This is a genomic window from Streptomyces sp. NPDC042364 (assembly GCF_056437585.1).
Genome location: NZ_JBWKAJ010000007.1, coordinates 173,015 through 403,700, shown reverse-complemented (window position 1 = coordinate 403,700; position 230,686 = coordinate 173,015). Strand labels below are relative to the sequence as shown.

182 protein-coding genes, 3 pseudogenes and 1 riboswitch (2 of these 186 cut by a window edge) are annotated in these 230,686 nt (G+C 70.9%); of the genes and pseudogenes, 118 read left to right on the top strand and 67 right to left on the bottom strand.

The features are described 5' to 3' along the window. The 9 genes from AC067N_RS17735 to AC067N_RS17695 all read left to right on the top strand — a co-directional run. Positions 1-652: the final stretch of a HAMP domain-containing protein gene (locus AC067N_RS17735; protein ID WP_478679803.1), read on the top strand. The gene continues 4,826 nt to the left of window position 1, outside the view; 652 of the gene's 5,478 nt are visible here — the last part of the coding sequence; its start codon lies off the left edge, out of view; it ends in the stop codon at positions 650-652. 297 nt (positions 653-949) lie between these two features. Further along, positions 950-1,633 carry a response regulator gene (locus AC067N_RS17730; RefSeq protein ID WP_478679802.1) on the top strand — a complete coding sequence of 228 codons (684 nt, stop codon included), beginning with the start codon at positions 950-952 and terminating at the stop codon, positions 1,631-1,633. A 197-nt stretch (positions 1,634-1,830) separates the two neighbouring features. Further along, positions 1,831-4,563 carry an FtsK/SpoIIIE family DNA translocase gene (locus tag AC067N_RS17725; protein WP_478679801.1) on the top strand — a complete coding sequence of 911 codons (2,733 nt, stop codon included), beginning with the start codon at positions 1,831-1,833 and terminating at the stop codon, positions 4,561-4,563. 458 nt (positions 4,564-5,021) lie between these two features. Beyond that, complete coding sequence (locus tag AC067N_RS17720) at positions 5,022-5,888, top strand: helix-turn-helix domain-containing protein (RefSeq protein ID WP_478679800.1); 867 nt, start codon at positions 5,022-5,024, stop codon at positions 5,886-5,888. Positions 5,889-6,041: 153 nt separating this feature from the next. Beyond that, positions 6,042-7,514, top strand: a complete 1,473-nt coding sequence (gene rimO / locus AC067N_RS17715) for a 30S ribosomal protein S12 methylthiotransferase RimO (protein WP_478679799.1) — start codon at positions 6,042-6,044, stop codon at positions 7,512-7,514. After that, positions 7,511-8,242 (top strand): CDP-diacylglycerol--glycerol-3-phosphate 3-phosphatidyltransferase, encoded by a 732-nt coding sequence (gene pgsA / locus AC067N_RS17710; RefSeq protein ID WP_478679798.1) that lies wholly within the window; start codon positions 7,511-7,513, stop codon positions 8,240-8,242. Before rimO ends, pgsA begins: the two co-directional genes overlap by 4 nt. Then, complete coding sequence (locus tag AC067N_RS17705) at positions 8,239-8,784, top strand: CinA family protein (RefSeq protein WP_478679797.1); 546 nt, start codon at positions 8,239-8,241, stop codon at positions 8,782-8,784. The genes pgsA and AC067N_RS17705 overlap by 4 nt, the downstream gene beginning before the upstream one ends. Before the next feature lie 109 nt (positions 8,785-8,893). Then, positions 8,894-9,271 (top strand): helix-turn-helix domain-containing protein, encoded by a 378-nt coding sequence (locus tag AC067N_RS17700; protein WP_055511872.1) that lies wholly within the window; start codon positions 8,894-8,896, stop codon positions 9,269-9,271. 336 nt (positions 9,272-9,607) lie between these two features. Continuing rightward, complete coding sequence (locus AC067N_RS17695; RefSeq protein ID WP_478679813.1) at positions 9,608-10,078, top strand: Dps family protein; 471 nt, start codon at positions 9,608-9,610, stop codon at positions 10,076-10,078. A gap of 595 nt (positions 10,079-10,673) precedes the next feature. On the opposite strand, the gene AC067N_RS17690 is transcribed toward AC067N_RS17695, so the two are convergent. The 3 genes from AC067N_RS17690 to AC067N_RS17680 form a co-directional block, all read right to left on the bottom strand. Continuing rightward, the gene (locus AC067N_RS17690) at positions 10,674-11,438 is read right to left on the bottom strand and encodes an SDR family NAD(P)-dependent oxidoreductase (protein ID WP_478679796.1); all 765 of its coding nucleotides are present in this window, start codon (positions 11,436-11,438) and stop codon (positions 10,674-10,676) included. 180 nt (positions 11,439-11,618) lie between these two features. Next, positions 11,619-12,467: an Fpg/Nei family DNA glycosylase gene (locus AC067N_RS17685; protein WP_478679795.1), complete on the bottom strand. Its 849-nt coding sequence runs from the start codon at positions 12,465-12,467 to the stop codon at positions 11,619-11,621. A 60-nt stretch (positions 12,468-12,527) separates the two neighbouring features. Next, the gene (locus tag AC067N_RS17680) at positions 12,528-17,498 is read right to left on the bottom strand and encodes an ATP-dependent helicase (RefSeq protein WP_478679794.1); all 4,971 of its coding nucleotides are present in this window, start codon (positions 17,496-17,498) and stop codon (positions 12,528-12,530) included. Between the two features lie 257 nt (positions 17,499-17,755). On the opposite strand from AC067N_RS17680, the gene AC067N_RS17675 reads away from it, so the two are divergent. The 3 genes from AC067N_RS17675 to AC067N_RS17665 are packed head-to-tail and all read left to right on the top strand — an operon-like array spanning position 17,756 to position 19,910. Beyond that, positions 17,756-18,721 (top strand): AraC family transcriptional regulator, encoded by a 966-nt coding sequence (locus tag AC067N_RS17675; RefSeq protein WP_478679793.1) that lies wholly within the window; start codon positions 17,756-17,758, stop codon positions 18,719-18,721. 26 nt (positions 18,722-18,747) lie between these two features. After that, complete coding sequence (locus AC067N_RS17670; RefSeq protein ID WP_478679792.1) at positions 18,748-19,605, top strand: AzlC family ABC transporter permease; 858 nt, start codon at positions 18,748-18,750, stop codon at positions 19,603-19,605. Further along, entirely contained in the window at positions 19,602-19,910 is a 309-nt protein-coding gene (locus AC067N_RS17665; RefSeq protein WP_478679791.1) for an AzlD domain-containing protein, read from the top strand. The genes AC067N_RS17670 and AC067N_RS17665 overlap by 4 nt, the downstream gene beginning before the upstream one ends. Positions 19,911-19,962: 52 nt before the next feature. Here the strand turns inward: AC067N_RS17665 and AC067N_RS17660 are convergent, their stop codons facing one another. Continuing rightward, positions 19,963-20,910, bottom strand: a complete 948-nt coding sequence (locus AC067N_RS17660; protein ID WP_478679790.1) for a hypothetical protein — start codon at positions 20,908-20,910, stop codon at positions 19,963-19,965. 79 nt (positions 20,911-20,989) lie between these two features. Here AC067N_RS17660 and AC067N_RS17655 point away from each other — a divergent pair, with 79 nt between their 5' ends. The 4 genes from AC067N_RS17655 to recX all read left to right on the top strand — a co-directional run bounded on the left by AC067N_RS17655 (position 20,990) and on the right by recX (position 24,986). Further along, positions 20,990-21,184 carry a DUF3046 domain-containing protein gene (locus AC067N_RS17655; protein WP_478679789.1) on the top strand — a complete coding sequence of 65 codons (195 nt, stop codon included), beginning with the start codon at positions 20,990-20,992 and terminating at the stop codon, positions 21,182-21,184. 196 nt (positions 21,185-21,380) lie between these two features. Next, positions 21,381-22,670: an AI-2E family transporter gene (locus AC067N_RS17650; RefSeq protein WP_478679812.1), complete on the top strand. Its 1,290-nt coding sequence runs from the start codon at positions 21,381-21,383 to the stop codon at positions 22,668-22,670. Between the two features lie 306 nt (positions 22,671-22,976). Continuing rightward, positions 22,977-24,101 (top strand): recombinase RecA, encoded by a 1,125-nt coding sequence (recA, locus tag AC067N_RS17645; protein WP_478679788.1) that lies wholly within the window; start codon positions 22,977-22,979, stop codon positions 24,099-24,101. 3 nt (positions 24,102-24,104) lie between these two features. After that, entirely contained in the window at positions 24,105-24,986 is an 882-nt protein-coding gene (gene recX, locus AC067N_RS17640; protein WP_478679787.1) for a recombination regulator RecX, read from the top strand. Between the two features lie 45 nt (positions 24,987-25,031). Here recX and AC067N_RS17635 read toward each other — a convergent pair whose 3' ends face one another. The 8 genes and pseudogenes from AC067N_RS17635 to AC067N_RS17600 form a co-directional block, all read right to left on the bottom strand. After that, a complete protein-coding gene (locus AC067N_RS17635; protein ID WP_478679786.1) occupies positions 25,032-25,595 on the bottom strand; it encodes a cupin domain-containing protein in 564 nt (187 codons plus the stop codon). An 80-nt stretch (positions 25,596-25,675) separates the two neighbouring features. Continuing rightward, on the bottom strand, positions 25,676-25,762 hold the full coding sequence (locus AC067N_RS17630; RefSeq protein WP_478679811.1) for a putative leader peptide: 87 nt from the start codon (positions 25,760-25,762) through the stop codon (positions 25,676-25,678). Between the two features lie 114 nt (positions 25,763-25,876). After that, positions 25,877-27,568 carry an FAD-dependent monooxygenase gene (locus AC067N_RS17625; protein WP_478679810.1) on the bottom strand — a complete coding sequence of 564 codons (1,692 nt, stop codon included), beginning with the start codon at positions 27,566-27,568 and terminating at the stop codon, positions 25,877-25,879. Positions 27,569-28,051: 483 nt separating this feature from the next. After that, positions 28,052-28,368 (bottom strand): annotated as a pseudogene (locus AC067N_RS17620) (IS701 family transposase); the annotation flags it as partial. 231 nt (positions 28,369-28,599) lie between these two features. Continuing rightward, a complete protein-coding gene (locus AC067N_RS17615) occupies positions 28,600-29,529 on the bottom strand; it encodes an amino acid ABC transporter permease (RefSeq protein WP_478679785.1) in 930 nt (309 codons plus the stop codon). Next, entirely contained in the window at positions 29,526-30,191 is a 666-nt protein-coding gene (locus AC067N_RS17610) for an amino acid ABC transporter permease (RefSeq protein WP_478679784.1), read from the bottom strand. The genes AC067N_RS17615 and AC067N_RS17610 overlap by 4 nt, the downstream gene beginning before the upstream one ends. Positions 30,192-30,269: 78 nt before the next feature. Then, positions 30,270-31,118 (bottom strand): glutamate ABC transporter substrate-binding protein, encoded by an 849-nt coding sequence (locus AC067N_RS17605; protein ID WP_478679783.1) that lies wholly within the window; start codon positions 31,116-31,118, stop codon positions 30,270-30,272. Positions 31,119-31,197: 79 nt separating this feature from the next. After that, on the bottom strand, positions 31,198-31,974 hold the full coding sequence (locus AC067N_RS17600; protein WP_478679782.1) for an amino acid ABC transporter ATP-binding protein: 777 nt from the start codon (positions 31,972-31,974) through the stop codon (positions 31,198-31,200). 364 nt (positions 31,975-32,338) lie between these two features. On the opposite strand from AC067N_RS17600, the gene AC067N_RS17595 reads away from it, so the two are divergent. Both AC067N_RS17595 and AC067N_RS17590 read left to right on the top strand, forming a co-directional pair. Next, the gene (locus tag AC067N_RS17595) at positions 32,339-33,025 is read left to right on the top strand and encodes a response regulator transcription factor (RefSeq protein ID WP_478679781.1); all 687 of its coding nucleotides are present in this window, start codon (positions 32,339-32,341) and stop codon (positions 33,023-33,025) included. A 9-nt stretch (positions 33,026-33,034) separates the two neighbouring features. Then, positions 33,035-34,450 (top strand): sensor histidine kinase, encoded by a 1,416-nt coding sequence (locus AC067N_RS17590; RefSeq protein WP_478679780.1) that lies wholly within the window; start codon positions 33,035-33,037, stop codon positions 34,448-34,450. Positions 34,451-34,722: 272 nt separating this feature from the next. On the opposite strand, the gene AC067N_RS17585 is transcribed toward AC067N_RS17590, so the two are convergent. Beyond that, a complete protein-coding gene (locus tag AC067N_RS17585) occupies positions 34,723-35,724 on the bottom strand; it encodes a TAXI family TRAP transporter solute-binding subunit (protein WP_478679779.1) in 1,002 nt (333 codons plus the stop codon). Positions 35,725-36,251: 527 nt separating this feature from the next. Between AC067N_RS17585 and AC067N_RS17580 the strand changes: the two genes are divergently transcribed. The 3 genes from AC067N_RS17580 (at position 36,252) to AC067N_RS17570 (ending at position 39,089) form a co-directional block, all read left to right on the top strand. Next, entirely contained in the window at positions 36,252-36,647 is a 396-nt protein-coding gene (locus tag AC067N_RS17580) for a pyrophosphohydrolase domain-containing protein (RefSeq protein WP_478679778.1), read from the top strand. A 58-nt stretch (positions 36,648-36,705) separates the two neighbouring features. Further along, positions 36,706-38,226: a tRNA (N6-isopentenyl adenosine(37)-C2)-methylthiotransferase MiaB gene (gene miaB / locus AC067N_RS17575; protein WP_478679777.1), complete on the top strand. Its 1,521-nt coding sequence runs from the start codon at positions 36,706-36,708 to the stop codon at positions 38,224-38,226. A 152-nt stretch (positions 38,227-38,378) separates the two neighbouring features. Then, a complete protein-coding gene (locus AC067N_RS17570; protein WP_478679776.1) occupies positions 38,379-39,089 on the top strand; it encodes a class III extradiol dioxygenase subunit B-like domain-containing protein in 711 nt (236 codons plus the stop codon). Positions 39,090-39,143: 54 nt separating this feature from the next. On the opposite strand, the gene AC067N_RS17565 is transcribed toward AC067N_RS17570, so the two are convergent. Both AC067N_RS17565 and AC067N_RS17560 read right to left on the bottom strand, forming a co-directional pair. Continuing rightward, positions 39,144-39,389, bottom strand: a complete 246-nt coding sequence (locus tag AC067N_RS17565; protein ID WP_478679775.1) for an antitoxin — start codon at positions 39,387-39,389, stop codon at positions 39,144-39,146. Between the two features lie 23 nt (positions 39,390-39,412). Then, complete coding sequence (locus AC067N_RS17560; protein ID WP_478679774.1) at positions 39,413-39,706, bottom strand: hypothetical protein; 294 nt, start codon at positions 39,704-39,706, stop codon at positions 39,413-39,415. Between the two features lie 159 nt (positions 39,707-39,865). Between AC067N_RS17560 and miaA the strand changes: the two genes are divergently transcribed. The 6 genes from miaA to hflX all read left to right on the top strand — a co-directional run bounded on the left by miaA (position 39,866) and on the right by hflX (position 48,111). Then, entirely contained in the window at positions 39,866-40,804 is a 939-nt protein-coding gene (gene miaA, locus AC067N_RS17555; RefSeq protein ID WP_478679773.1) for a tRNA (adenosine(37)-N6)-dimethylallyltransferase MiaA, read from the top strand. Between the two features lie 102 nt (positions 40,805-40,906). Further along, the gene (locus tag AC067N_RS17550) at positions 40,907-41,437 is read left to right on the top strand and encodes a hypothetical protein (RefSeq protein WP_478679772.1); all 531 of its coding nucleotides are present in this window, start codon (positions 40,907-40,909) and stop codon (positions 41,435-41,437) included. A 58-nt stretch (positions 41,438-41,495) separates the two neighbouring features. Continuing rightward, positions 41,496-42,365: a diaminopimelate epimerase gene (gene dapF / locus AC067N_RS17545; protein WP_478679771.1), complete on the top strand. Its 870-nt coding sequence runs from the start codon at positions 41,496-41,498 to the stop codon at positions 42,363-42,365. A gap of 296 nt (positions 42,366-42,661) precedes the next feature. Continuing rightward, entirely contained in the window at positions 42,662-44,809 is a 2,148-nt protein-coding gene (locus AC067N_RS17540; protein ID WP_478679770.1) for a RelA/SpoT family protein, read from the top strand. Positions 44,810-44,913: 104 nt separating this feature from the next. Next, positions 44,914-46,407, top strand: a complete 1,494-nt coding sequence (locus AC067N_RS17535; protein WP_478679769.1) for a M1 family metallopeptidase — start codon at positions 44,914-44,916, stop codon at positions 46,405-46,407. A gap of 207 nt (positions 46,408-46,614) precedes the next feature. After that, on the top strand, positions 46,615-48,111 hold the full coding sequence (hflX, locus tag AC067N_RS17530) for a GTPase HflX (RefSeq protein WP_478679768.1): 1,497 nt from the start codon (positions 46,615-46,617) through the stop codon (positions 48,109-48,111). 692 nt (positions 48,112-48,803) lie between these two features. Here hflX and AC067N_RS17525 read toward each other — a convergent pair. Then, the gene (locus tag AC067N_RS17525) at positions 48,804-50,033 is read right to left on the bottom strand and encodes a trypsin-like serine peptidase (protein ID WP_478679767.1); all 1,230 of its coding nucleotides are present in this window, start codon (positions 50,031-50,033) and stop codon (positions 48,804-48,806) included. A gap of 379 nt (positions 50,034-50,412) precedes the next feature. Here AC067N_RS17525 and AC067N_RS17520 point away from each other — a divergent pair, with 379 nt between their 5' ends. From AC067N_RS17520 to AC067N_RS17505, 4 genes are all read left to right on the top strand, one after another. Continuing rightward, entirely contained in the window at positions 50,413-51,903 is a 1,491-nt protein-coding gene (locus AC067N_RS17520) for a diaminobutyrate--2-oxoglutarate transaminase family protein (protein WP_478679766.1), read from the top strand. A gap of 228 nt (positions 51,904-52,131) precedes the next feature. Beyond that, positions 52,132-54,357: an IucA/IucC family protein gene (locus AC067N_RS17515; protein WP_478679765.1), complete on the top strand. Its 2,226-nt coding sequence runs from the start codon at positions 52,132-52,134 to the stop codon at positions 54,355-54,357. Positions 54,358-54,427: 70 nt separating this feature from the next. Beyond that, positions 54,428-55,177, top strand: a complete 750-nt coding sequence (locus AC067N_RS17510) for a GNAT family N-acetyltransferase (RefSeq protein WP_478679764.1) — start codon at positions 54,428-54,430, stop codon at positions 55,175-55,177. 225 nt (positions 55,178-55,402) lie between these two features. After that, a complete protein-coding gene (locus tag AC067N_RS17505) occupies positions 55,403-57,379 on the top strand; it encodes an ATP-dependent DNA helicase (RefSeq protein WP_478679763.1) in 1,977 nt (658 codons plus the stop codon). A gap of 158 nt (positions 57,380-57,537) precedes the next feature. Here the strand turns inward: AC067N_RS17505 and lexA are convergent, their stop codons facing one another. After that, entirely contained in the window at positions 57,538-58,314 is a 777-nt protein-coding gene (gene lexA / locus AC067N_RS17500; protein WP_478679762.1) for a transcriptional repressor LexA, read from the bottom strand. 539 nt (positions 58,315-58,853) lie between these two features. On the opposite strand from lexA, the gene nrdR reads away from it, so the two are divergent. Continuing rightward, positions 58,854-59,414 (top strand): transcriptional regulator NrdR, encoded by a 561-nt coding sequence (nrdR, locus tag AC067N_RS17495; RefSeq protein ID WP_478679761.1) that lies wholly within the window; start codon positions 58,854-58,856, stop codon positions 59,412-59,414. A gap of 160 nt (positions 59,415-59,574) precedes the next feature. Beyond that, positions 59,575-62,469 carry a vitamin B12-dependent ribonucleotide reductase gene (locus AC067N_RS17490; protein ID WP_478679760.1) on the top strand — a complete coding sequence of 965 codons (2,895 nt, stop codon included), beginning with the start codon at positions 59,575-59,577 and terminating at the stop codon, positions 62,467-62,469. A gap of 70 nt (positions 62,470-62,539) precedes the next feature. Here the strand turns inward: AC067N_RS17490 and AC067N_RS17485 are convergent, their stop codons facing one another. Then, the gene (locus AC067N_RS17485) at positions 62,540-63,073 is read right to left on the bottom strand and encodes a TerD family protein (protein ID WP_478679759.1); all 534 of its coding nucleotides are present in this window, start codon (positions 63,071-63,073) and stop codon (positions 62,540-62,542) included. A 154-nt stretch (positions 63,074-63,227) separates the two neighbouring features. Here AC067N_RS17485 and AC067N_RS17480 point away from each other — a divergent pair, with 154 nt between their 5' ends. From AC067N_RS17480 to AC067N_RS17465, 4 genes are all read left to right on the top strand, one after another. Continuing rightward, a complete protein-coding gene (locus tag AC067N_RS17480) occupies positions 63,228-63,833 on the top strand; it encodes a YdbC family protein (protein ID WP_478679758.1) in 606 nt (201 codons plus the stop codon). Between the two features lie 139 nt (positions 63,834-63,972). Further along, entirely contained in the window at positions 63,973-64,632 is a 660-nt protein-coding gene (locus AC067N_RS17475) for a histidine phosphatase family protein (RefSeq protein ID WP_478679757.1), read from the top strand. A 12-nt stretch (positions 64,633-64,644) separates the two neighbouring features. Beyond that, positions 64,645-65,550, top strand: coding sequence for an ADP-ribosylglycohydrolase family protein (locus tag AC067N_RS17470; protein WP_478679756.1), 906 nt, complete (start codon positions 64,645-64,647; stop codon positions 65,548-65,550). Positions 65,551-66,147: 597 nt separating this feature from the next. After that, the gene (locus tag AC067N_RS17465; protein WP_478679809.1) at positions 66,148-67,668 is read left to right on the top strand and encodes a DUF4153 domain-containing protein; all 1,521 of its coding nucleotides are present in this window, start codon (positions 66,148-66,150) and stop codon (positions 67,666-67,668) included. Between the two features lie 251 nt (positions 67,669-67,919). Here AC067N_RS17465 and AC067N_RS17460 read toward each other — a convergent pair. Further along, positions 67,920-69,356, bottom strand: a pseudogene (locus tag AC067N_RS17460) (MFS transporter); the annotation flags it as partial. A gap of 161 nt (positions 69,357-69,517) precedes the next feature. On the opposite strand from AC067N_RS17460, the gene AC067N_RS17455 reads away from it, so the two are divergent. The 8 genes and pseudogenes from AC067N_RS17455 to AC067N_RS17420 all read left to right on the top strand — a co-directional run bounded on the left by AC067N_RS17455 (position 69,518) and on the right by AC067N_RS17420 (position 78,873). Further along, complete coding sequence (locus AC067N_RS17455) at positions 69,518-70,699, top strand: helix-turn-helix domain-containing protein (protein WP_478679755.1); 1,182 nt, start codon at positions 69,518-69,520, stop codon at positions 70,697-70,699. An 84-nt stretch (positions 70,700-70,783) separates the two neighbouring features. Further along, positions 70,784-71,026 (top strand): hypothetical protein, encoded by a 243-nt coding sequence (locus tag AC067N_RS17450; RefSeq protein WP_478679754.1) that lies wholly within the window; start codon positions 70,784-70,786, stop codon positions 71,024-71,026. Continuing rightward, the gene (locus AC067N_RS17445) at positions 70,927-71,259 is read left to right on the top strand and encodes a DUF7848 domain-containing protein (RefSeq protein ID WP_478679753.1); all 333 of its coding nucleotides are present in this window, start codon (positions 70,927-70,929) and stop codon (positions 71,257-71,259) included. The genes AC067N_RS17450 and AC067N_RS17445 overlap by 100 nt, the downstream gene beginning before the upstream one ends. Before the next feature lie 1,442 nt (positions 71,260-72,701). Next, entirely contained in the window at positions 72,702-74,153 is a 1,452-nt protein-coding gene (locus AC067N_RS17440; RefSeq protein WP_478679752.1) for a replication initiator, read from the top strand. A gap of 295 nt (positions 74,154-74,448) precedes the next feature. Beyond that, a pseudogene (locus tag AC067N_RS17435) lies at positions 74,449-76,353 on the top strand (recombinase family protein); the annotation flags it as partial. Between the two features lie 439 nt (positions 76,354-76,792). Next, positions 76,793-77,416 carry a TetR/AcrR family transcriptional regulator gene (locus AC067N_RS17430; protein ID WP_478679751.1) on the top strand — a complete coding sequence of 208 codons (624 nt, stop codon included), beginning with the start codon at positions 76,793-76,795 and terminating at the stop codon, positions 77,414-77,416. A gap of 81 nt (positions 77,417-77,497) precedes the next feature. Further along, complete coding sequence (locus AC067N_RS17425; protein WP_478679750.1) at positions 77,498-78,199, top strand: ribonuclease HII; 702 nt, start codon at positions 77,498-77,500, stop codon at positions 78,197-78,199. A 68-nt stretch (positions 78,200-78,267) separates the two neighbouring features. After that, positions 78,268-78,873: a hypothetical protein gene (locus tag AC067N_RS17420; RefSeq protein ID WP_478679749.1), complete on the top strand. Its 606-nt coding sequence runs from the start codon at positions 78,268-78,270 to the stop codon at positions 78,871-78,873. Between the two features lie 423 nt (positions 78,874-79,296). Here the strand turns inward: AC067N_RS17420 and AC067N_RS17415 are convergent, their stop codons facing one another. Next, positions 79,297-79,923 (bottom strand): hypothetical protein, encoded by a 627-nt coding sequence (locus AC067N_RS17415; RefSeq protein WP_478679748.1) that lies wholly within the window; start codon positions 79,921-79,923, stop codon positions 79,297-79,299. Between the two features lie 350 nt (positions 79,924-80,273). Between AC067N_RS17415 and AC067N_RS17410 the strand changes: the two genes are divergently transcribed. Continuing rightward, positions 80,274-82,433, top strand: coding sequence for a RecQ family ATP-dependent DNA helicase (locus AC067N_RS17410; protein WP_478679747.1), 2,160 nt, complete (start codon positions 80,274-80,276; stop codon positions 82,431-82,433). Between the two features lie 468 nt (positions 82,434-82,901). On the opposite strand, the gene AC067N_RS17405 is transcribed toward AC067N_RS17410, so the two are convergent. After that, positions 82,902-84,143, bottom strand: coding sequence for an ATP-grasp domain-containing protein (locus AC067N_RS17405; protein ID WP_478679746.1), 1,242 nt, complete (start codon positions 84,141-84,143; stop codon positions 82,902-82,904). A 71-nt stretch (positions 84,144-84,214) separates the two neighbouring features. After that, complete coding sequence (locus AC067N_RS17400) at positions 84,215-85,627, bottom strand: MFS transporter (protein ID WP_478679745.1); 1,413 nt, start codon at positions 85,625-85,627, stop codon at positions 84,215-84,217. 303 nt (positions 85,628-85,930) lie between these two features. Between AC067N_RS17400 and AC067N_RS17395 the strand changes: the two genes are divergently transcribed. The 8 genes from AC067N_RS17395 to AC067N_RS17360 all read left to right on the top strand — a co-directional run bounded on the left by AC067N_RS17395 (position 85,931) and on the right by AC067N_RS17360 (position 99,434). Beyond that, complete coding sequence (locus tag AC067N_RS17395; RefSeq protein WP_478679744.1) at positions 85,931-86,905, top strand: GlxA family transcriptional regulator; 975 nt, start codon at positions 85,931-85,933, stop codon at positions 86,903-86,905. Positions 86,906-87,722: 817 nt separating this feature from the next. Then, positions 87,723-89,342 carry a DUF4192 domain-containing protein gene (locus AC067N_RS17390; protein ID WP_478679743.1) on the top strand — a complete coding sequence of 540 codons (1,620 nt, stop codon included), beginning with the start codon at positions 87,723-87,725 and terminating at the stop codon, positions 89,340-89,342. Positions 89,343-89,929: 587 nt separating this feature from the next. Further along, on the top strand, positions 89,930-91,927 hold the full coding sequence (locus AC067N_RS17385; protein ID WP_478679742.1) for an amylo-alpha-1,6-glucosidase: 1,998 nt from the start codon (positions 89,930-89,932) through the stop codon (positions 91,925-91,927). A 164-nt stretch (positions 91,928-92,091) separates the two neighbouring features. After that, positions 92,092-92,850, top strand: coding sequence for an NUDIX hydrolase (locus AC067N_RS17380; protein ID WP_478679741.1), 759 nt, complete (start codon positions 92,092-92,094; stop codon positions 92,848-92,850). A 108-nt stretch (positions 92,851-92,958) separates the two neighbouring features. Beyond that, a complete protein-coding gene (locus AC067N_RS17375) occupies positions 92,959-95,001 on the top strand; it encodes an ATP-binding cassette domain-containing protein (RefSeq protein WP_478679740.1) in 2,043 nt (680 codons plus the stop codon). Between the two features lie 180 nt (positions 95,002-95,181). Further along, the gene (locus AC067N_RS17370) at positions 95,182-96,069 is read left to right on the top strand and encodes a FadR/GntR family transcriptional regulator (RefSeq protein ID WP_478679739.1); all 888 of its coding nucleotides are present in this window, start codon (positions 95,182-95,184) and stop codon (positions 96,067-96,069) included. An 858-nt stretch (positions 96,070-96,927) separates the two neighbouring features. Next, positions 96,928-98,472 (top strand): RNA polymerase sigma factor, encoded by a 1,545-nt coding sequence (locus AC067N_RS17365; RefSeq protein ID WP_478679738.1) that lies wholly within the window; start codon positions 96,928-96,930, stop codon positions 98,470-98,472. A 146-nt stretch (positions 98,473-98,618) separates the two neighbouring features. Then, entirely contained in the window at positions 98,619-99,434 is an 816-nt protein-coding gene (locus AC067N_RS17360) for a serine protease (protein WP_478679737.1), read from the top strand. A gap of 150 nt (positions 99,435-99,584) precedes the next feature. Here AC067N_RS17360 and AC067N_RS17355 read toward each other — a convergent pair whose 3' ends face one another. After that, positions 99,585-99,815 (bottom strand): DUF7455 domain-containing protein, encoded by a 231-nt coding sequence (locus AC067N_RS17355; RefSeq protein WP_055512778.1) that lies wholly within the window; start codon positions 99,813-99,815, stop codon positions 99,585-99,587. Between the two features lie 465 nt (positions 99,816-100,280). Between AC067N_RS17355 and AC067N_RS17350 the strand changes: the two genes are divergently transcribed. From AC067N_RS17350 to AC067N_RS17340, 3 genes are all read left to right on the top strand, one after another. Continuing rightward, positions 100,281-102,404, top strand: coding sequence for a DNA gyrase/topoisomerase IV subunit B (locus tag AC067N_RS17350; RefSeq protein WP_478679736.1), 2,124 nt, complete (start codon positions 100,281-100,283; stop codon positions 102,402-102,404). A gap of 200 nt (positions 102,405-102,604) precedes the next feature. Continuing rightward, a complete protein-coding gene (locus tag AC067N_RS17345; protein ID WP_478679735.1) occupies positions 102,605-103,132 on the top strand; it encodes a DUF485 domain-containing protein in 528 nt (175 codons plus the stop codon). Beyond that, on the top strand, positions 103,129-104,721 hold the full coding sequence (locus AC067N_RS17340; protein ID WP_478679734.1) for a solute symporter family protein: 1,593 nt from the start codon (positions 103,129-103,131) through the stop codon (positions 104,719-104,721). Before AC067N_RS17345 ends, AC067N_RS17340 begins: the two co-directional genes overlap by 4 nt. 60 nt (positions 104,722-104,781) lie before the next feature. Here AC067N_RS17340 and AC067N_RS17335 read toward each other — a convergent pair whose 3' ends face one another. From AC067N_RS17335 to AC067N_RS17320, 4 genes are all read right to left on the bottom strand, one after another. Beyond that, a complete protein-coding gene (locus AC067N_RS17335) occupies positions 104,782-105,462 on the bottom strand; it encodes a response regulator (RefSeq protein ID WP_478679733.1) in 681 nt (226 codons plus the stop codon). Beyond that, on the bottom strand, positions 105,459-107,228 hold the full coding sequence (locus AC067N_RS17330; protein WP_478679732.1) for an ATP-binding protein: 1,770 nt from the start codon (positions 107,226-107,228) through the stop codon (positions 105,459-105,461). Before AC067N_RS17330 ends, AC067N_RS17335 begins: the two co-directional genes overlap by 4 nt. Before the next feature lie 143 nt (positions 107,229-107,371). Continuing rightward, positions 107,372-108,310 carry a sucrase ferredoxin gene (locus AC067N_RS17325; protein WP_478679731.1) on the bottom strand — a complete coding sequence of 313 codons (939 nt, stop codon included), beginning with the start codon at positions 108,308-108,310 and terminating at the stop codon, positions 107,372-107,374. 150 nt (positions 108,311-108,460) lie between these two features. Then, a complete protein-coding gene (locus AC067N_RS17320; protein WP_478679730.1) occupies positions 108,461-109,741 on the bottom strand; it encodes a citrate synthase in 1,281 nt (426 codons plus the stop codon). Positions 109,742-109,839: 98 nt separating this feature from the next. Between AC067N_RS17320 and AC067N_RS17315 the strand changes: the two genes are divergently transcribed. Then, positions 109,840-111,006: a citrate synthase/methylcitrate synthase gene (locus tag AC067N_RS17315; RefSeq protein ID WP_478679729.1), complete on the top strand. Its 1,167-nt coding sequence runs from the start codon at positions 109,840-109,842 to the stop codon at positions 111,004-111,006. Positions 111,007-111,360: 354 nt separating this feature from the next. Next, positions 111,361-112,509 carry a CobW family GTP-binding protein gene (locus AC067N_RS17310; RefSeq protein ID WP_478679728.1) on the top strand — a complete coding sequence of 383 codons (1,149 nt, stop codon included), beginning with the start codon at positions 111,361-111,363 and terminating at the stop codon, positions 112,507-112,509. A gap of 80 nt (positions 112,510-112,589) precedes the next feature. Here AC067N_RS17310 and AC067N_RS17305 read toward each other — a convergent pair whose 3' ends face one another. Continuing rightward, entirely contained in the window at positions 112,590-115,046 is a 2,457-nt protein-coding gene (locus AC067N_RS17305; RefSeq protein ID WP_478679727.1) for a DNA gyrase/topoisomerase IV subunit A, read from the bottom strand. A gap of 333 nt (positions 115,047-115,379) precedes the next feature. On the opposite strand from AC067N_RS17305, the gene AC067N_RS17300 reads away from it, so the two are divergent. The 4 genes from AC067N_RS17300 (at position 115,380) to AC067N_RS17285 (ending at position 120,225) form a co-directional block, all read left to right on the top strand. Beyond that, positions 115,380-116,774 carry a M16 family metallopeptidase gene (locus AC067N_RS17300; RefSeq protein ID WP_478679726.1) on the top strand — a complete coding sequence of 465 codons (1,395 nt, stop codon included), beginning with the start codon at positions 115,380-115,382 and terminating at the stop codon, positions 116,772-116,774. Continuing rightward, positions 116,771-118,159, top strand: coding sequence for a M16 family metallopeptidase (locus AC067N_RS17295; protein WP_478679725.1), 1,389 nt, complete (start codon positions 116,771-116,773; stop codon positions 118,157-118,159). Before AC067N_RS17300 ends, AC067N_RS17295 begins: the two co-directional genes overlap by 4 nt. Positions 118,160-118,361: 202 nt before the next feature. Beyond that, a riboswitch (cyclic di-AMP (ydaO/yuaA leader) is annotated at positions 118,362-118,534 on the top strand. Between the two features lie 12 nt (positions 118,535-118,546). Next, entirely contained in the window at positions 118,547-119,332 is a 786-nt protein-coding gene (locus AC067N_RS17290; RefSeq protein WP_478679724.1) for a M23 family metallopeptidase, read from the top strand. A 188-nt stretch (positions 119,333-119,520) separates the two neighbouring features. Continuing rightward, a complete protein-coding gene (locus AC067N_RS17285) occupies positions 119,521-120,225 on the top strand; it encodes a GntR family transcriptional regulator (protein ID WP_478679723.1) in 705 nt (234 codons plus the stop codon). A gap of 190 nt (positions 120,226-120,415) precedes the next feature. Here the strand turns inward: AC067N_RS17285 and AC067N_RS17280 are convergent, their stop codons facing one another. Then, the gene (locus AC067N_RS17280) at positions 120,416-120,697 is read right to left on the bottom strand and encodes an HPr family phosphocarrier protein (protein ID WP_028802270.1); all 282 of its coding nucleotides are present in this window, start codon (positions 120,695-120,697) and stop codon (positions 120,416-120,418) included. A 183-nt stretch (positions 120,698-120,880) separates the two neighbouring features. Here AC067N_RS17280 and AC067N_RS17275 point away from each other — a divergent pair, with 183 nt between their 5' ends. The 4 genes from AC067N_RS17275 (at position 120,881) to AC067N_RS17260 (ending at position 126,955) form a co-directional block, all read left to right on the top strand. Then, positions 120,881-123,778, top strand: a complete 2,898-nt coding sequence (locus AC067N_RS17275) for a bifunctional acetate--CoA ligase family protein/GNAT family N-acetyltransferase (protein WP_478679722.1) — start codon at positions 120,881-120,883, stop codon at positions 123,776-123,778. A gap of 691 nt (positions 123,779-124,469) precedes the next feature. Next, entirely contained in the window at positions 124,470-125,057 is a 588-nt protein-coding gene (locus AC067N_RS17270; RefSeq protein ID WP_478679721.1) for a DUF5998 family protein, read from the top strand. After that, positions 125,057-126,244 (top strand): alkaline phosphatase family protein, encoded by a 1,188-nt coding sequence (locus AC067N_RS17265; RefSeq protein ID WP_478679720.1) that lies wholly within the window; start codon positions 125,057-125,059, stop codon positions 126,242-126,244. The genes AC067N_RS17270 and AC067N_RS17265 overlap by 1 nt, the downstream gene beginning before the upstream one ends. A gap of 63 nt (positions 126,245-126,307) precedes the next feature. After that, positions 126,308-126,955 (top strand): thymidine kinase, encoded by a 648-nt coding sequence (locus AC067N_RS17260; protein ID WP_099968094.1) that lies wholly within the window; start codon positions 126,308-126,310, stop codon positions 126,953-126,955. 176 nt (positions 126,956-127,131) lie between these two features. Here the strand turns inward: AC067N_RS17260 and AC067N_RS17255 are convergent, their stop codons facing one another. From AC067N_RS17255 to AC067N_RS17245, 3 genes are all read right to left on the bottom strand, one after another. Then, positions 127,132-128,145 (bottom strand): EcsC family protein, encoded by a 1,014-nt coding sequence (locus AC067N_RS17255; protein WP_478679719.1) that lies wholly within the window; start codon positions 128,143-128,145, stop codon positions 127,132-127,134. A 229-nt stretch (positions 128,146-128,374) separates the two neighbouring features. Next, positions 128,375-128,716, bottom strand: a complete 342-nt coding sequence (locus AC067N_RS17250) for a hypothetical protein (protein ID WP_478679718.1) — start codon at positions 128,714-128,716, stop codon at positions 128,375-128,377. A gap of 432 nt (positions 128,717-129,148) precedes the next feature. Further along, positions 129,149-129,787 (bottom strand): hypothetical protein, encoded by a 639-nt coding sequence (locus tag AC067N_RS17245; RefSeq protein ID WP_478679717.1) that lies wholly within the window; start codon positions 129,785-129,787, stop codon positions 129,149-129,151. Positions 129,788-130,020: 233 nt separating this feature from the next. Here AC067N_RS17245 and AC067N_RS17240 point away from each other — a divergent pair, with 233 nt between their 5' ends. The 5 genes from AC067N_RS17240 to AC067N_RS17220 are packed head-to-tail and all read left to right on the top strand — an operon-like array spanning position 130,021 to position 138,993. Continuing rightward, positions 130,021-132,171, top strand: coding sequence for a hypothetical protein (locus AC067N_RS17240; RefSeq protein ID WP_478679716.1), 2,151 nt, complete (start codon positions 130,021-130,023; stop codon positions 132,169-132,171). Positions 132,172-132,188: 17 nt separating this feature from the next. After that, complete coding sequence (locus tag AC067N_RS17235; protein WP_478679715.1) at positions 132,189-133,811, top strand: class I SAM-dependent DNA methyltransferase; 1,623 nt, start codon at positions 132,189-132,191, stop codon at positions 133,809-133,811. Then, a complete protein-coding gene (locus AC067N_RS17230) occupies positions 133,804-134,907 on the top strand; it encodes a restriction endonuclease subunit S (protein WP_478679714.1) in 1,104 nt (367 codons plus the stop codon). Before AC067N_RS17235 ends, AC067N_RS17230 begins: the two co-directional genes overlap by 8 nt. Continuing rightward, a complete protein-coding gene (locus tag AC067N_RS17225; RefSeq protein WP_478679713.1) occupies positions 134,904-138,179 on the top strand; it encodes a type I restriction endonuclease subunit R in 3,276 nt (1,091 codons plus the stop codon). Before AC067N_RS17230 ends, AC067N_RS17225 begins: the two co-directional genes overlap by 4 nt. 37 nt (positions 138,180-138,216) lie before the next feature. Continuing rightward, positions 138,217-138,993, top strand: coding sequence for a hypothetical protein (locus AC067N_RS17220; protein WP_478679712.1), 777 nt, complete (start codon positions 138,217-138,219; stop codon positions 138,991-138,993). A 78-nt stretch (positions 138,994-139,071) separates the two neighbouring features. Here AC067N_RS17220 and AC067N_RS17215 read toward each other — a convergent pair whose 3' ends face one another. After that, a complete protein-coding gene (locus tag AC067N_RS17215; RefSeq protein WP_478679711.1) occupies positions 139,072-139,275 on the bottom strand; it encodes a DUF397 domain-containing protein in 204 nt (67 codons plus the stop codon). After that, the gene (locus tag AC067N_RS17210; RefSeq protein ID WP_478679808.1) at positions 139,272-140,207 is read right to left on the bottom strand and encodes a helix-turn-helix domain-containing protein; all 936 of its coding nucleotides are present in this window, start codon (positions 140,205-140,207) and stop codon (positions 139,272-139,274) included. Before AC067N_RS17210 ends, AC067N_RS17215 begins: the two co-directional genes overlap by 4 nt. Between AC067N_RS17210 and AC067N_RS17205 the strand changes: the two genes are divergently transcribed. The 3 genes from AC067N_RS17205 (at position 140,206) to AC067N_RS17195 (ending at position 143,835) form a co-directional block, all read left to right on the top strand. Continuing rightward, on the top strand, positions 140,206-140,892 hold the full coding sequence (locus AC067N_RS17205; RefSeq protein ID WP_478679710.1) for an ATP-binding protein: 687 nt from the start codon (positions 140,206-140,208) through the stop codon (positions 140,890-140,892). The genes AC067N_RS17210 and AC067N_RS17205 overlap by 2 nt on opposite strands. Before the next feature lie 94 nt (positions 140,893-140,986). Then, positions 140,987-143,434, top strand: coding sequence for an AAA family ATPase (locus AC067N_RS17200; RefSeq protein WP_478679709.1), 2,448 nt, complete (start codon positions 140,987-140,989; stop codon positions 143,432-143,434). Continuing rightward, the gene (locus AC067N_RS17195; protein ID WP_478679708.1) at positions 143,434-143,835 is read left to right on the top strand and encodes a hypothetical protein; all 402 of its coding nucleotides are present in this window, start codon (positions 143,434-143,436) and stop codon (positions 143,833-143,835) included. The genes AC067N_RS17200 and AC067N_RS17195 overlap by 1 nt, the downstream gene beginning before the upstream one ends. A gap of 323 nt (positions 143,836-144,158) precedes the next feature. Here AC067N_RS17195 and AC067N_RS17190 read toward each other — a convergent pair whose 3' ends face one another. Continuing rightward, a complete protein-coding gene (locus tag AC067N_RS17190; RefSeq protein WP_478679707.1) occupies positions 144,159-144,959 on the bottom strand; it encodes a VOC family protein in 801 nt (266 codons plus the stop codon). Between the two features lie 327 nt (positions 144,960-145,286). On the opposite strand from AC067N_RS17190, the gene AC067N_RS17185 reads away from it, so the two are divergent. Continuing rightward, entirely contained in the window at positions 145,287-146,114 is an 828-nt protein-coding gene (locus AC067N_RS17185) for a sulfurtransferase (protein ID WP_478679706.1), read from the top strand. Positions 146,115-146,317: 203 nt separating this feature from the next. On the opposite strand, the gene sepH is transcribed toward AC067N_RS17185, so the two are convergent. The 3 genes from sepH to AC067N_RS17170 form a co-directional block, all read right to left on the bottom strand. Continuing rightward, positions 146,318-147,337, bottom strand: coding sequence for a septation protein SepH (gene sepH, locus AC067N_RS17180; RefSeq protein ID WP_478679705.1), 1,020 nt, complete (start codon positions 147,335-147,337; stop codon positions 146,318-146,320). A 398-nt stretch (positions 147,338-147,735) separates the two neighbouring features. Then, positions 147,736-149,055, bottom strand: coding sequence for a D-arabinono-1,4-lactone oxidase (locus tag AC067N_RS17175; protein ID WP_478679704.1), 1,320 nt, complete (start codon positions 149,053-149,055; stop codon positions 147,736-147,738). Continuing rightward, positions 149,015-150,256 (bottom strand): MFS transporter, encoded by a 1,242-nt coding sequence (locus tag AC067N_RS17170; protein ID WP_478679703.1) that lies wholly within the window; start codon positions 150,254-150,256, stop codon positions 149,015-149,017. Before AC067N_RS17170 ends, AC067N_RS17175 begins: the two co-directional genes overlap by 41 nt. 161 nt (positions 150,257-150,417) lie before the next feature. Between AC067N_RS17170 and AC067N_RS17165 the strand changes: the two genes are divergently transcribed. Together AC067N_RS17165 and AC067N_RS17160 are read left to right on the top strand one after the other, a co-directional pair. Beyond that, on the top strand, positions 150,418-151,545 hold the full coding sequence (locus tag AC067N_RS17165) for a ferrochelatase (RefSeq protein ID WP_478679702.1): 1,128 nt from the start codon (positions 150,418-150,420) through the stop codon (positions 151,543-151,545). A gap of 8 nt (positions 151,546-151,553) precedes the next feature. Beyond that, entirely contained in the window at positions 151,554-152,372 is an 819-nt protein-coding gene (locus AC067N_RS17160; protein WP_478679701.1) for an inositol monophosphatase family protein, read from the top strand. An 87-nt stretch (positions 152,373-152,459) separates the two neighbouring features. Here AC067N_RS17160 and AC067N_RS17155 read toward each other — a convergent pair whose 3' ends face one another. Both AC067N_RS17155 and AC067N_RS17150 read right to left on the bottom strand, forming a co-directional pair. Further along, a complete protein-coding gene (locus AC067N_RS17155; protein ID WP_478679700.1) occupies positions 152,460-152,633 on the bottom strand; it encodes a hypothetical protein in 174 nt (57 codons plus the stop codon). A gap of 353 nt (positions 152,634-152,986) precedes the next feature. Continuing rightward, positions 152,987-153,397: a hypothetical protein gene (locus tag AC067N_RS17150; protein WP_478679699.1), complete on the bottom strand. Its 411-nt coding sequence runs from the start codon at positions 153,395-153,397 to the stop codon at positions 152,987-152,989. Positions 153,398-153,574: 177 nt separating this feature from the next. On the opposite strand from AC067N_RS17150, the gene AC067N_RS17145 reads away from it, so the two are divergent. The 4 genes from AC067N_RS17145 (at position 153,575) to AC067N_RS17130 (ending at position 157,150) form a co-directional block, all read left to right on the top strand. Beyond that, the gene (locus AC067N_RS17145; protein WP_478679698.1) at positions 153,575-154,228 is read left to right on the top strand and encodes a response regulator transcription factor; all 654 of its coding nucleotides are present in this window, start codon (positions 153,575-153,577) and stop codon (positions 154,226-154,228) included. Between the two features lie 5 nt (positions 154,229-154,233). Then, positions 154,234-155,475, top strand: coding sequence for a sensor histidine kinase (locus tag AC067N_RS17140; protein WP_478679697.1), 1,242 nt, complete (start codon positions 154,234-154,236; stop codon positions 155,473-155,475). Positions 155,476-155,889: 414 nt separating this feature from the next. Then, positions 155,890-156,186, top strand: a complete 297-nt coding sequence (locus AC067N_RS17135; protein WP_003997302.1) for a DUF4193 domain-containing protein — start codon at positions 155,890-155,892, stop codon at positions 156,184-156,186. Between the two features lie 13 nt (positions 156,187-156,199). After that, positions 156,200-157,150 (top strand): hypothetical protein, encoded by a 951-nt coding sequence (locus AC067N_RS17130; protein WP_478679696.1) that lies wholly within the window; start codon positions 156,200-156,202, stop codon positions 157,148-157,150. A gap of 125 nt (positions 157,151-157,275) precedes the next feature. Here the strand turns inward: AC067N_RS17130 and AC067N_RS17125 are convergent, their stop codons facing one another. Continuing rightward, a complete protein-coding gene (locus AC067N_RS17125; RefSeq protein WP_478679695.1) occupies positions 157,276-157,737 on the bottom strand; it encodes a DUF3093 domain-containing protein in 462 nt (153 codons plus the stop codon). A gap of 113 nt (positions 157,738-157,850) precedes the next feature. Between AC067N_RS17125 and AC067N_RS17120 the strand changes: the two genes are divergently transcribed. From AC067N_RS17120 to AC067N_RS17100, 5 genes are all read left to right on the top strand, one after another. Continuing rightward, the gene (locus AC067N_RS17120; protein WP_478679694.1) at positions 157,851-158,435 is read left to right on the top strand and encodes a PaaI family thioesterase; all 585 of its coding nucleotides are present in this window, start codon (positions 157,851-157,853) and stop codon (positions 158,433-158,435) included. Beyond that, positions 158,432-158,953, top strand: a complete 522-nt coding sequence (gene dut, locus AC067N_RS17115) for a dUTP diphosphatase (RefSeq protein WP_478679693.1) — start codon at positions 158,432-158,434, stop codon at positions 158,951-158,953. Before AC067N_RS17120 ends, dut begins: the two co-directional genes overlap by 4 nt. Position 158,954: 1 nt before the next feature. Then, positions 158,955-159,734: a DUF3710 domain-containing protein gene (locus AC067N_RS17110; RefSeq protein WP_478679692.1), complete on the top strand. Its 780-nt coding sequence runs from the start codon at positions 158,955-158,957 to the stop codon at positions 159,732-159,734. A gap of 150 nt (positions 159,735-159,884) precedes the next feature. After that, positions 159,885-160,283 carry an OB-fold nucleic acid binding domain-containing protein gene (locus AC067N_RS17105; protein WP_468094136.1) on the top strand — a complete coding sequence of 133 codons (399 nt, stop codon included), beginning with the start codon at positions 159,885-159,887 and terminating at the stop codon, positions 160,281-160,283. A 3-nt stretch (positions 160,284-160,286) separates the two neighbouring features. Continuing rightward, positions 160,287-161,051, top strand: coding sequence for a DUF3159 domain-containing protein (locus tag AC067N_RS17100; RefSeq protein WP_478679691.1), 765 nt, complete (start codon positions 160,287-160,289; stop codon positions 161,049-161,051). Between the two features lie 114 nt (positions 161,052-161,165). Here the strand turns inward: AC067N_RS17100 and AC067N_RS17095 are convergent, their stop codons facing one another. Beyond that, positions 161,166-161,843, bottom strand: a complete 678-nt coding sequence (locus AC067N_RS17095) for a potassium channel family protein (RefSeq protein ID WP_055538640.1) — start codon at positions 161,841-161,843, stop codon at positions 161,166-161,168. After that, on the bottom strand, positions 161,843-162,514 hold the full coding sequence (locus AC067N_RS17090; RefSeq protein ID WP_055520747.1) for a potassium channel family protein: 672 nt from the start codon (positions 162,512-162,514) through the stop codon (positions 161,843-161,845). Before AC067N_RS17090 ends, AC067N_RS17095 begins: the two co-directional genes overlap by 1 nt. A 410-nt stretch (positions 162,515-162,924) precedes the next feature. On the opposite strand from AC067N_RS17090, the gene AC067N_RS17085 reads away from it, so the two are divergent. Both AC067N_RS17085 and AC067N_RS17080 read left to right on the top strand, forming a co-directional pair. After that, the gene (locus tag AC067N_RS17085; protein ID WP_478679690.1) at positions 162,925-164,988 is read left to right on the top strand and encodes an APC family permease; all 2,064 of its coding nucleotides are present in this window, start codon (positions 162,925-162,927) and stop codon (positions 164,986-164,988) included. Between the two features lie 129 nt (positions 164,989-165,117). Continuing rightward, the gene (locus AC067N_RS17080; protein ID WP_478679689.1) at positions 165,118-166,446 is read left to right on the top strand and encodes a class I SAM-dependent RNA methyltransferase; all 1,329 of its coding nucleotides are present in this window, start codon (positions 165,118-165,120) and stop codon (positions 166,444-166,446) included. Between the two features lie 386 nt (positions 166,447-166,832). Here AC067N_RS17080 and AC067N_RS17075 read toward each other — a convergent pair whose 3' ends face one another. Next, positions 166,833-167,702: a helix-turn-helix domain-containing protein gene (locus AC067N_RS17075; protein ID WP_478679688.1), complete on the bottom strand. Its 870-nt coding sequence runs from the start codon at positions 167,700-167,702 to the stop codon at positions 166,833-166,835. Between the two features lie 183 nt (positions 167,703-167,885). Here AC067N_RS17075 and AC067N_RS17070 point away from each other — a divergent pair, with 183 nt between their 5' ends. From AC067N_RS17070 to AC067N_RS17035, 8 genes are all read left to right on the top strand, one after another. Beyond that, on the top strand, positions 167,886-168,902 hold the full coding sequence (locus AC067N_RS17070) for a zinc-dependent alcohol dehydrogenase family protein (protein ID WP_478679687.1): 1,017 nt from the start codon (positions 167,886-167,888) through the stop codon (positions 168,900-168,902). Positions 168,903-168,986: 84 nt separating this feature from the next. Next, complete coding sequence (locus tag AC067N_RS17065) at positions 168,987-169,652, top strand: SDR family NAD(P)-dependent oxidoreductase (protein WP_478679686.1); 666 nt, start codon at positions 168,987-168,989, stop codon at positions 169,650-169,652. 15 nt (positions 169,653-169,667) lie between these two features. Beyond that, the gene (locus tag AC067N_RS17060; RefSeq protein WP_478679685.1) at positions 169,668-170,198 is read left to right on the top strand and encodes a cyclophilin-like fold protein; all 531 of its coding nucleotides are present in this window, start codon (positions 169,668-169,670) and stop codon (positions 170,196-170,198) included. Positions 170,199-170,393: 195 nt separating this feature from the next. Beyond that, positions 170,394-170,807 carry a (R)-mandelonitrile lyase gene (locus AC067N_RS17055; RefSeq protein ID WP_478679684.1) on the top strand — a complete coding sequence of 138 codons (414 nt, stop codon included), beginning with the start codon at positions 170,394-170,396 and terminating at the stop codon, positions 170,805-170,807. 303 nt (positions 170,808-171,110) lie between these two features. After that, entirely contained in the window at positions 171,111-171,761 is a 651-nt protein-coding gene (locus AC067N_RS17050) for a (2Fe-2S)-binding protein (RefSeq protein WP_478679683.1), read from the top strand. Positions 171,762-171,768: 7 nt separating this feature from the next. Continuing rightward, a complete protein-coding gene (locus tag AC067N_RS17045; RefSeq protein WP_478679682.1) occupies positions 171,769-172,749 on the top strand; it encodes an FAD binding domain-containing protein in 981 nt (326 codons plus the stop codon). Further along, positions 172,746-174,941 (top strand): xanthine dehydrogenase family protein molybdopterin-binding subunit, encoded by a 2,196-nt coding sequence (locus tag AC067N_RS17040; RefSeq protein ID WP_478679681.1) that lies wholly within the window; start codon positions 172,746-172,748, stop codon positions 174,939-174,941. Before AC067N_RS17045 ends, AC067N_RS17040 begins: the two co-directional genes overlap by 4 nt. A 149-nt stretch (positions 174,942-175,090) precedes the next feature. Continuing rightward, positions 175,091-176,221 (top strand): XdhC family protein, encoded by a 1,131-nt coding sequence (locus tag AC067N_RS17035; RefSeq protein WP_478679680.1) that lies wholly within the window; start codon positions 175,091-175,093, stop codon positions 176,219-176,221. 678 nt (positions 176,222-176,899) lie between these two features. Here the strand turns inward: AC067N_RS17035 and AC067N_RS17030 are convergent. Together AC067N_RS17030 and AC067N_RS17025 are read right to left on the bottom strand one after the other, a co-directional pair. Next, positions 176,900-177,568 (bottom strand): nucleotidyl transferase AbiEii/AbiGii toxin family protein, encoded by a 669-nt coding sequence (locus tag AC067N_RS17030; protein WP_478679679.1) that lies wholly within the window; start codon positions 177,566-177,568, stop codon positions 176,900-176,902. A 5-nt stretch (positions 177,569-177,573) separates the two neighbouring features. Beyond that, a complete protein-coding gene (locus AC067N_RS17025) occupies positions 177,574-177,966 on the bottom strand; it encodes a hypothetical protein (protein ID WP_478679678.1) in 393 nt (130 codons plus the stop codon). Positions 177,967-178,178: 212 nt separating this feature from the next. Between AC067N_RS17025 and AC067N_RS17020 the strand changes: the two genes are divergently transcribed. Then, on the top strand, positions 178,179-178,412 hold the full coding sequence (locus tag AC067N_RS17020; RefSeq protein WP_478679677.1) for a hypothetical protein: 234 nt from the start codon (positions 178,179-178,181) through the stop codon (positions 178,410-178,412). A 26-nt stretch (positions 178,413-178,438) separates the two neighbouring features. Here the strand turns inward: AC067N_RS17020 and AC067N_RS17015 are convergent, their stop codons facing one another. Then, the gene (locus tag AC067N_RS17015) at positions 178,439-179,962 is read right to left on the bottom strand and encodes a serine/threonine-protein kinase (protein ID WP_478679676.1); all 1,524 of its coding nucleotides are present in this window, start codon (positions 179,960-179,962) and stop codon (positions 178,439-178,441) included. 1,591 nt (positions 179,963-181,553) lie between these two features. Between AC067N_RS17015 and AC067N_RS17010 the strand changes: the two genes are divergently transcribed. Then, entirely contained in the window at positions 181,554-183,428 is a 1,875-nt protein-coding gene (locus tag AC067N_RS17010; protein ID WP_478679675.1) for a polymorphic toxin-type HINT domain-containing protein, read from the top strand. An 8-nt stretch (positions 183,429-183,436) separates the two neighbouring features. Continuing rightward, positions 183,437-183,769, top strand: a complete 333-nt coding sequence (locus AC067N_RS17005) for a hypothetical protein (RefSeq protein ID WP_478679674.1) — start codon at positions 183,437-183,439, stop codon at positions 183,767-183,769. 1,175 nt (positions 183,770-184,944) lie between these two features. On the opposite strand, the gene AC067N_RS17000 is transcribed toward AC067N_RS17005, so the two are convergent. Together AC067N_RS17000 and AC067N_RS16995 are read right to left on the bottom strand one after the other, a co-directional pair. Next, positions 184,945-185,991, bottom strand: coding sequence for a zinc-binding dehydrogenase (locus AC067N_RS17000; protein WP_478679673.1), 1,047 nt, complete (start codon positions 185,989-185,991; stop codon positions 184,945-184,947). 162 nt (positions 185,992-186,153) lie between these two features. Further along, positions 186,154-189,375, bottom strand: a complete 3,222-nt coding sequence (locus tag AC067N_RS16995; protein ID WP_478679672.1) for a bifunctional cytochrome P450/NADPH--P450 reductase — start codon at positions 189,373-189,375, stop codon at positions 186,154-186,156. A gap of 244 nt (positions 189,376-189,619) precedes the next feature. On the opposite strand from AC067N_RS16995, the gene AC067N_RS16990 reads away from it, so the two are divergent. Beyond that, the gene (locus tag AC067N_RS16990) at positions 189,620-190,270 is read left to right on the top strand and encodes a TetR/AcrR family transcriptional regulator (protein WP_478679671.1); all 651 of its coding nucleotides are present in this window, start codon (positions 189,620-189,622) and stop codon (positions 190,268-190,270) included. A 398-nt stretch (positions 190,271-190,668) separates the two neighbouring features. On the opposite strand, the gene AC067N_RS16985 is transcribed toward AC067N_RS16990, so the two are convergent. From AC067N_RS16985 to AC067N_RS16975, 3 genes are all read right to left on the bottom strand, one after another. Beyond that, on the bottom strand, positions 190,669-191,607 hold the full coding sequence (locus tag AC067N_RS16985; protein WP_478679670.1) for a flavodoxin family protein: 939 nt from the start codon (positions 191,605-191,607) through the stop codon (positions 190,669-190,671). A 92-nt stretch (positions 191,608-191,699) separates the two neighbouring features. Continuing rightward, the gene (locus AC067N_RS16980) at positions 191,700-192,593 is read right to left on the bottom strand and encodes an alpha/beta hydrolase (RefSeq protein WP_478679669.1); all 894 of its coding nucleotides are present in this window, start codon (positions 192,591-192,593) and stop codon (positions 191,700-191,702) included. Between the two features lie 39 nt (positions 192,594-192,632). After that, positions 192,633-193,853, bottom strand: a complete 1,221-nt coding sequence (locus AC067N_RS16975; protein ID WP_478679668.1) for an FAD-dependent oxidoreductase — start codon at positions 193,851-193,853, stop codon at positions 192,633-192,635. Between the two features lie 201 nt (positions 193,854-194,054). Here AC067N_RS16975 and AC067N_RS16970 point away from each other — a divergent pair, with 201 nt between their 5' ends. Next, positions 194,055-194,963 carry a LysR family transcriptional regulator gene (locus AC067N_RS16970; RefSeq protein ID WP_478679667.1) on the top strand — a complete coding sequence of 303 codons (909 nt, stop codon included), beginning with the start codon at positions 194,055-194,057 and terminating at the stop codon, positions 194,961-194,963. Positions 194,964-195,048: 85 nt separating this feature from the next. On the opposite strand, the gene AC067N_RS16965 is transcribed toward AC067N_RS16970, so the two are convergent. From AC067N_RS16965 to AC067N_RS16950, 4 genes are all read right to left on the bottom strand, one after another. Further along, positions 195,049-195,309: a hypothetical protein gene (locus AC067N_RS16965; RefSeq protein WP_478679666.1), complete on the bottom strand. Its 261-nt coding sequence runs from the start codon at positions 195,307-195,309 to the stop codon at positions 195,049-195,051. A 353-nt stretch (positions 195,310-195,662) separates the two neighbouring features. Continuing rightward, positions 195,663-199,565 carry a caspase, EACC1-associated type gene (locus tag AC067N_RS16960; protein WP_478679665.1) on the bottom strand — a complete coding sequence of 1,301 codons (3,903 nt, stop codon included), beginning with the start codon at positions 199,563-199,565 and terminating at the stop codon, positions 195,663-195,665. Positions 199,566-199,571: 6 nt separating this feature from the next. Further along, positions 199,572-199,958, bottom strand: coding sequence for an effector-associated constant component EACC1 (locus AC067N_RS16955; protein WP_478679664.1), 387 nt, complete (start codon positions 199,956-199,958; stop codon positions 199,572-199,574). A gap of 145 nt (positions 199,959-200,103) precedes the next feature. After that, positions 200,104-200,574 (bottom strand): ATP-binding protein, encoded by a 471-nt coding sequence (locus AC067N_RS16950; protein WP_478679663.1) that lies wholly within the window; start codon positions 200,572-200,574, stop codon positions 200,104-200,106. Between the two features lie 147 nt (positions 200,575-200,721). On the opposite strand from AC067N_RS16950, the gene AC067N_RS16945 reads away from it, so the two are divergent. The 6 genes from AC067N_RS16945 to AC067N_RS16920 all read left to right on the top strand — a co-directional run bounded on the left by AC067N_RS16945 (position 200,722) and on the right by AC067N_RS16920 (position 210,669). Further along, positions 200,722-201,594 (top strand): helix-turn-helix domain-containing protein, encoded by an 873-nt coding sequence (locus AC067N_RS16945; RefSeq protein ID WP_272173269.1) that lies wholly within the window; start codon positions 200,722-200,724, stop codon positions 201,592-201,594. Beyond that, positions 201,591-201,788, top strand: coding sequence for a DUF397 domain-containing protein (locus AC067N_RS16940; RefSeq protein WP_272173268.1), 198 nt, complete (start codon positions 201,591-201,593; stop codon positions 201,786-201,788). Before AC067N_RS16945 ends, AC067N_RS16940 begins: the two co-directional genes overlap by 4 nt. 556 nt (positions 201,789-202,344) lie before the next feature. Then, entirely contained in the window at positions 202,345-203,898 is a 1,554-nt protein-coding gene (locus tag AC067N_RS16935) for a TIGR02677 family protein (RefSeq protein ID WP_478679662.1), read from the top strand. Then, complete coding sequence (locus AC067N_RS16930) at positions 203,895-205,241, top strand: TIGR02678 family protein (RefSeq protein WP_478679661.1); 1,347 nt, start codon at positions 203,895-203,897, stop codon at positions 205,239-205,241. Before AC067N_RS16935 ends, AC067N_RS16930 begins: the two co-directional genes overlap by 4 nt. Then, complete coding sequence (locus AC067N_RS16925) at positions 205,238-209,380, top strand: TIGR02680 family protein (RefSeq protein WP_478679660.1); 4,143 nt, start codon at positions 205,238-205,240, stop codon at positions 209,378-209,380. Before AC067N_RS16930 ends, AC067N_RS16925 begins: the two co-directional genes overlap by 4 nt. Beyond that, positions 209,377-210,669 carry a TIGR02679 family protein gene (locus AC067N_RS16920; RefSeq protein ID WP_478679659.1) on the top strand — a complete coding sequence of 431 codons (1,293 nt, stop codon included), beginning with the start codon at positions 209,377-209,379 and terminating at the stop codon, positions 210,667-210,669. Before AC067N_RS16925 ends, AC067N_RS16920 begins: the two co-directional genes overlap by 4 nt. A 167-nt stretch (positions 210,670-210,836) precedes the next feature. On the opposite strand, the gene AC067N_RS16915 is transcribed toward AC067N_RS16920, so the two are convergent. Both AC067N_RS16915 and AC067N_RS16910 read right to left on the bottom strand, forming a co-directional pair. Further along, the gene (locus AC067N_RS16915; protein ID WP_478679658.1) at positions 210,837-213,254 is read right to left on the bottom strand and encodes an ABC transporter permease; all 2,418 of its coding nucleotides are present in this window, start codon (positions 213,252-213,254) and stop codon (positions 210,837-210,839) included. Beyond that, on the bottom strand, positions 213,251-213,943 hold the full coding sequence (locus AC067N_RS16910) for an ABC transporter ATP-binding protein (RefSeq protein WP_478679657.1): 693 nt from the start codon (positions 213,941-213,943) through the stop codon (positions 213,251-213,253). The genes AC067N_RS16915 and AC067N_RS16910 overlap by 4 nt, the downstream gene beginning before the upstream one ends. A 290-nt stretch (positions 213,944-214,233) precedes the next feature. On the opposite strand from AC067N_RS16910, the gene AC067N_RS16905 reads away from it, so the two are divergent. Together AC067N_RS16905 and AC067N_RS16900 are read left to right on the top strand one after the other, a co-directional pair. Then, a complete protein-coding gene (locus AC067N_RS16905; protein ID WP_478679656.1) occupies positions 214,234-215,529 on the top strand; it encodes a sensor histidine kinase in 1,296 nt (431 codons plus the stop codon). Further along, the gene (locus AC067N_RS16900) at positions 215,526-216,215 is read left to right on the top strand and encodes a response regulator (protein WP_478679655.1); all 690 of its coding nucleotides are present in this window, start codon (positions 215,526-215,528) and stop codon (positions 216,213-216,215) included. Before AC067N_RS16905 ends, AC067N_RS16900 begins: the two co-directional genes overlap by 4 nt. A 98-nt stretch (positions 216,216-216,313) precedes the next feature. On the opposite strand, the gene AC067N_RS16895 is transcribed toward AC067N_RS16900, so the two are convergent. Then, positions 216,314-216,529: a zinc-binding dehydrogenase gene (locus tag AC067N_RS16895; protein WP_478679654.1), complete on the bottom strand. Its 216-nt coding sequence runs from the start codon at positions 216,527-216,529 to the stop codon at positions 216,314-216,316. Positions 216,530-216,546: 17 nt separating this feature from the next. On the opposite strand from AC067N_RS16895, the gene AC067N_RS16890 reads away from it, so the two are divergent. Continuing rightward, complete coding sequence (locus AC067N_RS16890; RefSeq protein ID WP_478679653.1) at positions 216,547-217,107, top strand: TetR/AcrR family transcriptional regulator; 561 nt, start codon at positions 216,547-216,549, stop codon at positions 217,105-217,107. A 321-nt stretch (positions 217,108-217,428) separates the two neighbouring features. Here AC067N_RS16890 and AC067N_RS16885 read toward each other — a convergent pair whose 3' ends face one another. Beyond that, the gene (locus AC067N_RS16885; protein WP_478679652.1) at positions 217,429-217,848 is read right to left on the bottom strand and encodes an arsenate reductase ArsC; all 420 of its coding nucleotides are present in this window, start codon (positions 217,846-217,848) and stop codon (positions 217,429-217,431) included. Positions 217,849-218,181: 333 nt separating this feature from the next. On the opposite strand from AC067N_RS16885, the gene AC067N_RS16880 reads away from it, so the two are divergent. Genes AC067N_RS16880 through AC067N_RS16870 form a run of 3 tightly spaced genes read left to right on the top strand, consistent with a single transcriptional unit; the run spans position 218,182 to position 219,707 of the window. After that, positions 218,182-218,496 (top strand): ArsR/SmtB family transcription factor, encoded by a 315-nt coding sequence (locus AC067N_RS16880; RefSeq protein WP_478679651.1) that lies wholly within the window; start codon positions 218,182-218,184, stop codon positions 218,494-218,496. Positions 218,497-218,532: 36 nt separating this feature from the next. Continuing rightward, positions 218,533-219,327, top strand: coding sequence for an aquaporin (locus tag AC067N_RS16875; protein WP_478679650.1), 795 nt, complete (start codon positions 218,533-218,535; stop codon positions 219,325-219,327). Beyond that, positions 219,324-219,707 carry an NAD(P)-binding protein gene (locus AC067N_RS16870; RefSeq protein ID WP_478679649.1) on the top strand — a complete coding sequence of 128 codons (384 nt, stop codon included), beginning with the start codon at positions 219,324-219,326 and terminating at the stop codon, positions 219,705-219,707. The genes AC067N_RS16875 and AC067N_RS16870 overlap by 4 nt, the downstream gene beginning before the upstream one ends. Before the next feature lie 551 nt (positions 219,708-220,258). On the opposite strand, the gene AC067N_RS16865 is transcribed toward AC067N_RS16870, so the two are convergent. Next, a complete protein-coding gene (locus tag AC067N_RS16865; RefSeq protein ID WP_478679648.1) occupies positions 220,259-220,609 on the bottom strand; it encodes an ArsR/SmtB family transcription factor in 351 nt (116 codons plus the stop codon). A 212-nt stretch (positions 220,610-220,821) separates the two neighbouring features. On the opposite strand from AC067N_RS16865, the gene AC067N_RS16860 reads away from it, so the two are divergent. Beyond that, positions 220,822-221,025 carry a hypothetical protein gene (locus AC067N_RS16860; protein WP_478679647.1) on the top strand — a complete coding sequence of 68 codons (204 nt, stop codon included), beginning with the start codon at positions 220,822-220,824 and terminating at the stop codon, positions 221,023-221,025. 319 nt (positions 221,026-221,344) lie between these two features. Here AC067N_RS16860 and AC067N_RS16855 read toward each other — a convergent pair whose 3' ends face one another. The 6 genes from AC067N_RS16855 to AC067N_RS16830 all read right to left on the bottom strand — a co-directional run bounded on the left by AC067N_RS16855 (position 221,345) and on the right by AC067N_RS16830 (position 225,153). Further along, entirely contained in the window at positions 221,345-221,695 is a 351-nt protein-coding gene (locus tag AC067N_RS16855; RefSeq protein ID WP_478679646.1) for a zinc ribbon domain-containing protein YjdM, read from the bottom strand. Positions 221,696-221,742: 47 nt separating this feature from the next. Beyond that, positions 221,743-222,147 carry an STAS domain-containing protein gene (locus AC067N_RS16850; RefSeq protein ID WP_478679645.1) on the bottom strand — a complete coding sequence of 135 codons (405 nt, stop codon included), beginning with the start codon at positions 222,145-222,147 and terminating at the stop codon, positions 221,743-221,745. A gap of 63 nt (positions 222,148-222,210) precedes the next feature. Then, positions 222,211-222,657, bottom strand: coding sequence for an ATP-binding protein (locus tag AC067N_RS16845; RefSeq protein ID WP_478679644.1), 447 nt, complete (start codon positions 222,655-222,657; stop codon positions 222,211-222,213). After that, the gene (locus AC067N_RS16840; RefSeq protein WP_478679643.1) at positions 222,657-223,064 is read right to left on the bottom strand and encodes a pyridoxamine 5'-phosphate oxidase family protein; all 408 of its coding nucleotides are present in this window, start codon (positions 223,062-223,064) and stop codon (positions 222,657-222,659) included. The genes AC067N_RS16845 and AC067N_RS16840 overlap by 1 nt, the downstream gene beginning before the upstream one ends. Next, the gene (locus tag AC067N_RS16835; RefSeq protein ID WP_478679642.1) at positions 223,061-224,815 is read right to left on the bottom strand and encodes a SulP family inorganic anion transporter; all 1,755 of its coding nucleotides are present in this window, start codon (positions 224,813-224,815) and stop codon (positions 223,061-223,063) included. Before AC067N_RS16835 ends, AC067N_RS16840 begins: the two co-directional genes overlap by 4 nt. Beyond that, entirely contained in the window at positions 224,812-225,153 is a 342-nt protein-coding gene (locus tag AC067N_RS16830) for an ArsR/SmtB family transcription factor (protein WP_478679641.1), read from the bottom strand. The genes AC067N_RS16835 and AC067N_RS16830 overlap by 4 nt, the downstream gene beginning before the upstream one ends. Before the next feature lie 559 nt (positions 225,154-225,712). Between AC067N_RS16830 and AC067N_RS16825 the strand changes: the two genes are divergently transcribed. From AC067N_RS16825 to AC067N_RS16815, 3 genes are all read left to right on the top strand, one after another. Beyond that, complete coding sequence (locus AC067N_RS16825; protein ID WP_478679640.1) at positions 225,713-226,774, top strand: zinc-binding dehydrogenase; 1,062 nt, start codon at positions 225,713-225,715, stop codon at positions 226,772-226,774. A 326-nt stretch (positions 226,775-227,100) separates the two neighbouring features. Beyond that, entirely contained in the window at positions 227,101-230,322 is a 3,222-nt protein-coding gene (locus AC067N_RS16820; protein ID WP_478679639.1) for a cytochrome P450, read from the top strand. A gap of 209 nt (positions 230,323-230,531) precedes the next feature. After that, on the top strand, positions 230,532-230,686 hold the start of the coding sequence (locus AC067N_RS16815) for an MFS transporter (protein ID WP_478679638.1). 1,042 nt of this gene lie beyond the right edge of the window; the window shows 155 of its 1,197 coding nt (coding positions 1-155); the start codon lies at positions 230,532-230,534; the stop codon falls past the right edge of the window.

The following is a 230,686-nucleotide window of genomic DNA, read 5'->3' as shown; positions in this document are numbered from 1 at the left end:
CGAGCTGCCTCCGCAGGGGTATGCGAACAACGGGCCGTCGTCGCTGGAGGCCGGGGAGCTGCTGGCCTCCGAGGCCGAGCTCGGGGAGGCCGCGGAGACGCCGGCCGAGGTGAAGTCGTACCACGAGACGCAGAACGGGGCCGCCGCGCACTTCAGGCGGCGCCGCAGGGCCGTGTCGGCCGGTTCCTCGTCCGCCGCGCCCGGCCAGGGCGACGGGCAGGCACAGGAGCACTGGGCGCAGGAGGCGGCGCCCCAGGTGCGCCGTGCCGCCCGGTTCGACGGCGAGAAGGTGCTGATCGTCGACGACGACATCCGCAACGTCTTCGCGCTCACCAGCGTCCTGGAGCAGCACGGCCTGTCGGTGCTGTACGCGGAGAACGGCCGTGAGGGCATCGAGGTCCTGGAACAGCACGACGATGTGACAGTCGTCCTGATGGACATCATGATGCCGGAGATGGACGGGTACGCGACGACCACGGCGATCCGTCGGATGCCTCAGTTCGCGGGGCTGCCGATCATCGCGTTGACGGCGAAGGCGATGAAGGGCGACCGGGAGAAGGCGATCGACTCCGGAGCCTCCGACTATGTGACGAAGCCGGTCGATCCGGATCATCTGCTGTCGGTCATGGAGCAATGGATGCGGGGTGAGTGACGGGGCGGGCACCGGGCGGTCACAACCGGATGGGCGGGAAGCCCAGTTGCTGACGGAGTGTGGCCGAGGCCGTGTAGAAACGCGGGAATCGGGGAACCTTTTGGTCCCCTGCCGCGTTTCTGCTACGAGCACAGTGACATCACGGTGACAGGGTGTGGCGACAGGTGGGGTGCGGCTACGATGACCGGCACAAGGACGGGCGGCGCAAGGGAGTCGTCCCCTGGGGTGACGCCCGGCGGTGTCACCCCGGATCCTGAGGACTGGGGAGGCCCCAAGCCGGGGCGAGGAGGGCGGGCCATGGTGCAGAAGGCCAAGATCCTCCTGGTCGATGACCGGCCGGAGAATCTGTTGGCGCTGGAGGCCATCCTCTCCGCGCTCGATCAGACGCTGGTGCGGGCATCGTCCGGGGAGGAAGCGCTCAAGGCGCTGCTGACGGACGACTTCGCGGTCATTCTGCTGGACGTCCAGATGCCGGGCATGGACGGATTCGAGACGGCCGCGCACATCAAGCGGCGTGAGCGGACGCGGGACATCCCGATCATCTTCCTCACCGCCATCAACCACGGTCCGCACCACACCTTCCGGGGGTACGCGGCGGGCGCGGTCGACTACATCTCCAAGCCGTTCGACCCGTGGGTGCTGCGTGCGAAGGTGTCCGTCTTCGTCGAGCTGTACATGAAGAACTGCCAGCTCAGGGAGCAGGCGGCGCTGCTGCGGCTTCAGTTGGAGGGCGGCGGGAAGGGCGCGGCGGGCGGCTCGAAGGAGCCCTCCGGCGGCATCCTCGCCGAACTCTCGGCACGGCTCGCCGCCGTGGAGGAGCAGGCGGAGGCCCTCTCCAAGCAACTGGACGACGACTCGGCGGACGCGGCGGCGGTGGCGACCGCGGCCCATCTCGAACGCAAACTCACCGGGCTGCGCAGGGCACTGGACGCCCTGGAGCCGGGCGCGGGCGGACCCGCCTCGGTGCCCTCGCCGAACTGAGCGGGGTCCCGCTGCCGGAGTGAACGGGTCCCCAAGTCGCGGAAGCGGCCGGGGACCTGGCGGAGTTGTGTTCTGACGGCACCTGGACTGAGAGGTCGTCAGGGTCCGTCAGTTCTGGGGCTGCGGGAGGGCGACACGAACGGGTGAAGCGGTAGGCACACGTGTCGGCTGCGGCCTCCACCGGTAACCTCACACTCATGGCCTCACGTCAGTCCGCTGCGAAGAAGTCGCCCGCGAAGAAGGCGGCCGCTCCGACGAAGGCTCCGGCGAAGAAGGCCCCCGCGAAGAAAGCCGCCGCCAGGAAGGCACCCGCCAAGAAGGCGGCGGCGAAGAAGACGGCCCCTCCGAAGCCGGCGCCCAGTCCGACAGGGGGCGTGTACAGGCTCGTACGCGCCGTCTGGCTCGGTGCCGCGCACGCCGTCGGCGCCGTCTTCCGCGGGATAGGGCAGGGCGCGAAGAACCTCGACCCGGCGCACCGCAAGGACGGCGTCGCGCTGCTGCTGCTCGCCCTGGCCCTGATCGTCGCCGCCGGTACCTGGTCCCATCTGCGCGGTCCCGTCGGCGACCTGGTCGAGATGCTCGTGACCGGTGCCTTCGGCCGGCTCGACCTGCTCGTACCGATACTGCTCACGATCATCGCCGTACGGTTCATCCGGCACCCCGAGAAGCCCGAAGCCAACGGGCGCATCGTCATCGGCCTGTCCGCGCTCGTCATCGGGGTGCTCGGACAGGTCCACATCGCCTGCGGCTCACCCGCCCGCAGCGCCGGCATGCAGCCCATAAGGGACGCCGGCGGGCTCATCGGATGGGGCACGGCCACCCCGCTGACGTACACCATGGGCGAGGCGCTCGCCGTGGCCATGCTCGTGCTGCTCACCGTCTTCGGGCTCCTCGTCGTCACCGCGACGCCGGTCAACGCGATCCCGCAGCGGCTGCGGCTCCTCGGGCAGAAGCTGGGCATCGTCGAGGCCGACGTGGACGAGGCGTACGGCGACGACGACGCGCGCTATGACGAGCAGTGGCGCGAAGCGCTCCCCGCGCGCTCCCGCAAGGGCGGATCCGCCCCCCAGCCGTACGACCCGGACGGTGCCGAGCAGGAGGCCCTCTCCAGGCGCCGCCCCCGGCGCTCCGCGGTGCGGCAGCCCGACCCGGACCGGCCGATGGACGCCGTGGACGTCGCCGCCGCGGCGGCCGCCGCCCTCGACGGAGCCGTGCTCCACGGGATGCCGCCCTCGCCGGTGGTCGCCGACCTCACCCAGGGCGTGAGCGCGGGGGACCGCGAGGAGACCACGCCGGTACCCGCCGCGCGCACCAGGACGCCCGAGCAGGAATCCCCGGCAGGCAGGACGGCCAAGGCCCGGCAGCAGGAATCCCTGGTGCCGGACCTCACCAAGAAGGCCCCCGACGAGCCGCGCGACCTGCCGGCGCGCGCCGAGCAGCTCCGGCTCTCCGGCGACATCACCTACGCGCTGCCCTCGCTCGACCTGCTGGAGCGGGGTGGCCCCGGCAAGACCCGCAGTGCCGCCAACGACGCCGTCGTCGCCTCGCTCACCAACGTCTTCACCGAGTTCAAGGTCGACGCCTCCGTCACCGGCTTCACCCGCGGGCCGACGGTCACCCGCTACGAGGTCGAGCTCGGCCCCGCCGTGAAGGTCGAGCGGATCACCGCGCTGACGAAGAACATCGCGTACGCCGTCGCCAGCCCGGACGTACGGATCATCAGCCCGATCCCCGGCAAGTCGGCGGTCGGCATCGAGATCCCCAACACCGACCGCGAGATGGTCAACCTCGGCGACGTCCTGCGCCTCGCGGACGCGGCCGAGGACGATCACCCGATGCTGGTGGCGCTCGGCAAGGACGTCGAGGGCGGCTATGTGATGGCCAACCTGGCGAAGATGCCGCATGTGCTGGTCGCGGGCGCGACCGGCTCGGGCAAGTCGTCGTGCATCAACTGCCTGATCACTTCGATCATGGTCCGTGCGACCCCCGAGGACGTGCGGATGGTCCTCGTCGACCCCAAGCGCGTCGAGCTGACCGCGTACGAGGGCATCCCGCACCTCATCACGCCGATCATCACCAACCCCAAGCGGGCCGCCGAGGCCCTCCAGTGGGTCGTACGCGAGATGGACCTGCGCTACGACGACCTCGCCGCCTTCGGCTTCCGGCACATCGACGACTTCAACGAGGCCATCAGGAACGGCAAGGTCAAGCTGCCCGAGGGCAGCGAGCGCGAGCTCCAGCCGTACCCGTACCTGCTGGTCATCGTCGACGAGCTGGCCGACCTGATGATGGTCGCGCCGAGGGACGTCGAGGACGCGATCGTGCGCATCACACAGTTGGCCCGTGCGGCCGGCATCCATCTGGTGCTGGCCACGCAGCGGCCGTCGGTCGACGTGGTCACCGGTCTCATCAAGGCCAACGTGCCGTCACGGCTCGCCTTCGCCACCTCGTCGCTCGCCGACTCGCGCGTCATCCTCGACCAGCCCGGCGCCGAGAAGCTCATCGGCAAGGGTGACGGGCTGTTCCTCCCGATGGGTGCGAACAAACCCACCCGTATGCAGGGCGCGTTCGTGACCGAGGACGAGGTCGCCGCGGTCGTCCAGCACTGCAAGGACCAGATGGCGCCCGTCTTCCGCGACGACGTCACCGTGGGCGCCAAGCAGAAGAAGGAGATCGACGAGGAGATCGGCGACGACCTCGACCTGCTGTGCCAGGCGGCCGAACTCGTCGTCTCCACGCAGTTCGGCTCGACCTCCATGCTCCAGCGCAAGCTGCGCGTCGGCTTCGCCAAGGCCGGACGGCTGATGGACCTCATGGAGTCGCGCGGCGTCGTCGGACCGAGCGAGGGCTCCAAGGCGCGTGACGTTCTCGTGAAACCCGACGAGCTGGACGGAGTGCTGGCGGTCATCAGGGGGGAAACTGGGGACTAAGGGTTGTCCCGTAATTCCCGGCGGGCGCGCGACGCCGGCTACGGCACCTCGCCGCGCTGTCGGAACGTCCGCATACATCCAGTATGCGGACGCTCCTCCGCCGTGCGATGCGCCGCATCCGACGCCGCGCGCTGATCCACCGGGAATTGCGGGACAACCCTTGGGGGGCCGTTCGGGAAGGCCTCCGGGCGGGTGGAACACGTGGGGAGCACGGGTGGACTTACGGCATCCGGGTATTCGAACGTGACCCAGCCGTAAGGAAATAGTGAGCAACCGTTTCCCCTCGGCGTACGTCAAGTTGGAGGAGGGGAAAGTCCCGTGCCCCACCCTCGTCACCAGCAGGATGACCGGCCATTCTGATGGCGTACAAAGTCCCACCGCCCGGTTGCCCCACCCTTTCGTACCCCCCCTAGACTGAACCTCCAGCACAGGTGGCTACACGCTCGAAAGGCGCCCCCGTGTCCATCGGCAACTCCCCTGACGGCAACTTCCCCGAAGACGAGCGTCCGTTCGAAATCGACCGAGATGAACGCGCGGCGGAACGGCCCTCGATCGGCCATGCCCTCCGGCAGGCGCGTATCGCGGCCGGGCTGACCGTCGACGACGTCAGCAACGCCACCCGGGTGCGCATCGTCATCGTGCAGGCGATCGAAAAGGACGACTTCGCCCCCTGTGGCGGCGACGTCTACGCGCGCGGTCACATCCGCTCGATCGCGCGCGCGGTACGCATCGACCCCGGCCCGCTGCTCGCCCAGTACGACGAGGCGCACGGCGGGCGTCCCGCGCCGACCCCGGCGGCACCCCTGTTCGAGGCGGAACGCATCAGGCCGGAGCGCCGCGGCCCCAACTGGACCGCCGCCATGGTCGCCGCGATCGTCGTGGTGATCGGCTTCGTCGGCTTCACCGCGTTCGACGGCGGGCAGGACGACGACGCCTCCTCCCAGGCGGTCGAGGGCTCCACGGCCACCGCGGGCAAGTCCCCCTCGCCCACGCCCAAGGCCGACAAGCCCGAGGCCGACCCCAAGCCGGAGCCGACCGACAGCGCCATCGCGGCCGCACCCCGCGACAAGGTCACCGTCCGGGTCACGGCCTCCGACGGCCGCAGCTGGATCTCCGCCAAGGACCACAGCGGCCAGCTGCTGTGGGACGGCCTCCTCCAGCAGGGCCAGTCCAAGACCTTCCAGGACAGCTCCAAGATCGACCTCGTCCTCGGCGACGCCGGGGCCGTTCAGCTCTACGTCAACGGCAAGAAGCTCAAGGACGACTTCCGTCCCGGCCAGGTCGAACGTCTGACCTACACGAAGGGCGACCCGGAGGTCGGCTGACCTCCGGACCGCCCGGATGAGCCGTACAGTCCGCCCGCCGGACCTCGTCCGCACGGCACAGAAGAGGCACGGGGAAACGTACGCACGGGGTTGGCCAAGATCGGCCAACCCCGTCGACGTGGGCCGTCAGTGGGACGAAGTAGTCTTGAGCCCATGCCTGAACGCCGTACCGTCGCACTCGTCACTCTTGGCTGCGCCCGTAACGAGGTGGACTCGGAGGAGCTCGCAGGCCGCTTGGAGGCGGACGGCTGGGAGCTCGTCGAGGACGCCGAGGACGCGGACGTCGCGGTCGTCAACACCTGCGGCTTCGTCGAAGCCGCCAAGAAGGACTCCGTCGACGCGCTCCTGGAGGCCAACGACCTCAAGGGCCACGGCAGAACCCAGGCCGTCGTGGCGGTGGGCTGCATGGCCGAGCGGTACGGCAAGGAGCTGGCGGAGGCCCTGCCCGAGGCCGACGGCGTGCTCGGTTTCGACGACTACGCGGACATCTCCGACCGCCTCCAGACCATCCTGAGCGGCGGTGTCCACGCCTCGCACACCCCGCGCGACCGCCGCAAGCTGCTGCCCATCAGCCCGGCCGAGCGCCAGGAGACGGCGGCCGAGGTCGCGCTCCCCGGGCACGCTTCCGCCGACCTTCCGGAGGGACTGGCTCCGGCCTCCGGCCCCCGCGCACCGCTGCGCCGCCGGCTCGACGGTGCGCCCGTCGCCTCCGTGAAGCTGGCCTCCGGCTGCGACCGCCGCTGCTCCTTCTGCGCCATCCCGTCCTTCCGTGGCTCCTTCATCTCCCGCCGCCCCTCGGACGTGCTCAACGAGACCCGCTGGCTGGCCGAGCAGGGCGTCAAGGAGATCATGCTGGTCTCCGAGAACAACACCTCGTACGGCAAGGACCTCGGCGACATCCGGCTGCTGGAGTCGCTGCTGCCCGAGCTCGCCGAGGTCGACGGCATCGAGCGCGTACGCGTGAGCTACCTCCAGCCCGCCGAGATGCGGCCCGGCCTCATCGACGTGCTCACCTCCACCCCCAAGGTCGCGCCCTACTTCGACCTGTCCTTCCAGCACTCCGCGCCCGCCGTGCTGCGCTCGATGCGCCGCTTCGGCGACACCGACCGCTTCCTGGAACTGCTCGACACCATCCGCGGCAAAGCCCCCGAGGCCGGTGTCCGGTCCAACTTCATCGTCGGCTTCCCCGGTGAGACCGAGGACGACCTCGCGGAGCTGGAGCGCTTCCTGAACGGCGCGCGGCTGGACGCCATCGGTGTCTTCGGATACTCCGACGAGGAGGGCACCGAAGCGGCCGGCTACGACAACAAGCTCGACGAGGACGTGGTGGCCGAGCGGCTCGCCCGCGTCTCCCGGCTGGCCGAGGAACTGGTCTCGCAGCGCGCCGAGGAGCGCGTCGGGCAGACGGTGCGCGTCCTTGTCGAGTCGGTCGACGGCGACGAGGGTGCCTACGGCCGCGCCGCCCACCAGGCGCCCGAGACGGACGGCCAGGTGCTGTTCACGAACGGCGAGAACCTGACGGTCGGCCTTATGGTCGACGCGAAGGTGGTCGGCACCGAAGGCGTCGACCTGGTGGCCGAGGTGCTTCCGGGCTCCCTCGCGTGTACTGAGGAGGCGGCCAGATGACGGGAGTCCCGGCATCCGCGGCGGGCGGCTCCTCCGGCGCCAAGAGCGCCCCGAGTGCCTCCGGCGCTCCCGGCGCCCCGAGCGCTCCCGGAGACGCCAGGCCCGTGCGTGGCGGGAAGCTCGGCGCTGCCGCCGTCAACCAGGCCAGCCTCTGGAACATCGCGAACATCCTGACCATGGTCCGCCTGGTCCTCGTGCCCGGGTTCGTCGTGCTGATGCTCATGGACGGCGGCTACGACCCCGTGTGGCGCGCCTGGGCCTGGGCCGCCTTCGCCGTCGCCATGATCACCGACATCTTCGACGGTCATCTGGCCCGGACCTACAACCTCGTCACCGACTTCGGGAAGATCGCCGACCCCATCGCCGACAAGGCGATCATGGGCGCGGCGCTGATCTGCCTGTCGTACCTCGGCGATCTGCCCTGGTGGGTGACGGCGGTGATCCTCGGCCGCGAACTGGGGATCACCCTGCTGCGCTTCGTCGTCATCCGCTACGGCGTCATCCCGGCGAGCCGCGGCGGCAAGCTGAAGACCCTGGCCCAGGGCACCGCCGTCGGAATGTACGTCCTGGTTCTGGAGGGCCCGCTGGCCACCCTGAGGTTCTGGGTGATGGCCGTGGCGGTCATTCTCACCGTCGTCACCGGAATCGACTATGTGAGACAGGCCATTGTGCTGCGCCGACGCGGAATCGCCGAGCGCCAGGCGGCGGCGGAGGGAGCGGAACGTTGACGTCCACAGCCGCTGACGTGCTGCGACTACTGAAGGTGAGGGGCGAGACGCTCGCCGTCGCCGAGTCGCTCACCGGCGGTCTGGTCGCGGCCGCGATCACGGACGTCCCCGGCGCCTCCCAGGCCTTCCGGGGCTCGGTCACCGCCTACGCGACAGAGGTCAAGCACCAGCTGCTGGGCGTCGACGCCACCCTGCTGGACCAGCACGGGGCGGTGGATCCGCAGGTCGCGGCCCAGATGGCGGACGGCGTACGCAAGGCGCTCGGCGCCGACTGGGGAATTTCGACCACCGGGGTCGCGGGCCCCGACCCCCAGGACGGACAGCCCGTCGGCACGGTCCATGTGGCCGTCGCCGGCCCTCTCGGCGCGGATTCGGGCGCATTCGGTGGCGGGAAAGTGGTGTCGTTGAGGTTGAACGGCGGCCGGGCGGAAATTCGTATGGAGAGTGTACGGAGCGTGCTCGCACTCCTCCTCCAGGAGCTCGCGAGCGAACAGACCGGGAATGAGCGGGCACAGGATACGGAACAGAACGGGGGGACTTGATGTTTGCAGCCCTGAGTGAACACAACAGCGCTCCCCGCACGGCCGCAGCGCGAGGCGGTACGGTGGGGCGTGAAGGATGCGGCTACACGGTCCGAGGAGGGAGCCACCGATGATTCTGCTCCGTCGCCTGCTGGGTGACGTGCTGCGTCGGCAGCGCCAGCGCCAGGGCCGTACTCTGCGCGAAGTCTCCTCGTCCGCCCGAGTCTCACTCGGCTATCTCTCCGAGGTGGAGCGGGGGCAGAAGGAGGCTTCCTCCGAGCTGCTCTCCGCCATTTGCGACGCGCTGGACGTACGGATGTCCGAGCTCATGCGGGAAGTGAGTGACGAGCTCGCCCTTGCCGAGCTGGCCCAGTCCGCAGCAGCCACCGAGCCGGTGCCAGCACCAGTGCGTCGACCCATGCTCAACTCCGTGTCGGTGGCCGGTGTGCCACCGGAGCGGGTCACGATCAAGGCGCCCACCGAAGCGGTGGACGTTGTGGCGGCGTGACACCCGCACATGTGTGCGTGAGGTGTGGTGTACGCCGCTGATGTGAGGAAGTGAAGCGAAAGCCCCGGGCGGGGCCTCCAGGGGGATACCTGGGGGTACCGGCCGGGGCTTTTGTGTCGTGTGCGGGCCGGGAGGGGACGGCTGGAAGGCGGACGGGCCTCAGCGGGGCGTGTATCGGGTCCTCCCGTTTGCCGGGGTGATGGTGTGCGGTCATGGTGGAGGGGCGGGCTCGGGGGCGTGCACGCGAGATGTTCGTGCGGCCGCACGCCGTCGTCAGGGACGTAGGGCCGGCCAGGTCGTACGTCCGTACGTCCCATAGAGAACCGGAGCGTGCCGATGTACGTCGTGAAGAGCCCGCTGTCCGACGCCGGTCTCAAGACCGTCTCCGAGGCGCTGCAAGGTGCTCTGGTCGATCTCGTCGACCTGTCCCTCGTGGCCAAGCAGATCCACTGGAACGTCGTCGGGCCCCGCTTCCGTTCCGTCCATCTGCAGCTCGACGAGGTCGTGGACACCGCGCGACTCCATTCGGACACGGTTGCCGAGCGTGCGGCCACGCTTGGGGTCTCGCCCGACGGGCGGGCCGCGACGGTGGCCGGGAGCAGCGGCATCGGCAAGGTTCCGGACGGCTGGGTCAAGGACACGGACGCCGTGGGCACACTGGTGGACGCGCTCGGCGCGGTGATCACTCGGATGCGGACGAGAGTGGAGAGCACCGCGGAGGCGGATCCGGTGAGCCAGGACATCTTCATCGGGATCACGGCGGATCTCGAGAAGCACCACTGGATGTTCCAGGCGGAGAACGGATAGGGCCGTAGCGGCGGCGGGTGCCGCTGCCGGGCCGAGTGGCCGCGGTCACGGCTACGGCCGATGGCCGTTGGGTGGTCCCCGTAAGCCCAGCGGGGGCGGCCGGTGGGTGCGCCGGGTGCGTGTTCAGCGTGGTGTGAGGCTGCGGGGCGCGCCGGGCGGCGTGTGGGTGCCGTCCCCGTGAGTGGTTCGTGCGTCCCTGTGCCGGTGGTGCGCCCTCCCGGCCGTGTCGAGGGCCGTCTAGCGTCGTTCTGGTGGGGCCCGAAGGCCTGGAGGTGGCGGCTATGCGGATAGTGCGCTGGGGGGCGGCTCTGGGGCTCGGTGCGCTGTGGTGGTGGGGTGTGCTGCGACTCGCCGTCGCGCCGGATGCCGGCGCGGTGGAGGGGGCGGTCGTGGCCGGGGGGTGGGGGCTGAGTCTCCTGCCCGTGCACTGCGTGCCGAAGGGGTGTGGAGGCGAGCGGCGCGTCCGGGAGCGGGGCGCGGGCTTGGGTGGGGATGCCCAGGGGGAGTGCGGTGGTGGGAGCGCCGAGGGGGAGTGCGTTTGATTTCGGGGGCTTGCGGTTGGCCGGGCGGGGATGTGTGGAGGGTTTCCGCCGGGTCACCATGGCATGGCGACACCGCCGTTCGGGCGGATGATCTGGCCCGTGGTGAAGCACGAGGCGTCGCAGGCCAGGTGCAGCACGGCGTGCGCGATGTCGTCGGGCTCGCCGACCCGGCCCAGCGGTGACAGACGGGCCATCAGGGATTCCGTCCGCGCCTGCGCCTCGCTGTCATGCCGGTCGGTCATGGCGGTGCGGGTCCACCCGGGTGCCACCGCGTTGACGCGGATGCCGTGCGGGCCGACCTCGGTGGCCAGGGTCTTCGTCAGTTGGACCACGGCCGCCTTGGTCACGCCGTAGCAGAGCAGTCCGGCGCCGCCCGTGTCCACAGCGCCGGAAGCCATGGTGACGATGCTGCCCCGTGTCCCATGGGCGATCATCAGGCGTGCCGCTGCCTGGCAGGCGTACAGCACGCCCTTGAAGTTGACGCTCCACACCCGGTCGAGGTCCTCGTCCTGGGTCTCCAGAACCGGGCTGCTGTGCATGATCCCGGCGATCGCCGCCATGACATGGAGCTCCTGGCAGGTGGCCACCGCTCGGGTGAGGCGGGCAGGATCGGTGACGTCGAGGGGGTGGGTGCGGGCGGTGCCGCCCGCTTCCTTGATCAACGTGGCCGTCTCGTGCAGTCCCTGTTCGTCGAGGTCCGCGCAGTGAACGGTCGCCCCGGCCTCGGCGAGCAGGACGGCCGACGCGCGGCCGATACTGCCGCCGGCGCCCGTGACGAATGCGGTTCGGCCGGTGAGGTCGTACGCCTGGAGGGCCATGGGACGACGGTACGAGCGTTTCTGACGGACCGTCAATCAGTAGTCAGGGTGGGGTGCGCCATGGGGCGTGGGGTCCTGTGGGGCGGGCGACGGGAGGTGGGGAGGAGTGAGGCATGCGGGTCGGGAGGGGGCGCGTGGAGGGGAGTGGGAGTGGGCTGAGGGGCGGGAGGGCGCGCGCAGTCAGCTGGGCGTACGGCGCTGGGGGCGTGCGCGGGCGGCTCTGGGGGTGCCCGGGGCCGGGGCCGGGCCCTGCTGACAGGTGGGGCACCAGTAGGTGGGGCGCTCGCGGGAACCGTCGCCCTGGTCCCCGGCCCGGATGGGGGTGTTGCAGCGCAGACAGGGGCGAGGTGCGCGCCCGTACACGAACAGGTCGTGGAGGCGGAGGCCCGTGGTGCTGCGGATGGGTCGGTCGCGGTTGGCTTCGAGGAGCTTCTTGGCGAGGTCCGGGAGCTTGGCGGCGCGATCCGGCGGGAGTGCGCCGACGGGAAGCCAGGGGGTGACACGGAGCAGGAAACACAGCTCGCTCTTGTAGACGTTTCCGATGCCGGCGAGATTGCGCTGGTCCAGAAGGGCCTCGCCGAGGGGGCGCGTGGGGTCCCTCCGGAGATTGGCGAGGGCCAGGCCGGGGTCCCAGTCAGGGCCGAGCAGATCGGGGCCGAGGTGGCCGACGGCTCGGTGCTCCTCGGTGGTGCGGAGCAGTTCCAGTACGGGGAGGCGGTAGCCGACGGCCGTGCGGTCGAGGGTGCCCAGGATCGCGCGGATCTGGTGGGCCGGGCCGCCGGACCAGCGTTCGCCGATTCCGTACACCTTCCAGGAGCCGTCCATCCGCAGATGCGAGTGCAGTGTGAGGCCGCCCTCGATCCGGGTCAGGAGGTGCTTGCCCCGGGGGGTGACGTCGAGGACGGTGCGGCCGGTGAGGTCGGCCGTGGCGTATCTGGGCACGCGCAGGTCGGAGCGGTACAGCACCTTGCCGGCGAGGGCGGTGTGCAGCCGCTTCGCCGTCTGCCAGACGGTGTCACCTTCGGGCATGGGTCAAGGGTGGCACGGGAGAGGGACGGGGTGGGGCCGAGGCGTGCCAGTGCCGGTGGCTCAGGCGCGGATGCGCAGGCCGCGGGGGGTCGCGATGAAGCCTGCTCCTTCCAGGAGGGGGCCGTAGGGGGAGGTGAGGGCGGAGGCGCCGTTCACGCGTTCCACGGTGACCGTGCCGAGGGAACCGGCGCGGGCTGCGGCGGCCAGGGCTTCGGCGGCCGGGCGGAGGCGTGGGTCGTCCGGCGGCCTGGTGTCCGCGTCGGCGGGCCAGGCCAGGAGGGTCTTGCCGCCGCGCTCCATGTAGAGAGTGAGTTCGCCGTCGACGAGGACGACCAGGGAGCCCGCCTTGCGGCCCGGCTTGTGCCCGGCGTCGGTGGGCGGGTCGGGCCAGGAGAGGGCTGCACCGTAGGCGTTCGCGGGGTCGGCGGCGGCCAGTACCACGGCCCGTGGGGAGGGGGTGGCGCGGGCACGGTTCGGGGGGCCGTTTCTGCCTTGTGGCCCTTGGGATCCGGCGGCGTCGTAACCGCCGGGACCGCTGTTGCCGCCGCCATGGCCTGCGTGGCCGTCGGACGACGGGTAACGGGAGGCCGGGTGCAGGAGGGGCGCGGTGTCGGAAGGGGCGGTCCCGGTGGAGGGTGTTCCGGTCCAGAAGGTGTCGTCGCCGGCGGTGAAGGCGTCGTCGGCGAGCCAGTCGGGCAGGCCCGGGTCGGTCGGCGCGGTGGGGGAGCCCGGTGCCTGGACGAGGCCCTGGACGCGGCTGCTCGGGCCCGTGCCCGGGAAGGGCTCGCCCCTTTCACGGGCGTTGGCCACCGCGCGCAGCCGGTCCACGGCGCCGTCCATGGCGAACTGGGCCGCGCCGAGTCCCTCGACCACGTAGCCGCGGCGGGCCTGGCCGCTCTCCTCGAAGACGGACAGGACGCGGTACGCCGCCGAGAAGCCGCCCTCGACTCCCTCGGCGGAGACGGCGCCCCGGGTGACCACTCCGTGCCGGTCGAGCAGCGTGCGGGCGAGGGCGTGAGCGCGGACGGTGGGATCGGGCTCGTGGGCGGGGAGCAGTGACCAGCGACCCGCGACGGTGGGCGGGCCCGTACGGGACTGGGGGCGTGCGGCGGCGCTCAGGGAGCCGTACCGGCCGCGCGGAACGGCGCGTCTGGCGCGGTGGGCCGTGGAGCCCGCCGTGCGGCCCGAGCCGAGCAGGGAGCGCATGGGGGCGAGTGTGTCGTTCGTGAGACGGCCCGACCAGGCCAGGTCCCAGATGGTCTCGGCCAGTTGGGGGTCGGTGGCGTCCGGGTGGGTCGTGGCGCGGACCTGGTCGGCGATTTGGCGGAAGAACAGACCGTAGCCTCCGGACAGGGCGTCCAGGACCGACTGGTGGAGCGCGGTCAGTTCCAGCGGGTGCGGGGAGGGGAGGAGCAACGGGGCCGAGTCCGCGAGATACAGCGACACCCAGCCGTCCTTGCCGGGCAGGGCGCCGGCGCCCGCCCACACGACCTCTCCGGCGGCCGTGAGCTCGTCGAGCATCGCAGGGGCGTAGCCGGTGACCCGGGACGGCAGGACCAGCTTCTCCAGGGCGGATGCGGGCACGGAGGCGCCCTGCAACTGTTCGATCGCGCGGACCAGGCCGTCGACGCCGCGCAGCCCGTGTCCGCCGCCCACGTGCTGCCACTGGGGCAGGAACTGGGCGAGCGCGGCGGGCGGCACCGGCTCCAGCTCGTGCCGCAGCGCGGCGAGGGAGCGGCGGCGCAGGCGGCGCAGCACGGCCGCGTCGCACCACTCCTGGCCGATGCCCGCCGGGTGGAACTCCCCCTGCACGACCCTGCCGTTCGCGGCGAGCCGGTGCAGGGCGCCCTCGGTGACGGCCACCCCGAGGCCGAAGCGTGCGGCCGCCGTCGCGGAGGTGAACGGGCCGTGGGTGCGCGCGTACCGGGCGAGGAGGTCGCCGAGCGGATCCTTGACCGGCTCGGTGAACGCCTCCGGCACACCGACGGGCAGGGCCGTGCCGAGCGCGTCGCGAAGCCGGCCGGCGTCCTCGATCGCCGCCCAGTGGTCGGTGCCCGCGATCCGGACCCGGATGGCGCGCCGGGTCCCGGCCAGATCCCGGGCCCACTGCGGATCGGCGCCCCGCTCCGCCAACTCGGTGTCCTTGAGCGGACCGAGCAGCCGGAGCAGGTCCGCGACGCCCTCGGCGTCCTTGACCCGTCGGTCCTCGGTGAGCCACTGGAGCTCCTGCTCCAGCTCGGCCAGCACCTCGGCGTCGAGCAGCTCGCGCAGCTCCGCCTGGCCCAGCAGCTCCGCGAGCAGACGGGAATCCAGCGACAGGGCGGCGGCGCGGCGCTCGGCGAGCGGTGAGTCGCCCTCGTACAGGAACTGGGCCACGTAACCGAACAGCAGTGAGCGGGCGAACGGTGACGGCTCCGGGGTGGTGACCTCGACGAGGCGGACCTTGCGGGACTCGATGTCGCCCATCAGCTCGGCGAGGCCGGGCACGTCGAAGACGTCCTGAAGGCATTCGCGGACCGCCTCCAGGACGATCGGGAACGAACCGAACTCGCTCGCCACCTGGAGCAGCTGGGCCGCGCGCTGCCGCTGCTGCCACAGCGGTGTGCGCTTGCCGGGGTTGCGGCGGGGCAGCAGGAGCGCGCGGGCGGCGCACTCGCGGAAGCGGGACGCGAACAGCGCCGAGCCGCCCACCTGGTCGGTGACGATCTGGTCGACCTCGCCCTTGTCGAAGGCGACGTCCGCCGCGCCGATCGGCGCCTGCTCGGAGTCGTACTCCGTGCCGGCCTTCGTGGGCTCCATGTCGAGGAGGTCAAGGCCCATCAGATCGGCGTCCGGCAGCCGCAGCACGATACCGTCGTCGGCGTGCATGACCTGGGCGTCCATGCCGTACCGCTCGGACAGGCGGGCACCGAGGGCGAGTGCCCACGGGGCGTGGACCTGGGCTCCGAAGGGCGAGTGGACGACCACCCGCCAGTCGCCCAGTTCGTCCCGGAAGCGCTCGACGACGATCGTGCGGTCGTCCGGGACATGGCCGCAGGCCTCGCGTTGCTCGGCGAGGTAGGACAGGACGTTGTCCGCGGCCCAGGCGTCGAGACCGGCGGCCAGCATGCGCAGTCGGGCGTCCTCCTGGGACAGCGAGCCCACCTCGCGCAGGAACGCGCCCACCGCGCGGCCCAGTTCGAGCGGGCGGCCGAGCTGGTCGCCCTTCCAGAACGGCAGACGGCCCGGAACGCCCGGTGCGGGGGAGACCAGAACCCGGTCGCGTGTGATGTCCTCGATCCGCCACGAGCTGGTGCCCAGCGTGAAGACGTCCCCGACACGCGACTCGTACACCATCTCCTCGTCCAGCTCCCCGACCCGGCCGCCGCCCTTCTTGGGGTCGGAACCGGCGAGGAAGACCCCGAAGAGACCGCGGTCCGGGATGGTGCCCCCGGAGGTGACCGCGAGGCGCTGGGCGCCGGGGCGGCCGGTGACGGTGCCGGTGAGCCGGTCCCACACCACGCGCGGGCGCAGCTCCGCGAAGGCGTCGGACGGATAGCGGCCCGCGAGCATGTCGAGGACCGCCGTGAAGGCCGACTCCGGGAGCGATGCGAAGGGCGCGGCCCGCCGGACCATGGCGAGCAGGTCGTCGACCTGCCAGGTGTCCATCGACGTCATGGCGACGAGCTGCTGCGCCAGCACGTCCAAGGGATTGCCCGGAATCCTCAGGGACTCGATGGAACCGGTGCGCATCCGCTCCGTGACGACGGCCGCCTGCACCAGGTCACCGCGGTACTTCGGGAAGACCACGCCCGTGGAGACCGCTCCCACCTGGTGCCCCGCGCGCCCCACGCGCTGCAGCCCCGACGCGACCGACGGCGGCGACTCCACCTGGACGACGAGGTCCACGGCACCCATGTCGATGCCCAGTTCGAGACTGGACGTGGCCACCACCGCCGGCAGCCGGCCCGCCTTGAGGTCCTCCTCGACCAGGGCACGCTGCTCCTTGGAGACCGAGCCGTGGTGCGCCCGGGCCAGGACCGGGGGCGCTCCCTGGGCCGCACCCGAGCCGCCCATCAGCTCGGCAGGCGCGTGGTGTTCCTCCAAGGACTCGCCGGTGGCCCGCTCGTACGCGATCTCGTTGAGCCGGTTGCACAAGCGCTCCGCGAGGCGGCGGGAGTTGGCGAACACGATCGTGGAGCGGTGTGCCTGGACCAGGTCGGCGATCCGCTCCTCGACATGGGGCCAGATCGACGGGCGTTCCGCCCCCTCGTTGCCGTCGGCGACCGGGGAGCCGCCCAGCTCGCCCAGATCCTCCACCGGGACGACCACGGAGAGGTCGAACTCCTTGCCGGACGGGGGCTGGACGATCTCCACCCTGCGGCGCGGGGAGAGATAGCGCGCCACCTCGTCCACGGGACGCACGGTCGCGGACAGGCCGATACGGCGCGCGGGCTTCGGCAGCAACTCGTCGAGCCGCTCCAGGGAGAGCGCGAGATGCGCGCCGCGCTTGGTGCCCGCGACCGCGTGCACCTCGTCGAGGATCACCGTCTCCACGCCCGTCAGCGCGTCGCGGGTGGCCGACGTCAGCATGAGGAACAGCGACTCGGGGGTGGTGATCAGGATGTCGGGCGGACGGGTGGCCAGGGCACGGCGCTCTGCGGCCGGGGTGTCGCCCGAGCGGATACCCACCTTGACCTCGGGCTCGGGCAGGCCCAGACGCACGGATTCCTGGCGGATACCGGTCAGCGGACTGCGCAGGTTCCGCTCCACGTCCACCGCCAGGGCCTTCAGCGGTGACACGTACAGCACCCGGCAGCGCTTCCTGGGGTCCGCGGGGGGCGGGGTCGACGTCAGCTGGTCCAACGCGGCCAGGAACGCCGCCAGGGTCTTGCCGGATCCGGTCGGGGCCACCACCAGCACGTCCGAGCCCGCGCCGATCGCACGCCACGCCCCGGCCTGGGCCGCGGTGGGCGCGGAGAAGGCCCCCGTGAACCAGCCGCGGGTCGCGGGGGAGAAGCCGTCGAGGGCCCGATCTGCGGAGCTGACCATGCCCCCATCCTGCACCCGCCCACTGACAATGACCCTGACCTGCGAAAAGACGGCCCGGTGGAGGGGGCGAGGGGTGTCGGCCGGGAATGGGGGTGAACGACGTGGTTGGTGTCCTTTGGAAGACGTCGGCCGACCGTGCCCCCCGCCGGCCCGTGGCGGCGGGCCGCACGGCTCTCCCCGCGAGCGGGTCACGTGCCACCGGCCCTGACCTGCGCATGCCGACGAGGGGCGTCCGGCGCACGACGCAGAATGGAGAGATGACGGGTTCGGCGGAGCGTGCACGGCACTGGCAGTACGCGGAACTGCCCGGTGTCGACCTGCTGCGGGCCAGATACATCGAGAAGAGGTTCGTCCGGCACACCCACGAGAACTTCGTGATCGCCGCCATCGCCGACGGGGTCGAGGTCTTCCACCACGGCGGCGCCGACCAGTACGCGGGCGCGGGCACCCTCGCCCTGGTCAACCCCGACACCCCGCACACGGGTCGCGCGGGCGGGCCCGAGGGCTGGCGATACGGCGCCGTCTACCCGTCCCCGGACGTCGTGGCCGAGATCGCCGCCGAGACCACCACGATCCGCGGCACCCCCGGCTTCACCAGCCCCGTGCTCTTCGATCCCCACGCCGTCGCTCTGGTCCACCAGGTCCTGCGGGCGGCCGATGAGGGCAACGCGCTCGCCGCCGACACCCTGCTCCGGGTGGCCGTGACCCGGCTGCTGCATCTCAACGGAGGTCCGCTGCCCCGCCGGACCGCCCGCGCGGCCGGAGCCGCGGTAGCGGCACGCGCGCGTGCGGTGCTCCAGGAGCGGATGGCCGATCCGCCCACCCTGGAGCGACTCGCCGCCGAACTCGGTACCAGCCCCTTCGCTCTTCTGCGGGCCTTCCGCAACGCCTACGGCATGCCTCCGCACACCTGGCTGACCGATGCGCGCGTCCGCCGGGCCAGGGTCCTGCTCGACGCGGGTACCGCTCCCGCCGAGGCCGCCGTCGCCGTCGGCTTCACGGACCAGCCGCACCTCAACCGCCACTTCAGCCGGATCGTGGGCGTACCCCCGGGCGCGTACCAGCGGGAACGCAGAGGCGGCTCCCACGACCTGCCGGGACTCAAGGGCGGCAAGGAGCATGCGGGCGAGCGCGGCGGCAGCGGCGAGCGCGGCAGGAGTGACGGCAGCGACGGGGGCTCCGAGGGCGACGCACGCGAGCGCAAGAACGTACAAGATTCCTAGCGGCCGTCGCCCCTATCGTCCGAGGCGTGGCAGAACAGACAGCTTTCGCAGACATACAGGACAAGGGGAGCGCCAAGCCCGACCGGGCCGTCGTCCGGGACGCCCTGGGGGTCGGGGTCGCCGTCGGGCTGTCCGGATTCGCTTTCGGAGTGACCTCGGCCGGCAGCGGGCTCAGCCTGCCGCAGACCTGTGCGCTGAGTCTCCTCGTGTTCACCGGGGCCTCCCAGTTCGCCCTGGTGGGCGCGCTCGCGGCCGGCGGCAACCCGTTCACGGCGGCGGCCGGGGCCTTCTTCCTGGGGGTGCGCAACGCGTTCTACGGGCTGCGTCTGTCACAGCTGCTGGCACTCCGGGGCGCGGTACGGCCGTTCGCCGCGCAATGGGTCATCGACGAAACCACGGTCGTCGCGCTCGCCCAGCCCACGCGCCGCGCCGCCCGGATCGGCTTCACCGTCACCGGCCTCAGCCTGTATCTGCTGTGGAACCTCACCACGCTCCTCGGCGCGCTCGGCGCCGAAGCCATCGGTGACACCGAGGCGTGGGGACTGGACGCGGCCGGGCCCGCCGTCTTCCTGGCGCTTCTCGCGCCGATGCTCAAGACCGCCAGGGAGCGGGCCGTGGCCGGTGTCGCGGCCCTCTTGGGGCTCGGCCTGCTGCCCGTACTGCCCGCCGGAGTGCCGGTGCTGGTGGCCGCGGCGGCCGCCCCGGTCGTCCTCTGGGCGGAAGGGCGCCGCAAGGCCGGCGACCTGCAGAACGACCGGCAGAACGCCCCTGAGAGCGGCCCGGTGCGCGCCCCACGGGTCGGCCCTGGGCACGACCCGCGGCGCGCCCCGGAGGACGGCATCGAGAACGACCCGCAGCACGGCCCGTGGGGGGAGAACCGGTGAACGTCTGGATCGCGATCGCCGTGACCGCCGTCGGCTGCTACGCCGTCAAACTCATCGGTCTGCTGGTCCCCGAGGGCGTCCTGGAACGCCCCCTCGTCCAACGCCTCGCCGCCCTGCTCCCCGTCGCGCTGCTCGCCGCCCTCACAGCCCAGCAGACCTTCGCCGACGGACGTGTGCTCGTGCTGGACGCGAGGGCCGCAGGAGTCGCCGCAGCCGCCGTCGCGCTGCTCCTGCGCGCCCCCTTCCTGCTCGTCGTCGCCGCGGCGGTGATCGTGACGGCCGGGGTACGGGCGATCACGGGCTGACGCGGCCGCGCGCGCTCACATGGAGGTGGAAGCCGGGCGGCACGGGCCTCCATCAGCCGATCGACCGCCCGTACGCCCGCAGGGTGCGCAGCGCCTCGATCGTCACGATCGGCCGGCTCTCCAGGGCGGTTCCCGGCGCCCACTGGCGCCAGCGGACCGGCCAGCCGCCGTCGTCCTGCTGCTCGCTCTCCAGGAAGTCGAGTGCACGGGCCATCTCCTCGTCCGTGAACCATGCGCGCGCCAGCGACTCCGGCGCACGCGCGAAGTCGAACGCGAAGTGGTGCTCACCCGGGGCATAACCGGACGCCACCGGATGCTCCTCCAGCCGCTCGGGATCCAGCGCCGCCAGCCGGTGTTCGCGCACCAGCCGGCCGAGCCGGTCGGCGGCCGCCTGCGCACGCGGGCGGTCGGGCACGGAGTCCAGGAACGCCACGGCGGCCTGGACCTCGTACGGGTGCGACTTCTCCAGGGACTCGACCACGTGCCAGCAGAAGTCGGTCGCCCGGAACAACCACGCGTGCCACACCTGGTTGCGGTGCAACAGCCCCACCACGGGCCCGGTGGCCAGCAGCTCACTGGGCGGGTCGTCGACGATCGGCACGAAAGGCGCCGCCGGAAAGCCGCGCTGGCAGGGGCGCACGGCGGGCAGGGCCCCGTCCGGGTTCGACACCGACGTCAGATAGCGGCACACGCGTTCCACCCGTTGCCCGGCACACCGCCCGATCGAGTCCAGGACCCGTAACGCGTGCCCCACGTGCAGCGGCTGGCTCACCGGCCCGCGCAGATCCGGTTCGAGCGCGTGCCCGTACCCCTCGTCGGCGGTGCGGTAGGCGGCCAGCGCGTCCTCCACCGCATCGGCGCTCCCGTCCAGGAAGTGGTACGCGAAGCGGCGCTGCTCCAGGACCCGCGCGGTCAGCCAGACGAACTGCTCGGCGCGCGCGAGCGGGGTGTTGTGCGCCGGGGGAGATGAGGGGCGTGGGAATGCTCCGTTTTCGGACATGGGTCAGACCGTAGGACGGAAAGCGGTATCGACAAGCCGTCCCGGCCGCGCCCACCCCCTGGGGCGGGATACTGGAGTCATGCGGTTGACGGTCTTCTGGCAGCGGATGGCGGAGCACTTCGGTGAGGGGTACGCCGAAACCTTCGCGCGCGATCATGTGATGTCCGAACTCGGCGGACGGACGGTGCGCGAGGCGCTGGACGCCGGCTGGGAGGCCAGGGACGTGTGGCGCGTGGTGTGCGCGACGATGGGCGTTCCAGCCGAAAACCGCTGAAAACGCCCGCACCCGTCGGTCGGCCGGTGCCTGCGGGACCGGTAGGTGCGGGGGGCGGGGACTGATTGTCGGTGGTGTGGGCGAAACTTGCTCCGTGGCCCCCTCAGACGAGACCGCGCAGGTCGAGCCCCAGGCATCCCCCTCCGGTACGGCGCCGCCGACCGGGCCCCCGGTCGGCACCCCGTCCAGTTCGGGCATGCCGCGCTGGCTGCCGCGCGCCATGGTGCTCGCGCTCTCGCTGGTCGCCGTCTTCCAACTGGGCAGCTGGATGTTCCACCAGCTCATCGGGCTGTTGGTCAACATCCTCATCGCGTTCTTCCTGGCGCTCGCGATCGAGCCCGCGGTGAGCTGGATGGCCTCGAAGGGGCTGCGCAGGGGCTTCGCCACCTTCCTGGTCTTCCTGTTCACGCTGATCGCGGTCGCCGGCTTCGTCACGCTCCTCGGCTCGATGCTCGCCGGGCAGATCATCAAGATGGTCGAGGACTTCCCGGCGTACCTCGACTCGGTCATCAGCTGGATCAACACCACCTTCCACACCGAACTCAGACGCGTCGACATCCAGGAGGGACTGCTCCGCTCCGACTGGCTGAAGAGGTACGTCCAGAACAGCGCCACCGGCGTCCTGGACGTCTCGGCGCAGGTCCTGGGCGGCCTCTTCCAACTGCTGACGATCGGCCTGTTCTCGTTCTACTTCGCCGCCGACGGGCCCCGGCTGCGGCGCGCGCTGTGCTCCGTGCTGCCACCCGCCAAGCAGGCCGAGGTGCTGCGAGCGTGGGAGATCGCCGTCGACAAGACCGGCGGCTACCTGTACTCCCGCGGCCTGATGGCCATGATCTCGGGCATAGCCCACTACGTCCTGCTGGAGTACCTGAACGTGCCGTACGCCCCCGCCCTCGCGGTCTGGGTCGGCCTGGTCTCCCAGTTCATCCCCACCATCGGCACCTACCTCGCGGGCGCCCTGCCGATGCTGATCGCCTTCACGGTGAACCCCTGGTACGCGCTGTGGGTCCTCGTCTTCGTGGTCATCTACCAGCAGTTCGAGAACTACGTGCTGCAGCCCAAGCTGACCGCCAGGACCGTGGACATCCACCCGGCCGTCGCCTTCGGGTCGGTCGTCGCCGGCACCGCCCTCCTCGGCGCCGTCGGCGCGCTCATCGCCATCCCCGCCATCGCCACCCTCCAGGCCTTCCTCGGGGCGTATGTGAAGCGGTACGACGTCACGGACGACCCCCGCGTCCACGGCCACCGCAGGCGCGGTTCCGGCAACCTCCTCGCCCGCCTCCGCAGCCGGCCGCACGCGGCACGGGACGAGGACGGTCCGGGCGGCGACGTCCTCATGCGCGTGCGAGAGCGGCTGGAGCACAGGTGGGGCAGGAAGCCGGACGACGCCGCGGAGAGGGAGAACGGTTCGCAGGAGCCGCGACGGGATGCGGGCCCCGGGGGGAATGCCGGGCCCGAGGACGGCGACGCTCCGCAGGACCGCTGACGCCTGCCTCCCCCGCTCCGCAACCACGGCGGGCCCGTTGGTGAGCGCCGGCCCCCGGCTGTCGTCGGAGAACTGAAGCCCGCCTTCCGGAAGTCCCGGAGCCCGCGGGGTGTCGCTTGACAGCAAAATCGAACATCCATTCTTATGGAGGCTCCGGTGAGCCTCTCGACGGGGAGTTCGACAGGGCTTTTGTGGAGAAGTACCCGAGTTATCCACAGGCCGGGCGGGCGTCGGGGCCCATTGTCAGTGGCAGGCGCTAGCGTCTTTCACGTGAAGCGATCGACTCAAGCAAATCGGGTGGAACCCATGGCAGGAACCGACCGCGAGAAGGCGCTCGACGCCGCACTCGCGCAGATTGAACGACAATTCGGCAAGGGCGCGGTCATGCGCATGGGGGAGCGGTCGAAGGAGCCCATCGAGGTCATCCCGACCGGGTCGACCGCGCTGGACGTGGCCCTCGGTGTCGGTGGCCTGCCGCGTGGCCGAGTGGTGGAGATCTACGGCCCCGAGTCCTCCGGCAAGACGACCCTGACCCTCCACGCGGTGGCGAACGCGCAGAAGGCCGGCGGCCAGGTCGCGTTCGTGGACGCCGAGCACGCCCTCGACCCCGAGTACGCGAAGAAGCTCGGCGTCGACATCGACAACCTGATCCTGTCGCAGCCGGACAACGGCGAGCAGGCCCTGGAGATCGTGGACATGCTGGTCCGCTCCGGTGCCCTCGACCTCATCGTCATCGACTCCGTCGCCGCGCTCGTCCCGCGCGCGGAGATCGAGGGCGAGATGGGCGACAGCCACGTGGGTCTGCAGGCCCGCCTGATGAGCCAGGCCCTGCGGAAGATCACCAGCGCGCTCAACCAGTCCAAGACCACCGCCATCTTCATCAACCAGCTCCGCGAGAAGATCGGTGTGATGTTCGGCTCGCCGGAGACCACGACCGGTGGCCGCGCGCTGAAGTTCTACGCCTCGGTGCGTATCGACATCCGTCGCATCGAGACCCTGAAGGACGGCACCGAGGCGGTCGGCAACCGCACCCGCTGCAAGGTCGTCAAGAACAAGGTCGCGCCGCCCTTCAAGCAGGCCGAGTTCGACATCCTCTACGGCCAGGGCATCAGCCGCGAGGGCGGCCTGATCGACATGGGCGTGGAGCACGGCTTCGTCCGCAAGGCCGGCGCCTGGTACACGTACGAGGGCGACCAGCTCGGCCAGGGCAAGGAGAACGCCCGCAACTTCCTCAAGGACAACCCCGACCTCGCCAACGAGATCGAGAAGAAGATCAAGGAGAAGCTGGGCGTCGGCGTACGGCCCGAGGAGCCCACCGCCGAACCGGGCGCGGACGTCGCCGCCCCCGCCGCCCCCGCCGACGACGCGAAGACGGTGCCGGCCCCCGCTGCCAAGACCGCCAAGACCAAGGCCGCGGCGGCCAAGAGCTAGTCCGTGACACGCAGAACGGACTGGGGTGAGTACGCATACCCGAGTGCCCCTGGGAGCCGGGAGCGCGGGGGTAGCGGGGGGCTCGGCGCAGAGGGGTTCGGACCGTACGACAACGAACCGGCCACCGATCCCTACGAGGGCGAACCATCCGCCGACGCCGGGGATGCGGCCGGTCGACCGGAGGAGAACCGGCCCTCCGGTGACGGTTCGCCGCGCGGCGGCCGTCGCCTCGGTGGCGGCTCCCCACGAGGCGAGACACGTGGCCGGCGGAGCCGCGGGGGGCGACGGGGCGGCTTCGGGGAGCTGGCCGGGGACCCATATGACGACGGGGGGCCACAGGACGGGGGCTCGTCTTTCTCGTCGAGGGCCGAGAAAGGGGAGTCCTCAGGGGACCCGGCTGAGCGGGCACGGGCGATCTGCCTGCGCCTGCTCACCGGGACCCCGCGGACCCGCAAGCAACTCGCCGACGCCCTGCGCAAGCGTGAGATCCCCGACGACGTGGCGGACGAGGTGCTGTCGCGGTTCGAGGAGGTCGGGCTGATCAACGACAGCGCGTTCGCGGATGCCTGGGTGGAGTCCCGCCACCACGGCCGGGGCCTGGCCCGGCGGGCCCTCGCCCGGGAACTGCGCACCAAGGGCGTCGACTCGGCGCTCATCGACGAGGCCGTCGCCCAGCTCGACTCCGACCAGGAGGAGGCCACCGCGCGCGAGCTCGTGGCCCGCAAGCTGCGCTCCACCCGAGGCCTCGACCGTGACAAACGCCTCCGCCGCCTTGCGGGCATGCTCGCCCGCAAGGGCTACCCCGAGGGCATGGCCCTCCGCGTGGTCCGGCAGGCACTGGAGGAGGAGGGGGAGGACACGGAGGGGCTGGAGGAGGCGTACTGAGCGACGGGTGCTCAGCGCTCGCTCAGCGTCCGTTCGAGTGGGTGCTCACTGCCAGTCCTCCGGGCGTTCGACGTGCTCGAGGCGCAGTACCCGCCCCGTGCGGCTGTAGCGGCGGATACGGGGCAGGGGCGGATAGTAGGCGTGCACCGAGATGGCGTGTTCCTCGGCGGACTCGTTGAGAACCTCGTGCACATGGTGGCGGCCGAAGGAACGGCCCGTCCCGCCGGGCAGACGGCGTTCGCGGTCGACGTCTTCAGCGAGTTCGAGGGTCTTCCAGCCCTCGGTCGGCAGCCGGGCGGCGAGGGAGTACTCCCTCAGCTCACCCGCGGCGGTGACGAACGCGCCCACCGAGTCGGCGTGGTCGTGCCAGCCGGTGCCGGTTCCGGGCGGCCAGCCGATGAGCCAGGCCTCGCTGCCGCCCGGCCCTTCGAGCCGCACCCAGGTGCGCCCTTCGGGGTCGAGCGGAAGCGAGGCGATCAACTCGGCGTCGGCAGCCGTCCGGCGTGCGAAGTCGAGGAGCTCGTACTGCGTGGGTGCGGAAGACGGGGGAGCCGGGGAAGCCGGGGCCGAGGCGGCCGAGGAGGAAGGGACAGCGGGGGACACAGACACGGGGACCGTCCTGACAGGGTTCGCGGGAGCGCGCGGCAGCACCGGGGGTCGGCGGCGTGCGCGGAAAAGAGAGATGCGAATCAGCAGAACGGACGACACACGCAGCCCGCGTAGCGGACGAGGTCCATGTGGACCCTCCGCCACAGGCGCGTAGAGGTGTCTGTCACGGACCGGAGTACACCACGACGGCCCGGGCCGGTCAACCCACCGTCACACTGCGGACACACAGTGACGGTCCTCCCGAGGAGTGGCCGGCCAAGAGCCCGTGGCGGCACAGTGGCTCAGCGCGAAGCCGCGGTCGCCTCCGTGGTCTCGGGCTGCTGCTTCGCCCCGCCCAGGGCCGCCTCCGCCGCCGCGTAGAGGTCGGCCGGGCGCACCCCGCTCAGCGCGGTGACAAGGTGGCCGTCGGGCCGTACCAGGAGCACGGTGTGGGCGGCCGCGCCAGGGTAGCTCTCGGCGACCAGCAGCTCCGCGGAGTGCGGCAGGGCGGACACGGCCGCCGCGAGCCGGGGCATGATCCCGGCGCTCACCCAGTGCTTTCGCTCCCACACACCGGTACCCGGCGCGACCAGCACCACCAACAGCGCCCCCCGCCCGAGCCGGTCCCGCAACGGCACGAAGGTGCCGTCCTCGGCAGTCACCTGCACGTCGACGACCTGGGCGCCCGGCAGTGTGTCGATCGGTGCCTCGGAGGCGGCGCGCGGGGCCATGAGCGGCGAGTCGGTGTACGCACCGGGCGCGCCCAACGGGCCACGCCCCAGATGCCCGTCCGCGAGCAGCGCGTCGTGGCCCCGGCCGGAACCGGGGACGTACGACCGCAGCCCCTTGGCGCCGCGCAGCAGGGGCAGCGCCTGGTCGGCGGCGCGCAGCCGGGCGGCGACGACCGCACGGCGTTCCGCCTGGTAGCTGTCGAGCAGCGCCTCGTGCCGGCCGTGGTGCCAGGCCAGCGCCAGTTTCCAGGCGAGGTTGTCGGCGTCGCGCAGCCCTTCGTCCAGGCCCTGGGTACCGAGCGCGCCGAGCAGATGGGCGGCGTCCCCGGCGAGGAAGACACGGCCGACCCGCCACCGCCGGGCAAGCCGGTGGTGCACGGTGTGCACACCCGTGTCCAACAGGTCGTACGGCGGTGTGGAGCCCCCCGACCAGCCCGCGAGGGTCTCCCGGACGCGCGTCACCAGGAGCTCGGGGGTGACGAGGTCCTTGCCCGGCGGCAGCAGCCAGTCCAGGCGCCAGACCCCGTCGTCGAGCGGCCGGGCGGCCACCTCACCGCCGGAAGGACCCGTTGTCCGCCACGGCGGCATTCGGTGCAGCAACGCTTCGCCCGGCCACGGCAGATCGACGCGGAGGGCGGCCACGGCGTGTCGCTCCACGGCCGTACGGCCCGGAAAGCGGATGTCCTGGAGCTTGCGCACGGTGGAACGCGGCCCGTCGCACCCCACCAGGTAACTGCCCCGCCACCAGGTGCTCTTGGGGCCGCGGGTGTGGGCCGTGACCCCGGACGCCTCCTGCTCGATGGCATCCACGCGGCTCTCCACGGCGACCTCGACGAGCCGTTCCCCGGCGATGGCGTCGCGCAGGGCCGTGGTCAGGACGTGCTGCGGGATGTGGAGCGGGGGGAGTCCGGCGGAGCCCTCGACCGCGTCCTCGGCGCCGCTGCGGGAGCCCCCCGCCCCTTCCCGGACGAAGTCGCCAGCCGCGTCGGGATCGACCGCCCCGAACCGGACCTGACACACCGTCTGCCTGCGCCGCATCGACCGCCATCCGGTCCAGCGACATCCCCCTTCCGTGAGCGGGGCGCCGGCCAATCGTTCCAGCAGGGCGGCCGTGTCCTCCTGCAGCACGACCGTCCGCGCGAGCCGCTGCTCGTCCTTCCCCGGCCCCTCGTCGAGGACCACGGACGGCACCTCCTGACGCGCCAACGCCAGCGCGAGCGCAAGCCCCACGGGCCCCGCCCCGACAATGATCACCGGGTCCACGGCGCGGCGCCCCCTGCCCGCAGCGGCGTCCTGGCGGACGTAGGTGAACAAGAAGTCGGAACAGGGTGCACGATCACAGAACGTATGCAACCCATTGCCGGTGCTTGCGTCAAGTGACGGAGGCCAGTGGCGAAGGCGAGCCGCTCTCCGGCTGTACGCGGCGTCATGACGATGAGGTTGGCAAGGCAGAGTGCCGGGTTATGCAGGAGTCCTGGAGTGTTCATGGGCTCGGGGGGCACCGCCTGAACCGTTTCCGTGTCAACGGAGCCTTGGTACTCCAGCCGTAGATCGCGATCTTACTGGTCGGGGTTGTCACAGCCACGTAGCCAGGTGCTCTCGCTGCTACGGTCGGGGGCATTGAGGGCAGCGGCCGGGCTTCCGGACCCGCCGGTGACCTTGGTCCGTAGCTTTACCGTGGAGAACGTCGACGCAATTGGGTTCGTAGTCCGCAGATGGACCCAGTGCATAGGAACGTCTCTTTCCCCTCCAGCGGCTTCCGGCGACGCGGGCCAGGGTGGACAGCTGCACCGGGCGGGGCGAGTAGCAGCGGTAGTAAGCGAGTTCGCCGGTTGCGCCGGTTGCGGCTGATGAGTAGATGCTGATGGCCGGCCACGTCGGGAGCGGTGGCGAGCTTGGCCCAGTCGCCAGTGGTGGCCCTTCGCGCCGCGTCCGGCGGACGGCTTCTGCCAGGCCCGCTTCGGGATCTTCCGGGCCAGGTGGTCGGCGCGCGGGGGTTCCGCCGGGGTCGGGACGCGGTGGGCGCTTGAGACCGCCAGCACGTAGCCGAGCTGCCGCCGCTCCTCTTGCCAGGCAGGTCTGCCACGCGACCGGCGCTGCGGGCCCGGTGCGAAACGGGGGCCGCGACCGCCGCTCCGGTGCTCAGCGGTGGTTCGACAACATGCATAACCGCAGCTCGTATGCAACCGATTGCCGGTGCTTCCGTCATGTGACGGAGGGCAGTGGCGATCATGCCACTGCCCTCCGGGGACTGGTTCGGGGGACATCGTCGGCGGATGTCACCTGATCAATCGTTAGGTGTCCTTCTTGTCGATGTAGGTGCCGAGGCCGGGTACGCCGCCGCCTTCCCCACCGGTGGCCGTCGTGCCGCCGACCGCCGCAGCCGGGAGGACCGCTCCGGTCGACTTCTTGCCCCGCCTCAGTCGACCCTCCAGCCAGCTTGCGAAGGTGGTGAGGGCAAAGTTGATCGCGACAAAGATGAGGGCTACGACTGTGAAGCTGGCGATCGTGTTTGCGCCGTAGAACGAGCTCATCGGGCGAACCGCCGCGAGCAAGTCTGGGAAGTTGAGCAGCGCACCGCCGAGCGCGGTGTCCTTCACGATGACGACCAACTGGCTGACGATCGCGGGCAGCATCGCCGTGATCGACTGTGGCAGCAGGACGAAGCGCATGCTCTGGTTCTTGCGCAGGCCGATGGCCATAGCGGCTTCCGACTGGCCCTTAGGCAGGGACAGGATGCCGGCCCGCACGATCTCCGCGAGAACCGAGGCGTTGTACAGGACCAGACCGGTGACGACCGCGTACAGCGGACGGTCGTCCGTACTGATGTCCGTGTACTCGGAGTACACCTGGTTGGCGAAGATCATCAGGATCAGTACCGGGATCGCGCGGAAGAACTCCACCACGGCACCTGACGGCCACCGCACCCACCGGTGGTCGGAGAGTCGCAAAATACCGAAGAGCGCTCCGAGCGGCAGAGCCAGCACCATGGCGAGGGCGGCCGCGATGAGGGTGTTCTCCAGGCCCGGCAGGATGTACGTCGTCCACGTCCGCGAGTCCGTGAAGAAGGGTGACCACTTCGCCCAGTCGAGCTGGTTCTTCTCATCCAGCTTGACGTAGACCCACCACAAAGCGGCGGCGAGGACGACCAGGAACAGTGCCGAGAAGATGGCGTTCCGACGCCTGGCCCGAGGCCCGGGCACGTCGTACAAGACCTGACTCATCGCTTCACCGCCACCTTCTTGCTCACCCAGCCGAGGATCAGACCGGTCGGGAGGGTGAGGCAGCAGAACCCGAACGCGAAGACGGCGGAGATGAGGAGGAGCTGGGCCTCGTTCTCAATCATCTCCTTCATCAGCAGTGCCGCCTCGGTCACGCCGATCGCAGCGGCGACCGTGGTGTTCTTGGTCAGCGCGATCAGGACGTTCGCGAGCGGTCCGACGACAGAGCGGAAAGCCTGGGGAAGGATCACCAGGCTCAGCACCTGGGTGAAGTTCAGTCCGATGGCACGGGCTGCCTCGGCCTGGCCGACCGGCACGGTGTTGATACCGGACCGCAGTGCCTCGCAGACGAACGCCGAGGTGTAGGCGGCCAGGCCGAGTACGGCAAGCCGGAAGTTGATTCCCTCGAACCTGTCGGCGCCGAGGTTGATGCCCAGCGTCGAGTAGAGGCCCAGCGAGGTGAAGACGATGATGATCGTCAGGGGGATGTTCCGGACCACGTTCACGTAGGTGGTACCGAATCCGCGCATCAGGGGGACCGGGCTGACCCGCATGGCGGCCAGCAGAGTGCCCCAGATGAGGGAGCCGAGGGCTGAGTAGACGGTGAGCTGAACCGTCGTCCAGAACGCCCCTAGCAGGTCGTAGCCTTCAAGAAAGTCGAACACTGTCTCCCGCGCTTCCGCGTATGGGGAGGGCGCGGCGCGCCGCCGAGGAGAGCGGCGCGCCTACCCTGTCGCCCTGCCTCACTTGACGATGTTGCCGATCTCCGGCGCGGGCTCGTTCTTGTAGTTCGCCGGGCCGAAGTTGGCCTTGACGGCCTTCTCCCAGGAACCGTCGGAGACCATCTTCTCCAGGGCCGTGTTGATCTTGTCCTTGAGGTCGCTGCCCTCCTTGACACCGATGCCGTAGTTCTCGTTGCTCAGCTTGAAGCCGCCGAGCTTGAACTTGCCCTTGAACTGCTCCTGTGCGGCGTACCCGGCGAGGATGGAGTCGTCGGTCGTCAGAGCGTCGACGGCCTCGTTCTCCAGGCCGGTGAGGCACTCGGAGTAGCCGCCGTAGTTCTGCAGGTCAGCCTTCGGGGCGATCTTGTCCTTGACGTTCTGGGCCGAGGTCGACCCTGCCACCGAACAGAGCTTCTTGTCGTTGAGGTCCTCGGGCTTCGTGATCGACTTGTCGTCGGCGCGGAGGAGGACGTCCTGGTGGGCGAGGAGGTAGGGGCCGGCGAAGTCGACCTTCTTGTCACGCTCGTCGTTGATCGAGTAAGAGGCGGCGATGAAGTCCACGTCACCGCGTTCGAGCATCGTCTCGCGGTCGGCGCTCTTGGCTTCCTTCCACTCGATCTGGTTCTCGTCGTAACCGAGTTCCTTGGCCACGTACGTGGCCACGTCGACGTCGAAGCCGGTGTAGGTGCCGTCGGCCGTCTTCTGGCCGATGCCGGGCTGGTCGAACTTGATACCGACGGTGATCTTCTTGCCGCCGCCCGAGCCGGTGTCCGACCCGTTGTCGTCGCCGTTGTCACCACCGCAGGCCGTGGCGGTCAGGGCGAGGACGATCGCGGCGGAGGCGGCGGCGCTTGCCTTGCGAAGCTTCATGGTGAACATCCTTTGACTGGTGAAGATGCGGACCGTCATGGTGCGGGTGCCTGTGGCCGGGACCGGCCTCGTCGGGCGGTCAGTGGTGCAGGATCTTGGACAGGAAGTCCTTGGCCCGGTCGCTGCGGGGGTTGCTGAAGAACTGGTCCGGCACAGCCTCTTCGACGATGCGGCCGTCCGCCATGAACACCACCCGGTTGGCGGCCGAACGGGCGAAGCCCATCTCGTGGGTGACCACGACCATGGTCATGCCGTCGCGGGCCAGCTGCTGCATGACCTCCAGGACCTCGTTGATCATCTCGGGGTCGAGGGCCGAGGTCGGCTCGTCGAAGAGCATGACCTTCGGGTCCATCGCCAGCGCCCGCGCGATCGCGACACGCTGCTGCTGACCGCCCGAGAGCTGCGCGGGGTACTTGTCCGCCTGGGTTCCGACGCCGACGCGGTCGAGCAGGCTCCGCGCCTTCTCCTCGGCCTGCTTCTTGTCGGCCTTGCGGACCTTGAGCTGCCCCAGCATCACGTTCTCGAGCACGGTCTTGTGCGCGAAGAGATTGAACGACTGGAACACCATGCCGACGTCGGCCCGCAGTCGCGCGAGCGCCTTGCCCTCGGCGGGCAGCGGCTTGCCGTCGATGCGGATCTCGCCGGAATCGATCGACTCCAGCCGGTTGATGGTGCGGCACAGGGTGGACTTACCGGACCCGGAGGGTCCGATCACCACGACGACCTCGCCCCTGGTGATCGTCAGATCGATGTCCTGGAGTACGTGCAACGCGCCGAAGTGCTTGTTGACGCTCTTCAGGACGACCAGGTCGTCGGCCGCGGGCACCGCGTCCTTGACCACCGAAACTTCGGTCATCGCTTTCTGGCTCCGTCCTCCTCGGTTTCGGAGGACAGTAGTGACCGGCGACGACCAGCGTCATTACATCTGAGGGGAAATTGAGCATAACGATCTGGTAGCAGGCGAACACTGTGCGTAGCGGTCCTGTGCGGGGGTGTCTCGGCTGGGTGACGAAACCCTCGCGGAACCTGTACGGCCTTGACGGCGTCCTCAGTCATCGGTGTCACTGCCCGTGAGGCGGGCCACAGATCCACGGTCCGCGCGCGTGTCCCATACACGGGAGCGTTGGTGAACCCGACGTCGGCCCCGGTGCGCGTAAGGTGTGCCAGCCGAGACCGTATGTACGACCACCGTACGCCCGACCGAACCGGAGGGGGCCGGAATGAGGCTGCTCCTCGTCGAGGACGACAACCATGTCGCGGCCGCGCTGTCCGCGGTCCTGGCCAGGCACGGCTTCGACGTCACCCATGCCCGCAGCGGTGAGGAGGCCCTCCAGGCGCTTGTCCCGGAAGGCGCCGGCTTCGGCGTCGTCCTGCTCGACCTCGGCCTGCCCGACCAGGACGGCTACGAGGTCTGCGGCAAGATCCGCAAGCGCACCAGCATCCCGGTGATCATGGTGACCGCCCGTTCCGACGTGCGCTCCCGCATCCACGGCCTCAACCTCGGGGCCGACGACTACGTCGTCAAGCCGTACGACACCGGTGAGCTGCTCGCACGTATCCACGCCGTCGCCCGGCGCCGGGGCCCCGACGAGTCCGCGGCCCCCGGTGACACCGGGCTGCGCCTCGGGCCCGTGCTCATCGAGCTGCCCACCCGCCAGGTCAGCGTGGACGGCTCGGTCGTCCAGCTGACCCGCAAGGAGTTCGACCTCCTCGCGCTGCTGGCCCAGCGGCCCGGGGTCGTGTTCCGCCGGGAGCAGATCATCAGCGAGGTGTGGCGCACCAGTTGGGAGGGGACCGGGCGCACCCTCGAAGTGCACGTCGCCTCCCTGCGGTCGAAGCTGCGCATGCCCGCCCTGATCGAGACCGTGCGCGGGGTCGGCTACCGGCTGGTGGCCCCGACGCCGTAGCGTTCCCGCGTGCGCACTCGTCTTCTTCCGCTGCTCATCGTCCTGATGGCCGCCGTGCTGCTGGCCCTCGGCATCCCGTTGGCGGTGAGCCTGGCGGCGGCGCGCCAGCAGGAGGTGGTCGTCGACCGCATCGACGACACCGCGCGCTTCGCGGCCCTCGCGCAGTTCGTCACCGAGTCACCGACCCGGTCCCGGACGGACACCTCGGGCGACGGCCGCCGGGAGACCCTCCAGCGTGAGCTGGAGCAGTACCACAGCGTGTACGGCATCAAGGCGGGCGTCTTCTACCGCGACGACAACCGGGGCCCCATGGCCAACGCCCCCTTGGGCTGGGACGTGCCCGAGGCCGGCGAGGGCAAGGACGCGTTCGACGAGGCGCTGCTGGGGCGGCGGCCGCACGACCCGGAGCAGGTGTGGCCGTGGCAGCGCGGCCGCCTCGTGGTCGCCTCCCCGGTCATCCACGACGGTGACGTCGTCGCCGTCGTCGTCACCGACTCGCCCACCGGCCAGATGCGCTCCAAGATCCTGCGCGGCTGGCTGATCATCGGCGCCGGCGAGATCGCCGCGATGCTCCTGGCCCTCGGCGCCGCCCTGCGGCTGACGGGCTGGGTCCTCAAGCCCGTGCGCGTCCTCGACACCACCACCCACGCCATCGCCTCCGGACGGCTGAAGTCACGGGTCGCCGTCGCCAGCGGACCGCCCGAACTCCGGCGCCTGGCACGGTCGTTCAACGAGATGGCCGACAACGTCGAGGACGTCCTGGAGCAGCAGCGCGCCTTCGTCGCCGACGCCTCCCACCAGCTGCGCAACCCGCTGGCCGCGCTGCTGCTGCGCATCGACCTGCTGGCGCTGGAACTGCCCGAGGGCAACGAGGAGATCGCCTCCGTCCGCACCGAGGGCAAGCGCCTCGCACAGGTCCTCGACGACCTGCTCGACCTGGCGCTCGCCGAGCACGCCGAGTCGGATCTGCGTCTCACCGATGTCGGGGAGCTGGCCGCCGAGCGCGTCGCCTCGTGGTCGCCGCTCGCCGAGGACAAGGGGGTGACGCTGGTCGGCATCTGTCCGGCCACCACCGCCTGGGCCGACCCGGTCGCCCTGTCGAGCGCCCTGGACGCGGTGATCGACAACGCGCTGAAGTTCACGCCCGCCGGGGAGCGCGTCGAGGTCGAGGTCGCCCCGAACGGCCCGGACTGCACGGTCGTCGTCACCGACGGCGGCCCCGGCCTCAGCGACGAGGAGCTGGAGCGCGTGGGCGACCGCTTCTGGCGCAGCACCGCGCACCAGAACATCAAGGGCTCGGGCCTGGGGCTCTCCATCTCCCGGGCCCTGATAGCCGCGGGCGGCGGCTCCATCTCCTACGCCCACCACAAGCCACACGGGCTCAAGGTGACGGTGACGGTGCCCAGGTCACGCCCGCAGGGCTGACCGGCACGGCGTGAGGGGCGGCCCGGTCACGGCCCGCCCGCTCCGGTCCGCCGACCGTGCCGCCTGCGGCCCGGCCGCCCGCACCCCGGCTCGCCCACCGCCCCGCTGCCGCCCGCCCGCTCCGGCTCACGCCCGAGGCCGCCGCCCGGTTCCGGCTCGGTCGTCCGCCGGCTCCAGCCCACCGCATCAGGTGTCCGGCCGGCCCGGCTTCCGCTCGGCCGCCCGTCCGGATCCGGTCCGCCCGACCTCCCGGGCTCGCCCGACGCGTCCCACTACGGTTTGACGGACTGGTAGTACCGCTTCGCCCCCTCGTGCAGGGGCAGCGGATTGGTGTAGATCGCGGTGCGCAGGTCAACCAGCTGGGCCGCGTGGACCCGCTTGCCGATCCTGTCCCGGCTCTTGATGACCATGCGGGTCAGCCACTGGGTCAGCCGGGGATCCATGTCCTCGCGGGTGATCAGCAGGTTCGCCACGGTGATGGTGGGCACGGTGGAGCCCCGGAGGATCGTCGGGTAGGCGTCGGCGGGCATCACGGACGCGCGGTAGTGGCTGTAGACGGAGCCCTGGTCGTGCAGCTTCGCCACGAGTGCGCTCTCGATCGGCACGAAACGGAAGTCGTACGCGTACTTCTTCGCCAGATCGGCGAGGCCCTTCGTGGGCAGTCCGCCCGACCAGAAGAAGGCATCGATCCTGCCCTCGCGCAGGGCGTCGGGGCCCGTGCGGATGGTGTCGCTGCGCGCGTCGATGTCCTTGTCGATGTTCAGCCCGTCGGCGGCGAGTACACGGCCCGCTATGAGCCGTACGCCGGAACCCTCCGGTCCGACGGCCACCCGCTTGCCCTTCAGGTCGGCCACCCGCTGGACGGGCGAGGTGGCGGGGACGACCAGCTGCACATAGTCGTCGTACAGCCGTGCGAGGCCGCGCAGCTTGTCGGCGCCGGGTCTGCCCTGTTCCACATACGTCTGCACGGCGTCGGCTGCGGCGATGGCGAAGTCGGCCTCCCCGGTGGCCACGCGGCTGACATTCGTCTGGGAGCCGTTGCTGCTCTTCAGGGCGATCCTCAGATCGGGCATGTCACCGCCGATCGAGTCCCTCAGCAGCTTGCCGTATTCCTGGTAGACGCCCTGCGGGGCGCCCGTGCTGAGTGTGATCGTCCCGCTCGGGGGCGTCTCACGCGGCCACAGCCACCACGCCAGCAGCCCGAGGACCACCAACGAGGCCGCCGAGCCCAGTAGCGCGCGACGCCCGCCGACGTGGGGGAATACCTGGACCATGCGCGAGATCCTGCCAGGTCACCGGGACGGGCGGCCAGGATCGCGACCATCCGGTGCGAGCTCGTGACACGGGGGTGATGGGGGCGCGCTCCCGCAGACCGCCTCGGGCGGGCCGTGCCGGCCCCGCGGCACCGGGGCAGTACCTCACGACGGGGGCCGCCGGCACCGGGTTCGCCGTGCCGGGAGCCCGGCGCGTACGGTCCCGTCGGCCAGGTCGGCGGCGGACGGCCACCGCCGGCGGAGGCGGGCCGACTCCTGGTGTCTGAGCGCGCCCGGTCACTCGGTCGCCATCCAGTCCCGGTGACCGCTGACCTCCCGGACCTCCTGCCGCACGCCGTTGACCGGGCTCGTGTACGTCAGCCGTGCCTGCGGGTCGGCCGCGTGCAGCCGGACCAGCGCACGGACCCGCCGGGCGGGCGCCTCGCGGGCCGGCTCCTTCGGGCCCTGCTCGGGGAGCGGGGGCGCCGGCGGGCGGTCGGGGAACCGGAGGTTCGGACGCGCCGGACGGTGGTCGATAGGGTCGGCGGATGAGTTCCTCTCCCGCCCGTCTGGTCCGCGAGTTCCATCGCGCCTTCGGTCTCGACGCCCGTACCGAGCCGACCGAGGTCTCACCCGAGCTGGCCGCCCACCGCGGCGAACTGCTCGCCGAGGAAGCGGCCGAGGTGGCCGAGGTGGCGGTCGGGGGTCCGCTCGACCGGCTGGCGCACGAACTCGCCGACGTCGTGTACGTGGCGTACGGCACCGCCCTCGTCCACGGCATCGACCTCGACGCGGTGATCGCCGAGATCCACCGCTCCAACATGACCAAGCTGGGCCCCGACGGCCGCGTCGCCCGCCGCGCAGACGGCAAGGTCCTCAAGGGGGACCACTACCGGGCGCCCGACGTCGCCGCGGTCCTGCGCGAGCAGGGCTGGACCGGCTGAGACGGGCGGGCACGGGGTGAGGGGCGGGGCGCATCCGCGGAGCGCCTACCCTGGTGACATGACCAGCAGCGACCGGAGCCAGGCAGTGGGCGTCAAGACATACGAAGTACGCACCTACGGGTGCCAGATGAACGTCCACGACTCCGAGCGCCTGTCCGGTCTCCTGGAGGAGGCCGGGTACGTGCGCGCACCCGAGGACGCCGGCGAGGGCAACGCCGACGTCGTCGTCTTCAACACCTGCGCCGTACGCGAGAACGCCGACAACCGCCTCTACGGCAACCTCGGCCGCCTCGCCCCCATGAAGGCCTCCCGGCCCGGTATGCAGATCGCCGTCGGCGGTTGTCTCGCGCAGAAGGACCGCGACACCATCGTCAGGAAGGCGCCCTGGGTCGACGTCGTCTTCGGCACGCACAACATCGGCAAGCTGCCGGTCCTGCTGGAGCGCGCCCGGGTCCAGGACGAGGCGCAGGTCGAGATCGCCGAGTCCCTGGAGGCGTTCCCCTCCACCCTGCCGACCCGCCGTGAGAGCGCGTACGCGGCCTGGGTCTCCATCTCCGTCGGCTGCAACAACACCTGCACGTTCTGCATCGTCCCCGCGCTGCGCGGCAAGGAGAAGGACCGCCGTACCGGCGACATCCTCGCCGAGATCGAGGCGCTGGTCGGCGAGGGCGTCTCCGAGATCACGCTCCTCGGGCAGAACGTCAACGCGTACGGCTCCGACATCGGCGACCGCGAGGCGTTCAGCAAGCTGCTGCGGGCCTGCGGGACGATCGAGGGCCTGGAGCGCGTCCGGTTCACCTCCCCGCACCCCCGTGACTTCACCGACGACGTGATCGCCGCCATGGCCGAGACGCCGAACGTGATGCCGCAGCTGCACATGCCGCTCCAGTCCGGTTCGGACACCGTCCTCAAGGCGATGCGCCGCTCGTACCGCCAGGAGCGCTACCTGGGGATCATCGAGAAGGTCCGCGCCGCCATCCCGCACGCAGCGATCACCACCGACATCATCGTGGGCTTCCCCGGCGAGACCGAGGAGGACTTCGAGCAGACGCTGCACGTGGTGCGTGAGGCCCGTTTCGCGCAGGCGTTCACCTTCCAGTACTCCAAGCGCCCCGGCACCCCCGCGGCCACCATGGAGGACCAGATCCCCAAGGAGGTCGTGCAGAAGCGCTACGAGCGTCTCGTCGCCCTCCAGGAGGAGATCTCCTGGGAGGAGAACAAGAAGCAGGTCGGGCGCACCCTGGAGCTGATGGTCGCCGAGGGCGAGGGCCGCAAGGACGGCGCCACCCGCCGGCTGTCCGGCCGCGCCCCCGACAACCGTCTCGTCCACTTCACCAAGCCGGACCAGGAGGTGCGCCCCGGTGACGTCGTGACCGTCGAGATCACGTACGCCGCCCCGCACCATCTCCTCGCCGAGGGCGCCGTCCTCGACGTGCGCCGGACGCGTGCGGGCGACGCCTGGGAGAAGCGGAACGCCGCCGCCGAGGCGAAGCCGGCGGGGGTGCTGCTCGGTCTGCCCAAGGTCGGGGTTCCGGAGCCGCTGCCCGCGGCGACCACCGGTGGGTGCGGGGGGCACTGACCGCCTCCTGCCTGTGGGACGCGTACCGGGTCCGGCTCGGTCCTGCGCCGTGGTGCGCGGGCCGACGGTTCGGAGGGGGCGGACGCGCGGTTCCCCGCGCTCCTTTACGGCGGCGTGCGCATCCGGCGGCGGTGACGGTTACCCTGCGGATCATGCTTGTCGCCGCCGCCGTCTGTCCCTGTCCTCCGCTGCTCGTGCCCGAGGTGGCCGCGGGGGCCGCGCCCGAGCTGGACCAGGCGCGGGAGGCCTGCGCGGACGCGCTCGGGGTGCTCGCGGCGGCCCGGCCGGGACGGCTCGTGGTCGTGGGGCCCGCCGAGCGGGACGGGCGCTACGCGCAGGGCGCGCGCGGGTCGTTCCGGGGCTTCGGCGTCGATCTCGACGTCCGGTTGGGGCAGGGGGAGCACACGGAGAAGTCCCCCGAAGGCGCGCTGCCGGCCTCCCTCGCGGTGGCCGCCTGGCTGCTCGCCCGCGCCGACCGGGCCGTCCCCGTGGAGGGGGTCGCCGTGGCGGAACCGCTCGCCGCCGAGCGGTGTGTCCGACTCGGACGGGACATCGCCGGGGCGGCCGAGCGGGTGGTCCTGCTGGTGATGGGCGACGCCAGCGCGTGCCGGACCCTCAAGGCGCCGGGGTATCTGGACGACCGTGCCGCCGGTTTCGACGCGGCGGTCGCGCGGGCGCTCGCCACGGTGGACACCGCCGCACTGAAGTCGCTGGACGCGGGCCTCGCCGGGGAGTTGCAGGTCTCCGGCCGCGCCCCCTGGCAGGTGCTCGCCGGTGCCGCCGAGGACGCCGACCTGGGCGGCGACCTGCTGTACGACGACGCGCCCTACGGCGTGGGGTACCTGGTGGCGACCTGGTCGTGACACGGCGGACGGCCGGGAGCGAGACGCTCCGCGGCCGTCCGTCGATGAAGGCGATCAGGAAGCCGGAGGCGGCGGGGTGCCGCCGCGGTCCTCCTTGTGCGCGAGTCGGTCCATGGCGTGCTTCGCCCTGCCGGTGCCCGACTGGATCCTGTTGCTGTACTTGCCCTTGGTCTTCCTGTCGACCGCGTGCGCTGCCTTGTCGAGACCGTGCTGGATCTTGCCCTCGTGCCTCTGCGCGAGGTGCGAGACCTTCTCCTTGGCCGGGGAGAGTCTGGATTTCACATTGTGCAGAAGACCCATGGTTCACCTTCCCGCGCGGTTCATCACTTGCGGGCGCCCTCACCGGCCTCGTTGTCGGCGGCCTTTTCCGCGGTCTGCTGCTGGGGGATCTCGACGTCGTCCCCCGTGTCGGCAGCAGCCTCCGCCACGGCGTCCTTCGCCCCGTCCTCGGAACCGGCCTCCGGCCGGGCGGCCTCGGCAGCGCCCTTCGCCTCGTCCGGCTCTTCCGTCGTGGTCTCGGTCGTCGCCGCGCGGGGCGTCCCGGCGGCCTCCTCCGAGCCCTTGGCCTTGCGACGGAACAGCGAAAAAACGCCCATATCAACCTCAATGCTACTCATGCGGACTAATTCCCGCGCTTCCCGGAGCGTCCGGTTGCGTCAGCCGGGTCACCGGCACTCGAAACCGGCGCACAGAACACGCAACACGCAACGACCCCGTCCGTGTCGCGTCACGTAGCTCGTTCGAGATGAGGCCCCGAGGTTTGCGAGACTGGGGCGGTGAGTAGCGCAGTTCCCGCCCCGCGGGTCATCGCAGTCGTCGGCCCGACCGCGGCGGGCAAATCCGATCTGGGTGTCTTCCTGGCCCAGCGCCTCGGCGGCGAGGTCGTCAACGCCGATTCCATGCAGCTCTACCGGGGGATGGACATCGGCACCGCCAAGCTGACCCCCGAGGAGCGCGACGGAGTCCCGCACCATCTCCTGGACATCTGGGACGTCACGGTCACCGCCAGCGTCGCCGAGTACCAGCGGCTCGCCCGGGCCCGGATCGACGCGCTCCTCGCCGACGGGCGCTGGCCGATCCTGGTGGGCGGCTCCGGCCTGTACGTCCGGGGGGCCGTCGACAACCTGGAGTTCCCCGGTACGGACCCCGAGGTCCGGGCCCGCCTGGAGGAGGAGCTCGCACTGCGCGGGTCCGGCGCGTTGCACGCCCGGCTCGCCGCCGCCGACCCGGAGGCCGCCCACGCCATTCTGCCGAGCAACGGCCGCCGTATCGTCCGGGCCCTGGAGGTGATCGAGATCACCGGGAAGCCCTTCACGGCCAATCTGCCCGGCCACGACTCGGTCTACGACACCGTGCAGATCGGTGTCGACGTGGCCCGCCCCGAGCTCGACGAGCGCATCGCGCGCCGCGTCGACCGCATGTGGGACGCCGGACTCGTCGAGGAAGTGCGCGCACTGGAAGCGCAGGGGTTGCGCGAGGGGCGTACGGCGTCGCGGGCGCTCGGCTACCAGCAGGTCCTCGCGGCGCTCGCCGGGCAGTGCACCATGGACGAGGCCCGTGCGGAGACCGTCCGCGCCACCAAGCGCTTCGCGCGCCGTCAGGATTCATGGTTCAGGCGCGACCCGCGGGTGCACTGGCTCAAGGGGGGGCTCGCGGACCTTGCGGAACTCCCGCAGCTCGCACTGGCGTTGATCGAACGACCGGTTACAGCCTGATCACGTCATGGCATCGGGTCGCCCCGGCGGTCATCCCGGCCTCCGGGAGCGTGCCATCATCGAGCTTCGATCGACCAAGTGGAGTCCGAGTTGGGAGGGCGCGTGGCGATGGAGGCCGGCCCTCGCGACACCGCACAAGGCGCGGAGCACGGCACCGCGGAAGACGCGGACCAGCTGGTTACCGAGGGGTACGCACTGGACCTCGACGGCGGTCCGCTGAGCCCCGACGGGCCGGACGAGCAGACTCCGGACGGCGTGACCGACGACGGACCGGAACCGGACGAGATGTCCGCACCCGAGGTCGAGGTCGAGCTGCGCCCCCAGCGCAGGCTGCGTCTGTGGCAGCTCGCGCCCATCGTCGGACTCGGCGCGGTCGGCTCGCTGATGTTCGCCTTCCCGCTCGCCTTCGAGTTCGGCGACGGCGGTGCCGTGGTCGCCATGCTCGGTCTGCTGATCTGCTTCATGGCCGGCGGCTGGGGCATGATGGCCGCACGCCGCGTGGGTTACACGTGGCCCGGTCTGCCCGCGCGGGGCTCCGGGCGCCGCCCGGACTGGCGCGTCGTCCTGGGGTACGCCCTGGTGCTCGCCGCCGTGGTCGTGCTGGCCGTGTGGCGCGTGGCCCGGCTGCGCTGAGTTCCCGACGCGTCCGACGCCCGCCGGGAACGTCGTACCCACCCCGTACGATCGAGGAATGAGCACGCGGATCGCCTTCCTCAAGGGTCACGGGACCGAGAACGACTTCGTGATCGTCCCCGACCCCGAGAACGTCATCGACCTCACCCCGGCCGCCGTCGCCGCGCTGTGCGACCGGCGCGCGGGCATCGGCGGCGACGGCGTGCTGCATGTCGTACGGGCGGCCGCGCACCCCGACGCCGAGGGGATGGCGGACGAGGCAGAGTGGTTCATGGACTACCGCAACGGCGACGGTTCGATCGCCGAGATGTGCGGGAACGGCGTGCGGGTCTTCGCGCGCTACCTCCAGCACGCCGGTCATGTCACCGAGGGCGACCTCGTGGTCGCCACCCGCGGGGGCGCGAAGAGCGTCCACATCGCCAAGGACGGTGACGTCACCGTCGGCATGGGCAGGGCCCGCCTCCCCGAGGGGGACGTCACGGTCAGCGTCGGCGAGCACAGCTGGCCCGCCCGCAACGTGAACATGGGCAATCCGCACGCGGTGGCCTTCGTCGACGACCTCGCCGAGGCCGGCGACCTGTACACCCCGCCGCCGTTCAGCCCGGCCGCCGCCTACCCGGACGGGGTCAACGTCGAATTCGTGGTCGACCGGGGCCCGCGCCATGTGGCGATGCGCGTCCACGAGCGCGGCTCCGGGGAGACCCGGTCGTGCGGCACGGGCGCGTGTGCCGTCGCCGTGGCCACCGCACGCCGGGACGGCGCCGACCCTGCCGTGACCGGCACCCCGGTCACGTACACGGTCGACGTGCCCGGCGGAACCCTGGTCATCACCGAACGGCCCGACGGCGAGATCGAGATGACCGGCCCCGCGGTGATCGTCGCCGAAGGGGAGATCGACGCCAACTGGCTCGAAAACGCCCTGCGTTGAGCGATGTGAGGCTCGACACAGTGGTATGCGGGTCGCGGATGCCACGCGTGTGCGGGGCGAAGCGCTGCTCAGGAGGGTGAATCCCAGGCAGGGCCGGGGTCGAGTGGCTCGAAACCGCACGCACCAGAACCTTCGCTCGAATGGGTGATCCGTTTCACGCTGGGCGAGAGGCGGTCAGGCGGGCGTGATGGGCTCGGTAGCATCAAGCACCGGCACGGACGGGGGAACGACACGATCCCTGAGCCGCCGCACGCCATGGGGCACCCGTCCGCCGGTCCACGCAGCCGGAGGTGCCCATGAGCGCGGAGGCCACGAACCCCGCCGTATCGCCCGCCCCTGCGCCGCCAGCAGCGCACCGCAGGAAGGGCCGACCGCGTATCGACCTGCGGCGTCTGGGCCGTGCCGCACTGCTGGGGCCGGCCACCCGTGACCGGCTGCCCGACGCGATCAGCCATGTGGCCGAGGCCCACCGCGCCCACCACCCCGACGCCGACCTGGAACCGCTGCGCCGGGCGTACGTCCTCGCCGAGTCCTCGCACCGCGGTCAGATGCGCAAGAGCGGCGAGCCGTACATCACCCACCCGCTCGCCGTGACCCTGATCCTCGCCGAACTCGGCGCGGAGACCACGACCCTGACGGCCTCTCTGCTCCACGACACGGTCGAGGACACGGATGTGACACTCGATCAGGTGCGCGAGCAGTTCGGCGAGGAAGTGCGCTATCTCGTCGACGGCGTCACCAAGTTGGAGAAGGTCGACTACGGCGCCGCCGCCGAGCCCGAGACCTTCCGCAAGATGCTCGTCGCCACCGGCAACGACGTCCGCGTGATGTCGATCAAACTCGCCGACCGGCTGCACAACATGCGCACCCTCGGCGTGATGCGCCCCGAGAAGCAGGAACGCATCGCCAAGGTCACCCGGGACGTGCTGATCCCGCTCGCCGAACGCCTCGGCGTCCAGGCACTCAAGACCGAACTGGAGGACCTCGTCTTCGCGATCCTCCACCCCGAGGAGTACGCGCACACCCGCGAGCTGATCGCGGACAACGCCGCCCGGGAGAGCGACCCCCTCGCCGAGATCTCCGAGGAGGTGCGCGGAGTCCTGCGCGAGGCCGGCATCCAGGCCGAAGTCCTCATCCGGCCCCGGCACTTCGTCTCCCTGCACCGCGTCTCCCGGAAACGCGGGCAGTTGCGCGGCACCGACTTCGGACGGCTCCTGGTCCTCGTCAACGAGGACGCCGACTGCTACGCCGTCCTCGGCGAACTGCACACCTGTCTCACCCCGGTGGTCTCGGAGTTCAAGGACTTCATCGCCGTACCGAAGTTCAACCTGTACCAGTCGCTGCACACGGCCGTGGCCCGCGGTGACGGGCAGGTCGCCGAAGTCCTCATCCGCACCCACCAGATGCACAAGGTCGCCGAAGCGGGCGTCGTCGCGCTCGGCAACCCCTACGCCGCCCCCGCCGAGGACCAGACCGACGGCGACGGCGAGCGCGTCGACCCGACCCGCCCCGGCTGGCTCTCCCGCCTCCTCGACTGGCAGCAGGCCGCGCCCGACGCCGACATGTTCTGGTCCACCCTGCGCGAGGACCTCGCCCAGGACCGCGAGATCACCGTCTTCCGGCCCGACGGGGGCGCGCTGGGCCTCCCCGAGGGCGCCAGTTGCGTGGACGCCGCGTACGCGCAGTACGGCGAGGACGCGCACGCCTGTATCGGCGCCCGCGTCAACGGCCGTCTGGCGACGCTGAGCACGGTCCTGAAGGACGGCGACACCGTCCAGCTCCTGATGGGCCAGGACCCCGCCTCCGAGCCCTCGAGGGAGTGGCTGGAGCACGCCCACACCCCCGCCGCGCGCATCGCCATCCAGCGGTGGCTCGCCACCCACCCCTCGTCCGCCGCCGACGAGCCGGACGCACTCGACGCCGAGCGCAAGGACGAGGCGCCCGCCCCCCGCCCCGCCCACGACGAGCCCGCCGCACCCTCGGACACCGCGAACGCGGTGGTCGTCGCCGACCAGCCGGAGGCGAACGTCCGCCTCGCCGGCTGCTGCACCCCCGTACCGCCCGACGAGGTCACCGGCTTCGCCGTCCGCGGGGGAGTGGTGACCGTGCACCGGGTCGAGTGCGCCGCCGTCGCGCGCATGAAAGGCCTGGGGCGCGCGGAGATCGCCGTGCGCTGGGGGGACACCACCGAGTTCCGGGTCACCCTCGTCGCGGAGTCGTTCCAGCGCCCCCACCTCCTCGCCGACCTCACCGAGGCCATCGCGCTGGAAGGCGTCGCCATCGTCTCCGCCACCGTCGAGCCCCCGACCCAGCAGCGCGTGCGGCACACGTACACGGTGCAGCTCCCGGACGCGGCCCTGCTCCCGAACCTGATGCGGGCCATGCGCGATGTGGCGGGCGTGTACGACGTGGCCCGGCCCCAGCACCAGGCCGCCGCCCAGTAACCACCCGAGGGCCGGGCGGCTCGGCGGAGGGTCGGGCCGCCCGTTCGGGTGGGGCCGCTGCGCGTCGGCGGGGTGGAGCCCGGCCCCGCTGGTAGCGGTGGTCCATGCCGCTCACCCCACGCCCCAGGGCCCGCCGTACCAAGGCGGCGCTGCTCACCTCCGCCGTCTCCGTCTGCCTGATCGCCGCGAGCGCGCCCTCGCCGGCCGTCCCCCTCGGCGTCGGCGACCGCCTCTTCCCGCACCTCGGCAACCCGGGCTACGACGTGGAGTCGTACGACCTCGCCCTCACCTACCCCGGCGACAACGGAAAGCCCCTGTCGGCCGTCACCACCATCGACGCCCGGACCACCTCCTCCCTGGACCTGGTCAACCTCGACTTCACCCACGGGAAGGTGAACACCGTCGAGGTCGACGGGACGCCCGCCGCCTTCACCACTGCAGGTGAGGACCTGGTGATCACACCCCGGGAGCCGCTCCCCGAGGGCAGGCGGACGCGCATCACCGTGCGGCACACCAGCGACCCCGTGTACACCGGCGCCAAGGAGGGCGGCTGGGTACGGACCGCGGACGGGCTCGCCATGGCCAACCAGGCCGACGCGGCGCACACGGTCTTCCCCTGCAACGACCACCCGTCCGACAAGGCCATGTTCACCGTCCGCGTCACCGTTCCCGCGGGCTACACGGCCGTCTCCAACGGGCTGGACGCCGGGATCGAGCGCGGTCGCGCCACCACCACCTGGACGTATCGCACCGCCCACCCCATGGCGACCGAACTGGCCCAGGTGTCCATCGGCCGCTCCGTGGTGCTGCGCCGCACAGGGCCGGACGGCCTGCCCGTGCGCGACGTGGTCCCCGCCAAGGACCGCGAGCGGCTCGAACCGTGGCTGAAGAAGACCCCGGCCCAGATCGAGTGGATGCGCGGCAAGGTGGGCCGATACCCGTTCGAGACGTACGGGGTGCTCGTCGCCGAGGCGCAGACCGGGTTCGAGCTGGAGACACAGACCCTCTCCCTGTTCGAGAGGGAGCTGTTCACGAGCCCCGAGTACCCGGAGTGGTACGTCGATTCGATCATGGTGCACGAGCTGGCCCACCAGTGGTTCGGCAACAGCGTCAGTCCGCGCACCTGGTCCGACCTGTGGCTGAACGAGGGGCATGCCACCTGGTACGAGGCCCTGTACGCGGAGGAGGCGGCGGGCGTGTCCATGGAGGCCCGGATGAAGGACGCCTACCTCGCCTCCGATCAGTGGCGGGCCTCCGGAGGACCCCCGGCGGCACCCAGGACGCCGGCGGCCGACGACAAGATCGGCATCTTCCGGCCGAACGTCTACGACGGGGCCGCGCTCGTCCTGTACGCCCTGCGCGAGGAGATCGGCCGCCCGGCCTTCGAGCGGCTCCAGCGCTCCTGGGTCGCCGTCCACCGCGACGGCGTGGCGTCCACCGCCGACTTCCAGCGGCTCGCGTCCAGGACCGCCGGGCGTGACCTGGACGCCTTCTTCCAGGGCTGGCTCCACGCGGAGAAGACGCCGCCGATGCCGGGGCACCCGGACTGGAGAGCCGCACCCGCGGAGGCTTCGGCGCAGCGGGAGGCGGGAAAATAACCCGCGTGACGAGACGAGGCGTGCCGTGCGACCATCTTCGAGTCGGCGGCGCGGCCCACTCCAGGTCAGCCGTGGACCGGCCCCCAGGGGCGGGTCCAGGGTCGGCCGAGGCCGGATCCGGGAATCTCCCGGCAGGCCCGGGCGTTGTCGCCAATGACGGACCGAGATCCGTCGCCCCTTCGGTATCCCCATCGACGTAAGGATCCAATGACCTCCTCTTCATCCCCTTCCCAGGCCGCACAGCGCGCCTTCGCGCAGAACAACCCCGAAGGTCTTCGGGCCGATGCCCTGATGGAAGAGGACGTCGCCTGGAGCTTCGAGATCGACGGCGAGCGGGACGGCGACCAGTTCGACCGCTCCGAGCGCGCGGCCCTGCGCCGCGTCGCGGGCCTCTCCACCGAGCTCGAGGACGTCACCGAGGTCGAGTACCGCCAGCTCCGCCTGGAGCGCGTCGTGCTCGTCGGTGTCTGGACCACGGGAACCGCGCAGGACGCGGAGAACTCCCTGGCCGAGCTGGCCGCCCTCGCGGAGACCGCGGGCGCGCTGGTGCTCGACGGCGTGATCCAGCGCCGCGACAAGCCGGACGCGGCCACCTACATCGGTTCCGGCAAGGCCGACGAGCTGCGGGACATCGTCATCGAAACGGGCGCCGACACCGTCATCTGCGACGGTGAGCTGAGCCCGGGGCAGCTCATCCACCTCGAAGACGTCGTCAAGGTCAAGGTCATCGACCGTACGGCCCTGATCCTCGACATCTTCGCCCAGCACGCCAAGTCCCGAGAGGGCAAGGCACAGGTCGCGCTCGCGCAGATGCAGTACATGCTGCCGCGACTGCGCGGCTGGGGTCAGTCGCTGTCCCGGCAGATGGGCGGCGGCAAGGGCGGCGGCCTCGCCACCCGTGGTCCCGGTGAGACCAAGATCGAGACGGACCGGCGACGGATCCGCGAGAAGATGGCGAAGATGCGCCGGGAGATCGCGGAGATGAAGACCGGCCGCGAGATCAAGCGCCAGGAGCGCCGGCGCAACAAGGTGCCCTCGGTCGCCATCGCCGGCTACACCAACGCCGGCAAGTCCTCCCTGCTCAACCGCCTCACCGGCGCGGGCGTCCTGGTCGAGAACGCCCTGTTCGCCACCCTCGACCCGACCGTGCGCCGGGCCGAGACCCCGAGCGGGCGGCTGTACACGCTGGCGGACACCGTCGGCTTCGTACGGCACCTGCCGCACCACCTCGTCGAGGCGTTCCGCTCCACGATGGAGGAGGTCGGAGACTCCGACCTGATCCTCCACGTGGTCGACGGCTCGCACCCGGCGCCGGAGGAGCAGCTGGCCGCCGTACGGGAGGTCATCCGTGACGTGGGCGCCACGAACGTGCCCGAGATCGTGGTGATCAACAAGGCGGACGCGGCCGACCCGCTGACCCTTCAGCGGCTGCTGCGGATCGAGAAGAGTTCCATCGCCGTCTCGGCCCGCACCGGCGAGGGCATCGCGGAACTGCTCGCGCTCATCGACAGCGAACTGCCTCGCCCGTCGGTCGAGATCGAGGCACTCGTGCCGTACACGCACGGCAAGCTCGTGGCCCGTGCCCACACCGAGGGCGAGGTGATCTCCGAGGAGCACACCCCGGAGGGCACCCTCCTCAAGGCCCGGGTGCACGAGGAACTGGCGGCGGACCTGGCACCGTACGTACCGGCGCCGACGGTCTGACCCGTCGTACCGTCAGGCCCGTCCCTCGGCAGGGGCGGGCCTGACGGCTGTGCGGAGCCTTTCCGGCCGCTGCCGTGGTGCCGCCGTCGCACCGGCCCGGCGACACCGTGGCCCGAGCGCTCGGGCGGCCGGCCCTGGCCTGCTGACGATCGCTCACGGACCGCGGTACGACATGCTCAGGCCGTCACACAGCGCCTTGGCGCCCTCGCCCGGCCGGGGCCCGCGAGCCCAGGTGCCGTCGGCCGGGCCGATCGACGTGTTCCAGACGGGCCGAGGCGCGCCGTCGACCATCCGGAACCGGCCGCCGCCCGACGAACCACCCGTCCGTCCCGGACGCCGTGGAGCGCCGGGAAGTCCACGTCCAGGGCCGCGTCGACGGTCCCCTCCAGCGACCTGGACCGGCCTTCACGTGGTACGGCGTCATCTCTGCCGCCGCCTCGACCGGAGCGGGAGGCGGGTCACTCGGTCCGGTGGCGGCAAGGAGAGGGTGCCGCCGATCCGAGAAGCGCATGGTTCTCGACCCCGGTCGGAACTGCCCCCTGTGTCACGCCCACCTTGCGGGGGCGGTTGGGGGACTGGCGCAGGGCGCGTGGCCGAACGTCTCCGCGCGCCACATCTCCCACGACGCTTCGGCGGCCGCCTTCCGACAGCCGCCGAAGTCGTCGTACGCGGTCGTCACCGCGTACCGGACGTCACCGCTTGCCGAACTTCTTGCTCACCGCGTCGAACACACCCCGGGCCTCCTTGCCCAGCCGCGGGCCGGCCAGCCAGCCCGCGCTCACCGGGCCGATGGAGGTGTTCGACACCAGCGCCGGCTTGCCGTCCGAGCCGATCGCCACCCAGCCGCCGCCCGACGAACCGCCGGTCATGGTGCAGCCGATGCGGTACATCGTCGGGTCGGACTCGACGAGCGAGAGCCGCCCCGGCTTGTCCGTGCACTGGTACATGGCCTCGCCGTCGTAGGGGGCGCCGGCCGGGTACCCCGTCGCGGTGATGCTGTCCACCTGCGGGACGGCGGGTGCGTCGAAGTCCACCGGCAGCGCCGAACCCACCATCTCCTCCAGGGACTTGCCGCTGCCCTCCTCCGGTGTCACATGGATGACCGCGAAGTCGTACGCCGCTCCGTCGCCGCCCTTCTGGCCGCCCTGCTCGATCCACTGGTCCGACGTCTGCGCCCAGTCGCCCCACCAGACCCCGTAGGGGGCGACCTCATCCTGGGTGGCCGTCTTCATTTCCGACGCCGACAGAGCGCTGTCGTTGTACGAGGGGACGAAGGCGATGTTGCGGTACCAGCCGCCCGACTTCCCGGCGTGCACACAGTGCCCGGCCGTCCACACGAGGTTGGATTTGCCCGGGTTGGCCGGGTCCTGCACCACCGTCGCCGAGCAGACCATCGTGCCCTCGGGCGCGTCGAAGAAGACCTTGCCCGCCTCCGGCGCGTTGGCGTGGTACTTCGTCGCCACCGCCTCCGCCTGGACGGCCTGCGGGGTCGGGTCGGTGACCCCCTGGTCGCCGGTGAGGTCGCTCTCGTCGACCTCCTTCTCCGGCTCCTCGGCGTCCCGCATCCGGTCCGGGTTCCACAGGTCCTTGATGATCGGGTTGACGTAGTCCTCGGCCTCGCGCAGCCAGTCGTCCTTGTCCCAGTCCTTCCAGGCCCCGCCCCGCCACTTGTCGAGGTCGATCCCGTGTTCCTTGAGCTTCTCCTTGATGTCGTCCGGGATCCGGATCTTGCCGTCGCCACCGCTGCCGCCGTCCTGGGCGGACGACGACGCCTCCCCGCTCGCCGTGGTGTCCCCCGAGCCGCAGGCGGTGGCGGTCAACGACAGGGCCGTGGCGAGACCGACCGCTGCCAGGACGGGGGACGTTCTGCGGCGCACGCTCCTTCCACGACGAGCGGCGAAGAGCGGGCGTATGAGTCGCATGGTCTGAACTCCCCTGGGGCGTTAGAGAACTCTGTGCTGCGGAAGCGGTTCACGTACGGCCTTTCCGTACGCCCGCCGCCTCCTCGTACGGCTCCGACACGACTCGCGCTCGGCTTCGTACGTCTGCTTCCTCGTACGTGGTCGCCGTACGCGCGGCTTGGTGCGGATCCGCCGAGCCGGGGCGTCCCTCCGGAGCGGCACCACACACTATGCGGTCCCTGTAGGGGACATCCGATGGAACGGCAACGGTTCCGTCACGGCAAGGATCTTCGCCTCACCCGCTTCCGAGTGCGTGCCGCGTCGTTGGTACGGGCGGGGACCCGCCGGTGCTCGGTGACCCCTGCCAACTCGCCTCTGAGCAGCGGGAGGAAGTGTAGTCGTGGCGGTGACCGAGTCTGCGGTGGCACCTGTGGAGAGCGAGCCCGAGCCCGCGCCTGCGGGCCACGAGGACGAACGGGCGCCCGCACAGCGGGAGTACGAGGGGGCGCGCACGTCCCACGAGGGGATCCTGCGGCGGCAGGCGGCGCGGGAGTCGGCGGCGCGCACCTACGCGCGTGCCCTGCCCATCGTGCCGGTGAGGGCACGAGGGCTGACCATCGAAGGCGCGGACGGCCGCCGCTATCTCGACTGCCTGTCCGGCGCTGGCACCCTCGCCCTCGGGCACAACCACCCGGTCGTCCTGGAGGCGATCCGCAAGGTGCTCGACTCGGGCGCCCCGCTGCACGTCCTCGATCTGGCCACCCCCGTCAAGGACGCCTTCACCACCGAACTGTTCCGCACGCTCCCGGCCGGTCTCGCGGAGCGCGCCCGGGTGCAGTTCTGCGGGCCCGCCGGCACGGATGCCGTGGAAGCCGCCTTCAAGCTGGTGCGGGCGGCGACCGGCCGCACCGGGTTGCTCGCCTTCACCGGCGCCTACCACGGTATGACCGCCGGGGCGCTCGAAGCGTCCGGAGGCGCCGGTGACGTGCGGGTCGCGCGCCTGCCGTATCCCCAGGACTACCGCTGCCCCTTCGGTGTCGGCGGCGAGCGCGGCGCCGAACTCGCCGCCCGCTGGACGGAGTCCGTCCTCGACGACTCGAAGTCCGGTGTGCCGTTGCCCGCCGGGATGATCCTCGAACCCGTCCAGGGCGAGGGCGGCGTCATCCCCGCGCCGGACGGCTGGCTCCGCCGGATGCGCGAGATCACCGCGGCGCGTTCCATCCCGCTGATCGCCGACGAGGTCCAGACGGGCGTGGGGCGCACGGGTCGCTTCTGGGCGGTCGAACACAGCGGGGTCGTCCCCGACGTCATGGTCCTCTCCAAGGCCATCGGCGGCAGCCTGCCCCTGGCCGTCGTGGTCTACCGCGACGACCTCGACGTGTGGCGGCCCGGCGCCCACGCGGGCACCTTCCGCGGCAACCAACTTGCCATGGCCGCCGGGACCGCCACCCTCGCGTACGTGCGCGCCAACGGACTCGCCGAGCGCGCCGAAGCCCTGGGCCGCCGCATGCTCACCCACCTCCGCCGCCTCACCGAGGAGTTCACCTGCGTCGGCGACGTACGGGGGCGGGGGCTGATGATCGGCATCGAGATGGTCAACCCGGACGCGGCCCCGTCCTCCGGTGTCACCGGCCCGCATCCTCCCGCACCCTCCCTCGCCACCGCCGTCCAGCGTGAGTGCCTCCGCCGCGGTCTGATCGTCGAACTGGGCGGCCGCCACGCCGGCGTCGTCCGTCTTCTCCCTCCTCTGACGATCACCGACGAACAGGCCGGCGCCGTACTCGACCGCCTCACGGACGCGATCGCCTCCGTGGCCTCGGCAGCAGCGCGGGGGGCGGGAACCAACGGGCCCGAAGCAATCGTGCGCCCGGGGCGCACGCCGGGCGGTTGAGTGTCCGAACAGCCAGGGAACCTCCCTTCGCCCCCACCTCCGGGCGCCGAGCGGGCCCCCCATGCCGCCGCCCCGGCGCCCTCGGCAACCGGCCCGCCCGGACGCTGACGACGTGACGACGTCTCGCACCGGCCTCGCCCCCCGGCGCTCACTCCGCGTGAGCCCGCACTCCTCTCCACCGCACACCGCACGACCACCCCGCCCGGACCACCACATCCAGGAATCTCCTTGACCGCGACCCCTGCCTTCCCAGGCCGTACCGACGCACCCGAGGGCGACGCCCCTCTCCCACGGGTTCCCCTCGCACCGGCCGCACCTGACGCCCTGCCAGAGGACACCCGCACCCGGCACCGGAGCACCGAACACCCCGCCCTCACCACCGGCGATCCGCTGGACCATCCCGACCCGCGCATCGCAGCGCAGGCAGCGGCCGTCGAGAACCTGCTGCGGTGCTGGGTACGCGAGCACGACCTCTCCCGCCCCGGCGAAGACACCCTTCGCATCCCCCTCACCGCCACGGGTGCGACCCTCGTCGTTCCGGTCCGCCACTGGTCCCCGACCGGCTGGCACCGCTTCGGTTTCCCCCGCCTCGCCGACGCCCCCGCGACGGCGCCGCCCGCAGACGCGGTGACGGTGGCGGCCCTGCTGGCCAGAGAGGTTGCCGCCGTCGGGGGGACGGCCCGGCGGGACGCGGGGGAGCCGGTCGCCGGCGCATCGCCCGGCCCCGCGGCGCAGTCCTCGGTGCCGCCCGCTGCCGACCGCTCGGCCCGGCCGGGCCGACCGGCCTCGCCCGGCCCGGCCGCCCCCCTGGGCCCACCCGCCCGGCTCGGCCGACCGGCCCCGCTCGACCAAGCCGCCTCCCCCGAATCCCCCGACCCGCTCGACCTCGTCGGCAGGGTCGCCGACTCCGCACGACGTGTCGCCGGGTTCATCGCCGAGCGTCGTGCCCGACCGGACGACATCCCGGATCACTTCCTTGCCGCAGAGCAGGCTCTCGTCCTGGGCCATCCACTGCACCCCACCCCGAAGAGCCGGGAAGGGCTGTCCGAGGCGGAAGCGCGGCACTACTCGCCCGAACTCCGGGGCTCCTTTCCCCTGCACTGGATGGCCGTCGCCCCGTCCGTTCTGTCGACGGACTCGGCATGGACGGAGCGCGGCCGAGTCGTCCCAGCCGAACAACTGACCGCACGGCTGGCCGGCACGGGTCTGCGGCTGCCCGACGGCCATGCCGCCCTCCCCGTCCACCCCTGGCAACTGCGCGAGGTCCGACACCGCCCGACCGTCGCCGCCCTGCTGGACGCCGGACTGCTGATCGACCTCGGCCCCCACGGCTCCCCGTGGCACCCCACCTCCTCCGTCCGCACCGTGCACCGCACGGCTGCCCCCGCGATGCTGAAGCTGTCACTGGGGCTGCGGATCACCAACTCCCGCCGCGAGAACCTCCGCAAGGAGCTGCACCGAGGCGTCGAGGTCCACCGTCTGCTGCGCACCGGTCTGACCAGGCAGTGGCGGGCGACCCACCCGGGGTTCGACATCATCCGCGACCCGGCCTGGCTGGCGGTCACCGCGCCGGACGGCGACCCCGTGCCCGGCCTGGACGTGGTGATCCGGCACAACCCGTTCGGACCGGCGGACGACGCGCGCTGTGTGGCTGGGCTCGTATCACCGAGGCCGTACAGGGACGGGCCGTACGCGGGCGGGCCGTACGCGGATGGCGGGCAGCAGGCGGGCCGCATCCCCGGGCAGCGAGCGTCCTTCCACAGCCGAGCGCCGCACCACCTCGCCGACCAGCGGTCGCCCGGCCGCGCCGACCGTCCGCGGGAGCGCCCCACGCCGCGGTCCCGGCTCGCCGAGGTCGTCACCCGGCTCGCCGGCCGAACCGGCCGCCCCCTGCGCGTCGTCGCCGCCGAGTGGTTCCTGCGCTACCTGGAACAGGTCGTACGGCCCGTGCTGTGGCTGGACAGCGAGGCCGGGATCGCCCTCGAAGCCCACCAGCAGAACACCGTCCTCCTGCTCGACCCCGACGGCTGGCCCATCGGCGGCCGGTACCGCGACAACCAGGGCTACTACTTCCGCGAGTCCCGTCGCGCGGACCTCGACGCCCGGCTGCCCGGCATCGGTGAGCACAGCGACACGTTCGTCTCCGACGAGGTCGCCGACGAACGGTTCGCCTACTACCTCGGCGTCAACAACGTGTTCGGTCTCATCGGCGCGTTCGGCTCGCAGGGCCTCGCCGACGAACGGCTGCTGCTCGCCGCCTTCCGCCGATTCCTGGCCGACGTCGCCACCGGCCCCGCCCGGCTGGACACCACCCTCCCGGCCCTGCTGCTCGCCTCACCGGTCCTGCGCTGCAAGGCCAATCTGCTGACCAGGCTGCACGGCCTCGACGAACTCGTCGGCCCGGTCGACACCCAGTCCGTCTACGTCACCATCGCCAACCCCCTCCACATCTGACCCGATCACTGACGACTCCCTTCGCGCCCCGAGGAACATGCCCCACCCCATCCCCTGAGAGGAGCGTCGCGTGCCTCCCACCGATGCGAGCACCACTCCCGGCACCGACACGGGCACCGCCCAGGCCCCGAGCAACGAGGACACGCTCGAACTGCGCGCGGCCGACGATCCGGCCGCGTTCCTCGGGGAGGAGGCCGACCCGGGCGGCGGTGCCGCCCGCTCGCGACGGGAGACGCTCTCGGGCAAGGGGGCACTGCTGGACCGGCTTGCAGACTGGGGGCCCGTGGCCACCCCGGTCGGCACGCTGCGTCTCCTCCCCGCCCGCCTCGAACGGGACCTTCCGCTGATCTCCCGCTGGATGAACGACTCCGCCGTGGCCTCCTTCTGGAAGCTCGCCGGGCCCCAGCAGGTGACCGCGAACCACCTCAGGGCCCAGCTCGACGGTGACGGCCGCAGCGTCCCCTGCCTCGGTCTGCTGGACGGCACCCCGATGAGCTACTGGGAGATCTACCGGGCGGACCTCGACCCCATCGCCCGCCACTACCCCGCACGCCCCCATGACACCGGAATCCACCTCCTCATCGGTCCGGTGGCCGACCGGGGAAGGGGACTCGGCTCCGCCCTGCTGCGCGCCGTCGCCGATCTCGTCCTGGACAGGCGCCCTTCCTGCGCCCGCGTCGTCGCGGAGCCCGACCTCCGCAACTTCCCCTCCGTCTCCGCTTTCCTCCGAGCCGGTTTCCGGTACTCCGCCGAGGCCGACCTGCCCGACAAACGGGCCGCCCTCATGATCCGGGACCGGCTGCTGCGCGATCTCATGTAGATCCCCTGTGCGCCTGGCGCGACGCCGTCATACCTGGTACACCGCCCGGCCCGATCCGGTTCCCGATCGGGCCCGACCGAATTCCGGGAACGCCGGGCAAGGCCCGCCTCCCCCTCCCCGCCGAAGAGAACCCGTCTTGATCCCGCTCCGCACCGCCCCTCGCACCCCCGTCCCCTCCGCCGTGATCACCCGTTTGTCAGTGCCGCCCCGTAGGGTGGTCGCGCTATGACGAAGCCCTCACTCCACGAACTCCTGCATGCCGCCGTCACCGCTGTCGGCGGCACGGAGCGCCCCGGCCAGGTGACCATGGCCGAAGCCGTCGCGGAGGCGATCGACGACGGCTCCCATCTGCTGGTCCAGGCGGGCACCGGCACCGGCAAGTCGCTGGGCTACCTGGTACCCGCCCTCGCCCAGGGAGAGCGCGTCGTCGTGGCCACGGCGACCCTGGCGCTGCAGCGGCAGCTCGTGGAGCGGGACCTCCCGAGAACGGTCGACGCACTGCACCCGCTGCTGCGCCGCCGCCCCGAGTTCGCGATGCTCAAGGGCCGGTCGAACTACCTGTGCCTGCACCGCCTCAACGAGGGGGTCCCGCAGGACGAGGAGGACGGCCTGTTCGACCAGTTCGAGGCGGCCGCGCCGTCCAGCAAACTGGGACAGGACCTGCTGCGGCTGCGGGACTGGTCGCAGGAGACCGAGACGGGCGACCGGGACGCCCTCACCCCCGGTGTGTCCGACCGCGCCTGGTCTCAGGTGTCCGTGTCGTCGCGGGAGTGCCTCGGAGCCTCGAAGTGCGCCTACGGCGCCGAGTGCTTCGCCGAGATGGCCCGGGAGCGGGCCAAGCTCGCCGAGGTCGTCGTCACCAACCACGCCCTGCTCGCGATCGACGCCATCGAGGGCGCCCCGGTGCTCCCGCCGCACGAGGTGCTGATCGTCGACGAGGCCCACGAACTGGTCTCCAGGGTGACCGGTGTGGCGACCGGCGAACTGACCCCGGGCCAGGTCAACCGCGCGGTGAGGCGAGCGGCGAAACTCGTCAACGAGAAGGCCGCGGACCAGCTCCAGACCGCCGCCGAGGGCTTCGAGCGGCTGATGGAGCTGGCCCTGCCCGGACGCCTGGAGGAGATCCCGGAGGACCTGGCGTACGCCCTGATGGCGCTGCGCGACGCCGCCCGTACGGTGATCACCGCGCTCGGCACCACCCGTGACAAGTCCGTCCAGGACGAGGACGCCGTCCGCAAGCAGGCGCTGGCCGCCGTGGAGAGCGTGCACGACGTGGCGGAGCGCATCAGTCACGGCTCCGAGTGGGACGTCGTCTGGTACGAGCGGCACGACCGCTTCGGCGCCTCCCTGCGGGTGGCCCCCATGTCCGTGTCGGGCCTCCTCAGGGAGAAGCTCTTCGCGGACCGCTCCGTCACCCTGACCTCGGCCACCCTGAAGCTGGGCGGCGACTTCAACGGCGTGGGGGCGTCCCTGGGGCTGGCTCCGGAGGGCACCGAGGGGGACGACTTCCCGCAGTGGAAGGGAGTCGACGTCGGCTCGCCGTTCGACTACCCGAAGCAGGGCATCCTCTACGTCGCCAAGCATCTGTCGCGCCCCGCGCGGGACGGCGACCGGGCGGACATGCTGGACGAGCTCACGGAGCTGATCCAGGCGGCCGGCGGCCGGACACTCGGTCTGTTCTCGTCGATGCGGGCCGCCCAACTGGCGGCGGAGGAGTTGCGGGTCCGCATCCCCGAGTTCCCGATCCTCCTCCAGGGCGAGGAGACGCTGGGCGAGCTGATCAAGGGCTTCGCTGCCGATCCGAAGACCTGCCTGTTCGGCACGCTCTCCCTCTGGCAGGGCGTCGACGTGCCCGGTCCCAGCTGCCAGCTGGTCGTCATGGACAAGATCCCGTTCCCGCGCCCCGACGATCCGCTGATGAGCGCCCGCCAGAAGGCCGTCGAGGAGGCGGGCGGCAATGGCTTCATGGCTGTCGCGGCCACCCACGCGGCCCTGCTGATGGCCCAGGGCGCCGGCCGCCTCGTACGCGCCCAGGGCGACCGCGGGGTGGTGGCCGTACTGGACCAGAGGCTGGCGACGGCACGGTACGGCAGCTATCTGAAGGCGTCGCTTCCCGACTTCTGGTACACCACGGACCGCAACCAGGTCCGCAAGTCGCTCGCCGCGATCGACCAGGCGGCGAAGGCCGTGGAAGAGGCGTAGAGACGCCGGTGGCCCGCCCCCGCTCGGTCGCCCAACAGCGTCCCGAGCGGGGGCGGGCCACCGGGCACGGAAAGCCCAGGGCCCCGGAACCGGCGCAGTGGATTCCGGGGCCCGGATCAGGGGCGCGGACGGGCATGGGCGCCGTCCGCCGCGGGGTGTCAGACGCGGCGCAGAACCGCCACCACCTTGCCGAGGATGGTCGCGTCGTCACCCGGGATGGGCTCGTAGGCGGCGTTGTGCGGCAACAGCCACACATGGCCGTCCTCGCGCTTGAAGCGCTTCACCGTGGCCTCGCCGTCCAGCATGGCGGCCACGATGTCGCCGTTCTCGGCGACAGGCTGGCGGCGGACCGTCACCCAGTCGCCGTCGCAGATCGCGGCCTCGATCATCGAGTCGCCCACGACCTTCAGGACGAACAGCTCACCGTCGCCGACGAGCTGCCGCGGGAGCGGGAACACGTCCTCGACCGACTCCTCGGCGAGGATCGGGCCACCGGCCGCGATCCGGCCGACGAGCGGAACGTACGACGCGGCGGGCTTGCCCGCGGTGTCGGTCGGCTGCGCCGCGGGCTGGTCAGAGCCGCGGACCTCGTACGCACGCGGGCGGTGCGGGTCGCGGCGCAGGAAGCCCTTGCGCTCCAGGGCCATCAGCTGGTGCGCCACGGACGACGTGCTCGACAGGCCGACCGCCTGGCCGATCTCCCGCATCGACGGCGGGTACCCGCGCCGCTGCACGGAGTCCCTGATCACCTCGATCACCCGGCGCTGCCGGTCGGTCAGCCCGGAGCTGTCCGCCCTGATGCCTGGAGGTCGGCCGGGCAGGGCCCGCTTGGGCCCCTCATGGTTCGGAACTTCGTTCATCGCGTGCACCGGCTCGAGTCGGCCCTGGGAGCGGTCCTGGGCGGTGATGGTGGCACTGTCTGCGGTCGTGGTCACGTCGGCCCCTCTCGATGGTCTCCCGTGCAGCACAACGGTAGTTGCTTTCGAAAGGTTGCGCCAAACACACGTTCGAGTGAAAAACCGTGGATTACCTGACGTGACCAAGTGTCCAGGTGTATGGCCCGACTGCTCCCGGCGGACAAAACCGCTTATTGCTGTACTCTTCACGGCCGGGGTGAAGGCTTCGTGGGCCGCTGTCGCCGCGCGGCACAGTCTGCCACTCCCCGCTTCTCCTGCCGTGTACCGGTACCCGGTTTCTTCGGCGTCCCCCGTGTTCCGGTCCGTTCCGCGACGGCGCGGACGCGCTCCGCGACGGCCCGTCCGCCGGGCCCCCGCCGTTACGGGTGCGACACGCGCGTCGTGGGTGGATTTACGTGCGAGGCCCTACATCTAGTGCTTGGATTGCAACAACAGCCCAGAAGTTGTGGTCCCCCCGGTCTGAGGGCTCGTGGTCATCCCCTATGCTTGGGGCTGCTTCCGCGGGGTCCAAGCGGCTCGTGGGGCTATTGAGTCGTGCTGTGAGGAGGGTTGGAGTTATGCACTGTCCCTTCTGCAGGCACCCCGACAGCCGTGTCGTCGACAGTCGTACGACGGACGACGGCACGTCGATCCGCAGGCGCCGCCAGTGTCCGGACTGCTCCCGTCGTTTCACGACGGTGGAGACGTGCTCGCTGATGGTGGTCAAGAGGTCCGGTGTGACCGAACCCTTCAGTCGCACCAAGGTCATCAACGGCGTCCGCAAGGCATGCCAGGGACGGCCTGTCACCGAGGACGCGCTCGCCCAGCTCGGCCAGCGGGTCGAGGAGGCCGTGCGAGCGACCGGGAGCGCCGAACTGACCACCCATGACGTGGGTCTGGCCATACTCGGCCCACTGCAGGAACTCGACCTCGTCGCCTACTTGCGGTTCGCCTCGGTCTACCGGGCGTTCGATTCGCTGGAGGACTTCGAGGCCGCCATCGCGGAACTCAGGGAAGAGCAGGGGAAGCGCCCCGGCGCGGACGACGACGTCGACAGCGCCGGCGAGGGGTGCCGGGAGAACGACCGCGGGTCCGGAGGGGCTGCTCAGGTCCCCGTGCCCGCCAACGCCGCCGACTGAGGGCGGGCCGCACCACCGGCCCACCGGGACCGGGTGATCGGCGGCGATCCAGACCTGTCGCGAACGGCTGAGCGGGCCGGAGCGCGACATCAGACAGAACACCGTGTCACAGGAACAAAGTGGCACTTCAGGGCGTTTCAGCCCGATACAGGGAGGCGGCATGACAGAGACGGCGAGCGGTCCGGCACGGAGTTCCCGCGCCAAGGGCACCAAGGCGAGCAAGGGCCTGCGTATCGAGCGCATCCACACCACCCCCGGCGTGCACCCGTACGACGAGGTGGCCTGGGAGCGCCGTGACGTCGTCATGACCAACTGGCGCGACGGCTCGGTCAACTTCGAGCAGCGTGGCGTCGAGTTCCCCGAGTTCTGGTCGGTGAACGCGGTCAACATCGTCACCAGCAAGTACTTCCGGGGCGCCGTCGGCACCCCGCAGCGCGAGGTGAGCCTGAAGCAGCTCATCGACCGCATCGTGAAGACGTACCGGAAGGCCGGTGAGGACTACAAGTACTTCGCCTCGCCCGCCGACGCCGAGATCTTCGAGCACGAACTGGCGTACGCCCTCCTGCACCAGATCTTCAGCTTCAACAGCCCCGTCTGGTTCAACGTGGGCACCCCGCAGCCCCAGCAGGTCTCCGCCTGCTTCATCCTCGCCGTCGACGACTCCATGGAGTCGATCCTCGACTGGTACAAGGAAGAGGGCATGATCTTCAAGGGCGGCTCCGGCGCCGGCCTGAACCTGTCCCGTATCCGTTCCTCCAAGGAACTGCTCTCCTCCGGCGGCAACGCCTCCGGTCCCGTCTCCTTCATGCGCGGCGCCGACGCGTCCGCCGGGACGATCAAGTCGGGCGGTGCCACCCGCCGCGCCGCCAAGATGGTCGTCCTCGACGTGGACCACCCGGACATCGAGGACTTCATCGAGACCAAGGTGAAGGAGGAGGAGAAGATCCGCGTCCTGCGTGACGCGGGCTTCGACATGGACCTCGGTGGCGACGACATCACCTCCGTCCAGTACCAGAACGCCAACAACTCGGTCCGGGTGAACGACGAGTTCATGAAGGCGGTCGAGCAGGGCGGCGACTTCGGTCTGCGGGCCCGGATGACCGGCGAGGTCATCGAGAAGGTCGACGCCAAGGGACTCTTCCGCAAGATCGCCGAGGCCGCCTGGGCCTGTGCCGACCCCGGCATCCAGTACGACGACACCATCAACAACTGGCACACCTGCCCCGAGTCCGGCCGGATCACCGCGTCGAACCCGTGCAGCGAGTACATGCACCTGGACAACACGTCCTGCAACCTGGCCTCGCTGAACCTGATGAAGTTCCTGAAGGACGACGCCAAGGGCAACCAGTCCTTCGAGGTCGAGCGTTTCCAGAAGGTCGTCGAGCTGGTCATCACCGCGATGGACATCTCGATCTGCTTCGCGGACTTCCCGACCCAGAAGATCGGCGAGAATACCCGCGCCTTCCGCCAGCTCGGCATCGGTTACGCCAACCTCGGCGCCCTGCTCATGGCGACCGGCCACGCGTACGACTCCGACGGCGGCCGCGCCCTCGCCGGCGCCATCACCTCCCTGATGACCGGCACGGCCTACCGGCGCTCCGCCGAACTGGCCGCGGTCGTGGGCCCCTACGACGGATACGCCCGCAACGCCGACGCCCACAACCGCGTCATGAAGCAGCACTCCGACGCCAACGGCACCGCCGTGCGCATGGACGACCTGGACACCCCGGTCTGGGCCGCCGCCACGGAGGCATGGCAGGACGTGCTCCGCCTCGGCGAGAAGAACGGCTTCCGCAACTCGCAGGCGTCGGTGCTGGCCCCCACCGGCACCATCGGCCTCGCGATGTCCTGCGACACCACCGGTGTCGAGCCCGACCTCGCGCTGGTCAAGTTCAAGAAGCTGGTCGGCGGCGGCTCGATGCAGATCGTCAACGGCACGGTCCCGCAGGCCCTGCGCCGCCTGGGCTACCAGGAGGAGCAGATCGAGGCGATCGTCGCCCACATCGCCGAGCACGGCAATGTGATCGACGCCCCGAGCCTCAAGCAGGAGCACTACGAGGTCTTCGACTGCGCCATGGGCGAGCGGGCCATCTCCCCGATGGGCCACGTCCGCATGATGGCCGCGATCCAGCCGTGGATCTCGGGTGCCATCTCCAAGACGGTCAACATGCCGGAGACGGCGACCGTCGAGGAGGTCGAGGAGATCTACTTCGAGGCCTGGAAGCTCGGCGTCAAGGCGCTGGCGATCTACCGCGACAACTGCAAGGTCGGCCAGCCGCTCTCCGCCAAGACCAAGGACTCGGAGAAGGCGGAGATCACCGAGAAGGCCGAGGAGACGATCCGGACCGCGGTCGAGAAGGTCGTCGAGTACCGCCCGGTCCGCAAGCGCCTGCCGAAGGGACGTCCCGGCATCACCACGTCCTTCACCGTCGGCGGCGCCGAGGGCTACATGACCGCCAACTCCTACCCGGACGACGGTCTCGGTGAGGTCTTCCTGAAGATGTCCAAGCAGGGCTCCACCCTCGCGGGCATGATGGACGCCTTCTCCATCGCGGTGTCCGTCGGGCTCCAGTACGGCGTGCCGCTGGAGACGTACGTCTCGAAGTTCACCAACATGCGCTTCGAGCCGGCCGGTATGACGGACGACCCGGACGTGCGGATGGCCCAGTCGATCGTCGACTACATCTTCCGCCGACTCGCCCTGGACTTCCTGCCCTTCGAGACGCGCTCCGCGCTCGGCATCCACTCCGCCGAGGAGCGGCAGCGCCACCTGGAGACGGGTTCGTACGAGCCCGCCGAGGAGGACGTGGACGTCGAGGGCCTGGCCCAGTCGGCCCCGCGCCAGACGGACCTGAAGGCCGTGGCCACGCCGAGGGCCGAGGTCGAGGCGGCCAAGCCCGCCCCGAAGCAGGCCCACACCAGCGCCGAGCTGGTGGAGATGCAGCTGGGCATCCACGCCGACGCCCCGCTCTGTTTCTCCTGCGGTACGAAGATGCAGCGGGCCGGCTCCTGCTACATCTGCGAGGGCTGCGGCTCGACCAGCGGGTGCAGCTGACACCCTGAGGCACTGAAGGGCGGCACGGCCAATGGCCGTGCCGCCCTTCGGCGTCGGTGGCGCAGGCGCGTCAGGACTCGCGCGGGGCGCCCATCACGCGGGCGAAGGTCGCCGGGTCCTCGTCGTAGCCGTGCAGACCGGGGAGGAAGCTCCAGGTGCCGGAACCGTCCCGTACGAACTCGGCGACGGTCGCGGCGGTGGAGTCGCGCACCCCGGCGAAGTCGTCCTCCGCCAGGACGGTGTAGTCCTCGCGGATGCGCAGGGCCGGCTTGCTGACGTCGCCGAAGGCCCTGGGACTCGCCCCCTGCTGTATGGCGACGCCGATCACGACGCGCCCGTACCGGCTGTCGAGGCGGTTCAGCTCCACCGTCATGACCTCGTCCCAGCCGAAACCCTGGCCGGTCTTGCTGTCGCGGTGGAGCGTGATGGTGCCGTCGGGCGAACGGCTGTCGAAGTGCACGACGTAGGCGGGATCGCCGTTCGGGTCGGCCGCCGGGTAGGTCGCCGCGACGATGTCGAGGTCCGTGGGCGGCTGCCCGGCCGGGCTCGGGTCCCACTTCAGCGACACCTCGACCTTGTGGATGCCCTTGTTGAGGCCGTTCAACAGAACTCTCCTCCCCGTTCTCCGATACTGGCCGGCCGAACTGCTCCCCAGTCCAGGCCAGTTGCCCATCCTCGCATGTGTTCGCCGACGCTCGCCGGGCCACAACCCGTCGGAGAGTGACCGGTGCCACGCTACGTGGCCTTACCATGGCGCGGTGCTGGTCAAGTGGATTCGCTGCACCGTGGTCGACCGCCGCGGCTTCGAGCGGGGGCAGCGAAAGTGGGCGGGGCTTCTGGGGGAGCCGGGATTCCGTGGACAGGGTGGGGGCTGGAGCCGGGCACGACCCGGAGTGGTGCACATCTTCTCGTTCTGGGAGAGCCGTGCCTTCTACGACTCCTTCATGGCCCGTTCCCACGACCGCCTCGCCGCATCGCAGTCCGGCACCTTCAAGGACTCCCAGATCAAGCTCTTCGACCACCGCTTCGACGTGAAGACCGGCTTCGAGCCGCGCTTCACGGACGCCGATCTGCTACGCGTGGCGCACTGTCGTGTCCACGAGGAGCGGGCCGAGCACTTCGCGCTGATGCAGGAGAAGGTCTGGAACCCCGCGATGGCGGGCTCCCCGGGGATGCTGCGAGGTCTGTTCGGCGAGGCGCCGGGCCAGGAGTTCCTGATCCTCTCCATGTGGCAGTCGGCCGCCGAGCACGGCAAGTACCGCGTCGAACGCATCGAGCGCCTCGCCCTGCGGGCCCAGATCGAAGCGGACGTCGCCGCCCTCGCGGGCGACATCGTGGAGCTGGAACCGAGCTGGACGGTCTGAGGCCGGTTGACCCGCCTGGTAAGTTGGAACTCCAAACGGACCAGACCTCGTCATCGGACCCGCGGGATCCATGTGATCTACGCCGTAATGGGAGCCGGACGGGTGCTCGTTACGGTCCCGTCCCCCTTAGGGTTTCGGCATGGCACGACCACGGCGCATCGTCCTTGTCCGGCACGGGGAGTCAACGGGCAATGTTGATGACACCGTGTACGAACGTGAGCCCGACCATGCTCTGGCCCTCACCGAGCTGGGCTGGCAGCAGGCCGAGGAGACCGGAAAGCGGCTCCGGGAACTGTTCGGCCGGGAGCGCGTCAGCGTCTACGTCTCCCCCTACCGCCGGACGCACGAGACCTTCCAGGCCTTCCATCTGGACCCCGAGCAGGTGCGGGTGCGTGAGGAGCCCCGACTGCGGGAGCAGGACTGGGGCAACTGGCAGGACCCCGCTGACGTACGGCTCCAGAAGGCCTATCGGGACGCGTACGGCCACTTCTTCTACCGCTTCGCACAGGGGGAGTCCGGGGCCGACGTGTACGACCGGGTCGGCAACTTCCTGGAGAGCCTGTTCCGCAGCTTCGAGGACCCCAACCACCCGCCGAACGTCCTGATAGTGACCCATGGGCTCGCCATGCGGCTGTTCTGCATGCGGTGGTTCCACTGGACGGTGGCGGAGTTCGAGTCCCTGTCCAACCCGGGGAACGCGGAGATGCGGATGCTTGTGCTCGGGGAGAACGGCAAGTACACCCTCGACCGGCCGTTCGACCGCTGGCGCGACCCGGAATCGTATGGAGCCACCGGTTAGAGTGGCAGGGCGATGACCGCTGACTCCTCTCCCGAAGGCCGCCTGGAGCGTGCCCTGGCCAGCCTGCGCGGACTCGCGGTCGGGGACGCGCTGGGCTCGCAGTACTTCGTGCCCGTGAACTATCCGCTGCTCAAGCGCCGCGAGCCCCCGCCCGGCCCCTGGCAGTGGACCGACGACACCGAGATGGCCTGCTCCGTCGTGGCCGTCCTCGCCGCCCACCACAGGATCGACCAGGACGAACTCGCCCGTTCCTTCGCCGTCCACCATGACTTCGACCGCGGCTACGGGCCCGCGGTCAACCGCCTGCTGCGACTGGTCCGCGAGGGCGGCGACTGGCGTGAACTGGCCTCCGCGCTCTTCAACGGCCAGGGATCATGGGGCAACGGCGCGGCGATGCGGATCGCCCCGCTGGGCGCCTGGTACGCAGGCGACCCCGAGCAGGCGACACACCAGGCGGAGATCTCCGCGTATCCCACGCACCAGCATCGCGAGGCCGTCGTCGGGGCCATGGCGGTCGCGGCGGCCGCCGCTCTGGCGGCCGACCCGGCGGGGCCGCCGACCGCCGAGGCACTGCTCGACGGTGTCATCGCCCTCGTCCCGAAGAGCGCCGTCGGCGCGGGGCTGCGGCGTGCCCGGGACATGCTCGACTACGCCGACGCGGACACGGTCGCGGCCGTACTGGGGTGTGGCCGGCGTACGACTGCGCACGACACGGTGCCGTTCGCGCTGTGGTCGGCCGCGCGCGCCCTCGGTGACTACGAGACGGCGTTCTGGACCACCGCCCAGGCCGGCGGCGACGTCGACACGACCTGCGCGATCGTCGGGGGAGTGGTCGCCTCCGGCGGCAAGGACGGGGCGCCTCCCGAGGCCTGGGTGGAGCAGACGGAGGCACTGCCGGACTGGGTGCCGGTCCAGTAGTCCGGTGGGGCCTTCCCCTTCGGCCTCGGCGGCCGGGGCCTCGGCCGGAGCCCCTCACCGCCCTCGACGCCAGGCACTTCCCCGGCCTCAAGGCATCACAACGCCTCAAGTGTCACAGCCATGCCACAGAGCGCTCCTCGGCCTCCGTATCGGCTCGTCCTGCCGCATAGCCTGTCCGGCACGCCGCTGTTGATCTTGACAAGGCGCGGCGACGAGACACCGGTCACGAGCCTTCTGCCGCAGCGGCACGCTGCCCGCGGGGGGTGGTGAGGGCCGGTCGGGGAAGGGGGTCCCGTGTCCGAACCACCGTCCACGCCCGCCGCGTCCGGTCCTGACGGACGAACGCCCAGGGCCCGAGCCTCGGCCGGACACCGCGGCGCGCAGGCGCAGGCGCCCACGGACGCCGCGGCGGAGCGCCCGACCGCTCAGCCGACGCCGACGGGCGAGGCCGCCGACACCGGGACGAAGGGGCCGGCCGAGCCCGAACCGACGGCCCGGGCCGCCGGGGCCGGGCCGATACGGCGCACCACCGGGTCCGATCCGACCGGCCGGGCCGCTGAGCCCGGCTCCATACGGTCGGTCGCCGGGACGAAGCCGATCCCCGGTGGGGCGCCGCCCGCGCCGCTTCGTCCGGCCGGACCCGGCGTCGAGGAGCCCGCGCCGATCCGCACGGCCACGCTCTGGGCCGCGCTGGCCACCGGGCTGCTCAGCATGCTGTTGCTCGGCGACGGTATGGCCGTCAACCTGCTGGTCGTCGCGGTACCCGCGACCCTGGCCGTGTACTTCGCAGGCCGACGGGCCGGCCGGCGGCCGCACCGCTGGTCGCTCGTCTGGGGCGCGGGAGGCCTCGCCCTGTTGATCGTGCCCGCGGTACAGGCCGCGGCGTGGCCCTCGTTCCTCGCGGTCGTCACCGCGCTCGCGGCGGGCTCGCTCGCCCTGCACGGCGGCCGCACCTGGCCGGCCGTCCTGCTCGGCCCCGTCGGTGTGCTGACGGCCGCGGTGACCGGGCCCGCCTGGGCCTGGCAGGGGCTGCGGGACCGCGCGGGCGGCGACCGGAGCAGGGTGGGACCCGTGCTGCGGGCGCTGGCCGTGGCCGCGGTGCTGCTGCTGGTCTTCGGAGTCCTCTTCGCCTCGGCGGACGCCGCCTTCGCCGACCTCCTCGGCGCCCTGGTGCCCGACGTCTCCACGGAGGACGGGCCCTGGCGGGTCCTGCTCCTCATGCTGGGCCTCTTCGGGACGCTCGCGGCGGCCCGCACCGCCGCGGCGCCGACCCGCTGGGACCGGATGCGGGTGCCCGCCGGACGGGCTCGTGGCCGCGTCGAGTGGGCGCTCCCGCTGGTCTGGCTCGTCGCCCTCTTCGCCGCCTTCAACGCCGTCCAGCTCGCCGTGCTCTTCGGAGGCTACGACGCCGTGCTGGCGGAGACGGGCCTCACCTACGCCCAGTACGCGCGTCAGGGCTTCTGGCAGCTGCTCATGGCCACCCTGCTCACCCTGGTGGTCATCGTCGTGGCGCTGCGCTGGGCGCCACGCACCCGATCCAGCGACCGCACGCTCGTGCGGGTCGTGCTGGGCACCCTGTGCGCGCTGGCGCTCGTTGTCGTGGCATCCGCCGTGCGCCGCATGGACATGTATGTGGACGCGTACGGGCTCACGCGGCTGAGGATCTCGGTGCTGGCCATGGAGCTGTGGCTCGGCCTGGTGATCGTGCTCATCATGGCGGCCGGCGTGTGGGGTGCCCGATGGCTGCCGCGCGCCGTCGCGGCCAGTGCGGTCGCCGGGGTGCTCGCGTTCGGGTTCGCGTCGCCGGACGAGCTGATCGCCGAGCGCAACGTCGAACGGTACGAGACCACGGGCCGCTTCGACCTCGAGTACGCGAGAGGGCTGTCCGCCGACGCCGTACCCGTCCTGGACCGGCTGGAGGAGCCCATGCGCTCGTGCGCGCTCTCGGACATCGCCGCCGAACTGGAGGACGGGCCGGACACACCCTGGTACGCCACGAGCCGTGGAGAGGCCGAGGCCCGGCGCATCCTGGAGGAGCGACCGGTGTCGGCGCGGGCGGGCGGGCCGGAGTGCGGCGGGCCGGAGACTGAGTCGCCGTACCGCTGGACCACCCCCTGAGAGCCGCCTCCGTGACTTGGAGCTCCGAACAAGAGTGGAGCCCGGCTCGCGACGCCTGGCACGCACGCTCGCCGCGTTGCCGAAAGCCCCTGGTGGCCCCGCTACAAGGAGCTTCCGGCGCCTTGCGACCGCACGCACCAGACGCCGCGAGCCGATCGGACTCCACTCTTGTTCGGAGTTCTTGGGCCGCGGGCCGGACCACACCCGCGGCCTCCGCCTTCCGGGTGTGGTCCGGCATCCGCGGGCGGCGGTCAGCCCCCGGCGGGGCCCGCCGTGCCCGCGAGGGCGTCGAGGTCGCTCTTGCGGACCCTGATGACCACCACGGCGGTGACCAGGGCGAGTACGGCCATCGCGATGGCGGGGATGAACGCCGTCGCGATGCCATGGGCGAGCACCTCATGGCTCCATGGGGCCGGAAGCTGCTGGGTCCTTGCGAACTCGGCCTTCTGCTCGGCCGTGGCCTCCGCCATGAAGAGCCGCACCTGCTTCTCCCCTTCCTCACGGCCGGCCGTACCGAAGACCGTGGTGAGGATGGACAGGCCCAGCGAACCGCCCACCTGCTGCGTGACGTTGAGCAGGCCGGACGCCGCACCCGCCTCGTGCGGGGCGACCCCGGAGACGGCTGTCAGGGTGAGCGTCACGAAGTTCAGCCCCATGCCGAAGCCGAACAGCAGCATCGGGCCGAGCACGCCGCCGACGTAGGAGCTGTCGGGGCTGATGAAGGTCTGCCAGGCGAGTCCGAGCGTGACCAGTGTCGAGCCGCCCAGCATGAACGGCTTGGGACCCAGCACCGGCAGGAACCGCTGCGACAGACCCGCGCCGGTGACGATCGCGACGGTCACCGGCAGGAAGGCCAGACCGGCCTCGATCGGCGTGTACCGCAGCACGTTCTGCACGAACAGCACGATGAAGAAGAACATGCCGAACATCGCCGCGGCCAGGCTCAGCATGATCACGTACGTGCCCGAGCGGTTGCGGTCGGCGAACATCCTCAGCGGGGTGATCGGCTCCTTGGCCCGGCTCTCGATGGAGCCGAACGCCAGCAGCAGGACCACCGCCGCCGCGAACGAACCGATGGTCAGGCCGTCCCGCCAGCCCTCCTCGGCCGCCCGGATGAAGCCGTACACCAGGGAGGCCATACCGGCCGTCGAGGTGAGCGCGCCCGCGATGTCGAACCGGCCGGGGTGCCGCTCCGACTCACTGATGTACATCGGCGTGAGCACGGCGATCAGCACACCGATGGGGACGTTGACGAAGAGCACCCAGCGCCAGTCGAGCCACTCGGTGAGCATGCCGCCGGCCAGCAGACCGATCGCCCCGCCGCCCGCCGAGACCGCGGCGAAGACCCCGAACGCCCGGTTGCGCTCGGGCCCTTCCGGGAACGTCGTGGTGATCAGCGCCAGCGAGGTCGGCGACGCGATCGCGCCACCGACGCCCTGGAGGGCGCGCGCCGCCAGCAACTGCCAGGGTTCCTGGGCGAGACCGCCGAGGAGCGAGGCGAGCGTGAAGACGAGGATGCCTGTCATGAAGACCCGGCGGCGGCCGAGGATGTCCCCGGCCCGGCCGCCCAGGAGCAGCAGACCGCCGAAGGTCAGCGTGTACGCGCTGACCACCCATGTCAGGTCGGTGGTGCTGAACTTGAGCGCGTCTTGAATGTGCGGGAGCGCGATGTTCACAATCGTCGCGTCGGGAAGCATCGGGCCGTGTGTTCTGAGGTTCCGAGTTCAGCTTGCCCGCTGACGGCAGCCCTTGGTTCGGGGCGGAGGCTTCGCACGGAGCTTCTGCCCCGCATGGCGCGAGGAGTGGCCGGAAGCCTGCGGTAATGCTGCGGGCGCCGTACGCTCGAATCATGAGTGCCGACATTGGCAAGCGGCTCCAGGAAGTACGCAAGCGTCGTGGTATGACGCAACGTCAGCTTGCGAGCGAGTCCGGCGTTTCACTGTCCTTGATCAGGAAGTTGGAGCAGGGGGAGCGGGCTGACACGCGTCTGGAGACCGCGCGCCAACTGGCACACGCGCTGCGAGTGCCGACGACAAACCTCCTCGCCGACCATGAGGACGAGCCGGAAGCGGCGCCGGGGGTGGATGATCGCTGGGAAGGCGTCCGGCGGGCACTCGTGGCTCCTGTGCGTGCGGACGGGATGGCCGAAGAGCCGACTGCGGACGGTGTGCGGCAGGCCCTTGAATCCGCCCTGCCGTTGTTCTCCAGCGATCGTTTCGCGGAGCTGAGCGTGATCCTTCCGCCCTTGCTGCGGGACGCTGACCTCGTCGCCGAGACAGGCGCGGAGGGTCGGGAGGTGCGCGTTCGGCTCTCTCAGCTCACAGGGTGGCTGCTCACTCAAACTCGGCAGTTCGAGGCTGCTGACATCGCGCTTTCCCGATCCTTGGAAGATGCCTCGGACCGGCTTCAAGGGGCGGCAACCGTCAACACACAGTGCTGGCTGCTGCTGCGGCGTGGTCGGCTGGCTGAGGCACGCGAACTGGCCACGCGGTGGGCGGACGACGTGGAACCTCGCATCTCGCGGGCGACTCCGGCGGAGCTGAGCGCGTGGGGCTGGCTACTGCTCCGGGCCTCCGCTGCGGCGATCCGGGACAACCGGCCGGGAGAGGCTGAGGATGCGTTGCGCTACGCCAACTCGGCGGCGGTCGCGATGGGGCGGGAGTTCGCTCCACGTGACGACTTCTTGCAGGCGTTCGGCCCGGTCACGGTGGCTCTGAAACGGGCCGAAAACGCCATGATCGTCGATAAGCCTGACCTGGTGCTCAAGCTCTCGGCCCGTATCCCGACGGGCGGTATGCGCCCCACATCCAACAACCGCAACCGTCACCTCCTGGATGTCGCGGAGGCGCACGCCCGATCACACGACTACGCGAAGACCGTAGAGGTCCTTCAAGGCATCCGTGCGGACGCTCCTCAATGGCTGCCCAACCAGCGGTACGCACGGGACATCTTCGGTCGAGTGATCGGGCGGCGGCGCACTCTCACACCGGAGATGCGGAGCCTTGCCGACGCGATCGGCGTCCCGCTGTGACACCCTGTGGCACTTCGCTCTGACACCTCGTCAAAGTGCCATTGCCATTGAGGTGCATTCGCGTCACTACGTAGCGTCATTGGTATGGCGACTCAAGGCAGAACAGCACAAACAGCCGTCCCTGAGCGCGGAGAGCTGATGTACGACCCGGCAAGACGCAAGGTCGGGGAGTATCAGGACATGGCCGGTCCGTACGCCATGCTGCGCCCCGTGGGTGGCGGCCGGGAATGGGAGGCGAACCCCGCCGTGATCCGCCCGGCTACTCCTGCGGAGCGGCTCAGCGCGAACGTGAAGGCGGCCAACCTGCGAGCGGAGCGGGAGTGGTGAGCGTCCGGTCGGTGATTCGGCATGAGACGTGGACGCTTACTCCGGACCGTGAGCCGGATGCGGAGCCGACTACGTACGCGATGGAGTGCGCGGTGTGCGGTGAGTCCTCGGACGGCAGCGAGGACTTCGCGGACGGGCAGAGCTGGGTGTTAGAGCACTGCGGCAAGAACCCGTCGCACCACACGTTCCGGGAGATCATCATGCGCCCGTGGCGCACTTGGCGGCACGCGTGATGCGCCGGGTGGTGAGCTGGTTGGCCCTCTTCACGGGCCCGCTAGTGATCATCATGGTCTCTGGCTCATGCGGCTTCGTGCTGGGCGTCGCTGCCGCGTCCGGTTCCCCGCTGCCGTAGATCTCCCGTCCCCGCCGCACGTAGCTGATCGAGACGCCCCCGACTCAGAGAAGCCCCGGCTGGGGCGGGTCTTTCCGCAGGTAGTGGCGCGCTGTGGGCACGCCGCCGGCCGTAGAGGCTTTGGACGGGAGCTGCCATGGGGCGAGTGAACAGGGGGCCTTACGCTCGCCAGCGGATCGGGCAGTCTTTGGGACCTGCCCGCAATAGCCCGATCGGCCCCCTGTTCTTAGAGGCTCGCCCCATGGTGGCTGTCTAAAGCCTCGTAGGCCGTCGGCCCCCAGCCCAAGAGGGTTTGCTCCCCGGCTTCGCCCGCGCTGGGGCTGTCCATGTTCGGTTACTCAGGGAGGTGCATGTGAAGCATTGTGATGATCAGTTCGCGCCCCCGCCGGAGATGCAGGCGGAGGCGTGCCGTCTGGCGGGAGTGGAACCGGACGTCTCTCCCGCGTTGGTGCTGCGCTGCGAACTGGAGACGCATGGGGGGCCTGATCATGCGGCGGGGATCGTGGAAGCGCAGGACGCCACAGGCCGCATGACGTGGGTGTGGTGGCGCTCGGGAATGGAGATGCGCGATCCCTGCATGGTGCGCCGGTTCGGGGATGAAACACGGGTGGACAACACCGTGTGTGGCCTGTTCGAGGGGCACGCGGGTGAGCACGCTTGGCCCTAGCGGGTAGCTCACACCTGAGCCTCGTGCCGGGCGGCGGCACCCCGGACCGGACCGGCCGAAGGCCGCACGCCGGGGAGGGGAGCGCAAGCCGCCCGGCACTTGGAACGGGCTCGATCAGCGTTCCGGCTGTGTGTCCGCCTTGGTGGTCCTGCGCGCTGAGTGGCGGGGCCGCCGCAGCGGTGGCGGAGACAGGGAGCGGCGGCGGCCCCGGCCGCCAGCGCGCGCGGTCCGCCGAAGGCGGGCCGCCTGGAGTAAGTGAAGAAAGATTCCGACACGGCTTCCGCGGGCGCATGGTCCGGGGCGTTATCGGCTGACCGCGCCCCTCCAGCCACACGCAGGCCGCCCGCCATGTCAGTTCAAGTTCCCCGCCCTCGACCGAAATTCGCTCGCGCTGGGTCGGCGCTCATGCGATCATGACTGCTCGAGCGACGAGCCTTTTTGGCGATTCTCATACACAAACTTAGACACAGACTTATTCAGCAGACATCACATACTTCTTCTGCCTTCTCTGTCTTCGCTCTCTTTCACGCTGCCTCGACACGCTCTCACTCTCACATCTGACACTTCATCACTTCGCATCCAAAGGACATCAGACATGACTCACGCCTGCGCCTCGGCTCGCGCTCCTCCCTGTCCGTCTGTTCTGGAGGTGCCCTGTGCTCAACACCTCGCTTGAGGTGACTCATTCGACCTTCCGCTCTGCTGCGCTGGAGCGTGAGAAGCGTCTGCGGCTGCTGTCCGATGTTGATCGGGACATCATCCGCCTTGCGCACGACCCCCTGTTTCCGCGCTTGCTGGAGCAGATCAAAGCCATCGGGGGTTGTGCCCATCCGGTCTACCTGTCCGGCTCCACGATCACCCACGACGCCCTGACGGGTGAGGTGATCTCTTCCTACTCGACGGCCGGAGAACCGGGCGAGCGGTTGGCCGTCCGCTGTCGCAACCGCCGTGCTTCGGTCTGTGCGCCGTGCGCCTACCTGCATGCGGGCGACACCTATCAACTGATCCGGGCGGGCCTGTCCGGCGGCAAGAACGTCTCTGAGGGTGTTCGGGACCAGCCTCGTCTGTTCGTCACCCTGACAGCCCCCTCGTTCGGGCCCGTCCACCGCTCCCGCGACGGCAAGCGGTGTCGACCGCGCAGGGACGGCGGCGTATGCGAGCACGGGCGTCCAGTCGGCTGCGGCCTGGTCCACACCGAGGATGACGCCGCGCTGGGTCGCCCGCTGTGCGCGGACTGCTACGACTACGTCGGACACGTGCTGTGGCACGCGCACGCGGGGAGACTCTGGGATCGGTTCACCACCGCCGCACGGCGTCACCTCGCCTCCGTCGCAGGGATACCGCGCTCCCAACTCGGTGCTCACCTGGTGGTGTCCTTCGCGAAGGTGGCCGAGTACCAGAAGCGGGCGGCGATCCACTTCCATGCGGTGGTCCGTCTCGATGGTCCGGCCGGTCCTGGTGACCCGTCTCCGACCTGGGCCACGCCCGAACTGTTAGCTGACGCGGTTCACGCGGCCTCTGTGTCGGCGAACGTACGTGCCCCGGAATCGGATGCCTACGGGGACGTACTGCTTGTCTGGGGGCGACAGCTCGACGTACGACCGATCCGGGCCTTCGCGGACGGCGGGGGACCCACCGATGACGCTGCGGCTGCATACGTGGCCAAGTACGTTTCCAAGGGCACTGCCGAGACCGGAGCCGGACTGGACTACCGCGTCACTGGTCCCGATGACATCCACGCGGCGGTTGTCACACCCCACGTGCGGGCCCTGATGGCCACATGCTGGCGTCTGGGAGGCCTGCCCGAACTGGAACACCTCAGACTACGAACCTGGGCTCACAGCCTCGGCTACCGGGGCCACATCCTCAGCAAGTCCCGCCGCTACTCGACCACGTACGCGGCGCTGCGCGAGGAACGAGCTGCACACCAGCGGGCTGACATCGAGCCGACCGGCAACTCGGCTGCCGTCACGGAATCGAACTGGCGCTATGTCGGCTCTGGCTATACCCCCGGTGCTGCCAGGCTCGCCGCCGGCATCGCCGAGGGAATCGCCACAAGCCGCGAACTGGCCCGTGAGGAAATGGCGGATCGGGGGTTCGAGGAATGAGCCGGAAACGCATCGAGCGTCGGGCCGACGGATCCACCGTTACGGAAGTTTGGCGTACGGCTGACTGGGGTCCTGCTGAGCGCAGGCGGCTTGCTCGGCTCCTCTTCAGGCATCTGACCGAGAAGGAAGGTAATGCATCTGAGAGGAACGAGAGTTGACGAAAAGGAACCTGGCCACGACACAGGGCGCGAAGGCTAAAGTAGCCGTACAAGAGAACGACCCCGGAGAGACGTTGGCGCGCGCTCCGGGGTCGGGCCAACCGACAGGTTGGCCTGCCAGTCGCGAAGGGACTGACATGAACCATCTTCTCACGTCCGCTGTCAAGGTCGTGGACACAGTCGTCAAGGGTGCTCAACTTCGGGCCGTCGACTACCTCAGAGTGTCGACCGAGGAGCAGGCCAAGGGCTACGGCATCGCCTACACCGGTAAGAAGACAGCGCAGTACATCCACAAGAAGGGGTGGGAACACGTTGCCACCTACGCCGACGAAGGAGTGAGCGGGAGTCTCGAAGCGCATGAGCGAGACGACCTGAAGCGACTCATGCAGGAGGTCCGGCAGGACCCCCGCCCCTTCGATGTCGTGGTTGTTCCTGAAGGCCGTGCGATTGGTCGTACCGGGCGGGCATTCTGGCGCTGGGTCTGGGAACTTGAAGATCTTGGCGTCTACGTCGCTGTTGTAAAGGGTGACTATGACAACACAACTGTCGACGGCCGTAAGAAGATGCGTAAGGATGCCGACTACGCGGAAGAAGAGCGTGAGGTTATCCGGGATCGCACGCAGGGCGGTGTTCAGGAAAAGGCAGAAGAGGGCGGCTACACGGGCGGTACCGTCCCGTATGGGTGGCGTGTTCAGGATCAGGGTGTGAAAGGGCAGAGTCGCCTCACTCTCGATGTGTGTCGGGAGGGTGACTCCCTGACAGGTGAAGCAGTCACTGTCCGCAGGGCCTATACGCTGATCGTCGATGACGGGCTGAGTTGGACCGACGCGGCTGCCAAGTTGAATCTTGAGGGTTTGGTGACTCGCTCGGGAGCGCCCTGGTCGAGTGAAAACCTGAAATGCCGCATGATGTCACGTGCCGTACTTGAGGGTGTCCAGGTTTTCAGGGATGTCGAATCAAGGGATTCCCGGTACGGTCGCGGTGCAAAGGTTGACTCCGACGGAAACCCGCTCTACGGGGTGACGGTCACGATTGGTTTGGATCCTGTGCTTGACGAAAATCAGGTGCAGAAGCTGAAAAATGCCGCTGAGAAGATTGCGAAGCGGCGCTCGCCGCGAAAAGGGAGGAATGTTTACCCGCTGTCCATGAGGATTGAAAGCCTTTGTGGCTCCTATTACGTAGGTCGAGTGCAGTCCTCCACGGGTGAGCGCACCTATGTCTGCTCTGGGAAGCAACCGAAGTATGCCGGGGCTCCCGTGTGTAAGTGCAGCCAGATTAACGCCGAACAGATCGAGGCTGAAGTTTGGGGCCGTACCGCCAAGATCTTTGGCGATCCGGACGAATTGATGACCCTTGCCTCTGAGTGGATTGATGTGACCCTCGGAGGCAATTTGGCGCATGAAGACCGAATCGAAGACCTCGATCGCAGCATGGCAGTACAAGAAAAGGCGATTGCTACCGTCATGGGGATGACGGCGAAACAGGCTGCAGAGATGGGCTTGGAAGGTGAGGCGGCGCAAGATTTGGTTGCGGCCGCAGTCAAGCCGCTGACGGAGGAATTGGCGCGGCTGAAGAAACTCAAGAGTGAAGCCGTGGCCTGGCAGTTGGAAACCCTTGCGGCCGAACAGAGGGCACGAGATCTTCGGTCGCTGGCTGAGCTGGCGCGCACGGAAATGCCCAGCATGCCGCCTGAAGACCAGGCCGGGGTGATCGACCTAGCAGACATCAGGGTCCGGGTTCAGGGGGCGGTTCCCGTGAGGAAGGCGGGCAAGGAATGCTCGGTTGGCATGTGGTTCCGAGAAAGCGGCCTAGGGATTCCCGTAGGGGTCACCGATGATGACTGGGCTCGGATTGAGCCGCTCGTAAAGAAGACTGGTCGAGGGTCTGGAAAGAAGACGGATCTTCCGCTGAGGGATGCAGTAGAAGCCATCCTGTGGAAGGGGCGAACGGGAGAGGGGTGGGGCGAGGCGGCTGCGCGTATGCAGCGAGGCGCACGCAAGTCCCTCATGTCGCGCTGGTCAAGGTGGGTCGACGATGGGACCTGGGGCCGTGTCGTGGCCGCTCTGGCTGGCGCTGAGGCGGCTCCCGTGCCGGACGTGTCCACGGCGGTTGGCCTGCCTGACCTGGAGATTTCGGGGGCCGTTGAGCCTCGGCTCCTTTTGGAGGACTCCGAGACTCATGATCAAGCTGTCGCGTCCAGTACCACCATGAGTTGGCAGGCCGCGATGACCGTGAGCGCGATGCCGGGACGCCCCTCCCGGCGGGCCGCTCCCGGCTTCTGATCCTGAATCAACGGAGAGGTCGTCACTATGGGTCCCCCACAACTGCCTTAGTGAACGCTCGCGTTCACTGTCCCGTCCACGGTAGTGATTCCCCCTTAGTGAACGCAAGCGTTCACCGAAGTCGCCGCCCTGGCATGCCCCGACCGCCCGCTCGCACCCGCCGAGATCCCCACCCCCAAGGCTCAACGGAGAAACACAGATGGTCACTTCGCGCTGGACGGCCGCTCCCGCTCAGACGGCCTCCCCGCGCCGGCGCGGCGCCGTACTCGAACGCGCGATCCTCGACGCCGCGCTGGATCAGCTCAGTACGGTCGGCTGGAACGGCCTCACCATGGAGGGGGTCGCCGCAGGCGCCCAGACGGGCAAGGCCGCGGTCTACCGGCGCTGGCCGTCCAAGGAGGACCTCGTCGCGGACGCGCTCCAGGCCGGACTGCCCCGCTTCGACGAGGCGCCCGACCGGGGAAACGTACGCGACGACCTCCTGGCGCTGTGCCGGCGGGTCCGCGAGGCGATGTTCTCGCGCCCGGGGTTCGCCCTACGCTCGGTGATTCACGAATGCGACACCCTCCAGGCGGAGCGCTTCCATGGCGTGATCGTCGAGGGCGTCATCGAGCCCACGGTGAAGCTGCTGCGGGAGATCCTGGAGCGGGGAATCCGGCGCGGTGAGGTGCGGCCCGACGCGGCCAACGGCTATGTGTTCGACGCGATTCCCGCCATGATGATGTACCGCTCGAAGATGTGCGGCAGCGAATGGGGCGAGCGGGAGATCGCGGAGATGATCGACCAGTTGATGATGCCGCTGCTGCGCTCGCGGGACACCTGACCCGGTCCCGCCGCAGGGCCGTCTCCGCCCCGGGAGCCTGGGTGTCGCACGGAGTCGCGGGCGGCGTAGGCTAAGGGCGCCATGCCGTACGAACCACCTACTCACACCGTCGAGCGCTCCCTGCGCGCCACGACCGGAGCGAAGGTCATTGCCGGTGTCGACGAGGTGGGGCGAGGTGCGTGGGCCGGCCCCGTCACCGTCTGCGCGGCGATCACCGGACTGCGCCGACCGCCCGAGGGCCTCACCGACTCCAAGCTCCTGACGATCAAGCGCCGTGAGGCGCTCGCCGAGGAACTGCTGAAGTGGGTGACGTCGTACGCCCTCGGTCACGCCTCCCCGGAGGAGATCGACGACCTGGGGATGACGGCCGCGCTGCGACTCGCCGCCGTACGGGCCCTGGACGCGCTCCCCGTGCGTCCGGACGCGGTCATACTCGACGGCAAGCACGACTACCTGGGATCGCCCTGGCGGGTCCGTACGGTGATCAAGGGCGACCAGTCCTGCGTCGCCGTCGCGGCTGCCTCGGTGATCGCCAAGGTTCAGCGCGACAAAATGATGGCCGAACTGGGTGTCGAGCATGCAGACTTCGGTTTCGCGGCCAACGCCGGCTATCCGTCGCCCGTGCACAAGGCCGCTCTGGCGGAGCGGGGACCCACCCCGCACCACCGGTTGTCGTGGGCGTATCTTGATGCGCTGCCCCAGTGGCGGCACCTCAAGAAGGTCCGCAACTGGGCGGACGGAAGCGTTCCGGAGATCGAGGGTCAGCTCGGCTTCGATTTCTGACGGATTCGTTCGCACTCATGTGCCACCCGCCGACGCGAGTCGCAGCGGCGTTTGATAAACATCAGCTCATGCCTCTCATTCCCGAGGAGCCTCAGATTCACGAGAGTGCCCAGGGTCCGCGCGCCACTCCGGCCAGCGGCCGCGTAGCGCCGACCCCCCGTCCCGTACCCGGACCCCGTCCCGCGGCTCCGCCGCGTCCCGGCCGCCCGGGTCCTGCCCGGCCGGTGCCGGCCCAGCGCGCGTCGCACACCGCGGCCCAGCCCGGGCCGTCCGCACCGGCCGCCACCCCGCAGATCCAGCTGATCCCGGCCTCGGCCGAGGGCGCGCTGGACGCCGCGGAGGAAGCCGTCGACCTGCTGCTGGAGTCGGGGCGCGCCCCCGGTGACGTGCTGGTGATCACCACCGGCGAGCAGCACCCGTGGGCCGCCCACGAGCTGTCCTTCGGGGAGAGCGCGTACTGGGCCCAGCACGACGCGGGTGACGACGTGTTCTACGCCGACGCCTCCGCCGTCGGGCGGGCCGCGCCGCGTCCCGTGGTCGTGGTCGCCGTCAACGGCGGCACCGATTCCCTCACCGAGCAGACACTGCCCCAGGCTCTCGGCCGGGCTCGTGCGCTGCTGATCGTCTGCGGCGATCCGCAGAAGATCAACGCGGTGCTGGGCGTCGGCGTCTGAGCGACCGCTGATCCTCCCGGTAGGCCCGCGAGGGCTCACCGGGGAGTGACGCGTGCCCGGCGCCGCCCCAGGGCGCCACGCCGGCCACACCCCGCGACGGGACGCTTCGGCGTGCCGGCGGGGTGTTTCGCGTGCCCGGGAGTGCGGGGCACCGGGGGCTGTGGGTGCCGTGGCTGTGGCGGGCGAGTCTCGGCGGGTGCGGGTGCGGGTGCGGGTGCGGGTGCGGGTGCGGGCGCGGGCGCGGGCGCGGATGCGGGTGTGCGTGGGATGCGCGTACGTGCGCCGTGCGCAGGTGCAGGCGACCGCGCCCACACATACGCGTGCGGAATGCCGACGCCCCGTGGTGGGAGCAGGTGCGGGTGGCCTGATCCGGGCCCGGTTCGTCGGCCCCGTTACGAGGGGGAGGGCCCGCAGGCCCTCGGGTCAGCGCGCCGCCGCTCGGCGGAGTACCTCGGAGGCCACCCCGCCGGTGCGCGGGATCGGCGGCGGAGCCACGGCCGTGGCGAACGGCTCGGCCGGTGAGTCCGCGTGCGGGCGGCGGCCGCCGCGACCCTCGCCGAGGACCTGCCAGCCGTCACGTGTCAGCGTGATGTACGCCCCGCAGCGCAGACCGTGCAGGGTGCAGGCGTCCCGCAGGCCCCACATCCACGCCCCGTCCTCCTCCGTCCAACGCGCGTCCCCGTCGCGGCAGTACAGCAGCACGGCCGTCCGCACCGGCGTGCGCCGGCGCAGATCGTGCGGGATGACCCGGCGCAGCTGCGCGAGCAGGGCGTTACGGAACATCCAGCCGTCCGCCGGGGCGGGCCGCCGGACGAACGAGGCACTCGCCGCCAGTCGTTCGTCCGGGTCCAGGACGGCGATGACCGCCGTCGCGGGCCTGGGCTGATGGCGTGCGTGCAGTCCGCTGACGACCTCCCGGGGATTTCGCAGCAGCGGAATCCCGGCGGCGGCCCATTCCGCGGGCTCGAGCAACCGGTTGGCGGAAGCGGCGGACAGGTCGGCAGACGTCGACATGGAGGCCGCCGAGGACGGAGCGAATCCGAAGGTCACGATCCTCCCTTCGGCTACGCGCCCACACTGCGGGCGGGGTCGGACTGGGGGAGCGCACGCCGCAGCAGAAGCCCTACCGGTTCACCGGTGGGCCGTGCGGGGAGCGGACCTCAATTCTTCCTGCCGAACTTGGTTGCGGCAACGAGCAATTGGGGCCACTGGAGGTTTTGTGGTGATCCACCGTTTATATCCCCGCGCTGTGGGACTCGTCGGCGACGCCCCGGGTGGCGGGGCTCGACGCGCTGTTGACGCGCCCATCCCGGGTGGGAGGCCGGCCGTGGCTCCTTGTGAGGGAGGGGTCGCGAGGGGTGAGGTGGCTGAGTGTCCGAGGTATCGGGTTGCATGGGGGCATGGACACCGTGAAGCTCCGTGCCGAAGCCGACGCCATCCTCGCCGAGCTGGTCGGCGACCCCACGGGGTCGGCGAGGCTTCGGGAGGACCAGTGGCAGGCGGTGGCGGCCCTCGTGGAGGAGCGCCGTCGCGCCCTGGTGGTGCAGCGCACCGGCTGGGGCAAGTCGGCGGTGTACTTCGTCGCCACCGCTCTGCTGCGCCGCCGGGGCTCAGGACCGACGGTGATCGTCTCGCCGCTGCTGGCGCTGATGCGCAACCAGGTCGAGTCGGCGGCGCGGGCCGGCATCCAGGCACGCACCATCAACTCGGCCAATCCCGAGGAGTGGGACACCGTCTACGGGGAGGTCGAGCGTGGTGAGGCCGACGTGCTCCTCGTCAGCCCGGAGCGCCTCAACTCCGTTGACTTCCGCGAGCATGTGCTGCCCAGACTCGCCGCCACCACCGGTCTGCTGGTGGTCGACGAGGCGCACTGCATCTCCGACTGGGGACACGACTTCCGCCCCGACTACCGTCGGTTGAGGGCGATGCTGGCCGAACTCCGCCCCGGAGTGCCGGTGCTCGCCACCACCGCGACCGCGAACGCGCGGGTGACGGCCGATGTGGCCGAGCAGTTGGGCACCGGTGGCGGCGAGGCCCTGGTGCTGCGCGGCCCGCTGGAGCGGGAGAGCCTGCGCCTCGGGGTCGTCCGCCTCCCCGACGCGGCCCACCGGCTGGCCTGGCTGGCGGAGCATCTGGACGAGCTGCCCGGTTCCGGGATCGTCTACGCCCTCACGGTGGCCGCCGCCGAGGAGGCCACCGCTTTCCTGCGTCAACGGGGCTTCGAGGTGGCGTCGTACACGGGGCGCACGGAGAACGCCGACCGGCTCCAGGCCGAGGCCGACCTCCAGGAGAACCGGGTGAAGGCGCTGGTCGCGACCTCTGCCCTGGGCATGGGCTTCGACAAGCCGGACCTGGGCTTCGTGGTCCATCTGGGTTCGCCGTCCTCACCGATCGCCTATTACCAGCAGGTGGGGCGCGCGGGGCGCGGCGTGGACCATGCCGATGTGCTGCTGCTGCCGGGCAAGGAGGACGAGGCCATCTGGCGCTACTTCGCCGACACCGCCTTCCCTCCCGAGGTGCAGGTGCGGCAGACGCTCTCTGCCCTCGCCGACGCGGGACGGCCGCTGTCGGTGCCTGCTCTGGAGACGTCCGTGGACCTCCGGCGGACCCGTCTGGAGACCATGCTCAAGGTGCTCGACGTGGACGGGGCGGTCAAGCGGGTCAAGGGCGGCTGGATCTCCACCGGAGAACCCTGGTACTACGACTCCGAGCGGTACGCGTGGGTCGCCAAGCAGCGGGCGGCCGAGCAGCAGGCCATGCGCGACTACGTGAGCACGTCCGGGTGCCGGATGGAGTTTCTGCGCCGGCAGCTCGACGACGAGGGGGCCGCCCCGTGCGGCCGGTGCGACAACTGCGCGGGAGCCTGGGCCGACTCCTCCGTCTCCACGGAGACCCTGACCAGCGCGACACAGGAACTGGCCCGCCCCGGGGTGGAGGTGGAGCCGCGCAAGATGTGGCCTACGGGGATGCCCGCACTGGGCGTCGACCTCAAGGGCCGAATCCCAGCCACGGAGCAGTGCTCCACCGGGCGTGCCCTGGGACGGCTCTCGGACATCGGCTGGGGCAACCGGCTGCGTCCGCTGCTGGCCGAGAACGCACCCGACGGACCCGTCCCCGACGATGTCCTCAAGGCCGTGGTGACCGTGCTCGCCGACTGGGCGCGCTCCCCGGAGGGCTGGGCCTCCGACGGTCCCGGCGCGTCCGCCCGGCCGGTCGGAGTCGTCGCCATGCCCTCGCTGCGGCGCCCCCGACTCGTCGCCTCGCTCGCCGAACGCGTCGCAGCCATCGGGCACCTGCCCTTCCTCGGCAGTCTCGCGTACACCGCGCAGGGCGGTGAGCACTCGGCGCGCCGCAGCAATTCAGCCCGGCACCTCCAGGCCCTCTCCGCGGCCCTCACCGTGCCCGAGGAACTGGCCGGGGCCCTCGAGCGGGCCTCGGGGCCCGTGCTGCTCGTGGACGACTACGTCGATTCGGGCTGGACCCTCGCGGTCTCCGCCCGCCTGCTGCGCCGATCGGGCGCCGGCCAGGTTCTGCCCCTGGTTCTGGCCACGGCCGGCTGAGCAGCCGCGTGACCCGCGCGTACGGGCCACAGCATCGGGGTCGGAATGCGGCGCGGTACGCGGGCGCTCCCGTGTACTCCGCTGGCGCGTCCGCCCGGCGCGGTTCTGGGCGAGCTGACCGCGGCGAGGGACCCCGCCGACGTGCATGTTCCGGCGGTTTGCCCCCCGCCATCCCCCCGACTCGCCGAGCCCGGAAGAGCTGTGCGGCCGCGGGCCGGCTGCGCTGATCGACTCCGGCACCGAGGCCGGCCCCCTTCGGCCACGCTTGAGGTCGGAGCGTACGGCAGCTCTACGCGGCGGCCGGGCCGTCGGTACCCGGGTCCTCACCGGCCTCGCTGACGCCGAGCCCGGCGGCAACGGACGCCGAGTCCGGCGTGAACGGGCGAAGCCCCGGCGACGGGAGCACCGCGGAACCTCCGGCAGTCCACCGGGCGGCTGTGGGAGATTCTCGTCTCGGCGGCACGGCTATCAGTCGAGCGGTTCGATCGTCACTCCGGCCTCGATCTCGCGTACCCGCTCGGTGTCCCGGTCGAGGACGTCCTGGTCGGCTGCGGAGAGCAGGACCCAGCCGAGTGCGGTGAAGAGGTCCTCGGTCTTCGGGACCCGGGAGCCGTTGGGGTAGCGGCACCCCAGCTTCTGGAAGGAGACCAGATCACGCAGGGAGTCGAGGACCTCGGCGTTGCGCATGATCCCGCCCTGCGCGGCGGAGAGCCAGGCCACCCGGGTGGGTTGCACGATCTCGTAGCCGTGGCTGAAGGCCCCGTCCAGATGGTGCCGCACGGCGCGGTCGATCTGGGAATCCCCCGTCGCGAGCCGCGCGGCCTGCTGCGCACAGCCTCCGTCGAGGCGCGCCGCGATCTCGATCAGGCGAGGGCCCCGGTCGGTCAGCATGATCTCGGTGTGGGCGCAGCCCGTGCGAATGCCGACCGCCTCGGCGACCCGGCGACTGTAGGACTCCAGAATTTTGACAAGCGGATCCTCGGGAAGGAGATAGTCCTCGGCGTCATAGACCCCGATGCGGTTCCCGCGGGCCGACTTGCTGTACCGGACCACCGCCACCAGACCCGGTTCCCCGTCGACGGAGTAGGTGTCGACGACGAACTCGGTTCCCGATGCGAATTCCTGGATCAGAATGCTGTCGTTGGCCAGGTCGAACATGTTGACCGAGCCCAGCAGCCGCCTGAAGGGAATCCGCCAGTCCTCGCCCGCCTCCACCTTGTGCACGCCGTCCGTGCCGCCGCTGCACCGGGGTTTGAGCACCAGCGCCTGCCCGTCCAGGCCGGTCTTCCGCAGCCATTCGGCGGCCTCCTCCTCGGCCGCGGCGGCGAACGTCCGCAGGTGCGGTATGCCCGCGCGCTCCACGGCCTGGGCCATGGGCCACTTGTCCCGGCGTGCCGCGGAGAGTGCGGGAACGTTTCCCGTCCCGGGGGCCAGCTCCTCGACCAGCGCGTCCACGAGTCTGACCGCGTGCTCATTGCCCGGGATGACCGCGAGGGGGTCGTAGCCGCGCACCACCTCCACCAGCTTCGCGAAGTCGCCGCGGTGGAAATGGGTCGCGTCGAAGGCTTCCGGTTTCCAGCCGTGCAGATACGACGTGAGCGGTGCCGGCGTGCTCAGCACGGCCACCGACGCGACCCCCCGCGCCCGGAAGGCGTTGGCGAACTCGGCGGCCTCGGAGTAGGGATCGACCAGGACTACATGGCGTCGCATCTGATTGCCTGCCCTTCTGTACTCTTCCCGATGCCTGCGCGCTCTGCCGTCCTGCGGATGCGGAGCCACCCTTAGGTTCCCGTGCGGATCTCCGCAGCGGCTGATCCGGAACCGTCGGCCCCTTTCCCCCTGTTGCCGGCCCGGCCCTCGTTTGCCTCCTTCGCCGTCGGACGCACACCGCCCCACGCGGCCGCCGCCGCGAGCAGGCCCACCACACCGCAGCCGAGCCACAAGCCCTCCTCGAAGCGATTCCAGATCATCACTCCGACGAACGGGCCGATCGCGCTACCCAGTCCGTACAGCGCGTTCGACGCGCCCAGATAGCGGCCCCGCAGCCCCGGCGGGCCCGCCTGCGCGGGGTAGGCGAAGAAAAGCGACGGGTATCCGATGATTTCACCGAGGGACCAGACGAGGGTGGCGATCACCAGCGCGGCCAACCCCAGGGGCAAGGCGTAAAGACTCATGCCGACACCGGTCAGCACTACCCCGATGATCACGGCCGTCCGGATCCGCCAGCGTTGCACCAACTTGGCGACGAGCAGTTCGCAGGTGATGACGAGAAGGCCGTTCAGCGCGATCATCGCCGCGTAGACCTCGATTCCCATACCGAGGTGCTTCACGGCCAGCGGCAGAGCCGCGATGTGCTGGATGTAGATCACGGAACTCACGAACATCGCCAGCAGGAACAGCAGATACCGACGGTCGGTCAGTACCGCGGCGTACGACGCCTTGTGCGCCGCCGCATCCCCGCCGGCTTCCGCACCGCCGGCTTCCGCACCGTCGTCTCCCGCGCCTCCGTCTGCCGCGCTTCCGTCCCCCCGGCCCCTGTCCGCGCGTGCCGTCGTCTCCGTCGTCTCCGTGGTCATACGGTGTGGCAGGGTGGCCGCGGCGACCGCCGAGAAGACCACCACGGCCAGCGCCTCGCCCCAGAACAGGAAATCCCAGGAGATCCTGACGAGCGCCGCGCCCAGCAGGGGTGCGGCCGTCGTGCCCAGGTTGATCGCCAGCCGGCCCATGGCGAAGACCATCACGTGTCGTTCGACCGGGGTGAGATGGCTGATCATGCTGGTGGAGGCGGGCTGGTACGCCAGGCTCGCCGCACCACTGACGGCGATGACCACGAGGATGGCCCCATAGCCGTCCAGATAGAGAACGCAGGGGAGCAGCGCCGCCGATCCCAGCAGCGTGGACACGATGGTCAGCCGCGGTCCGAGCCGGTCGGACATCCAGCCCCCGACGAGCGTCCCCAGTACGGCTCCAGCGCCGTACACACCGAGGGCCGCACCCGCCTGGGCGTCGGAGAACCCACGTTCAATCAGATACAGCACCATGAAGACCTGCACGAAGCCGCCGAGGCGAATGATCATGGTGCCGGCCAGCAGGAATCGCACCGCCGTGGGGGACTCACTCCAGACCTGCCGCACCCCCGCGTGCTGTGACTTGCCCGCCCCGTCCGACGCTTTCATCGCGTTGTCCTGTGCCATGCACCTCACTGTGCGGAAGCAGCCGGCGCGGTGACAGGGCACGCACTGACGATGAACATCGAATTACTGCCATCGCCGCTGCCGCGTTCCTGATCGGCCCGGAGAGGCGGACGACGGCCGGTGCCGCTGATCGCGTACAGACCGCGGTACCGGGCATCCGCAGCGGGATCGTCTCCACGCGGGCCCTTCAGCAAGCCCTTCGGTACCGCGGCTGACCCCATGCGCGGAGTACGCGGGCCGATCCCGTCCGGCGACGGCGCAGGGACTGTCACAGGACCACGTGCTACTGCGACATTGGTGACCATGCTGAAGAACGTGGCCGCGGTGCTGCTCGACAACGTCCATCCGTTCGAACTCGGCGTCGTGTGCGAAGTATTCGGTATCGACCGCACTGGGGAGGGGCTGCCCGCCTACGACTTCGCTCTCGTCGCCGCGGAATCCCCGTCGGTGCGGGCGGTGCCCGGATTCACCATCAGCACGCCCTACGGGCTCGATCGGCTGGAGGAAGCCGATCTCATCGCCATCCCGGTCGGGGACGACTTCCACACCAGGGACTTCCCTCCCGCCCTGCTGGAGGTGCTGCGTCAGGCGGTGGCCCGCGGCGCCCGGGTGGTGAGCGTCTGCGTGGGTGCGTTCGTCCTGGGCGCCGCGGGACTGCTCGACGGACGGCGGTGCACCACCCACTGGCGGTACGCCAAGGCGCTTGCCGAGCGCTACCCCAAGGCCCGGGTCGAACCCAGGGTCCTCTATGTCGACGAGGACCCGGTCCTCACCTCCGCCGGCACGTCCGCGGGCATCGACGCCTGCCTCCACCTGGTGCGCAAGATCCAGGGCAGCGAGGTCGCCAACGCCATCGCCCGGCGCATGGTGGTGCCCCCGCATAGGGAGGGCGGCCAGGCCCAGTACATCGAACGACCGGTGGTCCACCGCGGGAAGGACGGCGTACGCGAGGTCCTGGACTGGGCCGAGCGGCACCTGGACCAGGAAATCAGCGTGGAGCAGCTGTCGGCACGCGCCTGCATGTCGCCGCGCACCTTCGCCCGCCGCTTTCGGATGGAGACGGGCACCACCCCCTACCGCTGGCTGCTGGCGCAGCGGGTGCTGAGCGCCCAGCGGCTGCTGGAGAACACCGACGACACGATGGAGATGGTCGCCGCCCGTACGGGATTCGCCAACGCGGCGGCCTTGCGGTACCAGTTCGCGCGTTCACTCAACACCACCCCCAACGCCTACCGGCGTGCCTTCCGTGGCCGCTTACCCGACATGTCCACGCACTGAGCCCCTGAGTCCCGCCAGGAGGCCGAGGCCGACAGGACGAGACGCGTGCCGCGCAACACGGCGGTGGGCGCCACCGGGGCGGTGGCCGGGAGCGCCTGACGGTGCTCGACGGCGGGATCGGGCGTCGAGCAGGTGAACGCCGCCGGACGGGCGCGGGCGCAGGTATGTCCGTCCACCGCCCCTCGCTCCCCCTGCGCGCGAACTCCGGGACACCGGGCAGCCTTCGGCAGCCACCGGTGTCGTCCATGAGGACGCCGAGGGACGGGGGAGCGCACGAGTGCGGCTGCGGGCGGGTGGCGGTCGGTCGGCGAGTTCGCCACCGCGAGCGAGATCTGGCTGACGGCACCGGCCGGGGCGTGGGATGTGGCCCGGCATCCGAGCGGCGCTCGCCGCCTCGACGACCTGTGCCTGGCACAGGCCTCCGGGTGGAGGGCAGGGCCGTACACATCGCGGTGCGCGCTGAGGGGCCGCCGCTGAGGCCTGTCTGACGGCATGCTCTGCTCCATCCGTCCGGCGCCGGCGCCCGGCACCGACCGCCTCTCCGTTCGTCGAGGCCCGTTCCCCGCACGGTGATCTTCCTGGTCGACTGGGGGCCGACTCCGCTCCCGAGCACATGCGGGAGGGGCTGAGCGGGCCATCGGAGGATGCCGACGGTCCGTCGTGGGCTGGTTCGCGTCGTTCATGACCCCATGCAAGCGGATGCCTCGGACATCGCGCGGACGCGCAAGGCAGGTCTGTGGACAACCTCTGACGTGGCCATGGTCGGACTTATCCACAGGGGCAAGCGGAATTTCAAGATCCGCGAGATGGTCACCGCATGACGAATCACAGCGAAGCGGCCGGGACTCCCGGCAACGGTGACATCCACGGGCAGAACGGACGGAGCGGGCGCGACGAGACCACCCCGCTCATGGGACACGGCGAAACCAGGACGTATGCGGGGCACGGCGCGGCCACCGGCAACTGCGGCGAGCAGCAGGTCACCTTGCGAACCCCGGCCGAGCTCGCCGACGCCCTGCCGTACTTGCTCGGCTACCGTCCCGAAGACAGCATCGTCCTCGTCGCGCTGCACGACCGCGACACGAAGGGACGGTTCGGCGGGCGGGCCCGGCTCGGCATCCCGCCCCAGACGGACGACTGGCCGTCCGTGGCGCAGCAACTGGCGCATGGGCTGGTGACCGGCAGCGAGCGCCGGGGCGCCAAACCGGAGAGCATGGTCGCCTTCCTGTGCCAGGACCCGGGCGTCGGTGAGTCGGCGCGCGATGTCATGGAGCGCCTGCGACCACTGGCCCAGCTCCTGCGCCGGGCCTGCGGCGCCCTCGACGTCCCGGTGGTGGAGGCCCTGTGCATCTCCGGCGGCCGCTTCTGGTCGTACTGCTGCCCGGGCCACGGATGCTGCTCCCCGGAGGGCGAGGCGATGGGCCTGCCGGGTACCTCGGTACTGGCCGCGGCCGCGACCTATGCGGGTCTTCAGGTGCGAGGCACACTACGGGAGCTGCGCGCGCGGCTCCTGCCTTGGGAGAGCGCGGCCGCGCTGCGGCAGGAGGCCGCGCTCGACGCCGCGCAGGCCGCCCTGGTCCCGCGCATCCTCGACACGGAACGTCGCGTGGGCGTGGCCGAGGAGACGCTCGCGGTGGCCCGGAGCGCCATGGAGCGCCTCGCGGCCGCCCCGACCGGGTCCGGCACCCTCGACGCGGACCTGCGCGACGACGAACTGATCGGTCATGACGATGCCGCGACCATGATTCTGGGCCTCCAGGACAGGGCGACCCGGGACCGGGCCGCCGAGTGGATGGAGGGCGACGAAGCCGGCCCCGCTCTGCGACTCTGGCGCGCGCTCGCCCGCCGCTGCGTAGGCCCCTACGGAGAGCACGCCGCAGCCCCTCTCACACTGGCCGGCTGGGTGGCGTGGTCCACCGGCGACGAACTCGAGGCCCGCGAAGCCCTCGCCATGGCCCTCGCAGCCGACCGCGACTACCTCTTCGCCCGCCTCCTCCACCAGGCCTGCAACGAGGGCCTCGACCCCGAGTCGATCCGCCGCTGTCTCCGCGCCGAACGCACGGGACGAGACCTGCCGGCGGCCACGACGGAGGCGGGCACCGACGGCGGACCGGGCGTTGCGGAACAGCCGAGCGAGGTGGCATCCGCGGTCACAGCGCCGCCCGGTGGGGCGGCATCCGTGGACGAGTCGTGCGGCCTCGCCACCGCCACCGGCACCGGCACACGGCGCCGACGCCGCCCGCGACCGGACCGGAGCTCCGGCACCCGCGCCCCCCGGCGATCCCCTGCCACGGCCCAGGCAGGTCGGGCGCGTTCCATCGACGGCAACTCTCCGGGCAGCCGACGCCCGGGAAGTGCCGTCGACGGGCCCACCGGCCGGGCACGGGCACGGCGGAATTCCGACGGCCGGCGCACACAACCGGAAAGCGAGGCATGAGGACGCCGACCCGGACCGGCTGCCATCCGACCGCGCTGCCCCCGCCCGGATCCCAGCCAAGCGCCCCAGCCCCGGCCGGGGTCCCATCCGGCGCCCCTCATCCGCCCCGCGATCCAGCACGGCCCCGCATCCCCCAGCCACCCCTCCCCACTGCGGTGAGCGCGTCCCCCTTCCCCGGGACGGCGCACCCGGCCGCCGCTCCCTGCGCTTCCCGCACAGGGGGCCGTGACCCGGAGCGGAGCCGCTCCGTTCACCTGAGTGGCGGTATCGGCGGCCTGCCCTCGCCGCCGCATCGTCCCGACCCACGGCCGTTCCCCACCAGGTGCCGAGCGCATTCCACGCGCACCGAACACAGAGGAAGCCACTCGATGTCCCTGCCTTCCTTGTCCGGCTACGACGACATGCCGTCGTCCCTCGGACTCCGTCAGCCGACTCCCCGCACCCACGGCGCAGACGGCGTCAGAACCCAGCGCCCGGAGATCCGCAGCCCCTCGCCTCCCCCCATCGGCGTGCGGCAGAGGAGGCCCAGCGGAGCGGAGTCCCCCGTGTCCGGCCATGGCGCCCCCACGCCATCGGCCTCCGTTCCCATGGAAGGTCCGGCCACTCCCCGACCGTCGCCGCCGGCCCCTCGACGCCACACGGAGCTGCCCCCCGCCCACACCGCCTTGATCTGCGTCGCTCTTCCCGGCCTCGCGATCTCCGGCGAACAGGGCCAACTGACCGGAGCGGGACTTGAGGGCTTCTACCGCGGGGGACGGCGCATGCTCTCCCGCTGCCGGATCCGGGTGGCCGGGCGAGAGCCCCTCCCCGTGCAGGCGCGGATGATCACGGCCGACAGTGCCCGCTTCGTGGGAACACTGCGCGTCTCCGCCGACGCCGGTCCCGACCCGGACGTCATGGTCGAGCGCACCCGCCACGCGGACGGCACCGAACGGATCACCCTGCACAACACGGCCCGTCGCCCGCTGCGCCTGCCCGTCGAGGTGTCCCTGGGCACCGACCTCGCTGAACTGGGCGCCGTCGCCTCCGGCCGCGCCGGGCCGGAGCTGCCCGCCAGTGTCCGTGGCTCGGGCCTGCGCTGGTCCTGTTCCGGCGGCAACTCGACCGTCACCGCCGTCCCGCCGCCCGCCGACGCCCTGGCCTCCGCCGGGCTGCTGCGCTGGGAGTTGGAACTACCTCCCGGCGGCTCGCGCAGCGTGGAGCTACGGGTACGGCCGGACGGGGCAGGCCCCGTCAGACCAGTGGGACGCGGCGCCACGAGCCCCCTCGCCCAGGCGGAGGCCGCAGGGGACGACCCCCGGACAGGGGTACTGCTGCACACCTGCCTGCGGGACCTGGAAGCGCTGCTGCTGCGCGACGCCGTGGACCCGTCCGACACCCATCTCGCGGCCGGCGCGCCCTGGCGCTGCGGCATGGCCCCGGCCGACGCCCTGGCCGCCGCCAGGATGACCCTGCCCCTCGGCACACGTCTCGCGGCGGGCACCCTGCGGACCCTGGCCCGAACCCAACTCGCCGGACCGCCCGCCCAGTCGGGCATGATCCCCGGCCCGCGGAGGGACACCGGCCCTCATCTGCCGCCGGGCTGCACGGGCACCGAAGCCACCCTCCTCTTTCCTGCGCTCCTCGCCGAAGCCCGGCGCTGGGGACTTCCCGAGCAGGAGACCGAGGAACTGCTGCCTGCCGCCGAGCGCTGCCTGCGGTGGCTGCTGACCAGCGCCCGGGGCCGGATCTATCTGCCCGACCCACTTCGCTGCGGGCCGCTGCGCTGCGAGACCCAGGCGCAGGCCCACCGGGCCGCGCTGCTGGGCGCCGACCTGCTCGACGCGTACGGCCGACCGGGCGGGGACGAGCTGAGGGAATGGGCGATAGGCATGCGCACCCGATTCCAGACCGAATTCTGGGTCGAGGACCACGGTGGCGGCAGACCCGCCGCCGCCCGCACACCGGACGGACACCTCGTGCCGCATCTGGGCGCGGCCACCGCCCACCTCCTCGACACGGGACTGCTCGGCGGGGGCCGTCAGGCTCCCGGCCTGCTCGACAAGGTGCGGACGGAACAGCTCGCGCGGCTGCTCGGAGGACCCGCCATGGACTCCGGGTGGGGGCTGCGAAGCCTGAGCACGAAGGAGACGGCGTACAACCCGTTCGGTCATCGCAGCGGTGCCGTGCGCGTGCAGGAGACGGCGATCGCGGTCGCCGGGCTCGCGGCGGCGGGTCATGAGAAGGAGGCGAGCTCGTTGATGCGGGGAGTGCTGGCGGCGGCCGAGCGGTTCGGCCACCGGCTGCCCGAGATGTACGCGGGGGAGCAGCGCACGGCGGGTGGCGCACCTCTGCCGCATCCGGCGGCCTGCAGACCGGCCGCGACGGCGGCGGCCTCGGGTGTGCTGCTGCTCGCCACTCTCGTCGGCATCCGTCCGGACACCCCGGCCGGCACGGTGACCCTGCGTCCGGTGAGCAGTGCGCCGCTGGGAGAGATCGGACTGACCGGCCTGCGCGTGGCCGGCGCCCCCTTCGCCGTGCGCGTCAGCAGACTGGGGCTCGCCATGGTCGAGGAAGCGGCCGGCGGTCTGCAGTTGGGAGTGTGACCTCGTAGGACGAGTGATCGGACCACGCCCTGTGCGGATCTCGCGAAGGCGACGGGTGGATCACGAGTCCGGTGTCGGACAGAAGCGGATCAAGAAGCGGATCAAGGAGGGAAGCGACCTCTGAAGGGAGTGTTTATCGTCAGGAAGACGACTATGATCGCGGCATGCCCTACGACCCGTCGGACTATCCGCCCTTCGCCGTCACCGTCGACCTGGTCGTGCTGACCGTCCGCCGCCACGCGCTGTGCGCGCTGACCGTGCGGCGGGGCGAACAGCCTTTCCAGGGGCGGTGGGCGCTGCCCGGCGGCTTCGTACGGCCCGACGAGGATCTGGCACAGGCCGCCGCACGGGAGTTGTCCGAGGAGACCGGGCTGACCGCCCACGACCCGTCCACCCCCGCGCAGGACAACGGTGCGCACCTGGAACAGCTGGCGACCTACGGCGACCCGAAGCGAGACCCTCGGATGAGGGTCGTGAGCGTCGCCCACCTCGCACTCGCCCCCGACCTGCCCGCACCCCGTCCGGGCGGCGACGCCAACAGCGCCCGGTGGGCACCCGTCGAGGAGTTGCTGGCGCAGGGTGGTTACGGGCGCGACGGAGAGCCGGTGGCACCGCTGGCCTTCGACCACGCACAGATCCTCGCGGACGGTGTGGAGCGCGCCCGTTCGAAGATCGAGTACTCCTCGCTGGCGACCGCCTTCTGCCCGCCGGAGTTCACCGTCGGTGAGCTGCGCCGCGTCTACGAGGCGGTGTGGGCCGTGGCACTCGACCCGCGCAACTTCCACCGCAAGGTGACGGGCACGCCCGGCTTTCTGGTGCCGACCGGTGGCACCACGACGAGGCAGGGCGGCCGTCCAGCCCAGCTCTTCCGTGCCGGTGGCGCCACCCTCCTCAACCCGCCGATGCTCCGCCCCGAGGTCTGACGCGGCTCCAGCGGGAAGAGCCGAGGTCTGTCCGGCGGCTCGCCCGCTGTCTCGAAGTGAGCCGCGGGGTGCCCTGAAAACCGGACATACCGCGCTATCTTGCTTCGGGTGATCCAGGCCATCGGATTGACCAGCAACCCCCGCAAGGAGCTTCCGCCCGCCGTCGACGACGTGTCGTTCGAGGCGCACTCCGGCCATGTCACCGCACTTCTCGGAACGCCCGGTGCGGGTAGGACGACCGTGCTGAAACTGATGCTCGAACTCCAAGAGGGCCGCGGTATCACCTACTTCAGGGGCCGCCCCCTGCATCGCATCGCACACCCCAACCGCGAGGTGGGTGTTCTGCTCGGTGAGGTGCCGGGGCATCCGGCCCGTACGGTCCGCGGGCACGTGCGGATGCTGTGCGCGGCCGCGGGGCTGCCCGTGCGGCGGGCCGACGAAGTCCTTGAGGTGGTGGGCCTGGTCAGCCTGCGTGAGGCCCGGCTGGGCACCCTCTCACGGGGCATGGACCGCCGACTCGGACTCGCCTGTGCGCTGCTTGCCGACCCGCACACCCTCGTCCTCGACGAGCCCGCCCACGAGCTGTCCGTCCGTGAAGGCCGTTGGGTGCACGGGATCATGCGTGCGCACGCGGCTCAGGGCGGCACCGTCCTGTTCACCACCGGCGACTCCAAAGAGGCCGGACGGATCGCCGACCGGGTCCTCACCCTCGAGCAGGGCCGACTGGTCGCCGACCAGGACGTCGCCGACTTCTCCCGTACCCGTCTTCGTCCCCGAGTTGCCGTCCGTACCCCGCACGCCGCCCGCCTCGGCGCCCTGCTGGCCAAGGAGGCCCGGGTCGCGCGACGTTCCGTGGAGATCGCCCGGGAGGGTGGCAACCGCCTCTCGGTGTATGGCAGTACGTGCGCCGAGATCGGAGAGACCGCATTCCGGCACGGCATCCCCGTCCATCAACTCGCCGACGAGATCGGCGACATGGGACCGACGGCCGTGCCATTGCCGTCGGGCGGGGAGGGGGGCGGGGAGGCCACCGCGGATTCCGTCGAGGAGCGGAGAGGGCTGAGCGAGGGTCACCGGACGGCTTCGGAAGGGCCCCGGCCCTCCACGGCGGATTCCTCCACCCGCTCCGGTCCCAACGATGACATCAACCCCATGGAGCGCGCCGGCTCCGTCGACCAATCCAACCCCATCGACCACACCAACCCCATCGATCACACCAACCCCATCGACTACACCAACCCCATCGACCGCACAGGCGCCCCTGACCGCAGCAGCACCACCAGCACCACTGCAGGTCCGCGGAACCCCGCCCCCGGCGAGCCCCGCTCGGTCGATCCAGGCTCTATGCCGCCGCTTCCGCCCCCCATCACCGTCCGGCCGGCGCCGAACCCCCTGCGGCCGCTGCGGTACGAACTGCGCCGCGCCACGGGGGTCGCGACCGGTTATGCGACGGCCGCCGTCGTGCTCGTCGTCTCCGCGCTGATGTCGGTGGTGCTGGCCAGGATCGGGCACACCCCCCAGCCGCGACTGCTGGTCGCGTGGCCGCGGGAGCTTCCGCTGCCGCCCGCGGCCATCGGCGCGGGGCTGCTCGGCGCGATCGCCTTCGGCGACGAGTTCCGGTACCCCGCGCTGGCCGCGGACCGCGGCACCGTACCCCGTCGCCTGGGGCTGCTCGCCGCGAAACTCCTCGTCTCGGCCGCCACCGGGCTGGCGCTGGCTCTGCTCACCGTGGGCTGCGATCTGGAGGTGCTCCACCTCGTGTACGGACCGGAACTCACCTCGGTCCCCGGCGACTGGCTGCAGCTCGGTGCGAGTTGGCTGGGCCTGGTCGTGGGGTGCGCCTGGGCGGGGGTGCTCGCGGCCGGCGTCTTCCGTTCCATGAACGCGGGGCTCGCGGCCGTCGTCACCGTGCCCCTCGTCGTCGTCCCCCTGATGCAGAAGGCGTTGGAGGGGCCTGCGGTGCGACATGCGGTCGGATTTCCGATGCGGTTGCGAGAGCTCGTGCTGACGCAGTGGCCGTTCGGGGGCGAGCGCTATGTGGAGGCGGCGGCGCGGGTGATCGTCCAACCCGAAGGAGGCGCACTGCTGTTGTCGCTTACCGCCCTGCTGGGGGCCTACGTCCTCACGACCGTGCGCCACCGGGCCCGATGACGATCACGCGCCTCATGCTCACCCTCCGTGGTCGAGTGCCGTCGCAATGTGCACAACTCCTCGTAGAACGCCCATTTCTTTCCGATAAGGCGTCAATTGCGACGGGGGGAGCGATCACCCTTTCGTGTGCTTTTCACCAAAGACCTCAAGGGAGTTGAGAACACGGCCGACAAAGGATGCGTGAGTACCCTTGCGCACACCATGATGACCGCCGCCCGCTCCGCCGACTCCGGCCTCGCAGGACCGGGCGAACTCGACCGCTACCCCTACGCCGGGCACCCCGGCGTCGACCGTGTCGGCATCCCCTCCTGGGACGGTGCGGACCCCGAGCTCGGGCGCATGAGCCGTCGTGCCGCCGGCAGCCGCGGACGCGGACTGCACGGTCAACTCGTCCAACAGCTCGGCCAGATGATCGTCTCCGGTGACCTGGGTGCCGACCGCCCCCTCGTCCCCGAGGAGATCGGCCAGCGCTTCGAGGTCTCCCGCACCGTCGTCCGTGAATCCCTCCGCGTGCTGGAGGCGAAGGGGCTGGTCAGCGCCCGCCCGAACGTCGGCACACGCGTCCGCCCGGTCAGCGACTGGAATCTGCTCGACCCGGACATCATCGAGTGGCGGGCCTTCGGCCCCCAGCGCGACGACCAGCGGCGCGAGCTCAGCGAGCTGCGCTGGACGATCGAGCCCCTCGCCGCCCGCCTCGCCGCCGGGCACGGTCGCGACGACGTCCAGCAGCGGCTCGGCGACATGGTCGAGCTCATGGGGCACGCCATGGCGCAGGGCGACGCGCTGACCTTCTCCCGTGCGGACGCCGAGTTCCACTCGCTGCTCATCCAGGTCGCGGGCAACCGCATGCTGGAGCACCTCTCCGGCATCGTCTCGGCGGCGCTCCAGGTCTCCGGCGGTCCCGCCACCGGTTGTGACCGGCCGGGCGAGTCGACCCTCGCGCACCACGCCCGGATCGTCGACGCCCTCGCCGCGGGCGACGGAGGGGCGGCCGAGGCGGCCATGCGGCAACTGCTCACGGTGCACCCCGAGGTCGAACGTGTGGTGCCCGCGCCCCGCGAACACTGAGGGCACCCGCAGCGCGACAGGGCGGCACGGTCGCGGTGCGCCCCCCTCGACAAGCCTGACCGACCGGCGAACCGTGTGCCGCCGGACCCCATCGGATCCTTCCGGGATTCGGCGGGGCCCGGCGGCGCGACGGGCGCCGAGGGGCCGACGTGGCGACGGGAGGGAAGTCTCCTGGCGGCCGTTGAGGCGGGCGGTACAGGCGCGTGATCGGACGAACCGGTCCGAGCCGGAATCCGGCGGGAGTGCGGTGCACCCGGCGAGGGCGGCGGCCCGCGCCCACGCCTCCCACGCCGACGCACGGCGACCCCGGCCGGTGGGAAGCCGCCTCGGCGGGAAACAGGCGCCCCGCCCGGCGCCAAGCACCCCGTGCGCCGAGCGGCCCCGGCCCGGTGAGCGGCGACCTCGCATCCGCGGCAGGACGAGTCCCGACCCGCCCGGATCGGGAACGCGCCGACCCGCGGGAACGCGTCGAGCCGCCGACCGCCCAGCCCCCGGGAGCGGACGGTGCCGCTCCGCGAGAGCGACGACTCCCGATAGGGGAGTTCGTTCGGGAACCGTGCGGGTACACGAGGTATCAGCACCGGTCGTGGCCCTGCTCGACTACCTCTGGCCGTGTCTGACCGCTTTTGAGCGCTTACGGGGTGTGACTCGGGCCACGCAGATTGGGCGTAACGCTCGCGGGAACAACGCGATGACCTAAGAGGTGACAGCCGCGGAGGGAATACGGACGCCGTTCACGGCGCTGTGCATCTTCCCGGCCCCCGCCCGCACCGTCGGCCCATCCCCAAGCCGGTGGTCGGCTCCTGTCCGCAGTGGACGGGGCCGGAAGCCGTTTTCCAACGTTCCGAGAGGTTGTTCGTGTCGGCCAGCACATCCCGTACGCTCCCGCCGGAGATCGCCGAGTCCGTCTCTGTCATGGCGCTCATTGAGCGGGGAAAGGCTGAGGGGCAGATCGCCGGCGACGATGTGCGTCGGGCCTTCGAAGCTGACCAGATTCCGGCCACTCAGTGGAAAAACGTACTGCGCAGCCTCAACCAGATCCTCGAGGAAGAGGGTGTGACGCTGATGGTCAGTGCCGCGGAGCCAAAGCGCACACGAAAGAGCGTCGCAGCGAAGAGTCCGGCCAAGCGCACCGCCACCAAGACGGTCGCGGCGAAGACGGTGACCACCAAGAAGGCCACCGCCACCGCCGCGCCGGCGGCACCCGTGGCCGATTCCTCCGCCGAGGACGCCGCACCCGCCAAGAAGGCCGCCGCCAAGAAGGCGACTGCCAAGAAGGCGGCCCCCGCCAAGAAGACCGTCGCCGCCAAGAAGACGGCGGCGAAGAAGACCACCGCCAAGAAGGACGACGTCGAGCTGCTCGACGAGGAGGTCCTGGAGGAGACCCCCGGCGGCAAGCCCGGTGACGAGCCCGAGGGCGCCGAGAGCGCCGGCTTCGTGCTCTCCGACGAGGACGAGGACGACGCGCCCGCCCAGCAGGTCGCCGCCGCCGGTGCCACCGCCGACCCCGTCAAGGACTACCTCAAGCAGATCGGCAAGGTCCCCCTGCTCAACGCCGAGCAGGAGGTCGAGCTCGCCAAGCGCATCGAGGCCGGTCTGTTCGCCGAGGACAAGCTGTCCAACGCCGACAAGCTGGCCCCCAAGCTCAAGCGCGAGCTGGAGATCATCGCCGAGGACGGCCGCCGCGCCAAGAACCACCTCCTGGAGGCCAACCTCCGTCTGGTGGTCTCGCTCGCCAAGCGCTACACCGGCCGCGGCATGCTCTTCCTGGACCTCATCCAGGAGGGCAACCTCGGTCTGATCCGCGCGGTCGAGAAGTTCGACTACACCAAGGGCTACAAGTTCTCCACGTACGCCACCTGGTGGATCCGTCAGGCGATCACCCGAGCGATGGCCGACCAGGCCCGCACCATCCGTATCCCGGTGCACATGGTCGAGGTCATCAACAAGCTCGCGCGCGTGCAGCGCCAGATGCTCCAGGACCTGGGCCGCGAGCCCACCCCGGAGGAGCTGGCCAAGGAACTCGACATGACCCCGGAGAAGGTCATCGAGGTCCAGAAGTACGGCCGTGAGCCGATCTCCCTGCACACTCCGCTGGGCGAGGACGGTGACAGCGAGTTCGGTGACCTCATCGAGGACTCCGAGGCCGTCGTCCCGGCCGACGCGGTCAGCTTCACCCTGCTCCAGGAGCAGCTGCACTCTGTCCTCGACACGCTCTCCGAGCGCGAGGCGGGCGTCGTCTCCATGCGTTTCGGTCTCACCGACGGTCAGCCGAAGACCCTCGACGAGATCGGCAAGGTGTACGGCGTCACGCGTGAGCGCATTCGCCAGATCGAGTCGAAGACGATGTCGAAGCTGCGCCACCCGTCTCGCTCGCAGGTTCTGCGCGACTACCTCGACTGAGTCGGTCGCGGACCCGCCGCCGCGCCAGGCATCGAAGGCCCGGTTCCCTCGAAGGAGCCGGGCCTTCGGCGTCGGCGCGGCATGCGGGCGCACGGCACGTGGATGACTCTGGGTGTGCTATCCATCTCAGGGAGTCAGGAGTGCGTATGCGTCCAACCATCGCCCGACTGCTGGCACTGACGGCCACCGCGGCCGTCATACCGCTGGCCGCGCCCCCGCCCGCGACCGCCGACGTCGTCATCGGGGGCCATCCCGTCGAGATCTCCCAGGCGCCATGGACCGTGGCGCTGTCCAGCCGTGACCGGTTCGGAGGTACGAGGGCCGGACAGTTCTGCGGCGGCGTCGTGGTCGGCCCCTCCACCGTCATGACAGCCGCCCACTGTGTGAGCGAGGACGTGCTGGGAGCCCCACCGGAAGAGATCCCCGACCTGGTCGTCATCACCGGCCGTGCCGACCTGCAGTCGAACGACGGCAGGGAGATCCCCGTGCGCGGCACCTGGGTCAATCCGGAGTACGACGCCTCCACGAGCGCCGGCGACTTCGCCGTGCTCACACTGGCGGCGCCGCTCCCGGCGACTTCCGTCCTCCCGTTGGCGCAAGCCGGCGATCCGGCGTACCAGGCCGGCACGGCCGCCTCGGTCTACGGCTGGGGAGACATGACGGGCGCCGGGGACTACGCACGGAGCCTGCGGGCGGCGCCGGTGCGAGTGCTGGCCGATTCCGAGTGCGAGCGGGCCTACCCGGGCAGCGCGCAGGGCTGGTACCAGGCCGAGTCCATGGTCTGCGCGGGGGAGCCGGCCGGCGGCCGAGACGCCTGCCAGGGAGACAGCGGGGGACCGCTCGTCGCCCGGGGGAAGCTGGTCGGGCTCGTGTCGTGGGGCAGCGGCTGCGGTCTGGCCGGGAGCCCGGGGGTGTACACCAGGGCCTCCTACGCGGCCCAGGTGCTGTCGGAGAGCCGCTGAGGGGCGGCTGGACGCCACACCCCGATGCCGCAACCCCCACGGTGCCGTGCCGGGCTGCGGAACGAGAGCGGGCGGCCACCCCGTGTATGCGGGAGTGGCCGCCCGGTCACCGGCCTTGAGCCGGTGTCGGCTCGTCGTTGATGCGAAGCGTCAGCGTTCGTCGGTTTCCGCGGTGGCGGGAACGGACGTCAGCCGCTCCGTCTCGTCCTGTATCTCCGCAGCGATCTTCTTGAGCTCAGGCTCGAACTTACGCCCGTGGTGGGCGCAGAACAGCAGCTCTCCACCGCTCAGCAGGACGACGCGCAGATAGGCCTGGGCGCCGCAGCGGTCGCATCGGTCAGCGGCCGTCAGCGGGGTCGCGGGGGTCAGAACAGTAGTCACGTCGCCTCTTCTCTAGCTCGACGAGCTGTCGTACCAGGGTCAACATCCAACCAGGCCGAAAACGTTCCCGCTCGCGGCTTTTCCTCGAAAAAATCTTTCCAGGCCGGCTGTCTGTTGCCGGTTGGCGGCGAATGAGCCGTAGTGCGTGTCTTCGTGTCGTACGGGTTCGCGCTGTCTGTCGGTGGTTCTGGCGGTTGCTCTCGGTTGTACGGTCCTCCCGGCTGGGTTGCCGGTTGTTCATGAGGACGTGCCCGGAGCCTAAATGGTTCATGCCTCGAAGGGAACGTGATATGTACTTCACCCCATCGAGGGATCGAACACGCATGCGAGCCTGGACTACCCTGAGTTTCCAGCGAGGGTGGCGTTACAACGGCTCTACCAGGGCTCGGTACCCTCGGACCGGCAACAGAGCCGGGCCCCTTACCCAAAAGGGCCTCACCTGAAATTCAGCGAGGAGCGAACCGCGTGACCGCCGAGACGTCCGTGCCGTCCACAGCGCTGCTGACCGGAGCAGACCGGGACGGTTCCAACTACACCGCGCGGCACCTGCTCGTCCTCGAGGGGCTCGAGGCCGTGCGGAAGCGCCCCGGAATGTACATCGGCTCGACCGACAGTCGAGGTCTGATGCACTGCCTCTGGGAGATCATCGACAACTCCGTGGACGAGGCCCTCGGGGGCTACTGCGACCACATCGAGGTGATCCTCCACGACGACGCCTCCGTGGAGGTGAGGGACAACGGCCGCGGCATCCCCGTCGACGTGGAGCCCAAGACCGGCCTGTCCGGCGTCGAGGTCGTCATGACCAAGCTGCACGCGGGCGGCAAGTTCGGCGGCGGCTCCTACGCGGCCTCCGGCGGTCTGCACGGCGTCGGCGCCTCCGTGGTGAACGCGCTCTCCGCCCGTCTGGACGTCGAGGTGGACCGCAGCGGTCACACCCACGCCATCAGCTTCCGGCGCGGCGTCCCCGGCGCCTTCTCGGGCAACGGCCCGGACGCGAAGTTCGAGGCCGCGAGCGGGCTGCGCAAGGCCAAGAAGATCCCCAAGACACGCACCGGCACGCGCGTGCGCTACTGGGCGGACCGCCAGATCTTCCTCAAGGATGCCAAGCTCTCGCTGGAGAACCTGCACCAGCGCGCCCGCCAGACCGCCTTCCTGGTGCCCGGCCTGACGATCGTCGTCCGTGACGAGTTCGGGCTCGGCGAGGGCGGGAGCAAGGGCGAGGAGTCATTCCGCTTCGACGGAGGCATCAGCGAGTTCTGCGAGTATCTGGCCACCGACAAGGCCGTCTGCGACATCCTCCGCTTCACCGGCGAGGGCACCTTCAGGGAGACGGTTCCCGTCCTGGACGAGCACGGCCAGATGACCCCCACCCAGGTCACCCGGGAACTCGGCGTCGACGTCGCGCTGCGCTGGGGCACCGGCTACGACACGACCCTGAAGTCGTTCGTGAACATCATCGCCACGCCCAAGGGCGGCACCCATGTCGCCGGCTTCGAGCAGGCCGTGGCGACCACGATGAACGAGGTGCTGCGCGCCAAGAAGATGCTCCGGGTCGCCGAGGACGACGTCGTCAAGGACGACGCGCTGGAGGGACTGACCGCCGTCGTCACCGTGCGTCTGGCCGAACCGCAGTTCGAGGGCCAGACGAAGGAGGTCCTCGGCACGTCCGCGGCCCGCCGTATCGTCGCGCAGGTGATCTCCAAGGAGCTCAAGGCGTTCCTGACCTCCACCAAGCGGGACGCCGCCGCCCAGGCGCGGGTCGTCATGGAGAAGGTCGTCGCGGCCGCGCGTACGCGTATCGCCGCACGTCAGCACAAGGACGCGCAGCGGCGGAAGACCGCGCTGGAGTCGTCGTCGCTGCCCGCCAAGCTCGCCGACTGCCGCAGCGACGACGTCGACCGCAGTGAGCTGTTCATCGTCGAGGGCGACTCGGCGCTCGGTACGGCGAAGCTCGCCCGGAACTCCGAGTTCCAGGCGCTCCTGCCGATCCGAGGCAAGATCCTCAACGTCCAGAAGTCGTCCGTGACGGACATGCTCAAGAACGCCGAGTGCGGTGCGATCATCCAGGTCATAGGGGCCGGGTCCGGGCGTACGTTCGACATCGACGCGGCCCGGTACGGCAAGATCATCATGATGACCGACGCCGATGTGGACGGGTCCCACATCCGGTGCCTGCTGCTGACGCTGTTCCAGCGGTACATGCGGCCGATGGTGGAGGCGGGACGTGTCTTCGCCGCGGTGCCGCCGCTGCACCGGATCGAGCTGGTCCAGCCGAAGAGGGGCCAGGACAAGTACGTCTACACCTACTCCGACCGGGAGCTGCGGGACAAGCTGCTGGAGTTCCAGACCAAGGGTGTCCGCTACAAGGACTCCATCCAGCGGTACAAGGGCCTCGGCGAGATGGACGCGGACCAGCTGGCGGAGACGACGATGGACCCCCGGCACCGGACGCTGCGGCGGATCAATCTGTCGGACCTGGAGGCGGCCGAGCAGGTGTTCGACCTGCTGATGGGTAACGACGTGGCGCCGCGCAAGGAGTTCATCTCCAGTTCGGCGGCCACGTTGGATCGGTCCCGCATCGACGCGTGAGCGTCGCGCCCGTCCGGCGGGCGCATGGCTTCGAGGCGGCTCGGGGGCGCGCAGGGGGGATCCCGCGCGCCCCTTCCGTGTGGGGGCGGCTGTAGGCGCGGGGGCGCCGCGCGCCGCGGGTCCGGGCGTTCTTCACCTGATGGGGTGAAGAATCCTGGAGGGGGTCGGCGGGGATCTCCAAGGTCTGTCCATGCTTGGGCATGCAGTCAAGTACCGGCCGGTCCCGCCGTCGCGCGGGTGGTTCCGAGAGTGCGGTCGAGGGGCAGCGGGCGGCGCCCGCGGACGTGCGGTTCGATGATCCCTGGTATGACGCGTTGGCCTCCGGCTGGGGCGAGGTCGACGGCACGGGCGGGGTGGCGTCCGTCGTACCGACCGCCCGCGGGGAGGGACGCGGCGCGGGCGATGTGTATGTGGAGGTGCAGCGCAGTGCCGCCTTCCAGGAAGTGCGTCGCCGGTACCGGAGATTCGTGATCCCCGGGGTCACGGTCTTCTTCACCTCGTACGTGGGGTACGTGGTGGCGGCGACCACCGCGCCGGGGCTGATGGCGCGGCCCGTGGCGGGCGCGGTCAACGTGGCGATGCTCGCGGGGCTCGGGCAGTTCCTCACGACGTTCCTGTTCACCTGGGCGTACGCACGGCACGCCCGGCTGCGGCGGGACCGGGCGGCCCTCGATCTGCGGTGGGACACACAGGAGTTGACCCGCGGGGTCGGAGGGGGCGAGCGGTGACCGGGAACCATCAGACCCTGGCCCTGCTGCTGTTCAGCGTCTTCATCGCGGTCACCCTGGGGATCACGACCTGGGTCAGTCGCAACCGGCATGGTTCGGCGGAGGAGTTCTACGCCGGCGGGCGGCTGTTCTCTCCGATGGAGAATGGTTTTGCCATCGCGGGCGACTACATGTCCGCCGCGTCCTTCCTGGGAATCTCCGGACTCATCGCGCTCTTCGGGTACGACGGACTGCTGTACTCAGTGGGCTTCCTGGTGGCCTGGCTCGTGGTGCTGTTCCTGGTGGCCGAACTGGTGCGCAACTGCGGGCGGTTCACACTCGCCGACGTGGTCGCGGCGCGGATGAGCGAGCGGCCGGTCAGGATCGCGGCGGGAACCTCGTCGGTCACCGTGTCCGTTCTGTATCTGGTGGCGCAGATGGTGGGGGCGGGCACCCTCGTCGCGCTGCTGCTGGGAGGCGAGGGCGAGGTTGCGCAGGCCTGGACGGTCATCGGCGTCGGTGCCCTCATGGTGGTCTATGTGTCCCTGGGAGGGATGCGGGCGACCACCTGGATTCAGATCGTGAAGGCGGTCCTGCTGATGGGTGGGGCGGTCGCGCTGACCGTGCTCGTTCTGCTGCGGTTCCACGGGGACTTCGACCATCTGCTGCGGACGGCCGCGGAGCGCAGCGGGCACGGGGCCGCCTTCCTCGCACCGGGGTTGAAGTACGGCGGCGACTGGACCGCCCGCCTCGACTTCATCAGCCTGGGGCTCGCCCTTGTGCTGGGCACGGCGGGGCTGCCGCACATCCTGTCGCGCTTCTACACGGTGCCGACCGCGCGGGCCGCGCGCCGCTCGGTCGTGTGGTCGATCGGGCTCATCGGCGGTTTCTACCTGATGACGATCGTGCTGGGCTTCGGCGCGGCCGCGATCGTGGGCCCGGCGGCCGTTCGCGCCTCGAACGCGGCGGGCAACACGGCGGTTCCGCTGCTCGCGCTCGATCTGGGGGGCGGAGCGGGCTCCACCGGTGGAACAGTTCTGTTCGCGGTCGTCGCCGCCATCGCCTTCGCGACGATCCTCGCGGTCGTCGCCGGCATCACCCTCGCCTCGTCGGCCTCGGTCGCCCACGACCTGTACGCGTCACTGCGGCGCCGGCGTTCCAGGCCGTACAGCGAAGTCGCCGTGGCGCGTACGGCCGCCGTGGGGATCGGGGCCGTCGCGATCGCGCTCGGGCTCCTCGCCCGCGACCTCAATGTGGCCTTCCTCGTCGGGCTGGCCTTCGCCGTCGCCGCCTCGGCCAATCTGCCCGTCCTGCTGTACTCGCTGTTCTGGCGCGGCTTCACGACCCGCGGTGCCGTGTGGTCCGTGTACGGCGGACTCGTCCCGTCGGTGGTGCTGGTGGTGCTGTCACCGGTGGTGTCGGGCAGCCCCGAGTCGCTGTTCCCCGGCGTCGACTTCCAGTACTTCCCGTTGCAGAACCCGGGCCTCGTCTCGATCCCCCTGGGCTTCCTCGCGGGGTGGCTGGGCACGGTCACCTCCGCCGAACCGCCGGACGAGGCGAAGCACGCGGAGACGGAGGTACGGTCGTTGACGGGCGCCGGGGCGGTGTGACGGCCCCTCGGGGCGCTCGCCGGAGGCGTTCCGGGTGTCTCCGGGTGCCGTCAGGGGTGCTCAGGGGCGGGTCGCCCACTCGTACCGGTGTTCCGGACGCCCCGCGTCGCCGTACTTGAGGGTCAGCCGGGCGCGTCCCGTGCGTTCCAGGAGCTTCAGATAGCGCTGGGCCGTCTGGCGGCTCAGGCCGGTGCGGTCCGCGATCTCCTGGGCGGACAGCGGGCCCTCCGCGGTCATCAGGGCACGGCGTACGACCTCGGTGGTGGTGGCGGAGTGCCCCTTGGGCAGGTCCGGCTCGCCGCCCGCGGAGAGCGCGCCGAAGATCCGGTCGACCTCCGCCTGCTCGGCCTCCCCGCCGCCGTCCAGGGTGCGGCGCAGTTCGGCGTACGCCTCCAGCTTGGCCCGCAGCCCCGCGAACGCGAACGGCTTGACCAGGTACTGCAGGGCGCCCTGCCGCATCGCCGCCTGGACCGTCGAGACGTCGCGGGCCGCGGTCACCATGATCACATCGGTCTGGTGGCCGCGCCGGCGCATCTCCTGGACGACCATGAGGCCCGTCTCGTCCGGGAGGTAGTGGTCCAGGAGGACCAGGTCCACGTGGGGCAGCGTCTCCAACTGCTCCAGCGCGTCGGCCGCGTTGTGCGCCACGGCCGCGACCCGGAAGCCGGTGACCTTCTCCACATAGGCGGCGTTCACCCGGGCGACCCTCGTGTCGTCGTCCACGACCAGGACCTCGATCATCGCGACTCCTTCTCGGCGGCTGGGACGGCGGCTTCCGGCGCGTGCGCGGTGCCCGGTCCCGCGTCCCGGCCCGCCGTCGGCTCATCGTGCGGGCCGGCTCCGTCGTCGGGCGCCGTAGACGTAAGCGCCGGCGCGGACGATTGCGTCACCAGCCCCGGCTCCGCCAGCGCCTCCGGCAGGACGACCGTGAACTCCGCGCCGCCGCCCTCCGCCTCGGTGACCCGGGCGCTGCCTCCCTGCCGCTCGGCGAGCCGGCGCACCAGGGGGAGCCCGATGCCGCGCTCACGGTGGGCCGGGGGCGTCTTGGTGGACCAGCCCTCCGTGAAGATCAACTCCCGTTGTTCGGGCGGGACCCCGGGCCCGGTGTCGCGGACCCGGAGGATCGCCGTACGTCCCTCGGCCCGCAGCTCGACCTCCACGCGCGCGTGCGGTGTGCCCGCCACGGCGTCGAGGGCGTTGTCGACGAGGTTGCCGACGATGGTGACCAGTCCCCGTGGATCGACCAACCGGTCCGGCAGCGGGGTACCCCCGGTGACCGTCAGGGCCACGCCGCGCTCGGCCGCGACGGTCGCCTTGCCGACCAGTACCGCGGCGAGCAGTGGATCGTGAATCTTCTCGGTGACCTGCTCGGCGGTCGCCCGGTGGTCGCCGACCACCTCCCCCACGAAGTCCACGGCCTCGTCGTACATCTCCAGTTCGAGCAGGCCGAGGAGGGTGTGCATCCGGTTGGCGTGCTCGTGGTCCTGGGCGCGCAGGGCGTCGATCAGCCCTCGCGTGGAGTCGAGTTCGCGCCCCAGCTGCTCCAACTCGGTGCGGTCGCGCAGGGTGGCCACGGCGCCGCCGTCGTCGGTGGGCATCCGGTTGGCGACGAGCACGCGCCGGCCGCGGACGGTGAGCAGGTCGGTACCGGTGACCCGACCGGCCAGCACATCCGTCGTACGGCCGGGGCCGAGTGCCTCGTCGAGCGACCGGCCGACCATCTCGTCGCCGATGCCCAGGAGGCGCTGCGCCTCGTCGTTGAGGAGGCGCACGCGGCCCCCGCGGTCCAGGGCGACCACGCCCTCCCGGATGCCGTGCAGCATCGCCTCCCGCTCGGCGAGCAGCCCCGCTATGTCGGAGAAGGCCAGATCGCGCGTCTGCCGGTGGACCCGGCGGGAGATCAGATACGCGGCCAGCGCGCCGACGGCCATGGCGCCGCCCGCGTACGCGAGGAGCCCGGGAATCGCGTGGATCAGCCGTGCGCGCACGTTGTCGTACTCGATGCCGACCGAGACGGCCCCGACGATCCGCCCGTCGGCGTCGCGCAGCGGCACCTTGCCCCGGGCGGAACGCCCCAGGGTGCCGGAGTCGATCTCCATGACCTCGTGCCCCGCCAGGGCACGGCGCGGGTCGGTCGACACGATCCCGCCGATCTCGGCGGGGTCCGGGTGGGACCAGCGCACCCCGCGGACGTCCAGCACCACGACGTATTCGGCCCCGCTGGCCTTGCGGATCCTCTCGGCCTCGACCTGCACCGGTCCGTCCACCGACGGCTTCGTCGCGACCAGGTCCTCGGCGATCTGCGGCTGGGCCGCCGTGGTCTGGGCGATCGCGAGGGCGCGGCGCATCGCCTGGTCGTCCAGCTGCTCGCTGAGCGGTGCGAGGAACAGCCCGGTCGCGAGGACGGCGACACCGGCGGCGATCGCCACCTGCATCAGCAGGACCTGCGAGAACACCCGCCGCGGCATACCGAGACGCAGGCGGCGTGCGGGGGGAGTGGGGCTCATACCCATGACGGTACGTGGACGGCGTGCGCCGGACGTAGAGGGGTGTGGCGGGGATCTCAGGGAGGCGCGAGGGCTCGGAGGGCACGCATCAGACGCCGCTCCTTGACGGGCAGACGTTGCCTGCCGCGGCACTGTGTATCGCCCTAACCCGCCAGCGCCGCCGGCACCAGTTCTCGTACGGCCGTCACGTCCATCCGGGCCGGAGAACCCAGGGGAGAGCCGCAGCTCTCGGGGCGCGGCGGCTGGGCCGCGCCCTGGTGGACGGTGACGTTCCAGCGGCGGCCGTCGACGTGGGCGACGGTGACCTCCCAGCGCGGGGCGGCGCCGTCCGTGCGCAGAACGGTGAGGGCGTCTGCCGCGTCCTCGCCCGTCGCCGCGCGCACGGCCAGCTCCGCCGCCTGCCCTGGGCGCTCCCAGGCGGAGTTCCCGCGGCAGCCCTCGGTGACGACCCGCCCCTCCCGCACGCCGTGGAGGACCTCCTTGACGTGGTGGGCCTCGGCTCGTCCGTACACGTAGCCGGAGGGGAGCACGAGAAGGGTGGGCGAGAAGCGGTGACCACCCAGATGGGTGACCTCCCAGGTGCCCTTGACGCCGGAGGCCGCCAGCTCGGCGGCGAGCGGTCGGCCGAGGAGGGCGCAGCAGCGGTCGCGTCTGCCATTGGTGCACACGAGCGCGAGGGGGTGGCCGGTGTGGGGCCTGCCCCCCAGCGCCGACTCGAAGGTGCGGGGGTCGCCGTCGCCGAGCGAGGCGAAGTCGAGGTCGAGCAGGCGCTCCGGGGCGGTCGTCGTGGCGCTGTGCAGCCAGACGTTCCCGGGGGCCGTGTGCGCCACGTACACCTGGCGCTCGTGGACCTCGCGGCAGTCCGCGTGGCGGCCCGGCCGCCGGATGAGCGCCACGCGCACGCCGGTGCCCTCGGTGGCGGCTTCCAGGGCCCGGCCGAGCGCGGGGTCCAGGTGGCTGGATGTGAGCGCCTGCGCGCCCCAGGGGCCCGGCTGTTCCAGCAGCAGCCATGTCCTGGCCGTGGCAGCGGTCCCCGCGAGAGGCTCGTCGAGGTGTCGGGACGCGGAGGTGCACGTACTCACAGAGGTGAGCCTAACCTGACTTCCTCCCGGGCGGCTTCCGGCCCGGCCGAAGGGGTGCACACCGGGGCCGCGAGAGAGGTATCCGGGGGCGCGGATCGCACGCACCTCCTCGCGTGCTCGCCCCGTACCCCCGGACTCGCCCGGCAGCGCTCACTCCGGCAGCGGCTGAGGAGGCCGGACGCCCACGTACTGGCCGCTCGGGCGCATCCGCAGGGGGCGCTCGCCGTACTCCTCCAGTGCGTGGGCGATCCAGCCCGCGGTGCGGGCGACGGCGAAGATCGTCTCTCCGGCGGTGGCGGGCATGCCGAAGGAGGCGGTGAAGACGGCCAGTGCCAGGTCGACGTTGGCGTGCAGGGGGGTGTGCCTGGCGGCGGTCGACACGATGTCGCGGGCGGCCGCGAGGGCGGGAGCCGCCTGGGGCATGTCGGCCATCAGGGCGAACAGGGCACGCGCGCGCGGGTCCTCGCCCGTGTAGAGGCGGTGACCGAGACCAGGAATGCCACGGCCGGCACGCAGCTCCTCCGCGATCACCGGTACGGCGCTGCCGTGGTCCAGTACATCGGTGAGCAGCCGGTGGGCGAGGGCGCCGGCCGAACCGTGCAGAGGTCCTTCGAGGGCCCCGAGGCCCGCCGAGACGGCCGCGTACGCGTGGGCACGGGCCGACGCGGCGACACGGACCGCCAGGGTGGAGGCGGCGAGGTCGTGGTCGGCGAGCAGCCCGAGCGCCGTGTCCAGGACCCGCAGGGCGGCTTCGTCGGGCGCGCGCCCGCTGAGCCTCGCCCAGAGGCGGTGGGCGAGCGGACCCGTGTCGCGATGGCCGCGCGAGGACAGGGGGAGGGCGGCGACGAGGGTGGGGATGAGGGTGCGTGCGGTGCCGAGCACCGCCTCCTCGGAGAGGTCGAAGCGCAGGGGGTCGGCGGCCGCCGCCGCGACCGCCGCGACCCGCAGCCGGTCGACGGGGCCGCTGTGCTCCGGCAGCGCCTCGACCGCGCGGCGGGCGGCGGTCACGGACGCCTTCGGCGGGGTGAATGCGGCGCCGGGGCGCAGTTCGCCCGTCCACAACCACTCGGCGACCTCCTCGTAGGAGTGGCGCACGGCGAGCGCCGTCGCGTCCACGCCCCGGAAGTAGCAGTGGTCGTGCTCGATGAGGGTCAGCCGGGTGCGGACGGACAGCTCGGCTCCGCCGGACGGGGGCCCGCTGCCCTCCCGACGGTTGCGACGCGCGAGGGCGGCGACCTCCTCGGCGTCGAAGGTGCTGCCCCGCCCCGCCGCGTCCCGGCGGCTGCTGAGCTGGCCGCGGCTCACATACGCGTACACCGTTTCCGGCTTCACGCCGAGCAGCTCGGCGGTCTCCTTCGTGCTGAGCCGCCGCACCGCACGGGCGGAGGAGTTCGCCGGGTTCTTCGACGCGCGCACGTCTTGCTCCTTCATGGGCGTCACCGTATCCGCAAGCCATGCATATTGATTCAATCAATATTGACACAGATCTAGTCAAGCATGGACAGTCGAATCAAGTTCAAGGAGGAGACATGCCGATCAACAGGGCCGCGACCGCCTGTGTCGAGGTGCCGCGAGGACTCGCGGGCGTCGTCGTCACCGACACCTCATTGGGTGACGTCAGAGGGCAGGAGGGCTTCTACCACTACCGCCAGTACTCGGCCGTCGAGCTCGCGCAGACCCGTGACTTCGAGGACGTCTGGCACCTGATGATCCATGGCGAGCTGCCCGACGCGGCGCAGCGGGCCGCGTTCGCCGCGGAGGTCGGACCCCTGCGCCGGCTGCCCGACGGCGTACGGGCCGCCCTGCCGGCGATCGCGGCGGCGAGCGCACGCTCGGGGCCGCTCTCCGGCCTGCGCACCGCGCTGTCGCTGCTCGGCGCCGCGAAGGGCTTCCGCCCCGTGTACGACCTCGACGACGGCCGGCGTCGCGCCGACGCCCTCGCGGCCTCGGCGGCCGTACCGACGCTGCTCACTGCCCTGTACCGGCTGGGGCAGGGGCTCGACCCGGTCGAGCCCCGCGACGATCTGCCGTACGCCGCGAACTACTTGTACATGTTGACGGGTGCGGAAGCCGACCCCCGGCACGCGCGGGCAATCGAGCAATACTTGATCTCAACCATTGACCATGGATTCAATGCATCAACGTTCACGGCACGGGTGATCACGTCGACGGGTGCCGACGTCGCGGCCTGCCTGACCGGTGCGGTGGGCGCGCTCTCCGGGCCTCTGCACGGGGGTGCTCCCAGCCGCGCCCTGGACACGCTCGACGCGATCGGCACCCCGGACCGCATCGACGCCTGGATCCGCGAGCGCGTCCTCGCCGGCGACCGCATCATGGGCTTCGGCCACCCCGTGTACCGCACCGAGGACCCCCGGTCCCGCTTGCTGCGCGACATCGCGGAGCGGTTCGGTGGTCCGCGCGTCGCCTTCGCGGTGGAGGTCGAACGGCAGGTGGAGGCCATCCTCGCCGAGCTGAAGCCGGGCCGTGAGCTGCACACCAATGTCGAGTTCTACGCGGGCGTCGTCATGGAGCTGTGCGGGCTGCCCCGCGAGATGTTCACTCCCACGTTCGCCTCAGCCCGGGTCGTCGGCTGGAGCTCCAACATCCTCGAACAGGCCCAGGACTCGAAGATCATCCGCCCGGCGGCCCGTTATGTGGGACCGGTGCCCCCGGTGGCCGTGCCGCCGGCGGCCTGACGGGCGACGCCCGGCACCATGGGGGAGGCGCCGGGCTCCCACGCCCCGGCCCTCGCCGGCCCGGCCACATGTCGTCGTTCGCGGCGTCGAAGAACCGCACCTGCGGCGCGCGCGCCGCCGCCGCGCGAGAACCAGGGTTTCGCGGTGGCGATCAGGATTCGCTCGTAGTCGGCGCGGGCAGCGTCGGATGGCGGGCTTTCGCCTTGAGGTTGCCGGTCCTGCCACCTCAACGACCGCCCAGGGCCAGGGATGTGCTTCCGCTCGTATTCTGTAGCCAGTCCACAGATCGCAGCGTGTGCCGTGCAACGAGGAAGGCACGCGCGGAGTCAGCCGAAGGATTTGAACGGGTTGTCCATGTCGTCAACGTTGTCGGAGTCGGCGGGCGCCCGGGCGCAGATCCCGGTCGTGGTCCTCGCCGGATTCCTGGGATCCGGCAAGACGACCCTCCTCAACCACCTTCTCCACCGCAGCGGCGGCACCCGGATCGGCGCCGTCGTCAACGACTTCGGGGCCATCGAGATCGACGCGATGGCGGTGGCCGGGGCGCTCGGCGACTCCACGGTGTCGCTGGGCAACGGTTGTCTGTGCTGTGCCGTCGACGCCAGTGAGCTGGACATGTACCTGGAGCGGCTCGCCCATCCCGCCACCGGGATCGATGTCATCGTCATCGAGGCCAGTGGGCTCGCCGAACCGCAGGAACTCGTGCGGATGGTGCTCGCCAGTGAGAACCCCCGGGTCGTGTACGGCGGGCTCGTCGAGGTCGTCGACGCGGCCGAGTTCACCGACACCAGGCAGCGGCACCCCGAGATCGACCGGCACCTCGCCATCGCCGACCTGGTCGTCGTCAACAAGGTCGACCGGGCCGAGGACGGCGAGCGCGTACTCGGACTCGTCCGGTCGCTCAGCGAGGGCGCCGCCGTCGTGGCGGCGACCTACGGGCGCGTCGACCCCGAGTTCCTCTTCGACTGCCGGCCCAGCGGGGAACGCATCGGCCAGCTCTCCTTCGACGACCTCCACCGGCACGGCGAGGACGGCGACACGCACGGCGAGGACGGCGACGCGCACGGCGAGGACGGCGACACCTCGGGGGATCACCTCGGGCATCTGCACACCGCGTACGACAGCGTCGCCTTCGTCTCCGACCTGCCGGTGCACCCCCGGCGGCTGCTGGACTTCCTCGACGGCCGGTCGGACGGGCTGTACCGCATCAAGGGATACGTCGACTTCGGGCCCCATGACACCCGCAACCGCTACGCCGTGCACGCCGTGGGGCGGTTCCTGCGCTTCTACCCCGAGCCGTGGCCGCCCGGCGACGAGCCGCGGCGCACCCAGCTGGTCCTCATCGGGACGGGTATCGACGCCGCCGCGCTGACCAAGGAACTGGAGGCGTGCAAGGACGACACGTCCCAGGCCGACGAGCACGGCATGTGGGGCGTCCTGCGCTACGTACCGGAGAAGGAGCAGGAGGCCGGCGAGCCGGAGACCGCCTACGACGACCTCTGAGAGAGCCGCCGGAGCCGCCGTTGCCGGCGGCCCCGCTCGGCCTCCTGCTCAAGAAAGCGGCAGGCTCCTGCCGGCCCCGGTCACACCGGGCCCGCCACCGATGCCACCGGCTTGCCCAGGGAGACGCCCGAGCCGTCGCGGCGGGGGTCCATCTCCGGCAGGTCGGCCGGAGTGCCGTTCTTCTGGGCGGCGCGGGCGGGAGCGGGGCCCGCCCAGGCGAAGGACAGGCAGTCCTCGCCCTTCAGATACCGCTGGCAGCGGACACCGCCCGTGGCGCGGCCCTTGCGCGGGTACTGGTCGAACGGGGTGAGCTTGGCGGTGGTCTGGACGGAGTCGTCCAGCGTGCCGCGCGAGCCCGCCACCGTGAAGACCACCGCGTCCGCGGCGGGGTCGACCGCCGTGAAGGAGATGACCTTCGCGCCGTCCGTGAGTTTGATGCCCGTCATACCGCCGGCCGGTCGGCCCTGCGGCCGGACCTGTGAGGCCTGGTAGCGCAGCAGCTGGGCGTCGTCCGTGATGAAGACCAGGTCCTCCCCGCCGGTGCGCAGCTCCACCGCGCCCACGATCCGGTCGCCCTCCTTGAGGGTGATGACCTCCAACTCCTCCTTGTTCGACGGGTAGTCGGGCACCACCCGCTTGACGACACCCTGTTCGGTGCCGATGGCGAGACCGGGCGACGCCTCGTCGAGCGTCGTCAGGCAGACCACCGTCTCGTCGTCCTGGAGGGAGAGGAACTCCGCGAGCGGGGCGCCGCCCGCGAGGTTCGGGGCCGCCGCCGTGTCGGGCAGCTGGGGCAGGTCGATCACGTTCAGCCGCAGCAGACGCCCCGTGGACGTCACCGCGCCGATCTCGCCCCGGGCCGTCGCCGGCACCGCCGACACGATGACGTCGTGCTTGGTGCGCCTGGCGTCCGCGTCGGCGGCGAAGGGCTCGGCGTGGGCCGTACGGGCGAGCAGACCCGTCGAGGACAGCAGCACCCGGCACGGATCGTCCGCGACCTGGAGCGGGACCGCAGCCACGGGGGAGCCCGAGGACTCCAGCAGCACCGTACGGCGCTCCGTGCCGAACTTCTTCGCCACGGCGGCCAGCTCCCCGGAGACCAGCTTGCGCAGTTCCGCGTCCGACTCCAGGATGCGCGTCAGCTCCGCGATCTCCGTGTTGAGCCGGTCCTTCTCCGCCTCCAGCTCGATGCGGTCGTACTTGGTGAGACGGCGCAGCGGGGTGTCGAGGATGTACTGCGTCTGGACGTCCGACAGGGAGAAGTGCTCCATCAGGCGCTCCTTGGCCTGCGCGGAGTTCTCGCTGGAGCGGATCAGCCGGATGACCTCGTCGATGTCCAGCAGCGCCGTGAGCAGACCCTCGACCAGGTGCAGCCGGTCGCGCTTCTTGCCGCGGCGGAACTCCGAGCGGCGGCGCACGACGTTGAAGCGGTGGTCGAGGTAGACCTCCAGGAGCTCCTTGAGGCCCAGGGTGAGGGGCTGGCCGTCGACCAGGGCCACGTTGTTGATGCCGAAGGACTCCTCCATCGGCGTCAGCTTGTAGAGCTGCTCCAGGACCGCCTCCGGCACGAAGCCGTTCTTGATCTCGATGACGAGCCGCAGGCCGTGCTGGCGGTCGGTGAGGTCCTTGACGTCGGCGATGCCCTGGAGCTTCTTCGAGCCCACCAGGTCCTTGATCTTGGCGATCACCTTCTCGGGGCCGACGGTGAACGGCAGCTCCGTGACGACGAGGCCCTTGCGGCGCGCCGTCACGTTGTCCACGGCCACCGTGGCGCGGATCTTGAAGGTGCCGCGGCCCGTCTCGTACGCGTCCCTGATCCCGGAGAGGCCGACGATCCGCCCGCCCGTGGGCAGGTCGGGGCCCGGGACGTGCTTCATCAGGGCGTCCAGGTCCGCGTTCGGAAATCTGATCAGGTGGCGGGCGGCCGCGATGACCTCGCCCAGGTTGTGCGGCGGCATGTTGGTCGCCATACCGACGGCGATCCCGGACGCGCCGTTGACCAGCAGGTTCGGGAAGGCGGCGGGCAGCGCTACCGGCTCCTGCTCCTGGCCGTCGTAGTTCGGGGCGAAGTCGACCGTGTTCTCCTCGATCGACTCCGTCATCAGGCTGGTCGCGGCGGCCTGACGGCACTCCGTGTACCGCATGGCGGCGGGCGGGTCGTCGTTGCCGAGGGAACCGAAGTTGCCGTGGCCGTCGACCAGGGGGAGCCGCATCGAGAAGGGCTGGGCCATGCGGACCAGGGCGTCGTAGATCGACGAGTCACCATGGGGGTGCAGCTTGCCCATGACCTCGCCGACGACTCGGGCGCACTTCACATAGCCGCGGTCGGGGCGCAGACCCATCTCGTTCATCTGGTAGACGATGCGGCGGTGCACCGGCTTCAGACCGTCACGGGCGTCGGGCAGGGCTCGGGAGTAGATGACCGAGTACGCGTACTCCAGGAAGGAGCCCTGCATCTCGTCGACGACGTCGATGTCGAGGATCTTCTCCTCGTACGCGTCGTCGGGCGGCGGGGTCTTCGTGCTGCGGCGGGCCATCGCTGCCGGCTCCTTGCTGCAAGTGAACGGACTCTGACGCGGACCATTGTGGACTGCCGCGCTGACAACCCGGACACGACCCGGCAATCACCGCCGGGGCGGGCCTCCGCGCCACCGCGTCAACCGCGTGCGCCGACCCTGACCACCGGCCGTCGGCGACCACCGGCGGTCCTGCTCCCGGCATACGGCGTTCTCGCTTCCGGCGTAAGCGATCTCGCTCCCGGCGTACGGCCTCCGGGAACTTCGCCGGGCGTCCGCACGCTTGCATACAGTGGCAGGACCGGCAGGACAACCGCGGTTGCACCGACCGCGCTCGCCATCGAAGGGACGTACATGCCCATGGGTCACACGGCCACAGCCGAGGCAGGCTCCGAAGGCCTGACAGTGAAGGAGCACCGCCTGGCCAACGGCCTGCGCGTGGTGCTCTCCGAGGACCACCTGACCCCGGTCGCCGCGGTGTGCCTCTGGTACGACGTCGGCTCCCGCCACGAGGTCGAGGGCCGCACCGGCCTCGCCCACCTCTTCGAGCACCTGATGTTCCAGGGCTCCAAGCAGGTCTCGGGCAACGGCCACTTCGAGCTGGTCCAGGGCGCCGGCGGCTCGCTCAACGGCACCACCAGCTGGGAGCGCACCAACTACTTCGAGACGATGCCCGCCCACCAGCTGGAGCTCGCGCTGTGGCTGGAGGCCGACCGCATGGGCAGCCTGCTGTTCGCGCTCGACCAGAAGAACCTGGACAACCAGCGGGACGTCGTCAAGAACGAACGCCGGCAGCGCTACGACAACGTGCCGTACGGCACCGCCTTCGAGCGGATCTTCCGGCTGGCCTATCCGGAGGGCCACCCCTACCGGCACACCCCGATCGGTTCCATGGAGGACCTGGAGGCGGCCAGCCTGGAGGACGCCCGGCAGTTCTTCCGGACGTACTACGCGCCCAACAACGCCGTCCTCTCCGTCGTCGGCGACATCGACCCGGAGCAGACGCTCGCCTGGATCGAGAAGTACTTCGGCTCCATCCCCGCCGACGACGGCAAGCCGCAGCCGCGTGACGGCGGGCTGCCCGACGTCATCGGCGAGCAGAAGCGCGAGGTCATCGAGGAGAAGGTGCCCGCGCGCGCGTTGATGGCCGCCTACCGCCTCCCCGAGGACGGCACGCGCGCCTGCGACGCGGCCGATCTGGCCCTCGCCATCCTCGGCGGCGGCGAGTCCTCCCGCCTCTACAACCGGCTCGTACGCCGCGACCGCACGGCGGTGACCGCCGGGTTCGGTCTGCTGCGCCTGGCGGGTTCGCCCTCCCTGGCGTGGATGGACGTGAAGACCTCCGGCGACGTCGAGGTGCCCGTCATCGAGGCCGCCGTCGACGAGGAGCTCGCCCGGTTCGCCGCCGAGGGCCCCACGGCCGAGGAGATGGAGCGCGCCCAGGCCCAGTTGGAGCGCGAGTGGCTGGACCGGCTCGGCACGGTCGCGGGCCGCGCCGACGAACTGTGCCGCTTCGCGGTCCTGTTCGGCGACCCCAAGCTCGCCCTGACCGCCGTCGACCGGGTGCTCGACGTGACCGCCGAGGAGGTCCGGGAGGTCGCCGCGGCGCGCCTGCGGCCCGACAACCGCGCGGTGCTCGTCTACGAGCCCGTCGCCGGCGACGACGCCGACGACGAGGCAGCCGAGGCCGAGACCGCGGCGGCGGACGCCGACGCAACCACCGACGAGAACGAGGAGTCGGCGAAGTGACCGAGCTCGCGACCATGGACTTCCACCCGCAGCCCCAGGCCGGCGAGGCCAGGCCCTGGGCGTTCCCGGCGCCGGAGCGCGGCACCCTGGACAACGGCCTGACGGTGCTCCGCTGCCACCGCCCCGGCCAGCAGGTCGTCGCCGTCGAGGTTCTCCTCGACGCTCCCCTGGACGCCGAGCCCGCCGGTCTCGACGGCGTCGCCACGATCATGACCAGGGCCTTCTCCGAGGGCACCGACAAGCACTCGGCCGAGGAGTTCGCCGCCGAGCTCGAGCGCTGCGGCGCCACCCTCGACTCGCACGCCGACCACCCCGGCGTGCGCCTCTCCCTCGAGGTGCCCGTGTCGCGGCTGGGCAAGGCGCTCGGCCTGCTCTCCGACGCCCTGCGGGCCCCCGCGTTCGCGGACAGCGAGATCGAGCGGCTCGTGGCCAACCGCCTCGACGAGATCCCGCACGAGACCGCCAACCCGGGACGCCGGGCCGCGAAGGAACTCTCCAAACAGCTGTTCCCGGCGGACTCCCGCATGTCCCGCCCCCGCCAGGGCACCGAGGAGACCGTCGCGCGCATCGACTCCGCGGCCGTACGCGCCTTCTACGAGCGGCATGTCCGCCCCTCGACGGCCACCGCCGTGGTCGTCGGCGACCTCACCGGCGTCGACCTCGACGCGCTGCTCGGCGACACCCTGGGCGCCTGGACGGGCTCCCCGGCCAAGCCCCGCCCCGTGCCGCCGGTGAGCGCCGACGACACCGGGCGCGTCGTCATCGTGGACCGCCCCGGCGCCGTCCAGACCCAGCTGCTCATCGGCCGGGTGGGCGTCGACCGGCACGACCGGGTGTGGCCGGCCCAGGTGCTCGGCACCTACTGCCTCGGCGGCACCCTCACCTCCCGCCTGGACCGCGTCCTGCGCGAGGAGAAGGGCTACACCTACGGCGTGCGCGCGTTCGGCCAGGTGCTGCGCTCCGCGCCCGACGGCTCCGGTGTCTCGATGCTCGCCATCAGCGGTTCCGTCGACACACCGAACACCGGTCCGGCGCTCGACGACCTCTGGACGGTGCTGCGCACCCTCGCCGCCGACGGTCTGACGGACGCAGAGCGCGACGTCGCCGTGCAGAACCTCGTCGGGGTCGCCCCCCTGAAGTTCGAGACGGCGGCGGCCGTGGCGAGCACCCTGGCCGACCAGGTCGAGCAGCACCTGCCGGACGACTACCAGTCGACGCTGTACCGGCAGCTCGCCGCCACCGGCACGGTGGAGGCCACCGCGGCCGTCGTCAGCGCCTTCCCGGTGGACCGTCTGGTGACCGTCCTCGTCGGTGACGCCGCAGAGATCGAGGAACCCGTCAGGGCCCTCGGCATCGGTGAAGTCACGGTCGTCCCGGCGGAGTAGAACCCGCACGCGAACGGGGGGAACGAGGGGCCCTGGTGACGGAAGAGTCACCAGGGCCCCCGTTTGTCCCTATTGGTGGCGGAGGTTGCAGGTCTGACCTGTGGCGTACGCCTCAAAACCCGTGATGCGTTTGTTATTTCGGAGGCGGCCCGCTTAGCGTCGGTCCGGCTGTTCGTCAGCAGTTCGCCGCACCCGCGGCACCGGACAGTCATCGCCGAGTCCCCGATGGTGCGAGCCAGGGGAGCCGGGGACCCACCGCAGTCCCTGGGGTGAATCGGGTGCCCTTCGCGAGCTTCGCGAAACGAGGGGTGTCCGTAGGAGACCTTCCTGCTCCGAACCCGTCAGCTAACCCGGTAGGCGAGAGGGAAGGAAAGGACCAGCCACTTCATGGGGTTCACCCGCGCTCCCGGGAAACACCGCCGTCCTGGCCGCGTGAAGCGCACGACCACGAGGACCGTGGGCGTGGCCGCTCTCACCACCACCGGTGTCGTCGGCACCGTGGCCGTCCCGGCGCTCGCCGCGGAGCCCGCGCCCGAGCAGACCGGGCTGAACCAGATCATCGTCCTCGGCGACACGGTCGCCGAGCAGGTCGACGCCCAGGCCGCCGCCCAGCAGCAGGCCGCCGAGGTGGCCGCCGTCAAGCAGAAGGCGCAGGAGGAGGCCCGCAAGGCCGCCGCCGAGAAGGCCGAGCAGGAGCGCGCCGCGGCCAAGGAGCGCGAGGAGATCAAGGCACGTGCCGCCCGTGCGGCCGAGCGTGAGCGCCTCAACTCCTACGTCGCCCCCATCAGCGGCTCCTACGTCTCCACCGGCTACAAGTCCGGCGGCGCCGTCTGGTCCTCCGGCAGCCACACCGGTGTCGACTTCCACGCCGCCTCCGGCACCGCCGTCCGGTCCGTGGGCGCCGGCACCGTCGTCGAGGCCGGCTGGGGCGGCGCGTACGGCAACAACGTCGTGATCAAGATGAACGACGGCACGTACACCCAGTACGGCCACCTGTCGTCCATCACCGTCTCGGTGGGCCAGACGGTCACCCCCGGCCAGCAGATCGGCCTCTCCGGCGCGACCGGCAACGTCACCGGCCCGCACCTGCACTTCGAGGCCCGCACGTCGGCCGAGTACGGCTCGGACATCGACCCCGTCGCGTACCTGCGTGCGCACGGTGTGAACGTCTGACGAAAGCATCACCGCTTCAGGAAGCCCCGGCTCACCGAGCCGGGGCTTTCCTTGTTGTGGCGTACCTCCTGTCCAAAAAATATCCATGGATTCCGGCCCGCCATCGGAAATTCCGGCTCGCTGCAATAGAGTCGCCTGAACACACGTCAATCAACGACGTTTCACGGGGATTAAGGCGGAGGTCGGTCATGCGTATTCCGGCGCACTCGGTATGCACGGCGATCCGTGATGACATCGTCGCGGGTGTCTACGAGCGCGGCAGCCGCCTCACCGAGGAACTGCTCGCCCGCCGGTACGGCGTCAGCCGCGTGCCCGTGCGCGAGGCGCTGCGCACGCTGGAGGCCGAGGGCTTCGTGGTGACCCGCCGGCACGCGGGCGCGTGCGTCGCCGAGCCGACCGAGCAGGAGGCCGCCGACCTGCTGGAGATGCGCATGCTGTTGGAGCCCCTCGGCGCGGCCCGCGCCGCCCAGCGCCGCACCGAGGCGCACCTCAAGGTGCTGCGCGGCCTGGTCAGGCTGGGCCAGGAGCGCGCCAGGAGGGGCAACAGCGAGGATCTGCGCTCCCTGGGCGGCTGGTTCCACGAGACGCTGGCCCAGGCCTCCGGGAGCCCCGCGCTGACCTCGACGCTCGCCCAGCTGCGGCACAAGATCGCCTGGATGTACGCGGTCGAGGCGCCGGCCAACCCGGTGGAGTCCTGGGCCGAGCACGGCGGCATCGTGGACGCCGTGGCCCGCGGCGACAGCGAGCGCGCGCGGACGATCACCGCTCTGCACACCGAGCGCGCGACCTCGGCGCACCGGCTGCGCTTTCCCGGCCGGCCCGCCGCGGCGGAGCGACAGGACCGTGTGAGGACTTCGCAACACCCCGTAAACACGCCGAGCCTGCGGCATTAACACAAGGGCCGTATACAAAGAGGACAGGAATTCGAGGGGCGCTATTTCTGCTGCCCGCGGACGGATTTCCGGAAGCGTCTGCCCCTGGGAAAGACGCTTCTGCCCATGGAAATGCGAAGGGCTCGCCCGATAAACCGGACGAGCCCTTCAGTGCTGCCGCGAGCGGCCTTTCAGGCCTTTGTCACGCGGGTCAGACCGTCTCGGGGAGCTCTTCGAGCCCCTCGGCGACGAGCTTCGCCAGACGGTCGAGCGCGGCGTCCGCGCCCTCGGCGTCGGAGGCGAGGACGATCTCCTCGCCCCCCTGGGCGCCCAGGCCCAGGACCGCCAGCATGGAAGCGGCGTTGACGGGGTTGCCGTCGGCCTTGGCGATCGTCACGGGGATACCGGAGGCCGTGGCGGCCCGGACGAAGATGGAAGCGGGGCGGGCGTGGAGGCCCTCGGCCCAGCCGACGTTGACGCGGCGCTCAGCCATGTGATGCTGCCCTTCAGGTGTGTCTCGGGTACCTCGAAGAGGTCTAGACCGGGTTGTCTAGACCAGTTTCCCATATCGTGAAGCGTCACCGGCGCGAGGCCCACGGCCTGACCGCGCACCGGCTGTTGTGTTTCCCCAGACTGCCTCGCGACGTTGCCGGACGCGAGCCGTACTCTGGGGCCCATGCAGACCTCGTCGGACCGGCATGAGTACCCCGCCCACTGGGAGGCCGACGTGGTGCTGCGCGACGGCGGCACCGCACGCATCCGGCCCATCACCGTTGATGACGCCGAGCGCCTGGTCAGCTTCTACGAGCAGGTCTCCGACGAGTCGAAGTACTACCGCTTCTTCGCGCCGTACCCTCGCCTGTCCGCCAAGGACGTCCACCGCTTCACGCACCACGACTTCGTGGACCGGGTGGGGCTCGCCGCCACCGTCGGCGGCGAGTTCATCGCCACCGTACGCTATGACCGCATCGGCGCCGACGGCATGCCCGCGTCGGCCCCCGCCGACGAGGCCGAGGTCGCCTTCCTCGTCCAGGACGCCCACCAGGGGCGCGGCGTCGCCTCCGCCCTCCTCGAACACATCGCCGCCGTCGCCCGCGAGCGCGGCATCCGGCGCTTCGCCGCCGAGGTGCTGCCCGCCAACACCAAGATGATCAAGGTCTTCACCGACGCGGGATACCAGCAGAAGCGCAGCTTCGAGGACGGCGTCGTACGCCTGGAGTTCGACCTGGAGCCCACCGACCGCTCCCTCGCCGTACAGCGCGCGCGGGAGCAGCGCGCCGAGGCCAGGTCGGTGCAGCGGCTCCTCGCCCCCGGGTCGGTCGCCGTCATCGGTGCCGGGCGCACGCCGGGCGGAGTGGGCCGCAGCGTGCTCGCCAACCTCCGGGACGCCGGCTTCGCGGGCCGGCTCCACGCGGTGAACAGGGCCGTCCGGGAGAAGGAGCTCGACGGGGTCCCGGCCTACGCCTCCGTCCGTGACATCGAGCACCCCGTCGACCTCGCCGTCGTGGCCGTCCCCGCCGCGCAGGTCCCGGAGGTCGTCGCCGAGTGCGGTGAACACGGCGTGCAGGGGCTTGTGGTGGTCTCCGCCGGGTACGCCGAGAGCGGACCCGAGGGTCACGAGCGCCAGCGCGAACTCGTCCGCCTGGCCCGCGCGTACGGCATGCGCCTCATCGGTCCGAACGCGTTCGGCGTCATCAACACCGCCCCCGACGTCCGGCTCAACGCCTCGCTCGCACCCGAGATGCCGCGCTCCGGGCGCATCGGTCTCTTCGCCCAGTCCGGCGCCATCGGTATCGCGCTGCTGTCCCGGCTGCACCGACGCGGGGGAGGGGTCACCGGAGTGACGGGGGTCTCCACGTTCGTGTCGTCCGGCAACCGGGCGGACGTCTCCGGCAACGACGTCCTCCAGTACTGGTACGAGGACCCCGACACCGATGTCGTGCTCATGTACCTGGAGTCCATCGGCAATCCACGCAAGTTCACCCGCCTCGCCCGGCGGACCGCCGCGGTCAAACCGCTCGTCGTCGTCCAGGGCGCACGCCACGGGGCCGCCCCCCAGGGGCATGCGGTACGCGCCACCCGGCTGCCGCACGCCACCGTCTCCGCGGTGTTGCGGCAGGCGGGCGTGATCCGGGTCGACACGATCACGGAGCTGGTGGACGCGGGGCTGCTGCTGGCCCGCCAGCCCCTCCCCGCGGGGCCGCGGGTGGCGATCCTCGGGAACTCGGAGTCGCTGGGGCTGCTCACCTATGACGCCTGCCTCGCGGAGGGGCTCCGTCCGCTGCCTCCGGTCGATCTGACGACCGCCGCCTCGGCCGACGACTTCCACCGGGTGCTGTCGGGTGCCCTGACGGACGACACGTGCGACGCGGTCGTCGTGACGGCCATACCGGCACTGGGCGAGACGTCCCCCGACGACGCCGCCCTCGCCGAGGCGTTGCGCTCCGCGGCGGCGGCGAACCCCTCGAAGCCGGTGCTCGTCGTGCACGTCGAGCTGGGCGGCCTCGCCGAGGCGCTGTCGGCGGCGGCGAGCACCGCACCCCAGGCCGGCGACAGGGCGCCCGCCGTCCCGAGCGGCACTCCTCAGCCCCCGGCCTCCCCGGACCAGGCGGACGCGCATCGCCCCGCGGCACGGCCGCCCGTCCGGGGAACGGGCGCCCCGGCGGCACCCTCGTCCGCCGCCACCGACTCCCGCCCCGGTCCCGCGGGCTCCCGGCTCATCCCCGCCTACCCGGCCGCCGAGCGGGCGGTCCGCGCGCTCTCCGAAGCCGTGAAGTACGCGCAGTGGCGGCGCGAGGCCGCGGAGCCCGGCAGGGTGCCCGAGTACGAGGACATCGACGAGAAGGGGGCGGCGCGGCAGATCGACGAGCTTCTGGAGCGGGGCGAGGGGCTCACTCTCGGCGCGCAGGAGACCTGCGCGCTGCTCGCGCGGTACGGCATCCGGGTCCGGGAGGCGCGGCCCGCACCCACACCCGACGAGGCGGTGGCGGCGGCCGAGGCGATCGGCTATCCCGTCGCGCTCAAGACGACCGCCCCGCATCTGAGGCACCGGGCCGATCTGGGCGGCGTACGGCTCGACCTGGCGGACGAGGAGCAACTGCGGCGTGCGTACGCGGAGTTGACCGAGCTGTTCGGCGGGCCGGAGGAGCTGCGGCCGGTCGTCCAGGCCATGGCCCCGCGCGGCGTCGACACGATCGTACGGACGGTGGTCGACCCGGCGGCCGGAGCGGTGCTCTCCTTCGGTCTCGCCGGGCCGGCGTCGCAGCTGCTCGGGGACATGGCGCACCGGCTGATCCCGGCCACCGAGCGGGACGCCGCCTCACTGGTCCGCTCGATCCGGACGGCACCCCTCCTCTTCGGCTGGAGAGGTTCGGCGCCGGTCGACACCGAGGCCCTCGAGGAACTGCTGCTGCGGGTCTCGCGACTGGTGGACGACCACCCCGAGGTCGTGGCCGTCTCCCTGGAACCGGTCGTCGTCGCCCCGCACGGCCTCAGCGTCCTCGGCGCCACCGTGCGCCTCGCACGTCCGCCCGCCCGCGACGACCTGGGCCCGAGGACGCTCCCGGTCTACTGACGGCGACCCGCGAGGGGAACCGGGAATTCGATTCCGGCGCCATCGGAAGGCGATCCTGACACCCGTCCGAGACGGCCCTCACGCCCCCCTTTGCCCATGGCCCTCATTCCCCGGTCGAAGCTCAAATGCATTGTCCTGGGTAATGCGCGACAATTCACGGTCGACGGGTATCCGTCCCTCTGCGGACCCGGACGGCACCCCGGCCGGCCCCGGGCTACCCATGGCCGGATGGCAACGTGGGCACACGACGCGTGCCCACACCGGCCCGCGGAGGCCGGCTCCGAGGCCCTCGTGTGCGACGACGGCCAGGGCGTCGACCGGTCCCGGCGCGGACTTCCGGCAGTACCGGAAACGAGGAAGCGGTTTCACCGGGCGGGCGGGACCGCTGCCCTCCGGTCTGAATTCGGGACCGGATCCGACGGAAAGAACGCAGGTCGACCAGTGAGGGAAATGAATTCTCCCGCCCCGCTGCGGAAAGCGCGGGCGCACCTTTTCCCGAGGCCCGGAAGAACCGCCCCCGCCGAGGGGACGGTCCGCTGCCGGAGCCGCCGCGGTGCCCGTGGCGGCACCTCGCCCACGGGTCACCGCCGGACCCCGTACGCAACAAGGCACGACGGCCCGCTGTCCGCATGCCCCCGGGATGCTCTTGACTGAGCCGGACCGCCCTTGCCCACGGACTAGGATGGACGTCATGGCCAAGACCAGTACGACGACCCAGGGGCTGCGTGCGGCGATCGAGCGCAGCGGCTACTACCCGGCTCTCGTGGCCGAGGCGGTGGAGGCCGCCATCGGCGGCGAGGCCATCAAGTCGTACCTGGTCCACCAGGAGACGACCTTCGACGCCAACGAGGTGCGGCGCCATGTGACGGTCCTCGTCCTCACGGCCAACAGGTTCATCGTCAGTCACACCGACGAGCAGGCCGCGGACTCCACGTCGCCGACGCCCTACGCCACGACGTCCACCGAATCGGTGAAGCTCGGCCGGATCTCGTCGGTCGTGGTCAGCCGGGTGGTCGCCAACCCCGAGTCCTACACCCCCGGCACCGTGCCCCGCGAGGTCGTCCTGACCATCGGCTGGGGCGCCGTCTCCCGTATCGACCTGGAACCCGCCGCCTGCGGCGACCCCAACTGCGAGGCCGACCACGGCTACACGGGCAACTCGACGGCGGACGACCTCAGTCTGCGCGTCAGCGAGGCCGGGGACGGGCCGGACACCGTCCGCCAGGCCCTCGCCTTCGCGCAGTCCCTCTCCGAGGCGACCGCGGACCTCGCCCGCTGATGGCACTGCCCACCTGGGACCACCCGGAACCCCTCGCCGTCGGCTCCGCGCCCGTCCCCGAGTACGGCGCCGGCTCGCTCGCCGACCTCCTGCCCACCCTCGCGGCGGGCATGGAGGTCCCCGGTACGACCGCCGCGATACAGGAACTGGCGCCGGCCGACCGCGCCTGCGTCTTCCTGATCGACGGGCTCGGCTGGGAGCAGCTGCGGGACCACCCCGACGAGGCCCCCTTCATGACCTCCCTGCTGGCGTCCTCGCGCGGCGGCACCGGCCGCCCCATCACCGCCGGCTACCCCGCCACCACGGCGACCTCCCTGGCCTCCGTGGGCACCGGGCTGCCGCCGGGCGCGCACGGCCTCCCCGGCTACACCGTCCGCAACCCCGAGACCCAGGAGCTGATGAACCAGCTCCGCTGGCAGCCCTGGACGGCACCGCAGGTCTGGCAGCCGTACCCCACGATCTTCCAGCTCGCCCACGAGGCCGGGGTGCACACGGCACAGGTCTCGTCCCCCACCTTTCAGCACACCCCCCTGACGAAGATCGCGCTGAGCGGCGGCACCTTCCACGGCCGCCTCTCCGGCGAGGACCGCATGGACCTGGCCGCCCGGCAACTGGGCGCGGGCGACCGCTCCTTGGTCTACACGTACTACTCCGAGGTGGACGGCGCCGGGCACCGCTACGGCCTCGACTCGGACACCTGGCGAGGGCAGCTCATGCACGTCGACCGCCTCGTCCAGCGGCTGGCGGAGCAACTCCCGCCGCGCAGCGCCCTCTACGTCACCGCCGACCACGGCATGATCGACGTCCCCTTCGACGAGCGGCACCGCATCGACTTCGACGAGGACTGGGAACTGCGCGCCGGGGTCGCCCTGCTGGGCGGCGAGGGCCGGGCCCGCCATGTGTACGCGGTACCGGGCGCCGAGTCGGACGTCCTGACCTGCTGGCGCGAGGTGCTCGGCGAACAGTTCTGGGTCGCCTCACGGGACGAGGCGATCGCGGCGGGCTGGTTCGGGCCGACCGTGGACGAACGGGTGTACGGGCGCATCGGTGATGTGGTCGCGGCCGCCCGTGACGACGTCCTGATCATCGCCTCCGAGCGGGAGCCGAAGGAGTCGGCGATGGTCGGCAACCACGGCTCGATGACCCCGGCGGAACAGCTGGTCCCGCTCCTCGAAGTACGCTCCTGACCGTCCCGCGCGCCCGCCCTGACCGCTTCCCCGCCCTCCTTGCCGAAAGGTGCTCACCTCACCATGTCCGAGCTGGTGTTCTTCTCCGGAACCATGGACTGCGGGAAGTCGACGCTGGCCCTCCAGATAGAGCACAACCGCTCGGCGCGGGGCCTTCAGGGCATGATCTTCACGCGCGACGACCGCGCGGGCCAGGGCAAGCTCTCCTCCCGTCTCGGCCTGGTCACCGACGCCGTCGAGGTCGAGGACGGCCAGGACCTCTACGCCTACCTCGTCGACCACCTCTCCCAGGGGCGCCGCGCGGACTACGTCATCGCCGACGAGGCCCAGTTCCTCGCCCCCGAACAGATCGACCAACTCGCCCGCGTCGTGGACGACCTGGGCCTCGACGTCTACGCCTTCGGCATCACCACCGACTTCCGCTCCAAGCTGTTCCCCGGCTCCCAGCGCCTGGTCGAGCTCGCGGACCGTGTCGAGGTCCTCCAGGTCGAGGCCCTGTGCTGGTGCGGCGCCCGCGCCACCCACAACGCCCGCACCATAGGCGGTCACATGGTCGTCGAGGGCGCCCAGGTCGTCGTCGGCGACGTCAACCAGCCCGACGACATCGGCTACGAGGTCCTCTGCCGCCGCCACCACCGCCGCCGCATGACCGCGGCGACGGCCCACGCGGGAGCCCTGGCCCCGGACGTCCTCCCGGTCGAGACGGCCTGAACCCGATGGAAGACGGAGGCCGACTCCCGCCAGGCGAGCGCCTCCGCGAGAATTTGTCCAGGACGGTGGGTCCCAGAACGACCCCGGAGGGAGTCCCGCCGTCGAGATCAGGAGCAGCCCTCAGAATTGCAGGTGGCGAACCGTCGAGGCCGCTTCGCGGACCCACCGGCCGTCACCTACGTGGCATCGGTCTGGGGATCGTCGTCCCAGTCGGTCGCCAGTGCCGGCGGCAGCGGCAGTCCGTACTTGTCGCACAGGAACCGGGTCTGGCAGTACCGCTGGGCGTCGGCGGCCACTCTGCCGAGAACCGCTGAGTTCATGCCGGCACCGATGAGGACCCCCACGAACGGCACGACCTTGGCGACGTTCTTGACGGGCACCCTGGAGCCGGACGGCCCCAACTGCTTCATCAACTTCTCAAGGGCGGCCAGGAGCCGGTGGTCCTGGCGGAGCTTCTGTGACCAGTTCACGCGCCCCTTGACCGCATCCGCTGCCCGTGCGACGTCACGCAACGGCTTGGCTTTGGTCGCCTGGGCCATGAAGGACCGCTGTACCAGTCGTTGAATGAAGTCCTGCTCCTTGGGGTCCTTGGCGTCGTAGCCGTAGGAGTACGCGATGCGCGCCGCTATGGACGTGCTGAGGACCTGGACGACGAGGATGTCCGCTGTCATCGCGGCGGGGACACCTGCGACGGGGACCATGGCGAGCAGGCCCATGGCACCGCCTTCAAGTGCGCCGGTGGTCCGCCATTTGAGGGTGTTACGGGTCAGCAGCCGGTCGCAGACCTGCAGGTCCTGCTGCCCGAGTTCGGTGAAACTGTCGATGTCGAAGCCTCGCTTGCGTGCGAGCTTCTCGACGCTCTTCGGGTCGTTGAGATCCATGGCCCAGTCGTTGACCAGCTCGAGCAACGCTGCCGCGCCCGCGAGCGCCGGTCGCATGGCCGTGTCGGCGACCGCGTCGCCTGCGCGACGGATGGGTTCCGCGATCGTCTCCGGCACGGAGTCCTTGACCCGTCTGACGGCGTTTCCCGCGACCTCACCGGTGCGACCGAGCGCGGTGCTCGCCCAGCTCGGCAGACCGCGGCGGTCGTTGCGGCGCTCCCAGTGCTCGTTGAGCGTGTCCCATACCTGCCTCTCGTACGCGCTCATCGGGATCGCGCCGTCGACGAGTGGCCCGGCGTAAGGGCTCATTGGGGTTCTCCGTTTCAACTGTGATCGCTGGGCCCACGATGCCCTGCCCGCCGACATGTGGGTGAAGTACATCGTCCAATAACAAGTTCGGAAAAAGGTGGGGATGCGCAGGAAAGATAAGAGGCGGTCATCCCGAGGCGGTTGCCCGTTCGCTCGTGGAGGGTGAAGCGAGGCCCACCCGTAGACACTTCGGGCGGGTGTCGCGAGCGGAGGCATGCGGAGACCGGGTTCAGTCCCGCTCCTGGTCTCCGCCGCGCCGATACTCGGCCAGTGCTCCATTCGCCCAGAGCGGGACCAGTCGGGGGATCTCGGCCGTCGGCACCCTGCCGTTCAGTGCGCGCAGACCGAGCTTGGCCAAGGAGTCGGCGGCCTCGTTGAGCGGGTTGCCGACGTGGGCCTTCTCATGGACGAAGGTAAGGCCGGGCGTGTACTCCGCGTACATCTGCAGCTTGACGAGGCTGGGCGGGCGGCCCTGCGAGCGCAGCCGGGTCTCATAGCCGTCCGGCATCCGGTCGCTGCCCCTCTGCCACTCGTGCAGGAGGGTCAGGGCTTCGAGGTTGTCGACGCGCACCTCGACGGGGCCGCCCGGGGTGCGCCGTGAGGACCCGCAACAACCCCCAGTACGTGGCCCGAAGTTCTGTGACGACCACACGGACGCGGGGCGTGGTGAGGTAGTGCGGGTAGAGGTGGGCGCGCAGTCCGGTCTCGCCGGTGGTGGCGAGGTAGCCGGTGCCTACCTTGTCGGCGGTGACGGAGGCGTCCGTGGCGAGCACGATCGGCGTCCGGTCGACCGCCTTGACCGTGTCGTCGAAGTGCACGTGCTGACAGTCTGGGACAGGGCGGCGGGGTGCGCGGGTGAGTGGAGAACGACGGCCCATCGACGGGCCTCCTGTACGTCGGGCGGGTGGCGGAGAGGATACGGGGCGAGGGGGACGGAGCGGGGCTGCCCGGTTTCAGCCAGCTGCCCGGCCCCCACGAGTGCGTGGCATGTGTTGGCGACCGGTCAGCCGACCTTGGTCCACTTCTGGCAGCCGTTGGTCTCGAAGTACTCGCCCTTGTTGACCGTCACGCGGCCCTGGCCCTGGAGGTTGGCGTTGGCGATGATCGCCTCGAACTCCCCGGAGGCGTCCTTGGTACGGGCCCAGTAGCAGTTCTCGATGACACTGCCCTTGTCCGGGCCGGCGGTCTTGTAGGTGCCGGCCCGCATGTCCTCGCCCACGAGGTACTGGCCGTCGCCCTCCACCGTGGTGGCGGGCCCCGGCTTCTCTTTCGGCTTCGGCGTGACCGTGACCTTCTTGGTGACGGTCACGGCGGGCTCGGGCTCACCGCCGTCGGGGGCGGCCGCGGTCTTGGTGACGGTCACCGTCGGGGCGGGAGCGGCGGAGTCGTCCGTACCGCCGGAGTCCCCGTCGCCGCCGATACCGGCGCCGATCACGAGCGCGACGAACGCGGTCGCACCGTGGGTGAGCCACGCCTTGCGGCGCGACGGCTTCGGTCCCATCGGCTGCCCGAAGGGGGGCTGCCCGCCACCGGCCGGCGGGAAGGGCGGCACGGCGTTCCCGGGCCCGCCCGGCCCGCCCGGTATACCGCCGGGGCCGGGGAACTGCGGGTTGCTGGGCGGTATCGAGGGCGTGTGGCTCATCGCGGTGATCCTCCGGTCGGCGTCGTGGCACTTGGCCACCACAAGGTGCCTGCCGGTCCGCGCTCTGGAAGAGAACACTGCTGATAACCCGTATTATCAGCAAGGTTATGTGCGGCTCTCCGGGATGGCGGTAGATTGCTGACGCCTGCCCCGCCGAAAGGGGCGGACAGCGAACCGCGAAGGCGAGGACGCCGGCCTCAACGGCCCGAGGGGAGAGGGGGGAAGCACGTCCGATGGCGACCCACACGACCTCGAAGACGCCCCCCATCCTGCCCGAAACACCGGCCTGGCGGATCACCTACGCCGAGATCGCCGCCCTCGCCCAGGTCAAGCGCCCGGTCCCCACCACCTGGGCCCGCCGCCACCCCGACTTCCCCACCCCCGTCGCCCACGAGGACGGCCGACCCCTGTTCGACGCCCGCGCCGTCGTGGACTGGCTCGCCTCCACCGGCCGCGGCAACACCGACCCCCGTCGGCTCCGCGCCGAGCTCGCCCTGCACACCCTGGCTGCCTGGCGCACTCCGGCCCTGCCCGCGTCCGTCCTGATCGGCGCGCTGACCTCCCTGGTCTGCCTGCACCAGCAGCTCGACGCCCCCGTCGCCGACGGCTGCCCCTGGGCGACCGTCCTCGACCGGGCCGCCGACCTCGACCCCGACGACCGCTTCCTTGTCTCCGAACTGCGCGCTCTGCCCGACTCGGACCACACCGGCCCGGCCCTCGCCGCACTCGCCGACGAACTGATCGACGCCGCCTACAACCCCGCAGAGGCCTTCGACTGGATCCTCCAGGCCCGCCATCGCCTCGGCTCCCGCGACCTCGCCGCCGACGAACCCGCCCCGGCCGTCGTCCGCGCCCTCGCCACCCTCTCCGGCGTCGACACCCTCGACGAGGGCTCGGTGATCGCCGTCCCGCACGCCCGCACCGGCGACCTCCCGGCCGCCCTCCACGACCACGCCGCCGAGGACTCCGGCCACCTCTACCTCGCCGCCGACCCCGACCCGGCCCGCGTACGTCTCGTACGACGGCGGATGCTGGTGCGTGGCGTCTACGAGTTCCGGCTCGACGTCGTCGACGGCGAGGAACTGACCGCCGACGAATGGGGCTACCCGAACCTCCTCGTCTGCGCCCTTCCCTACGAGGCCGCAGAGACCCGCGACCCGAAGACCGTCCTGGACCGGATCGCCGCCCTCACCGACTACCTCGACACCGGCGCCACCGCGGTCGTCCTCGGCCCCGCCGACGTCCTCACCGGCCCGCTCGCCCGGCACGGTGACGCCGACCGCCTGCGCCGCTCCTTCCTGAAGCCCGGTTTACTCAAGGCGGCGATCAGCCTGCCCGACGGCGCGTACGGCTTCCGCCCCGGCTACCGTACGGCGGTCTGGGTCCTCGCCCGCGTCCCCGAGAACGAGCGCACCGGTCTCGTCCTCCTCGCCGACTACTCCGCCCAGCCGCTCACCGAGCCGGTCCTCGACGGCCTCGCCGAGGACATCGCCATCTGGCGCACCTCCGGCTGGAAACCCGACCCGCGCCACGAGCCGCGCCACGCCGCCATCGTCCCCGGCAGCCACCTCGACGACCGTCCCGGCGCCGCGTTCACTCCGCAGCACCGCACGCTTGCGTCCCGCCACACGCGGACGGTGGTGGAACGCCCGGTGGTCATCGCGGACTTGGAGCGCCGCCTGAGTGAGCTTCAGGAGCGTTCGCGTACGGGCGAACTCCGGCTGCGTGCCCAGGCGGAACTGCGCCCCGAGAATCAGCCGGTACGCCGTACGTCCGTCGCCCGCCTCCTGCGCACGCGACGCCTGCGCCGCCGTCCCGGGCACCGGTTCGCCCCGGAACACCTCACCTCTGACGGCCACTACACGGTTCTCACGCCCGAGGAGATCCTGGGCACGGCGCGCATCGGCGGTCGCCGCATGGACCGTGGCATCTTCCTCACGGCGTACGGGCACGCCCAGTTCACCGAGCCCGGTGACCTCGTCGTAACCGCCCACCCGCACTTCGGCGTGTACGTCGACACGGAGGGCGTCTCGCTGGTCGCGGCCCCGGCCCGCATCCTGCGCGTCCACCCCGACGCCGACCCGCCCGTACGACCCCGGGTGCTGGCCGCGCTGCTGTGTGCCGCCGCCGCCGAGCATGCCCGTACCAGCGGTGCCGTGCGCGCGTCCCGCCGTATCGAGGACCTGGTCGTCCCCGACCTGAGCGGCGCCGAGGCCGACCTCTACGAGGCCGTCCTCGCCGAGATCGAGAGCCGGGCGGCGCTGCTGCGTGAGCAGACCGCCGCGCTCGACGACCTGACCCGCGTGATGGCGGCCGGCATGGCCGACGGCACGCTCACCATCCGGCAACTCCCGTACACCAACGCTGATATCGACACCCACTGAAGGAGACGGTTTACCCGATGCCTCCACGCCAGAAGAAGCCCGCCGACCAGGCGGAGCTGTTCAGCGCCTCCACCGCCAAGGAGATCCAGGACATCCTCTGGAAGGCGGCCGACAAGCTGCGCGGGTCCATCGACGCCGCACAGTACAAGGAGTTCGTCCTCGGGCTGATCTTCCTGAAGTACGTGTCGGACGCCTTCGACGAGCGCCGCACCGAACTCGCCAAGGAGCTCATGAAGGAGGGTATCGCCGAGGACCGCCTCGACGACTTCCTTGAAGACCGCGACGAGTACACCGGCGCGCATGTCTTCTGGGTGCCGGAGACCGCCCGATGGTCGTGGATCGCCACGCATGCCAAGGCCCAGGGCGTCGGCAAGCTCCTGGACGAGGCGATGGACGCGATCATGCGGGAGAACGCCTCCCTCACCGGCGTCCTCCCCAAGATCTTCAACCAGGACCGCGTGGACCAGAAGCGCCTGGGCGAACTCGTCGACCTCATCAGCGATGCGCGGTTCGGGGGCAGTGGGGACAAGCCGGCGCAGGACCTGCTGGGCGAGGTGTACGAGTACTTCCTCGGCAACTTCGCGCGGGCGGAGGGCAAGCGGGGCGGTGAGTTCTACACGCCGAGCTCTGTGGTCCGGCTGATCGTCGAGATCCTGGAGCCGTACGAGGGACGGGTATACGACCCGGCGTGCGGGTCGGGCGGCATGTTCGTCCAGGCCGCGAAGTTCATCGAGGCGCATCGGGGACGCGGCCACAAGTCCGACATCTCGATCTACGGCCAGGAGCTGAACGAGCGCACCTGGCGGCTCGCCAAGATGAACCTCGCCATCCACGGCATCGACGGCAACCTCGCCGCCCGCTGGGGCGACACCTTCGCCGACGACAAGCACGCGGACCTCAAGGCCGACTTCGTGATGGCCAACCCTCCTTTCAACATCAAGGACTGGGCGAGGGACGAGAGCGACCCGAGGTGGAAGTACGGGGTTCCGCCGAAGAACAACGCGAACTATGCGTGGCTCCAGCACATGATCTCGAAGCTGGGGGAGAAGGGGACGGCCGGCATTGTCCTGGCCAATGGCTCGATGAGTTCCCAGTCCAGCGGGGAGGGAGAGATCAGGCAGGCGCTGATTGAGGCCGACCTGGTGGCATGCATGGTTGCGCTGCCCTCGCAGCTCTTCCGTACGACCCAGATCCCGGCGTGCCTGTGGTTCCTGTCCAAGGACAAGACCCCACAGGGCGCACGGCGGTTGGACGACCGGCGGGGCGAGATCCTCTTCATCGACGCCCGCGCGATGGGTGAGATGGCCGATCGTACGGAGCGCGTCTTCGCGGAGGCCGACCTCACGAAGATCGCCGATACGTACCACGCGTGGCGCGGTACGGCGTCGGCGCGCGAGGCAGGGCTGACGTACGAGGACGTTCTGGGCTTCTGCTACTCGGCCGACTTGGAGAAGGTGCGGGAGCACGGGTACGTGCTGACGCCAGGGCGGTACGTGGGGGCTGTTGAGGCGGAGGAAGAGGACGCGGAGGCTGTCGCCGAGCGGATCATCGGACTGACTGAGGAGCTGTACAGGCTTTTCGACAAGTCGGCGGAGCTGGAGAAGACGGTGCGGCAGCAGTTGGGGAGGCTTGATGTCTGAGTGGAGCCGCACCACAGTGGGCGATGTCATCACTCTGCAGAGGGGATTCGACATCACCAAGGCACAGCAGAACGCCGGTGACGTGCCTGTGGTCTCTTCCGGAGGAATCAGCAGCTATCACGACACGGCTATGGCGGAAGGGCCCGGCGTGGTCATGGGGCGTAAGGGCACCTTGGGGAAGGTGTTCTGGCTGGAGGGGGACTACTGGCCGCACGACACTACACTCTGGGTCAAGGATTTCAAGGGAAATGACCGCCGCTTCGTTTACTACTTCCTGGGTACTTTGAACTATCTCTCCATGGATGTTGGGTCCTCAAACCCGACACTCAACCGGAACCACGTGCATCCAACGCCGATCAACTGGCCTCCGCTGGAGGAACAAAAGGGGATCGCCGCTATGCTCGGGGCTCTGGATGACAAGATCGTCATCAACGATCGCATCGCGGGCACTTCTGAAGAGGTGGCGCTCAACCTTGCCTCCCCGGTGCGATGGCAGGCGCGGGTGCGAGTAGAGGAAGTCTGCGTGCTTCGGAGAGACCAAATCTCTCCTCGGGACATCAGCGAAGAGCTGGTCGATCACTACAGTCTCCCGGCGTTTGACGCGAGGAAAACACCCGAGCGTACATCCCCGGAAGCAATCAGGAGTGGGAAGTTCTCCGTCGCTGAACCGGCTGTCCTGTTGTCCAAGCTGAACCCGGAAATCCCTCGCGCTTGGGATGTGACGCCAGACGCTAGTGTTCCTTCGCTGGCATCGACGGAGTTCCTGGTCCTGGTTCCACGCGGAACGCTGACTTCGCATGAACTGTGGGCAGTTGTGCGTCAGCAAACGTTCTTGGACAACCTTGCGTCGCGAGTTACCGGGACGTCTAAGAGCCATCAGCGCGTTCGGCCCGCGGAGGTGATGGCCACGGAGGTTGTCGACCCCCGCCAGTTCGGTGAGGCGAGTGGCCCGATTCGGAACCTGTGCGCCACTGCCGCCCTGGCACGACACGAGTCTCAGACCCTAGCCAACCTCCGCGACACCCTCCTCCCCCAACTCATGTCCGGCCGCCTCCGCGTCAAGGACGCCGAGAAGATTGTCGAGGACGCCACATGACGACGCACCATGACGGAAACGAGCCCGACGACGTAACCCACCGCCGCCCCACCGAAGCAGACTGGGAACTGCTCGCCCTCGAAGAGCTGGTCGAGTTGGACTGGTTGAAGGCCGCCGGCAACGAGTTCGCGCCCGGCTCCGGGCACCGGAAGTCCTGGGACGACCTCATCCTCTACCCGGACCTCCAGGAGGCCATCGAGCGCCTGAACCCGGACCTGCCCCCGGACGCTGTCCACGAAGCCGTGACGACCGCCGCCACCCCCGGATCCCAGGACACCTACGAGGAGAACCGGGCCGCCCACCGCCACCTCACCACCGGCATACGGTCCGTCTCCTACACCGACTCCCACGGCGCCGAGCACAACCCCACCATCCGCCTCCTCGACCTGACCGACCCGGACGCGAACACCTACCGTGCCCTGAACCAGGTCACGGTGATCGACGGCGACAGGAACCGCCGCTTCGACGTCGTCCTCTACGTCAACGGTCTGCCCCTCGCCGCCATCGAGTTGAAGCGCGCCGGCGACGAGGACGCGACGCTCCAGACGGCCCACGCCCAAGTGGCCCGCTACGTCCAGGAGTTCCCGACCGCCTTCCGCTACAACGCCGTCGTCCTGCTCTCCGACGGCATCACCGCGAAGTACGGCACGCCGTTCACCCCGTACGAGCACTTCGCCCCGTGGAACACGGACGAGTTCGGCGCCCGCGTCGACCCGCTGACCGCCGACGGCTTCTCGGAGTCGGGGCAGAACCTGGCGCTTCACGGCCTGTTCACCCAGTCCCGCTTCCTCGAACTGGTCCACTCATTCATCAACTTCGTCCCGTCGAAGCGGATGAAGCGCATTGCCAAGCCCCACCAGTACCACGCCGTCACCCGCGCCGCCGAGGCCGTCCGCACGGCCTCGGCCAGCGACGGCAAGGCCGGCGTCGTCTGGCACACCCAGGGCTCCGGCAAGTCGGAGGAGATGGTCCTCACCACCACCCTGGTGATGCGGGACCCGGCCCTCCTGAACCCCACGGTCGTGGTCATCACGGACCGTACGGACCTCGACGACCAGCTCTACTCGACGTTCCAGGAGAGCGAGATCCTCCCGGAGCAGCCCAAACAGGTCGTCACCCGCGCCGAACTCCGGGAGGAGCTCGCGGCGAAGAGGACGGGAGGGATCCTCTTCACCACGCTCCAGAAGTTCGGCAAGACCAAGGAGGAGCGGGAGTCGGGCACCGACCACCCGATGCTCTCCGACCGCCGGAACATCGTCGTGATCGTCGATGAGGCACACCGCAGCCACTACGACGACCTCAACGGCCTTGCCCGCCACCTGCGTGACGCGCTCCCGCATGCCACGCTGCTCGCCTTCACCGGCACGCCGATCTCGGAGGCGGACCGCAACACCCGCGAGGTGTTCGGCGACTACATCGACGTCTACGACCTGAAGCGCGCCGCCGACGACGGCGCGACCGTGAAGGTCTACCACGAGGGCCGCGTGATCCAGCTCGTCCTGGACCGCGATGTCGACCCGACCACGATCGACGAGGAGGCCGACCGCATCACGGACGGCCTCGACGACACCGAGCGCCGCCGAGTCGAGCAGGCCGTGGCGACCATGAACGCGATGTACGGCGCCCCGGCCCGGATAAGGGACCTGGCCGCCGACCTGGTGGAGCACTGGGAGGACCGCCGGGATCGGATGAAGCCGTTCGTCGGTGCCTCCGCGGAGGGCGGAGCGCCCGGCAAGGCGATGGTGGTGTGCGCGACACGCGAGATCTGCGTACGCGTGTACAAGGAACTGCGCGAGCTCCGCCCCGAGTGGCACAGCGACGAGTTCGAGAAGGGCGCGATGAAGATCGTCTTCTCCTCGAACTCCCGCAAGGACTCAGAGGAACTGCTCGCCCACGCGCTGACCGACAGCCGCCGCAAGGCCGTCATCAACCGCGCCAAGGACCCCGACGACGAGTTGGAACTGCTCATCGTCAACAACATGCTGCTGACCGGCTTCGACGCCCCGCCGATTCACACCATGTACCTGGACCGGCCGCTCAAGGGCGCCAACCTCATGCAGGCCCTGGCCCGTGTCAACCGCCGCTTCCGAGGCAAGGAGGACGGTCTCCTCGTCGGCTATGCGCCCCTGACCGAGAACCTCCAGAAGGCGATCGCCGAGTACACCGAGGCCGACCAGCGTGACCGTACCCTCGGCCAGGACGTCGAACGCGCGCTGGACGAGCTGCGCAACGAGTACGACGTCCTCACCGGCATCCTGCGCGGCTTCGCCTGGGAACCCCTGCTCGACAAGCCCGGCCCCAAGGCATTCGTCGACGCGGCCCTGAAGACAGCGAACTACCTGCGCGACCCCCGCAGCAAGGGCAACAACCCCGACCTGCTCGACGACCCACGCCAGACCCTGGGCCGCCGCTTCCGCGACCACGCCTACCGCCTGGAACGCTTCTGGGCACTGGCGGGCAGCTCGAAGGATGTGGGGAACCGTTTCTCGGACCGGCCGGCATGGAAGCGGCACATCCAGTTCTTCGTCGAGGTCCGCGCCTACATGGCCAAGCTGGACGCGATGGAACGGGAGGCGCGTGGCCTCCCGGTGGCCCGCGACGTAGAGCTGTACCTCTCCCAGCTCACGTCCTCCGTGGTCGAGACGGGCGGAGTGACGGACCTGTTCGCCGAAGCCGGGCTGGAGACAGCAGACCTCACCCACCTCACGGACGCTCTCGTCGCCCAACTCCAGCAGAGCGACACCCCGCACCTGGCGGCCGAGGCGCTCCGGCGCCTCGTCGAGCGGAAGATGCGCGAGGTCACCCGGCACAACATCGTCCGGCAGACCACGTTCTCCGAACGCCTCCAGGACCTGATGGTGCGCTACATGCGCCAGCAGTACACCAGCGCCGAACTCATCGCCAAACTGGTGGAGATGGCCAAGGAGGTCGCCGCTGACGCCCGCCGAGGCGAGAAGTTCGACCCGCCCCTGAACTGGCGCGAGCTCGCCTTCTACGACGCCGTTGCCGACCACGGCACAGCGCGCTCACTCATGGGCGACGAGGTCCTGGCGGGCATCGCCCGCGAACTCGTCACCGAGGTCCGCCGCCAGCTCAAGCCCGACTGGATCGCCCGCGAGTCCGTCCGCGCCCGCCTGCGCAGCACCATCAAGCGCCTCCTGGCCCGCAACAATTACCCGCCGGACCAGCAGAAGGAGGCCATCGACCTGGTCCTCCGCCAGATGGAACACTTCGCCAACGAGTGGTCCCAGAACGGCATGCCGAACGCCTGACGTGGTCCAACGGGCCGCTTCAACCCAGGGGGTTACTGTGAGTGAGTTATCCGAGCTGGTCGCCAAGCTGGAGCGGCAGGTGCGTGAGGCGGAGGAGGCGCACCGCATCGCCAACGGCCTGTGGGACGCCTGCGAGGAGCAGTTCGACGAGATCCGGCACATCCCTTCCACCCTTTTCGAGCTCAGTTCGGACCTGGACGGGTACATCGCAGACTGCGACTACTTGGCTGTACAGCGCGCGGCGGACGAGATCCGCGGAGCCACCGACGCCGACCGGCTGCTGCCCGTACTTCGCCAGGCCCTCCTGCTCCGAGCGCTCCGGGACGGCGAAACGCTCCCAAATCCGGCAGCGATTGAGTCGTTGCCGGATTTGCCCGCCGAAGAGGCAGCGCACCCGACCCTCACTTGGGAGGAACTGCTGCGTGACTCTCAGAAGGAACTTGAGGAACGAGAGGCGTCAGCACGGCAGATCTGGTGCGACGAAGGTGACGAGGCCGACCTTGAGGATGCCCTTCACGAAGCGCGAACGGAGGCCATCCAAGACCGGGCGACCCGCGCGGGACGGCATCTCATGGAGCTGGGCGAGTACATCGCCGAGGAACTCTGTCCCGAGCTCGTGACCAGCACCGAGAACGGGAACATTCAGGAAGCGCTCAAGACGCTCGCGGCCATGGACGCTGCCGGCAAGGAGGCGGAACCGGCTTACAAGGTCTATGAAGTGGCGCTCTCGGAGCAGTACGAGAACAGCCCTTCCTCGCTGGGCGCCGTAGGTGAAGACCTCATGTTGTTCGAAAGCTGGCTCGGCACCCAGTAAGCCCCACTTGCGATCAGCGCAGCAGGTACAACGAGGGCCCTGCCGAACGAGATCCAGGTCGGCAGGGCCCTACGAGCGTCAGACACGCGGCTCCGACGAGGCCAGCCCGATGAACCCCGCCCACGCCTCACGCGAGACCGTGAGCATGGGACCGGCCTCAGCCTTCGAGTCCCGGACGTGCACACCTGCCGTAGCAGCCGCAACCTCTACACATTCGCCGCCCTCGGTTCCGCTGTAGCTGCTCTTGAACCAGGCGAGGCCGGAGGACTCAGCGTTGTTCATAGCGATCCCAGCAACCTTTCGATGAACTCCGTGGACTCTCGCGGACTGAGAGCCTGTGATCGGATAATCCCATAGAGTGCGGCCGCTACAACCCCTTGCTCCGGGTCGGTCTGCAGAGAGCCGATACCCCGTGCCTCGGCGTACACGAACTTCTTGCCGTCCTTGCGCGTGACGACGGTGAACGGCCCGTTCACGCCCGCGTTGTCCTCACGGTCGAGCGGCATGACCTGGATCTCGACGTTGCGCTTCTGGCCGATCAGCAAGAGGTGTTCCAACTGGCCGCGCTGCACCGCCTTACCTCCGTACGGACGCCGTAGGAGCGACTCGTCGAGTACGAAGCTCAGGAAGGGAGCGGGCCGACGATCGAAGATGTCCTGCCGTGCCAATCGTGCCGCCACGCGCTGCTCGATGGTCTCCTCGTCCAGAGGAGGGCGCCTCATGGCAAGCAGCGCCCTCATGTACTCCTCGGTCTGAAGTAAGCCGTTGAGCACAGGCATGCTGTACGAGACCAGCTCAACGGCCTCCTTCTCCAGCGCCGCCATCCCCTGAAAAAACCCCGGATACTGCGCCCTCTCCACCTGCTCCTTCCACAGGCACAGCAACCCGCCCGCCCCTAATACCTCGTCCGCCCGCTCGATCGTCCGGGGCGACGGAATCCTCCGCCCCTGCTCGAACGACGCGACCGTGGACGCCGAGTACCCGATCCGCCTCCCGAACTCCTCGCGCTCCAGCCCTTCCCGTACCCGCAGCGTCTTCATGGTCTGGCCGAACGCGACCACCACGCCGCGCCCACCCTCGTCCTCCGGCCGCCGCGCTGCCCCGTCGTCGTTGTCCCAGCCGTCCCCGAGACTCACGACCGCGCCCACGCCGTCGTGTTCACGCTCCCCGGGAACCGTCTCGACCCCCGCCACCGCGCCCTGGCGCTCCGCCATGTCCATCACCGCCTCCTTGCCGCAACGCCCCGCACGGGACGCCGTCACGGCGCGCAACGCGTACGCGCGCATACCCCTCACGTACAGCCGCTCCCTGTCGCTGCGTCACTACTGGTCACGCTACGCGACCGAGGGCACTGTCGTCGGCGTGACGACGAAACCCGCAAACCCCGCGAACCTCACCAGCACCACCCAACCCACCATCCAACCCACCACCCCCTACGCCCCCTTGAAGGCAGCCCGCACCTTCGAGATGCGCTTCACGTCCACGCCCCGCGGAGCCCGCCTCGCCCGCCGCCTCGCCGCTGTCCGTCTGGACGAGTGGGGGATCCTGTACGGCGCCGGCCCGCACGACGCGATCGTGCTGATCCTCGGGGAGCTCACCGCGAACGCCGTGCAGCACGGACACGTCCCCGGCCGGGACTTCCACCTCCGCCTCCACGCCGTGCCCGACGGCCGTACCGTTCGCGTCGAGGTCACCGACACCCGCGCAGAACGCCACCCCCGTCGCCCCGCCACCCCGGAGGGCGCCGCCGATGCGGAGGAGAGCGGGCGCGGGCTGCTCCTCGTGTCGCACCTCGCGACCCGCTGGGACTGGCACCCCCGCCCGGACGGCCCCGGCAAGACCGTATGGGCCGAGTACACGCACCCCGGTGACGCTTACCCGCTACTACAACTGCACTGATAACCAGGGTTATCGGGTTTCCGAAGCTCCAACATCCGGCCGCTTCACTACGGTTCCACCACATCGACACGGAATCCGCGGGAGGCAGCACCACATGGACGCAGCACACACGCACACGCCCACGCACCCCGACAGCGTCCTGCCGCTGCCCCAGCTCGTAGAGGCGCGGTTGGCCCAGGACCCGAAGCTCACCGACGGCGCGAAGAGCCGTATCCGTGAGGCACTCGGCGACTCCGAAGACGGCGCGGGGGAGTCCCACACCCTCGCCGGGCCCGTCTACCTGGGGAAGGTCACCGTCACCGGCTTCCGCGGCGTCGGTTCCCAGGCGCGGCTGAACCTGCGGCCGAAGCCCGGCGTCACCCTCGTCGTCGGACGCAACGGCTCCGGCAAGTCGAGCATCGCCGAGGCCATCGAGACCCTGTTCACCGGCACCAACGCCCATTGCGCCGAGCAGCGCCCGAACCGCACCGTCCGCTGGCGCAACCTGCACCGGGGCGAGCAGACCGCCGTCGAGGCCAAGCTGACCGTCGAGGGTGACCCGTCCCCGAGCACCCTCACCCGCACCTGGACCGGCGAGGCATTCACCGACTCCCAGGCCGTGCTGAGGCGGCCGGGCCACGGCACCGTTCCGCTGGAGCAGGTCGGTTGGGAGCAGGCGACGCGCGCCTACCGGCCGTTCCTGTCCTACGTCGACCTCGGCAACCTGATCAACGGCAAGCCGTGCGAGATGTACGACAACATCGCCGCGATCCTCGGACTCGACCACCTCAACGCCGCCGCGCGACGGCTGACGGCCGCGAAGAAGGAACTCGACGCCGTCGTGAACGCCGAGAAGGAGAAGAAGCCGCTTCTCCACGCGGCTCTGGAGGACGTCGGGCACGACGACCGGGCGCTCAAGGCCCTTGTGGCGATGGAGGGGACGGGTGGTGGTCCCGACTACGCCGTGCTCGACGCCCTGATCGCCGGTGTGCCCACGGCCGACGAGGGCCGACTGCGGGAGGCGCGGCTGGAGGCCGCCGCGGAGGGGCCCGACCTCGACCGGGTGGGCACGGCCGTCGACGCGCTGCGGCACGCCCTCGCCGACCTCGACGACCTGAAGGGGACCGTGGCCGCCGACGCCCACAGCAGGGCTCAGTTGCTCCAGGCGGCCCTGCGGCACAGCGACCGCCACGCCGACGACACGGCGTGCCCGGTGTGCGGCACGGAAGAGGTCCTTGGCCGGGAGTGGGCCTCGCGCGCCGAGGCGCAGATCGCCGCGCTCCTGGGCGAGGCCGACGCCGTACGCGAGGCCGAGGCCGGTCTGCGGACCGCGACGCGGACCCTGCACGACCTGATCCTCCCGCCGCGGGAGGTCCCGGCCGTGCTCGGCGAGCCGTGGCAGGTCTGGAGCGACTGCCGGCGGATCACCGACCCCACCGAACTCGCCGAGCGCGCGTTGCAGGCAGCGGTGACCCTGGCGGACGCGTGCGAGGTCGTGGCCCGGAAGGCGCGTGAGGAACTGGCGGCCATGGACGAACGGTGGCGCGCCGTAGTCGAGCTGCTGGCGGAGTGGACGACGCTCTCCCAGCAGGCCGTGGCCGTCACGCCGCACAGGACGGAGGTCAACGCTGCCCTCACCTGGATCAAGAAGCTGACGACCGAGATCCGCGATCTCCGCGTCGACGCCTTCGCCGAGCACACGCAGCGCATCTGGGAGAAGCTCCGCCGGCAGAGCAGCGTCGACCTGAAGAACGTCAAGATGCACGGCAGTGAGAAGGCGGCCGTCCGCAAGCTGATCATGGACGTCACCGTCGACGACACCGAGGCCCCGGCCCTGAGCGTCATGAGCCAGGGCGAACTGCACTCGCTCGCCCTCTCCCTGTTCCTGCCCCGGGCCGCCACCGCCGACAGCCCCTTCGGGTTCGTCGTCATCGACGACCCCGTGCAGTCCATGGACCCGGCGAAGGTCGACGGCCTCGCCCAGGTGCTCGACGAACTCGGCCGTGACCGGCAGGTCGTCGTCTTCACCCACGACACCCGGCTCCCGCACGCCTTCCGCAGCCAGGGTCTGCCCGTGACCGTGCTGAAGGTGGAGCGCGGTGAGAAGTCCAAGGTGAGCGTCACTTCCGAGACCGATCCGGTCAAGGAGGCCATCGACGACGCCATGGCCCTCGCCAAGACCGCCGACTGCCCCGACACGGCACTGCGCAACGTCCTGCCGTCCCTGTGCCGCGAGGCCCTCTCGATGGCGATCGTCGAGGCGGCCTGGCTCCGCCGGAGCCGCACCGGACAGCACGCCGACCGTCTGCAGGCCGCCATCGACCGGACCGACCGGCTCATCCCGCTCGCGTCCTTCGCCCTCTTCGACGACGGACTCGTTCACCCCGACGAGGAAGTCAAGAGCCGGTTGCGCGCTCTGTATGGGCCTGACAGCACGACCCTGATCCGTCAGTGTCAGCGGGGCGCCCACCCCGACGGGTTCCTCCCGTCCGACCCGGTCGCCTTCGTCAGGAAGGTCGAGGACCTCGCCCACCGCATCCGCAAGCAGGAGGGGAACGCCTGATGCCCGCCACCCCCGCGAGCGCCGGCACCGTCGCCGGACTCCTCACGACCGCCGACAGCCTCCTCACCGCAGGCCTGGGCGGCCCGCTGACCCCGGCCGGCCGGGCCCGCGGCGCGGCCTACGCCCTGCGAATCGCCCTGGAAGCAACCGTCGACGCGTTCCTCACCGCCAAGGAAGCCGGACTCCCCCAGGTCACCATGCGAGCGAAACTGCTCTGCCTGCGCCACTACGCCGGCCCCGACCTGGCCCTCCGCGTCAGCGCCGTGTGGAGCGGACTCAGCACGGGCTGCAAGTACCACCACGACGAGCTCGGACCGAGCCACGCCCAGGTACGCACCTGGCAGACGTCCGTCGAGACGCTCGTCGCCGAGCTCGCCCTGCCGGGGGACAGACGGACCTGACCTCCCCTCGGACGCCGACACCGCCCTGCCTGTGGACGGCGCGGTCACGGCTGACGATCGTCCCCATGACGGGGCGGAGAGCGTGTCCGACGAGACACCGGAAGCGGCGCCGGAGCCCGAGCGGGACTCGCAGGCCGAGATCGCAGCCCCGACCCGTCTGCTGGAGGAGGAACGGCGCAACGCCGATGTGGCTCGGGCCGAGCACGAGCGGGAGCGTCGGGCCGCCGCGGCCGCGCCGGCCGAGGCGGAAGCAGCGGCACGTTCCTCGCCCGCGAACGAATCGTCCGTGTCGTGGACGGCCTCTCCCCACGCCCGCCCCGTCCTCAGCGCTCCCCGCGCACCAGCGCGAAGACGGCGCCCTCCGGATCCGCCACCGTGGCCACGCGGCCCTGCGGGGTGTCGTGGGGCGCGGCGAGGACACGGCCGCCGAGGGTGAGGACCTGCCGGGCGGCCTCGTCGGTGTCGGTGGCCTCGAAATAGGTCAGCCAGTGCGGGCCGCGGTCACGGGGCAGGGCGGCACCGAGACCGTGGATGCCCGCGACGGGGCGGCCCCCGACGTGGAGGGTGACGTGGTCGGTGTCGGGGTCGGGGGACGCCACCGGTCTCTCCTCGTATCCGAAGGCCACCTCGTAGAACTTGGCGACGCTCTCGGTGTCGTAGGTGAGGAGCTCGTCCCAGGCGGGGGTGCCCGGCACCCCGGTGATGTCCCTGCCGAGATGCTCCGCCGCCTGCCAGATGCCGAAGACTGCACCCGTCGGGTCCGAGGCGATCGCGAGGCGGCCCGCCTGCCCGGCGTCCAGCGGCCCGACCCCGACGGTCCCGCCGCAGTGCCGTACGGTCGCCGCCGTCAGATCCACGTCGTCGGACGCGAAGTACGGCGTCCAGGCGATCGGAAGGTGCCGGTCCGGCGGCAGCTGCCCGATGCCCGCCACCTCGCGCCCGTCGAGCAGCGCCCGCACATACGGGCCGAGCTGCTGCGGACCCGGCTGGAACTCCCAGTCGAACAGCGATCCGTAGAACTCCTGGGTCGCGGCCATCCCGTGCACCATCAGGCTCACCCGGCAGGGCGTGCCCGGCGGGTACGCCCCACCGTTCGGTCCGGTCGACCCCCGTGCGTCGGTCATCGTCACTCTCTCCTCGGCCCCTCGCGGCCGCGTCCGTCCGCCCCTCCGTACACGTGTACCGCGTCCACCCGCGATCACGCCCCGTGCCGATGCTCGCACCACCCGTGGCGCCGCGCGCCCGCGCCGCACCGCCGCGCCCCGGCGCACGTACGTACGCGAAGGAGGCGCGGTCGACCACGGCACGTCGCTCTCCCCGTGGCCTGCCGTGGGGTGACCGCCGACTGTACGGCATGTGTCCGATCCCGTACGCCTGGTGATCGGAACCGTCCGGCGGGCAGAGTAGCCGGACCCGGGCGAGGCGGCCACCCCGTGCGCGAGGATGGGGCCATGAACGCCATCATCTCCGCATCCGACCTCGCCGAAGAGCTGGCCGGACCCCGCCCGCCGGTCCTGCTGGACGTGCGCTGGCAGTTGGGTGGCCCGAATCTGCGGCCCGAGTACGACAAGGCGCACATCCCGGGGGCGGTCTTCGTCGACCTGGACTCCGAACTGGCCGGCCCGGCGGGCGCCGCCGGCCGTCACCCGCTGCCGGACCCGGAGACCTTCGGTGCGGCGATGAGGGCGGCCGGGGTGTCCGCCGACCGCCCGGTCGTCGTCTACGACGGCGGTCTCAACTGGGCCGCCGCGCGCGCGTGGTGGCTGCTCCGCTGGTCGGGCCACCCCTCGGTACGCGTCCTCGACGGCGGTCTCGCGGCCTGGGACGGCCCTGTGACGGCCGAACTCCCCGAGCCGGAGCCGGGAACCTTCACCCCAGCCCCGGGCGCCCTCCCGCTGCTCGACGCGGACGGCGCCGCGGCGCTGGCCCACGGCGGTCTGCTCCTCGACGCACGGGCCGCCGAGCGATACCGCGGCGACGTGGAGCCCATCGACCCGGTCGGCGGCCACATCCCGGGCGCCGTGTCCGCGCCCACCACCGAGAACGTGACCGCATCCGGTCACTTCCGATCCGCCGCCGAACTCGCCGACCGCTTCAAGGCACTCGGCGCCACCGGGGACACGGAGGTCGGCGTGTACTGCGGTTCGGGCGTCTCGGGCGCCCACGAGGTGCTCGCCCTGGCCGTCGCGGGCATCCCCGCCGCCCTGTACGTCGGCTCCTGGTCGGAGTGGTCCCGGGACGGCAGCCGGCCGGTGGCCACCGGACCCGACCCCCGGTGACGCGTTCGCCCACGGCATGCCGCGGGGCCCGCGTCTGAACGACACGGGCCCCGCACACGTATGAAAGACCGACCCCCACCCACGGAAGAAGAACCCGGAAGCGGAAGAAGAACCCCGGAAGAACCAGGACGCAGAAACGGATCGGCGTGCACGACCGTTCCCGCTCGTTGCCGTCGACCCCGCCCCGACTCCCGCTGTACCCGCTACTCCTGTTTCTTGCGGCGCGTGCCGAACACGATCTCGTCCCAGCTGGGCACCGCCGCACGACGACCCGGCCGTACGCCGTCGGCCTCGGCCTGGCGGTCGGTGGAGCCGATGAGCCGGTCACGGTGGCCGTTGACCGACCGCGGCGGCATGAGGACGTCCGCGTAGGCGGAACCGGCCGAGGCCGCCGGAGCCGCGGACTCCTCGTCCACCTCCTCGACGGACTCGTCCTGCGGTTCGGCGGCGGGCAGTTCGGGAACCACCAGGTCGCCCCGGTAGCTCGGGACGGCCTCCAGGATGCTCGTGAGCGAGTCGCGCTCGCTCGCCGCCTCCTCGTCGGACTCGGGTGTCACGGGCGGCAGGACGGGACGTTCCGCCTGACGGTCTCGGGGCAGCCGCGCGATCCTCGGCACGAAGGGGAAGCTCGGTTCGGGCGCGCCCAGATCGTCGGACTCGCCGATCAGGGAGCGCGCCTCGTCGTCGACGGCCTGGACGAGCCGCCGGGGCGGGTCGTACGTCCAGCTCGCCGAGTGCGGTTCGCCCGCCACCCGGTACACCAGCAGGACTTCCCAGGTGCCGTCGTCACGGCGCCACGAGTCCCACTGGACGGTGTCCTTCTCGGCGCCGCGGATCAACAGGCGCTCCTGGACGGCCTCGCCGAGCTGCGGGCCCGCGGCGTTCTCGCCGGGACGGCGGACCGGGGTCTTGCGTGCCCGCTCGGCCATGAAGGCACGCTCGGCCAGCACGGGACCCTCGAACCGGCGCACCCGGTCGACGGGGATGCCGGCGAGCTGGGCGACCTCCTCGGCCGTGGCACCCGCGCGTATACGCGCCTGGATGTCACGGGGGCGGAGATGGCTCTCGACCTCGATCTCGATCTGACCGAGACGGGGACGGTCGCCGCGCACGGCGGCACGCAGGCGCTCGTCGATCGGAAGCGTGTACTCCGTGGAATCGGCAGCCTTCAGCACCAGCCGTGTGCCGTCATTGGAGACGGCCACGACACGCAGTTCGGGCATGGGGACCTCCCGGGTGGTGCCTGCCGACGTCACGTGCGTCGCTGCTTCCGCTAGTCGAGTGTGGCCTGCCCGGGTGCAGCCTGCCACAACCTTGCCGAGTTGCCCGGCGTGTCGGGCGTGAGCCCGAGGCCGCCGTTCACGGTTACCTTTCGCAACGCTAAGTGACGAACCTCATCACCCTGTGCAACGATCCCCCTCCCGGCGGTCCTCGCAGGCTCCGGACACCCTGGCGGGAGTCCGGACCCAGGGCTCGCAACAGTACTCCATTCGGGCCACTTGCGTGGATCGGCACGCCGCTCGACTTCTGGTGAGAGACGGCAATCGGCCGCAGGAGAGGGCCCTTTCGTCACGCCGGGTAAGGGGATGCCTGCACGCGATCACCGGCATGGCCGGTCCGGCTACGCCCCCAGTACGCGGCGCAAGTAGTCGTTCTGGAAACGCCGTTCGGGGTCGAGCCGGTCGCGCAGCGCGGTGAACTCGCCGAAGCGGGGGTAGACCTTCGCGAAGTAGTCCGTGTCCCGGGTGTGCACCTTGCCCCAGTGCGGACGCCCCTCGTGCGCCGTGAAGATCCGCTCGGCGGCCGTGAAGTACGCCTGATAGGGCGTCCCCCTGAACATGTGGACGGCGATGTAGGCGCTGTCCCGGCCGGAGGCGGTGGAGAGCGTGATGTCGTCGGCCGGGGCGGTGCGGACCTCCACCGGGAAGCTGACGCGGAGGTGGGACCGGTCGACCATCGCCCTGAGTTCACGCAGCGTGTCCACCACGGCCTCGCGCGGAACGGCGTATTCCATCTCCACGAAACGCACCCGCCGCGGCGAGGTGAAGACCCTGTAGGGGATGTCGGTGTAGGTGCGTGCGGACAGGGCGCGGCTGGAGATCTGGGCGATCGTGGGGATGGTGGCGGGTACGGCCTGGCCGACCCAGTTGGCCACCTGGAAGACGCCGTTGGAGAGGAACTCGTCCTCGAACCAGCTGTTCAGCTGCGGGACGGGGTTCTCCGGGCCGGCGCTGCGGTTGTTGCGCTTGGTGTTGGTGTTGCCGGTGTGCGGGAACCAGTAGAACTCGAAGTGCTCGTTCTCGGCGTGCAGTTCCTCGAACTCGGCCAGCACCCGCTCGAACGGCATCGGTTCCTCGCGGGCCGTGAGCAGGAAGATCGGCTCCACTGCGAAGGTGATCGCGGTGACGATGCCGAGCGCGCCGATGCCGACGCGGGCGGCCGCGAAGACGTCCGCGTTCTCGGTGGCGGAACAGGTGAGGATCGAGCCGTCCGCGGTGACGAGCTCGAGTCCCTTGATCTGGGCGGCGATCGAGGCCGACTCGCGGCCGGTGCCGTGAGTGCCGGTGCTGGTGGCGCCCGAGACCGTCTGGTCCATGATGTCGCCCATGTTCGTGAGCGACAGCCCCTCGCGCGCGAGCGCCATGTTGAGTCTCTTGAGCGGGGTCCCGGCGCCCACCGTGACGGTCATGGCGTCGCGGTCTATCTTGCGTATGCCCGTCAACAGTTGAGGGCGGATCATGACGCCGTCGGTCGCGGCGGCGGCCGTGAAGGAGTGTCCCGTGCCGACGGCCTTCACCCTGAGGTCGTCCTCGGCGGCCTTCCGTACCGCCGCGGCGAGTTCCTCGACGGTGGCAGGGGTGACCTCCCGTACGGGCCGGGCGGTCACGTTCCCCGCCCAGTTACGCCACGTGCCGCTCTTCCCGATCACTGTGGTGCTCAAGGGGCCCTCCCCGTTCCGGTGCCGGCCTGCGCAGCCGGCGGTACCCGAGGAAACCGACCGCGACCGCGACGGCACCGGACACCGCCGGAACCCCGTACCCGGCGTCGGCCCCGGCGGCGTCGATCACCCAGCCGGACACGGAGGAGCCGAGCGCGACGCCGACCGCGAGTCCGGTGCTCACCCAGGTCATGCCCTCGGTCAGTTGCGCGCGTGGTACGTGCTCTTCGATCAGGGACATGGTCGTGATCATCGTGGGTGCGATGGACAGGCCCGCCACGAAGAGCGCCACGGCCAGAAACGGCAAGTTTCCGACCAGTAGGAGGGGGATCATACTCACGGCCATGCCGCAGACGCCCAGCAGCCAGCGAAGCTCGGCCGCCCCGGAGAACCGCATCAGTCCGAACACGACGCCGGCGAGGCAGGACCCGGCCGCGTAGAGGGCCAGGACGACGCTCGCGGCGGCCTTGTGGCCCTGCTCGTCGGCGAAGGCCACGGTGACCACGTCGACCGCCCCGAAGATCGCTCCGGTCGCCACGAACGTGGCCACCAGGACCTGCAGTCCGGGCGAGCGCAGCGCGGAGCGGCCGCGCCCGTGCTGCCCGCGCGGATGCGGGGCGGGCTCGGTGGCCCGCTGGGCGGTCAGCCAGAACACGCCGACGGCGAGGAAGCAGGCGGCGAGCAGCGGCCCCGCCTCCGGGAACCATGCCGTCGACAGACCGATGGAGATGATCGGCCCGAAGATGAAGCAGACCTCGTCCACCACGGACTCGAACGAGTAGGCGGTGTGCAGCTGCGGGGTGCCCCGGTAGAGGGCCGCCCAGCGCGCCCGGGTCATCGCGCCGAGGCTCGGCACACAGCCGATGCCGGCCGAGCACGCGTACAGCACCCAGTCCGGCCATCCGTAGTGCGCGGCGAACAGCAGCCCCGCGGCGGCGGTCAGCGCGACGAGTGTCGCCGGGCGCAGCACCCGCCGCTGCCCGTACTGGTCCACCAGGCGGGATATCTGCGGACCGAGCACGGCGGCGGACAGCGCGATGGTCGCCGACAGGGCGCCGGCGAGGCCGTACCGCCCCGTGAGCTGCGAGATCATCGTGACCACGCCGATGCCCATCATCGACAGCGGCATCCGGCCCATCAGGCCCGCGGCGGTGAAGCCCTTGGTGCCGGGCGCGGCGAAGAGGGCGGTGTAGGGGCTGGGCACGGCGGGTCTCCGAGGGGTACGGGAAGCGGAGGGAACCGTTCCCTGGCCGGCGCTGTAAGGCGTGAAGTCAGTCGATACAGCTTACGGGTCAGGCAACCCTAAGTCATCCCCGAACGTGGGCCGGGATCCCGGTCGTCGGTGCCGGGTGGCAGGATCGAGTCATGCCACACGCGCACGACGCCACCCCCTACGACGCCCTGCTCCTGCTCTCGTTCGGCGGCCCGGAGGGCCCGGACGACGTGATCCCGTTCCTGGAGAACGTGACGCGGGGGCGCGGCATCCCCAAGGAACGTCTCAAGGAAGTCGGCGAGCACTACTTCCTGTTCGGCGGGGTCAGCCCCATCAACGACCAGAACCGCGCCCTCCTGGACGCCCTGCGCAAGGACTTCGCCGAGCACGGCCTGGACCTGCCGGTCTACTGGGGCAACCGCAACTGGGCGCCCTACCTCACCGACACCCTGCGCGAGATGGTCGCCGACGGCCGCCGCCGCATCCTGGTCCTCGCCACCAGCGCGTACGCCTCGTACTCGGGCTGCCGCCAGTACCGCGAGAACCTCGCCGACTCGCTCGCTGCCCTGGAGGCCGAGGGCCTGGAGCTGCCGAAGGTCGACAAGATCCGGCACTACTTCAACCACCCGGGCTTCCTGGAGCCCATGATCGACGGTGTGATCGAGTCCCTCGCCGACCTCCCCGGGGACGTCCGGGGCGGCGCGCACATCGCCTTCTGCACACACTCCATCCCGAACGTGTCGGCGGACACCTCCGGCCCGGTCGAGGGGCACGGCGAGGGCGGCGCCTACGTGGCGGAGCACCTGGACGTCGCCCGGCTCATCGTGGAGGCCGTGCGCGAGCGGACCGGGGTGGAGCACCCCTGGCAGCTCGTCTACCAGTCCCGTTCCGGTGCCCCCCACATCCCGTGGCTGGAGCCCGACATCTGCGACCATCTGGAGCAGCTGAGCGGGTCCGGCGTCCCGGCCGTCGTGATGGCGCCGATCGGCTTCGTCTCGGACCACATGGAGGTCCTGTACGACCTCGACACCGAGGCCATGGCCAAGGGCGAGGAACTGGGCCTGCCGGTGCGCCGCTCGGCCACCGTGGGCGCCGACCCGCGCTTCGCCGCCGCGGTCCGCGACCTGGTCCTGGAGCGGGCCGCCGTCGAGCGGGGCGGGGACGTGACGCCCTGCGCCCTCGGCGCCCTCGGTGCGAGCCACAACCTGTGCCCGGTCGGCTGCTGCCCGGCCCGTGCCTCGAAGCCCGCCGCCGCGGGCGCCGACAGCCCGTACGCGTGAGGAGCGCCGTGACCGACCAGCCGAACAACCCGGACGGGCTGAAGGCCGAACTGCTGGAGATCGCCCTGGAGGCGGCCCACCGCGCGGGCGCCTTCCTGCGCGACGGCCGGCCGGAGGACCTCGGGGTGGCCGCCACCAAGTCCAGCGCGGTCGACGTCGTCACCGAGATGGACATCGCCTCGGAGAAGCTGATCACCGGCCTGCTGGCCGAGCGCAGGCCGCACGACGGCGTGCTCGGCGAGGAGGGCGCCAGCGTCGAGGGCACCAGCGGCGTCCAGTGGGTGATCGACCCGATCGACGGCACCGTCAACTACCTGTACGGCCTGCCGAGCTGGGCCGTGTCCATAGCGGCCCGCCTGGACGGCGAGACGGTCGTCGGCGTGGTCCACGCCCCCGTGCGGGGCGAGACCTACCGTGCGGTACTCGGGGAGGGCGCGTACGTGAACGACCGCCCCGCCCGCGTGCGGCCCGCTCCCGACCTGGAGCTGGCCCTGGTCGGCACCGGCTTCGGCTACCGCGCCGAGCGCCGGGCCAGGCAGGCCGACGTGCTGCGCGAGCTGATCCCCCACGTACGCGACATCCGTCGCGGCGGCTCGGCCGCGATCGACCTGTGCGACGTGGCCGTGGGCCGCCTGGACGCCTACTACGAGCGGGGCCTGAACGCCTGGGACTACGCGGCGGGCGACCTCGTCGCCCGGGAGGCGGGCGCCCTGACCGGTGGGCGCCCCGCACAGCCCCTCTCACCCGACCTGACCATCGCCGCCCCACCCGGCCTCTTCCAGGCCCTCCAGGCCCGCCTGGAGGAGCTCGGCGCCTGGCACGACTGAGCGGACCGTCAGCGGCACGCGCGCAAGAGAGCGGGACCCCAGGCTGGATGCCTGGGGTCCCGCTCTCTTGCGCGCGTGGGTACCGGATCAGACGCTGAGCGCGCCGACCTCCACACCGTGGTCGGCGGCGAGGCGGTGCAGGTCGTCGAGTTCGGCCTGCTCCACGTCGACGAGGAATTCGTCGCCCTCGTCGCGAGCCCGGGTCAGGTCGGACTCGGTCGCCCTTATGCGCTGCAGAAGTCCTGCGGTGAAAGCGTCCATGCTGCGCCCCCTCGTCCTGGTCGTGGGTCGATGGCACGGGGGTGTGCCGGTTCGGAAGGGACGATCACGCTTGTTGTGGATGCCCAGCGCCACCCGTGCCGGGCGGCGTCGGTGCCGGACACCCACGCCCGCTCTGCGGAAAGCGGATGTTCGCGTACCGCATGGTGGTGCGGCACAAGCAGAGCGTGATCGCGGGGTGTAAAGCCTGTCCTCCCCCCGCCTTCTTCCGCGGAAACCTCAAGCGCCAAGGAATCTTCCTCAGACCCGGTGCCGGACGGGAAACAGCCGGGCGCATGACCAAGGGGCCGACGGCTGTCGGCCCCTTGGTCATTCCCCAGGATCAGCAAGGGGCGCTAGTCACTGCAGACATGGCCGGAGGGGCAGCTACCCTTGATGGCGTAGGTCTTCCACTCCGACTTGCGGACGAGTTTGTTGCCTTCGCGGACCTCGGCTCGGACAGTGATGTAACCCCCCTCGCGCAGGTCGTAGTTGCACGATTCCCATTTGCCCTTGCCCTTGGTGTTCACGCATTCGTCGGACCGGCCGTAGTCCGTGTACCAGACAGCGACGGCGCGGTGGCCGTCTTTCGAGGTGTCGAGGATCTCGACGTAGTCGCCGTCCGACTTGAAACAGGCCGCCGCGCCAGTGGTCTCCGGTCCTACACAGATGGTCCCCGCGGCGCTCGCGACGGGTGCCCCGGCGGTTCCCAGCCCCGCGACGGCCACGGCCGCGGCGAACATGGCCCTGAGTGCGTGCTTGCGCACGTTTCCTCCCCGATGATCATTTCTGTGGCCGGCTCGGAAGCCACCACCCTTTGATCATGGGCATCTCGCCTTACAACCGGTTTACGGGCGATAGCGGCAGGATGGGGACCACAGGATTGAGAACAAGTCGGCGGGTGCTTTCCCGTTCGCCGGCGAACCCGAGGAAGGACGATCGACGTGCGCGTACTCGTCGTCGAGGACGAGCAGCTGCTCGCGGACGCTGTGGCCACGGGACTCCGCCGGGAGGCCATGGCCGTCGACGTCGTGTACGACGGCGCGGCCGCCCTGGAGCGCATCGGTGTCAACGACTACGACGTGGTCGTCCTCGACCGAGACCTCCCGCTCGTGCACGGCGACGACGTCTGCCGCAAGGTCGTCGAGTTGGGCATGGCCACACGCGTGCTCATGCTCACCGCGTCCGGCGACGTCAGCGACCGCGTCGAGGGTCTGGAGATCGGCGCCGACGACTATCTGCCGAAGCCCTTCGCGTTCAGCGAGCTGATCGCGCGTGTGCGAGCGCTCGGACGGCGTACGAGTGTGCCGTTGCCGCCGGTCCTGGAGCGCGCCGGCATCAAGCTCGACCCCAACCGCCGCGAGGTGTTCCGCGACGGCAAGGAGGTCCAGCTCGCGCCCAAGGAGTTCGCCGTCCTGGAGGTGCTCATGCGTAGCGAGGGAGCGGTGGTCTCGGCCGAGCAGCTGCTCGAGAAGGCCTGGGACGAGAACACCGACCCGTTCACCAACGTCGTGCGCGTGACGGTCATGACGCTGCGCCGCAAGCTCGGCGAGCCCCCGGTCATCGTCACCGTGCCCGGCTCCGGCTACCGGATCTGATCCCCGTGGCGACGACACCCGCGCCGCCCCTGGCGCCCCCGAAACCCACCTGGGACCCCCGGAGGCCGCAGAGCTCGTTGCCGTGGCTGCGCCCGACCATCCGGATACGGCTCACGCTGCTCTACGGCGGGATGTTCCTGATCGCCGGGATCCTGCTGCTGTCGATCATCTACCTGCTGGCGGCGCAGGCGCTCCACGAAGGCGGCGGCCCGTCGTTCGAAGTGACCGGGGCCAATCTCGACATCACCAGTTCGACCTGTCCCGCTGTGAACACGGTGCCGGACAGCGAGATCAACTCCGTGCTCAAGCAGTGTGACGCCGTTGAGCGCCAGCAGGCCCTGGACACGCTGCTCAGCCGCTCCCTGCTCGCCCTGCTCGGGCTGGCGGTGATCGCGTTCGCCTTCGGCTACGCGATGGCGGGCCGGGTGCTCGCGCCGCTCGGCCGCATCACGCGCACGGCGCGCGCGGTGGCCGGGTCGGACCTCTCCCGCCGTATCGAGCTGGACGGCCCCGACGACGAGCTGAAGGAGCTGGCGGACACCTTCGACGACATGCTGGAGCGGCTCCAGCGGGCCTTCACGGCCCAGCAGCGCTTCGTCGGCAACGCCTCGCACGAGCTGAGAACGCCCCTGGCGATCAACCGCACGCTGCTGGAGGTGCATCTGTCCGATCCGAACGCGCCCGCCGAACTGCAACAGCTGGGCAAGACGCTGCTGGCCACCAACGAGCGCAGCGAGCAGCTCGTCGAGGGACTGCTGCTGCTCGCCCGCAGCGACAACCAGATCGTCGAGCGCAAGCCCGTGGACCTGGCCGAGGTGGCCTCCCAGGCCATCGACCAGGTGCACGCCGAGGCGGACGCCAAGAAGGTCGAGATCCGCGGCGAGCGGGCGCCCGCGGTCGTCCAGGGCAACGGCGTGCTGCTGGAGCGGATCGCGCTGAACCTCGTCCAGAACGCCGTCCGGTACAACGTCCAGGGGCCGGGCGGCTGGGTCGAGGTGACGACGGAACTCCAGCAGGGCCAGGCGGTGCTCGTGGTCACGAACACCGGCCCGGTGGTGCCGGCGTACGAGATCGACAACCTCTTCGAGCCGTTCCGGCGGCTGCGTACGGAGCGCACCGGAAGCGACAAGGGCGTGGGCCTCGGCCTGTCGATCGTCCGGTCCGTGGCCCGCGCGCACGGCGGCCATATCGCCGCCCGGCCACGAGAAGGAGGCGGGCTGGTGATGCGTGTGACACTGCCCGTCTGAGAAAATGTGCCGGCTTCCCGGGACATGTTCGCTTCACGCGGAATTTCCCGGGGTGCCCATGGGTTCTGATCAGAACGGTCGCGCACGACCCATGTGTGATCGATCACATGGGCGATTTTCCAGCCATCTACTGAGCGTGATCATGTGACCGCCGGAACGCCGGGAAAATCCGGGTTTTCGGGGGTTGAGATCACGGGAAGTACATGCTGGGGCGCCTTTGAAATGCAGCCTGAGGACCGTGTACGGTCCCGTTCGCCATCCAAGCCGATCACTCTTGAGGGGTCCGGTTGGGTGTCGATTGAGTAACAGACCTTGATGTGAGGCAAAATCTCCGCCTCAGGTCGGGCACAAGTCCGGCCTCTCACGCGTTACGTGCGCTGGAGACACCACAGACACCCAGAGGGGGAGAGCGACATGGCAACGGATTACGACACCCCACGCAAGACCGACGACGACGTCGACTCGGACAGCCTGGAAGAACTCAAGGCGCGCCGGAACGACAAGTCGACCTCCTCGGTGGACGTCGACGAGTTCGAGGCCGCCGAGGGCCTGGAACTGCCGGGCGCAGACCTCTCGAACGAGGAGCTGGCCGTCCGGGTCCTGCCCAAGCAGCAGGACGAGTTCACCTGCATGAGCTGCTTCCTGGTGCACCACCGCAGCCAGCTGGCCCGCGAGAAGAACGGTCAGCCGATCTGCCGCGACTGCGACTGAGGCAGGGTCGGCCGTGACTGGCTCGACCCCTCCTTGGAAGCGCCGCTTCCGCAAGGGGGCGGACCACGGGCCGCACAGCGGCTCTGACGGCGTGCGTGACGACGAGCGGGGCCCCTCCGATCCCGGAGCGGCCTCGCTCGAACGTACGTTGGACACGGCGTCGGGGGGCGCCTCGGATGAGCAGGGGCGCCTGCCCGTACCGGTGGACACTCCGGCGCCGGCCGCCAGAAGGCGCACGGAGGCCATCCGAACCGGAATCAGCCAGGGCCTGAGGGCCGGGGCCCGCATGAGCGGCGACCGCGCGCGTGCCGGACTCGCGTACCTCACCGACCGGATCATCGAGATGGCCCCGAGGATCCCCGTACGGGACCTCGCCACCCTTCGCGCCCAGTTCCCGGGTCTCGGACCGGAACAGCTCGCGGACAAACTCGTGGCGGGCGCCGCGAACGCGTCCTCGACCGTGGGCGCCGGAGTCGGGGCCGCCGCCATGCTGCCCACTCCGCCGGCGATGCCCGCGGAGCTGGCCGCCGAGATCACCGGCGTCGCCGCGGTCGAGTTGAAACTCATCGCCGAACTGCACGAGGTGTACGGGGCGCGACCGCCCGGGAACCTCCGGCAGCGCAGCACCGCCTACCTCGACTCCTGGTCCGGTGAGCGCGGGATCGACGTGACCCGGCCCGCGACGATCGACGCGGCGCTCGGCGGACAGCTGAAGCGGCAGCTGCGCCAGCAGATCATGAAGCGCATGGTGCGGAACCTCCCGAACCTGATGCCGTTCCTGGTCGGGGCCGCCGTCGGCGCGGTCATGAACCGCCGGGACACCAAGCATCTCGCCGAACGCGTCCGCAAGGACCTGCGGCGGACCCAGGTGCCCTGGGAGGAGCTGCCGGATCTCCCCGCGCTCGAGAAGCCCACGAACCCCGTGGCGGTGGGGGAGCTGCCGAGGGAACTCGGCGAGGACTGACCACGGTGAGACGGTACGGCCGCGCCCGTGGACGACCGACCGCCCCGGCCGCGCCCGTCGCCCCCGGCAACCGGTCAACCGCGGGAACGCCCGCCGACCGTGAGAATCCGGCGAGAAAACGACGCCTACGCCACGGCCCTGGCCGCCTCCAGGGCGGCCGCCAGGCGCTGCGGCTGCCGGGTCGACAGATACAGGTACGGCGTGGGGTCGGCCGGGTCCGTGACCGGGATGCGCAGGGCGCCCGGGATGTAGGCACGCAGCAGCATGAACGCCCGGGTGTCGGCCTTGTGCGTGCGCCAGGCCCGCGCCTCCTCGGCGTCGAGGACCTCCGGCTCACCGAGGGCGCTCACCGGGATCTTCGCCTCGCCCGCGATCAGGGCGTCACCGACCACACGGATGCGGACGGAGCCGTACGAGCTGGCCACGACCGCCGCCGCGGCGGTGCCGCCCGCCAGGCCGCCGAGGAGCGGCAGGGTGCCGAAGGGAAGCAGGATCAGAGCCATGGAGACGCCGACCAGGAAGCAGACCAGCCACCACGAACGGGGCGCGGTGAGGCGTTCTTCGTACGGCGAGGCGGAGAGCTGCATGGCGTCAAGCTTGGCATGCGGGGGGCCTGCCCCGGGAAATGGGGGCACCCGAGGGGAAACCCTGCCCTCCGGGACGATGGCCGGAGGCTGACGGACGGGTAAGGTCTGCGGCTGTGAGAGGTACTTCCGCGGCCCTGCAGCCCCCGGCGGACGCCACGGCGCCCGTCCGGCATCCCGAGGCACCCGCCCCCGGCGAGCTGCTGGGCGCGCACTACGGGCAGTGTTTCGGCTGCGGCGACGAGCAGCCCCACGGGCTGCATCTGCAGGCCCGGGCCGGCGAGGGGGTCTCCCTCACGGCCGAGTTCACGGTCAGGGCCGCACACCAGGGCGCGCCCGGCCTGGCCCACGGCGGGGTCCTGGCCACCGCCCTCGACGAGACGCTCGGCTCGCTCACCTGGCTGCTGCGCACCATCGCGGTGACCGGGCGGCTGGAGACCGACTTCGTACGGCCCGTGCCGGTCGGTGCCGTGCTGCACCTCCAGGCGGAGGTGACGGCGGTCGCCGGGCGGAAGATCTACGCGACCGCCACCGGACGCGTGGGCGGCCCCGACGGCCCGCCGGCCGTCCGCGCCGACGCGCTCTTCATCGAGGTGAAGGTCGACCACTTCATCGAAAACGGCCGGCAGGAGGAGATCCAGGCGGCCATGAACGACCCGGACCAGGTCCGTCGGGCCCGTGCCTTCGAGGTGAACCCATGAGTGGCGGCCGTGCTCCCGTCGACGTCCTGATCCGGCGCGTCGACCCGGACGTTCCGCTGCCGGAGTACGCGCACCCCGGTGACGCGGGCGCCGATCTGCGCACCACGGAGAGCTGTGAACTGAAGCCGGGCGAACGGGCCGTCCTGTCCACCGGGGTGTCCATCGCGCTCCCGGAGGGGTACGCGGCCTTCGTGCACCCTCGATCCGGCCTCGCCGCCCGCTGCGGTGTCGCCCTGGTGAATGCCCCGGGGACGGTTGATGCCGGGTACCGTGGTGAGATCAAGGTCATTGTGGTGAACCTCGACCCGCGGGAAGCCGTGGTGTTCGAGCGCTTCGACCGGATTGCCCAACTGGTCGTCCAGCAGGTCGAGAAGGTGCGCTTCCAGGAGGTGGCGGAGCTTCCCGACTCGGCGCGGGCCGAGGGGGGCTTCGGGTCCACCGGCGGTCATGCCGCCGTGGGCGGCACAACGGGTGGGAATCGATACGCTTCGGTCGTATCCGACCGGGAAGGACAGTGACGTGTTCGGACGTCGCAAGAAGAAGGGTTCCGCCGAGGACGCGGCGGACGCGGCGAGCGAGGCCGAGCAGGTCGACGGCGTAGCCGGGGAAGTCGACGCTGAGGCGGGCGAGGTCGAGCGGGAGCGGGTGCGGCTGGAGCCGGAGCCGCGGCCCGACGGACCCTGGGACAGCTCCGAGGTCTCCAACCCCGGCGAGGGCCGGGTCGACCTCGGAGGCCTCTTCGTGCCCGGGGTCGAGGGCATGGAGCTGCGGGTCGAGGTCGCGGGTGACGCGATCGTCGCGGCGACCGTCGTCCTGCGCGACAGCGCGGTCCAGCTGCAGGCATTCGCCGCGCCCAAGCGCGAGGGCATCTGGGGCGAGGTCCGCGAGGAGATCGCCAGCGGCATCACCCAGCAGGGCGGTGTCATCGACGAGGTCGAGGGCCCGCTGGGCTGGGAGCTGCGGGCTCAGGTGCCCGTGCAGCTGCCCGACGGCACGGGCGGCTTCCAGGTCGTCCGCTTCGTGGGTGTGGACGGGCCGCGCTGGTTCCTGCGCGGTGTGATCTCCGGCCGGGGCGCGGTCGAGCCGCAGACCGCCGGGCTGCTGGAGCAGATCTTCCGTGACACGGTCGTCGTCCGCGGTGAGGGCCCCATGGCCCCGCGGGACCCGATCGTCCTGAAGCTCCCGAACGACGCGCAGATGGTGCCGGAAGGCGTTCAGCAGGAGGAGCAGAGCGGCTCCCGCTTCTCCGGCGGGATGGGTCAGTTGCAGCGGGGCCCGGAGATCACCGAGGTCCGCTGATCGTTCCGCACAGGCGCACGGGCCGTACCCCGCCGGGGGTGCGGCCCTTCGCCGTGCCGGGAGCCGCGAAGGGCTGCGCGGGCCCCCGGTGGACAGCTGCGGCTCCTACGGGGTGCGGGTCTGTCGGCTCGCCCCGGTAGGCTTTTTGCCATGAGTGCTGTTCCTCGTTCAGAGAAGCCGGCGGGCCGGTTCCGGCGGATGCTCGACCGGCTGTCCTCGTCCCAGGAGGACCTGGAGAGCGAGGAACTGCGGGAGGACGCGGACACCGCGGGCTGTACGCGGATCTGTGACTGTCACGACCGACAGATAGTGACCGTTACTGGTACCTTGCGCACGGTCACGCTGCGCCCGCGGGCCGGTGTGCCGGCCCTGGAGGCCGAGCTGTTCGACGGTTCGGCCGCCCTGGACGTGGTGTGGCTCGGCAGGCGCTCCATCGTCGGGATAGAGCCGGGGCGCAAGCTGATCGCATCCGGTCGGATCTCGATGAGCCGGGGCCGTAGGGTGCTCTTCAACCCGAAGTACGAACTCAGACCGCTCGGACGGGAGTAGCCGGTGACGTCGCTCGACAAGCCGACGGAGGACGCCGCCCGCGGCGCCCAGGACACACCCGGTGTCCAGGACGACCCCCAGGACTCCAGGGCGGTGACCGAGGCCGCGCTGTTCGAGGCCTTCGGCGGGGTGCGGGGCATGGTCGAGACGGTGGTGCCCGGCCTCCTCTTCGTCACCATCTACACGATCAACAAGGACCTGCACTCGTCTGCCCTCGCGGCCCTCGGTGTCTCCCTGCTGCTGGTCGTGGTGCGACTGGCCAGGAAGGACACCGTGAAGCACGCCTTCAGCGGTGTCTTCGGTGTCGCCTTCGGTGTGGTCTTCGCGATGATGACCGGCAACGCGAAGGACTTCTATCTGCCGGGCATGCTCTACACGCTGGGCATGGGCCTCACGTACATCATCACCACGCTGGCCGGCGTGCCGCTGATGGGGCTGATGCTCGGGCCGGTGTTCAAGGAGAACCTCTCCTGGCGGACCCGGAACCCCGGCCGCAAGAAGGCGTACGCGAAGGCGAGCTACGCCTGGGGCGCGATCCTGCTCGGCAAGTGCGCCATCCTCTTCCCGCTGTACTGGTGGGCCGACACCGAGCAGCTCGGCTGGGTGCTGGTCGCGCTGAAGATCCCGCCGTTCCTGCTGGCCGTCTGGCTGACCTGGGTGTTCCTCGCCAAGGCGCCGGCGCCCATCGACGTGTTCGCGGAGATGGAGGCGGCCGAACAGGCCGAGAAGGAGCGCAAGGCCGCCGAGCGGGCGGCCACCCGCGACTGAACCACGGACGAAGGCGCCGGCGACCGGACCACGGACGCGGCCACCGCGACCGAACCACGCACGAAGGGGGCGCCCGGAGATCTCCGGGCGCCCCCTTCGTGCGTGTCCGCCGGGTCAGCTCGTCGCGTCCTCGCGGCGCACCGACAGCAGATCCTCCAGCTGTTCCTCGCGGGCCTGGGCGGCGACGAAGAGGAGCTCGTCGCCGGCTTCGAGGGAGTCCTCCTGGGTGGGGGTGAGGACCCGGGTGCCGCGGATGATCGTGACCAGGGACGTGTCCTCCGGCCACTCGACCTCGCCCACCTGCGTGCCGGCCAGCGCCGACTCCGGCGGGAGGGTCAGCTCGACCAGGTTGGCGTCACCGTGGCTGAAGCGGAGCAGACGCACCAGGTCACCGACGCTCACCGCCTCCTCGACCAGGGCCGACATCAGCCGGGGGGTCGAAACGGCGACGTCCACGCCCCAGGACTCGTTGAACAGCCACTCGTTCTTCGGGTTGTTGACGCGGGCGACGACGCGCGGAACGCCGTACTCCGTCTTCGCCAGCAGCGAGACGACCAGGTTGACCTTGTCGTCGCCCGTCGCGGCGATCACCACGTTGCAGCGCTGCAGCGCGGCCTCGTCCAGCGAGGTGATCTCGCAGGCGTCGGCCAGCAGCCACTCCGCCATGGGGACGCGCTCGACCGAGATGGCGGTCGGCGCCTTGTCGATGAGCAGGATCTCGTGGCCGTTCTCCAGCAGTTCGCCCGCGATCGAGCGGCCCACCGCACCGGCTCCGGCAATGGCGACCCTCATCAGTGACCGCCCTCCTCGTCGGGACCCTCGGCGAAGGATGCCTCGACCTTCTCGACGTCGTCCGTACGCATCATCACGTGCACCAGGTCGCCCTCCTGCAGCACGGTCTGCGAGGTGGGCAGGATGGCCTCGCCCAGGCGGGTGAGGAACGCGACGCGGACGCCCGTCTCCTCCTGCATCTTGCTGATCTTGTGGCCCACCCAGGCCGAGGAGGCGTGCACCTCGGCGAGCTGGACACCCCCGGTGGGGTCGCGCCACAGCGGTTCGGACCCGGCGGGCAGCAGCCGGCGGAGCATCTGGTCGGCGGTCCAGCGGACGGTGGCGACCGTGGGGATGCCCAGGCGCTGGTAGACCTCGGCGCGGCGGGGGTCGTAGATCCTCGCCGCCACGTTCTCGATGCCGAACATCTCGCGGGCGACGCGGGCGGCGATGATGTTCGAGTTGTCGCCGCTGGAGACGGCGGCGAACGCGCCCGCCTCCTCGATGCCCGCCTCGCGCAGGGTGTCGCGGTCGAAGCCGACGCCGGTGACACGGCGGCCACCGAATCCCGAGCCCAGACGACGGAAGGCCGTGGGGTCCTGGTCGATCACGGCGACCGTGTGCCCCTGTTGCTCCAGGGTCTGGGCGAGGGTCGACCCCACTCGCCCGCAGCCCATGATGACGATGTGCACGACCGTCCTTCCGGTGTCAATAGCTGGTGTTCAGCCGAAACGGCAAAAACAGGGTCTCAGACCGTGGCCCAAGCTACACACGCGCGGTCCGCCAAGGGCACCCCCGTGCAGCACCCGTCAGGTGGGCGAGCCCCTGCGGCTGATCCGGCGCACGCTGATCACCGTCAGGACACCGAGGCCGACGAGTGACGCCAGCGCGCCGATCAGCTCCGCGGTCGCGGCCTGCATGGGGCCTCCAGAGAGTGGGTGGGACGGGATTCGGCGTACAGACATGAGGACGCCCTCATTAGGCCTGAGGATGCGTCACGTGACGCACCTCGCAGTGACGGCCGGGGAGATTTCACCCCGGGGCCCGCCGGGATTTCACCCGGATGTGCCCAGAACCAGCCGGGGCGCTTACGATCCTCTGCGTGTCCAAACTGACCGACCTGCCCAAACGGATTCTGATCGGGCGCGCTCTGCGCAGCGACCGGCTCGGTGAAACGCTCCTGCCGAAGCGCATCGCACTTCCCGTCTTCGCCTCCGACCCGCTCTCGTCCGTGGCATACGCACCCGGTGAGGTCCTGCTGGTCCTCTCCATCGCGGGCGTGTCGGCCTATCACTTCAGCCCCTGGATCGCCGTCGCGGTCGTCGTCCTGATGTTCACCGTGGTGGCGTCGTACCGGCAGAACGTGCACGCCTACCCGAGCGGTGGCGGCGACTACGAGGTGGCGAACACCAACCTCGGCCCCAAGGCCGGCCTCACCGTCGCGAGCGCGCTCCTCGTCGACTACGTCCTCACCGTCGCCGTGTCGATCTCCTCCGGCGTGGAGAACCTCGGCTCGGCCATCCCCTTCTTCGTCGAGCACAAGGTGCTGTGCGCGGTCGGCATCATCGTGCTGCTCACGCTGATGAACCTGCGCGGTGTGAAGGAGTCCGGCAAGCTCTTCGCGATCCCGACGTACGTCTTCGTCGTCGGCGTCTTCGCGATGATCGCCTGGGGTGCCTTCCGCGGGCTGGTCCTCGACGAGACGATGCGGGCCCCCACCGCGGACCTGGAGATCAAGCCCGAGCACCAGGGACTCGCCGGCTTCGCGCTGGTCTTCCTGCTGCTGCGTGCCTTCTCCTCCGGCTGTGCCGCGCTGACCGGCGTCGAGGCCATCTCCAACGGCGTCCCCGCCTTCCGCAAGCCCAAGTCGAAGAACGCGGCAACCACGCTCGCCGCGATGGGCCTGCTCGCCGTCACCATGTTCTGCGGCATCATCGGCCTCGCCATGGCCACCGACGTGCGGATGGCCGAGAACCCGGCGGTCGACCTCGTGCGCGACGGCACCCCGGTCGGCGAGTCCTACGTCCAGAACCCGGTGATCTCACAGGTCGCGGCCGCCGTCTTCGGCGACGGGACGTTCCTCTTCATCGTGCTGGCCGCCGCCACCGCCCTGGTCCTCTTCCTGGCCGCCAACACCGCGTACAACGGCTTCCCGCTGCTCGGCTCGATCCTCGCCCAGGACCGCTACCTGCCGCGCCAGCTGCACACCCGCGGCGACCGCCTCGCCTTCTCCAACGGCATCGTGCTCCTCGCGGGCGCCGCCGTCCTGCTGGTGTGGATCTACGGCGCCGACTCCACCCGGCTGATCCAGCTCTACATCGTCGGCGTGTTCGTCTCCTTCACGCTCAGCCAGACGGGCATGGTCCGGCACTGGAACCGGCACCTGCGCACCGAGAAGGACCAGGCCAAGCGGCGCCACATGATCCGCTCGCGGGCCATCAACACCTTCGGCGCCTTCTTCACCGGGCTCGTCCTGATCGTCGTCCTCGTCACCAAGTTCACGCACGGCGCCTGGGTCGCCCTGCTCGGCATGGTGATCTTCTACGCGACGATGACCGCGATCCGTAAGCACTACGACCGCGTCGCCGCGGAGATCGCCGCCCCCGACGGCCCCAGCGACGACGTCGTGCGGCCGTCCCGGGTCCACTCCGTGGTGCTGATCTCGAAGATCCACCGCCCCACCCTGCGGGCCCTCGCCTACGCCAAGCTGATGCGCTCGCACACCCTGGAGGCGCTCAGCGTCAACGTCGACCCGGCCGAGACCAAGGCGCTGCAGGAGGAGTGGAACCGGCGCGGCATCGACGTACCGCTGAAGGTCCTCGACTCGCCGTACCGGGAGGTCACCCGGCCGGTCATCGAGTACGTCAAGGGGCTGCGCAAGGAGTCCCCGCGCGACGCGGTGTCGGTCATCATCCCCGAGTACGTGGTCGGCCACTGGTACGAGCATCTGCTGCACAACCAGAGCGCGCTCCGGCTCAAGGGACGGCTGCTGTTCACGCCGGGCGTCATGGTGACCTCCGTGCCCTACCAGCTCCAGTCCTCCGAGGTCGCCAAGCGGCGCGAGCGCAAGCGGCAGGAGTGGAACGCGCCGGGTTCGGTACGGCGTGGCCCGGCGGACGACCGGTCCAAGCCATCGGCGAACGGGTCCTCGGCCAACAGGAGCTGAGGCCGTCGGGGCGGCGCCGCTGCGAGGCGGGCGCCCGATCCTGTGGTCGGCGGCCGGACGGCACCCACGTAGACTGGTGGGCTGTTGTCCGGCCGTTGTCGTTTTCCTCTCCCCTGGAGTCACCCCGCCATGCAGGCAGAACCGAAGAAATCGCTGGTGGGGGAGGAGTACGAGGTCGAGGTCGGCCCCGTCGCCCATGGCGGCCACTGCATCGCCCGTACGGCGGAGGGTCAGGTCCTCTTCGTCCGGCACACGCTGCCCGGTGAGCGGGTCGTGGCCCGGGTGACCGAGGGCGAGGAGGGCGCGCGCTTCCTGAGGGCCGACGCGGTCGAGGTGCTCGACGCGGCCAAGGACCGGATCGAGGCCCCCTGCCCCTACGCCGGTCCCGGCCGGTGCGGCGGCTGCGACTGGCAGCACGTGAAGCCGGGCGCCCAGCGCCGCTTCAAGGGCGAGGTCATCGCCGAGCAGCTGCGGCGGCTCGCGGGTCTCACACCCGAGGAGGTGGGCTGGGACGGCACGGTGATGCCCGCCGAGGGCGACAAGGTCCCGGCGGGCGAGGTCCCGGCGTGGCGTACGCGGGTGCAGTACGCGGTGGACGCGTCGGGGCGCGCGGGTCTGCGCCGCCACCGGTCCCACGAGGTCGAGCCGATCGACCACTGCATGATCGCGGCTCCGGGCGTGAGCGAACTGGGCATCGAGAAGCGGGACTGGACCGGCATGGAGTCGGTCGACGCGATCGCGGCGACGGGTTCACAGGACCGCCAGGTGATCCTCACCCCGAAGCCGGGGGCGCGGCTGCCGATCGTGGAGCTGGACAAGCCGGTGTCCGTGATGCGGGTCGGGGAGAAGGACCGGGGCGTGCACCGCGTCCACGGGCGCCCCTTCGTCCGTGAGCGCGCCGACGACCGCACGTACCGGGTGGGCAGCGGCGGTTTCTGGCAGGTCCACCCCAAGGCCGCGGACACCCTGGTCAAGGCCGTCATGCAGGGTCTGCTGCCCCGCAAGGGGGACACCGCGCTCGACCTGTACTGCGGGGTGGGTCTCTTCGCGGGCGCGCTCGCCGACCGGGTCGGCGAGAAGGGGGCCGTCCTCGGAATCGAGTCCGGCAAGCGGGCCGTCGAGGACGCGCGGCACAACCTCGCCGACTTCGACCGCGTCCGGATCGAACAGGGCAAGGTCGAGGCGGTGCTGCCGCGCACCGGGATCACCGAGGTCGACCTCGTCGTCCTGGACCCGCCCCGCGCGGGCGCCGGCCGCAAGACCGTGGAGCACCTGTCGACGCTGGGCGCGCGCCGCATCGCGTACGTCGCCTGCGACCCGGCCGCGCTGGCGCGTGACCTCGGGTACTTCCGCGAGGGCGGGTACCGGGTGCGGATGCTGCGGGCGTTCGATCTGTTTCCGATGACTCATCATGTGGAGTGTGTCGCCATCCTCGAACCGGCCGCGAAGGGCGCCTGACCTGTGGTTTTGTTCGTGCGCATTATGTGCGGTGTGGGCGTTACGGGCGATATCTTGACGCTGAGATGACGCTCGTGACGTTCATTTGACGCTCGTTCTGATGGGGTGTCAGGCCCGTTGTGTCGCTGCCCAGGCGCCTGATGGCCACTCTGTGGGGCAGGTTGGCCGCATGGGTCTGATCGACAGTGCGCTGCTACGGGCGGTGCAGGCAACGTGCGCCGCCGGCGCCAACCAGCAGTGGATGGTCGTCTGACGGGCAGGGAAACCGCCAACCGGCGGGAACTCCGGGCGGGCCTTGCACCGGGGCATGTCCGGACTCCCCATCTGTGCTGATCGGTTCCACCTGCGTGTGTGCCGTGGCCGCTGCCCTTGGCCCGATGTCGCGGTCAGCCGGCGGGGGAGGAGGCCGGCAGGTCCTGGTCGGCGGCCCAGGAGGCCAGGATGCGTAGTCGTTCGTGGGTGGGGGAGCCGGGCTCGGCGGTCCAGACGGTCAGATTCTGGTCGGGGTCCGTGTTGGCGGTCAGGGTGTCCCAGTCAAGGACGAGTTCGCCGACGACGGGATGGTTGAGGATCTTCGTGCCCACGGTGCGGGCGGCGACGTGGTGTTCGCCCCACCAGCGGGCGAACTGCTTGTCGCGCAGGGACAGTTCACCGACCAGCTCGATCAGGCGCGGGTCCTCGGGATACTTCGCGGCCTCCATGCGCAGTTGGGCGACGGCGATGTGCGCGGAGCTCTCCCAGTCGGCGTACAGGGTGCGCATGGCGGGGTCGGTGAAGATGATCCGCGGGTAGTTGCGGTGCTTTTCCGCGAGGCGGGAGAAGTCGGTGACCAGGGCGGCGGCCAGTGCGTTCCAGGCGAGGATGTCCCCGCGTCGGCCCTGCACGATGGCCGGAGTGGCGGTGAGGTCGTCCAGGACCCGCTGCAACTGTGGCTGGACCTTCTGCCGTCCGCGGCGCCGGGAGCGGGTGATGGTCTTGCCGGCGAGTTGGAAGAGGTAGCCCCGCTCGTCGTCATCCAGATGGAGCACCCGGGCGAGGACATCCAGCACGGGCGCCGACGCCTGCATACGGCCCTGCTCCAGACGGGTGTAGTAGTCGGTGCTGATGCTGGCGAGCTGGGCGACCTCCTCGCGGCGCAGCCCCTCCACCCGGCGGGGCCTGTCGGTCTCGGGCAGGCCGACCGTGCGCGGGCTCAGCTCGGAGCGGCGCTTCTTGAGGAATTCTCCTAGCTCATTGAGGGGAAGGTTGGCGGTCATGCTTCCCAGGATGACATCGATCGCACCTGCGTAAGGGGGGAGAATTTCCTCCCAGGATGTTCCCGTCCTGGGATATTTCTCTCCGCTTTTCGCGCCCGCCCCTCGCGTGTGAGGCTCGACCGTGAGCAGTCGTTGCTCACGACGGCTGCGGCTCACCGATTCCCCGCACCGAAGGAAGACCCCATGCGCGGAGCAGTCATTCACGCCCCCGGCGATGTGCGCTTCGAGACCCTGGACGACCCGAAGATCCTCCAGCCGACCGACGCCGTCATCCGTACGGTCGCCACCTGTGTGTGCGGCTCGGACCTGTGGCCCTACCGCGGCGCGGAGCCGGTGGACGAGCCCCACCCCATGGGGCACGAGTACGTGGGCATCGTCGAGGAGGTCGGCAGCGAGGTCGCCAACGTCGCGCCGGGCCAGTTCGTCGTAGGTTCCTTCGCCACCTCGGACAACACCTGCGTGAACTGCCGGGGCGGCTGGCAGTCCTCCTGTCTGAACCGCGAGTTCATGAGCACCTGCCAGGCCGACTACGTGCGCATCCCCAACGCCCACGGCACCCTGGTCGCCACCGACGAGCACCCGGACGCCGAGATGGTGCCCAGCCTGCTCGCCGTGTCCGATGTGATGGGCACCGGCTGGTACGCCGCCCTCGCCGCGGAGGTGAAGCCCGGCTCCACCGCCGTGGTCGTCGGTGACGGGGCGGTCGGCCTGTGCGGTGTCATCGCCGCGAAAGAACTGGGTGCGGAGCGGATCATCGCCATGTCCCGCCACGAGTCGCGGCAGAAGCTCGCCCTCGAGTTCGGCGCCACCGACATCATCAGCGAACGCGGCGACGAAGGCATCGCCCGCGTCAAGGACCTCACCGGCGGCATCGGCGCCGACTCCGTGCTGGAGTGCGTCGGCACCGCCGAGTCGATGCGGCAGGCCCTGCACTCCACCCGCCCCGGCGGCAACGTCGGCTTCGTCGGAGTCCCGCACGAGGTCTCGGTCGATGGCCAGGAGCTGTTCTTCTCCCAGGTCGGCCTGCGCGGTGGTCCTGCCCCCGTGCGCCGCTACCTGCCCGACCTGATCGACCGCGTCCTGAGCGGCCGGATCAATCCGGGCAAGGTCTTCGACCTCATCATGCCCCTGGACCAGGTCGCCGAGGGCTACAAGGCCATGGACGAGCGCCGCGCCATCAAGACCCTGCTCAAGCCCTGAGCGCAGAAGCGTCCACACCCGGGGCCGCACCGACGCGGTGCGGCCACAGGACAGGCAACCACCCCCGCTCGCACAAGGACTGACATGACGACCTTCGCCCTCATCGGTGCCGGACCCGGTCTCGGGCTGGCCACCGCCCGCCGCTTCGGGGCCGCCGGCCACACCGTCGCCCTCATCGCCCGCGACGCGGAGAAGCTGGACGGTCTGACGGCCGCCCTCGCCCGTGACGACATCCAGGCGCGCGGGTACACGGCCGACGTCCTCGACATCGAGTCCCTGACCGCGGCCCTGTACGCGGCCGCGGCCGACCTGGGCAGCATCGAGATTCTCCAGTACAGCCCCGTGCCCCGCGCCGACTTCATGAAGCCGGTCCTCGACACGAGCGCCGACGACCTCGACGCCCCGCTCGCCTTCTCCGTCAAGGGCCCGGTCACCGCGGTGAACGCCGTCCTGCCCGGCATGCGCGAACTCGGTCGCGGCACCCTGCTGTTCGTCAACGGCTCCAGCGCCGTACGCCCCAACCCGAAGGTCGCCGGCACTTCGATCGCCTTCGCCGCCGAGAGCGCCTACGCCCGCATGCTGCACGACACGCTCGCCCCGGAGAACATCCACGCCGCGCAGCTGATCATCCCCGGAGCGATCAGGCCCGCCGCCGAGCACAGCAGCCCCGACACGCTGGCCGAACGTCTGTACGATCTCCACGTCAAGCGGGAGGGCTTCCGCCACTACGCCGAGCCGCTGCCCGACTGACGCCCGGACGACACCATGAACTCGGCCACCCTCCGCGCCGTCGCCCGTGCCGCCACGGCCACCACTGTCCTGTTGGCCGCGGCGGCCTGCAGCGACACCTCGCCGGCCTCCCCGCACAAGACACCCTCCGCGTCCTCCGCCCGACAGCAGACACCGACGGCCGAGGCACGCACCACACCGCCCGACAGGAACCCCACCATGGACATCCGGGTCACCCTCGACGGCCGCCCCGTCGACGCCGCCCTGAACGACAGTCCGGCTGCCCGTGACTTCGCCGAGCTACTCCCGCTCGCCCTGGATCTGGAGGACTTCCACCAGACGGAGCGGATCGCCGACCTGCCGCGCAAGCTGACCACCTCGGGCGCTCCCGAGCCGCGCGCGCCGAAGGCCGGCGACCTGACCTACTACGCGCCCTGGGGCAATCTGGCCCTCTTCTACCGCGACGGCGACTCCGCCAACCCCGACCTGCTCATCCTCGGCCACATCGACGCCGACGCCGACCGGCTTGCCGGGGCCGACCGGATCACCATTGAAGCCGCGCCCTGACCCGCGCCACCGTTCGTCCCTGCACGAAGGTGGGGAGGAGATCCTCCTCTTTTCGTCCGGTTCCCCGCATGGGACCGTCGAAGACGTGGCCGCGCTGTCCACCGTCCGCCGCGACGGCTTCAGCCGCTACCACGATCCCCCGATTTCCACGCAAGGAGTGAAGACAGCACACGCACCAAGGAGAGGCGAGACACCATGGAATTCATCAAGCCCCAGCCCAGCAGCAAGGCCCCGGCGGACTGGTTCACCGGCGATGTGTGGTGGGACGTCATCGTGGCCGGCCAGGAGCCGTCGAGGATTCGCGCCGACCTGGTCCGCTTCTCGCCGGGCGCACGCACCAACTGGCACTCCCACGCCCTGGGCCAGACCCTGCACGTCGTTTCCGGCATCGCCCTGATCGGCACCCGGGACGGCACCGTCTTCGAGGCTCACCCCGGCGAGACTGTCGCCTGTCCGCCGGACGAGGAACACTGGCACGGCGCCGTCCCCGACCGGTTCATGGAGCACATCGCCCTGTGGGAGGGCACGGGCGACGACACTCCCGAGACCACGTGGGCCGAGCCGGTCACAGACCAGCAGTACAACGGCCGCCGCACCCGCGACCAGTAGCCCCGGCCCCTCCCACGCGCATCCGAGGCGTGCGCACGACCGTCACGGCGTCCCGGGGACTGCAGCGCTGCCCTGCAGCGCGTGCAAATGCCCCCGATGACGTCGGTCAGTCGCTTCTGACGAGCCTCAAGGGGGGGAGGAAAGTCTCCCTGTCACGAGCGTTGCCGGTGATGCAAGACTCCGCAGGCGACCGGTAGCCGCCGCCAGAGCGCGCGGTTGCCGGCTTCCCCGCGGTGACGACGATCCACTCTCGCGTCCCGCTGATGTGTACGGCCGATCCGTCAGCGATACGAAGGCGTACGTATGTCAACTGAACTCCCTGAACCTGCCGCTCCGCCCCCCACCGGAGCCGGCGAGTCCTCCCCGGCGCCCACTCGGCGCACCTTCATCGCCACAAGTACCGCGGTCGGTGGTGCCGTCGTCGCGGGCGGTGTGATCGGCGGGACGATCTTCGCCGACGCGCAGGAGGTGAGCGCTGCCGAGGCGCCGCCCTCCAGTCGCGTCTCCCTGACGGTCAACGGCACCCGCCGGACCGTGACGGTCGACAACCGCACCTCGCTGCTGGACCTGCTCCGCGAGCATCTCGGTCTGACGGGCTCGAAGAAGGGCTGCAACGCCGGGGCCTGCGGTGCGTGCACCGTGCTGGTCGACGGCCACCGGGTCAACGCCTGCCTGACGCTCGCGGTGCGTCTGGAGGGGGCCGAGGTCACCACGATCGAGGGCCTGGCCGAGGGCCAACAACTCCACCCTTTGCAGCAGGCGTTCATCGACGAGGACGCCTTCCAGTGCGGCTACTGCACCCCGGGTCAGATCGTCTCCGGGGTGGGTTGCATCCAGGAGGGGCACACCGGTTCGCCGGAGGAGATCCGGGAGTGGATGAGCGGCAACATCTGCCGCTGCGGCTGTTACGTGAAGATCGTGCGGGCGGTCGAGCAGACCGCCGGCCGGAAGTGAGGGCCCGATGTATCCCTTTGCCTTCACCAAGGCGTCCGACACCCGTGAGGCTCTCAACGCGGGCCGCCGCGGCGGCCGTTACATCGCCGGCGGCACCACCCTCGTCGACCTGATGCGCGAGACCGTCGAGCGTCCCGGCAGCCTGGTCGACATCGGCGGCCTGCCCTTGCGCGAGGTCACGGTGACCGAGCGCGGGGGACTGCGGATCGGCGCCCTGGTGACCATGTCCGGTGCCGCCGCCCACGCCAAGGTGCGCACGCTGTATCCCGTCGTCTCCGAGGCGCTGGAACTGAGCGCTTCGGCCCAGCTGCGGAACATGGCCACCATCGGCGGCAACATCATGCAGCGCACCCGGTGCACCTACTTCCGTGACGTGACCGCCGACTGCAACAAGCGCGAGCCCGGCTCGGGTTGTGCCGCCCTGCACGGCCATAACCGCACGCACGCCATCCTCGGGGCCTCCGACGCGTGTGTGGCCACACACCCGTCCGATGCCGCCGTGGCCTTCGCCGCCCTGGAGGCACGGGTGCACCTGCTGGGCCCGGACGGGGCACGTCAAGTTTTCTTCGCCGACTTCCTGTTGCGGCCGGGCAGCACCCCGCAACGCGAACAGGCCCTGCGTAAAGGCGAGTTGATCACCGCAGTGGAGATTCCCGCTCTTCCGCGCCCGCTCAGGTCGGGCTATCTGAAGGTGCGTGACCGGCAGTCGTACGAGTTCGCCCTGACATCGGCTGCCGTCGCGCTGCACGTACGCGGCGGGGTGATCCGCGAGGCGAAGGTCGCCGCCGGGGGAGTGGGCACGGTGCCCTGGAAGCTGCCCGCCGTCGAGCAGCACCTCGTCGGTGAACGCCCCTCGGGGGCCCTGTGGTCAGCCGCTGCCGCGAAGGCGGCGGACGGGGCACGCCCGCTCAAGCACAACCGGTTCAAGGTCGAGCTGCTCAAGCGGACCGTCGAACGCCAGCTGCGCGTCATAGGAGGTACGAAGTGAGCCCCCAGCCGCAGGCAGCGGTGGGTGCGCCGCTGTCCCGCGTGGACGGCCGGCTCAAGGTCACCGGACAGGCGCTGTACGCCGCCGAGCACGAGGTCGAGGGGGCCGTTCACGCCGTCATCGTCGACGCAGCCATCGGCCGCGGTCGCATCACCTCCATCGACAGCGCTGCCGCCGAAGCCTTTCCGGGCGTACTGAAGGTGCTCCACCACCGCAACGCGCCGAAGCTGCCGTACCGCGACAACTCGGGGTCGAACAACCCGCCAGGCCGACGGCTTCGCGTCTTCCAGGACGACCGCGTCCGCTTCCACGGCCAGCCCGTCGCCGTGGTGGTCGCCACCACCCTGGAGGCCGCACAGCATGGCGCGAGTCTGGTCAAGGTCGGCTACGACGCCGAACAGCCCTCGACCGACATCACCGAGGCCGAGCCGGACGAGCCGACCCGTTATGCGCGCGGCGATGCCGAGGCGGCCTTGCGCGCGGCGGCCGTGCGACTGGACCTGACGTACCGCACGGCGCGCAACCACCACAACCCGATGGAGCCGCACGCCACCATCGCCCGCTGGAACGGCGACCGGCTCACGGTGTGGGACAAGACCCAGTGGGTGGTGGGCACGCAGACCGAACTCGCCGCAGTGTTCGGCCTGGAGACGGACGCGGTGCGCGTCATCTCGCCGTTCGTCGGCGGCGGTTTCGGCACGGCGCTGCGCTGCTGGCCGCACGTCGTCGTCGCGGCGCTGGCAGCCCGTGAGACGAAGCGTCCGGTCAAGCTGGTCCTGAGCAGGAAGCAGATGTACCTCGGGACCGGGTTCCGGCCCTCGTACGAGTACCGCCTGCGCCTCGGCAGTGACCGGCGCGGTCGGCTGTCCGCCGCGGTGCACGAGCTGGACGCCGAGACGTCGTCGTACGAGACGTTCACCGAGTCCATCCTGGCGGCCGGGCAGATGCTCTACAGCATGCCCAACGTCAGCCAGGCGTACCGGACGGTGCCGCTGGATCTGCCCACGCCGCTGTACATGCGAGGCCCCGGCTTCCAGACGGCCTCCTTCGTCATCGAGTCGGCCATGGACGAACTCGCCCACCAGCTCGGCGTCGACCCGATCGAGCTGCGCCGGCGCAACGAGCCGAACGAGGACGAGTCGTCCGGGCTGCCGTTCTCCACGCGTCGGCTGCGCGAGTGCTATGCGGTCGGCGCGCGCGAGTTCGGCTGGGAGCGCCGCATCCCCAGGCCCCGCTCGGCACGTGAGGGAGACTGGCTGATCGGCAGGGGCATGGCCGCCGGCGTCTACGACACCGCCCGCATGCCCGCCCAGGCCCGGGCCCGCCTGGACGCCGACGGCACCGCGCTGGTCGAGGCCGCCGCCACCGACATGGGCCCGGGCACCTACACCTCCCAGACTCAGGTCGCTGCCGACGCCCTCGGACTCACCGTGCGCGCGGTCACCTTCCGGTTGGGGGACTCCCTCTATCCGCCGACCCCACCGCACGGCGGCTCGATGACCATGGCCAGCGTCGGCTCCGCCACCCTCGACGCCTGCAACAAAGTCCGCCGTCAGGCGATCGAACTGGCCGTCCGGGACCGCGAGTCACCGCTGTACGGGGTGGCCGCCGGCGATGTCGTGGTGCGAGGCGGCCGACTGCACGTGAAGAACGATCCCACGCGCGGGGAGACGTACCGGCGGCTGCTCGCCCGCAACGACCGCACCCACCTGGAAGCGGACGGCTCCTTCGCCCCGCCGTCGGGCCCGGAGCGGCACTCCTTCTACGGCTACAACGCGACGTTCGCCGAAGTGGCCGTCGACGCCACCCTGGGCCTGGTGCGGGTACGGCGGGTGCTCGGCGTGTACGACGCGGGCCGCATCATCAGCCCCAAGCTCGCCGACAGCCAAGCCCTCGGCGGCATGGTCGGCGGCATCGGAACGGCCCTGCTGGAGCACACGGTCACCGACCACCGCGACGGCCGGATCGTCAACGCCAACCTCGCCGACTACCTCGTCCCCGTCAACGCCGACATCCCCGACCTCAAGGCGATCTACCTGGACGGAGAGGATCGCGAGGCCGACCCGCTCGGCGTCAAGGGCCTCGGAGAGCTCGTGATGATCGGCGTCGCGCCCGCCATCGCCAACGCGGTCTTCAACGCCACCGGCCGCCGCGTCCGCGAACTGCCCATCACCGCAGAGGCATTGCTCTGATCCATGCCTTGCGGCGGGGTGCACACCGCTCGTCCGGCAGCCTGCCCCGTCCGGTTGCCGGACTTCCCAGGGCCGCCGCCTGACGTTTCCCCGCGTCGCGGCGGCGGCCCGTTCACCTTCCGATCCTGGTCCCGCCATGGAGAACTGCCATGCTGAACATCGCGGACACACTGCACCGCTGGTGCCGCGAGGCGCGCCCCTTCGCCCTGGCCACCGTCTTCGGCGTGCACGGCAGCGCCCCTCTGCCGGTCGGTACGTCGGTCGCGGTGGACGAGGACGGCAACGCCGTGGGCGGCGTCTCCGGTGGCTGCGTCGAGGGAGCGGTCTACGAGCTGTGTCGGCAGGTGCTCCGTGACCGGGGCACTCCGCAGCGGGCCCGGTTCGGCTACTCCGACGACGACGCCTTCGCCGTCGGTCTGACCTGCGGCGGCGAACTCGACGTCTTCGTCCAGCGCATCGACCCTGCAGCCCAGCCGCACTTGTCCACGGCCCTCTCCGAGATCGCTCAAGGGCGACCGGTCGCCGTGGCACAGGTCGTGGACGGCCCCGAGCGCCTCCTCGGCTCGACGCTGAGCGTGCTCGGCGGCGGTCATGTCGCCTACGGGCGCGTGGACGGCGGCCCGGCGGATCGGGCAGTGGCCGACCGGGCCAGGGCCCTGATACGGGCGGGCCGCACCGTCCGCATCGACATCGGCGGGCAGGCAGACGAATGCCCCGAACGGTTGTCCGTCCTCGTTCATGTCCATGCGTCCCGGCCGCGCCTGCTGGTCTTCGGTGCCGTCGACTTCGCCGCGGCCCTCAGCCGGGCCGGCCGCTTCCTGGGCTACCACGTCACCGTCTGCGACGCTCGCCCCGTCTTCGCCACTCCCGCCCGCTTCCCGCACGCGGACGAAGTGGTGGTCGACTGGCCCCACCGCTACCTGGAACGCACCGAGGTGGACGACCGCACCGCCGTCTGCGTCCTCACCCACGACGCCAAGTTCGACATCCCCCTGCTGCGCCTGGCACTCGACCTGCCCGTCGCCTACGTCGGGGCCATGGGCTCCCGGCGCACCCACGACGAGCGCATGCGCCGCCTGCGCGAGCAGGGTGTCACGGAGAACCAGTTGGCCCGGCTGCGTTCCCCCATCGGCCTCGATCTTGGAGCCTCCACACCCGAGGAGACGGCCGTCTCCATCACCGCGGAGATGATCGCCCAGTCCAACCACGGCACGGGCAGACCCCTGTCCCAGATCACCGGCCCGATCCACCGCCCGTCGCAGTTGGCGAGTCAGCGGTAGGCCGGTCTCACGAACCGACAAGGGCTCATCGTCCCTCTGAGGGCAGCCTGTACGTCATGACGCTCGTTTGACGCTCCGGGCTCCCGCAGGCGGCACAGCGAGCCGAGAAATGGCCTCTGACCTGGCCTTTTCCGAGACCCGCTGAAGCCGACATCTTTCCGATGACCTCGCACGTGGAGTGCGTCGCGATCCTGGAACCCGCTGAGAAACGCTCTTGACCTGCGGTTTTCTGATTTCTTTCGTCGGCTCGACCTGTTTGGGGACGATGGGAACGGGTGAAGGCGGACGATGCCGCGTGACCTGCGCATTCGTCTGAGGGGGAGGGGTGCGTGGTGGTCGCGGAGCCCGTTGGTTCTTGCGGCGTGACGCACGGATGACGCACAGCCTGAAAGACCGTCAGATCGTTGGAGGGCCTGGAACAGGTGCGGAGGCGAGTTGGCCGGCTTCCTCGTATGCTCACGTTTGTCTTGCTGCTGGTTCGCAGCAGGGCAGCCCACGTGAACCGCCCCGGATCGACCCCGGCAAGGGATGCCCTGGACTGTAAGTTGCCCGTGTACGGCTGCATAGCGGATGAGCCTGCCGGGCTCAGCCTCGGGGCCGGCGAGTGTGGCAAGCATGGCCATGGGCGGCGCGGCGCATGCCCCCGTGCTTACGGGAGGGCGTGCACGTGCGGCAAGATCAGTCGATGTCCGGATCACCGGGCTCTTCGAGGAGCCGGGCTGCGAGGTCGTCGGCCCACTCCACGGCCCAGGTTCGAAGAGCGGTGATGGTGGCATCGTCCAGGCCGTAAGCGGCGAAGGCTTCGTCGTCGGTCCACTCGGCGCCGGTGAGGTTCGCCTGCAGGTCTTCGCGCTCGAAGCGGCCACGGGCGTGGCGGCGGCCGAACTCCTCAAGCTCGGCATTTGACCAGCGGTGGGAGGCTGCGAAGACGTCGATCAGGTCGCGGGGCGCTCCGCGGTCGGCGAGGGCGCGGACCTTGGTGCCGATCACGTCTTCCTCCGCGAGGACGGGCCCGTACGGGCTCTGGGCGACCGGCCGCCAGAAGATCTCCTTGAGGATGTCGACCTCGCATTCCTGCCCGGTGACCGGGTCGGTCACGGTGAAGCGGGCGGACAACGGGGCGGTCTCCAGGACATGCACCTTCCAGCCGCGGGCTTCCAGGCCGGCGCGGAGTGCGGCCGCGATGTCGGCCATGGGCGCCGGATTCTCGGTCGCGACATCGAGGTCCTGACTCGGGCGGTTGACGAGATGGTGCGCCCGTACCGCATACCCGCCGGTGAGAACCAGCGGATACGGGGAGCCGAGGGCGATCACATCAGCCAGGAGCCGCGTGTGCAGCTCTGGCATGTCCGTCACGCGGCTGCCCGGGTGCGGGAGGCGAGCTGCGGGAAGGCGTCTTCCCATACCGTGCGTACAGTGCGCCCGACAAGGGTGCGCAGCACCGGCCACAGCCGGAGGAGCAGGTCCTCGTTGAGGTAGCGGGGCAGGTCGTCGCGCAGGCCCTCGTGCAGGACAGTGCGGTACAGGCCCATACGCTGGCGAGGCTTGCCCAGGTCGTATGAGGTCATCCCGGACCAGGCCAGGTGCAGCGGCAGCTCCACGACCCCCTGGGCCGGGCCGTGCAACTCGTCCAGCGACTGTGGCAGACGCCGCCGGAACTTCTCCCGGTACAGCGCGAGATCCTCGGCGACCGCGCCCGACAGGTCGCTCGGTGCCGGCGCGGGGTGATGCGGGCTGGAGGGCATGAACCCATTATGGCCGCCCGCGAGGTGGTGCGGGTCGCGATGCGCGAGCTGTCCCGGCCTTCCCGAGGGCGGTGTCGGCCGCGCTGGAGACGGCGTGGCCGGCGATTGCGCGCTGTCGGAGGCAAAGATCTGGTGCCGGACCGAATCGGTCAGTCGCCGCAGTCCTGCACAGCGCGCCCCGGGCACTTGAACTCGGGAGGATTCTGGTGGCCGTGGATCTCTCCCTCTGCAAGTCGTCCATCTCCTGGGAAAACCGTGACGAAGGCCGCGTACAGGGCGGGGTCGAGAACATCCTCGTCGCCCTGCGGACCCGCGGCATCGACGTCCCCGACGCGACCCACGAGCCGATCACCGACCGCGACGGCCCCGACCTCCTGCGCCTGTGGCTTCCCCGGGCCGCCACCGCCACCGCCACCTCCGCCGAAGAACTCTTCGACGGCTCATAGGCGAAGAGCGGGAGACGGCCCCGGGTTCAGCGGCGCCCACCGCGTTTCCTGGTCTTCTTCCCGGCCTTGCGCCTCTCAGCACAGCCACCGCTGGCTTCCGGTACCGGCCCTGACCGCGCCCGCTCGCACTCCCGGTGGGCGAGTGCGGCGGGCCGTGCGATCTCCTGGTCCGGGTGGTCCGTCAGCAGCTCCAGGCTGTGGGAGGCGGTGAAGGGGTCGGCGTGGGCGAGCTCCGCTGTGAGGGCGTCCGCGCCACCCGGCCAGTCGGCGGCGGTCTGCTGGAAGGCGTCGTACAGGGCTTGGAGTTCGGGTGCCTGCCCGGGGTGCTTCGAACCGTCCGGTCCGTCCGTCGGTTCCGGTCCGTCGGCATCGGCCGTCTCCCCGTACCGGGTGAACGACGCGCGCCAGGCCGGTACCGCCAGCGCGTGCAGCCGGTCGAGCTGCCACAGCAGGCGGGAGGAGCGGGGTACGGAGTTCGCCTCGACCGGCTGGCCTGCCGCGCGCAGCGCCTCGGCGGCCCAGGCACCGAGCACCGGGTCGCCGACGTACCCGGCGACCAGGCCGACCGGGGCGTCCGGCAGGGTGCGGGCGGCCAGCCCGCGGTGATCGGCCAGGTGCGTGCGCGATGGGGGTCCCCCCGCTCGAGCGGAGCCGAGAGTGGGGGAGGGTGCGGCCAGGGCCGCCAGCAGCTGTGGCCAGCGCGCGTCCGGACCGTTACCGGCCGCCACCCATGTGCGCAGCACCCGGCGGGCCGTGGCCGGCTCCCAGTGCCACGCGGCGGCTACCAGCCGCTCGGCGTCCAACGCCGACACCGCCGCCAGGGTGGGGAAGCGCTCCGCGACGGTCGACGGTGTCCACCGCGGTCTCGGTTCCCCGTCACCAGCATCGTTCCTGCCCCCGTCCGCTTCCGGCCCCGCCGCGCGCGGTGGCCAGCCGCCGCCGTGCGCCAGCAGCAGCGCCTCTCGCAGCACCGCCGCAACAAGCGGCGTCAGCCCGTAGGCGTCACCGCTGCGCCACACCACACCGGCCCTGGCCAGGGCGTCGAGCCGGGCCGCCAGCCGATGCGCCTCCGGTTCCAGCTCCGCCACGTCATTCTCGTCCAACGTGCCCAGCCCCAGCAGGCGTTCGAGTTCGGGCGGTGACGGCAGGCGGTACGCCGAGGCCGACCCGTTCGGCTCCTCCGGTTCCGCCCGCCCGGCCTCCCGACCCGGCTCGCGCGGGCCCGCCGCGTCGTCGCGCTCACGCGCCGGAGCGGCGAACGACGCACCCGGCGGTACCGCCCACTCGGCCGACACGGCCGAGTCCCGCGCCACCGAGCGGGTCTCGCCCGCCGCGGTGTAGAGCGTCACCAGGTCGCCGAGGATCTCGTCGTCGAACTCGTCCCCTATATCGGGGTCAGCGCCCAGCCGGTCACACCACTCCACCAGGGCACGCACCGCGAGCCCCGCGAGTTCGCCCGCGTCCCGCTCCCGCCACGCCTCCAGGGACGGCCCCGGACACGGGGTGCCGTCCTCGTCCAGCACGGCGAGGTGCCGCAGCACTGCGACCACATTGCGATAGCGAAGTGGTTGCCGGGGATCCTCGGTCGGAGGGGCCGAGGCATCGCATGGGTAGAGGGGACGGGGGCCGACGCGCAATCGGGTGGGGATCGTGATGACTCCTCCCCTGTGGCGGGCGAGTCGCCTGCCACAATCCCTCTGTGCCTGTGCCCCTGCCCTTCCGTACACCCCCCTGATCTGGCCCCTGCCGGTCAGGGGGCTTCTTACGTCGGACTGTCGATTCCGAGGGGCTTGTGGGTGGGGAGCCCGCGATACGCGCCGCCATGGGCGGCTTGGGTTGCGGCCGAGTGCGCCGCGGCCAGGGCTGTGGTGGTGGTCCTGGTGTCCCTGGCGCACGCCTGTGGCGGTGACGCACGTATGACGCACGGAGCCTTTCGCGGGGCCTGGAGCGGGCCGGAAAACCTCCTCTGACCTGCATGTTCTCCGGGCTGGGTCAGACTGCACATCTTCCCGATGACGCATCATGTGGAGTGCGTGGCGATTCTTGAGCCCGCTACAAAGGGGCTTTGACCTGCAGTTTTCCTAGGTTGCTCAGGAGCGCCCGGGCACGCTCGACGTGTTCCCCGACATGCGCGACGTGGAACGTGTCCTGGTGTCGGCGGAGTGGGTTTGACCTGCGGCTTCGTGGGACGTCTCGCGAGGTGATGGACGCGTTCTCCTCGCCCCTGGGGGCGTCGGGGAAACCGTCCTGACGCTCATTTGACGCTGTTTCCGACGGAGCGTCAGGTGGGTGAGGTAGCTCCAGCAGTGCGTGGGAAGAAGGGTCGTGTAGCTGAGCGTCATCAAACGGTACGAGGGTGAGGCGGGTCGTCACCGGGCGCCGACCGGCGCTCGTCCGGCCTGCACAGTGGTAGAGCCAGGGTGATGTCGCCCAGGGGCCAGCGGGCCGAGGATGGCGTCCCTTGACGTGGTGTAGCCGATCACGGTTAGGGAGTGCGCAGAACAGTCGTGACGCTCATGTGACGCTCGCTCTGATGGCTCGTCAGGCCTGGGGTCAGGAAGAGGTCTCGCCACCGTTGAGGCGCCTTCGCGGCCTGCGTTCGTCACTGCTGACCACGAGCGCGTCCGCTCGCGGGATCGCCATTGGTCGGCCGGGGCAACTCCCCACGACGAGCACCCAGTACGACTGGTGGGGCAACGCCGCGGTCGGCACCGACACCGCAGGCGGCGTCACGCGGACCACGACCACCAGCTATGGGAGGGGGCGGCGGCCGGCACCGTGAGCGCGCCACGGCCCTGGAGTCCCGCCGTTGGGGGGTGGCGACGGACAGCCGTCGTCCCGGTGATCGGGGGCGGCGACGGGCAGGGTCGACGACGTTGCCGCGCTCAACCGGTAGGCCCCGTCGGGCATTTCCCGCCGGTAGCCGCACGGCGGCCCGCAACGGCATCGGACCGGGCGGACCCCTGGCTCGGCGCCCCGTCGCCGCCGGTGGCGAGGGCCGGGCCGCAAGCCGTTTGAGGGGGTGCGTTAAGGTGCTCCGGACCATATGGCTACGCGCCAGTAACAAGGCTCTCCCTACCGAGAGCGTCACGGGGAGCAGGGCCTGGCCGGGGGACCCGCCGGGCTCTGACCAAGGAATTCATGTACAACAATCTCAGATCGAGGCTCGCGACGTTCATCGTCGCGTTGTCCGTCCTCTTCGCAGGATCCATGGGCAGTGCCGCAGCGGCCACGTCCGCCGGCGACAACCGCGTGGAACGGCTGGCGACCATCGTCGCCAAGGTGCGTCAGTACGCGAACTGCGACGGCCTGCCACTGCTGGAACGGCCCCGCTGCTACAAGGAGTTCGCGGGCAAAGCCGTGAAACTGGGCATCGGAGTGGGTCTGTTCCTGTTCATCACACAGGACGCCATGAAGGACCACGGTGCCGGCTTCGCCGCGCTGGACAAGGACCTGAAGGCGCTGCACGCACTCAAGCCGCAGGACCTGCTGGACCCGGCCAAGGAATCCGACCCGCAGAAACAGTTGAAGCTGCTGGAACAGGCGGTCAAGACCCTCCAGAGCGCCAAACCGCACCTGGACAAGGTCGGCAAGAACCTCGGCAGGGCGACCGACCTGCTGGGGACGCAGAGCGACTCGCTCCTCGCCGTCACCATCCTCACCATCGCGCTGGGCGACTACTACCCGGATTACACACCACCCAAGTACCCCGCGGCCAAGCCCATCTTCGACTTCGAGAAGGACCTCGCCGAGCTCAACGCGGCCTTCGACCAGATGAACGAAGGCTTCGCCCGGATGGACCGCGGACTGCGGACCATGAACGAGGGCGCCGCGGAGGTCAACAAGGGCCTGACACCGGCGAACAAGGGCATCTCCAAGGCCAACAAGGGCATGAAGGAGATGAACGCGGGCATCGCACAGGCGAACCAGGGCGTCAAGGAGGCGAACAAGCACGTACCCGGGATCAAGAAGGGCGCGCAGAAGCTGCGCGAGATACCGGACATAGACTTCGACTTCTCCCACATCGGTGACACCTGGGGCTCCGGATCCTCGGGCCTGGACGACGCCGAGCAGCAGCGCCGGATGTCCCTCCTGCTGGACCTCTTGCCGGGCATCGGCGACGGCAAGGGCGTCGTCGAGGCCGTCGTCGGCAAGGACCTGGTCACCAGTGACAAGCTCAGCGCCAAGGAGCGGGCGCTGGGCGGCCTCTCCGTACTGCACTGGCTCAGGGCCGGCGGCAAGCTCCTGACGGCGGAGGACGTCAAGAAGGCCCGCAAGGGCGAGGGAGCCGTCCCCTGCAACAGCTTCCCGGCCGGCACTCCCGTACTGATGGCGGACGGCACGCACCTGCCCATCGAGCGGGTGCGCGTGGGCGATGAGGTGCTCGCCACCGACCCGGAGAGCGGGCGCACACAGTCCGAGCCCGTCACGGCCCTCATCACCGGTCACGGCGACAAGGAACTCGTCACGGCCGAGGTGCGCACGGACGACGGTACTTCCTCGGTCACCGCGACCGAGGGGCACCCCTTCTGGATCGAGGACCTCGGGGTGTGGGGCACCGCGGGCGACCTGCGGCCGGGCATGTGGCTGCGCACGAGCGCGGGGACGCACGTACCGGTCAGCGCGGTGTCCGCGTGGACGGCGCAGGACCGGACGGTCCACAACCTCACCGTCGCGGACCTGCACACGTACTACGTGGTGGCGGGCACCACCCCGCTGCTCGTCCACAACGCCAACGGGTGCGGCGTGTGGAAGTCAGAGTTCGACGCCCTCCCGAAGGGCAAGCAGTCACACGTCCGTGAGATGTCCAGCGTCTCCGACATGCGCAAGGCGTTCGAGAAGTGGACCGCCGGCGCGGAGCGCCTGCCCGCACGCGGGCCCAAGATCCCCGAGGTGTACAAGCTGGCGGACGGCACGGTCATCCAGTGGCGTACCTCGTCGAGGTCCGGCGGGGAGACGATCGACATCTTCCCCGTCGGGGGGAAGGGCATGAAGGTACACCTTCCCGATGAATAGGAATCCGGATGAATAGGGACGTCATCGTGTGTGAGCTCCTCGTGGAGGGGCTCGGCGACTGGGTACCCGTGGACAGGCTGATCGGGCTCGCACGCGAAGCGGCCGAGCGGTCGCGGAGCGACTTCAGGGCCGTCGCGATCGAGATCCTCACCCATCTGGTGCGGGACGGCTTCATGATCATCGGAGAGCTCGGCGGTGGCGGCTTCGACGCGTGGCCCGGAAGCGCCGACGAGGTCCTGGAAAGAGCCGTGGCCGCGCTGGACGGTGTCCACTGGGCACCGGCCGGGGGCGGTTTCTGGCTCATGAACACCCCGAAGGGAGACCGTACGGCTGCCGCATGATCGCGGCGGCCCGGGAGCCCGGGTGAACCATGGTGCCCTTCGCCACGGCCGGTGGCGAAGGGCGCCGCGCGTTCCGTGATCAGGTTCCCGGCGTCGTGAAGTGCTACCAGCGTCGCACCGACTGCCTGGCAGACCAACTCGGCTCCGCAGTCGAGGAGTTAGAGGGCCGGGCGGGCGCCCCGCGCGATCTCCCGCTCGACCGGACTGCGCATGCTCATGCGAAGGGCGGCACCGCCGCTGCGCGTCCCGCGCGTGCTCGGCACCGATGACATCGCCCCCAAGCATCACGGAGCCTGCCAAGGCAACTGGTCGTGGCAGCTCGGTCTGGCCCGAGTGGGCGCGGGACGGGCTGCCGACCGTGACGCTCGTTTGACGCTCTGGGCGCACTCACGCTGCGCGGCGAGCCGAGAAAGCTGCTCTGACCTGGTCTTTCCCGTGACTCGCTCAGACCGACATCTTCCCGATGACGCATCATGTGGAGTGCGTGGCGATTCTTGAGCCCGCTGCGAAGAGCATCTGACCTGCAGTTTTCTCGGATCTCTCAGGCGTGGCCGGATGTGCTCGACCTGTTGCGCTTCGAGGAGAGCCGGCGGGTCATCGACCCACGGCCTGATCGCCTTCTTCGCCGGCCGACCCAGTAGGCCGCGGTGGTGAAGCCGGCGTGGGCGGCCAGGCCGGGCATCGGGCCCAGGGCCAGAATCAGGCGTCAGCTCAGCGTCGAGACGGCCTGCCGCCGTCCGCGCCGCTTGGCCGCGCCCAGCAGGGCGGAGACCAACGCGATGAGACAGGTCAGCGAGGCGGAGAGGATCACGAGGCGCCGAAACGGCTGACGTTCACACATCGTCCCGGCACGACGTCATGAAACGCCAGGTCAGCGTCGTTCGTGAGGCATACGACGCGCTTCACGCACTTCGGGAGAATCGCCGAGTTCCCGTGGTCCCCGCACGGACACCACGGCTTCATCTCGGCTTGGTCGTACCGCTGTGCGGCGGCCCAGAGGGTGCGCCGGCGGTTCAACTGAGCATCCCTGCGCCGCGAAGTACGGCCCGGGATGTCGCCCGTCTGCAGGGTTGTTTCTCTCCACGTTTGCCGGAAAGCCATGGGCGCCGGTGCTCCCTCACGCACCGGCGCCCACTCACCCCTGCCCAGGGTGGCTTGTCGTCCTGCTGACGGCGTCAGGGGACGAGGATGAGGCGGATCGGGTCGCCGGTCTTGGTCTCCAGGCGGTGTACCGCCTCGGCGGCGTCGGCGAGCGGGATGTGGTCGGTGATGGAGGGGGCCAGGTCGAGGCGGCCGGCCGCGGTCAGCCGGACGAGTTCGCTGACGGACTCGGGAAAGCCGCCGTAGTGGCCGCGTACCTGCTTGGACAGGTAGTTGAAGGTCAGGCCCTCGCTGATGGTGAGCGGGTGCGCTGTGATGCCGACCAGGATCAGGGAGCCGCCCAGGCCGAGCACGGAGGCGGCCTGTTCGCGGACGGCGGGGACGCCGGCGCAGTCGAAGGCGAAGTCCAGGCCCCGTCCACCGGTGGCCGCGCGGACCTGGTCGGCGAAGTCGGGGGCGGCCGGGTCGAGCGCGATGTCGGCGCCGAAGGCCAGGGCGCGGTCGCGGGCGCCGGGCAGCGGGTCGACGGCGATGATCGGGGCGGCGCCGACCAGGCGGGCGAGGCGTACGTTGTGGGCGCCGACTCCGCCCACCCCCCAGACGCCGACGGACTGGGCGGGTCGGACGCCGGCGGTGGCGACGACGGCGGCGTAGGGGGTGGAGACCGCGTCGGGGATGATCGCGGCCTGGTCGAAGGGAAGGCTGTCGGGGATGGGGATGAGGGTGTCCTCGCGGGCGACGGTGTACTGCGCCCAGCCGCCGTCGTAGTCGATGCCGGCGGTGAGCATCTGGGTGCAGGGGCGGTGGCGTACGCATCCAGCGCACCGGCCGCAGGTCTTGCCGGCTTCCAGGGTGACGCGGGTGCCGACGGTCAGGCCGCGCTTGACGTCGGGGCCGAGGGTGTGGATGACGCCGGAGACCTCGTGGCCGACGGTGACGGTGTCGGAGGTGGCGAACATCGGCACGAGGGAGCCGTCGATGAGGTGGACGTCGGAGAGGCAGACGCCGGCGGCCTTGACCTCGATGAGGACCTCGCCCGGGCCGGGCACGGGGATCGGAACCTCTTCCACGGCGAACTTCCTGCTGTCCAGGTGGAAGCGTCCGGCGAGCATGGTGTCCATGGTGATCTGCTTTCTGTGGGCGGCACGGCCCGATGGTTGGGGCCCTGGGTGCCATGGGGTGTGCTGAATGGCCGGTGGGGCCGGGAGGTGTGCGGGGGAGGCAGGACGTCCGCACGCCTCCCGGACGGCTGGGGGTCGGCGCGCCTCGACGGCGTGCGGCGGTCAGGCGAAGACGTCCTGCTGGTAGCGCTCGTCCGCTTCGAGCTGGGCGAGCCACTGCTGGGCCCTCTCGTCGTCGCTGCCGGTCTTCTGGCGGTGGACGGCGGCGAGTGCCTCGCGGACGGCGGGGGCCATGCGGCGGCCGTCACCGCAGACGTAGATGTACGCGCCCTCCTCGATGGCCTGCCACACCGTGTCGGCGGCATTGGCGATGGCGTTCTGCACGAACCGGGCCGGGTGACCGGGCACCGCGGAGTATGCGGTGTGCACCTGGGCGATGCCGGCCTGCTCCCAGTGCTGCATCTCCTGGCGGTAGAAGTAGTCGTGCTCCGGGTGGCGGCAGCCGACGAAGACCTGCGACACGCCCACCTGGGTGCCGTTCGCGTGCTGTGTCGCCCGCTCCTCCAGGAAGCCGCGCAGCGGCGCGATGCCGGTGCCGGGCCCGACGAGGATCAGGGGCGTGGCGGGGTCGGCGGGCGGGGCGAACGTCGGGGAGGGGACGCGGACGTAGCCGTACACGACGTCACCGGGCTCCAGGCCCGCGATGTAGGAGGAGCAGGTGCCGCGGTACTGGCCGTCGCCGGACAGGGCCGGGCCCTCCAGCAGGCCGACGGTCAGGCGCACATGGCGCGGGTTGGCCGACGGGGCGGAGGAGATGGAGTAGAAGCGCGGGCGGATCGGGCCCATCATCTCCAGGAAGACCGCCAGCGGCAGCTCGACCGCCTCGAAGCGCTCCAACAGGCCCAGCACCGAGATGCGCTTGCCGAGGATCTCTTGCTGGTAGCGCTCCTCGGCCTCCTGCGTGTCGGCGGTGTACGCCTGGAGCTGCGGCCGGGTCCACGGGCACTCGGTGTGCTCGGCCAGCGTCTGGATCTGGGACCGGGTGGCCACGTCCTGCAGCTCCAGGAACTCGGTGAGCAGGATGCCGGCGGTGACCGGGGTGCCGACCGGCAGGTGGGTGCGGCCACCGGCCGGCTGGTCGAGCCGGAGCACCTGGTCGTACTCGACGCCGAGCCGCCTCAGTGCGCGCTCCACCAGGGCGAGTTCGTTCTTGGCGAAGACGGCCAGGTGGTTGCCGGTGTCGTAGGTGACGCCCTCGGGCAGCTCGAAGGTGATGGACTTCGCGGACGGGCGCGGCGGCTCGATACCGAAGTCCCACAGGCCGGTCGCGTCGGCCACGAGTTCGTCCTTGGCCACCACGGTGAGCGGGTACGCCTGTTCGGAGACGATGGCGGGGCGCACGTCGGACTCGGTGAGCAGCTGGACCCGGTAGCGGGGGCCGCTCGCCTGGGAGGTGTCGGCGGCGTACTCCTCGGCCAGAGTGGCCCACAGGTTGTCCATCCACCGAGTGGCCGTGCCGTCGAAGTCACCGGCGGCGTCCGCGATGCCGCGCTCGACGACCGGGGTGGCGCCGGCCGCCAGCAGACCTTCCTCGATCCGCTTGGGGAATGCCTGGTAGGTGGCCACCCACTGGGTGTTGCCGGCGCCCAACAGCGCGAACCGCACGTTCGCCAGCGAGCCTTCGGGCAGCCCGGCGGCGATCAGGTCGTCGAAGCGCTGGGCGTTGTCGGGCGCCTTGCCGTTGTAGCTGGCGGCGACGACGACCAGCAGCCCCTCGGTGGGCAGGTTGTCGCCCAGCTCGTCCAGGCTCGTCAGTGTGGTGCCGAACCCTGAGCGCTCGCCGCGGTCGGCGATCGTGCGCGCCAGGTCCTCGCACGAGCCGAGGCTGGAGCCGTAGGCGACGGTCAGGTTCACCCCGACACCGCTGACCGCTGCCGGCGCCTGCGTCTCCCCGGTCTGCACCTCCGCGGCGCCGAAGACGGTCCGCTCGTGCTCCTGACGACGGCGGACGACCAGTTCGAAGTTGCCGGGCTTGCGCGTCAGCGCCTCCCGGGGGTCCATCTTGTAGTCATTGGTGTCGGAGAACTTGAACTTCTGCAGCACCAGCGCGAGGGCCAGGCGGGCCTCGGTGAGCGCGAACTGGCGGCCGATGCAGGCACGTACGCCGTTGCCGAACGGCTTGTAGGCGTGCGGGTGGTGCTGGACGCGGTTCTCCGGCAGCCAGCGGTCGATGTCGAACTCGTCCGGCCGCTCCCACGCCTTGGGGTGGGTGTGCAGCGGGCCCTCGAGGATGAGGACCTTCGCGCCCTTCTTCAGCTCGTAGCGGCCGCCGATGACGGTGTCCTCCCGCGCCGTCTTGCCGAACGACGGGATGGGAGCCCACAGGCGCAGGGTCTCGTCCAGGATCCGCGGGATGACGTCCAGCTGCATGATCGTGTCGTAGTCCGGGACGGTGTCGCCGGGCATCAGCCGGTCCACCTCGGCGTATGCCTGGGCCAGCACGTGCGGGTTGCGCATCAGCGAGTACGTGGCGAAGGACAGCAGGCCACTGGTGGTCTCGTGGCCGGCGATCAGGAACGTCAGCACCTGGTCGCGGACGTTGTCGTCGTACAGTCGCTTGCCGGTCTCCGGGTCGGTGGCCTCCAGCATCAGGCCCAGTAGGTCCTCCTCACCGCCGCCCTTCCCCTCGCGGCGCTCCTTGATCACGCTCTCGACCAGCTCCTGCATCAGCCGGACGTTCTCGCCGTACTTCTTGGCATCGGCCTTGCGGAGCTTGGTCATCACAGGCAGCTCCTGCGAGCGCCGCAGCGACTCGGTCAGCGCGCCCAGCAGCGCGTTGAGGAAGGGGTGCAGCTCCTCCTTGTCGAAGGAGTCGAACCGGTGGCCGAACCCCGACACCGCGATGGTGTCCAGCGTCAGCCGGGTGTAGTCGTCGGTGATGTTGACCGGCTGACCCTCCTTGCGCTCCCACTTGCCCGCCAGGTTCTGGGCGATCTCCAGCATCTGCCCGAAGTAGCTCCTCATGGCCCGCTGGCTGAACGCCGGCAGGAGGATCCGGTGCGCCATGCCCCATTCCTCCTCGTCCTGGTGGGCCGTGAACAGACCCGCGCCCGCGAAGTCCCGGACATGCTGCAGCGGTGTCTTCTCGATCTGCTTGAAGAACCGCGTCTCGTCGGAGACCTCGGCCACCAGGTCCGGGTCGTAGACGAAGATCTGCTCGATACCGGCGATGTCCAGGCCGTAGATGCCCTCGGGGAACTGCTTGGACAGCTCGGCGAAGTACTCGACCGGGTTGGTGCCGGGGATCTGCGGCGTGTTGCCGAGCAGGGGGACCCCGCGCGGGGACCGGATGGGACGAAGGCCGTTCGCGGAGTGCGTGGTCATGGCTTGCTCCTCTGCGTGGAGGGGATGGGCAAGGGCGCGCTGCTCAGGGTGGTGCCGTGGCGCCGTACGGAAACATACGCCGTATGGAATTAGTACCGTACGGCGTATGGAAACGTGAGGCAAGCCTGACCGCCCTGGTGAGCGCTGTGATTAAGGTCATTTCCATACGGTGTACGAAACTGATACCGTACGAGGTATGGAAAAACAGGTGAGGCGTCCCCCGCGGGGAACGAGGAAGAGGGACGTGCCTCTGACCGAGGCCGGGATCTACGCCGCCGCCCTGCGGCTCATCGACGAGGACGGGGTCGAGGCGCTCACCATGCGCAAGCTCGCGACCGTCCTCGACGCGAACCCGATGTCGCTGTACCACCACGTGCCGAACAAGGAAGCGGTGCTGCGGGGCGTGACAAGAATGGTCGGCGCCCAGTTCCGTACGGTGACGCTGGAGGACGCTCCTTGGCAGGAGCGCATCCGCCTGCTCGCCATGGACTTCCGAACCCTGGCGCAGCGTCACCCCGAACTGATGGCCTACTCGTTCAGCCACCAGTCCGACTTCATCCACTCCGACGACCCGTTCTGGACCGCGCTCACCGCGATCGTGGAGGCTGCCGGGGTTCCGCGGTCAGAGGTCTCGGAGACCGCGGCGCTGATGGTCGCCGTCGTCATCGGTGTCCTCGCCGCCGAACTCAACGGCTCGCTCCACAAGTGGTCGACCCTCCAGCCCCCCGGCTTTGCCGATGGTGGAAACGGTGGTGGTGCAGACCCTGACTCCGCGGACGTAGCCCCTGAAGGCCCTGACGAGGACCACATGTTCCGCCTCGTGATGGACACACTGATCGCGGGTCTGGAAAGCCGGCTCACCGGCGATCGTGACGGCCGGGACGCCGGCCTTTGAGCCACCACTGCTGAGGCGCTGCGTCCCGGGCGGCGGCCAGGGTCGCGCCCGCAGTCGGGCGACCCCAGGCTGCGGCATGCGGGAGGCCGGCGTAGAGGACGCTGCGGATGCGCGCGCCGTGCAGGGGCTGTTTCACTCCGCCGGCATCGGGGTCCACGGCGACGACGGTGGTCGCCGCGCATGGGCCGGCAGGGCCGCCTGCCGACCTTGGGCCTCGCCACCATCGCCCTGGTCCCGCCGGGGGAGATGCTCCGCGTCGTCGGGGTCCTTCGCGGCGTGCACCTGCTGGCCACCGGTGTCTTGCGACTGGCCGCCGCGTTCGGCGCCGCAGTCGAGGCGGGTGTGGCCCACTGCTGCGGGGGCGCTCCGGCGTCAGTGGAGAGCCCGCTGACGGCCGTCTACGGCCGCGGTGGGCGCAGGACTGGGACGCTGTCGCGGAACGCGGCGGTGTGCTTGTCGATCTCCTGGGGGTCCGGCTCCAGTGAGGCGGCGCTCAGCAGTTCCCGGTAGTGCTCCTCCAGTTCCGTGAGGGTGTGGACGGAGGAAGCGGTGCCGGCGGGGGAGAAGTCGACCCGGACGTCGCCGTCCTCGACGACGAAACGGCCCGCGGCCCCGCAGGTGCCGCATTCGGCGCGGCCGTCGCGCAGCACGATCAGGTCGAGGTGGCACATCGGGCAGGTGCCGGGCTCTCCCAGGAACCGGACCTCGTCGTGGGGCAGTCCCAGCTGCCGGGCAACGGCGCCGCCCAGCCGCTCGGCGCGCAGCACGGCCGCCGGGTCGGTGGCTATGCCGCCCAGGCCGCCGGGGGTGGGGACTTCCATCTGGTCGGCGACGGCCATGTGCAGGGGGAAGGCCAGGGCGTGCAGAGTGGGCAGCGTCAGCGTGCGCCAGTGGGGTGACGGGCAGCCGCCCACGGCGATGAAGCCGGCCACGCGCGGCTTGAGGACCCGCGGATCGGGGGCCGTGTCGAGGCCCAGAAGACCGCGGGTCTCCTCCTGCTCGGCCGGGCCGTGTTCGCGGGGGGCGAGGGCTTCACGGACGAAGACGACGTCCGTGCGCGGACCGAAGGCGCGGTCGATGAGGAGCTTCAACGCGCCCGGTGCGCTGCGGGTGTAGGTGGGGGAGCTGACGATCACGCCGTCCGCGTCGAGCAGCCGGTCGCAGAACCAGACGGCGTCGTCCCCGGCGTGCGCGGTGGCGGCGGTCACCAGGGACAGGTCGGTCAGCCGTACCATCTCGACGGCTGTCCCCTCGCGCGCGGCCGCGGTGAGCGCGGCCTTCAGCAATACCTCGGCACTGCCGTCCTCCTGCCCGCAGGCAAGTCCGAGCAGACGCATCGACGACACCTCTCTGTGTGGTCGGGGGATGGGGGCGGTCCGCCGGGCCACGCGGGCTCCGGCGGACCGGACGGGAGCGGATGGCGGGGCGGTCAGCCGCGCAGGGTGGCGGCCAGCCAGTCGGCGCTGCGGCTGATGATCTCGGGGAAGTGGTTCGAGAGGATCTCGTAGTGCTGGCCCGGGTACTCGATGACCTCCTTCGGGTCGGGGATCCGCTCGTACATCTCGCGGGCCTCCTCGACGGGGGCGACGGTGTCCTTGGAGGCGAGGATCATCAGGACCGGGGCGGTGATGCGTTCGGCGTAGGCGCGCACCTCCATCTCGAAGATGCGGTCGAGGGTCGAGATGGTGATCTGGTTCCGGAAGCTGGGCAGGTGGTGGATCATGTTCTCGACGAATTCCAGACCCTCCTGGTCGCTGAACATGACCGGGTCCCCGGGTTCCGGGACACCGTGCAGGCGGATACTCGCGGCCGGCTCGCCGCGCAGTTGGGCCTGACGGTCGGCGGGGATGAGAGCTTCCAGCTCCGCGAGCGTGTCGGCCGGTTGGAGGGTGCGCGCGCTCCAGCCGCTGACCGGGGGGATGATGCTGACGACCGCTTTGACCCGGCGGTCGGTGGCGGCCGTGAAGAGGGAGTTGGCGCCACCGATGCTGATGCCCCACAGGGCGATGCGGTCGGGGTCGACGTCCTCGCGCAGGGTCAGATGGGTGATGACGTCGCGCAGGTCCCGGCACTGCTGCCAGGGATCGAACTGCTGACGGGGTTCGCCGTCGCTGTAGCCGGTGTTGCGGTGGTCGTAGATCAGGCAGGCCAGACCGGCGTCGGTGAAGTCCCGGGCCATGGCGAACATGGATTCCGCGGGACCGCCCAGGCCGCCCTGGAGGATGGCGACGGGCGGGCGCTCGGGGCCGTCGGTCGGGCGGAACAGTTTGCCCCGCAGGGTCAGTTCCGACACCCGGAACTCGATGTCTTCGGTGACGGGCATGGTTCTCCTCGTGGTGCGGCTCGTGTCGGGAGTCGGCGATCAGGTGCGGTTGACGGGGAGGTCGTCGGGCAGGAAGTCGATGTCGGCGGCCCGCGGGTCGGCCGAGGCGCGCAGGATGGGGAAGACCTCGGCGCGCATCTCGGTCTCGTACTCGGCCACGGCCGCCGCCACGGGTGTGTCGCCGTGGGCGGCGCGCTCCAGGGCCCGGGCGAGGGCCGCGGCGTCGCGCAGTGCGGTGTTGGCGCCGGAGCCGAAGGAGGGCGGCATGGCGTGGATCGCGTCACCGAGCAGGGTGACACGGCCGGCCGGCCAGGGGTCTGCCGGCTGCAGGTGACGCGTGGACACCGGGAAGATCGTCGATGCGTCGACGTGCTCGACGAGATCGGCCAGGGCGGGGTCCCAGCCCCGTACCGCGGTGCGCATCAGCGCGTGCAGGGTTTCGGCGGAGCTGTCCCACAGGTCGGGAGCTCCGGCGGCGACAGGGCTGCCGGGCGGAAGGCCGAGGTTGACCATGATGTAGGGATCGACGGGATCGACGGGGGCGCCGGGGGCCAGTTCGGCCACCACCTCGGCGACCGGCCTGCGCGGCCGGTACACGCCGTACGCGAACATCGCGCCGTTCGGCCCCGCGGCGACGGCGAAACCGTCGAACAGTGCCTCGGGCAGGCTCGCCGCCAGATCGTCGGTCAGCGGTGCGATGGAGTACAGGCCGCGCATTCCGGTGTCCACGATCGGAACATCGGGCAGCAACTGCCTGCGCACGACGGAGTTGATGCCGTCGGCGCCCACCAGTACGTCCCCGGTCTCGCTCGTGCCGTCGTCGAGAAGCACGCGGACCTTCTCGCCGTCCGTCTCGAAGCCGGTGACGGTGCTGTCGTAGCGGACGATGTCCTCCAGGCCCAGGCCCATGATCTGGCGAAGCGTGCGCCTGTTGACCGCTGTGTGGGGCCGCCGTGGGTCGTTGGGCGGGCCGATGTGGGGGCGGGCGCCGAGTTCGCGGGCCTGGTGGTCGAGCATGACCATGACCTCACGGCGTGGCGTCTCACGTGAGGTCTGCATGTACAGCTCGAAGAGGTTGTCCGGCAGGCAGTGCCGGAGAGCGCGGCCACCCGCGCCGTTCATGTGCAGGCGGTAGCCGGCCCGCCCGATGCCCGGCGCGCTCTCGTGAACGGTGCAGCTGATGCCCGCGCGGCGAAGACCCTGCGCGAGACAGAGCCCTCCGATGCCTCCGCCGGCGATCAGGACATGGAACGACGGCATTGTCGCCTCCTTGATGGGCTCGGAACACCTGCATCGATCGGTGCAGGCCCGAGATCGCGAACGTCTGGGGTGGTGGCGGTTGGTCTGACACGAGGTCCCGCCGAGCCGTGTCACCACTCTTGCGTCCGCCCTTGGATCAGGGAAGCCGAAATCTCCTATGCTCGGCATAGACGGAGCTGATGATCATTCGAGGTGGGCACCGTGACTCTGGACCTCAACCTGCTTCCGCCGCTGGACGCGCTCCTCCAGGAGCGCAGTGTGACGCGGGCCGCACAACGGCTCGGTCTGAGCCAGCCCTCGCTCAGCGCGGCCCTGGCCCGGCTGCGCCGGCACTACGGCGACGAACTCCTCGTCAGGGTGGGCAACAGCTACGAGCTGACCCCTCTGGCGGAACGACTGGTGGAACACACCGAGCAGGCGCTGAGCTGGGCGGACCGGGTCCTCCAGACGCGCCCCGACTTCGATCCCACGCAGACCCGGCGCGAGTTCACCGTGATCATGGCCGACTGCCAACTGCCCACGTTCGGGCGGGCCTTGGCCGACCTGGTCCGAACCGCCGCGCCGAACGTGCGGCTGCGGTTCCAGCACAGCACCGAACGGGTCGTGCAGCAGGCGCTGGACAACCTGCGCACGGTGGACGCCCTCGTCCTGCCCCAGGGCATCCTGTCGAACATCCCCACCTTCGACCTGTACAAAGACCGTTGGGTGTGCGTGGTGTCCGCCGACCGCGCCCCGGCCGTCCTCGGACGGGAGGAAATGGCGGCACGCCCTTGGGTGTTGCCCTACCGTCACCCGTCGCCGGTCTTCTCCCCCCTGAACCGCCTGCACGCCGAGGGCATCGAACCGCACGCGGAGATCGTCACGGAGAACTTCCTGGCCATCCCCCACCTGGTCGCGGGGACCGACCGGATCGGCCTGATGCCCGAACGGGTCGCGACCCCCACCCTCTCCGGACAACCGATCACCGTCGTCCAACCCGCCTTCGAGATCGGCCACTTGGTGGAGTCCCTGTGGTGGCATCCCCTCCATGAGCGGGAACCGGCCCACATATGGCTGCGCCGCATCGCCGCTCAGGCCGGCCAGACAGTCGAGAGCGGCCCCACGGTATGAGGAAGTGCCCTTGGGCGGAGGTGCGGAAGTCGTACAGCAGCCGGTCGACATCGAGGGCGGGCCCCCGGTGTGAGGGTGTCCCCGCTCACACGAACCGACGACGACCTGGCGGACGAGGCGACCATGATGGGGGCGAGCGACGATCGCGGCCTTCGCCGCCGAAGACCCGCGCCGTGCGGTCGCCTTGTCCCACCACGGCAACGCGCTGCGGGCAGATGCCGGTCTCGGGGTGCCCGAGGAAGCGTTCGAGGGCGGCGCGGGTGGTCTCGCCGGCAAGGGCGTACGTCGTCGTGAGGTACTGCGTCAGACTGCCGCGGAGCTGCGCGGCGGCCATGGTGGGCTTCACGACGGGAGCCCCTGCGATGCCGGTGCCCTGGTGATCGGTACCACCGTATATCCGCGGTGCGGGCGCTTCCGACGGCCTGGCGCAGACCGGAGCCGCACCGGCCGGGCCGGCCACCAGGCGGCCGGCTCGGCGACGAAGTCCTCGTACGACCGGTTCTCCCCTTCGGGCCGGATGACCGAATGGCTCGGCGACTGCGCGAACGGCCCGCTCTCGGCCGGCGAGGGGGTGGGCGGGCCCGCGGAGTGGCTGCGGGCGGGCACCTCCGGCACATGACCCATGTCGTGCGGAGCCTGCCCGGCGGCTGAGTGGCCGCCGGGTCCGGGTGCCCGAACCCGGCCGCGCTGCCCGGGGTTTCAGTCGAACAGCGGTGCCAGCGCGGTCTCGCCCGCCATGATCCGCCAGGCGGGCACCCGCACCGTCCGGGTCACCGGGCCGGGCTTGGCGCCGTGGCCCCCGGAGGGCAGTCCGGTGAGCAGGTCGCCTCGCGCGTGGGTGAGCCGGAGGTGCCGTGCGGGATCTTCGCCGGGCCTCGGGCCGGGGTCGATCAGCACCGCAGTGTTCTGGCCGGCGTCGGTGAACAGCAGGTCCACCGGGTGTCCGCCCACCGGCACGGCCCGCTCCAGATCGGTGACGCCCCGTCCGGTCAGGTACCGCTGCAGGCGGTCGGCGAGGTCCTCGCGCGCCTCGCTCACCGGGCCGGGCCGGCCGGCCTCGGCCGCGGTGCCGCCGTCGCCCGCTCCCAGCGGTGCCGAGCGCGCGGCGAGGAGGGCCGGCAGCCCGCTCTGCTCCTGCCAGAAGGCGTGGCAGCCCACGGTGACCAGTTGCGACTTGGCCCGGGTGACCGCCACGTTCCACAGGTTGACCTGGCTCGCGACCCAGTGTGTGGTCCGGGGCGGTGTGTTGTGCGCGGCCACCGGGCTGAGCACCATCACGTCACGCTGTCCGCCCTGGAAGGTGTGGACGGTGCCGACCCGGACCCGGTCGTCGTCCCGCCAGATCCGGGCCAGTGTCTCCTTCTGCGCCCGGAACGGCGTGACCACCCCCACCGTCGCGTCCGCCGGAAGTCCCGCCAGCAGTCCGTCGACCACGCGCCGCACGGCCTCCGCCTCCGCCGCGTTCCGCCAGGACCGCCCGTCGCCGCCGCGCGCCGACGCCCCGGACGGTACGTCGACCCAGCCGAGCACCGGTGCCGGGTCGGCCGCTCCCACCGGGTCGTGCCCCGGTACCTGCCGCCGCACGTCGGTCAGCACCCGCAACCGGCCGCCGTAGCAGTGGCTGTTGACGATGTCCGCGATCCGCGGGTGGCAGCGGTAGTGCTCGTCGAGGAGCAGCGCGCCCTCGCCGTGCTGTTCGGCCGCGTGGTACGAGGAGTACACGTGGTAGGTGAGGCGGTGGTGTTCCAGTTGCGCGGCGCTCAGCCCGGCCCGCGTCCGTGCCTGCCGCTCCTGCTGCGGTGACACTCCGGGGATGTGCCCGAGCTGCATGGGGTCACCGATGATCAGTGCCCGCCGGGCCCGGAACAACAGCGGCAGCACCGAGGGGATGGAGCACTGGCTGGCCTCGTCGATGACGACGAGATCGAACAGCTTCGGGGTGAGTTCCAGTTGCCGCACCGAGTGGGTGCTGACGGCCCATCCCTTGATGAGGGTCATCAGGTTCTTCTGGCTGCGCTGGTAGCCGGAGCGGCGACGGAGCGCCTGGAGCCGCTGGTTCATGAGCCCGGCGGCCCGGTCGAGGGTCTCGGCGGACAGCGCGCGGGACAGTTCCGCCGCCAGGCCGGACAGCGCCTCCGCCGTCGCCGACCGGGACGCCTTGAGTCCGTCCTCGTCCCAGTCCCTCTGCCCGCGGACGAGTTCGCGCACCTCCCGCTCCACGGTCACGATGTCGGCCAGGGACTCCAGCAACCCGGGCGGCACCGGTCGTGCCGCCGCCCACTGCGGCCACGCGGGTCCGGCCCCCTCGGGCTGCTCCGCGCCCGCCGAGACCAGTGCGGCGAGCGCACGGCCACGCCGCCATGTCCCCAGCTGCCACCAGCGGGCCCCGGCCGTCTTCCGGGCCCGGTCCGCCCACCGGCCCAACGCTGCCGGGGCGTCCGCGTCCGCCGCCCAGGCCCCTTCGAGGAGGGGCAGGGGCAGCTCCAGTCCGGCCGCCCGCTCCTCCCGGTCACCGAGCAGTTCCAGCAGCCGCGTCTCCGCACCGACGCGGTGTGCCGCTTCCGCCCGCAGCCGGTCGGCCGTGTCCCGGGTGTTGCGCAGTTCGCCGCCGACGGTGGCCGATCCGCGGCGCGGCGCCGGAACCGGTTCGGCGAGCAGCCGTTCCAGTTTGGCGGCCTCCCGCTCCAGCGCCTCCGCGTTTCCCGTCCGCATCAGCAGGCCGGGCGCGATGTCGTCGCAGCGCTGGGCGACGACGTTCACGGCCTCGTTGTTGGTGGAGGCGACCAGCACCGACTGTCCCGCGGCGACGCAGGTGGTGACGACCGCCGTGACGACCTCGCTCTTGCCGGTGCCGGGCGGCCCCGTCGCCACCGTCAGCGGCCGGGTCATCGCCGAGGCGATCACCTGTTCCTGGCTCTCGTTGCACGGTCCGGGAGCGACGGGTGTCACCGGGTTCGCCGAGGCAGCCGTCGTGGCCGGTGCCTGCCGGGCCCCGCCGTCCAGCAGCGCGTCCAGGGCGGTGCCCGTGATCTGCGCGGTCCGCGTGGAGATCTCCAGCAGGTTGTCCACGAGCGCCTGGGTGGCCATGGCCTCCGCACCGGACGGCACCAGCAGCACGGCCGCGTTGTGCGCGCCGGGCCGCAGTGCCTGCATGACCGTGCGGTCGCTGAGCGCGGACGGGTCCAGCGGTTCGAGTTCCGGCAGCCCCAGCTCGTCCAGCAACTCCCGGACGGCGCGGAGCATCTGGGCGTCGTTGCCCTCCTGCCAGGCCGGCTGCCAGCGGGCGACCAGGTCGGCGGCGTCGCCCGCGTCGAGGAGTTCCGAGACGACGCCGCTGTGCAGGGACGGTACGCCGCTGGGCCGCAGCACGTCCCGGCCGTCCTCGTCCGGCGCCAGCTCCATCTGCTGAATCAGCAGCGGCGCCAGCTCGACCGTCGCGCGCCGCCCCCGGCCGCCGTCACGCGAGGGGAGCGTGATCGCCGGATACCCGTACCAGTACTCCTGCCGCGTCCCCGCCCCGCCGTCCGACCCGGCCCGCCCGTCCTGGGGCCGGGGCAGGGATCCGGGCGCGACGATGTGCGGTCCGCGGCCCGACTGGATGGTCTCCTCGCCCTGGGCCAGCAGGAAGTACTTCTCGTCGCGGCCGGCGTCCCGGTCGGGCCGCATTCCGGCCGCCGCCTGCGCGGTGAGGCAGTCCGCGTAGTACCGCAGCAGCCGCTGCGGGTCGACGCCGTCCCGTTCGTCCGCCTCGGCCAGTTCCCGGGCCTTCAGCAGCGCGGGGGAGCGCCGGGCGGCGTCGGTGGCGTCGTGGGGGAGCGCGGGCAGGCGTACGGGCCGGGCCACCGACCGGGCGAAGGGGAGGCTCCGGGTGGCCCTGATCGTGGACTTGGTGGGCCGCTGCTCCTCCGGGACGCCGTCGCGGGTCATCTGGGCGGTCAGGTAGTCGAAGAGGTCGTCGGGGGTGATCCAGCCGCCGTCCTTGATCCGGCCGTTTCGCAGCCCTTCGACGATCTCCCCCGTGAACCGGGAGGTGCCGAGGCCCGACCCGGGCGGCGCCATCGCGGAGGCCGCCTGGAGGGCGTCGGACGCGGTGATGAAGTACACGCCGGTCGGTTTCAGCAGGGTGCTCGGCGCGGGCCGGTCGGGTCGCCCCGCCGGGCCCTTGGCGGTCCAGCCCTGGACGACGGAACCGCTGGAGCAGCAGTCCAGCAGCACCAGTTTGGAGGCGGCCCGGCAGGACTGGAGCATCCGCTCCAGGAACTCCGCCGGCACCGCCGTACCCGGCAGGTCGGCGGGATCGGTGTCGCGGGTCAGGAAGTACAGCTGGCCGTCCTGCTCGCAGTACTCGCCGTGCCCGCTGAAGTAGAGCAGCGCGGTCTCACTGGGCAGCCGGGCCTCCAGGAACGTCTCGACGGCGTGCAGCATCTCCGCGCGCGTCGGCTCGGCGGCCACCGCGCACTCGTTGTACATGCCGATCTCGGTGTTCTCCAGCACGGCCCGCATGTAGTGCAGGTCCGCCCGCACGGCCGAGAGGTTCTGGTACGCCTCGCTGTCGTACGTGGAGACACCGACGAGTAACGCGTGGCGGTCGTTGTCGGTCATCGCCGCTCAGCCCGCCGCCGCGTCGTCGCCGTCGCCGCCGTCCGCGAGGAACCGCTCGACGAGCGTGTCGTCCTCGCGGGCCTCCTTGCCGGTGATGTGCAGGACCGCCCCGTCGGGCCGCTTGACCACGACGGTGCGCTGAGGGATCCGCGCCAGCCACACCTGCACCAGCGCGGCGACGAACGACCCGGCGCTCAGCAGCAGCCCGACGGTCTCGGCGGACGGCCCGCCCTTGTCACCGACCCCCGCCGGGCTGCCCGGTTCGGGCAGGTCCATCCTGGCCGTGGAGTCCGCCTCCGCGAGCGCGGCGAGCAGTTCGCGCGCGTCCTTGCGGGCGCGCAGCGGGTCCTCGTCGATGACGGAGATCCGGTATCCGCTGTGGTTGTCGTGCATGGTGTTCTTGTGCTCCCCCTGGGTCCATCGGCTCCTTGCCGGGCGAACGACACTAGCGTCCACCACTGACACCGACGGTCCAACGGGCCCTGCCTGCGCTGGCGTTGGCGTGAACACGCTTGCCGATGGCCGGGTCGCGCGCGTCTCACGCCAGGCGCAGTTCGGCCCACACCGTCTTGCCCGGCGCGCCGTCGCGCGGCGCGACGGCCCAGCGGGTCGCCAGTCCCGCGACGATCAGCAGACCCCGGCCGGACTCCGCGTCGCCCGGCGGTTCCGCGTCGGTGAGCACGGGCACGCGTTCGGTGCGGGTGTCGCTGACCTCGACGCGCACGGTGCCGGTGGCGTGGGTGAGCCGGACGTGGAAGTCCCGTCCGGCGACATGCCCGTGCCGGACGGCGTTGGCGGCCAGCTCGGCCGTGATCAAGGTGAGGGTTTCGTTGACCCGGCCCCCGTACGGGTGGCCCCAGGTGTCGAGCCGGTGCGAGACCAGTCTGCGGGCCAGGCGGGCGCCGCGCGGGGAGGAGGTGAACGCCATCGCGAACTCGTGCAGGGGGCGGGCGGTTTCGGCCTCGGCGCCGGGCGTGTGCACCCGGGGGGTGGAGATTCGGCTGTTCATGTGGCCCACGCTGCCGGTGCGGTCCTAGCGTGGCCGGATACGGCGCGCATACGGGTCGTCGCTGTAAGTGGTCGGTGTGCGGGTGTAGGCGGGACGGAGCGTGACGGTCGGCGCGGGGGTGCGTTGGCCGAGGGAGGTGGTACGGGGATGAGTGAACCGACGCGGCTGGTGGACGAGGCGTCCGGGGGCGGCGAGGGCGAGGAGCGGCATCCGGAATCGGACGCCGGCTCCGGAGTTCTGCGGGTCTTCGGGCGCCAGTTGAAACGGTTCCGGGTGCGGGCGGGCATGGAGCGGCCCGAGTTCGGCTCGCTGACGGGGTATTCGGTGTCGACCATCGCCGCGTACGAGCAGGGACGCCGGGTGCCGCCGCCGAGGTTCATCGACCAGGCGGACGAGGTGCTGGACGCGGGCGGGGTCCTCCAGGAGATGAAGGAGGAGGTGGCTCGGGCTCAGTATCCGGCGTTCTTTCGGGACGCGGCGAGGTTGGAGGGGGAGGCGGTTGAGCTGCACGTGTACGCGACGAAGGCTGTCCCGGGGCTCCTCCAGTCCGACGAGTACGCGCGAGCGGTGTTCACCATGTGGCGGCCGTTGCTGGCGCAGGACCTGATCGAGGAGCGGGTGGCGGCCCGTCTCGCCCGGCAGGAGATCTTCGCTCGCATGCCACAGCCCACCATCAGCTTCGTCATCGAAGAGGCTGTGCTGAGAAGGCCACTCGGGGGTCGGGCGGTCATGCGGGGGCAACTGGAGCAAATCCTGCTGTACGGCCAGCACCGCAACGTCGAAATTCAGGTGGTGCCCACCGACTTGGAAGAGCACGCTGGACTTGAGGGGCCGTTCACCTTGATCGAGACGCGTGACGGGCGCAGGATCGCTTACGTGGAGGGGTACAAGGACAGCCGCCTGCATACGGAACGCAGGGCGGTCCGGGAGCTTGAGGAGCAGTACGGCATCCTCAGGGCCCAAGCGCTCACCCCACGCGCGTCACTGGCTTTCGTCGAGAAGTTGCTGGGAGAACAATGAACGCCGAGAAGTCCACCGGTTCTGCGTTGGCATGGTTCAAGAGCAGTTACAGCACGGGCTCGGGCGGGGAGTGCATCGAGGTCGCCGTCGGCCCTCGTGTCGTTCGAGTGCGCGACTCCAAGGACGTTGCCCGTCGTGGCCTTGCGGTCGATGCTGAGGCTTGGACAGCGTTTGTCGGCTTCGCTGCTCAGTGAGCGGTAGGTCTGCACCCGGCCCTGGGTCGGGGGCAGACCTATGTGCCGCCTGGTCGGCCGACTACGCGTTCGTCTTCTCGCGGACAGGCGGAGTCCAGCGCCCGGCGGCGATCTCAGCGTCCAGTCGCGCTTGGAAGTGATCGTGCGCCGCCCGCATCTCGGTCTCGCGGTCGCCTTGTAGAAGGGCGCCTGGTAGCCCTCGGGGGGCGGGGTGCGCTCCGGGTCTTCCAGGTGAGCCATGAGGCCGAGGTAGTCCTGCTGTACACCTGGCCCATCCCGCCCTGCCCGATCCGGCCGGGCAGTTCGTAACCGCCCAGCTCGCAAGGGTCGTCGGGGCTGAGGGGCGCGATGTGCACGAAGGGCCTCACCATCGTGTGGAACCGGTGTCCACGGTCACGCCAGACCACCGCCCGCCCCCGCGGGAGGCCGGTCACCGCCCATTCCCCGGCAGACCGGGGCGCACACCCCTCTTCCGGGACACGGCCCGTGATGTCGGTGCCGCCCTCTACCGTGGAGATCGACGATGCCGCCGGGGCGGTGGGGAGGGACGACAGGCGTGCGCAGGGTGCCACCGGAGATGTTCCGGTTCACGACGGGGGAGAAGGCCGACCTGAACGGGGCGGTGCTGGACGCCTTCGGCGTGGCCGGCGAGCACCTCGAGACCACGCTGGGGGCCGACGCGGTGCGCGAGCGACTGCGCCTGGTGGGCTGGGTGGCGGACGTCGACGACGGGGAACTGCACGACGCGCTCGCCCGGCTCGTGAAGTGGGAACTCCTCGACGTCGTGCACAACCACGCGGAGAACTACCGCACGGCCGAGGAGTACGAGCGGCGCAACCTCCAGTACTCGCTGACCCGCCGGGGCGAGGCGGCTCTCGCCGGAGTGCGGCACGCCCTTGAGGTGCTGGCCTCCACAGGGGCGTTGCAGACGGCCGTGCTGGAAGCCATCGCCGACCGCCTGGACGACCTGTGCCTGCTGTCCGGCGAACCCGCCTCCGCCGACCGGCGGATCTTCAGCACGCTGCGTGAGCTGGAGGCGCATCTGGACGCCCTGGTGGAGAACACCAAGGCGTTCAACGGCGAACTGCAGCGCCTCCTGCGTGCCGAGGGAGCGGACCTGGAGGTGTTCCGCGAGGTCAAGGCCGCCACCGTCGCCTATCTGCAGGAGTTCCTGGTCAACCTCGACCGGCGCGGACAGGCGGTCGCCGCCGCCGTGGCCCGGGTGGAGGAGCGGGGGACCGCCGTGCTGCGCGAGCGTGCCCTGCGCGGGGCCGAACTGCCCCCGGTCGCCGGTGAGGACCCCGCGGCCGGCTGGCTGGAGAGCAGGCGGGCGCGCTGGGCGGGCCTGCGGGCGTGGTTCCTGCCGGACGACGGGGCACGCCCCCGGATCGAGCAGCTGCACGACATCGCCCGGCGCGCCATCGTCTCGCTGCTGCAGGTCCTGGAGCGGATCAACGAGTCACGGCGTCGCTCCTCCAGCGCGGTGCAGGACTTCCGGGAGCTGGCGCGCTGGTTCGCCGCGGCCCCGGCGGAGGAGGACCTGCACCGGCTGTGGTCGGCGGCCTTCGGGCTCGGTCCGGCACGTCACGCCCACCTCGCCCACCCAGACCCGGAGTTGATCCCGTCGTCGCATTCCTGGTCCCAGGCCCCGCCCGTGGAGGTGTCGGCGCTGCTGCGGACCAGCGGACGGACGGAGCGCTTCACCCGCACCGCCAGGGTGCGGGACGTCACGGCCGTCAGGGCCGAGCGCGCGGAGCGGGCCCGCGCGGAGCGGGCGGAACTCGCGCGTGCCTGGCAGGCGTTGCAGACGGACGGCCCCGTGCGCCTGTCCTCCTTCGACACCCTGGATCCCGCCGTTTTCGAGCGGCTGCTCGACCTGGTGGGCCGGGCCCTGGCCGCCCGGCCGGACACGACCGGCGCACGCCGCGCCACGACGGGGGATGGCCGGGTGGAGATCGCGCTGTCCCCGCCTCCCGACGAGCGCACCGCCGTACTGCGCACGACGAAGGGCACACTCGCCGGACCGGACTACGTCGTACTCATCACAGCGGCCGGCGGAGCGAGCCCCCTGCCACGGCCGGGCGCCGCGCGGCGGGAGGCAGCCGGATGAGCACCCTCGCCAACCAACTCGCCGCCGCGGAACGGGAGCAGGTCGCCCGCGCCATCCGCCTCCTGCTGGCCCGGCCCCTGCTGACCGAGGCCACCGACCCGGCCGGCTTCGAACTGGTACGCCGCCGTCGCGAGCCGCTGGCCCAGTGGTTCGACTACACCTGCGGCTGGAGCCTGGTGGTGGAACCGCGCCGCGGCTACGCCCGCCTCACCAAGGTCCGCGCCGACCCGGACGGCACCCGGCCGGCCCGCAGGGCCCGTTCCGGCCGGGCCCCGTTCGACCGCCGGCGTTACGTGCTGCTGTGCGTGACCGCCGCCGAGCTGCTGTCCATGCCCATGACGACCATCGGCATGCTCGCCGACCGTGTCGTGCAGGCCACGGCGGCCGACCGGGCGCTGGCCGCGTTCGACCCGGTGCACAAGCCGGAGCGGATGGCGTTCGTCGACGTCCTGAAACTGCTGGAGTCGTACGACGTGCTGCGCGCGGTCGACGGGACCACCGAGGCGTACGTCGAGTCCGCGGAGGCGAAGGTCCTCTACCGGGTGGACACCACGCTGCTGATGCGGCTGCCCGCCGCGCCCGTCGGCGCCTCCCGGCTCGCCGTACCCCCGGACGAGGTGCCCGCGCGGTTCGGGGAACTCCTCACCGGTCTGGTGCGCGAGCGCCGTTACGGAGGCGCGGTCGCCGACGGCACGGCGGACGAGGCGCACGGCGAGCGGGCCGCCACGGACGCGCAACGCAACCTGAGGCTGCGCCACTCGGTGCTGCGCCGCCTCTTCGACGACCCCGTGCTGTACCGGACGGACCTCACCGACGACGAGCTGGCCTACGTCACCTCCCTGACCGGACGCCAGATCCTGCGCCGCTCGGTCGAGCAGGCCGGTTTCCTGCTGGAGGAACGAGCCGAGGGCTTCCTGCTCGTGGACCCGGACGGGCTCGCCACCGACGTCCGCTTCCCCGACGACACGTCCACCGCCCGGGTCGCCGCGCTGCTCCTCCTGGAGCCGCTGTGCGCCGCGCCCGCCGGGCTGCTGCCCGAGCAGCTAGCCGAGGCCGGAGCGGACCTGCTGCGGCGCTTCCCGCGGTGGGCCAGGGCGTACCAGTCGGAGGACGGCGCGGCCCGGCTGTCCGACGACGCCGTACGCGTCCTGCGTGACGTCGGTCTGGCCCGCCGGGCCGGGGGCCGTGTCGTCGCGTGCCCGGCCGCATACCGCTACCGCCTGACACAGACGACGAGTCCGGACCGGGACGACGAGCCCGGACCGGTTGGGGACGCCGCCGTCCCCCGGGCGGCAGGCGGCACGGCTGCCGAGGGCGTCGCCGCAGAAGGAGACGAGCAGTGAGCGTGACCGAGCTTCCCTTCCCCCGGCGGCCGGAGCCCACCGGACCGGCCGTGGCAGGGGCCGCCCGAGCGGCGGATGCCACCGGCAGCCGCTGGCAGCCCCACCGCGCCGGCATCCTCAACGTCTGGCGCTACTACGACGAGACGTTCACCTTCCACCAGGGCCGCCTGCTGCTGCGCGGCCAGAACGGCTCTGGCAAGTCCAAGGCCCTGGAACTGCTGCTGCCGTTCCTCTTCGACGCCAGCCTCCGCCCCAACCGCCTGTCCACGTTCGGCGGTTCGGAACGCACCATGCACTGGAACCTGCTGGGCGAGGGCGCCTCCGGCAAGACCCGTGTCGGATACGTGTGGATGGAGTTCCGCCGCGTCGGCGACGACGGCACCGAGCAGTGGTTCGGCTGCGGGGCGCGCCTGCAGGCCAGCGTGCACACCAGCGCGGTACACGCCGACTACTTCACCACCGGCTCCAGGATCGCCCGTCCCGGCGGTGTGCTCCTCGTCAACGACGCGGGACAGCCACTGACCCGGGCCGCCCTCGCCGAAGCCCTGCGCGACCGCGGCGACGTCCACGCCTCGGCCACCGACTACCGCACGGCCGTACGGCGTGAACTCTTCGCGGGGATGGGGGAGCAGCGTTACGAGTCGCTGCTGTCGGCGCTGCTCCAGCTGCGTCAGCCCAAACTGTCCGAGCGGCTCGACCCGTCCCTGCTCTCCACCCTGCTGTCCCGTGCCCTGCCCCCGCTGGGCGAGGGGGAGATCGCCGAACTCGCCGAGGGCTTCGAACGGCTCGACCGGCAACGCGAACACCTCACACGGCTCGACGACGAGGTGACGGCCGCCGAGACCGTCGCGTCCCGGCAGCGCGCCTACGCGCGGCGGGTCCTGCGCGCGAGTTCCGCCGCGCTCATCTCGGCCACGACAGATATGGACAACCTCACCCGCGTCGCCCGCCGGAGCGCCGAGAAACTCGAACAGGCACTGGCGGAACGCGAGTCGGCCCAGGCCCGGCGCGAGGAACAGGAGCTGCGCGCGCATGCCCTGGAGGAGACCGTCGAGGGCCTGCGCGAGAGCGACGCGTACCGGCAGGGCGAGGAACTCGACCGGCTCCGCCGCCGCACCGAAGACGTGGCGGCCGCCGCCGAGCGGCAGCGAGCCGCCGCCCGGGCCGCTCAGGCCGGGTCGGAGAAGGACCAGCGGCACGCCGACGAGGCGGCGGACCAGGCCCGCACACTCGGCGAGCACGCGCGCGAAGCCGCCGGGGAAGCACACAGGGCGGCTCGGGCGGCAGGGCTGGAGTCCATCCACCACGAGGTGAGGGCGGTCCTCGACGCGGCGGATCCCGCGGTGGCCCTCCCCCGCAGCACGGGACTCGACCAAGGCGGCGGCCCGCGCACGACGGGCGAGAACGGCGCGCGACAAGCCCGTCGGCTGCTGCGCGGCGCGGACACCGCCCGACGGCAGCAGGTCACCCTCGTCACCGAGGCGATCGACGAGCATGACCGCGCCGTACGCGACCGAGGCGCCGCCGAGGAACTGCTGGACCAGGCCCGCACCCGCCTCGCGGAGGCGATCACCCGGCGGGACGAGGCGTCCGCCGCCTGGGACGACGCCCTTGCCGCACAGGTGGAACGCCTGCTCGCCTGGGCCGAGGACTGCACGGAACTGCGCATCACCGACCTCGACGCACTCGCTGCCGCAGCAGCGGCTCAGGCCGAGGTGACGGCCCTGACCGAAGCCGCCGCGCGCCCGCTGGAACAGGAGATCTCCGAGGCGGAGGCCACCACCCGAGCCGCCCGCCAGGGCCTGCGGGACGAGCGGAACCGACTGGAGGAGGAGCTACGACGGCTGATCGGTGAGACCGACCTGCCGCCTGTGCCCCCGCCCACCCGCACCGCCGTCCGTACGGCGACGGCGGGAGCACCCCTGTGGCGAGTGGTCGCCTTCCGTGAAGGCGTCCCGCTCCCCGTCCAGTCCGCGGTGGAGGCCGCACTGGAGGCGTCGGGTCTCCTGGACGCCTGGGTCAGCCCCTACGACGGACTGACGCTGCCGGGTCACGACACCCGCGCCGAGGCCGCCCTGGCCGCGACCGCCCCGGGGCCCAGCCTGCTGGAGGTGCTGAGGCCCGAGGAGGATCTCCCCGTCCCGGCCGACACCGTGACCCGCATCCTCGCCGGCATCGCCTATGGCCCCACTCTGCCGGGCGGGCACCCCGCGGCCGTCTCCGCCGACGGCGCCTGGCGTCTCGCGCTCGCCACCGGGACATGGAGCAAGCCGGAACCCGCCCACATCGGCGCCCTGGCACGTCAGCGTGCCCGGCAGCGCATGATCGGCGAACTGACCGACCGCATCGGCGAGACCAACGCCTCCCTCGCCGCACTCGACGACCGGCTGCGCGGCCTCGCCGCCCGCCGTGCCCGGCTGGACGCCGACCGCGCCGCCCGCCCCGACCACCGGGAACTCGACGCCCGGCGGCGTGACCGGGACCGCGCGGAGGACACCGTGGCGGCTCGGGACGACGCCGTGCGTGACGTCGCCGGACGTCTGGCGCGGTGCGAGAGGGAGGTGGCGGGCGCGCTGCGCACGCTCGACCGCCGAGCCGCCGAACACGGACTGCCCACCGACCGCGCCCGGTTGCGTACGCTCTCCGACGCCATCGACAGGTTCCGGGACACCGCCGACAACTGGGTGGACGCCCGGCTCGCCGCGACCGCCGCCGCCGACCGGGCCCGCCGGCGGGCCGCCCAGGCGGACCGATCGCGCCGGACCGCCGAGGAACGCGCCGAGGACGCGGCCGCCGCCGAAGCGGAGGCAACGGGGCTGAAAGCGCGCCTGGAGGCAGTGGAAGCCACCGTCGGCGCGGACTACCGGCAGATCGTCGCACGCGTCGCCGAGGCGCGCGCCGAGCTGCGCCGCTGCCGTGAGGAGGCCAGCCGGGCCGCCGAACTCCTGCTGCGTCTGGAAGGACAGGTCGGAGAACTGCGTGCCACCAGCGGCCAGGACGCCGAACGTCGGGAACAGGCCGTCGCGGCCCGGGACTCAGCGGCACATCGGTTCCGGCACCTGTGTCTGGCCGGGCTGGCCGAGGACGCCGGCATCACAGCGGCGCTCGACGCAGGGGACGGCACCAAGGTCACCCTGGAGGCCGCCCGCGCCACGGCGGCGAAGTGGCCGGACATCCCGCACGCCCCGCGCAACCTGGGCGACGCCGCGACCCGCCTGTCCGAAGCGGTCCACGAGGCCCGCCAGCGCCTCGGCACCCGCGCCGACCTGGACCTGGAACCGGACGACGACATCCAGCTCTTCACCGCCACCCTGGACGGCGTACGCGTGGGGGCGACGGGCCTGCTCAGCACGCTCACCCAGGAGCGGGACCGCAGCCGGGACGACATCACGGCCGCCGAGCGGCGCCTGTTCGACCAGATCCTCACCGGCGACATCCGCCGTCACCTTGCTGCCCGCATCCGCCAGGCCGGTGAGCTCGTCGACCGCATGAACGGGCACCTGGAGCGGGTCCGCACCGCCTCCAACGTCGCCGTCCAACTCGTCTGGGACGTCCGCCCCGACCTTCCGGACAGCACCCGCACCGCCCGTCAGCTGCTGCTCAAGGACCCCGGCCGGGTCACCGAGAGCGACCGGGAGGCCCTGCACGTCTTCTTCCGCGCCCGCATCGAGGAGGCCAAGGGCAGTGAGACGGCCGCGAGCTGGGAGGAACAGCTCGGCGAGGTGCTCGACTACACCGCCTGGCACCGCTTCACCGTCCGCCTCGACCGGGCGAACGGGACCGGCTGGCAGCCGCTGACCAAGAAGCTGCACGGCGCGCTCTCCGGCGGGGAGAAGGCCATCGCACTGCACCTGCCCCTCTTCGCCGCCGTCGCCGCCCACTACGAGGCCGTGCCCCTGGCACCCCGGCCGATCCTGCTGGACGAGGTCTTCGTCGGAGTCGACACGGTCAACCGCGGACAGGTCTTCGCGCTGCTCACCGCACTCGACCTGGACCTCATGGTCACCTCCGACCACGAATGGTGCACCTACGGCGAACTGCCCGGCATCGCCGTCCACCAACTCCTCACCGGCGGGGACGACGACGCGGTCACCAGCGCCCGCTTCGTCTGGAACGGCAGCGACCTGGAAGCGGGATGACCGGCACCGACGCGACGATCCCCACGGAACCGGCCCCGGGCGATGCCACCCTGCGCCGCCCGGAACTGCGCCCCCTCTGGGACACGCTCCACAGCCGCCTGTCCTCCGGCCGCCCCGTTACCCGGGTGCGCCTCGGACCGCTCGACGACGCCCAGCGTGAGGCGCTCGCCGACCTCCTCGGCCTCGACCGCCTGCCGGACGCACGCCCCTCCGTCCCCCTGACCCGCCTGGAAGAGGCCGTCACCGAACTGTCCGGCCGCACCGTACGAGAAGTCGTCACCGAACTCGTCGGCCCGCTCGGCGACAGAGCCGGCGAGCGGCGCCGCCGGCAGGACGAGCGGGCCGAACTGTGGACCTGGCTGGCCGAGCACGAGACGGTGAGGGCCCAGCCGGTGCTCTCCGACTGGGCAGCCTCCTGCCGGGCAGCCGGCGTGGCCGCCGGCTCGGCGGAACACACCCGTACGCTGCTCACGGACGCGCTCAAGGTGCTCGCCGAACTGCCCGGCCGGGCAGAACCCCTGCCCGTCTTCGCCGCCCGGGTCCTGAGCGGCCGGGCGCACGCACTCGACGACGGCACGCCCCTGTCCGCACTCGTCCTGCGCGCCCTGGCGACCCTGTACGACACCGTCCCTCCGCAGTCCGCCGCGCAGCGGCGCGCCCTGTGGACCCGCGCGGGAGTCGCCGACGACGAGCTGTCCGCCACCGTCCTCGTCGGCGGTCTGCGCCCGGCCGGCGACGGCCTGCTCGCGCGGATGGCCACGGCGTGCGCGGAGGCGGGTCAGGCCGCCTGTCTGACCCTCGCCCACGTCCGGTACCCGGGCGAGTTCATCCTTTCCGAGGCCCCTGCACCCGTCGTCCACGTCGTGGAGAACCCCAGCGTCCTGGCACTGGCCCTGCGCCGCTTCGGGTCCTGCTGCCCGCCGCTCGTCTGTACGTCCGGCTGGCCCAACAGCGCGGCGATCCAGCTTCTGCGCATGCTCGCGGAGCACGGCGCATCTCTCCGCTACCACGGCGACTTCGACGGCGAAGGCATCCGCATCGCCGCGTACGTCCTGGACAAGACGCCTGCGCGGCCCTGGCGCATGACGGCAGCGGACTACCGTGCCGCGGTCGCACGCAACCCGCGCGGCCCTCAGCCGGGACGCATCACCGAAGCACCCTGGGATCCCGACCTGGCCGAGGCCATGGCGGAGCACGGCATCGCCGTGGTCGAGGAACTGGTGGCGGAAGCGTTGTTGAAAGACCTCGCTGGTACGGCTCAGCAGAGGCGTCGCCCTGGCTGGTCGTGACGCTCCGGGTGGCCGAGTGGCCGTTCGGAGTGGCCGCAGACACACGCCGACCTCCGATTGTTCGTCTCGCTTTTCATGTGACGTCATTTCGATGACGCACCCCGTGGAGTGCGTGGCGATCCTGGAGCCTGCCGACAAGGGGCGCTGACCTGCTGTTTCCTCGGGCACTACTCCGTGCGCAGCGCCGTGGCCGTACGCGCCCCGGCCGCCCAGCCGGCCGGGACCAGCGCGCCCAGCACCGCGATCACGACCCCGCCCAGCCCCAGCAGGAGCAGCTGAACAGGCTCGTACACATCGAGGACCGGCGACGGCAGTCCGGTGCCTACGGCACGCCCCATGACCGGCATGACAAGGCTGTGCAGCGCGTACCCCGTCGGCACGCCGATCAGCCCGCCGATCACGCCGATCGCGGCCACCGAGGAGAGCACGAGGCTCATGGTCTGCCGCGGCGACATGCCGATCGCCTTGCAGACGCCCAGGTCGTGGATGCGTTCCCGGGTGTCCAGGACTACGGAGTTGAGTACGCCGAGGCCGGCCACGGCGACCAGCATCAGGGTGAGCAGCGCCGCCATCGCGGACATGATGAGGATGACGCCCTCCTGCCCCGAGGGGGCGTGGGTCGTGGCGTCGCCGCCCAGCGGCTGTACGACCGCGGCGACCTTCCGGGCGTAGTCGTCGGCGGAGACGCCGGACTTCACCTCGACGAGGAACGTACTGGGCTCGACCGACGCGAAGTCGGCCATGTCCGCGTGGATCCGCAGCTCGCTGCCCGAGGTGTCGAAGGACTCGCCCACGATCCGCAGGTGCGCGACGTCCTTCTCGTAGGTCACCCGCACCGTGTCACCGATCTTGGTGCTGGTCCTTTCCAGGAAGCGCGTGGGCACCACGACCTGCCCTCTACCGGTGATCCAGTGCCCGGAGAGCATCTCGTAGCCGCCGGAGCGCGAATCGCCCTCGTAGAGGCCGGCCTGAACCGAACCGGAGATCCCGGCCACGGCGACCTCGGCCTGGGTCTTGCCGTAGTACGACCTGGTGCCCGCCTGCGACGTGATGGCAGACCGCACCTTCGCCGGGTCGGCAACCCTGGGTTCGGACGGGCTTGCCACGCTGCCCCCCACGGGGGACGGGCTCGCCACGCCGCTCCCCGCAGGAGGGGGCGGAGGGGGAGCGACGTGGTTCGGCTTGGTGGTCGCGACCGTGACCGCGGCACGGCTCTCGGGGTCCTGCGAGGTGCCGACCGCGGTGAGGGAAGAGGTCAGCCCCACGGCGAAGGTTGCCGCGACCGTACCGAACGCCACCGCGAGCAGCATCGCGAGGGTACGGACCGGATGCGAGAAGGGGGTCGCGAGACCGTAGGTCACCGGTCGCGGCAGCGGCAGCAGTCCCATCGCCCGGTGTGCCCACTGGCCGCGCCCACTGCGCGGCGACCGGCCGACCGCGATGGCTTCGACCGTACGCAGTCTTCCGGCCCGCAGTGCGGGAACCAGCGCCGCGAGCCCCACGATGAGCAGGGCGGCGGCCGGCACCGCGAGGTCCACCCACCAGGCCACCGAAAGCGAGACGGTGCCGTACACCGCCTCGGTGTCCGCCAGCATCGGCACTGCCAGGAGGTTTCCCAGGACGACCCCCACGGTGATGCCGGCGCAGGCGGGAATCAGCGCCTGGGCCACGTAGGCGCGTACGACCTCGCGCGGAGTGAAGCCGATGGTCTTGAGAATGCCGATCCTGCGCACGCCGGTGCCGACCGCACCACTGATCACACTGCCGACGATGATCACCGACATCACGATGCCGAGCACGCCGAACGCCGTCACGAACGGGACGGTCGCCGCCGCGCCCTGATCAGCGGCGCGCTTCGTGTCCAGCCAGGACTGGGTACCCAGCAGCGCCCCGGACCGCACGGAGGCGGCGAGCTTCTCGCGGTCGGCGAGGATCTGCTCCTCGGTGCTCGCGGAGTCGAAGCGGTACAGCATCTGACTCGTGACCGGGCTGCCCTCCGACGCCAGCGCGTCGACCTGCGCGGGAGTCGCCCAGGAGTCGGCCGACCTGCTGGCCGACACCGCGAAGCCGACGACCGAAAGAGTCGGGGCGCCCGTGCTGGTCGAGGCCTTCAGGGCGGCACCGATCCCGATTGCGGGCCCCTCGAACGACGCGTCGAGCACGATCTCGCCCGGCTTCCGCGCCCACCGGCCGGACTTCAGGTCCACCCGGTCCACGTCGCCGTCCGGACCGGACCGCCCGACCAGGGTCAGCGTCGGCAATCGGAAACCCGCCTGATCCACCGGGCGGATCGCCGTGGACGGGTACGGCCCCGAACGCGCGGTGACGCCGGCCGGCTTTCCGGTCTCTGCCAGCAGCGCCGCACTCGCCTTGGCCGGATCGAACTGGGCGATGATGTGCGCACCCCGCTGCTTCCCGAAGGCGTGGTCGAAGGGCGCGGCCGCGGCGGCCATCAGCGACCCGGCGACCACCGCCGACGCCACGGCCATCATCGTGGCAACGGCGATCACCACTGTCTGCACCCGCCGCCGGCCCACCCCGGAGCGTACGACCCGGCCGATCGCGCCGGTACCGGGCAGGCTCATCGGACGGCCTGTGCGCAGGAGTCGAGGGAGACATGACCGTCGACCAGGTGAATCGTGCGGCTCGCGCACGCCTCCGCCAGCGTCAGGTCGTGCGTCACCAGCACGATGGTCTGTCCGGCGTGGTGCAGATCCCTCAGCAGATCGCGGACGTCGTGGCCCGAGGCGGTGTCGAGCGCACCGGTCGGCTCGTCGGCGAGCAGCAGCGCGGGCCGGTTGACCAAGGCCCGGGCGACCGCGACCCGTTGGCGTTCGCCTCCGGACAGTCGGCCCGGGTAGGCGCGGGCATGCTTCTGGATGCCCAGCATCTCCATCAGCTCACCCGCGCGGGCCGCGGCCTTGCGGCGACTGGTCCCGGCCAGCTGGGCCGGGAGCTGAATATTGTCGGTGACGGTGAGGTCGTCGAGAAGATTGAAGAACTGGAAGGCCATGCCGATGTGCTCGCGACGGAACCTGGCTAGGGCATGCTCGCTCAACCGGTCGATCCGTCGCCCGGCCACGATCACAGCGCCATCGGTCGGCTTGTCCAGGCCTGCGACAAGGTTCAGCAGCGTGGACTTTCCGCTGCCGGAAGGGCCCGTGACGGCCAGGGCCTCACCCTTGGCGACGCTGAGCGTGAGCGGTCCGAGCACCGGCGCCCCGGCGCTGTCGTAGCGCTTGGCCACACCCTCCAGTTCGATCACTTGATGCATACGGGTTCTCCGTTCCAGCGGTCGCGAAAGGCACAAGGCACAAGGCACGAAGCACAAGGCACAAGCCATGAGCCACAAGGCGCAAGCCACGGGGCACCAGGCACATGCCGTTGCCGGTCCTGCGAACCTAGAGGTGCCGCGCGGGGGGTGCGTCGGCCGCGGAACCAAGATCGGGTCCTCCCCGCGGAGGATTCGGCCGCGGAGTCATCCCTGAGAAGTAGGCCTCTGGGGCAATGCCCTGGCCGGACAGGTGGACGCGGGCCGGGCGGAGGGCGCAGCACAATGCACGGATGGTGACGGAAGACCGGCGAAGCCGGCATCAGCAGCTCATCGACGCGCTACGCCCGGAGGCGAAGGCCGCTCCGCTGTCCCGGCGAGCGGTGCGCGCCGATGTGGTGCTGGCGGTCGTACTGACCGTCGTCGCCCTGTTCGTGGCGGTGCGCTATCCCGGCGACGGGCCGGTGAACATCAACCCGAAAGCCGACGTCGGGACCGGGGTTCCGGCTCCTCCCTTGCCTCCCGCCCCTGGCCAGACACCCGCGGAGGACGAGCCACCCTCCGTACCCTGGGCCCTGGTCGTGCTGTCGACGCTGCCGCTGGCAGCCCGGCGCCGGTATCCGCTGACCCTCTTCGTGGTGGTGCTGGGCGCGGCACTGGCCATCGGCAGCTCCGCCTCCTGGATCACCGTCCTTGCCTGTGTCATCGGCGCCTACAGCGCCGTCGTGCACAGCCGCTACCGGATATCGGCGATCGCCGTCCTGGTGATCGCCGCTGTGCTGTCCGGCTTCGCCTTCCGCAACGCGGACCCCGTGCTCCCGGGATGGTCCAGCCCGGGATTCGTGCTGCTGGTGGCCGGGATGCTGGCCAGCCTCGTCCGCTTCCTGCACCTGCGGCTGGCGTCCAGCCGGGACCGGATCACGGAACTGCAGGCCGCTCAGGAGGAGGCCACACGCCGAGCGGTCGAGGAGGAGCGCGCCCGCATCGCCGCCGAACTGCACGACGTGTTGACCCACAATGTGAGCGTGATGGTGATCCAGGCGGGCGCGGCCCGCAAGGTGATGGACCTGATGCCCGAGCAGTCGAAGGAAGCACTGCTGGCCGTCGAGGCGGGCGGTCGGGCCGCCATGACCGAACTCCGCCACGTGATGGGCCTGTTGGCCGCACCGGACCACGAAAGGCCCGACGGCCTGGAGCCCCAGCCCGGGCTCGCGCAGCTCGACGCGCTGGTCGCACGGGTACGCGCCGCCGGGACGCCCGTGAGCGTCGGGGTGTCGCTGCCGCCGGATCCGCTGCCGCCGGGGGTCGACCTCGCGGCGTACCGCGTCGTACAGGAGGCGCTGACCAACACGATCAAGCATGCGCGCGGCGCGCGGGCATCCGTCGTCATCGGTTACACAGACGCCTGTCTGGAGATCGAGGTCACGGACACCGGCGGCGCCGAGGATTCACCGCCGGTGGAGAGCAATGGCCGTGGCCACATGGGGCTGCGCGAGCGGCTGGCCGTCTACCAGGGCGAGCTGACGGCCGGGCCGACAGACGCCGGCGGCTACCGGGTCACGGCCCGTATCCCGCGGAGCAGCGTATGAACAGGGACCAGCCACCGCTGCGTGCCGTCATCGCCGACGACCAGGCTCTCGTACGCACCGGATTCAAGATGATCCTGGCGGCGGACGGCATCGAAGTGACGGCCGAGGCGGCCGACGGGGCCGAGGCCGTCGCAGCGGTTCGCCGTACGCGGCCCGACGTCGTCCTCATGGACATCCGGATGCCGGAGATGGACGGTATCGAGGCCACCAGACACATCATCGGCGACGCCGGCGCGGCCGGAACGCGGGTCATCATCCTCACCACGTACGACCTCGACCACTACGTCTACGCCGCGCTCACCGCCGGCGCCAGCGGCTTCCTGCTCAAGGACGTCACCCCCGAGCATCTGGTTGCCGCCCTACGCCTGGTGCAGACCGGCGACGCTCTCCTCGCGCCCGCGATCACTCGTCGGCTGATCGAGCGCTTCGCCCCTCACGACGAACCGCGGACCGTCGCCCCGCACCGCGATCTGTCCGGCCTGACCCCGCGCGAGCTCGAGGTGCTCCGCCTCCTCGCGACGGGCCTCAGCAACGCCGAACTCGCCTCCCGGCTGTTCCTCAGCCCGACCACGGTCAAGAGCCACGTCGGCCGCATCCTGTCGAAGCTGGACCTGCGCGACCGTGTGCAGGCCGTCGTCTTCGCCTATGAGACGGGGCTGATCGCCCCGGGCGGGGCGCCCAGATGACTGATCCAGAGGTCGGTGGTCGTGGGCCGGCAGTGACCGGGTGACCCGTTCACCGCGTGGTGCCGGAGGTGACCGGCGCCCGGGACTCGTGTCTGCCCCTACGTCATCGCCACGCCGACTTTGCCGGCCTTTGCCCGTCCCTTCTCGACGTATTCCATGGCCTGGAGGGTTCCTTCGAACGGGAAGACGCGGTCGACGACGGGGCGGATCCTCCCCGTGTCGATGAGGGGGTGAGTTCGCGCAGTTGGTCGCCGCTCGCCCTCATGAACAGGAACGAGTACGTCACACCGTGGCGCCTGGCGTTGCGCCGACATCCAAATGGGAGGTGGTCATGGGCCGCGTATCGCAGGCGCAGGCGGAGGAGAACCGCAGGCGGGTGGTGGACACCGCGTCCCGGCTGTTCCGGGAGCAGGGCGTGCAGGTAAGCGTCGCCGACCTGATGAAGGCGGCCGGTCTGACCCACGGCGCCTTCTACAAGCAGTTCGCCTCCAAGGAGGCGCTCGTCGACGAGGCCACCGCCCACGCCTTCGCCGAGCTCGCCCGGCACCACCGCGCCGGACTGGAGCGGTACGGCGGGCAGCGCGCCGCCGCCCGGCGGGCGCTGATCGACACCTATCTCTCCGTCGAGCACCGAGACGCCCCGGCTGACGGCTGCCCGGTCGCCGCGCTCGCCACCGACATCGCGCGCGAGGGCGCGGGGCGCGAGGCCCGTCGCGTCTACGCCGAGGGGGTGGCCGACTTCGCCGACTTCCTGGCCGGTGATGACGAGGACGGCATCGTCCGCCTGTGCACCCTGTTCGGTGCGCTGGTCCTGTCCCGGGCCACCAAGGGTTCCCCGCTCTCCGAGGAGATCCTCGCCGCCGCGCACGCGGCCCTGACCGAAGCGGCCTGATCACGGGCGCGGTGCGGGCGCGGTGCGGGCGCGGACGACCGCGCTCGTGGTTCGACCGTGTGCGACAGGCGTCGACGACCTGATCCTTTCCGGTCGGCGACCTCGCCGCCCGGCCACGGTCCCGGGACGGGCGTGCCGTGAGACCGCCCGTCCCGCGAGACTGCCCGGTAGGGATTCAGCAGCGGTCCCGCTCGCTGTCACGGACCCTCGGTCCACACATCGTCACAGATCAGAGCCCGTATCCGAGTTCCCGTGGTCGGCGATGCCAGGTGGCGGGGCGGTGTCGGTGCCCGCTTCAGCGAGCAGGGGCCGCTCGGTGGGTCACGCCTCCTGTCGGGCGTCGATCTCGGCGATGAGGGCCTCGATGCGGGTCCTGATCTCGTCGCGGATGGGGCGGACGGCCTCGACACCCTTCCCGGCCGGGTCTTCCAGGGCCCAGTCGAGGTACTTCTTGCCGGGGAAGACCGGGCACGCGTCGCCGCAGCCCATCGTGATGACGTAGTCGGACGCCTGGACGGCCTCGGTGGTGAGGACCTTCGGCTTCTGGTCGGCGATGTCGATGCCGAGTTCGGCCATGGCCTCGACGGCGGAGGGGTTGACCTGGTCGCCGGGGACGGAGCCCGCGGAGCGGACCTCGACGCGGTCGCCGGCCAGGTGCCGCAGGAAGCCGGCGGCCATCTGCGAGCGGCCGGCGTTGTGGACGCAGACGAACAGGACGGAGGCGAGCGGGGCGGTGGGCATCGGCTTCTTCCTCGGGGTGGGGAGCGGTGCGGAGAGGGGGATTCGGGAGAGACGGGAGATGCAGGGGCTTCGGGGTGTGGGGGCGAGGTGTGGAGCAGGCGCTCATACGCGCGGCAACCCGGCCTCGCCCGACGACCGGCTCCGCCCGCGGAGGCGGTTGCCACCTCGTGTCCGGCGCGGTGCCCGAGCGGGACGGCGGCCGTCCGGGAGTGGCCGGGAGCTCGTCGGGCAGGACCGGGTGCGAGGCGCGGTCATGGCAGAAGAACCCCCTTCGCCGGGTTCCGGGTCAGTCCAGGCTGGTATCAGTCTCGGGTGATGTGACAGTATCAGCCCATGATGACGTCAGTCGACACTGAACTGATCCGGGTGCTGGGTGACCCCCTCCGGCTTCAGATCGTGACCCTGCTAGCCCGCGAGACGCTGTGCACCACCCACCTGGTGGAGGAGACCGGCGCCAAGCAGACCAACCTCTCGAACCATCTCAGAGTGCTGCGCGAGGCCGGCGTCGTGGAGACCGAGCCCTGCGGCCGGTTCACGTACTACAGGCTCCGTCCGGATGTCATCGACCAGCTCGCCGACCGGTTCGCCGACCTTGCCCGGGCCGCGCGTGCCACGGCCGAAGCGAACGTCAAACGGTCCTGCCCGTAACCCGCCCTTCCACTCTGCCTGCCCGAGGAGAAACCGTTGTCCGTCACCGAGCCCGCCGGTGCCGCACCCGCGGCGGAGGCCGCCCTCGCAGCCGACGAGCCCCGGCCCGCGCCCGGTGCGACCCCACCGCGCACGCCGCTGGTGGCCCGCGCCGTCGCCGAACTCGTCGGAACCGCCGCGCTGGTCGCGGTCGTCGTCGGCTCGGGCATCCAGGCCACCGAGCTCACCGAGGACGTGGGGTTGCAGCTCCTCGCGAACTCCATGGCCACGGTCTTCGGGCTCGGGGTTCTGATCACCCTCCTCGGCCCTGTCTCCGGCGCCCACTTCAACCCGGCCGTCACGCTCGCCGAGTGGTGGACCGCACGCCGCGGCGGGGCCGGCGTGAACACGCGTGAGCTGGCCGTGTACGTGCCCTCCCAGGTCGCGGGGGCGATCGCCGGTGCGGTCCTGGCGGACGCGATGTTCGGCGAGCCGCTGGTCGCATGGTCCACGCACGACAGGTCGGCCGGGAACCTGCTGCTCGGTGAGGTGGTGGCGACCGCCGGCCTCATCCTGTTGATCTTCGGCCTGGCCCGTTCGGACCGGCTGCGGTTCGCGCCGGTCGCCGTCGCCTCGTACATCGGTGCCGCGTACTGGTTCACCTCGTCCACGTCGTTCGCCAACCCTGCGGTGACGATCGGGCGTGCCTTCACCGACACCTTCGCGGGCATCGCCCCCGCCTCCGTCCCCGCGTTCATCGGCATGCAACTCCTCGGCGCCGTCGTCGGCCTGGCCCTGGTGGCGGTCATCTTCATGCGCGGCAGGACCGATGGTGAGGCCACCGAGGCGTGAGCCGTACGGATGTGGTGGTGATCGGCGGCGGCCGGTCCGGGCTCGCCGCCGGCTACCACCTGCGTCGCCTGGGCCCGGACTTCGCCGTCCAGGACGCCCAGCCGCTCGGTTGGGACATCAGGTCTCGCACCGGTGGGAGGCTCGGCAGTGCCTCGGAGCCGGGAGTCACCTCCCGGCGCGGTCGGCCTGCGCCCATGAGCTGTCGAGGAACGGGCTGGGCCTGCCGTGCCAGAAGACGTCCACACTGTCGGGTGCCCGGGTCGCGGCCACGAAGAGCAGGGACCTGGCTCGCTGCCTCTCGTGCCGGTAGCGGGCGGGTTCGCGGTCACGCAGTCGGCTCACGTCCTCCCGCGGAACGAGCCCGTCGGTCACGCCCGTGATGATCATCCGCTGGTACTCCAGCCCCTTGAACCGGAACATCGTGCCGATGTGCACCCCGGTGGAGCCGTTCGGTCCGTCGGAGCGGAGCTCCACCGCGTCGATGCCGTACAGCTTCAGCGCGTACCCCAGCCCGGTCGCCAGCTCGGTCGCATCTGATTCGTCGGGGCGCACGCCGCGATCCGCTCGTGGGGGGCAGCCGTGTCCGGCTCCGCTTCCCACTCCGTGATCGGAGCGGCCACGCCCTCCCGCTCCGCGTCCCAGTCCGGGAAGGCGTGCCCGGCCGGGGGGCCACCGTTGAGTACGGACCGGAATCCGGCGAGGGTCTCCGTGCCGCCGTCGAGATCGTCGTACGTCGTCCCGCCCGGGACTCCGAGGGGCGAGCGCAGGACCGTTGCCGTGCCGAACCCACCCCGTGGGTCGGTGCGGGACGAGCGCGTGGTCCTCGTCTGCCACTCATCGACGGAATCGGAGAGGGGTGAAGCGACCGCCTCCCGCACCACGGAGCGCTGTCCAACTCCCGGGAGGCGGTCGCCGTTTCAAGGGCCGCCCCCTACGGCGACGGCTTTCCACCGCCCTGCGTGGCCTGCAGGTCCGCCAGCAGCTCGGCCTGCCCGGCGAGCACCCCGGACAGGATGGTCCGCGCGACCCGCAACAGCTCCGCGACCTGGGGGCTGGTCAGCGAGTAGTACACGGCTGACCCTTCTTTGCGTGTCCTGACCAGGTTCGCCCGCCGCAGCACGGCCAACTGCTGGGACAGATGTGCGGGCTCGATGCCCACCTCGGGCAGCATCTCCGCGACCGCGTGCTCGCGCTCGCTCAGCAGCTCCAGGACCCGTATCCGGGCCGGGTGGCCCAGCGTCTTGAAGAACTCCGCCTTCAGTTGGTACAGCGGCGTACTCATGGTGCCGTCACCTCCCCGGCGCGACAGCACGGTCCCACCGGCCGGAGCTCGGCGCATCGCATCCATCCACTCGTCAAGGGCATGTAGCCCATCGTCGCCTGAGGCGTCGGGCACGCCGAACCCGCGGGTGGAAACCAAGTCGCCGAATCCAACATGAGGACCTCATTAATTGCTAATATTAGCAATTAATGAGGTCCTGTGAGGAGGGTTGCGTGAGGATCACCCCGCTGCGCGGCGCCGGCGTCGCCTGGCTGAAGTGCCCCGCCTGCCGTCTCAAATGCCGCCCCACCGCCGTCGGCTCGGACGGCGGCTGCCCGCGCTGCGGTCATGCCCGTATGCTCCGGCTGTCCTTCGGTGAGCGTGTCCCTCAAACGGACCGGACCACCGGCCCGGCGCTCGGCACCCACCGGAACTGATCCGTTCGCCGCAGACGAGATGTGGCCGGGGCGCCGTCTGCGCCCCGCGACGCAGGACCCGCCCGGCGCGGGCTCGCTCCGTGGTCTCCGGCCGGTGTGCCCCGGGGCGCGGGGCAGCTCCGGGTGGAGCCCGCCGCCGCGACGGCGGGCTGTGAAGGCGCCGTCGGCGTCGCCCGCGCGGTCGTCACCGGTGCGTCCGGGGGCAACGGGCTGAGGCGATCGCCACCCACCCGGGGATGCCGGCCATCGAGCGGGGGCCGTGCGAACGCGGACTGCCCAGGACGTCGTCCCGGGCGGTCCGCGCGGCGAGGTGCCGTGGTCAAGCCTTCTTTACCACGCTGGACTTGAGCTGCATGGCGCCGAACCCGTCGACCTTGCAGTCGATGTCGTGGCCGTCCACGCCGTCGACGAGGCGGATGTTGCGCACCTTGGTGCCCGCCTTGATCCCGGTGGGGCTGCCCTTGACCTTGAGCGTCCTGACCACCGTCACGGTGTCACCGTCGGCGAGCACGTTGCCGACCGCGTCCCTGATCACCTTGCTCCCGGAACCGTCTGCGGTTTCCTCGGAGGGTGACCATTCGAGCCCGCACTCGGGGCAGACCAGGAGCGCGCCCATTTCGTAGGTGTGGGCGCCGGAGCATTCGGGGCAGGCGGGAAGGTTGTCACTCATTGCACAAGGTCTTTCAGTCGGTGAGCCGATACGGGGTCGGGTGGGGGTCAGGTGGGCCAGCCGTCGGTGCGCCACTCCTGCTGCCCCTCGTCCGCAGCCGACGAGGGCCGGGCGTGGGCGGCGAGGGCGGCGAGGGCGGCGGCCAGGTCGTGGTGGACGGGGATGTCCGGGCAGTCGCCGGACGGAACCAACGAGCCGTCGGCGGGGATGGCGGCCAGCTCCAGGCTACGGCCCGCTCCGGCGAGACGGCGTGCCGACTCGGTGATGGCCAGTTGGCCCTCGGCGGACCAACTGCGCAGTTCCGTCAGGTCGAGCACGACCGGTCCGGTGCCGCGAGCGGCGACCCAGCCGACCGCCCCGGCGAAGCGACGGACCGCGGCCGGGCCCAGGTGTCCGGCGACGGAGAGGATGCCGAGATCCTGCTCGATGGTGTAGCGCCACTCGATGGTCATAAGCGGTGAACTTCCTTGCGGTACGGCCTGTTCGGATGCGGATGCGGATGCGGTCCGGTGGATTCAGAGGGGGAGGGTGATCCAGATGCTCTTGCCCCGCCCGTCGGCGTCCGGACGGACGACCGCGCTGCCCCCCAGCCCCAGGGTCACCTCCATGACCGTGGCCAGCCCGCCGGTTCCTCCGGTCGCACCGGTTCCGTCCGTCCCGCCGCCGAGCGTCCCGAGCGGAGGCTGGTAGGGGTGGCGGTCATGGACGGCGAAGGCCAGGCAGTCCCGGCCGGCCGCGTAGATCACGGTCAGCTGCGGCGAGCAGACGGCGGCGTGCCGGACGCTGTTGGTCACCAACTCGCCCAGGATCAGCAAGGCCGGGTCCACGGCGGGGTGCCGGAGGCCGATCCCCCATTCCGTCAGAGCCTGCTCGGCAGTCTCACGCGCCGTCCGCACGGCTTCCGGCAAGGTCGGCAGGGTGAGCACGTGCCGGTGGGGAAGGGCTTGCAGTAGCGAGGACATCACGCCTCCACGCGGCTCAGGCGGAAGCCGCTGACCGTTTGTGGGCGCAGCCGCAACACGGTGTCGTGCGGGCCGTGGGTCCAGCCGGCCAGGGTGCGCTGGTGGTGGGCCGCCTCGTCGGCATCGGTGATCACCTCGGTGGGGCCGGACAGGGTGACCGTCCAGCCGGTGCCGGCCATGACCCGGATCTCGTCCACCTGGTACGTCGCCACCTCGGGTACGACAGCCCCCTGGACGGGGGCCCGGACGATCAGACGCCCGTACTCCCACACGTGCCGGGCAGGCCGTACGAGGGTCTGCCCCCGCTGCGGGTACACCAGCCGCCCGAAGCTGCTGCCCTCCACCAGCCACAGCGCCTCCGCACCGGAGACCTCGGCCATGCGCAGGGCGGCGGGGGGAAGGCTCATCGCGCGGGCTCCTCGAGCGCTTCGGCGGATGTCGCATGGTTCGGGGCCGGCTCCTGTTCCTGCCGCGCGGCACCCGCGGGGAGGACGCCGGCCGACTCCAGGTGCTCGCGAGCAGCCCGGATCGCCTCAGGCGTGGTGGAGAAGTCACGGCCGTCGTGCCGCAGCAGGTCCAGGGCGCCGACGGAATCCAGGACCTGGCGCTGGCCCGGGCGTATCGCGGAGGCCAGGACGAGGATGCCGCGCCGCGTCAGCTTCTCCACCGCGTCCTTGAGGACCAGGGCACCGGTGGCGTCCATGGTCGACACGCGGGACATGCGCAGGATGACGACGCGGACGTCGGCCACCTCGGTCAGCTCCAGCAGGAAGCGGTGCGCGGCGGCGAAGAAGAGCGGCCCGTCGATGCGGTAGGCGACGATGTGCTCGGCGAGCAGGGCGTGCTCCTCGGCGCTGTGGTCGCCCCGGTCGAGCGGCACCTGGTCGAAACGGGCCTGCCGGGCCACGGCGCGCAGGGCGAGGGTGCCCGCGACGGCGAGGCCGATGATCACCGCGTACACGAGGTCCAGGGCGAGGGTCGCGACCGCGGTCAGGACGAGGATCAGGGCGTCCGAGCGGGTGGCCCTGGCCATCGCTCGGAGCGAGCCGACCTCGACCATACGGACCGCGGTGGCCAGCAGCACACCGGCGAGGGCGGCGAGCGGGATCTTCGACACCAGGGGCGCCGCGGCGAAGACGATCACCGCGAGGATCGCGGCGTGGGTGAGGGCCGCCAGCCGGGAACCGGCGCCCGTGCGGACGTTGACGGCCGTCCGGGCGATCGCACCGGTCGCGGGCACTCCGCCGAACAGCGGGGCGGCGATGTTGGCCAGTCCCTGGCCGAACAGCTCGCGGTCGGGATCGTGCTTCTGCCCCACGGTCATGCCGTCCGCGACCGAGGCGGACAGCAGGGACTCCAGGGCCGCGAGCGCCGCCACCGCCACGGCCGGGGCGAGCAGGGTGCCGAGCGACCCGAGCTCCAGGAAACCGAGAGAGGGCGCGGGGAGCCCGGACGGGAGGTCGCCGATCGGCTTCGCCGCGTCCAGGCCCGCGACCTGGGCGACGGCCGTGGCCGCGATGACCGCGAGGATGGAGAACGGGACGGTCGGCCGCCAGCGGGCACCGACCAGCATGACCGCGGCCACCGACACCGCGAGTCCGACGGCCGTCCAGTTCGGATGCCGTGCGAACTCCTCGACGGCCCGCCAGGTGACGACGAGCACGCGGTCGCCCTCGGGCTTGGGCACGCCGAGCGCGCCCGGGATCTGCTGCAGTCCGATCACGCAGGCGATACCCAGTGTGAAGCCTTCGACCACTGGCGCGGGCACGTACTGCATGTACTTGCCGGCCCGCAGCGCGGCCAGTGCCACGAGCATGACGCCCGCCATCAGCCCGACGGTCAGTACGCCGGTCGGTCCGTACTCACCGACGATCGGCACCAGCACGACGGTCATGGCCCCGGTGGGGCCGGACACCTGGAGATTGGACCCGCCGAACAGCGCGGCGAGCGTGCCGGCGACCACGGCGGTCGCCAGCCCTGCCTCGGCACCGAGCCCGGAGGAGACGCCGAACCCGAGTGCGAGCGGCAGGGCCACGATGGCCACGGTGAGGCCGGCGAGCAGGTCCCGCCGGACGTCGCGTCGCATGTCCGTCAGGTCGGTGCGGGTGGGCAGGAGCGCGGTGAGCCGGGCCGCTGCCCCGCTGATCGCCGAGGTCATCGCGCGGCGACCTCGCCTTCCCGCAGCTCGGCCAGCAGCTCGCCCTGCCCGGTGAGCATCTCGGTGAGGATGCGGCGCGCGGCCTTCATCAGGTCGGCGACGTCCCCGCCGGCCAGCTCGTAGACGACGGTCGAGCTTTCCCGGGTGGAGGTGACGATCCCGGAACGGCGCAGCACGGCCAGCTGCTGGGACAGGTTCGGCGGCTCCACCTCGATGGCCGCCAGGAGGTCCCGCACCGGCTTCGGTCCGTCCTGCAGCAGCTCCAGCACCCGGATCCGTACGGGATGTCCGAGCATCCGGAAGAACTCGGCCTTGGCCTGGTACAGCGGAACGGACACGCTCCTAGCCTTCCTGTCCCGAGCTTCAGTCCGTCCGGACGGACACGACTGCGCTGCGCCGCGCTTCTACTGGTGGCGCGGGCACTCATCTCAGCATGTAGTGAATTGCTAAATTTTGCAATTCAGACATCCTTCAGTAGCGACCGGGTGGAGCCTCGGCACCTCTCTTTCTGTCCGTGCTCGGGGTCGCCCCGAGGGATGCCGACCGGGGGTGCCCCGGTCCGGGGTGCGGACGACTTGCCGCACCGGACACGGTGAGCCGACCGGGGGAAGGGTCGGATCCGGTGGCTCCGAGGCACGGGCACGCTCCTTCCGCACCTGGCGTGTGGGCCTCGTGCGTGGCGTCGCCGCAGGTCGACCCCCCGCACGAAGGGCATGGGGGCGGTGACGGGGGCGGCACTCCGACGGCTCCGCGGTGCGGCGAGCGTCCGGGAGCGGCGGCGGCCGGCCTGCCCGTCGCGAGACATGAGTCACTCGAACTTGTCTTGCGACTCTATTGAATGACATGGTCATCCGACAATGTCATTCGCTTGAGGCATCGGAAGGATCGAGGTCCGTCATGAAGACCATGCTCGCCGGGCGGCTCCACCTGGACACCCACACGTTCGCCGTCGAGGAGGTTCCCGTGCCCGCCCCGGGGGCGGGGGAGGTGCTGGTCGAGGTGCGGGCCGCGGGGGTGTGCCTGTCCGACGTCCATCTGATCGACGGCAGCATCGGTCCGGCGTTCCCCGTCGACTCCGTCGCGGCGGCGCGCGCCGTCACCCTCGGCCATGAGGTGGCCGGCGTCATTCACGAGGTGGGCCCGGGGGTGGCCGGGGAATGGGTGCCCGGCACGCGGGTGGTGCTGCAGGCCGGGCAGGCGTGCGGTGTGTGCGGCGGATGCCTGCGCCGCGCCTCGTGCCGGCAGCCGCTCACGCGCGGCGTGGACTATGACGGCGGCTGGGCCCAGTACGCGGTGGCGCGCGAGGACACCCTGATCGCCATCCCGGACGACCTCCCCTTTGACCAGGCCGCCATCATCCCCGACGCCGTCTCCACCCCGTACGCGGCCATCGTCGAAACGGGGGCGGTGCGTCCGGCGCAGACGGTCGGGATCTGGGGTGCGGGCGGTCTCGGTGCGCACGGCGTCCGGCTCGCCCGTATGGTCGGGGCGGCCCCGGTCATCGCCGTCGATCCCCTGCCCTCGGCTCGGGAACGGGCCCTCGCCTTCGGTGCCGATCTCGCGCTCGACCCGGGGGCGGACGGTTTCGCCGAGGCGCTGGCGCGGGCCACGGCGGGGCGGGGCATCGACGTGGCGTTCGACTTCGCCGGCGTGCCGGCCGCTCGCGCTCAGGCGGTCGCCGCACTGGGGGCCGGCGGAATCCTCGTCCTCGCGGGGCTCACCCCGGAGTCGGTCGTCGTCGGCGACAGCACCGGGTTCAGCTTCCGGGGCAACCAGATCCGCGGTCACTACGGCTCCGGGTTCGAGCACGTGGAACAACTCATCGGTCTGACCTCCGCGGGACGCATCGATCTGGCCCCTTCCATCACCGCCCACATCCCGTTGGCCGACGCCGCCGACGCCGTCACCCGGCTGGAGAAGAAGACCGGCGACCCGATCCGATTCGTTCTCACGCCCTGAGCCGCCGCTCCCGGCCCCCGTCCAAGGCCTGACGGCGGGTGCCTGCGGATCGAAACGGCCCGGCGAATGCCCCGGGAGCCCCTCCGGCGACGGCGAGTCGCGGGAGGGGCTTCGCGCGCTCTCCGGCGGGTCGGTGGGCGGAGAGCCATCTCCCCGGGGGTTTCGGGCCCACCGCGTCGCCCCCTTGGGGTGCCTGGCGTTCAGACGCCGCGATGCTCCAATCGCTCGACTGTGTCAGGCGCCACAATCAGGCGACATTGTCGAGTGACAATGTCGCCTGTATGGTTCTGGTCAGCGACAGCCTGTGCGGAACGAAAGGCAAGCTCATGACCCACGAGACCCTGCGCGGAACCGAGCCGATTCCTCAGCGCCCCGCCCTGCCCCTGGTAGGTCACGCGTTCGACATCCCCAGCGGGGCCGACGGCCTGCTCTATGTGATGAAGGAGGCCAAGGAGCTGGGGCCGCTGTTCAAGCTCCGTGTCTTCGGCAACGAGATCAACTTCGCCTCCGGTCTCGACCTGGTCACCGAGCTGGCGGACGAGAGCCGGTTCCGCAAGAACGTCCACCCCGACCTGGTCATCCTCCGGGGCATCGGCGGCGACGGGCTGTTCACCGCGTACAACGACGAGCCCAACTGGCGGAAGGCGCACGACGTCCTGATGCCCGCCTTCTCACTCGGCGCGATGCGCGGCTACCACGCGACGATGCTCCGGGTCGCCCGGGAGCTGATCGGGAAGTGGGACCTGGCGGCGGGTTCGGAGCCGGTGGACGTGGCCGACGACATGACGCGGCTGACGCTGGACACGATCGGCCTGTGCGGTTTCGGCTACGACTTCGAGTCGTTCGACCGCGACGAGCCGCACCCCTTCGTCACCGCCCTGTCCAGGGCGCTCGCCTTCGCCCAGGACAAGGGGGAGTCGATCCCGGGCGCGGAGTTGTTCAAGTGGAAGCAGGCCGAGCAGTTCCGCGAGGACGTGGCCCTGATGGAGGGCCTCGTCGACGACGTGATCCGGCAGCGCCGCGCGTCCGGGGACCGGAGCACCGACGACCTGCTCGGGCGGATGCTGCACACCACTGACGCGGTGACGGGCGAGCCGTTGGACGACGTCAACATCCGCTACCAGGCGATCACGTTCCTCATCGCCGGCCATGAGACCACCAGCGGTGCCCTGTCGTTCGCCCTCTACTACCTGACCAAGCACCCCGAGATCCTCGCCCGCGCCCAGGCCGAGGTCGACGCCCTGTGGGGCGACTCGGACACCCCCGAACCCGACTACGGGGACATCGGGAAGCTGACGTACATCCGCCAGGTGCTCAACGAGAGCCTGCGGTTGTGGCCGACGGCGCCCGCCTTCGCGGTGGAGCCGCTGGAGGACACGGTCATCGGCGGGAAGTACGCCGTGCGCAAGGGCGAGTCGATCCAGATCCTCATCCCGCAGCTGCACCGCGACCCCGCCTGGGGCGAGAACGTCGAGTTGTTCGACCCCGACCGGTTCCTGCCCGAGCGGGAGGAGCAGCGGCCGGTCCACCTGTTCAAGCCGTTCGGCAGCGGCGAACGCGCCTGCATCGGGCGCCAGTTCGCGCTGCACGAGGCGACGCTGGTCCTCGCGCTGGTGATCCACCGCTACCGCCTGATCGACCACACCAACTACGAGCTGAAGATCAAGCAGTCCCTCACGCTCAAGCCCGACGAGTTCACGCTGAACCTGGCCCGGCGCACCAGCGGTGAACGGCGCCTGCCCGCCGCCGCTGCCCTCGCCGCGGACAGCGCTCCCGCCGGCCAGGACCGCCCCGCCGTCCGGCGTGCGGCCGGGACCGCGCTGCGGCTCCTGCACGGCTCCAACCTCGGCACCTGCGTGGGCATCGCCCGCGACCTGGCCGACGACGGCGGCGAGCGCGGCTTCACTCCCTCCGTGGCTCCCCTCAACGACGCCGTGGGCGAACTCTCCGCGGATGCCGGACCGGTCGTGATCGTCGCCGCCTCCTACAACGGCAGGCCCACCGACGACGCCACGGAGTTCGTCACCTGGCTGGAAGGGCTGGAGCCCGGCGCGCTCGACGGCCTCCGGTACGCCGTACTCGGCGTCGGCGACCGCAACTGGGCCGCCACCTACCAGCGCGTCCCGGCCCTGATCGACGAGCGGCTGGCCGCCGCGGGCGCCACACCGCTGCTGGAGCGCGGCGCCGCCGACGCCGCCGGCGACTTCGCCGGCACGGTGGACCGCTGGACCGGCGATCTGTGGACCACCCTGCTGGAGCGGTACGGGACGGCCGGGGAGGCGACCGCCGCCGAGCCGGAGGGCGACCGGGAAACGGGCCTGTACGTACTGGAGGACGCGACCGACTCGGTCATCGGCGGGCTCGCCGCACGGCACGGGGTCCAGCCGATGGAGGTGCTCGACGCCGGCGAACTGGTCGACATGGACCACGGACTGGGCCGCTCCAAGCGCTTCCTGAAGCTGCGGCTGCCGGACGGCGTCACCTACCGCACCGGGGACCACATCGCCGTCCTCCCGAGCAACCCGGCCGACCTCGTCCGGCGCGTGGCCGACCGTTTCTCCCTCGACCTGGACCGCACCGTCCGTCTCCAGGCCCGCCGCCGCAGCCGGGGCGCCCTGCCGGTCGACCGCCCCCTGACCCTGCGCCGCCTGCTCACCGACTTCGTCGAACTCCAGGACCCCGCCACCCGGGAGCAGGTCGCCGTGCTCGCCGAACACACCGCCTGCCCGCCCGAGAAGCGCCCCCTGGCCGAACTCGCCGCGGCGGACGCGGAGACGTTCCGCGAGCAGGTGACCGCCCCCGGACGCAGCCTCCTCGACCTGCTGGAGCGTTACCGGGCCTGCGAGCTGCCGTTCGAGCTCTTCCTGGAGCTGCTGCCGGTGCTGCGCCCGCGCCACTACTCGATCTCCTCGTCCGCGGTGGCGGCACCCGGTGAGGTCGACCTGATGGTGTCGCTGCTCGCCGCACCCCACCGCTGCGGTGAGGGCACCTTCCGCGGCATCGGCTCGCACTACCTGCAGACCGTGAACGCGGGCGACACCGTCCAGGCACGGGTGCTGCCCTGCAGTGACGCCTTCCGCCTGCCCGAGGACGACTCCGTGCCGGTGATCCTGGTCAGCGCGGGCACCGGTCTGGCCCCGTTCCGCGGGGCGGTGCTGGACCGCCACCACACGAAGTCGACCGGCACCCTGCTGTGCTACTTCGGCTGCGACCACCCCGACGTCGACTACCTCCACCGCGAGGAGTTCGAGGCGGCCGAGGCCGCCGGAGCCGTCAGCATGCGGCCCACCTTCTCCTGCGCCCCCGAGGACGGGGCCCGCTTCGTCCAGGACCGCATCGCCAGGGAGAGCGACGAGGTCTGGGCGGTGCTGGAGGGGGGCGGACGCGTCTACATCTGCGGGGACGGACGCCGGATGGCCCCCGCCGTGCGGGAGGCGTTCAAGGCGGTCTACCGCACGCGCACCGGCACCGGGGACGACGAGGCGAGCGCCTGGCTGAACGCCCTGATCGAGTCCGGCACCTACGTCGAGGACGTCTGGGCCGGCTGACCACCCGCGGCGCGGTGACCGGCGCCCGCCGGCACTCCGCACCGCCCCACAGACCGACAGGGCCACGGACACCCCCCACATCCGTGGCCCTGTCTCCTTCGGAACGTGTCCCGCCCCTCCTGAACTCGTGAGGTTCTCATGCCCGTCGCACACCCGGCTCCCCGCCGACGACCGCTGACCACCCCCAACTGCCCACAGAGGAGCGGTCGGTGAACGCACGAACGGGCTCCGCGGTCACTTTCGGGGTGGCGGTCGCCCTCATCGCCGGAGTGACCCTGGGCAACGGCGGAGCGAACGTGATGCCAGTCTTCGTCGACGACTTCGCGACGCGCTTCGCACTGTCGGACTTCGCCGCGGGGCTCGT

Excerpts from the sequence above, each read along its gene's own strand:
- AC067N_RS17570 (WP_478679776.1), top strand. The coding sequence starts at position 38,379 with ATGCTTGTCGCCGCCGCCGTCTGTCCCTGTCCTCCGCTGCTCGTGCCC.
- recA (WP_478679788.1), top strand. The coding sequence starts at position 22,977 with ATGGCAGGAACCGACCGCGAGAAGGCGCTCGACGCCGCACTCGCGCAG.
- AC067N_RS17430 (WP_478679751.1), top strand. The coding sequence starts at position 76,793 with ATGGTCACTTCGCGCTGGACGGCCGCTCCCGCTCAGACGGCCTCCCCG.
- AC067N_RS17335 (WP_478679733.1), bottom strand. The coding sequence starts at position 105,462 with ATGATCGAGGTCCTGGTCGTGGACGACGACACGAGGGTCGCCCGGGTG.
- AC067N_RS17025 (WP_478679678.1), bottom strand. The coding sequence starts at position 177,966 with ATGCCCTCCAGCCCGCATCACCCCGCGCCGGCACCGAGCGACCTGTCG.
- AC067N_RS17305 (WP_478679727.1), bottom strand. The coding sequence starts at position 115,046 with ATGGCCCGCCGCAGCACGAAGACCCCGCCGCCCGACGACGCGTACGAG.
- AC067N_RS17685 (WP_478679795.1), bottom strand. The coding sequence starts at position 12,467 with ATGCCCGAAGGTGACACCGTCTGGCAGACGGCGAAGCGGCTGCACACC.
- AC067N_RS17425 (WP_478679750.1), top strand. The coding sequence starts at position 77,498 with ATGCCGTACGAACCACCTACTCACACCGTCGAGCGCTCCCTGCGCGCC.
- AC067N_RS17420 (WP_478679749.1), top strand. The coding sequence starts at position 78,268 with ATGCCTCTCATTCCCGAGGAGCCTCAGATTCACGAGAGTGCCCAGGGT.
- AC067N_RS17655 (WP_478679789.1), top strand. The coding sequence starts at position 20,990 with ATGCGGTTGACGGTCTTCTGGCAGCGGATGGCGGAGCACTTCGGTGAG.
- AC067N_RS16985 (WP_478679670.1), bottom strand. The coding sequence starts at position 191,607 with ATGCGTCTGCTCGGACTTGCCTGCGGGCAGGAGGACGGCAGTGCCGAG.
- AC067N_RS16890 (WP_478679653.1), top strand. The coding sequence starts at position 216,547 with ATGGGCCGCGTATCGCAGGCGCAGGCGGAGGAGAACCGCAGGCGGGTG.
- dut (WP_478679693.1), top strand. The coding sequence starts at position 158,432 with ATGAGTGGCGGCCGTGCTCCCGTCGACGTCCTGATCCGGCGCGTCGAC.
- AC067N_RS17045 (WP_478679682.1), top strand. The coding sequence starts at position 171,769 with ATGTATCCCTTTGCCTTCACCAAGGCGTCCGACACCCGTGAGGCTCTC.
- AC067N_RS17380 (WP_478679741.1), top strand. The coding sequence starts at position 92,092 with ATGCCCTACGACCCGTCGGACTATCCGCCCTTCGCCGTCACCGTCGAC.
- AC067N_RS17155 (WP_478679700.1), bottom strand. The coding sequence starts at position 152,633 with ATGGACGCTTTCACCGCAGGACTTCTGCAGCGCATAAGGGCGACCGAG.
- AC067N_RS17315 (WP_478679729.1), top strand. The coding sequence starts at position 109,840 with ATGCCGATCAACAGGGCCGCGACCGCCTGTGTCGAGGTGCCGCGAGGA.
- AC067N_RS17070 (WP_478679687.1), top strand. The coding sequence starts at position 167,886 with ATGCGCGGAGCAGTCATTCACGCCCCCGGCGATGTGCGCTTCGAGACC.
- AC067N_RS17660 (WP_478679790.1), bottom strand. The coding sequence starts at position 20,910 with ATGTCCGAAAACGGAGCATTCCCACGCCCCTCATCTCCCCCGGCGCAC.
- AC067N_RS17165 (WP_478679702.1), top strand. The coding sequence starts at position 150,418 with ATGCCACACGCGCACGACGCCACCCCCTACGACGCCCTGCTCCTGCTC.
- AC067N_RS16955 (WP_478679664.1), bottom strand. The coding sequence starts at position 199,958 with ATGCACGACAACCACAGCGGATACCGGATCTCCGTCATCGACGAGGAC.
- AC067N_RS17060 (WP_478679685.1), top strand. The coding sequence starts at position 169,668 with ATGAACTCGGCCACCCTCCGCGCCGTCGCCCGTGCCGCCACGGCCACC.
- AC067N_RS17600 (WP_478679782.1), bottom strand. The coding sequence starts at position 31,974 with ATGACCGAAGTTTCGGTGGTCAAGGACGCGGTGCCCGCGGCCGACGAC.
- AC067N_RS17005 (WP_478679674.1), top strand. The coding sequence starts at position 183,437 with ATGAATAGGGACGTCATCGTGTGTGAGCTCCTCGTGGAGGGGCTCGGC.
- AC067N_RS17410 (WP_478679747.1), top strand. The coding sequence starts at position 80,274 with ATGGACACCGTGAAGCTCCGTGCCGAAGCCGACGCCATCCTCGCCGAG.
- AC067N_RS17560 (WP_478679774.1), bottom strand. The coding sequence starts at position 39,706 with ATGAGTAGCATTGAGGTTGATATGGGCGTTTTTTCGCTGTTCCGTCGC.
- AC067N_RS16900 (WP_478679655.1), top strand. The coding sequence starts at position 215,526 with ATGAACAGGGACCAGCCACCGCTGCGTGCCGTCATCGCCGACGACCAG.
- AC067N_RS16960 (WP_478679665.1), bottom strand. The coding sequence starts at position 199,565 with ATGACCGACAACGACCGCCACGCGTTACTCGTCGGTGTCTCCACGTAC.
- AC067N_RS17260 (WP_099968094.1), top strand. The coding sequence starts at position 126,308 with ATGTCCGAGCTGGTGTTCTTCTCCGGAACCATGGACTGCGGGAAGTCG.
- AC067N_RS16895 (WP_478679654.1), bottom strand. The coding sequence starts at position 216,529 with ATGTCGGCGCAACGCCAGGCGCCACGGTGTGACGTACTCGTTCCTGTT.
- AC067N_RS17265 (WP_478679720.1), top strand. The coding sequence starts at position 125,057 with ATGGCACTGCCCACCTGGGACCACCCGGAACCCCTCGCCGTCGGCTCC.
- AC067N_RS17230 (WP_478679714.1), top strand. The coding sequence starts at position 133,804 with ATGTCTGAGTGGAGCCGCACCACAGTGGGCGATGTCATCACTCTGCAG.
- AC067N_RS17210 (WP_478679808.1), bottom strand. The coding sequence starts at position 140,207 with ATGGCGGAGCGCCAGGGCGCGGTGGCGGGGGTCGAGACGGTTCCCGGG.
- AC067N_RS16865 (WP_478679648.1), bottom strand. The coding sequence starts at position 220,609 with ATGAGTACGCCGCTGTACCAACTGAAGGCGGAGTTCTTCAAGACGCTG.
- AC067N_RS17255 (WP_478679719.1), bottom strand. The coding sequence starts at position 128,145 with ATGAGCCCTTACGCCGGGCCACTCGTCGACGGCGCGATCCCGATGAGC.
- AC067N_RS17455 (WP_478679755.1), top strand. The coding sequence starts at position 69,518 with ATGAGTGCCGACATTGGCAAGCGGCTCCAGGAAGTACGCAAGCGTCGT.
- AC067N_RS17095 (WP_055538640.1), bottom strand. The coding sequence starts at position 161,843 with ATGAGGGTCGCCATTGCCGGAGCCGGTGCGGTGGGCCGCTCGATCGCG.
- AC067N_RS17235 (WP_478679715.1), top strand. The coding sequence starts at position 132,189 with ATGCCTCCACGCCAGAAGAAGCCCGCCGACCAGGCGGAGCTGTTCAGC.
- AC067N_RS17490 (WP_478679760.1), top strand. The coding sequence starts at position 59,575 with ATGACAGAGACGGCGAGCGGTCCGGCACGGAGTTCCCGCGCCAAGGGC.
- AC067N_RS17075 (WP_478679688.1), bottom strand. The coding sequence starts at position 167,702 with ATGACCGCCAACCTTCCCCTCAATGAGCTAGGAGAATTCCTCAAGAAG.
- AC067N_RS17525 (WP_478679767.1), bottom strand. The coding sequence starts at position 50,033 with ATGCGACTCATACGCCCGCTCTTCGCCGCTCGTCGTGGAAGGAGCGTG.
- AC067N_RS16910 (WP_478679657.1), bottom strand. The coding sequence starts at position 213,943 with ATGCATCAAGTGATCGAACTGGAGGGTGTGGCCAAGCGCTACGACAGC.
- AC067N_RS16825 (WP_478679640.1), top strand. The coding sequence starts at position 225,713 with ATGAAGACCATGCTCGCCGGGCGGCTCCACCTGGACACCCACACGTTC.
- AC067N_RS17700 (WP_055511872.1), top strand. The coding sequence starts at position 8,894 with ATGATTCTGCTCCGTCGCCTGCTGGGTGACGTGCTGCGTCGGCAGCGC.
- AC067N_RS16945 (WP_272173269.1), top strand. The coding sequence starts at position 200,722 with ATGAGTGAACCGACGCGGCTGGTGGACGAGGCGTCCGGGGGCGGCGAG.
- AC067N_RS17125 (WP_478679695.1), bottom strand. The coding sequence starts at position 157,737 with ATGCAGCTCTCCGCCTCGCCGTACGAAGAACGCCTCACCGCGCCCCGT.
- AC067N_RS17505 (WP_478679763.1), top strand. The coding sequence starts at position 55,403 with ATGACGAAGCCCTCACTCCACGAACTCCTGCATGCCGCCGTCACCGCT.
- AC067N_RS17400 (WP_478679745.1), bottom strand. The coding sequence starts at position 85,627 with ATGGCACAGGACAACGCGATGAAAGCGTCGGACGGGGCGGGCAAGTCA.
- AC067N_RS17185 (WP_478679706.1), top strand. The coding sequence starts at position 145,287 with ATGAACGCCATCATCTCCGCATCCGACCTCGCCGAAGAGCTGGCCGGA.
- AC067N_RS17565 (WP_478679775.1), bottom strand. The coding sequence starts at position 39,389 with ATGGGTCTTCTGCACAATGTGAAATCCAGACTCTCCCCGGCCAAGGAG.
- AC067N_RS16835 (WP_478679642.1), bottom strand. The coding sequence starts at position 224,815 with ATGACCTCGGCGATCAGCGGGGCAGCGGCCCGGCTCACCGCGCTCCTG.
- AC067N_RS17000 (WP_478679673.1), bottom strand. The coding sequence starts at position 185,991 with ATGGACACCATGCTCGCCGGACGCTTCCACCTGGACAGCAGGAAGTTC.
- AC067N_RS17450 (WP_478679754.1), top strand. The coding sequence starts at position 70,784 with ATGGCGACTCAAGGCAGAACAGCACAAACAGCCGTCCCTGAGCGCGGA.
- AC067N_RS17345 (WP_478679735.1), top strand. The coding sequence starts at position 102,605 with ATGCAGTCAAGTACCGGCCGGTCCCGCCGTCGCGCGGGTGGTTCCGAG.
- AC067N_RS16940 (WP_272173268.1), top strand. The coding sequence starts at position 201,591 with ATGAACGCCGAGAAGTCCACCGGTTCTGCGTTGGCATGGTTCAAGAGC.
- AC067N_RS17215 (WP_478679711.1), bottom strand. The coding sequence starts at position 139,275 with ATGAACAACGCTGAGTCCTCCGGCCTCGCCTGGTTCAAGAGCAGCTAC.
- AC067N_RS17320 (WP_478679730.1), bottom strand. The coding sequence starts at position 109,741 with ATGAAGGAGCAAGACGTGCGCGCGTCGAAGAACCCGGCGAACTCCTCC.
- AC067N_RS17470 (WP_478679756.1), top strand. The coding sequence starts at position 64,645 with ATGACCGCTGACTCCTCTCCCGAAGGCCGCCTGGAGCGTGCCCTGGCC.
- AC067N_RS16820 (WP_478679639.1), top strand. The coding sequence starts at position 227,101 with ATGACCCACGAGACCCTGCGCGGAACCGAGCCGATTCCTCAGCGCCCC.
- AC067N_RS17195 (WP_478679708.1), top strand. The coding sequence starts at position 143,434 with ATGCCCGCCACCCCCGCGAGCGCCGGCACCGTCGCCGGACTCCTCACG.
- AC067N_RS16975 (WP_478679668.1), bottom strand. The coding sequence starts at position 193,853 with ATGCCGTCGTTCCATGTCCTGATCGCCGGCGGAGGCATCGGAGGGCTC.
- AC067N_RS17605 (WP_478679783.1), bottom strand. The coding sequence starts at position 31,118 with ATGAAGCTTCGCAAGGCAAGCGCCGCCGCCTCCGCCGCGATCGTCCTC.
- AC067N_RS17275 (WP_478679722.1), top strand. The coding sequence starts at position 120,881 with ATGCAGACCTCGTCGGACCGGCATGAGTACCCCGCCCACTGGGAGGCC.
- AC067N_RS17225 (WP_478679713.1), top strand. The coding sequence starts at position 134,904 with ATGACGACGCACCATGACGGAAACGAGCCCGACGACGTAACCCACCGC.
- AC067N_RS17650 (WP_478679812.1), top strand. The coding sequence starts at position 21,381 with ATGCCGCGCTGGCTGCCGCGCGCCATGGTGCTCGCGCTCTCGCTGGTC.
- AC067N_RS17065 (WP_478679686.1), top strand. The coding sequence starts at position 168,987 with ATGACGACCTTCGCCCTCATCGGTGCCGGACCCGGTCTCGGGCTGGCC.
- pgsA (WP_478679798.1), top strand. The coding sequence starts at position 7,511 with ATGACGGGAGTCCCGGCATCCGCGGCGGGCGGCTCCTCCGGCGCCAAG.
- hflX (WP_478679768.1), top strand. The coding sequence starts at position 46,615 with ATGACCTCCTCTTCATCCCCTTCCCAGGCCGCACAGCGCGCCTTCGCG.
- AC067N_RS17280 (WP_028802270.1), bottom strand. The coding sequence starts at position 120,697 with ATGGCTGAGCGCCGCGTCAACGTCGGCTGGGCCGAGGGCCTCCACGCC.
- AC067N_RS17445 (WP_478679753.1), top strand. The coding sequence starts at position 70,927 with ATGGGAGGCGAACCCCGCCGTGATCCGCCCGGCTACTCCTGCGGAGCG.
- AC067N_RS17080 (WP_478679689.1), top strand. The coding sequence starts at position 165,118 with ATGCAGGCAGAACCGAAGAAATCGCTGGTGGGGGAGGAGTACGAGGTC.
- AC067N_RS16915 (WP_478679658.1), bottom strand. The coding sequence starts at position 213,254 with ATGAGCCTGCCCGGTACCGGCGCGATCGGCCGGGTCGTACGCTCCGGG.
- rimO (WP_478679799.1), top strand. The coding sequence starts at position 6,042 with ATGCCTGAACGCCGTACCGTCGCACTCGTCACTCTTGGCTGCGCCCGT.
- AC067N_RS16995 (WP_478679672.1), bottom strand. The coding sequence starts at position 189,375 with ATGACCACGCACTCCGCGAACGGCCTTCGTCCCATCCGGTCCCCGCGC.
- AC067N_RS17270 (WP_478679721.1), top strand. The coding sequence starts at position 124,470 with ATGGCCAAGACCAGTACGACGACCCAGGGGCTGCGTGCGGCGATCGAG.
- AC067N_RS17240 (WP_478679716.1), top strand. The coding sequence starts at position 130,021 with ATGGCGACCCACACGACCTCGAAGACGCCCCCCATCCTGCCCGAAACA.
- AC067N_RS16880 (WP_478679651.1), top strand. The coding sequence starts at position 218,182 with ATGATGACGTCAGTCGACACTGAACTGATCCGGGTGCTGGGTGACCCC.
- AC067N_RS17690 (WP_478679796.1), bottom strand. The coding sequence starts at position 11,438 with ATGGCCCTCCAGGCGTACGACCTCACCGGCCGAACCGCATTCGTCACG.
- AC067N_RS17030 (WP_478679679.1), bottom strand. The coding sequence starts at position 177,568 with ATGCCAGAGCTGCACACGCGGCTCCTGGCTGATGTGATCGCCCTCGGC.
- AC067N_RS16850 (WP_478679645.1), bottom strand. The coding sequence starts at position 222,147 with ATGACCATCGAGTGGCGCTACACCATCGAGCAGGATCTCGGCATCCTC.
- AC067N_RS17135 (WP_003997302.1), top strand. The coding sequence starts at position 155,890 with ATGGCAACGGATTACGACACCCCACGCAAGACCGACGACGACGTCGAC.
- AC067N_RS17675 (WP_478679793.1), top strand. The coding sequence starts at position 17,756 with ATGACGGGTTCGGCGGAGCGTGCACGGCACTGGCAGTACGCGGAACTG.
- AC067N_RS17390 (WP_478679743.1), top strand. The coding sequence starts at position 87,723 with ATGACGAATCACAGCGAAGCGGCCGGGACTCCCGGCAACGGTGACATC.
- AC067N_RS17290 (WP_478679724.1), top strand. The coding sequence starts at position 118,547 with ATGGGGTTCACCCGCGCTCCCGGGAAACACCGCCGTCCTGGCCGCGTG.
- AC067N_RS16885 (WP_478679652.1), bottom strand. The coding sequence starts at position 217,848 with ATGCCCACCGCCCCGCTCGCCTCCGTCCTGTTCGTCTGCGTCCACAAC.
- AC067N_RS17585 (WP_478679779.1), bottom strand. The coding sequence starts at position 35,724 with ATGGTCCAGGTATTCCCCCACGTCGGCGGGCGTCGCGCGCTACTGGGC.
- AC067N_RS17475 (WP_478679757.1), top strand. The coding sequence starts at position 63,973 with ATGGCACGACCACGGCGCATCGTCCTTGTCCGGCACGGGGAGTCAACG.
- AC067N_RS17330 (WP_478679732.1), bottom strand. The coding sequence starts at position 107,228 with ATGAGCCCCACTCCCCCCGCACGCCGCCTGCGTCTCGGTATGCCGCGG.
- AC067N_RS17055 (WP_478679684.1), top strand. The coding sequence starts at position 170,394 with ATGGAATTCATCAAGCCCCAGCCCAGCAGCAAGGCCCCGGCGGACTGG.
- AC067N_RS17245 (WP_478679717.1), bottom strand. The coding sequence starts at position 129,787 with ATGAGCCACACGCCCTCGATACCGCCCAGCAACCCGCAGTTCCCCGGC.
- AC067N_RS17615 (WP_478679785.1), bottom strand. The coding sequence starts at position 29,529 with ATGAGTCAGGTCTTGTACGACGTGCCCGGGCCTCGGGCCAGGCGTCGG.
- AC067N_RS16950 (WP_478679663.1), bottom strand. The coding sequence starts at position 200,574 with ATGAACAGCCGAATCTCCACCCCCCGGGTGCACACGCCCGGCGCCGAG.
- AC067N_RS17010 (WP_478679675.1), top strand. The coding sequence starts at position 181,554 with ATGTACAACAATCTCAGATCGAGGCTCGCGACGTTCATCGTCGCGTTG.
- AC067N_RS17540 (WP_478679770.1), top strand. The coding sequence starts at position 42,662 with ATGAGCGCGGAGGCCACGAACCCCGCCGTATCGCCCGCCCCTGCGCCG.
- AC067N_RS17105 (WP_468094136.1), top strand. The coding sequence starts at position 159,885 with ATGAGTGCTGTTCCTCGTTCAGAGAAGCCGGCGGGCCGGTTCCGGCGG.
- AC067N_RS17580 (WP_478679778.1), top strand. The coding sequence starts at position 36,252 with ATGAGTTCCTCTCCCGCCCGTCTGGTCCGCGAGTTCCATCGCGCCTTC.
- AC067N_RS17385 (WP_478679742.1), top strand. The coding sequence starts at position 89,930 with ATGGAAGGTCCGGCCACTCCCCGACCGTCGCCGCCGGCCCCTCGACGC.
- AC067N_RS16840 (WP_478679643.1), bottom strand. The coding sequence starts at position 223,064 with ATGAGCCTTCCCCCCGCCGCCCTGCGCATGGCCGAGGTCTCCGGTGCG.
- AC067N_RS17190 (WP_478679707.1), bottom strand. The coding sequence starts at position 144,959 with ATGACCGACGCACGGGGGTCGACCGGACCGAACGGTGGGGCGTACCCG.
- AC067N_RS16855 (WP_478679646.1), bottom strand. The coding sequence starts at position 221,695 with ATGAGTGACAACCTTCCCGCCTGCCCCGAATGCTCCGGCGCCCACACC.
- AC067N_RS16980 (WP_478679669.1), bottom strand. The coding sequence starts at position 192,593 with ATGCCCGTCACCGAAGACATCGAGTTCCGGGTGTCGGAACTGACCCTG.
- AC067N_RS16845 (WP_478679644.1), bottom strand. The coding sequence starts at position 222,657 with ATGTCCTCGCTACTGCAAGCCCTTCCCCACCGGCACGTGCTCACCCTG.
- AC067N_RS17285 (WP_478679723.1), top strand. The coding sequence starts at position 119,521 with ATGCGTATTCCGGCGCACTCGGTATGCACGGCGATCCGTGATGACATC.
- AC067N_RS17680 (WP_478679794.1), bottom strand. The coding sequence starts at position 17,498 with ATGGTCAGCTCCGCAGATCGGGCCCTCGACGGCTTCTCCCCCGCGACC.
- AC067N_RS17300 (WP_478679726.1), top strand. The coding sequence starts at position 115,380 with ATGCCCATGGGTCACACGGCCACAGCCGAGGCAGGCTCCGAAGGCCTG.
- AC067N_RS17035 (WP_478679680.1), top strand. The coding sequence starts at position 175,091 with ATGCTGAACATCGCGGACACACTGCACCGCTGGTGCCGCGAGGCGCGC.
- nrdR (WP_478679761.1), top strand. The coding sequence starts at position 58,854 with ATGCACTGTCCCTTCTGCAGGCACCCCGACAGCCGTGTCGTCGACAGT.
- dapF (WP_478679771.1), top strand. The coding sequence starts at position 41,496 with ATGAGCACGCGGATCGCCTTCCTCAAGGGTCACGGGACCGAGAACGAC.
- AC067N_RS17405 (WP_478679746.1), bottom strand. The coding sequence starts at position 84,143 with ATGCGACGCCATGTAGTCCTGGTCGATCCCTACTCCGAGGCCGCCGAG.
- AC067N_RS17360 (WP_478679737.1), top strand. The coding sequence starts at position 98,619 with ATGCGTCCAACCATCGCCCGACTGCTGGCACTGACGGCCACCGCGGCC.
- AC067N_RS17535 (WP_478679769.1), top strand. The coding sequence starts at position 44,914 with ATGCCGCTCACCCCACGCCCCAGGGCCCGCCGTACCAAGGCGGCGCTG.
- AC067N_RS17200 (WP_478679709.1), top strand. The coding sequence starts at position 140,987 with ATGGACGCAGCACACACGCACACGCCCACGCACCCCGACAGCGTCCTG.
- miaB (WP_478679777.1), top strand. The coding sequence starts at position 36,706 with ATGACCAGCAGCGACCGGAGCCAGGCAGTGGGCGTCAAGACATACGAA.
- AC067N_RS17395 (WP_478679744.1), top strand. The coding sequence starts at position 85,931 with ATGCTGAAGAACGTGGCCGCGGTGCTGCTCGACAACGTCCATCCGTTC.
- AC067N_RS17205 (WP_478679710.1), top strand. The coding sequence starts at position 140,206 with ATGTCCATCACCGCCTCCTTGCCGCAACGCCCCGCACGGGACGCCGTC.
- AC067N_RS16920 (WP_478679659.1), top strand. The coding sequence starts at position 209,377 with ATGACCGGCACCGACGCGACGATCCCCACGGAACCGGCCCCGGGCGAT.
- AC067N_RS17050 (WP_478679683.1), top strand. The coding sequence starts at position 171,111 with ATGTCAACTGAACTCCCTGAACCTGCCGCTCCGCCCCCCACCGGAGCC.
- AC067N_RS16905 (WP_478679656.1), top strand. The coding sequence starts at position 214,234 with ATGGTGACGGAAGACCGGCGAAGCCGGCATCAGCAGCTCATCGACGCG.
- AC067N_RS17595 (WP_478679781.1), top strand. The coding sequence starts at position 32,339 with ATGAGGCTGCTCCTCGTCGAGGACGACAACCATGTCGCGGCCGCGCTG.
- sepH (WP_478679705.1), bottom strand. The coding sequence starts at position 147,337 with ATGCCCGAACTGCGTGTCGTGGCCGTCTCCAATGACGGCACACGGCTG.
- AC067N_RS17310 (WP_478679728.1), top strand. The coding sequence starts at position 111,361 with ATGTCGTCAACGTTGTCGGAGTCGGCGGGCGCCCGGGCGCAGATCCCG.
- AC067N_RS17695 (WP_478679813.1), top strand. The coding sequence starts at position 9,608 with ATGTACGTCGTGAAGAGCCCGCTGTCCGACGCCGGTCTCAAGACCGTC.
- AC067N_RS16930 (WP_478679661.1), top strand. The coding sequence starts at position 203,895 with ATGAGCACCCTCGCCAACCAACTCGCCGCCGCGGAACGGGAGCAGGTC.
- AC067N_RS17725 (WP_478679801.1), top strand. The coding sequence starts at position 1,831 with ATGGCCTCACGTCAGTCCGCTGCGAAGAAGTCGCCCGCGAAGAAGGCG.
- AC067N_RS17730 (WP_478679802.1), top strand. The coding sequence starts at position 950 with ATGGTGCAGAAGGCCAAGATCCTCCTGGTCGATGACCGGCCGGAGAAT.